A 230,686-nucleotide genomic window follows, 5' to 3' on the forward strand; every position below is an offset into this window, starting at 1 on the left:
TGAAAAGAGGCCGGGTCAGGGTAATCCCGCTTGCCGTCGGGCATGTAAAAGTAGCGGGTACCCGGATAGGCGGCCTCCACTTCCAGGGTAAGGTAGCCCCCACCATCTGGCTGCATCGGCAGTTTGCGATCCTCCGGATGAACCAGGTGGAGCAACATTTGCTGCTTCTCCGGCGCCCACACCGTGAACCGGCACCTGCCATGGCCCAGATATATTGCCCCCGCTTTTTTCATAGCTGTGCTGTAGGTATAGGATTTTAATTCAAAGCTTATTTATAATGTCAATGCAGGGTGCTATACCTGTGCTAAGCCGTGTTCAGCCGGATGATCATCCCCTCGTCTCCACTCAGGCTTACATGCTTTCTCACTTTTCCTCCCTCGCGTTCGGGCAAGGTGTCGATCACAATGGTCCCTTCAAAACTGAAGTGCTCCGGCGCAAAATGGCAGGGCTTGTGGCTCAGGTTTAGCAGAATCAGGAAGCGCTGCTCCCCGGTGTAGCGCAGGTAGGCCAAAAGCGGACCAGTAGCTACCACGGGCCTGTAACTCCCGATGTGCAGGGCCGGCTCATCCTGGCGCAGCTTGATCAGGCGTTTGTAAAGTGCATAGATCGAGAACTCATCTTCCAGTTGTGCCTTCACGTTCACGCGGCGGTAGTCTTCGGGCAGGCGTAACCAGGGTTTGCTTTGGGTGAACCCGGCGTTCTCGCTGTTGTCCCACTGCATGGGGGTGCGCTGCGGGTCACGGCTCAGGTTGAGGCCTGGCATGTTGAGCCCCTGCGGGTCCTGAATTTCGTCCGGCGGAATGGGCACGTCCCGCATCCCGATCTCATCGCCATAGTAAATGGTGGGCGTGCCGCGCAGAGTGAGCAGCAGCATGGCCGCAACCCGGGCCTGCGCCTTGCCCACCCGGCTCGTGATGCGAGGCTGATCGTGGTTGCCCAGCACCCAGTTCGGCCAGCCGCCATCCGGCAGGGCGCCTTCATACTGGTTTATGTTCGAGGAGATCTCCGTGGCGTCCCAGTCGATGGAGAGCAGCAGGAAGTTAAAAGGCAGGTGCGCCCCGTTTTTGTCAGTGCCATAGTAGGTCATCAGTTTATGGATGGGCAGGTAGATCTCACCGATCATCATGCGCTCATCGTAGCTGTCGAGCACCCTGCGCATTTTGTGCACAATGTCGTGCACCTCGGGCTGGTCGGTGGAGTAGGCCGGAATCAATTTTTCGTAGGTGGCTTGGTGCGCTTTGTAGTTCGGGTTCACCGGGTTGTCGCGCAGCTGGTCGTCCTTGATCATGTGCCACATCACGTCTACCCTAAAACCGTCCACGCCCTTGTCGAGCCAGAAGCGCATGACATTCAGCATGGCCTCCTGCACCTCGGGATTGCGCCAGTTCAGGTCGGGCTGCTCTTTCAGGAAAGCGTGATAGTAGTACTGCCCGGTTTTCTCATCCCACTCCCAGGCGCTGCCGCCAAACACACTAAGCCAGTTATTCGGTTCAGAACCATCTGCATTGGCATCCTGCCAGATGTACCAGTTGCGCTTCGGGTTGTCTTTGGATGAGCGGGACTCTTTGAACCAGGGATGCTCGTCGGAGGTATGGTTGGGCACCAGGTCAAGGATCAGTTTCATATCGCGCTCGTGCACGGCCTGCAGCAGCTCGTCGAAATCGTCCATGGTGCCGAACAGCGGGTGGATATCGCAGTAGTCAGAGATGTCGTAGCCAAAATCGGCCATGGGGGAGGAGAAGATCGGAGAGATCCAGATGGCCTTTATACCCAGCGACTTGATATGGTCGAGCCGCTGAATGATGCCCTGCAGGTCGCCTACGCCATCGCCGTTGCTGTCCTGGTAGGATCGGGGGTAGATCTGGTAAATAACTCCTTCCTGCCACCACAGGTGTTTTTGTTCCGCGTCTTTCATAGTTTGTTGGTTTCGTGTGCCGATCGGCCATGAGCCGATCCACTTATTAAATTTCCGTGTACGATAGAATCAGCAGGCCAGGTATAGATTTGCCCTAAAGTACAGCTGTTCCAGGTGTTGTGGCCACTGGCATAGTTGCAACCTACTCTTGCGCCCTCAAGGTATAGGGACAGCCTGAACCAGACAACAGCGCCTGCGTTATAACTAACTGATCTGGAAAGCTATGGAGCAAAGTTTCTCATCCTTTTTCACGGGCCTTGGCCTCATCGGCATCCTGACGGGAATCGTGTTGCTGGTATTTGTGGTGTGGAGCGTCATCTGGTCTTATTACGATGCCCGCCGCAGGGGCAAGTCTCCCTGGTTGGTGGCCCTGATGGTGCTGCTCATGGTATGGCCTGTCGGCCTGGTGCTCTGGCTACTGCTCCGGCCCATGAAGCCAGAGCGGCAGGTATAGCTTAGTCCCAATTTACGATGTCATCGTACTCTTTGTGCCGCTTCACGTAGGCTTCCACGACAGGGCAGGAGGGCACGATCATGCATTTGCAGGCCCTGGCATGCTCCAGGCCCTCTTTCACCAGTCGGTCGGCTATGCCCTGGCCGCGGTGTTGCTCGGGCACATAGGTATGGTCGAAGTCCATGTGGCCATTGTCGGTGATGGTGTAGGTGAGCTCGGCCTCGCCGCCATCGAGGGTCATGTAAAAGCGGGTGTCTTCTTCGTCGTGAATGATTTCCATGGGATTGGGTAAGTGGTTCGGAACAGGTATACGTCCGGCCGGTGTAAGGTGTTAACAGATCCGTTTCGGGAGAAATTAATTTTTAATGTAATTTGCAGACAGATATTTATAACCCGTGGCGGATTGATGGAGTACAATCAGCGGTCCCTCACTATTCATCCCTTATAAAATATGCATCAAAACGCTAACCTTGTCAGTCGCTTCTCGCAGCGGCTTTCCGTTTTCCTGTTCCTGTTTCTGTTCACCCTGGCGGTGCAGGCGCAGACCATCACCTCACCGGACAAAAACCTGTCGATGACCTTCGAACTGGCTGCCAACGGGGTGCCTACCTACCAGCTCACCTACAAGAAAAAGCCGGTGATAAAGCCAAGCAGGATGGGCTTCGAAATGAAGGATGTGCCTTCGATGATGGAAGGATTTAACGTGTCTAAAACAGAGCAGAACTCAGTGAATGATACCTGGGAACCGGTATGGGGCGAGCAGAAAACGATCCGCAACAACTACAATGAGCTGCTGGTCACACTGAACCAAAAAGAGCACAAAGACCGCCATATCCAGATCCGCTTCCGCCTGTTCAACGACGGTCTGGGTTTCCGCTACGAATTCCCGCAACAGGAAGAGCTTAAGTATTTTATCATCAAGGAGGAGCATACCGAGTTTAACCTGACAGGCGACCACAAGATTTTCTGGATTCCGGGCGACTACGACACCAACGAGTATGCCTATACCACTTCGCAAATCTCCCAGATCCCAAGCCTGATGGAAAAGGCGACCATCGACGTGCATGCCCAGCACCCGATTAAGACCCTGGCGGTGCAGACGCCTTCCATGATGAAATCGTCGGACGGCCTGTACATCAACATCCACGAGGCGGCTTTGCTCAACTACCCGGCCATGAACCTGAACGTGGACCCGAAGACCTTTAAGTTCAGCTCGCACCTGACCCCGGATGCCGTAGGCAACAAGGGTTATATGCAAACAGAAACCCATACGCCCTGGAGAACCATTGTGGTGAGCGACAAAGCGACCGACATACTGGCCTCCAAGCTGATCCTGAACCTGAACGAGCCGACCGAATACGAAGATGTGTCGTGGATTAAGCCTGTTAAGTACATTGGTATCTGGTGGGAGTACTTTGTAGCGGGCAAGAGCACCTGGGCCTATGGCAAAGAGACCAACGTGAAACTGACAGATGATTTCACCAAACTGACACCTAACGGCCGCCATGGCGCCACTACCGAGAATGCCAAAAAACACATCGATTTTGCCGCAGAGCATGGCTTTGACGCGGTGCTGATCGAGGGCTGGAACATCGGTTGGGAAGACTGGTTCGGTAACTGGAAAGAAGAGGTATTTGATTTCGTGACTTCTTATCCGGACTTCGATGTAAAGGAAGTGCAGAAATACGCGGAGTCGAAAGGAGTGCGCGTGATGATGCACCATGAGACCTCCGGCTCTGCCACCAATTATGAGCGCCGCTTGCATGATGCTTTTAAGTTTATGAACGATCATGGCTATACCTCCGTGAAGACAGGCTATGTGGGCAAGATCATCCCGCGCGGCGAGCACCACGACGGACAGTGGATGGTGAACCACTACAACCACGTTGCCCGCACAGCGGCCAAGTATAAGATCATGATCAACAGCCACGAGGCGGTTCGCCCAACGGGTCTGCACCGCACGTTCCCGAACTGGCTGGCGCAGGAATCTGCCCGCGGCACCGAGTTTGAGGCTATGGGAGGCCTGGCTCCCGACCATGCGACGATCCTGCCATTCACCCGCCTGATGGGTGGCCCGATGGACTACACGCCAGGTATATTCCAGACAGACCTGTCGTACTACCACGGCGGTGAGCAGCGCGTAAATACCACCCTTGTGAAGCAGCTAGCCTACTACGTGACCATGTACAGCCCGCTGCAAATGGCTGCCGACATTCCTGACAACTACACCCGCTTCCCGGATGCCTTCCAGTTCATCAAAGATGTGGCTGTGGACTGGGACGATACCTGGGTGCTGGAAGCCGAGCCAGGCGACTATGTAACGATTGCCCGTAAGGCGAAAGGCAAGAATGAATGGTATGTAGGTGGCATCACCGATGAGAATACCCGCACGGCCAACATCCGTTTCGATTACCTGCCTAAAGGTAAAACCTACATTGCGACAATCTATGCTGATGCGAAAGACGCAAGCTGGAACAAGAACCCACAGAAGTATGAGATCCGCAAGGTACTCGTGAACTCGAAGAGCGTACTGAAGCAGCAACTGGCCTCTGGCGGCGGTGTAGCCGTAAGCGTGAAGGAGGGAAGCAAGCAGGAGCAGAAAGGATTGAAGAAGCTGTAAGCTTGCGTTTGAAAAAGGATTTTTTGACAAAAGACTAAAGACAAAGAGCGCCGTGCAGGAATGTGCGGCGCTCTTTTTTTGGCTATAATCGAATTATTTTAAGGTATAGTTTGTATCTTATTGATATGTAAACTTTTAGCCATTTTACCTATGAACCCAGACGAATTTGAAGAAAATTATACGCAAATCCTTCACACCCTCCTAAAGGCTTTTGCCAACAGCTCTGAAGTGGCGCCCGGAAAGTTTTTCGACCTGGCCAAGACCATCGAAAACCTGCGTGAGGCCAGCCCTGCGCTTTACGAAGCCATCAAAACGTTAGAAGACGAAAAACGCGAAGCCGCTTAGTTTCAGACCAGGCTAACAGTGCTGTAATAACCTGTATGAACAGGGCTTTTACAGCACTGTCAGCTTTTTGGTGATCAGGCCCCGCTCCGTCTGTATCTGCAGGAAGTACAGACCTGCTTTGGCAGAGGGCAGGTTGATTTCTACCGCCTCAGGTCTCGGACCGGCGATGTGCGTCTGGTGCAGGCGCTTGCCCAGGGCATCGTATACCTCTAATCTTTGCACGTCAAAGTCGGCGTGGCGCAGGCTAACTGTAAACTCTCCCTTGTTTGGGTTCGGGTAAATACTGATCGCCTCAGCTGGACTTAGCTCCTCCACTACAAAGTCGGTGCTGCTGTGAGCTTTGCCGCCGAAACCCGTAATGGTCACTTTGCCGGTAGAAGCGCCCCTTGGTACCCGCACTTTATACTTGTTGCCTTCGCTCTCCAGCACCAGCGCCTGCTGCCCGTTAAAGGCAATCACATCCTGCTGACCCATGATGCCGAAGTGCTCGCCGGAGATTTCTACAACTGTTCCCACCATGCCTTTACCTGGCTGCATGGCCGTAAACTTTGGTCCCGGAATCACCTCAAATAGGGTAGCGGCTGTTGTTTTTCCTCCAGGCGTCTCCAGCGAAATGAAGCCCGACTCGGCACCTTCCGGTACTCGCACGGTTAGTTGCTGCGTGCTCGCCTCGAGTACCTCCGCCAGAGCCTGTCCAAAGCGGACCTTGTTGCGTGTCTTGTCTGTAGCAAAGTTCTCACCCCTGATCACGATACTTGCGCCAACAATGTCGGTCTCTTTGCTTATCCCTGTTATACCTGGGACATACCACACGGCATAGGCTGAACTACTAATTGCTTCGCCACCTTTGGTATTGATCTGGAAGCTGCCTGTCCTGGCTTCAGCCGGCACGCGCACCGTTACTCTGCTTCCGTTGTTGCTTAGGATCTCACAAGACAGATCGCCGAGTCTGATTTCTTCGATCAGTTCTGCCTGCAGGTGTTCGCCGGTAAGTGTCACCGTCTGGCCGACCATGCCCTCGGCCGGGCTAAAGGAGCTAAGCACCGGCGGCTGGTATACCTCAAACTTGTTAGCGGAGGTCACGCCTCCATCAGGGGTAATGACCTTTAAGTTGCCGGTAGCGGTGCCTGTCGGCACGAGCACCTTTAGCTCGGTGGCTGTGGCGCTCACGACGGTGACGGCTTTCCCGTTCAGGTATACCTTGTTGTCGCTTGGTTGCACTGCAAAGCGCTGCCCTGTGATGGTGACCTCAGTTCCGAACCTACCGGCAGAAGGGGAGAAGCCTGCTATACCTGGCGTGGCCAGCACATCCTCCAGGTGCACGCGCACAGACTCGTTGATAACCGGCGGCATGTCGTAGATGCGGTTTTGGGTAACGTTGGTGCGGATCGGGGAGTTGAAATCGAAGAAGATGTCAGCAAAGTTCTCTACCAGTGTTTTCTCGGCAAGGTCCGCTTTTGGCTTGATGCTGAACTGGATGTAACCGTGGCTGCCGGGCTCGTCGGCCGTGGAGTCGGGCAGCATGATGTTGTCGAAGGTCCAGGTAAGCACGGGCCGTCCTTTTCCGCTCACCTCCACGTGGCTTGGGTGGGAGGTAACCCCCAGTTGCAGCGTGCTCAGGTCCAGGTGCTCCGAAAGGGTGTCGACCACCACGATGCGGTAGGCCACATCGGTACCCGTGTTCTGGAAGCGGATCTTGTATTTGAGGGCAGTATTAGTCGGGGTATAGAATTCCACAGTGCGGCCCACCGGTGTCACGAGTTTGTCATTCGGATCGTAGGAGTCGGTGATCATCATACACTCCACAGCCCTTTCAGCCTCTTCATCATCGCTAGGGAAGATGTTTACCATACCCTTGCTCACGGAACTGACGTCTCCGCTCGGACAGCCTTCGATGGTGACGCTAACAGCAGTGTTGTCGCCATTGCCGTCGGGTTGGTCGGCTTCCAGGCGCCAGGTATAGCCCATTGATGGAACCCAGAGCACCAGGCTGTCGCCGGCGGCCAGGCGGAAATGCTCCTGCGAGGCCAACTCCCCATTCGCAAACTTGCGGAACAACTCGTACTGGTCCATGTCAGCCGTGCCCGTGTTGCGCACTACAAAGCGGATCATGCCCGTCTCGGCGTTGCATCGTCCGGTAATCGAAACAGTCGGCGTCGGCTCAGCAGGTTTATTGTTTGAGGGCGTGATCCAGGCACGGGTGCAGACCGTCAGGCCCCGCACCGACTCGTCGCCGCAGAGTACGATGTCCTGAATGAGAATGGTACCGCTCTGCCCGGCTGCCAGATCGCCCACTGAGAATTGATAAGTTCCGTCAGGCAGCAGGGTATAGGGCTTGTTGGCCGATTGCAGCCCCACTTCTTTGGGCAGCTGCAGGTATACCTTGGCATCCGGGGCAGTGGCATATCCGATATTGGAGTAGCTTACGGTGGTAATACTTTCGAAGCAGCGGCGGCGGCGGGTAGAGGAGACGCTCACTCGGAGGTAAGGGAAGTCGTCTGCACGGAAGCCAAAGTCTATATTTTCTATTTGCCTGGCCTTACCGGTAAGTGCTACCTTTTGTGGTGGACAATCGGTTACAATGAGCCTGCCTGTCAGGTCCGGTGCGATACTTCGCAGCGTATAAGTTCCTGAGTCGACCGGGAGGGTATACCGACCATCTGGACCAGTCAGGGTATAGAATGGCCCGGGAGTGGCTTCGATCACGATTGACTGAAAGGGCTCTTCTTCTTCCTCGAACGTACAGTTTTGGTTCGTATCCCGAAAGGCGCGACCGCTGATCAGACGCTGCGGCTCCTGGTAGTTGGTAGCACGGTAAGAAGTATAGGCCTCTGCCTTGTAGTCGTACCATACCAGGCACGAAGCCTTACGATCGACTGCCACATGAAGTACTACTACTTCAGGCTCCTCATATACCAGTTCAGCCTGTTGGTCAAGTATAAAAAAGCGGTAGGGCTTCACATTGGAGCTGATGTAAAGATAGCCTTTGCCATCCACTGCAATACTGCTCTGTGAGTTTTCATAGTGTTCATCCATGTTTGGTTTCACCCACCCATGGGACCAGATAAACTTACCCTGCGCATTAAACTTTTGAACGCGTGCTCCATTGTTGTCAAGTACATACAGTTGGCCAAGCATGTCGATGGCAAGTGATGTGGGTTTGACGATCTTTCTGTCAAATAGCGTATCACCTTCCATTACCTCCAACAGCTCGCCACTGGCTTTCAATTTTCTAATGACGCTGTCTGTAAAATCAGATACATAGAGGTTGCCACTGGCATCCACAGCCAGGTCGGTGAAGAAATTAAAGCTTGCTCCGGGACCAAAATCTGTGTACACCTCCAGCAGATTGCCGCTTGAGTCGAATTTGTAAATAGCGGATGCACTGTAACTGCCAAAACTCGTCATGGCGTAGATGTTTCCCCAGTAGTCGATGGTGAGGGCTTGAGGTGCCAGTATTGGAGAGTTGCCCGCGCGCCCGAATTTAGAAACTACTTCCCCTTCGGGGTTAAATTTGTTGATCTCGCCAGTTATATCAAGTTGGTACACATAGCCGTGATCGTCCAATGCCAGATCTTTAGTGCGCCACCTGCCGCCCCATACCTGCAGCACATCTCCAGCCTTGTTATACTGGATGATCTTGCTACTACCATTATGCCTTCTGTCGGATACAATGATGTTGCCTTCAGGATCAAGCGAAATACCAATGATGGTACCCCAAAGCCGGCCTTCGCCAGTCTGATGGTAGATTCGCTGCTGAAACTCACCGGAAGTATTGTAAACATAGATGCTTCCATAAGCTGTTTCGGTCACGTATACCTGCCCGGTGCGCTGATCAACCGCAATGTGGGAGGCGGAGTTCAGTCTGTCCTGAACCGGTCCGTTATTTCCAAACTCCAACAGCTTTTCACCGGCTGCATTGAACTTTACGACCTTTCCGTTACTAAAATTTAGCTGGTAAAGGGCATATAAATTGTCCTCTTTGTCAAAGGCAATACTGAAGGGGTATTCGGCCTCCTGCTGAAGTGTATCCGTATCTGCATAAAACACAATCGGCTCCAGTAAGTTGAGGTCTTTGTCGAATCGCTGAATGCGTCGGTTTCCGGTATCGACCACATAAATTTCGCCTTTCGAGTTGACAGCAATTTCTTCCGGCCCAATAAATTGTCCGGGCTCGGAGCCATACCCACCAAGCTCGTAAAGAAGGGAACCGTCTTTATGAAATTTGGCAATCTTTGCGAAGGAATAGCTTACTACATACAGGTTATCTTCGGCATCAAAGGTCACGCTGAAGGAGCCATAATTCTCATCATTCAGCCCCTCCGGCATGAAGTCTTCATCCAGACGCCCGGCCTGACTGAACTTCTTGATGTAAAAGTCGGAATAGTAGATATTTCCTTTCGAGTCGACGGCGACATCACGAGGCATCCCGATCTGCATGCCAATCCGCTTATCAAACTTAAAGCCAGGTATGGAGGGTTGTGCCAGTTGCGCCCAAACAGGCAATTGACCAAAAAGGGAAATAAATAAAATAGAGATAAGGCGTAAAGTTGTTCTCATAGGCACTGACGAGTGATTCCGTGGAAGGGGTTATAAGTCTGTAAGTCTAGCAATTAGAGCATAAACATAATGCTATATTGGCTGATTTGCTAGAAGCCGACACAAAAAGCAACCTGTGTTATACCCGCAAAAGTTACCTTTGCAGGTATAACTTCATTTTCGCTATTATTCATTACCCATTCATCATTATTAATAAACCATGCCCCATACCTACACCAACAAAGTGATGTGGTCGCACCTGGATGCGAACATGCACATGCGCCACTCCGCCTATGCCGACTTTGCGGCGCAGGCCCGTATCGAAGCCCTGGAAGAACTGGGAATGGATCTGAAAACCTTTCAGCGCCTGCACATTGGGCCGATCCTGTTCCGGGAAGAAACCAACTACCTGCGGGAAGTAGGAATTAATGAGGAGATCACCATCAGGACGGAACTGACAGCCAGCCGCAAAGACGGGTCGCGCTGGGCACTGCGCCACGAACTTTATAAGCGGGATGGCGTGAAAGCAGCTGTAATTAAAGTGGAAGGAGCCTGGATGGATGTATTGAAGCGCAAATTAACTGTACTGCCAGAAGAGCTGGCACAGCACTTCCTGGAGCTGCCGCGCAGCGCCGATTATGTAGAGTGGGAAGGCTAAGGCTATACCTGGTTTTTTGGACAATCAGACAAAGGACTATTTGACAAAGGAATATTGACTAAAGTTAGCGTTTCCTTAGTCGATATTCCTTTGTCGTTTGTCAAATAGTCAAACTATCTTTCTAGTTCCCCCAGCAAATCCTGTAGATCCAACGGTTGGGTATACATCGTGATCTTGCCTTCTTCGTCACGCGGCCACTTTTCCTGCGGACGGTCCCAGTACAGTTCGACGCCATTGCCGTCGGGGTCCGATAAGTAAAGCGCTTCCGAAACGCCATGGTCGGAGGCGCCGTCCAGCCGATAGCCGGCCTCCCGGATCCGCTTGAGGATGGCAGCAAGGTCTTTGCGGGTAGGGTAGAGGATGGCAGTATGGAACAGACCCGTGCTGCGGGCGGGTGGCGGTGTGCCTCCCTTGCTATACCAGGTGTTCAGGCCGATGTGGTGATGATAACCTCCCGCCGAGATAAAAGCCGCATCCGGCCCGTACATCATCATCAGCTCAAAGCCCAGCAGGTCGCGGTAAAATGCCAGTGCCCGATCCAGGTCGGCTACTTTCAGGTGCACATGCCCGATGCGTGTCTGTGCCGGTAGGGTATACTTTTCTGTTGCCATAGTTTATAGGTTTATCTTGCCTGATTCCCTCACAAGTTCTCGTGTCTTAAGAAGCGGCCGGTACTTTTATAGCCCATACGCGTACGGTAGCTTTTTGTGTTGGCGTGCCTGTTGCGGCAAGGCTTACAGGTCGCTCTGCGCCAGTTCGAGCAGCACATCGTAATAGCTGCGCCGCAGCATTTTGGCCTTAAGCCAGGCATAGAAACTCATCGCCTGTATGTCTGTGTTCTCAAACGAGTCAAACTCCAGGCTCTGCTCCACCTGCAGGAAAAAAGCCTCACTGGCCACGGCCTCTGGTTGGTCGACCATGTGTTTGATGAGTTGCAGGTATTGCTTCACATTGTAATAGGCTGGCTGTTGTAAGAGATCTTTAAACGTGCGCTCAAACGACCTGATCTTGTTCAGCACCAGGTCTTCGTTACCCAGTTCATACTGCAGAATCAGCTCACCCATTTTCTTTTTCAGCACCCACTCACGTCCCATGGTCTGCTCCAGCCATTTGTCGGATCGTTTGATGCCCAGCAGCACCCGGTTTGCTTTGCCAAAAGCCCCCTGCGCAAAATAGTTGAAGCTCAGACCCAGTAAGGCTGTCAACTGGTCACGCTGACTCAGGTGCACCTGGCTTTTATAAAGTAGCTTCTCCATAAGCGCGACGGCCTCGGTATTATTGCGCAGGAAGACCAGATTAGCCACCATCAGGAAAACATAGCGCGGATAGAAAGTTGCGAAGTGGTTTTTGCCTTCAGCGCTCATACTGTTGTGCAGCAAGGCCAGGTAGTGCATCGACTCCACAAATTTTTTATTCCGGTAGAGCACGTGCGCGATCATGTACAACAGGCTGAGTTTGTAGTACTGGTGTGCCTTCATAAAGCCGTAATGCTGCTCTGTCTCATGGTACTGACTGATGATGTAGGGCTCAAAGGTTAAAAAGTCCTTGCGGGCCAGCACCGCGCTCCGAGCGATGGACATCAGCTTGTGCAACAACTGCGGACGCTTGCTTACGGCCTCTGTCAGGTTGTAGCTGGCGAGTACCTCCTGAATGATCTTATCGAAGTGGAGGTCGCGGCCCTGACGGCGGACTGCCTGCAGGCGCTGGTTGATAATACTGCTGGCTATGTTTGCTCTTTCCACCTCATCGGCCGCGAGTTTGTTCTGGTTGCGTTTGGCAATGATCTGGTCCAGGTCTTCGGCATACGCGCTATCCGCTTTCTCGATCTGCAGGTTGTAGATCGTGTTGAGCAGGTCATACTGCTCGTTGGCGGCGGCCAGCTTTTCGGCTTTGTTCAGGTAGTGCCAGGCCAGTCGCTCGACCCGCGCATCGAACAGGTAGCGGGACAGTGAGAGCAAACCCATGATGGAGGCGGCTGCCGTGCTGTCCTCTTCCATGCGCTTGAGCATGATGAAGTCAGTGAGGTGGCGGGTGAGTCGCTTGCGCAGGGCATAGTAGGCTACCGGGTTGGGGTCATCCGGGTATAAGCGGGCGATCAGTTGCTCCGGTGTATAGTGTTTCTCCTGTAGCAACAGCTTGTAAAGCGCCAGGTCTTTGCGGCTCTTTTTCTTTTTCTGCCGCTGAATGAAAATGCCAAGCTCCCGACGGTCTTCTTCACCAAGCGTCTCCAGCGTTATTTTGAGATCGTCCATCATGTTATCGTCTTACTTCATACAACTGTTTCTTTCACCCAGCAGGGATTTCTCGATCCGCCCAACGATCATCCTGTCCGCATCCTGCTAAAATGGTTCTCGGCCCTGGCAGATATCAGCTACTTTACAACTAGGGCAATTAATTTCAATCCTAAGACTCAGCCCACGCAACCGCAGCGCTGAGAAATAACTGGGATAACAAAAACATAATATTGAATTTTAAAAGTCTGATGGTGTGAATATAATCAACTGATAGATAATAAGATAAAGTTTGTTTATGAAAATTTCAAAAGTCTTATGAGTCAATTTGTTGGCTTTCAATCGCTTTAGTGATGTGGTAAGTTTGGTCTATCAAAATAGCAAAGACCACAAACCTTAAAAACACATCGACCATGAAAAATTTACTGCTCATCATCATGGCCTGCCTTCTCTGTTTTGCCAGTCAGGCGCAGGACATGCTCATCAAGCGCAACGGCGACGAACTGCCGGTCAAGGTGCTTGAAATCGACCTGGAAGTTGTCAAGTATAAGCGCTTCGATAACCTGGAGGGACCTATCATTTCTATTGCCAAATCAGACGTGTTCATGATCAAGTATGAAAATGGCACCAAGGTCACCATGAACGAGATGCGCCCAGCCGTGCAACAGCCCGCGTATGCGCAGCGCACGGGTTATCCGCAGGAAAACCTGAAGCTGGGTGGCCCCAGACTGGGCTTCACGGTGCTGAGCCAGAAGTACACCGATCACATCCGGGACGACTACGACACCAACGTGAACGCCTTTATCACACAGTTTGGCTGGCAGTTCGAAACGCGGGTATTCACGCTGGAAAACGGCACCTCGGGTTTGTTTGAGTTCGTGCCGCTGGTGGGCGGTTTGGAGCAGGGTAAGTTTTTGCCCAGCTTAAGCGCCCTGGTAGGTATCAGAAGTGCTAAGGGGATGGAGTTCGGCTTAGGACCGAATGTGTCGCTGGGCGGGGCAGGGGTGGTGCTGGCGGTCGGCACCAATTTTCAGAGCCAGGGAGTGAACTTCCCCGTCAATTTTGCCGTGGCGCCATCCAAAGACGGCGCACGTTTCAGTCTGCTTTTCGGTTTCAATTCACGCAAATACTAAATCACACGGTCATGAAAAAGTTTCTACTGTTTATGCTGTTGCTGGGTCTGCAGCAAGCGCTTATGGCGCAGGATATCATCGTAAAAGTTTCGGGGGAGGAAATACCGGCCCGAGTGCAGGAAATCACGCTTCAGGAGGTACTTTACCAGCATCCGGATTCACTGCAAGGGCTTGTTAGGCGCTTGCCGAAAACGGAGGTCTTTATGGTAAAGTTCGCGAACGGTTCGAAGGAAGTGTTTGAGCAGCACCTGGCAGACAGCCTGGGGAGCACCGCAGAGGGTATGACGGCTGAACAGCTGTACGCATTGGGCCAGCAGGATGCAAAGCAGTACTACAAAGGCAATGGGGCCATGTGGGGATCTGCTGCCAGCTCCATGGTCATGTTTCCGCTCGGCCTGGCGGGCAGTATTGCCATCGGTGCCACGGCTCCCAAAATCAAGGCCGATCAGGTCTCGGATATCAGTTTGCTCGACAGACCGGAGTACCTGAGTGGGTACAAGGAGCAGGCAGCCCGCAAAAAGCGGGGAAAAGCCCTGGCTGGCGTTGGCATCGGAGCAGGTATACAGCTCGGCCTGATCATTCTGATCCTCACCACGATGCCTGTCATGCCTTAGCTTAAAGTAGAAAACAGCCGGGAAGTATCTAAACCAATTCGCTTCCCGGCTGCTTATCAGGTATAAAGTTTAGCAGCAGCCGCCACCCGGTACACAAGCCAGGTTTTCGATTGGTTTGCTGCCGTACACGGTGATGCTGTAAATGCCAGTGTTGCTCTCCCGGAAAGCCTTTATGCCTTCGGCATCCAGGTAGTCCTGCAGGATTTCGTCCGGCACATGGATCGCTTTTTCCTTCTGTACCGTGATGTTCTCAAAACCGACTTCGCGGATAAGCTGGAGGTAATCTTCTTTCTGGATCGCTCCGGATACACAGCCGGCGTACATCTCGCTGGCCTGTACGATGCCCTCCGGCAGGTCGCCGACCAGCACCACGTCCGAAATGCTGAAGTGTCCGCCCGGCTTGAGCACCCGGAAGGTTTCGGCAAAGGCCTGGCGCTTATCGGGTACCAGGTTGAGCACGCAGTTACTGATCACCACATCGGCGCGGTTTGCCGCAATCGGTAGCGCTTCAATCTCACCCTGGCGGAACTCCACATTGTTAAAACCCAGCTTGTCGGCATTTTCACGGGCTTTGGCGATCATGGCCTCCGTCATATCCACCCCGATCACTTTGCCACTCTCACCCACCAGGGCGCGGGCCACAAAGCAGTCGTTGCCGGCGCCGGATCCCAGGTCCACCACGGTATTGCCTTTGCTGATCTGTGCAAACTCCGTGGGAACACCGCAACCAAGTCCCAGGTCGGCATCCGGATTGTAGCCTTCCAGTTCGGTGTAGTTGTCTGCAAAGATGGCGTAGTCCACGGTGCCGCAGCCTGTGGCGCCACAGCAGGAGGCCTCGTTCTGCTCTTTGCTTTGCAGCGCGATCTCACTGTATTTGTCGCGCACTATTTTCTTTAATTCTTCTGCCTTTTTCATAATACTTAGTTTTATATATCGGTAAATTACGATCAATATGATCAAATTTTTTTAACAGCAGCGGCTGTCGCATGAGGTATAGCGCTGGAACAGTACTCCAAGTGTTTCCTGTGCCTGCCGCCATACCTGTTCGTTTATGCAGTAGCATACCTTCTTGCCGTCAATGTCTCCCTGAATCAGGCCGGCTTCCTTTAATTCCTTCAGGTGCTGCGACACCGTGGACTGCGACAGCGGTAACTCATCCACGATATCGCCGCAGATACAGGCCTTGCGCTGAATCAGCACCCTTAAAATAGCGATACGCGCCGGATGACCCAGTGCCTTGGCAAATCGGGCAATCAGTATATCCTCTTCTGTAAATTGTTCTGTCTTCGAAAGTCCCATAGCTATTTTATTATCGTAAATTTACGATAATAGTTGTGATTGAGCAAGCTTTTTTTATTTTTTTAATTGGTAGTCTGCTAGCTGCAAAGCGGCTCGCGGGCTTTCATCGCTAAAGACGGCAAGGATGTTCAGTTCTCAGAAAACATACTCGAAACTTACTGTCGTGCTGTATAGAAACCTGGCCGAAACAGAGGCTTTCGTCACACGGGAGGTTCAAGCTTATGCTACTTGCGGGGTTGGAAACCGCTTGAGCAGGCTCCTTCCAGGATGAAAAAAATAGTGCATATCAGGTTTTCTACCTTGTGTGGTCAATCATTCTTCTTCTCATAAACGGTATCCCAGTCCCAGCCGTCTTCTTCCAGCAGGTGGGCGAGAATCCTTCGGCGTTTGTTCAGTTGCTCGTTTTCGTGGAAGTCCTCCAGGCAGCTGTAGTCGAGTGGTATACCTTCCTGCTCTAATATGGCCCAATCGGGGGCAGCCGGCATTTCATTGGTCGTTATTTTCTGGTCCTGTTGCAGCACTTCGAGGTAAAAGTCGAGCGCACCGCGGAACATGCCCAGGTCTTTTTTGTCCGGCCGGGTTTCTCGCTCGACCACATGCATGAGCATGCTGATGGCTTCGTCCAGCTTGGCCAGGTTCAGGATGATGGCTTTCTTCAGCTCGCTGCTATGGAAGTAGTGCACGATAGGATAGGCCTTGTGGTTCTCGCTGTGCTGAATGAGCAGTTCCGAAATAATGGCGTCGTTTTTCAGGAGCCTGTCAAAGTTTTTTCCATTCCAGCCGTTTATCAGGATCTGCAGCGGGTTGTCACCGAGGCAGTTGATCAACACACTGAGCTTCACCTGCAGGATAACGGCGGAAAGCACCGGCATGATGTAGGTGATGGAAATGGTGATGAAGGCAAGGCCGCTGAAGGCCAGCATGTTGGTGACAATGCCCCACATGTGGCTGCCGGGCTTATAATCCCCGTTGCCCATCGTCGACAAGGTATAGCCGGCGTAGTAGAGCTTTTCCCAGGCGTCGGCGGGCGCATCGGTGTTACTGCTGAGCACCGATACCGGGTCGCTGAGGAGCAGCAGAAATGAACCCAGCCACATACCAAGCACCCACGACAGGATGATGGCAATGAGCAGCAGATGGCCCACGTGCTCGAGTTTGTGTGATCTTCCGTTTCTTCGCGACAGCAGCTGAAAGAGCCGCCATATTTTTTCAGAGATAAACGTGGTCAGTTTTCCGCCTCCCTTAAAAGACAGGGTTGTAGTGACCAGGTCACGGAACACGGCCAGGATCAGGACAATACCGGCTACCGCAAAAAGGATCTGCATATAGGTTTTATAACGTTACAAAAAAGCCACGTCTACAGAAAGAAGTGGCTTTTGAGTCAACTGGTTTTCTATACTTATTGTTTGTTTTTGTTTTGCCAGGCTTCGAGCTCCTTTATCTCTTTCTCCTGCTGGTCGATTATTTTTTGGGCCAGCTGCTTCATCTGCGGGGTCTTGCCCTGCTTCAGGAACTCCCGCGACATCTCGTTGCCCATCTGGTGGCGCTACTTAATCTGCCGGCGCAGCAGCTGTGCATTGATAGCTACGATCACGGTGCTCAAACTCATCAGCGCGGCCCCCACAGCCGGTGACACCATAATGCCCTGCTTGTAGAGTACCCCCGCCGCCAGGGGCAGTGCCACCACGTTGTAGCCCGTAGCCCAGATCAGGTTCTGGATCATCTTGCGGTAGGTGGCTTTGCCAAACAGGATGAGGGAGGCGATGTCCTGCGGATTGCTGTTGACCAGAATGATGTCGGCTGTTTCGGCGGCCACATCCGTGCCGGAGCCCACCGCTATACCTACGTCGGCCTGGGCGAGGGCAGGAGCGTCGTTCACGCCGTCGCCGGTCATGGCCACGAACTCCCCCTGCGCCTGCAGCTCTTTTACTTTCTCCTGTTTCTGGTGTGGCAGCACGTTGGCCAGGTAGCCGTCCATTTGCAGTTTGTCGCTCACGCTTTTGGCCACGCGTTCGTTGTCGCCGGTGAGCAGCAGGTTTTTGATGCCGTTCGCCTTCAGCACCCGGATGGCCCCGGCAGATTCTTGCCTTATCTGGTCGCGCATGCTGATATAGCCCACCGGCTGCCCCTCCACCAAGGTATAGACCACCGTTTCCACGCCCTCTTCCGCCTCGCTTGCTGGTACCGATATGTTAAACTCCTTGATGTAATTGGGGCCCACCACTTTCACATCCTTGCCTTCCACTATACCTTCCAGCCCTTTGCCGGGCAAGTAGTTAAACGACTGGGAGGGAGGCACCGCTATACCTAGTTCCTTTACCCGACGCAGTATACTTTGCGCGATAAAATGCTCTGAGTTTTGCTCCACACCGGCCGCCAGTCGCAGCATTTCCCGCTCGTCTATGGAGTTGTCAAAGGTCACTACTGAGGCGATCTCGTGGGAGCCCTGGGTGAGGGTACCGGTCTTGTCGAAGATGATGGTGGTGATGAGGCGGGCATTTTCGAAGGCGGTGCGGTTGCGGATGAGCAAACCGTTGTTGGCCGAGACAGCCGTGGAGATAGCCACCACCAGCGGTACGGCCAGCCCCAGCGCATGCGGACAGGAGATCACCATCACCGTTACCATCCGCTCCAGGGCAAAGGCCAGCTCCTGGCCCAGCAAAAGCCAGACGGCGAATGTGCCGAAGCCGGCAGTCAGCGCCACGTAGGTGAGCCATTTGGCGGCGCGGTCGGCGAGTCGCTGCGTATCCGATTTGGTCTTCTGCGCGTCCTGCACCAGTTTGATCACCTTGTTGAGGTAACTTTCCTTTCCCGTGAACTCCACTCGCACCCGTAAGGCCCCATTGCCATTGATGGAGCCGCCAATCACTTTATCACCGCTGTTCTTTTTCACCGGTTTGCTCTCGCCGGTCAGCATGCTCTCGTTCAGGTGACTCTCACCATCTTCCACCACACCGTCTGCCGGTACTTTCTCGCCGGGTTTCACCAGGATCAGGTCGCCTTTCTGCAACTCCTCTATCCGCACCCGCACCGTTTCCCCATCCCTGATCAGCATGGCCTCGGCGGGCATCATGCTCACCAATAATTCCAGTGCCTTGGAAGCGCCCAGTACCGAGCGCATTTCGATCCAGTGCCCCAGCAACATGATCACGATCAGGGTGGCCAGTTCCCAGAAAAAGTCCATGCCCTCCAGGCCAAACACGATAGCCGTGCTGTAAAGGTAAGCTACCGTGATGGCGACCCCGATCAGCGTCATCATACCCGGCGCACCTTTTTTCACCTCTTCGATCAGCCCCGTCAGGAAAGGCCAGCCACCGTAGAAGTAGATGATGGAGGAGAGTACAAAGGCGATGTACATACTGTAAGGCACATCCAGCTCAAAGCCCAGGATGTGTTGCACCATGGGGCTCAGGATTACAACAGGTAGGGAGAGGGCCAGTGAGACCCAGAATCGCTTCCTGAAATCCTCGATCATCATCCGGTGATGGTCGTGGCCGTGCTCCCCGTGTGGCGGGTGGCCGGTGGTGTCTTCGTGCATGGCGTGCTCGTGGCCGTGCAGGGTCTTTTCTTCCAGCCGTTCGGTTATCTGGTCTTGCTGCTCTTTGGCCTGTTGCTTCTGGTTGTGCCCATGCTGATGGTGCTGATGGTCATGCTTCATGGTCTCTCATCTGTTTATGCGCGCAGCTTCCGAGCCATTTCCGGGGTGATGGCCTCGGCATAGGGGCCGTAGGCATCCACCAGCACGCCCTTCACACCGCTCGACGAAGAAATGGCGTAGATCACCGAGTTGTCGTCCGGATTACTCATGCCCTCAAAACGGTGCACCTCATCGATGTAAAATTCCTCGGGCTGTAATTCCAGCGACTTGCCAGCGCAGACAATGCAGTTTTCTTTCAGGTTGAAATCTTCGGTATAGCCCCTTTTCTTGAGGTCATTTAAAGCACCCGTGAGGGTAGTGTATCTGCTATCTTTCATGGTAGTTGTTGCTTAAGGTTGTTTCTTTAGCATTGTACTGCAGGCAGGACTGTTTCGTTTTGGTTCTGCTCTTACAGGGGCCTTTGCTGTGCTGCCAGCGCCTATCCGGGCAATTGGCGGCGGTATAGCCTGCTGTCAGAAATAATTTGTAGCTTAGCTTCCGTATACGAAGCAAACTAACTCTTCTCACCATGAAAAAAAACCTTACTACATTAGCACTGAGTGTTCTCTCTGTTGCCACGCTCACCTACTGTAACCAGCCCGAACAGCAGCAGGAGACACCTGCAGCGCAGGAAAGTCACGCCGGCCACAACATGCAGCCGAGCGAGGGCGCTTCCACCATAGGCGTGCAGACCGAGCCCGACACGCTCAAAGGCAGCCTCAAAGCCGAGGCCCATGGCATGATCGGCGATGCGCACCTCACCATTGCCTACCACTCGCCCGCCGTGCGCGGACGACAGATATGGGGCGGGCTGGTGGCCTACAACCAGGTATGGGTAACAGGAGCGCATTCGGCCACCAGCCTGATGACGGACAAGGCGATCACGATAGGAGGGAAGCCGCTGCCGGCCGGTAAATATGCCCTGTTCACAATACCCGGCGAGCAGGAGTGGACCATCATCATCAACAAAAACTGGGAGCAGCACCTGGCCGACGATTATGCGGAAGCAGAGGATGTGCTGCGGTTTACGGTGAAACCTGAGGTAGCACCTACCAAGCAGGAAAGGCTGCGCTACGAAATTGTGTCCGGAGAAGGCGGCGAGGGCACGATCCAGATCACCTGGGACATGCTGAAAGTAACACTGCCGGTTACCCAATAAGGTATAGCATTTCCGTACAGAAACGACAAAGGACAGGTATAAGCCTGTCCTTTGTCGTTTTGTGCGTTTTGTCTTTGCTATTGCTTTGGTACGATCTTCCAGAGTTCGCCTTTCTCCTGGTCGGTTACCAGGTATAATGCTCCGTCCGGTCCTTGCTTCACGTCACGTATGCGCTGCTTGCGATCGGTGAGCAAATGCTCCTCACCGGTCACGCGGTTGTTTTCGATGCGCAGGCGCACCAGCGAGGTGGCCCGTAGTCCGCCCACAAACAGGTTGCCCTTCCACTCCGGAAAAGCACTGCCTGTGTAGAACTGTGCGCCCGAAGGGGCGATAACCGGGTCCCAGTAATACACCGGGTCCACAAAGCCCTCTTTGGTGGTCACGGCGTTCGGGATGGGGGCACCAGAGTACTCTTCTCCGAACGTAACGACCGGCCAACCATAGTTTTTGCCTTTCTCGATCAGGTTGAGTTCATCGCCTCCCTGCGGCCCCATTTCAACGATCCAGAGCTGCCCCTGCCCGTTAAAGGCGGCGGCTTGCACGTTGCGGTGGCCGGCTGTCCAGATCTCTGGCAGGTGGTTTTCTTTTTTCACGAAAGGATTGTCGTCCGGTACCTTGCCATCAGGCGCAATGCGGATGAGTTTGCCCATGTGGCTGTTCATCTGCTGCGCCTGCGGGCGGATCTCAATATCGGAGCGCTCGCCCAGGGTGATGTACAGCATTCCGTCAGGTCCGAAGGCCAGGCGTGAGCCGTAGTGCATGGTGCCATTGTAGGTAGGCTGGGCTTGGAAGATCACCTGCACGTTTTCTACCCGCGAGCGGTCTTCTGACAGCACCCCGCGGGCCACACTGGTGGCATTGCCTCCCTGGCGCGGTTCAGTATAGCTCCAATAGATCATGCGGTCGGAGCCGAAGTTGGGGCCGAGGGCCACGTCCAGCAAACCACCCTGGCCGCGGGCATCTACTTTAGGTATACCGGCTATCGGGCTTCCGATCTGTCCGGTGGCTGACACCAGGCGCATACGACCCGGTTTTTCGGTTACGAGCAGGTTGCCGTCGGGCAGGGGCTCCACAGCCCAGGGCTTTTCAAGGCTTTGCGTGAGCACCTGCACCTCAATAGCTGTCTCAGACTTGATGGCACAGGCACGGGTCTGGCCCTCGAAGGTGGGTTTCTGCTCCGGTGAGTTTGGCGTGCCCATGTCAATTGGCTGGCAGTCTTCCTGCGGCGCGGTGGCTATCGGTTCCTGTTGGTCGTTGTCCTGCTCCGTGGCGCGGTCTTCGCTGCAGGAGGCGCCCATCGTAGCCATGCCGATGGCAGACAGGAGGATGAGTCGGGATAATTTCATAGTGTTTTATTTTTTGGTGATGGGTATAAAACGTATAATCAATTGGTGTACTCCATTGTTTTCGATTTGTTCGCCGTTCGCCGAAAACCACAAAGCCGCACGGTTCGCAGTGCGGCTTTGCAGGTATAGCAAAAAGGTCGGCGGACCTAGGAATCCAGGGCTCTTTTCTTGAGCAGGATAAACTCTTCTTCGGTAATGGACCCACGCTCGCGCAGGTTCTCCAGCCGCTCAATGGTGGTGATGGAGTCTTCCACGGACTTGCTGCGGTGCACGGTGCTATCGGTGTGGTCCGAGACGCGCCGCACGGTGGTGTCGCGGTCAACGATGGGTTCCTGCGCGGCATAGAAGCGGTCTTCGTTAAACGAGTCGTCGTTGTAGAAGTCCGGGTTGATGCGGCGCGTGGTGTCGGTGTCGCGGTGCAGGGCATCTTCAAACTCCGACTTGTACTCTGTTTTGTCGCCCAGGGCTTCGTGGTGGGCACGGCGGAAGTTGTCGCGCACGGCATACTCATAATCCGGGGTGATCGGTCCGCCGGGGTAGGCCGGGTAGCGGGCCACGGTGTTGGCATCGACAGAGGCGACAAAGATGTTCTTGCCTTTGCGGTCGAGCGCGGCCGCCCCGATCGGGATGAGGAAAAAAGTATCGCGGTCGCGGTCGAAGAAGCGGTGGTCGCCCAGCACGGAGAGGTAGCGTACTTTCATGGCTTCCATGTCCACCACCAGGTCTTTCACGTCGCCCAGCTTTTCGCCGTCGGCGCCTACCACGCGCCAACCGGTCACGTCGGTGTTGTTTTTGGCCACTTCGTAATCTTTCAGTTCACTCAGCGGCACCAGTCTTTCGTTTCTAAAATCGTTGTCGTTCATAACTTCAGGTTAAATGTGTGTTACATCGGGGCGCAGGTCAGGGCTCGGTGCCGGCACCAGCTGGCTGACAGCGGCAAGGGCCTGTACTTGCCCGTCCTTCAGGAAAAATTCGTAGACAGCCCACCCCAGCAGGAGAAGTATAACCACCAGCAGGAGCCAGGGCCACACCGGTTTTTTCTTTTTTTCGATTCGTATTTCAGCCATGTCTCTTTTCTCTTTTTTTCATAGTTTTTTAGATCGTTCACCTGCGCCTGCCGCCGAAGCCGAGGGAGGTGTTGTGCTTAATACGGTGTTACAGAGATGATTGTTGAAAGCCGCCATTGTCCGCCCGGGGAGCGGAGCGCTCAGGTTAGTTTCTGTTGGTTGAGCCACTCCATGGCATCCATGAGATGCGTGAAGTATCTGATCTCCAGTGAGCCGGGGCTGCGCTTCTTATCCGCAGGCATGGGCGCGTCTGGGGGCAGCACGTGGGCAATGCAGCGCACGGCCGAGGCATCTTTTACATTCTTGTCCCACTCGCTCCAGGTCAGGTAGGCCAGGTAGGCAGCTGGCGCCTGAAAAAAGTCCTGCACATCGTTTATGATGGAGCGGCAGGGGAATTGCCGGAGCATCTGCAGAATGCCTTTCTCCACTTCCTCGATGCTCTCTTCGGTGGCGGTTCCTTTCCAGATGATGTTGAGCATTTTCCGGTCGGCCAGGTAGCGCAGCGTGCAGTAGCGCTGGCCCAGGCTGTTCTGGTAATGTTTGTATGGCTTTCGAATGGTTCTCATAAAGTAGACGGCTTTATGTACTTATCGGCTGCGCGGCTTAGATGTTGCAGCGCGGTGTCAATAGCTGCGCCGGACGGGGTGTTTACGGGGCGCGCAGCCGGGGCGGGAAACACAGGTTGTGCAAATTTTTTGCCGCTGTGGAGGAACTGGCCTGGTTTAATAATGTTATATTGCATCGTGCATTACGCTGTCAAAAATATTCTGCTCGCGCTCTCGCTCTTTTTTGCTTTCTACGGATTGCAGACCCAGGCGGCGTTCGAGCTGCAGGCGCAGGCCGTTCAGGTAAAGACGGCGGAGGGCGATCTGTCGCGCTTCGACAAAGGCGAGCTCGAGCAGGGCATGCGCCTGCTGCAGCCCGAAGAGCAGCTACGGGTATGGCAGCCAAGTCCGCCGGCACCGCTTAAGCAGTCCTCTTCGGGGTCGGCAGCCTTGGTGTGGGCGCAGGAGCTCCGCCTACAGTTGCAGGTGGCCGATTACCTGCACCGGGCCCGGCAGTTCAGTCCCGGCCTCCGCATTCGCGACATCATTTTCCCTTTCCACTACTTCTGGTAGTTCCTTTTCTTTTTAATGCCAGGCAGGGCACAGGCCCCGCTTTTCAGCAAGAGCAGGTATAGAGCGGGCTGGCACCGGCAGGAATACCTGTACCAATCATTGTAGCATCATCATTAAAAAGAAAAGAAAATGGATACTTCCACCATTGTACTGGGCATATTGTCTATGGCCCTCTTCGTTATTCCTATTTATTACATACAGCACAAACAAAAGTCGAATGCAAACAAGGCCAAGCAGCCATTTATGGAAGCGGCCAGCCGCCACGGGCTGCAACTGGGGCAGCATGATTTCTGGAACGAGCAATACGGCATCGGGCTGGATGAGACGAACAACCGCCTCTTTTTCTGGCACCTCGACGGCCAGAAGACGCAGGCAGAAGTGATCGACCTGGATACGGTGAAGCAGTGCTCCCTGGAGAACCTGCACCGCGACGTGAACGGCAACCGCATCATCGACACGATCGGTTTGCGCCTGTCGGTAAGCGGCGGCAAAGCCAGCAACCTCTACCTGCCTTTCTACGACAAGGAGGGCAGCATGATGCTGAGCGGTGAGCTGCAGCTGGCCGAGAAATGGCAGGGCATCATCAAGCAGCGCCTGGTAAGCAAGCAGGCAATGCCGGTATAACCCAAAGGCAGCCTGATCCCATAGCAGGTTGCTGCCAGAAGAGTCGGTTTGGGAAGGGATGCACCGTGCGAGGCGGTGTGACCTTTCCGGACTGGCTCTTTTTTTATGGAGGTATCTCTTCCCCCAAGCTCGGGGCAGTGCTTTACCAGGTATAGGTCAGCTTGGTGTCGAAGCGGCCCTCGCTAATGGTCATGGTTTTGGTGCCGTCGGTGTAGTGGTTCAGCTTGCCCTCAAACTGCCCGGACACAATGTGTTTGACGGTATCGAGCCTTGTGACGTGGAGGGTGAGCTGCGCGTCGTTGACGAGGTGGTAGAAATCGTTCTGGCTCATGTTGACCTCCAGCGCCGCCATATCGCCGTGGGCGGGCGTGAGGGTATAGATGCCGGGCTGGCTCACGTCTTTTGCGCTGAAGGAGAAGCTCTGGGAGATGTACTTTTTCTCGTCTTTGAAGCTGTAGTGGTACTCAGCCCGGACAAAGAGACTACGGGTGCCGTCGGGATTTTTGTGCAGGCGGGCATCCACGAAATTATCCACGCAATCGAAGAAGTTACAGATGTCGCCGTGGTTGACCCATACCTTGCCGTTGGCCTTGAAGCCCAGTGTGTTGCGGCCTTCCTGCGTGATGGGCGGCAGGTTGAACTCAGGCTCCTTGTCGCAGGAGCCTAGACCGGTGCAAAGGGCTATACCTAGCAGCAACAGCGTGACAGACCGCATGCGGCCATACCGGAATGGGAGCGTCTTCATGTGAGGCGATTTAAGGCTGCAAGGTATGGAAAAGTCGGTGTTCTGCAAATGGGTTGTGGCGGGCTCGCTCAGTCGCTGCGCTTCTGCTTTTTCTCTTTTTTGCGGTAACCTGTTTCTTTGCCATAGAGGCGGCTGAGCGGTGTGGCGCTTAAGCCATGAGCCAGTACAGAGGCGAAGATCACAAGGCTGACCACATCCCACACCAGCGGCTCCTGCAAACGGTGCTCGGCCATGGAGCCATAGTAGATGGCGGCAACGGCAACCGGCCCGAACCAACCCAGAAACAGTGCGTCTTTCTTGCTTTGCAGCGCAGGCAGAAACGGCTTGAGGAGCAAAAGCACCGGAGGGCGCCGCAGCAGCAGGATCAGCAAAACCAGCACGATGCCGCTCCAGCCAAGCGCCGCCCATCCCGCCCAGGGTATGGCTACACCTAGTAAGGTGAAAATAGGGTAGGAGAAGAAACGGTTCACTGCCTCCTGGCCTTTTTCCTCCTCGCCCCGGTCGCCCTCGTCTACTACCTGCACAAATGCTGCCGCAGCGGCAAACACAATAAGCAGCTCGTCGCTCTTGATGAGCTTTCCGCCTCCCACTGCCACCAGCGAGAGCGCTACGGTATACACCAGGCGCCACTCCTCCTGTATCAAATTGCGCTTTTCGGCGGCCTGCAGCAGCTTGCCGGCTACATAACCCAGCAGCAGGCCAAACAGGGTAGCCGCCACCACCTCCCAGAGCAGTGTGGTGGTGAGCCAGTGCGAGAGGGCTTTGTCGCGGACCATGGTGAGCATGAGCAGTGGCAAAAGCACAAACAGGTAGCTCAGGCCGTCGTTGGCACCAGACTCAAAGGAAATGGTATGGCGGAGCCGGTCGGGGAGGTTTTTTTTGGCGACCGGACCTGTTACGATCGGGCTGGCTGCAATGGGGTCGGTGGGCGCTAAAATAGCGCCAATGAGGGCCGACAGCCAGAAAGGAAGGCCGAGTACCAGGTATATGAGCGCCGTGCTGATGGCCCACATCAGCAGCATACCTCCTGTGATCAGGACGAGCAGCTGCCGCCAGTTTTGACGCGGAAATTTTTTCGGTATGCGCAGGGCCACACCCATCAGCCCGATGCCCAGTGTAAGGCGGGCGGACACTTCCAGAATGGTAGACTTTTCGCCGTATTCAGTCAGGTCGATGACATCGAGTACTTCGGGGCCCAGCAAAATGCCGATCAGCAGGGCGATGACCGTAGCCGGTACCGGGCTTTTCTCCAGCCACCTGGAGCTCAGGCCGATCAGCAGGACCATGGCGCCCAGTATGGTGAGTACAGTGTTCAGATCTTCTTTTCCCATAGTACAGATGGTATAGCGTTAAGCTAAACACCATACGGCGGTGGGGGTAAAGGGATATGGAGGGAGGAATGCGCTGACGAAAGGGCGGCACGTCTGGCAGCTGGTAACTGCCTTATGGGTTGCCAGGGCTGCTGTCTGTACGAAACGGCGTGCGCCAGCGGTGTGGTGGTATGGAAGCTGCAGCTTTGGGTGGTAACTTAGTCCTGAAAATACCTTGCCCATGAAGAAATTACTTTATGTCGCGCTTGCCTTAAGTGCCACTGCCTGCTCCCCGGACCATAACCTGGAAGACGCCCTTTACCGTGTAGCTGAAGCCGGTGCCACGGTGGTGATCGACTCGCTGCACCACACAGCCAATAAGGAACTCGAACGCTATACCGGCATCGACTCGCTGACCAGCAGGATTGGTGCGATGGATACGATCAATGTGGAACGTGAAGTAGAACGGGAGGTGAAGCGCAGGATTATCGAAGAGCTTTCCAGATAAAGGGGAGCTATAGGTATAGCTGGCAGTTTGGTTATACCTATACCTGGCGTAGCTTCAGCTTGTCTGAATCTTGACTTATCCTGTTTTATAGCTTGCCCTGGCCGGGCGGGCCCTACTTTTTGTCTTGACACAAAAAGTAGGCAAAAAAGTCAAGACCCTCCAAATCGAGGGCCCCTACCCCCACTCGCTGAACGCTCGAACAGTGGAGTGTCATTTGGTGCACCTGGCTAAGGCTGTTTGTTGCATAGCGTAAGGGGCAAGTTAGTCTTTCGATGTGTGCCAATGGTGCGACGCACACTAAATGACTTATACCTGAAACTGGTAATGCCTCAAATTCCCCTCTTGAGAGGGGCGGGGGAGCTTATGAAAATTTGGGGAGAAAGTATAGGAGAAACGCTATAAATGTGAGCAGCACGTTTTTAGTTTATCACAGCAACACACCATAGCCTGGGCAGGAACAAAAAAGCCTGGCGCCCTTGGGGGCCAGGCTTTTTTTACCGGGAAATTATCTGTTCTACGGCATGCCGTTATGTAACGTTCAGTCGCGTCAGTGTATGCTGCTTAATCGTTCCTGTCCCTTGCAACAGTCGTGATGTTATTGTTGGCATCAATGGCTATATCGTATTCGTAACACTCGTTCATCGGTACGTTCTCCACGTACTCCACCTTGTCTACCGTTACGGTGAAGGTAACCGAGCCTGCATTGTAGCTTCTGAAATCTGAGGCCGCGCCTTTGGGTACATTGTTTAGGTTCTCGGTATTGCCACCGGATGTTTTAATCTGCACACTCGCTACATCGGTACCATTGTTGATGATCCTCGCTCTCGGCTTCTCTCCGTCACATTTGTCACAGCTACTCATTGTTACTACAAACAGCAGCAACAGCATCAATAAAGGGATTCGTTTCATGAAATAATTTGATATAGATTTCCTACTCCTGTGGTTTTTCGGCCTTACCCCGTTTTTTTCTGTGATAACTGGTCTTCACACTAAAAATGCAATCTGCACATAGTCCAAAAAATGCTTTAAGTAAGATGATTTATGAAATTTCATCCTATAAGCACAAATTAAGGACCTGATTGCAAATTATGCGCTTAAACATAAGCTATGTGGGTTTCAAATACAAGCCAGTGCAAGGGAATTGTTTTGCTAATTGCATCAGGAAAATGCAATAATGCAAAAATATAAGGCTTTATCTATATAGATGGGTTTTTACTGTTTAAGCTGGTAGCTGTCAGAGGGATGTATTGATTATGATGGCCATCTCATTTATGCAGGATCATTGGCCTGAGTTGACAACACTTTACGGAGCTTGCTTATCCCAACAGTATCTATCTCTTCCCCTTCCCCACATACCGCACGCAGTTGTGCAATGATGTTCGAATCATTGAGGAACATACGGTCTTTGTACACTCCGCCCTGAAAGAAACGGCAATACAAGCGATCATCACTGATGAAAGTAAGTACTACCAAATCGCACTCGCAAGAATCAAGTTTATTTAAAAATTCAACTAATTCATTCATGCCTTCGAGACAGTATAGGGGTTAATTTCCTTTACGCAGGAAAGAGCAACAATAATAATATGTCCTTAATTTAAAGTATAAATAATTACAGTCTCCTGAATGGCAAATATAGTAAACAGCAAATTATAAGGGATAGAGTGAAAGGTCATAATTTGTATTAGTCGTACATGCTTCTATCGGCCAACCACTATCTATAACAGTAGGTATAGTATTAAGATGCAGTGTATGAATAACTTACAACGAATCTGCTCTGCCGTATATAGCAACTATATATGATAAAATCTGTATAAAGTATAATTTACTTTGTTCAACTTTACAGAATTATTATATGGCAGAATTACTCGAGTCGCTGCGGAGTTATATATCCCCAGACCTCATCTCAAGAACCAGCAGAGAGTTAGGCGAGAGCGAGCCTGCTACTGCAAAAGCCTTTGGCGGCGTCATCCCCACTGTGTTGGCCGGATTAGTTAGCCGCACCTCCGAGCCAGGTGTGATGAGCTCTATCTATAACATGATCCGGGGTAGCGACAGGAATTTGCTGTCAAATTGGGGCAATACCGTGCCGGGTGCGCCTGATGCTGCAGCGCCAGTTGGTCATCAGTTCCTCTCGCAAATATTTGGCAATAACGTGGATCGGGTGAACGACGGCATAAGCAATTTCGCAGGTATAAAGTCTTCGTCCGTTTCTGCTATACTTGCTTATGTGGCCCCGTTAGTATTGGGCTTTCTCGGGAAAAAGACGCACGATGATGAACTGGACGAGGCCGGGCTGAGCAGCTATCTGAACAGCCAGAAAGCAGGAATCATGAGCGCGCTCCCTCCCGGGCTGGGCAGTATGCTGGGTTTAGGCGGATTAGGCGCCGCCGCCGCTGCCGCTGCACCTCACATCGAAAGACCCAGCGCCGCACCCGCAGCCGCCGCAGCTACCGAGCGGGTGCACCATACCCCGGTGGAGCCTCGCAAAAAGACAAACTGGCTCTGGCCATTGCTGGCTATTGCGGCCCTGTTGCTGCTTATTTTCGGGCTCCGCAATTGCAACGACGATGCAGAGAACGTTACCACAGAGCCAACCACCACCACGGTGCCTCCTGCTACCACCGAAGAACCAATGCAGACAAGGCAATCTGACGCTAACTTTACCGAGCGGGAAATTCCGGGAGGCGTAGTGCTGAACATCCCGCCCGATGGCATTGAAAGCAAACTGGTGGCATTTATTGAAGACAAGAGTAAAGTGCCGGATAAGACCACCTGGTTCAGTTTCGACCGCTTGCATTTTGAGACCGGAAGTGCCCGCATCCAACCGGAGTCGCAGGAGCAGATCGACAACATTGTCAAGATACTGCAGGCCTATCCGAATGTCAACATCAAGATCGGCGGCTATACGGATAACGTGGGCCAGCCGGCGGCCAATCTCAAACTCTCACAAAGCAGGGCAGAGGCTGTGCGAAATGCCATACAACAACAAGGCATAGCAGCCAACCGGCTGGAGGCCGAAGGGTATGGCGAGCAGCACCCCGTTGCAGACAATACAACGGAAGAAGGCCGTGCACAGAACCGGCGCATTGATGTACTGGTCACCAAAAAGTAACAACCGGAAGTATTCACCACACCACGTTTAACTAAATAAGAACAGACAGGGAAGCCACGAAGCTTTCCTGTCTGTTCTTTTCTGTGCCAAAGCATGGGGGAGCACCGTGTCAATTTATTGCCAACCTCAACGGGCAATACGCGTTAGGGGTAAACAAACATCCCCAACCACCCTGTAGTGTACAAAGCCATGAAGTCACACGATTATAAAGAGCGCATTATCTCCACCTTTATTGAACAGGTAAAAGAGTACGCCATTTTCGCGATGGATACCAACGGCATTATTGAAACCTGGAACGAGGGAGCAGAACGACTCAAAGGTTATACCGAATCGGAGGTAGTCGGCAAATACTATGGCATGCTGTTCACGGAGGAAGATCAGCGCAATGGCGCCCCCGATCAGGAACTGGAAGCGGCTAAAACGCAGGAGTACTTTGTGGGGGAGGGCTGGCGACGCAAAAAAGACGGCGCACACTTCTGGGCCAATGTTACGCTCACACCCATTTACAACGACCGGAACGAGCTGATCGGTCTGACCAAAGTGACCCGCGACCTGAGCGACCGCCGGCAGGCAGAAGAGTCGTTGCGTAAAAAGCACGACGAACTGGAGGCGACCAACCGCGACCTCGACAATTTTATTTACACCGCCTCCCACGACCTCAAGGCCCCCATTCTCAACATCGACGGCCTGCTCCAGCGACTCGACACTTACCTGGAGCAAAAGGGCATGGCCGACGAGGAATTGAGCGAACTCATACAACACATCCAAACTTCGGTGAACCGCTTCAAAAGCACCATCGAGGACCTCACCACCATTAGTCGCCTGCAGCGCAGCATCGAAACCGAGCGCAACGCGGAGCACGTGCTCGTAGAGCCAGTGTTTGAAGACATCATGGCCGATGTCAATTTTCTATTTGCAGCGTTTGAGTTTCCGTGCGAGGTGCAGCACAACTTCGAGGTGAAATCCCTGCGGTTCTCCCGCAAGAACTTCCGCAGCATTTTATACAACCTGGTCAGCAACGCCATCAAATACCGCTCACAGGACTGCGACTGCAGGATCATGGTGAGCACACACCGCGAAGGCGATTGGGTGGTACTCTCGGTGAAGGACAACGGGCTGGGCATCTCGCCCGAAAATCAGAAAAACCTGTTTACCATGTTCAAACGCTTCCACGACCACGTGGATGGCTCAGGTATAGGGCTTTACATCATCAAGCGCATCATCGACAATGCGCAGGGCAAAATCGAAGTGAAAACCAAAGCTGGGGAAGGCTCCGAGTTCAAGGTATACCTGAAAGCCTAGCGCGCTCCGGCTATTTGGACAGAAAGTCGATCAGGCGCTGCTTGGTCAGGGGTTTGCCCATGTAGGTGACAAAATCGATCGCGTCCAGTTTCTCCAGATCGCGCGGGTTGTTGGAGGTGGTCAGCACCGTTACCAGGCTGGGGTAGAGGGTTGGGTAGTTGTTCTTCTCGTAATACTCCAGAAACTTAAAGCCGTCTACCACCGGCATGTTCAGGTCCACAAAGATGGCATAAGGCACCGCGTTCACTGCTAGGGCCCGCTCCAAAAACTCCAGCCCCGTTTTTCCATTCTCGCAGGTAACGATCTCAAAGCCCCTGTTCAGATCCTTGATGAGGGACCTGTGCAGAAAATTCGTCACGCTGTCGTCGTCAATCAACAAAATGTAAGGCCCTTTGGGTATCGCAGTCATCGTATAAAATTTGTATTTATGGCAAAAATACGTACAATATAATACGGATCACGGAAGGCGCAAAGTTTTTTCTACTCCTGGCTGATCAGCAATGCGATGTAGGCTACATAGAGTAAGAGCAGTACGCCGCCTTCCCAACGCGCCAGTTGCCTGCCTTTGCCCACGAAAATAAAGATGAATAACAGCAGACAGGCCCCGATGTTCATGAAAATATCGGTAAAAGAGGCCGGGTTGACCTGCACTGGCGTCACGACCGTGGATACGCCCAAAATGAAGAAAATGTTGAAGATGTTGGAGCCTACCACGTTGCCGATGGCAATATCGGGGTTGCGTTTGCGCACCGCCACCACCGACGTCGCCAGTTCGGGCAGCGAAGTGCCCACCGACACGATGGTCAGGCCGATGATGCGCTCGGATAGGCCAAAAGCCTGCGCGATGTTCACGGCGCCCGTCACGATCAGCCTGCCACCCAGTATGAGCCCGCCCAAACCAAGCGCGATAAAGAAGATGGCCTGCAGGTAGGTATAATCCTTTGTTTCGCTTTCTTCATCGTCTTCGTTGCCGCCCAGCGCAATGACGATGTTATACACCAGGAAAATGGCGAAGAATAGCAGCAGAATGAGTCCGTCTGAGCGGGAAATGAGGTTAGCAGAGGCGGCGTCGAAAAACACGTCGTTGGCTACGAACAGCACCGCGATGGCAGCCAGAAAACTGAGCGGTATTTCGAGCCAGGTGGTGTTGCGCTTCACCGTGAGCGGATAGATCAGGGCGCAAACACCCAGAATGGCCAGACCGTTGAACAGGTTACTTCCGATCACGTTGCCCAGCACAATATCGGTGTTGTTGTTGGCTGCGGCAAACACGTTCACGACCAGCTCTGGCGCTGAGGTGCCAAAGGCCACAATGGTCAGGCCGATGACGATGCTCGGGATGCCCAGTTTTTTTGCCAGGCTGGAGGCAGCACTAACCAGCTTGTCGGCCCCGAAGATGAGGGCCACAAAGCCTCCTAAGAGTAAGAGAATATTCAGCATGCCGGTAGGTTTAGCACAGGTTTGTGATAAAGTAAAGAGAGATAAGCCAGGTAACGTAATTTTAGCGTAAAGTTTTCAGGCCCATGCTGCCCAGGTAAGAGCCGGCCGCCATGATGAGGCATGAGATAATAACTCCCATACTGACTGCCAGAAAGGCCCTGCCGCGTTTGATGTTGAGAAGGTAGGCGGCAATAGTGCCCATGTAGGCGCCGGTGCCAGGCAGCGGAATCATCACGAAGACCATCAGTCCCCAGAATCCGTACTTCTGCACCTCGGAGCCAACACCTTTTTTGGCGCGCCGGCCCAGCTTCACCACACCTTTCTTGTAGACCCGGTTCGGCCAGAGCTTCTTGCTGAAAGCTTCGATCAGCCAGGCCAGCAGTGGGAAAATAAGCAGGTTGCCGATCAGCCCCACCACAAAGGCCCAGAACACAGGCATGTCGTTCAGCACGGCGTAGGGAATGCCCGCACGCGCCTCCCCAAAAGGGGAGATGCTAAGCAGGAACGTATAAATCAGTATTTCTAACATGGTCATCAGGCCGGGTATGGCCGCCATTTAACGTTGTAATCTTGTCTTTTCGTGTAAAACGGCCTGCAAAGGTACGCTAAACCGTCACATGTTTTTCTTCTTCTTTCACCAGTTCCGGATTTGTTGTCTCTACCAGGCCTGATTCGGGCTGCAGTTCGAACTCGCCTTCCCAGCGGGCTACCACCGCGGTGGCCAGGCAGTTGCCTGTCACGTTAATGGAAGTGCGGGCCATGTCCATCAGCTCGTCGATACCCAGGATGGCAAACAGCGGCCACACCGGCAGGTTGAACGAGGCAACCGTGCCGAGCAGGATCACGAGGGAGGCACGCGGCACGCCGGCCACGCCTTTGCTGGTGAGCATGAGCGTGAACACCATCAGCAACTGCTGCTCCCAACTCAGGTCGATGCCGGCGGCCTGGGCCACAAATACAGCGGCCAGCGCCAGGTATAGCGTAGTGCCATCGAGGTTAAAGCTGTAACCGGTTGGCATGACAAAGGCCACAATGCGGCGCGGTACCCCCAGTTTCTCCATTTCCTCCATGGCACGCGGCAGGGCCGCCTCCGAGCTGGTCGTAGCAAAGGCAATCGACACCGGACCCGAAATCGCCTTCAGGAAACGCACGACCGGAATGCGGGCAATAAGGGCAACCGGCAGCAGTACCAGCAGCACAAAGGCCAGCAGCGCCACATAGAGCGTGGCCAGCAACTGGAACAGATTCACCAAAATACCAAAGCCCATGTGGCCCACGGTATAGGCGATGGCCGCACCCACGCCAACCGGCGCAAAGTACATGATGATGTTGGTGAACTTGAACATGGTCTCAGACAGGCTCTCGCAGAAGTCGAGCATAGGCTTGCGCTTGTGCTCCGACACCATGGCCAGTCCAATGGCAAAGATCACACTGAACACCACGATCTGCAGCACCTGCCCCTCGGCCACGGACTTGGCAATGTTTTCCGGGAACACGTGTAGGATGATGTCGGCCCAGGTCTGTTTGGCAGGTGCCTGTATCTCCTCGGTCTCGGCTATACCTGTCATGTCGATGCCCTCGCCGGCCTTGCTGATATTAATGGCGGCCAGGCCGATGAACAGGGCCAGCGTGGTCACGATCTCAAAGTAAAGGATCGCTTTCCAGCCCATGCTGCCGATCTGCTTCAGGTTGGCGTGCCCGGCTATACCTACCACCAGGGTGGCGAAGATGAGCGGCGCAATGATGGTTTTGATGAGCTTGAGGAACACCTTGCTGAGCACGTTGAGGTGCTGGGCAACCTGCGGAAAGTCATAGCCGATCTGGGCGCCCACCACCATGCTAATCAGGATCCAGGTGGTGAGGTTTCGCTTTTGCAGACCGTAGAGCAGCAGCACGCCCGTGCCAGCCCAGCGGGTGGTGGTGAGCACTTCGGTGGACAGCGCAATAATTTCGTATTGCTGAAGCACCGTGAGGAGGGCGGCAATGCTGATGCAGATCAGGGTTGCCAGTGGCAGAATGGCCTTGTTCATAAGTGTAGTTGTCTGAAAGCTTAATTGTTTTGTTTGATCTGAGGAGGGCTTTTCTTCGAGAGCCAGTTTTTAAGGGCGGCCACCACTGGCGGCGCCATCGACAGCACGATAATGGCCAGGATAAGAAGCGAGAAGTGGCGTTTGACTGCCGGCAGGTTACCAAAGAGGTAGCCCATGAGCATAAAGAACACCACCCACATCAGCGCGCCTACCACATTGAAGCTGAAGAAGCGCCTGTAATTCATCTTACCCACCCCGGCCACGAAAGGGGCGAAGGTGCGGATGATGGGCACAAAGCGCGCATAGATGATGGTGCGTCCGCCGTACTTTTCGTAGAAGCGCTGGGTCTGGTCGATATGGGTGCGGCGCAGAAACCAGAAGTCGCGCAGGTAAATGCGACTTCCGATTTTGCTCCCCACATAGTAATTGAATGAATCGCCCAGGATGGCGGCCACGATCAGCAGGGCCATGACCAGCAGCAGGTTGAGGCCCGAGGCAGGTATGGCGGTCAGCGCCCCCAGCGCAAAAAGCAGCGAGTCGCCTGGCAGAAAGGGTGTGACGACCAGGCCGGTTTCGCAGAACACGATGACGAACAGGATGAGGTAGATCCACTGCTCATAGTCCTGCACCAGTTGTACCAGGTGCTGGTCGATGTGCAGAACGAAATCGATCAGGTAATACAGGATATCCATCTAAAAGGAAGCGCTAGAGGTGGCGGGCAAGCCTGCTATTTTTTCTGATCCTTGTCCTGCACCGACTTGTCGAGCTCGCTTTTGATCTCGTTGGTGGCGTCTTTAAACTCCCGTATGCCACGACCCAGTCCGCGGGCCAGTTCAGGTATGCGCTTGGCGCCAAACAGGAGCAAAATGGCGAATATGATAATGGTTACTTCGGCGCCTCCAAGGCTGCCAACAAATGCGAAAATTCCGATACCGTTCATAAATGGATAGGATTGAAGTCAGTTTTAAAAAAAACAGTAAATGCCCTTTTGCACTGCCAAAACAGACAAGAAGGGCTGGTAGACCTACCAAAGGCAGGCTGCCGGAACTGCACAACAAACGCTGGCAGCTAATGGATCTTGAAATTGGGAAAGGCAGGTGACATAGCAGCGCTGGCTATACCTGCAGGCACCGGACATAGCAACAGAATAGGCTATTGGGCCGGCTTAAACGGAAAAGGGAAATGGCAGCCTAGGGGGCCTGGGGCTGGCTGGATGTATAGTAAAACTGACAGAAAAAACTATCGCCGGGTGCCCGTGCCGCATAGGGGGGCATCGCCTGGTGGCTGATGAAACGGACGGCGTGTGTTCGCGTAATGGTAGCCGCCGGTTGCAAACTGTAGGTAAGTGCATTGGTTGTGCCTTCCTGCGCCAGGTATAGCTCACCCGACTGCAGACCGGTCACAGACTTATCGCCGTGCGTTGGGTCCTGCTGCACTATCTCATCGAAGGAGCTCTGGGTTGAAGCCGTCGTGTCATGGGCATAGGCAACCGTGCTATGGAAAAGCAAGGCCCAGAGCAGCGCAAGCGACATCATGAAATGTCTCAGGAAGCAATATTTAGACGAAATAAAAGGCATAAGCCATCGCAAATATACTACTATTTGCAAGGATGCCAGTACACAGGAAAGTAAAATTTAAGGACCGGGCAGCTCCCGGGTATTTTTCATCAGCCAGCCCTTCAACCAAAAAGCCTGCTCCAGCGGAACAGGCCTTTCGTTAGGTATACACGATTACTTTTTGCTGGCCGCCAGTATTGGTTTGAATGGCCCGTACTTGTGTTGCTCCTCGCTAAATTGGTCGGTATAGGGACCAAAAGGGTGATCCATCGGCTTTTTGGAAATATCCGGCCAATCCTGGCTGATGTCTTTTTTCGGGCGTGGCATGGAGTTTACGAAAGCTGCCAGGTCCCAGGCTTCCTCGTCGGTGAGCATCGGGTTGCCGTAGGTGGCGCCCAGCGGCATGTTGGCTTTTACGTAGCGGGCGAAAGTAGACACCCGGTATAGCCCGGCACCATCGTTGTAGCTGTCGGCGCCCCAAAGCGGTGGGTAAACATACTCGGAACTGCCCTCGGGCTTCAGGCCCTGGCCCTGGTCGCCGTGGCATACCTGGCACTTCTGCACATACAGGGCCTTTCCCTGCACCGGACTGGCGGCCCGGTCGAGGTAGGCAATCTCGACCAGTCCTGCACCTTTTGGCGATTCGCCGGCAGCCACATTTTGTCCCACCCAGTTGATGTAGGCAACCATGGCTTGCATCTCGTTGGAGCCTGGTTCAGGAGCGGTGCCGTTGAGGCTGCGTTCAAAGCAATCGGAAACCCGCTTTACCTGATCTTCTTCGGTGCCGGAGCGGGCCCGGAATTTGGGGTAGGTGGCAGCTACCAGTGCATAATTGTTGCCAAAAGGCTTGGTGCCCGCATCAAGGTGGCAGTTTTGGCAGTTCATGCCATTGGCAATCTGCAGCACACTTCCCTCGGGGCCCAGGTATTGGGCTGTGTGCGCCACCAGTTCGCGGCCATACCGGATCTGATCCCCTTCGGGAGTAGCTGGCAGCGAGGCCAGCTGGGGTGCCTGCCACATGGCCTCTTCACTCTCTGGTGCAGGGCTGACCGGCGCGGATGAGGGTAAGTTGACTTCGGTGAGCACCGGCAAACTGATTTTAGCGCCAGTTATTTCCAGAAACATGACAAGGCCCAGCAAAAAGAGCACGGCGACAGCACTTAGCGCCACCACATTGGACATTCTCAGCAGAAAGCTGATCACTTCGTTCTCCTGATTCAGATTCATAAAAGCACAAAAGTTTAAGGTGAGATGGAATCAAGTTAAGGGCTTTTAAATTCAGTAGTATGTGACATTTGTCACCTGGTAGCGTAAGTTGGGCAGGTATACCGAAAGTGGGGAGTCAACCGCCTGTTTTCGGCGGTGAAAAAAGCACCAGCCGACGAGACGTGAATGACTGAAAATAAAAAAGAGCAAGGAGCCTGGCCCCCTGCTCTTGGTCGTTTATCTGAATTTATAGTCTATGTTGGGCAGTTGTGTCAGAACGGGCGCCGGTAAGTCAAGCGCCTTGGCCCGGCCGTCGGTTTTAGGTGCTACCGTGCCTTTCTCTTTCAGGTATTCTTCGATCACATCGTGGATGGTATAGTCGAGCACCTGGGTCTCCACGGCATGCGGCATGCGACAAAGCATGTGGTCCGGCTCCCCGCGGCGCAGACAGGCACCCATGGTATAGAGCCTGTTCGGGTCGATCGGTTTACCGCCAACCGTAATGGACTGCACACGCTGGCCTTTTGGTGCGTTGGCATTAAAGTTCATTTCCATACCGGAGAAGCGGATGACCCAGCCACCGAAACGCTCCAGCGGTTTCTCAGCGAACACGTTGTGCAGTTCCTGTTCCATCCAGTCCTGTATCTGTTTGCCGGTGGCCTTACCGATCTTCACGTTCTCGTTCACAGGCAGCATGTTCCAAACATCGCTGTAAGTGATCGGCGCCTTGCCTGTTTCGTCCGGCACAATGGGGGTGCTAAAGCGGAAGCCGTTGGAGATGGCAATGTCCACGCCCGTTTTCCAGCGTACGGCGTCGGTGATCATGTTGTCCATCGGGTTCTCGACTACCAGGTAGCGGTAGAGTGGGGTAGAGGTGTAGCCGAGCACGCGCTCCATTTTCTGCCTGTAAGGCGCCATCTGCTCATCCACGATTTTCTGCACCTCAGGGTCGGCAGGGTATACAGCCGGGTCCACGTCTATCAGTTCGTAGCGCTGGCCCACAATCTTGCCATCTTTCACATCCAGGTCGAGGCGACCAACAAACGAAGCGAAAGCACCCGGCTCCACCACCTGCGCATACTTGCCCTGCAAGGGTTTTCGAATGCGCTCGTGGGTGTCGTTGCCCAGGATGAAGTCAACGCCTCTGATCTGGGGCTGGTCCGCCAGGTATAGCTGTTTCGAAATGCCGAGGTGCGTTACCAGAAACAGGATATCCACGCCTTGCTCTTCTTTCAGTTCTTTTATCAGCGGCTCCACGTTGTCTTCGAGCTGTTTGAAGATCAGGCCTTTGCTGAAAGCAGGGTTCTGGCGCACGGGCACCTCCGGGTCGTTGTAGGAAATAAAGCCCAGCTTCACGCCTTTCAGTTCTTTCACGATATAGGGTGGGTAGAGCATATCCGAATTGGCCTCGTCGTAGATGTTGGCACAAACCACCGGCTTGCCGTAAGAGGCCAGCACATCGCGCATTTTCTGGCTGCCGAAGATCACTTCCCAGTTACCTGGGATGAGGAAATCGTAGTCCATGGCCTTGATCACGGGGCCAAACACGGCGCCTTCGGACAGGGCTGCCACCGCACTGCCCTGTATCAGGTCACCGCCATCCACGATCACGGTGCCGCCCGGGTTTTCGGCTTTCACCTGCTTGAAAATGGTCTGGATGTTGGCGACTCCGCCGAGCTCCTTGAACACGAACTCACCGTTCTCAAAGAACATTTCCTGGTGCGGGAGCAGTTGGCCGTGTATGTCAGCGGTCTGTAGAATGGTGATGGTCTCGAGTCCCGCTTCCTTAGTCTGCGAGCTATCCTGCTGACTGCTTTGGCAGGAGCTGAGAAACGTGAAGGCAAGGAGTGGAAAGACAGAGAGAAAAGGATGGAGGGTTCGTTTCATGGTGCGGTTTTATTTGTTTAGGTGTCCGCCTGCTTTTCAGGCTGTTAAACAAAGATCAACTTACACCAACTGCCAGACAGTGACTTTAGTCACAGGCATGGGATTTACATGAAAACCTGCTCCAGCACATCGCCTACAAAATAGGCAAGGGAGGCCGCCAAACCACCCAGCAGAAGCGTTTCGGCTATACCTGCCATGATGTTGCGCTCCGTTACAATACTTTTAAGCGCACCCACAATGGTGAGGGCAATGCCAGTGAGGATGCTGGAGTAAAGGAACAGTTCGGAGTTGGCGATACCTGAATCGAGGCCCGCGAAGATGTAGGCCAGCAGGGGAATGGAGCCCACCGCAAGAAAGCTCAGGAACGTAACAGAGGCGGTTTTGATGGGCGTTTTGCCGTCCTTGGTCATCTCCAGTTCCTCTTTCATCATAGTGTCTACCCACACATCCTTGTCTGAGGTGATCACCTCTACCACCTGGTTCAGCAGCTCGCCCCTGAAACCTTTCGCTTCGTACACTTCCCGGATCTCCGCTTTCTCGGCTTCGCCCAGGTGCTCCACTTCCCAATATTCACGTGCCTTGTGGCGGTCAAAATTATCGCGGGAAGCCTTGGTGGAGAAGTAGTTGCCCACCGACATCGAAAAACCATCGGCAATAAGGTTAGCAAGGCCCAGGATGATCACGACGGTAATCCCCAGGCTAGCTCCTTCGGCCCCGGCCACCACGGCAAACGTGGTGATGGCCCCGTCGATGCCACCGTATACGAACTCCGATATGTACTCTTTCTTAAAAAAGAGGATCTTATCTTCCGACTGTATTTCGTGGTGTAACATCTTTTGAGTTAGTAAGTTGGGAAGTTAGAAAGTTAAGAAAAAACGGGAATGATTGCATCTTTTTTAGAGGCAGACTGCGGTATGATTGCGTGATCGTCTGATCCCGGATTCTAGATTGATGGATACTCGTGGATGGCTGGCATTATGATGTAGGTTTGGAGAGCTGTCAAGCGCTGTATTGAAAGACTTTCTGAACAATATCTAATCCAATACATCCCTGTTCTTTTCTTTAGAGGTGTCCTATCTCCAAGGGACTTTGCTGTAATTACCATTCAACAGATATAAGCGTTGTCGCACGGCCCAATAGCACGCATCGAAAGTCATCCTTGCCCCGCAAGCAATGAAACAGTTAGCACTAACCAGGTGCACTTAAATGATTACCCACTGTTTGAGAGTTCAGCGAGTGGGGGTAGGGCCCCTCGATTTGGGGAATCTTGACTTTTTTGCCTACTTTGGGGGTAGGGGCCCTCGATTTGTGTCAAGACAAAAAGAAGGTGCCCGCCGCACAGGCGAAGCTATAAAACAAAACAAGTTAAGATACAGAAATGCAGTAGATACGCCAGGTATAGGTACAGCCATCACAAGTGAGGACGCTCCCGGCATACCTAATAGTACCCCAGCCGGCAGGCAAAACCCTACCTCAGTTGATCAACCTCCTCAGCAGGCACAGACAGCTTCACTTCAAAAGACGATACCTCCCGCAAAGATACAACCTCACGCTCGCGGAAAGGAAACACCTGCTGCTCCAGAAACGACTTCGGATAAGCCTCCACTTCTTCAAAGCCAAGTTCGATATCACGCCCGTCCTTCGGCATATAAGCGGTGCCGAAAAGATAATCCCATACACTCAGACTGATTCCATAATTGGCGCCATACCTGTGAGGGAGGTGTTTGGCGTGGTGCCAGATGTGCATTTGCGGGTTGTTGAACAAGTAGCGCAACGGGCCCAGCGGGATGTGCAGGTTAGAGTGGTTGAAGTGCCCGATGGCAGTGGCGAAAATATGCACCAAAAAGAAGTCCTGGATGCCAAAGCCGATCATGGCCAGCGGAATGTACTCGAGGGTGCGGTATACCACGGTTTCGCCCCAATGGAAGCGCAGATGCGCTGCAAAACCCATTTGCTGCACTGAGTGATGCACCTTGTGGAAGCGCCATAGAAAATCGGAGTGGTGGAGGAGGCGGTGTACGTTCCATTGGATGAAATCGCGCAGCACAAAGAGCGTAAGCAGCTGCGCCCATACCGGCCACGACTGAATTTCAAAGGCCACCAGATTATGGATGCCGAACAGACCTAGAAAATCATTGAAGGCCTCTACGCCGATGTTGGAAAGAGCATTGAAACCGACCAGCGAAAACAGGAAAAAGTTAAAGAACATGTAAAAGCCGTCGAGCCAGAAATCCTGCCGGAAGACAGGCTGCCCTTTGCGCCACGGCACCACGATCTCCAGCAACCAGAAGAACAGCGACAGCCCCAGCAACCAGTAGAAGTAGTTGCCCCAGCCTGGGTGCAGCATTTCCCGCCACAGGTAGTGGCCGTAGTCCGAAAAAGAGCTCGTGAAGATGTTCCAGTATTTTTCCATACTTGTTTTCCCAACAGCAGGTCGAGTTTGATTGTTTCGGCTGGTGTCACAAATTAAGCATAAAAAATAAGCTGGCAACCCAATGGTTCACCAGCTTATTCCGATCCTTTATTTCGCCAGCCCCAGCAGGAACTCGCGAACTTCTTTGGTGTCGTACTCCGCCATGCCTTCCTGCTTGGATACGATCTTACCGTCCGGCGATATGATGAAAGTGGTAGGTATAGCTGTGCTGTAAAACTCCTGGGGAAACTGGCCGGCCGGCATGTAGACCGGGAATGTATAGCCTTTCTTGTCGATGAATTTTTTCACTTTAGCCATGCCCCCTTCGTCCACCGACAGCATTACAAAAGCCACCTTGTTGGGGTCCATTTTCTTGTATAGGCTATGGATGTTTGGCATTTCGGCAATGCAGGGCGGGCACCAGGTTGCCCAGATGTTGAGGAAAACCACTTTGCCTTTCAGGCTTTCGAAATTCACTGTTTTTCCGTTCAGATCTACCATTTTGAAACCGGCCCCTGCCATGGGCGCACCGGCAGCGGTATAGGAGGGAGTCTCCGCGCCAGTGGCCACCTCGTCAATAGCGGGCACATCAGCATTTTTGATGCCGGTTGCCAGCAGAATGCGCTGCACCTGGCCAATGGCTTCTGTATGCAGACCAGTCAGGTATAGAATGCCGAAAACGGTGAGCATGATGGCCCAGCCAGGTATGTCTTTAAATGAAAATTTCTTCTTGTCCATGATAGGTTTATTTGATAAGTCGGATGACGTTATTTTAGTTCGATTTGATATTGACTGCTCCTACAATTCCACGGTGGTATAACCTTGTTCCTGCAGGTCAAACATGTAGGTCAGCCCGTTTGGGATCACTTCCACGCCGTCAACCAGCGAGCTGGCATCGATGTTAAACTGCTTGAGCGACATGCCGCAAACCCGGTAGGTGACACCGGCGGCTTTTCCCTTTTCAAACTCCTGTGCCATCTCACTGCCTTTCACAAAAGCTTCCACGGATTTACCGCAGGCCATGATCACAAATTGAGTGCGTTGGTAGTGGCTATCTTTTGTGATGGTTTCGGCGGTGTTCACAGCAGCCTTCAGATGATTAGGCTGGCTGATCAGCACGGCGTACATTTTGCCGGCAACAGGCTTCGCTGAGGTTGTGGCAGAAGCAGCTTGTGCGGCAGAAGTACTTGTGCTACAAGCTCCCAGCAGGAGGAGTAATCCGAGTGCCGGGGCAGCCATAAGGCGACTCTTTAGTTGCTCCTTGCGCGAAAAGGCCTGGTCCAGGCCGTAGTACATGGCGCCGTTCACGATGAAGAACAACAACATGCCGATCAGGGCGATGTTCTTAAAAAGGGGACCATTACCCTCGGCGCCTACCTGCACGGTTAGCGTGATCGGAATCAGGATGAACAGCAGCAGGACAGCAGCTACTCTGGTTCTGAAACCGACTAGTAACAGAAAGCCGCCGACCAGCAGGCCCACACCTGACAAAATGATCAGTGTCTCAGGAGGCGCTATCCACGTGGAGAACTGGGCAAAAGGTGCTTGCTCGAGGCGCGCCGTTGCGCCGGCAGTGTGCAGCAGGTGGTTAAAACCAGCCGTGATAAAGATGAGGCTACCCAGGATGCGCAGCACCAGGAATGATATTTTTTGCAAAAGATTATTTTCCATAACAGAGATGTTTATCTTAAAAATGGGGACCGCAGGTATAGCCATACCTGACAGCATTAAGATGATGATTTGGGCTCAACAGCTGAGCAGGTGTAGCATCCTGCGCCATGATCAGGTTCAGAGGCTGTGCTCCCATAAGACTTCAGGTTTTTAAGAAAATCTCGGAGGGTCGGGGTCAGTGCCCAGGTTAGGGGAGAGGTGTTTGCGTTGAACGGTCAGGAAATGCTGTTGCTTAGCGCCAAAGATAAAGGTCGCGTCTGCCTGTAAAGCATTGACCACGGCGTAGAGTTGCTGACCGCAGTCGATGGTCACGTTAGCAGCTTTATTCTGCTCAGAATGCGTCTGATGTTTCAGACATTTCTTGGCGCAGGGGCGCTTTATTTTTTTATAAGTATCCGTTGCTTTCAGCTCACTTTTAAGGACACAGGCAATCCCCTTCACTGGCCTTTGCGGCTGTGCCACGGTGAAGAGGAGCAACAGGGTGCTTAAAAGAAGTAGCAGCGTGTGTTTCATTTTATGGAGTGATCCGGTAGGTATAGCCAGCCGGTACACACGTAAGTTTACCGTTTTATGTTTGGGCGGCCAAGTTTGTGCCGCATTTGGAGCTGTGCCACAGCAGCTTTTTGGTGCAGCACATGCGTATTTCAGAAAGTACCCCTGCACCGACAGTCAACAGGGCTGTGCCCAGCAATACAAATTCCACACCAAAGAGGTCGCTGAACACACCGGCTGCCACCGCCCCGGCTACATAGCCGAAGTCGCGCCAGAAACGGAAGATGCCCAGGCTCTGCGGACGCTGCTGCGGGTGCGTGTTCTCGGCCACCACTGACAGAAAGTTAGGGTAAACCAAGGCGGTACCGACACCTAATACAACCAGGGCCGCAACCACCACCCCATAGGCCTGACTGAAGAAGAGCGCACCGATGGCAATACCCTGCAGCATCATGCCCAGGCTGAGGAGTTGCTTTTTGCAGAGCACATCGCCAAGCTTGCCCGTTACCAGCTGCCCGATACCCCACACCGCCGGGTAAATACCCATCAGCAAACCGACCTGCTGCAAGGTATAGCCCTTGCTCATCAGCAGCACCGGCAATAATCCCCAGAGTATACCATCGTTCATGTTGTTCACAAAGCCGCTCAGCGTAACCGAACCCAGGTTACCATGCCGCCAGGTGGTGTCTTTCCAGACGTGGCGCAACATAGGTATAGTGGTCTGTGCAGCCTCGGTCTTCACATGCGCCTGCGTGTCGCGCACGAAGAACCAGGTAAGCAGAAAACCGATGATCGAGAAAGCAATGCCAGGTATAAAGGCGTAAGTCACCTGGCCCGTGGCAGAAGCGATATACCCTGCAAGGAACGCGACCAGGCCAACGGCCAAATAGCCGGCAAATTCGTTTATACCCATCGCCAGTCCGCGATTTCGCTCACCCACCAGATCGATCTTCATCACCACCGTGGCAGACCAGGCAAGTCCCTGGTTTATACCCAGCAGCAGATTCGCGAAAATGACCCACCACCAGTTGGTCGCGTAGAGCAGGAGCCAGGGCACCGGCAAGGCAAATAGCCAGCCGATGAGCAGCAGTTGCTTGCGGGTAAATCTGACGGTCAGGCGGCCCATCAGCATGTTGGCAATGGACTTGGCCAGACCAAAAGCCACGATAAACGACAGAAGCGCCGTGTGCCCGCTGATGCCGAATACCGTTTCGGCAAACTCCGGGATCACAGAGCGCTCCAGGCCGACCATGGCCCCGACAAAGCCATTGATCAGCACCAGCAGCCAGAACTGTGCGGCATTTTCTCTTAAGCCTAGTTTTGTTTCGGTTGTCGACATGGTCTTACAGCAAACACTCCACTTTTAGCCAATTTTTCTTTTAATGGGGTAGTCGGTCTTTGATGGCGCCGTACACATAAGTACCAGCCAGGGCACCGGCGATGGCGATAAAGATCGCCCAATAGCTAAAGCCCACGTTCACGAACATCGGGCCCGGACAAGCACCTGTGAGTGCCCAGCCCAAACCGAATATGGTACCACCCAACAGGTAGCGCGGCACCGATTTTTCTTTCGGTGTGAACACGATCGGGTTGCCCTGTATATCGCGCAGCTTAAACTTCTTGATCACGAAAGTGGCAATGGTACCTAGCACAACAGCCGTGCCGATGATGCCATACATGTGGAAGTCCTGGAAGCGGAACATCTCCTGGATACGGTACCACGAAATCGCCTCCGACTTGCTCATCACGATGCCGAATAGAATGCCGGCTATTATAAATTTTATACTTTTCACGTGGTTTTAATTAGTAATTAAAAATTAGTAATTAGAAATTGAATGGCTTGGCAAATACAGGTTAATTTTCAATCTCTAACCGCTGATAGTTTACTATTCACTGCTAACTGTTTACTGTCAAAAGATTAATGGTAGCAGCACGAACGTTGTGATCAGGCCGCCGATGAAGAAGCCGATAACAGCGATCAGGGAAGGTAGCTGCAGGTTCGAGATGCCACTGATAGCGTGACCCGATGTACAACCGCCTGCATAACGTGCTCCGAATCCGATCGCAAACCCACCCAGCAACAGGATCAGGAATCCTTTAAGTGTAAAGGCAGCGCTCAGGCTGAAAATCTCTGTTGGCTGCATGCCATCCGGAGCAGAGATGCCCAGCTGCTGCAGGTCCTGAATTGTGGCCTGCGATATCTGCACGGGCTCGCCCGATGAGAGAAACTCTGCCGAGATAAATCCGCCGATAATGGCGCCTACCAGAAACAGCAGGTTCCAGGTTTGGGCGCGCCAGTCGAAATCAAAGAACTTAACCGTTTTGCCGGCTCCGCAGGCCGAGCAGATGGTGCGCAGGTTAGCCGAAAAACCGAACGACTTGCCGAAAAACAACAGCAACACCATGACAAATGCGATCACGATACCTGAGGTATACCATGGCCATGGTTGGCTAATAAGCTCTAACATATGAGAAGTAATTTAATATTTGGTGATAAAGAGAGATAGGCAGGGAAGAGGCGAGGTCGCGTGCCCCTTCCGATTCTGCCCCAGGTTTTTACTTAATTGTTTGGCCAGGCACCAATGCCGCCCGCCAGGTTGTAGCATTTGAATCCTTGTGCGCTCATCAGGTCACAGGCAGATCCGCTGCGGTTGCCGCTTCGGCAAAACACAAAGTACTCTTTGTCCTTATCCAGCGAACCCAGTGCGTTTTGGAACTGACCTGTCGTTACGTCCAGGTTCTTAGCGCCTTTGATAGTGCCGGAAGCAAATTCACCGGCAGTTCTTACGTCCAGCAGCTCAGCTTTGGGAGCAGTTTGGAACTTTGCTTTAAACGTTTTTCCGTCCAGATTTTCGTAGTTCTTCGGAGCGGATTTAAAGATATTGAACATGGCTTTTATGCGTTTAATGTTAGGTCTTGTTTCAATTTACTATACAAAGGTACAGGTATAGCAAAACAGGTTCAGTGACTTTGGTCACGCAGTATAGCTAGGCTTTAAATTAATCAGGGCCAGCGTTCAACTGGCCCTGATCACTCCGTGCTAAACAACAATTATTTCAGGGAAGAAGGGCAAATGTAAGCCGTTCTAGGTATAGCTGTTTCGGCAATCGCCTTGAAACCACCCTCCACGTTGATCACATTGTCGAAGCCCCTTGCCTTCAGGATAGAGGCGGCGATCATAGAACGATAGCCACCGGCGCAATGCAGGTACATGTCCTCTTCTTTTGGCAGCTCAGCCAGGTGGTCGTTCAAATAATCAAGCGGGGCGTGTTGGGCAGTTTCTACGTGCTCGGCCTGGTACTCACCCGGCTTGCGTACGTCCACCACTTTAATGGCGTTGTTCCGGGCATAATCGGCGGCAAACTCAGCGGCCGAGATCGACTTGATGGTATCTACTTCTTTGCCAGCGGCTTTCCAGGCAGCGAAACTGCCCTGAAGGTAACCCAGTGTGTTGTCGTAACCAACGCGGGCCAGACGTGTCACTACTTCTTCTTCACGACCTTCTTCAGCGACGAATAGGATCGGCTGCTGCACATCCGGAATCAGGGCACCTACCCAGGGGGCGAAGTTACCGTCGATGCCGATGTTGATGGAGTTCGGGATAAATCCGGCTGCGAAGGTCTCCGGCTTGCGGGTGTCGAGCACCAGCGCACCCGTTTCGTTCACAGCAGCCTCAAAAGCCTCTGGTGTCAGCGCCTGCTGGCCTTGCGTCAGCACTTCTTCGATGTTCGCGTAACCTTCTTTGTTCATCTTCACATTCATCGGGAAATAGCCCGGAGGAGGGAGCAAGCCTTCCGTCACTTCTTTCACAAACTCATCTTTCGTCATATCGGCACGCAGGGCGTAGTTTGTTTTTTTCTGGTTGCCAAGCAGGTCGGTTGTTTCTTTGCTCATGTTTTTGCCGCAAGCCGAGCCCGCACCGTGGGCAGGGTATACCACTACGTCATCGGGTAAGGTCATGATCTTGTTGCGCAGCGAGTCGTAAAGGTGCTGGGCGAGCTGCTCCTCAGTCAGGTCAGATTTTACTGCCAGGTCCGGACGGCCTACGTCGCCAATGAACAGTGTGTCGCCTGAGAAGATGGCCGTCTCTTTTCCGTTCTCGTCGATGAGCAAATACGTGGTGGACTCCATGGTATGACCCGGTGTGTGCAGCACCTTGATCGTCACGTTACCCAGTTTCAGTTCTTCGCCGTCAGTAGCAATGTGCGCATCAAAAGCGGGCTGCGCATTCGGACCAAAAACGATTTGAGCGCCGCTGGCTTTTGCCAGATCCACGTGGCCCGAAACGAAGTCGGCGTGGAAGTGTGTTTCCAGCACATACTTGATGGTGGCGTTATCTTTTTCGGCTTTCTCCAGGTATGGCTTGATCTCACGCAGTGGGTCTACAATGGCCACTTCGCCATTGCTCTCGATGTAATAAGCGCCCTGTGCCAGGCAACCGGTATAGATCTGTTCTACTTTCATGGGTATAGGGTTTTGAGTTCTTTATTTTTCGTTTTCTGGTGTCACCTTCTTATTTAATGACACTACAAATATCAGCATATTATTTGCGCGATACAGTGACTTAGGTCACGCTGGCCGTTTTTTTAGAAGAAAAGCTCTTTCCCGATGATATACACCCCCATCACCAGGACGAACCAGCCAAACGCGGTTTTGAGTTTATCGGCATGAATCTTAGCGGAAAGAAAGGTGCCGATGAAAATCCCTGCAATGGAAATAGCCGAGAAAATGCCTAAGAACATCCAGTCGATTTCGTAGTTGAAAATATCGCCGATGAAACCAAAAAGGGACTTGGCTGCAATGATCAGGAGGGAAGTACCGACGGCCATTTTCATATCGAGCTTACTGAAGAGCACGAGCGCCGGAATGATCAGGAAGCCGCCCCCTGCACCTACCAGACCGGTGAGTGTGCCCACCACCAAGCCCTCAGCCAGAATGCCGCCGTAATTGAATTTCGGTTTCGGGTGGGCAGTGCCGTTTCCCTCCACATCAATTTCGGTGTCGATGTTCTCGTCCACCATGTCTACGGGTTCGGTTGGAGCTGTAACTGGCGCTTTCTTTTTCTTGATCATGCTGATGGAGGCAAACACCATCAGGCCGGCAAACAGCAGCATCAGCATGATGCCTTTGGTCACTATGAAATCACCTACCGAAAAGATCTCTTCCGGTATGGCGGGCACCAGGTAGCGTCGTGTCAGGTATACGGCTACGATAGAAGGTATACCAAACACAACGGCTGTTTTCATGCTGACAAGACCGTTTTTGTAGAATTTGTAAGAGCCCACCAAGCTGGTAAGTCCCACAATAAAAAGGGAATAAGCCGTTGAGATAACGGGGCTCAGACCGATCAGGTATACCAGTACCGGCACCGTGAGAATAGAGCCGCCACCACCGATTAAACCGAGAGAGAGTCCGATGAGCAGGGCCGCAATGTAACCAAGTATTTCCATTGAGTTTGTCGTTTGTTTTGTAATCTGGTACAAAGGTATAGCAGCCGTCAACGGTCTTCAGTGACTAGTATCACAGAGGGGTATTTTTGAGTTTAGGAGTTTGAGAGTTGAGGAGGTAAGATTGTAGGGACAGGTCGCGAACCTATGCTGTCAACTTAAGGAATAATAACCCAAACTCTCATCTTTCCAGAATGGAGAGATCTGGTTTATCTCAATAGCGTGACAATATTCAGATTTCTCCCGCAGGTCGAAATGACATAAAAGTACATAAGTTGACGGCATTGAATCCTGATTGTCTCCAACCCCTAAACCCCTAAATCTTAAACTCCTAAACTAAATCCAGATCACGCACTTCGATGTAGTTGCGGTGCAGGGTGATGGCGCCGGTTTGTTCCAGTTTTTTGAGCAGGCGGGAGATCACTTCACGGGAACTGTTAAGTTCGAGGGCAATTTGCTGGTGGGAGAGGCGGACTTCTTTGCCGCTTACTTTTACGTGGCGCTTCAGGTAGAATAATAAGCGCTCGTCTAACCCCTTGAAGGCAATGCTGTCGAGGGTTTGCAGCAGCTCTTCGAAGCGTTGGCGGTAGGAAGCGATCACGAAATTATGCCAGCTTTTGTACCGGGCCAGCCATTGCTCCGACAGGTGGGAGGGAATCAGGATCACCTCGGCTTCGGTCACGGCTTTGGCCATGATCTGGCTTTGCTCGTTTCGGGCGGTGCACATCATCGAAAGAGCGCAGGCATTGCCCGGTTCCAGGTAGTACATCAGAAACTCGTTGCCTTCGTCGTCCTCGCGGTATACCTTGAGCAAACCACTGAGAAGCAAAACAGTGGAGCGAATGTACTGTCCGGTGCGCATAACCTCTTCGCCTTCTTCCACTTGCCGGATGGTACTGTGTGCCAGTATCTCATCGAGAAGGGTTTGCTCAAACTGCGGGAATCTTTTCAGGATGGCTTCTTTCTGGGATATTTCCATGTTTTATGAAGGTTGTCTAACAGTAGATAGTTTTGGTACGTCCCGACTCTACAAGCATTGGGCTTACGCAGGAGATATTTCCCAAAAGGGAAAGAGCCCTCTCCTAAAGAGGGGTGAGGTTGTGTTTATGTTTACGCAAATAAGCAAAAAACCAGTGCAGGCACCAAGGGTACCCGCACTGGTAATTATAAATTTTATAGATCGCTTATTTGAAGTCGTTTACGGCCTCGCTCAAATCCAGCACCTGGGTGTCTGGCAAAGCGGCCTCTACAATGCTGCTGCCTGCCGCCGAGCGGTAACCACCGGCACAGTGCACCACCACGGGTTTGTCGGCCGGAATTTCGTTGGCACGCTCACGGAGTTCTGGGAGCGGAATATTAATGGCCTTGTCGAAGAACTTGCCGCCTTTCACTTCCGAAGCGTTGCGAATGTCCACGATCGTGTACTGGTCCTGATTTTCTCTGAATGCAGCCACATCGATCACAGGAGACTCCTCTTCACCAGCTTCGGTCTGCACAAAAGCGCCTTCGATCAGCAGTTCATAACCAATTTTAGAGGCTTTCTGGATCAGGTCATTCAGCTCTGCTTCTGTTTCAGCAATCAGGTAGTAGCGCTCATTCGGACCCACAATGCTACCCAGCCATGTTTCGAACTTGCCGCCGTTCTGGATGTTGATTGCGCCCTCAAGGTGTCCTTTTTTGAAGACCTTTTCGCTGCGCCCGTCCACAATCAAAGCGCCTTTGCCGGGCTTGTAGTTCTTCTCCAGCTTTTTCACGCCATCCAGACTCGGCTGCAGGGAAGGGGCTCCTTTCTTGTTTAGGCCCACATCGTAGCCAAAGTACTTCGGTATAAAAGGCTGGTCTTCGGTGAGTACTTTCACAAAAGCGTCTTCGCTCATTTCCTGTAGCGCATAGTTGGTCATTTTTTCAGCGCCGATGGTGCTGCTATTGGCTTCGCTCAAGCCCTTGCCGCAAAGTGTACCAGCTCCGTGGGCAGGATACACCAACACATCGTCATCCAGCTTCATCAGCTTTTCGCGGGTGCTGTGGTACATCTGGCGGGCCAGTTCTTCGCGTTTGGCCGTAATGTTACCGGCGCTCTCGCGCAGGTCCGGGCGACCCACATCACCGATGAAGAGCGTGTCGCCGGTGAACACGGCTTTGTCTTTGCCTTCGTGCTCCAGCACAATGCTGATGCCATCTGGTGAGTGACCCGGTGTATGAATGGACTTCAGTTTCACGTCTCCAATTGCCAGTACAGCGCCTTCGTCGAAGGTCTGGTGCGGATAGTCGGCACCTACCAGGCTGTGCGCATAAATAGTAGCACCTGTTTTTTCGTAAATTTCGAGGTGGGAGCTTACAAAGTCGGCATGCGGGTGCGTTTCGATCACGCCTACAATCCTGGCTTTGTTTTTTTCAGCAAAGTCGTAGTAAGGCTGCGGGTTACGGGCCGGGTCAACCAGCACGACTTCACCTGTTTTTTCACTCAGGATGGCATAGGCATAATGTGCTAAGCCTTTGTCTTCGAACTGTTCTATTTTCATTGGTTTTGGGGTTTACTTTTTAAATTCATCTGTAAGTCTCTCAGCACTTACCGATTTCAATACAAAGGTATAGAATGCAGTTGCCGCACACAGTGACGTAAGTCACATAGCGTTAATCACGGGTAAATTGTTGTTATTTTTAGTCGGGTATACCTAAAAAGTAAGTTGCGTTACAAAGTTGATGTTGTGAAAATTAGTGTTGTAGTACATGTCCTTCAGCGGAATATCCTTGTCGGGTGACGACCTGCCTACATAAAGCAAGCGGAAGCTGAGCCCGCCCAGCACCGGCTTGGTAGGAGTGTAGTTTAAGTCGGCCACCCAGCCCCAGTAAGACATGGCGCCATACTTGTTATACCTGTAATCGTTGGGCGCCGGCAGCCACGACCTGGCTACTGAAAACTCAGAGGAGAAATTACCCGCCCATTGTTTACAGGCCTTTGCCACCAGCAGATCCGACTTGCCCATACCTTCCATTCTACCTCTCGGGATGGTCGCGAAAAACTGTTCACGTCCCCATTCCCTTGGAAACAGAAATCGCCCATCACCATCGGTGTGCAGGTAGTTGAGCGACAGGTGCAGCTTGTTGGGTTCATAGGCCAGCATACCTCCAGCGAGCCACTGTTTCTGATCCGGGAAGTATACCAGCGTACTTTCAGGATTGCCGCCGTTGCCCACCTGGAACTGATACAAAGCCTCTATACCTGCCTTCACCTGAGGTGCCACCACGACTACCGCTTTGCCATAGCTGTTGTTCGATACGTTATCGATCCAATAGTTCCAGGCCTCCCCACTGAGTCGCTTATTCGGGTGTAACTGCAAGCCCGCCACAGCTACGCCTCTGGTTTGCGTGTGGTGCGCATAGCCCGACGGATTACCATTTGCATCCACCCCTGGCGAAAAAACACCGATGGATACATCCGCCCTGAGCCAGGAAACCGTACTTCTGGGAGAGAAGTGATCAAACCAGGCCAGCGTAAACAGGCCATTCTGCTGCAGCGGGAATTGTAATTTTATACCTTGAAAAGAGTAAGGCTTCATGCGTGTATCCTGCGCATTCATCAGGGAGGAGTTAAAACTGAAACGCCCTGCCTTGGCCCTGATTCTGGCGGAATTATATTCCAGGTATAGCTCGTCGAGACGGTCGAGGTCGGCTTTGTTGTGCGGATCTTCGATATCGAAAAGCTCCAATTCAAGCTTCGGGTGTTTCTCTGAAATGAAGTCTCGTTCCCAGATGTCGGACGAGAACAGATTGTAGGTAAACAAACCGGCGAAACCGAAGCGGAATCCGTAAAGGGAGGCCGTCTTATACCCGATTTCGGCCCCAATGGCATTGGCGTAATTGTCGGACAGGGCACCGTAGTTGAAAGTAGCCATGAAATAGTTGCGCACATGTCCCTCTACTTCGCCCTTTCTGAAAAGGTCCTGCACACTCCGGATCTGCACCGTGTCGTTTTCAGCAACTGAATCAGGTGCTGTATGTGGGCTGGTATGCTCCTGCGCAGAGACGCTTCCCCAGATCGTTGCAAGGTATAGAGCAGCTGACAGCGCCATTTTTTTAGGCATAGGTATAGCGTTTGATAACCGGGGCAGGTATACCTGCCCGGGCTGTTTCTAATTATTTTAAATGATAGGTGAGGAGCGGACGGATGCAGTGGTTCACCAAAGTTTCGGCGATGCTGCCATAGAAGATATGGCTGAAACCTTTGCGACCGTGCGTTCCGATCAGCACTAAATCCATATCCGACTCCTGATTAAAGTTGCGCACCCCGGCCGGCACCTTGCTATCGCTGCGGAAATGCAGTTCGTAGTTTTGCAACTGCAGCCTGTTGGCGAAGCGCTGCATCTGCTGGATGATGCTGTCGAGTTTCAGGTCGTCTTCCTTATCGATGATCTGCAGCAGGTGCAGTTGCGCCCCGAATAGTTGTTGCAGTGTCTTGATGGTGTTCACTGTTTTTTCCGGCTGTTTTTCGGCGCTGAAATCTGCCACCCACAGCATGTTTTTGATCGGCGTAATGGAGGCGTCTCTCTGAATGGTGATAACCGGAACCGTAGTGAAACGCACCACATGCTGCGCCTCAGAACCCGAGATGCGCTCAAACCAGCCATCGGCCCCCTCTGTTCCCATGATGATCAGATCGATGCCGTTCTTTTCGGCATACCTCGTCAGGCCGCTGGTAAGACCGCCGTATACCACTGCACTGCTGAATTCGAAGTTCACCTGCTTCCTGATCTCCTCAAAACCTGTCGTAGCTTGCTGCTCCAACTGTTTAATCTGACTTTTGTCCAGGTTCTCAGAAGAATCGGCTGTGCCTGCCCATTCTGCCTCGTTTACCTGAATGACATGCACCAGATGCGTATCCACCGGCGTTTTGTCCATCAGAAAAGCGAGAAATTCCAGTGCTTTGAAAGATACCGGGGTAAAGTCCATCGGCACCATGATGTTGAGTCTCTTTTCCATTGTGTGATTTGGTAATTGCTTGTAGCGCTGACTGTTGATTATTTTGTTTGTATTGTTTCTATTGTTGTTTTGGCGGCCACTAAGCGGGTTACAAAGCCCGGGCCGCTATGGTATACCCCTTCATGTAGGACGACTTCTTGCTCTTCCAGCACCTTTATTTCCATACCTGCAAAGTCTTGCTCAAGCAGGTCGGCCGTGTAGAGCATCGTTTTGTCTTTAGGCCCTCCGGAGGTATAGCCCAGTTGTTTGGGATGAAATGCCTCCAGTATGACCACGCCACCTGGTTTGAGCCATTTCTGTACTTTGGAGTGCAGGCCTAGGCGTACAGGTGCGGGGAGGTGCGCATAAACCAAGGCCACGGCATCTACGCTTTCCGGTTCAAGGGTAAAGCTTCCGGCATCAGCCAATCGGTAGTCGATGCTGACACTTTGCTGCGCAGCCAGCGCCAATGCTTTGACTTGCCCGGCCTCACTGTAGTCGAAGGCCAGCACATCCCAACCTTGCTTTGCGGCAAACACGGCGTTGCGGCCTTCCCCTTCGGCAGGTAACAGGAGCCTGCCAGGCTTCAGAACATGTAACTGCTCCCTTAGAAAGTCGTTTGGTTCAAGCCCATAGGCCATTTCCTGTTGGCCGTATCGTTCGTTCCAGAATTGCTGCATCGTGTCTTTATTTAATATACAGTACAAAAGTCAGCCATAGCGGCACGATCTTCAGTGACTATGGTTACATAGTCGATTTATTTTTAAACTTTTTGTATTAATTTAATTGTTGGGGCATGTAATTGATCTCAACAATTCCATATACCTTTGTGGCTGTCCGAAAACTGATGAGACTGTTATTTTGAAAAGATTTCTGTTGCTTTTGCTTATTAGCCTTACCTGCCTGAATTTATCGGGAGGCTATGCTATTGCTGCTGCAGTGATCAATTCACCGGCCGTTTCGGCTGACACGCTGCCGGAACACGACCGTCAGCATGTGTTGAAGAAAACTTCTCTTGAACTGCAAGTACTGCAGGTAAACAAGGAACACGAGGAAGACGACACAACGCCCTTTTCATTGCCGCTTTTAGACGGCAGCACCCTTTTCTATTCCTACCAGCCCGATTTTGAGCTGGTCAACAAACACTTTCTGGTGCATTACGGGGCGGCCATCAAAGACAGGCTACCTGCTGTTTATATCCTGCACTCCGTTTTCCGACTATAAGAACTTATCTTTTCTGGTAGGCTGCCATACCTTACGCAGCATTCGCTCTATGTTCTGCCGTTTCCTGGCCTTTAGAGCCTAACTACCATATCCCCATTTTTTATTTCTGCAGCACACTTAGCGAAAGCTATGCATGGGCTGCTGTCTATGTATCTGTTTGATACACACTATTTAGTTCACTCCATCTATCATTATTTATTAAATCAAAACCATCATGAACATCATGAAGAGTATTCTCATGCTTATGGGAGCGTGTGCCTTATTGTGCCAGGCCAGTTGTACGGACTCGAAAGGGGGGAAAGTAGAAGAAGCCCATACCAGGTACCTGGTCACCAGTCCGCTGAAAATGGACACGACCATCACCGAAGACTATGTCAGTCAGGTGCATGCGATTCGCCATATCGAGCTCAGGGCACAGGAAAGAGGCTACCTGCAGAAGATCTATGTAGACGAGGGGCAGGTGGTGAAGGCAGGCCAGCTCCTGTTCAAGATCATGCCCAATTTGTATGAAGCGGAGCTGCAGAAAGCACAGTCAGAAGCCAACTTTGCCCAGATCGAATACCAAAACACTAAGAAGCTGGCAGACGGCAACATTGTGTCGCCAAACGAACTGGCGATGGCCAAAGCCAAATGGGATAAGGCCAAGGCGGATGTTGCACTGGCTAAAGTGCACTTGCAATTTACCGAGATCAGAGCACCTTTCGATGGTATTGTCGGCCGCTTTCATGTGAGAGAAGGAAGCCTGCTGGAAGAGGGGGAGTTACTTTCTTCGCTTTCGGACAACAGCAAGATGTGGGTATACTACAACGTGCCCGAAGCCGAGTACCTGGATTTCAAGACCAAAGCTGACAACGTCCAGGCCACCACTGTGCGCCTGCTAATGGCCAACAACCAGCTTTTTGCACACCAGGGCGTGGTCGAGACCATACAGGCGGACTTCAACCACGAAACAGGCAACATCGCGTTCAGGGCAACTTTTCCGAACCCTGAAGGCCTGCTCCGACATGGTGAAACGGGTAATATTCGCATGGAAATTCCGCTCCAAAACGTGCTGCTGATCCCTCAGAAAGCCACATACGAAGTGCTGGACAAGAAATACGTGTATGTACTGGACAAGGACAATGTGCTGCGTTCGCGTGAAATCACCATCGAGGCCGAAATACCGCACATCTACGTGGTGCAGAAAGGCTTGCAGGAGAACGACAAGATTCTGCTGGAGGGCTTACGCCTGGTACGCGAAAACGAAAAGATCAATTCCCAATTTGTAGCACCTGCTACCGTACTCGCGCAGCTAGACTTGTATGCCGAGTAGCCAGGTCATCTAAATAGCAAAAGACATGTTTAGTAAATTCATACACAGGCCTGTATTCGCGATTGTGATATCGGTCATGATTGTTTTTGTGGGAACGCTGGCCATTAAAAAGCTGCCGATTTCCCAGTTCCCCGATATTGCCCCGACCACGGTCAATATCTTCATCGCCTACCCTGGCTCCAGTGCCGACGTGCTGGTGAACTCGACCCTGATCACGCTCGAGCAGGCCATCAACGGCGTGGAAGGCATGCGCTACATCGCCACCGATGCCACCAGTGCGGGGGAGGCCACGCTGCGTATCATTTTTGAGCCAGGCACTGACCCCAACGATGCGGTGGTGCGGGTGAAAACCCGTGTGGACCAGGTAATGCCATTGCTGCCTGAACTGGTGCAGCGCGAAGGCGTGGTGATCACGCCCGTTCAACCGAGTATGTTGATGTATGTGAACCTCTACTCCAAGAATGAAAGCATGGACGAGAAGTTCCTCTTCAACTACGCCACCGTGAAGATGATCCCAGAGATACAGCGCATCAAAGGGGTGGCGCGGGCGCAGATTTTGGGTAGCCGCCGCTATGCCATGCGTATCTGGCTGAACCCTGACCGTATGCGAGCCTACAACATTTCGTCTGACGAGGTGATGAAAGCGCTGGAGGAGCAGAGTATCATTGGTCGTCCAGGCCGTTTGGGGCAGAGCTCAGGTATAGCCGCGCAGTCGCTGGAGTATGTGCTCACTTACAAAGGCAGGTATAACAAACCCGAGGAGTACGAGGGCATTATTGTGCGGGCCAATGCCGAGGGCGAGATCATCCATCTGAAAGACATCGCCACAGTCGAGCTCGGTAGCGAGTTTTTCGACATTTACTCAAACCTCGACGGTAAGCCGTCAGCGGCGATAGTACTCAAGCAGAACTACGGCAGCAACGCCAGCGATGTGATTGCCGACGTGAAAGCCCAGCTGGAGGAAATGCGTCCATACTTCCCACCAGGTATGGACTATAAGATCAGCTATGACGTGTCGCAGTTCCTTGACGCCTCCATTGAGCAAGTGATCCATACCTTGCGGGACGCCTTTATACTGGTGGCGATCGTGGTGTTCATCTTCCTGGGCGACTGGCGCTCTACCCTTATACCTATCCTGGCGGTGCCTGTGTCGCTGGTGGGGGCCTTTTTTGTGATTCAGTTCTTCGGGCTTTCCATCAACCTGGTCACTCTGTTTGCGCTTGTACTGGCCATCGGTATCGTGGTGGACGACGCGATTGTGGTGGTAGAGGCCGTCCATGCTAAAATGGAGGAAGAGCCGCATTTGTCGCCTTACAATGCCGTTAGAAAAGTGCTGGGTGAAATCAGCGGGGCCATTATCGCGATCACGGCGGTGATGGTGGCGGTGTTCCTGCCCATCTCGTTCATGTCGGGTCCTGTGGGTACCTTTTACCGCCAGTTTTCCATTACCATGGCTAGCTCCATTGTCATTTCTGCCCTGGTTGCGCTTACACTGACGCCCGTGCTGTGCGCCATGTTGCTCAAGAACCATCATGGAAAGGAGAAGAAGAGAAACATTCTGACCAGGTCGCTCGACAGCTTTAACCGTGGATTCGAGAAACTGACGGGCAGGTATGTAAGCTTGCTGCGAAACATGGTGAGCCGTAAGTGGCTGACCTTTGCCATTCTCGTGGCTTTCGGCGCTGCCATTTTTGTGCAGAACCAGGTGCTGCCGTCTGGTTTCATCCCGAACGAAGATCAGGGCACGATCTACGCCATCATCCAGACGCCTCCAGGATCTACTTTGGAGAAAACGAACGAGGTGTCGCAGCGACTGCAGAAGATCTGCGAAGAGATTGATGGGGTGGAGTCGGTGTCGTCGCTGGCGGGGTACGAGATCATGACCGAGGGCAGGGGATCCAACGCGGGTACCTGTCTGATCAACCTGAAGCCCTGGTCAGAGCGCCATCACAACGTGAAAGAGATCATGGAAGAGCTGGAGGAGAAATCGCATGGCTTGGGTGCCGTGGTCGAGTTCTTTGAACCACCCGCTATACCTGGCTTTGGTTCTTCGGGTGGTTTCTCGATGCGCTTGCTGGACAAAAACTCCGAAACCGATTACCACGAGTTTGACAAGGTAAACCAACAGTTCATGGACAACCTGCGCAAGCGCAAAGAACTTTCGGGGCTGTTCACGTTCTTCGCCGCCAACTATCCGCAGTACGAACTGCAGATCGACAACAAACTGGCCATGCAGAAAGGCGTGTCGATTGAAAGTGCGATGGAGAACCTCAACATTTTAATAGGCAGTACCTACGAGCAGGGTTTTATCAAATTCAACCAGTTCTTTAAGGTATACGTGCAGTCCGACCCGCAATTCAGACGGCTGCCTTCGGATGTGATGAAGCTGTACGTGCGCAACGACCAGGGCGAAATGGTGCCTTACTCGGCATTTATGAAGCTGAAGAAAACGCAGGGCCCGAACGAGGTCATGCGCTTTAACCTGTACAACTCTGCCGCCATCCAGGGACTACCAGCCAAAGGCTATACCACGGCCGATGCCATACAGGCGGTGCGGGAGGTGGCCAAAGAGACGCTGCCAAAAGGCTACGACATTGCCTGGGAGGGTTTGTCGTATGACGAGGCGAGCAGGGGCAACGAGGCGCTTTATGTTTTCTTGATCGTGGTGGTGTTTGTGTACTTCGTGCTAGCAGCCCAGTATGAGAGCTTTATTATTCCGCTGGCCGTGGTATTCTCGCTGCCAGTCGGGGTGTTCGGTTCGTTTCTGGTGCTGCAGCTGATGGGGCTCGAAAACAACATCTATGCCCAGGTAGGTCTGATCATGCTGATCGGTTTGCTAGGTAAAAACGCCGTGCTGATCGTGGAGTTCGCCGTGCAGAAGCGACAGGAGGGCGCCACCATTTTTGATGCTGCCATTGAGGGTGCCAAAGTGCGTTTCCGCCCAATCCTGATGACTTCTTTCGCTTTTATCGCTGGTTTGATTCCGCTGATCATCGCGACGGGTGCAGGTGCCATCGGTAACCGCACCATCGGGGCTTCAGCGCTCGGCGGCATGCTGTTCGGTACCATCTTCGGTGTCATCATTGTGCCTGGTTTGTACTACATTTTCGCGCACCTGGCCGATGGTCGTCACCTGATCAGATTTGAGCACGAAACCCCGTTGACAGAGAGCTTGGGCGTGCTGGAGGAAAAAGAACTTTTAACCGAAGAAGTGGAGTACAATGCTTAAGAAAATCATCTATAAATGCCTGGGAGTAGGTTGTCTGGCACTTAGCCTGACGGCCTGTGTGACCCCATCGGCTATTCAAAAAACAGAGAACAGAGCGGTACCAGCGAGTTACGTCAACTCGCTGGATACCACCAATACAGGCACCTTTGGCTGGAGAAGCTATTTCGATGACCCCTACCTGGCCGCTCTGATCGATACGGCCCTGCAGCACAACCAGGAGCTAAACATCACACTGCAGGAAATCGAGATCTCTAAAAACGAGGTTAGGGTCCGCAAAGGGGAATACCTGCCATCGGTAGGTATACGGGCGGGCGCTGGCGTAGACAAAGTGGGTCGTTTTACCAACATCGGCGCCATGGAGGCCAACACTAATATCGAAGGTGATAGGGCCATGCCCGAGCCTGTGCCTGATTTCATGGTGGGGGCTTTTGCCAACTGGGAGGTGGACGTGTGGCACAAGCTACGCAACGCCAAAAAAGCAGCGGTCTACCGCTATCTGTCTTCAGTAGAGGGGCGAAACTTCATGGTGACCAACCTGATCTCCGAGATAGCCGATGCCTACTACGAGTTGCTGGCGCTGGACAACGAACTGGCGATTGTGCAACAGAACATCGAACTGCAGCAAAATGCCCTGCGCATCGTGAAGGTGCAGAAGGAAGCTACCCGTGTGACCGAACTGGCTGTTCGCAGATTTGAGGCGCAGCTGCTGCATACGCAGCGGCTGCAGTACGACATTCAGCAGAAAATCATCGAGACCGAAAACCAGCTTAACTTTCTGGTCGGCAGATTTCCGCAGCCAATAATTCGCCCTACAGGTGCCTTCGTGCAGCTGACACCTGCCACCGTGCAGGCAGGTATACCTGCGCAATTGCTGGCGAACCGCCCCGACATCAAGCAGGCGGAGCTGGAACTGGCTGCCGCCAAGCTGGATGTAAAAGTGGCCAAAGCTTTGTTTTACCCATCCGTAGGCATCACTGCAGGTATAGGCTATCAAGCGTTCAACCCGAGTTTTTTGCTGAATCCTGAGTCCTTGCTGTATACCCTGGCTGGCGATTTGGCGGCTCCTTTGGTCAACCGAAATGCGCTAAAGGCCAGCTATTACAGTGCCAATGCCAAACAACTGCAGGCGGTCTTCAACTACGAGCGCACCATCCTGAAAGCCTACATTGAAGTGCTTAATCAGGTGTCGAAGATCGATAACCTGGAGAAAAGCTATGACCTGAAATCCAGGGAGGTGGAGGCGTTCAACCATTCGGTTAGCATTTCAAAGGACCTGTTCGCTTCGGCTAGAGCCGATTACATGGAGGTGCTCCTGACCCAGCGGGAAGCGCTGGAGGCGAAGTTTGAGTTGATTGAAACGAAGAAAGAGCAGCTAATTGCCAGAGTGCAGGTATACCGTGCCTTGGGCGGCGGCTGGAAATAATGAGTATACCTGGTGCTGTGTCTGTTTGAATAGAGCAGAGCAATTCTTCTTTGCTTAGCCTAGAAAAAGGTGCCTTTAGGTACAACAGGAAACCATGCTATGTCGTTTACAACATACACAGCACCAGATACTTCATTTGTTCAGGAAAACTATTACATACTGATTTTTCTGCAGTAAAATTCGTTCCGACAGGAGGAATATAAGCTATTGTCTGACAAATTATCTGGTGATTATGAAGCATCTATTTTCAGCGGTCCTCCTCTGGACTTTCTTGCTGACTGGCTTTGCGGCCAGCGCGCAAACTACCCAAAACAAAAACACCTGGCAGCACAGCTACGAAGCAGCCGCCAAACAGGCAGCGGCGGAGCACAAACCGATCCTGATGGTTTTTGCTGGCTCCGACTGGTGCAAACCCTGCATCATGCTGCGCAAAGAGGTATGGGACAGCCCTGCGTTTCAGAGCTATGCCAAAGACCATTTCGTGTTGCTGGAGCTGGACTTCCCCCGTTTTAAAAAGAACCAACTCCCTGAGGAACAGAAAAAATACAACGAGAAACTGGCTGAACGATATAACCAGGAGGGTGTTTTTCCGCTGGTTGTCCTGACCGATGAGCAAGGCAAGGTTTTAGGTAAAACGGGCTATCAGGCGGGCGGCCCCGACCAATACATTGCGCACTTGGAGCAACTCCTGCACCAGAAGTAACTACCATTCACTTTAAAGCTTCATGGCAATGTATAAGCTACTAAACACCCTACTGGCTGCACTGCTCCTGATGCATGGTGCAGCACAGGCGCAGACTCCCCAACAGGCGCTGAAAACGCAGAAGAAAGTACTCTTGCTGATGGGTACCCGCTTTGAGCTGGTGGCTGTGTCGGAAGACGAGCAGCTCTCAAACAAGGCCATAGAGGCAGGTATAGCGGAAATTCAGCGAATCGAAGCACTAATATCGGAGTGGCAACCGACTTCACAAACCAGCGCCATCAATCGCAGCGCGGGTGGCATGGCCGTTTCTGTGGACGAAGAATTGTACGAGCTTATCCGCCGTAGTCTGCGCATCTCGGAGTTAACAGGCGGGGCGTTCGACATCAGTTGGGCGGCGGCTGATAAGGTATGGAAGTTCGATGGCTCCATGAAAACCTTGCCTGATTCGCAGACGGTGACGAACTCCATACGTCACATCGGCTACAATAAAATACAGCTTATACCTGAAACGCACAGCGTATACCTGCAGGAACAGGGGATGAAGATCGGGTTCGGGGCCATTGGCAAAGGCTACGCTGCTAACAGGGCCCGCGACGTAATGCGCAAAATGGGCATCAGGAGTGGGGTGGTGAACGCAGCGGGCGATCTGATCACCTGGGGTAAGCAGGCAGACGGTCAGCCCTGGTACATTGGTATTGCCGACCCTGCCGAGAAAGACAAGGTATTCTCCTGGCTCACCGCCGACCATACCGCCATCGTGACATCTGGAAGCTACGAAAAGTTTGCCGAGATCGGTGGCAAACGTTACGCCCATATCATAGACCCCCGCACAGGCTATCCTGCCACTGGCCTGAAGAGTGTGACCATTATTTGTCCTGATGCAGAGCTCGCGGATGCCCTGGCTACGGCCACCATGGTGTTGGGTCGTGAGGAGGGGCTATACCTGATCAACCAGTTAAAAGGGGTAGAGTGCCTCATGATCACCGATCAGGATGAAATGGTCACGTCAGAAAACCTGCACCTGCATTATTACCAGAACAAGCCGCAGCCTGTTAAGGCGGCTATACCTGCCAAAACCTCTAAAATGTAATCGGGATGACACACACGAAAGTCTATTTTCAAGTAGCAGGCGCCTTGTTATCGCTTGTGCTGCTAAGTGGCTGTGAGGTGGTGAAGCCTTACCAGAAAACCTTGTTGAACGAGGAGGAGATGAAGCTGAGCGCCCGCAAGTTGGAGCGTTTCGAAACCAATTTTCAATCATACCGTGAGGGTGCCTCGGGTGCAAACGGAGGTAAAGTAGGAGGGGGGTGCGGATGCAACTAAGGTATATCGGGCTCGTAATGGCTTACACACTCGCTACCACAGCCTTTGCGCAAACCACCAGCACGACTGCCCCTGCGCGGCGCGTGCGAAAACTGGACCCTGCTGAAGTCAATATCCTGGGGAGCTATTACAGTCAGGATGGCAACCATTCGCCCGTTACGGGAGGCATTGGAACGGAGCAGCTGACTGATGTTACCCCGACCATTATTGTGAATGTGCCGCTCGATACGGTGACCCACCTGAACATCAGCTTCGGGATGGACTTCTACTCTTCCGCTTCCACCGACAACATCGACTACAACGTGTCGTCGGCGTCGAGCTCGGACCTGCGTACGCACCTGAACATCGGCTTGAGTCGCCGCAATTCTTTGTCACGCATCACCCGAAGCCTCTTTGTTGGAGGCTCTACTGAGTACGATTACCAGTCGCTGTCGGTGGGGGCGGGCTGGGCGCAGGAGTCGCGGGACGGTAACCGCGAACTCAGCCTGACGGGCATGATCTACTACGATACCTGGACGCTGATTTATCCCGAAGAACTGCGCAAGGGAGCTCCTTGGGTGAGCACCAACAAGCGACAATCCTACAACCTGTCGGCTACCCTGTCGCAGGTGATCAACCAGAAAATGCAGGCCTCGCTGAGCACCGATATCGTGTACCAGTCGGGTTTGCTTTCTACGCCTTTTCACAGAGTATACTTTCAGGAACAAGCACAGGCGCAGGTAGAGCAATTACCCAATCAGCGGCTGAAGTACCCGATCGGGTTGCGGGTGAATTATTACCTGAACGACTATGTAACGTCTCGTTTTTTCTACCGTTTCTACAGCGACAACTGGGGCATAACGGCCAATACCATCGAGCTGGAGACGCCCATCAAGTTCGGACCTTTCTTCTCGTTCTATCCTTTTTATCGCTTCCATACCCAAACGGCCGCGGACTATTTTGCCCCCTACAAAGCGCACAGCCTGAGTCAGGAGTTCTATACTTCCGACTACGACTTGGCGGGCTTCACCAGCCACAAGGCAGGGTTGGGACTGCGCTACTCGCCGCTGTCAGGCATAGCCAAATTCAACCTGCCCTTTGGCAAGAATAAAACATCCCTGAAAGGGATAGAGCTGCGGGGCGCCAGCTACTGGCGTAACGATGGGTTGAAAGCCTTTATCATCAGCACGGATCTGAACTTCACGTTACCTGCCAGCAAATAGCTTTGTGGTTGAAAGTACTGGTGTGCCAATATTAGGTTTTGCCTTCAGCGATTTGTCCCATCAGCGTTTTGCTAAGCCTTTTTTAGCTGGTTACAGGATATACATTAATTTCGTGCTGTTCGCTCTTTTTTTCTGCGCGCCCTCAGGTAGATCTTTCCTAATTCGTTTACCAGCAATGGAACCAGTCCGAGCAGCAAAACCATCCACCAGCCCTGGGTATCCAGTATTGTCAGATTAAAAGCCTCCCGCATGAAAGGAGTGGCAATAACAATTAACTGCAATCCAAGTCCGATCAGGATAGCACCCAGCAGGTACCTGTTCGAAAAAAGGCCCAACTGGAAAATGGATTTGGTTTGATGCCGCATGGCCAGGGCATAAAACAGCTGACTCGCCACCAATGTCATAAAGGCCAGGGTTCGGGCATTCTCCAGTGTTTCAGTGGGCACGGCTTTGTCAAACGGACTGTAGCCGTGCTCGTAGTAGCCGAACCAGAAGGCGAAAATTGTGAGTACGCCAATCAGCAGGCCACCCCCCATGACACGCCAGCCCGCAATGCCCGTGAAGAAACTTTCCTTCGGGTCGCGCGGCTTTTCCTGCATCACATCCGGGTCGCCGGGGTCCATACCCAGCGCCACGGCTGGCAAGGAGTCGGTGAGGAGGTTGATCCAGAGCAGTTGGGTAGCAATCAAGGGGGCTTCCCAGCCAATCATCAGCGTGATGAACATGGCCACGACCTCACCCAGGTTGCAGCTAAGCAAAAAGAGGACAGCTTTGCGGATGTTGTTGTAAATGTTCCGGCCCTGCTCGATGGCCGACACAATGGTGGCAAAGTTATCGTCAGTCAGAATCATGTCGGAAGCGCCTTTGGCCACGTCAGTACCCGTAATGCCCATGGCCACCCCAATGTCGGCGGTATTGAGCGAGGGCGCATCGTTCACGCCATCACCGGTCATCGACACAATGTTGCCCTGCGCTTTGAGTGCCCGCACAATACGCACCTTGTGCTCTGGCGAAACACGTGCGAAAATGCGGAAATCGCTTACCCGCTGGCTAAACTCGCTGTCCGTCAGCTCGTCTATTTCCTGGCCCGTCATAACCTGACCTGGCTGGTCGGCTATACCTAGCTGGCGGGCGATGGCGAAGGCGGTGATTTTGTGGTCGCCTGTGATCATGACTGTGGTGATGCCTGCTTCCTTTGCCTGGTGCACCGATTCCTTTACCGTTGTGCGTGGCGGGTCCATCATGCCCACAAGGCCCAGCAAAATCAGGTCTTGCTCCATCTCCGAAGCACCCAGCAGCTTATCTGTCGGCTTGTAGGCAACTCCCAGGGTGCGCAGCGCCTGCTCCGACATGCGTTGGGTCGCTTCCTGAAAGGCTTGTCTATGTGCTTCTGTGAGGGGAATCACCACGCCGTTTTCCTGCACCTGGGTGGCGATCTTCAGCAAGTTGTCGATGGCGCCTTTGGTATAAACCCGATACCTGCCGTCGGCCTCTACCAGGGTCGACATCATTTTGCGGTCCGAATCAAACGCATACTCATCAAGGCGTTTGTGCCGCTGCGCCAAGGCCGCACGGTCTATACCTAAGTCATCCGCCAATAGCAGCAGGGCTATTTCGGTTGGGTCGCCTGTGCCTTCGCCGTTTTGGTAGGTGGCATCCGAGCAAAGCACCATGGCGCTGGCCAGTAGGGTAGCATCCGCCGTAGGCAAATTACCAGCCTTTACCGTTGTCTCCCCCTCCAGCGTAAAGTATTTCATCACCGTCATCTTGTTCTGCGTGAGGGTACCCGTTTTGTCGGAGCAGATGATGTTGACGGAGCCCAGCGTTTCCACGGCTGGCAGGCGGCGGATGATGGCGTTGCGTTTGGACATGCTCGTGACCCCGATCGAGAGCACAATGGCCACAATGGCGGCCAGTCCCTCGGGTATAGACGCCACGGCCAGCGACACTGAGATCAGGAACATCTCGGCCAGGTCGCGGCCCTGCAGCAGCGCCACTAAGAAGATCAGCACACAGATGCCAATGGCGAACTTGCCGAGGGTTTTGCCGAGGTGGTTCAGCCTGACTTCAAGCGGTGTTTTACCTTCTTCCTCGGTTTGGATGATGGTGGCGATCTTGCCCACCTCGGTTTGCATGCCCGTGCTTACTACCACTCCCATGCCTCTGCCCGCCGTCACGAGCGTGGACATAAAGGCCGCATTGTCGCGGTCACCGAGCGGCGTGTTGGGGGCTTCCATGGTAATGGAGGCGTCTTTAGGAGAAGGAACCGATTCACCAGTCAGGGCCGATTCCTCTATTTGCAGGTTGGCTGACTCCAGCAGGCGCAGGTCAGCGGCCACATACCTGCCTGTGTCCAGCACCAGTACATCGCCAGGCACCACCGCTTCAGAATCAATTTCCTGCACAACCCCATCCCGTCGCACGAGTGCTTTGGGGGAGGAGATCTTTTGCAACGCTTCGATGGCATTGCCCGCTTTCACTTCCTGCACCACACCCAGCACGGCGTTTAGTATGATCACGGTCACGATGATGATGGAGTCGATGTACTCGCCCATGAACAGGGTGATCACCACGGCGGCAAACAGCACGTAGATCAGCCAGTCATTTAATTGTGCCAGGAATAGTTGGATGACGCTCTTTTTCTTCTTGGCTGTCAGTTTGTTGGGTCCGTACTTGTTCAGGCGGGTCTTAGCCTCGGCATCCGATAGGCCCTGTGTCGGGTTTACCGCGAGGTCAGTGAGAACGGTCTCGATTGGTTTGGAGAACCACATGGCGCTGCATCGTTAAGTTATAGCGTGATCCGAAGATCGCGAAGGTTTTGGGTATACCGGACAGGCTTGGTACAAAAGACTACAACCCGAAGGTATAGAATGGCTGGCAGTACGGCAAGCTTGATTTTGTGATCTGCTTCAGGGATAGTAAATCTGGGGAATTGGCACATTCTGTTAAACCTGTTTATGGTTAATGCTCACAAAATTTACTAAGAACACAATGGCCACTTTCTACCTAACACAACAGATGTAGAAGGAAAGTTAAGTATAACGGTTAAGCAAATTTCTGGAAATAAAAATTTGTATCCTTTTGTTTTTTTATGGTGTTATACGTATTTATTCTATTGCGTATGAGACCTAAGTCCCTAACTGATAGCTCCACAGCACCATGAAGAGAAAAACACGGATATTGGTTACAGGAAGTGCTGGCTTCATCGGCCACCATGTGGTGATGGCGTTGCAGGAGAAAGAGTTGGAGGTAGTGGGACTGGATGTGATCAACCACTATTACGACCCTGATTTGAAGTATAACCGCCTGAAAGAGCAGGGCTTTGACAGATCACAGATCGGGTACGGTACCTGTATCCGGAGTGCCACAACCCCATTCAGCCAATTTGTGATGCTCGATCTGACAGACAGGAGCGCGCTGGAGAAGCTGTTTCAGGAAAAGCAGTTCGATGTGGTGGTGCACCTGGCTGCGCAGGCCGGTGTGCTCTATAGCCTGGAAAACCCGATGGCTTATGTGGAGAGCAATCTGGTGGGCTTTGCCAACATGCTCGAAGCGTGCCGGCAGCATCCTGTCAAGCATTTTCTGTTTGCCTCTTCCAGCTCAGTCTACGGTCAGAATGTGGAAATCCCCTTCGCCACCCACCATAAAACAGACCAGCCGATTTCGTTTTATGCCGCCACCAAAAAGGCGAACGAGGTGATGGCCCACAGTTATGCCCATTTGTACGGTATCCCGACCACAGGCATGCGCTTTTTTACGGTGTATGGTCCGTGGGGAAGACCGGATATGGCCTGCTATCAGTTTGCTAAGTGCATTGCCGAAGGGCGTACGATCAGGCTTTACAACCAGGGCAACATGTGGCGCGATTTCACTTACATAGACGATGTGGTGGCCGGTGTGATGAAACTCCTGACACGTGCTCCTAAAGTCACTAAAAAGAAAAAAATTACCGAAGCCCCTTTCCGCCTGTACAACATTGGCAATAACCAGCCTGTGCAGCTGCTCGAAATGGTGGCTTTGCTGGAGCGCGGCTTGCGCAAAAAGGCCAACATTGACCTGTTGCCAATGCAACCCGGCGATGTGCCCGTGACCTATGCCGATGTGGAGTCGTTGGTGACGGCCACTGGGTATAGGCCCCGCACGACCCTGGAAGCAGGTATAGGAAAGTTCCTGGACTGGTTTAAGGCCTACTACACCACAATGCCAACTGAAAAAGCTGCATAAAAAGATAAAGGTATGGTAAATGAATTCTACAGTGAAGCACCTTTAAAATCAACCCTCACGATACTGGTGCCGGTATACAACGAAGCCGAGTGCCTGTTGCGACTCAGCGAGGCCCTGGATGCTTTCCTTCCGCAGTCGCCGATGCCTGCGCAGGTACTGTTCATCAACGATGGCTCGACAGACAACAGCCTGCACATGATGCGTGAAATATGTGCCCGACGCCAGCATTACGGCTACATTTCGCTGAGCCAGAACAAAGGGCTGAGTACGGCCATCAAGGCAGGTATAGACCATTGCCAGAGCACCTACATTGGCTACATCGACGCCGACCTGCAAACCTCACCGCTCGATTTTCTGCTATTTTTCGAGCACCTGCCGGAATACGAAATGGTGTGCGGCATCCGGATGAAGCGAAAGGACACCTTTGTGAAGAAAATCTCCTCCCGCATCGCCAACGGATTCAGACGGCGCATGATCAACGACGGCATTGTGGACACGGGCTGTCCGCTTAAAATTGTGGATGCGGCCTATGCGAAGCGGGTGCCATTTTTTGACGGCATGCACCGCTTTCTGCCTGCCCTCATTCAATTGCAGGGCGGCAGAGTAAAGCAGGTGCCGGTACAACATTTTGAGCGCTATGCGGGCACTTCCAAATACCACTTGTTTAACCGCATCTGGGGGCCGCTGAACGATACCTTCGCCTTCCGGTGGATGCGCAAACGCTACATCAGCTATACCATTGCCGAACAATCCGTGAACAAGACAGCCGCACAGCATGAGCAGGTCTGAAATAGGCATACTGAGTCTGGGGCTGATGGCGCAGGCGCTTTTTTCTGCGCGCATCCTGGTGCAATGGATCAAGTCGGAGCGGGCCGGAAGGGTGCTGTCGCCTACCTCTTTCTGGACCTTCAGCCTGCTGGCCTCTTTTCTGCTGATGCTCTACGGCATGTTCCGGCAGGACCTGGTGATCATCGGTGGGCAGGTGGTCTCGTACCTGATCTATTTGCGCAACCTGCAGTTCAAAGGAGTTTGGGGTGATTTGCCCGGCTGGGTGCGCTGGCCGGCGCTGTTGTTCCCGATCGCCACATTCGTCTGGTTGCTTTTCGGGGATGCGTACAGCCTGGCGTATATCTGGAAGCACAGCAATGTGTCGGGTTTGCTCATAGCCTGGGGTGGGGCGGGACAGGTTATTTTCACGCTTCGCTTTGTGTACCAGTGGTATTACTCCGAACTGGCACAGGAGTCGATCTTGCCGAATGGTTTTTGGGTGATCAGCCTGGTGGGCAGCCTGATGATTGTGACCTATGCCGTGCTGCGCCTTGACCCGGTCTTGCTGCTCGGGCAAGTGGTGGGTGTAGTGGCCTACAGTCGAAACCTATACCTGGGCCTGCAAAAGCAGTCGGCCAGTCAACGCACCGTTTCCTGACAGGCTATGAAGCGAACCTTTGCAGGTATGCAGGACCATACCTTGGTGGCCGTGTTGCTTCTTGTGCTGTTACTGGCCTTGCTCTACAACCTGGGAGGCTGGGGCGTCATCGAAACGAGCGAAGCCCGCTATGCCGAGATCAGTCGCGAAATGCTGGTGCGCGGCGAATGGCTGCACCCGCGTCTGCTCGGCATTCAGCACTTCCACAAGCCACCTGTCACCTACCTGATCTCGGCGGCAGGCATGGGCCTGTTCGGGGTGAATGCGTTTGGCGTGCGTTTTTTTCTGCAGTTCTCCCTGCTGGCACAAGCCCTGCTGGTCTACCTGATCGCCAACGAATTATTTCAATCGCGCAGGATCGCCTTAACCGCCCTTGTCATTTATGTCACCATTCCGGCCGTGCTCATCGCTGCCCGTAACCTGACCACCGATTCCTTTCTGGCGACATTTGAGTTACTGGCCATCTGGGCCTGGCTTAGGTATAAACCTGTCAAAAAAGTAGGCTGGCTATACCTGTTTTATCTAGCCCTGGCGCTAGCCTTTCTCACCAAAGGGCCGGTGGGGCTGATTTTCCCGGTGCTTGTCGCGATAGGGTATAGGCTGCCTCATGCTACCGGCAAGGCCAGCGTTTCGCACCACTTCATCGCCTTCCTGCTGTTTTTGTTGTTGAGCGCATCCTGGTACGTGTACCTCATGTGGCAGGACCGGCAATTTGTCGACTACTTTTTCCTGAACCACATCGTGAAGCGCTATACCAGTCCCGAAACCTTCAGCCGTTCCGAGCCCTGGTGGTTTTACATCGCCTATATTCCGCTCCTGAGTTTGCCCTGGTCAGCCATGCTCTTGCTATACCTGCGTAAACTCCGCCTGCTTTCAGTAAATCATAAGCGCTTGTTTTTTCTCTGGCTGCTGGTGCCTTTGCTTTTTTTCTCTTTCTCCAGTTCTAAGCTTATCCTGTATGTGCTGCCCATGCTCGCAGGTATAGCCTTGCTGGTTTCCTGGCTGTTGCACCAGCTGTCTCTCAAAGAGCTTCGCATAATCTCCATTTTCACTTTCGTATACCTGGGGTTGTTGGGGCTCGGGTTACTGTTGCTGCGCTGGCTGCCTACTGATTTAAGCGTCCCGTTGCCGCTGGTTGGCGTTGCAGCGCTGATGCTGGTGGTGCTATACCTGATCTGGCGTTTTGCAAACCCGGGGGTAGGGCAGGTGACGGGTGCAGCACTTGCCTTCACACTGCTCCTCTTGCCCTTTTCGACGCATTTATTGGGGGCTAACGGCGAGCAAATAAAATCCAGTAAAGAACTGGCCGACCTGATCAGGGAAAAAGGCCTGCAGGGCAGAACCATTGTTGTGTATGATCGCTTGCTTCCTTCGCTGGCCTTTGAGTTGAACAAGGATATCGTTTCGATTAGCGATGAGCACCACAGCCTTATCCGCGAAACACAGTTCGAGCAAAATGAAGCATGGCGCAACTACCTGCTCCGCCTTCAGGATAAACAGGATTCGGTCAGGATTCAGAATTTGCTCCAGCATCATGCGGTGCTGGTTTCCAAGAAAGCCCTTCCTATAAAAAGGAATTGGCTGAGCACGCCGTTTACCCAAAAAAAGCAGGTAGGAGTGTGGATCGTCTATTACTGAACTAGCCGGTTGAAGTGAACTTACGAACGGCTCAGTTATTTTCAGGTATAGGGCACCAAGGCTTTCAGGCAGGTTTCGCGGCCCAGTTCGATCTGGCTTTTGGCTTTGTAAAACTCGAAGGTAGAGCAGGAGTTCCGGGGTATTTCCACCAGTACTTCGGGCGGGTACGTCTGCAGCATCAGGCTTGTCAGGCGGTCCTGCGTCATGTTGTAGGTCAGAAGCAGCAGTTCCCGGAGCGAGTAATCGGTGAGCGGGGATGCATGACCCGAAACACTTTCGCCATCCTGCCCGGTCAGATGCAGCCATTTCAGGAGGGCCGACACTGCTTCCGGGCTTTCATTCACCTTTTGTACCATTTTTTCCTCTGTGGCTGGTCCGTTCAGGTTAACCGCCACCACCAGTTCATCTGGTTTTTTGCGCACCAGGTCTAGCGGAAGCGGGTTGAGCACGCCGCCATCTACCAGAAACTGGCCGTTTTCGAGCACGGGCGTGAACACACCAGGTATAGCAATGGAGGCACGGAGGGCTTTGTAGAGATCGCCGGAGGTATAAGTGACTGCTTCGTTGCGGAGCATGTCGGTGGCAACGGCCGTAAAAGGCACTTTCAGGTTTTCGATTTCCTGGTCGCCGGTTACCTCCCGCAGAAAGTTAAACACTCTTTCTCCCTTGATAAATCCCTGGCGCGTAAAGGTAAAGTCGAGTAGGTTGAAGACCATGTTTCTGGTCAGGGTGAGCATCCACTCTTTGTAGGCCTGGTTGTAGCCGGCTGCAAAGAGCCCGCCCACCACCGCGCCCATGGAGCAGCCCGCCACGCTAACGATCTCAAAGCCATTTTCTTCGAGCACCTCAATTACGCCAATATGAGCCAAACCGCGCGCGCCGCCGCTTCCCAGCACCAGGTGTACCTTCTTTTTATTCATGCCAGACCAAGTTAAGCTTTTTCGCACAACATCTCATGACAGGCGGTCAACTAAAGCTTCCCAGCGGTTTAGAGTCACTCTATACCTATGCTTGGCGTGCATTCCGTTCGATTAGAATGAAGTATCACTATATATTCTGGTATAATTACTCAACCCGTGCAGTCAATTTTCGTTTAGCCCTCTGAACCATCCTAATTAAAGCCTGGCTGGGCGCTTACATTCGACTCTTTTAGTATTGTATGAATAAGATTTACTCTTTCGTCTATAGAGAACAAACCAGACTGACCATTTTTTTAGTACTCTTTTTAGTCTCCGCACTCACAGGCAGCACAAGCACAGCCGCTTCCAACGCTTTCTTTGCCACTGCGCCAGTTGGGGTTAAGGCGCAACCCTCGCTGGTCGGGGCCATCACCCTGCAATGGAATACCGTGACAGGCGCCACTCAATACGTGGTGGAACAGTCGCTTTCGGCCAACTCCGGATACGAAGTGCTTGCTACCGTGCCCGTGGTGAGCGGCAAAACGATCTACACCTACCGCCACACCGGCCTGGGCTATGGCGAGCGTTATTTTTACAGGGTGAAGGCCGTTACCGGTTCCGGCGATTCGCCCTGGAGCAGTACGGTGAGTGCAACCACTCACGCGCAGAATAAGACGTTTAACATCATGCCTCTTGGCGACTCCAATACACACGGCACCCGCTTCAGCGACACCCGGCCCGATGCCCAGCGCATAGCCTACCGCAAGCAATTGTACGATCTGCTGATGGGGGCCAGCGCCCGTTTCACTTACGTGGGCAGTGAGCGCTCGGGCAGTGCTTTTCTGACCAACGACCAGCATGCTGGTTTCTCTGGTTCGCGCACCGGCGATATTGTGAGCCTGCTCCGAACCGGCAGTTACCGCAACCAGGCAAACGAATTGGTCACATCTGGGGCCTCCGGCCTTTATCTGGATCGCTTCAACCCGGATGTGGTGCTGCTGCACCTGGGTACAAATGGTGGGCAGTATGGTGTTTCGGACGACGATCAGACCATTTCGGAAATGGGCGCCATACTGGATGAAGTGGATGCCTACGAAGCCCGTGCGAACAAGGAGGTAACTATCGTACTGGCCCTGATCATCAACCGGGTTCGCCAGGAAAATGACCCCGCGGCAGTTGAATATACCTCCCGCTTCAATGCAAAGGTGGCCGCCATGGCCGAGAACCGCATCCGCGCCAAAAGCGACCGCCTGCTTGTAGTGGACATGGAACGCGATGCTGGGCTCATATACCGTTTGGCCAATGAGGGAGGCGACATGGACGACAGCCTGCACCCCTCGCCATCGGGTTACCAGAAAATGGCCAACCAGTGGTTTAAAGTGCTGCAGCCGCTGCTAAAACCTGCCACGGCCAGCACCAGCGCTCCCGAAACCACCATCACCCAAAAACCGGCAGAGATATCAAAAGAGAAATCACCTACTTTTGAATTTACCAGTAACAAAAGCCCGGTATACTTTGAGGCAAGCCTGAATGACGCTGCATATGAAGTTGTCAGCAGTCCCTATACCTTGAGCAACATGCCTGATGGGCGCTATACCTTGTCAGTGCGAGCAGTAGATGCGGCCGGTAGAAAAGACGCCACGCCAGCCACCCATACCTGGACTATCATCACGGAGCCACCCACACCGCCAACTTTCACTGCCCTTACCGAAGACCGAGGGCCGGTGAACAACGACCGGATCACGTCCGATAACACCATTCGCTTGTCAGGGAAGGCGCAGAATGGGGTAGAAGTGACGGTGAGCGAGGCTGAACGCGGCGAGTTGGGAAAAGTGAAAGCTAACGACAGCGGCGACTGGACTTTTAGCTACGAAGGGACGGCCCTGCCGGCTGGCGTTTATAGTTTCACTGCCATCGCCACGGACGTAGCGGGCACTGCGAGCAAGGTAAGCAATGCCTTTGTTGTTACCATTGACCTGACGCGCCCGGAGGTAGCCATCAGCACCGAAAGCAAAGCCCCAGTGAAAGAGGCTTTTCAGGTGCAATTTAAGTTTACGGAAGAAGTCTACGGCCTTACGGCCGGCGATATCGCGGTTACGGGTGCCACGCTGAGCGACCTGAAGGAAGTCAGTAAGTCGACTTACACGGCTACCCTCACGCCACCCGCCAACGCGCAGGGCAATATGGCCATCAGTCTGGCTGCCGACAAAACCACCGACCTGGCCGGGAACCCGAATACCGCCTCCAACAAACTGGAACTCGCCTATGACCTGAAGCGTCCGAAAGTTGTGCTCAGCTCCGAAGCACCGCAGTTGGTAAAAGCCCCATTTACCGTGAAATTTACCTTTGACGAAGCCGTAACCGGTTTCGCTGCAGCCGATATAACGGTTAAGAATGGCACGGCTGGAAATCTACAGTCCGAAAGTGCCACGGTGTATACCGCCGTTATTAGCCCCAGTGCCGACGGAGAGGTGGTTGTCAGCCTAGCTGAGAACAAAGCAAATGATGCGGCTGGCAATGGAAACGAGGCCGCAGCTGAACTGAAGCGACTGTATGATGTGGCGCCCCCCACCGTCACGCTGGCCACGTCGGCAGGCGACCTGACCAATGCCGCTATACCTGTCACCGTTACTTTCAGTGAGCCTGTCACCGGCTTGGCGCTCAATTCATTTACCGTAACCAATGGCAAACTCAGCAACCTGCAGAAGACCGGGGATGTCAGTTATACCTTGGTGCTCACCCCCGAAAAAGACGGGGAGGTAACTTTGCAACTGACCGCTGCCAAGGTAGAGGACCAGGCGGGTAACGGCAACACCGCCTCTAACATGCTGAAGCGCCAGTTCGATGCCACAGCCCCATCCGTCGTCCTGAGTACAGAGGCCCCGGATCTCACCAACGAACCTTTTTCAGTGCGCTTCCAATTCAGTGAGGCAGTAGCGGGTTTTGCGGCAGAGGATGTTACCGTGACCAATGGCACGGCGAGCGGATTTACAAAGACCGGCGATATGATTTATAGCGCCCAGATCAGGCCATCAGCCGATGGTGAGGTAAGGGTGCTGGTGGCGGCAGGCAAAGCCCATGACGCGGCCGGAAACCCCAATACCGCTTCCAATACCCTGCGCATCGGCTATGACGGAACAGCTCCTTCGGGGTACGCCGTGGCTTTCGGGACAGATAAAGTGGACCACAGCAACCAGAAGCAGGTCTCATTCAGCGTGAAGGGAGCGGAGCAGGGCGCTACCTATTTCTATACCATGGGCAGCGACAAGGGCGGCTCCAGCCTGACAGGAACCGCCACTGCCACCACTACTTCTTTTACGGTAGAAAACCTGGATCTCAGCGGATTGCATGACGGTACCCTGACGCTCACCTTTTACCAGGTGGATGCCGCCGGAAATCGGGGAGCAGATGCCAGGGCGCAGGTTGTGAAAATGACCAAAAATATTGCGGCCGTCAACAACCTGGAGGCGATCAGTGTGCCTTTCCGCACCGGTTTCGAAAACCTGCCACTGCCCACACAGGTAGGCGTGCGCTATACGAACGGCGAAGAAGAGAACCTGGATATAAAGTGGCAGCAAGGCAACTACAACAGTCTGGAGGCAGGTGCCTATACCTTGAAAGGAGAGCTGGTGCTTAGCCCGAACGCAACTAACCAGGACAACCGCCTGGCAACCATCACGGTCACCGTACGGCCGAATCAACCGCCGACGGCCATTGCCAGCAGCCAGAACTCCTTTAAACCCAATGCGGCTCCACAGGAGGTATTACTCACTTTCAGCACCACCGACCCGGACGACGAAACCCATACCTACACCCTGGTGAACGGGCAAGGTGCCGAGCACAACGACTACTTCGAGTTGAGAGACAACAAGCTATACCTGAAGTCAACCAATGCGTTGTCGGGCATCCGCAACTTCCAGATCCGGGTGCGTACTACCGATCCCTACCAGAACAGTTTTGAACAGACCTTCACCCTCAACAAAGCGGTATACCAGCCGGCCAACCCGATCAAACTGGTCAATGCCTTCTCGCCGGACGGTGACGGCGTGAACGATACCTGGACCGTGCCGGAGTTACGCTACTATGACGAGGTGAGTATCCAGGTGTTCGATCGCGGGGGCAGAAGACTGTTCTATACCACTAATCCGGAGCAGGGCTGGGATGGTCGTAGTCAGGACGGGCAGATCAAGGAGGGCTCTTATTTCTACATCATCGAGGTAAAGGACATTGACCTGGTGCAGAAAGGCGTGTTAACCGTACTTAAGTAAGCTTACATGAACAGATTATATATAACCGCATTCTTATTATTGACCATAACGGGGCTGCAGGCGCAGAACCGCAAGTTCATCAGTAATTTTTCAGCCTACCAGCACTACTACAACCCCGCGCTGACCGGCAATGAGGGCACGATGCTCAAAACATATTACCGCAACCAGTGGACGGGTTTTGAAGATGCGCCCAAAACGCTTTTCTTCTCTGGCGAGCTGGACCTGGCGGACTTGCGCAGCACCACCGACCGCACGCGCCACTACCAGTTCCGCGACACACGCAGCAACTACACAGGCGCCCGCCACGCCTTTGGCCTGATCGCTTTCCAGGAGCGCTTTGGTCCTACGAGAGAAACGCAGGTGGGCTTGAACTATGGCACGGGCGTCAGGCTTTCGCAGTCACTCAGTCTGCGGTTTGGCACCTCGCTCACTTATAACAATTTCCGGCTCGACGGCAGCAGCTTAGTGGTGGACAACACCGGCGACCCGCGCTTTCAGCATGTGATGAATAACCAGAATAGCATGGGCAAGTTCGATTTCAACCTTGGTTTTGCGCTTGCCTCTGCCAACTATTACCTGGGTTACGCCATGCAGGACATCACGGCGGGCCATTTTTTGAAGAGCGGCGATAGCTTTATGAAGGATGTGTACACGCGCAAGCACATTGCGCAGGCTGGTTTCCGAACTGACTTTGATAATCGGTATGGATTGATCGTGAACGGGCTCTACCATTACGACGAACAGCTGAAGGGTACCGTGGAGGGGCAGGCAAAAGTGGTATACGACGGGCTGTTATGGGCAGGAGCGGGTTACCGCAACGATCGGGCCTTTCATGTGGCCGCAGGCCTGCACTACCGCCAGCTCCGCATCAACTACGCCTACGAGAGTCCCATCAAAGAGGCCCGCTCCATTAGCCGGTCTACCAACGAGATCGGGCTCGCTTATACCTTGCGCCCACTGGGCACTGACCGAGCGGGTAGCACCGGGCTTCTTTTCTGGTAGCCTTTACCCGATATGAGAGACCGTTCCGATCGGGATGAACAATTCGAAAGCAGACCCCTGGCCAGGCGTACTCTTAATTTGCATGGTACCATGAAGGCTCTTGAGCAATTGGCGCACCAGTTGCAACCCCATTCCGTAGCCGGCTTCGCCCAGTGTGCCGGAGGTGCTCGGCGCCTGCCCCAAAACCATGGCATCCACCTGCTCCTGACTCAGGCCTATACCTGTGTCCTGCACCACGATGCGCAGCACACGGTTGTTTTGCGACAGCGTCAGGTCCAGGTGCACGGTAACTTCGCCTAAGGGAGGCGTGAACTTCAGCGCATTGGAAACCAGGTTGACGACAATCTGCATCAGCTTGGTTTTCGTGAAGGTGATGTCACCCAGCTTTTCATTGATGTGCACGGTAAAGCCAATGGCTTTTTCGGATGCCTGCGGCTGAAACAGCTGCTCCAGCGCTTCTTTGAACGCCGATAGCGTAATGCCGTTCTGGATGGTTGACTGGTTGGTGGCTTGTTGAGTGGGACGAAGGATCTCGTCAGCCAGGGCCAGCAGCGAAGTGGCGCTTTTGTGTACCATCTGGCTTATTTTGAGGATTTCCTCAGATCCACTTTTGCCTTCTTTTTGTATTAACCGCTGCGCTAAGCCCATAATGCCGCCAATTGGTCCGCGCACATCGTGGGCCACGCGCTTGTTCATTGCTCTGGCCTCGGTCAGTTCGCTCCGCAACTGGCGCACCTCCTTTAGCAACACCAGCCGCTGTACAACCTCATGGGCCAGTGCCTTCAGCAACTCCACCTGTTCTTCTGAAAGCGTTACCTCGTCGGTGTCCATTACGCAGAGCGCACCAATGTTGTGGCCCTCCGGCGTACGTAGCGGTACCCCGAAATAATAGCGCAGCATGGGCCCGTCTTTAATGCCGGATAAATCCTTGAAGCGTTCATCTTCCTGCAGGTTTTTCACCTCTAAATGATCTGGCTCCAGAATCGTGTACTGGCAAACAGTATTTTCGCGGGGGCACTGCTCTGTCGGGAATCCATGGCTTGCCACCGTCCACTGCGTGTAGAGGTCGATCAAGTTGATCAGGGAGATTTGGGTACCTGTAACGCGGGCGGCTAAGGCGGTAAGTGTCTTAAACTCCTTTTCCAGGGCACTATAATCCAGGTCGAAAGACATCAGGTCGAGAACCCGTGCATTTTCGTTTCCCGAATAGGGCGCTTGCTGTGGAAGGGGTTGGTGCATGGAGGCAGTAGACATGGATGCTATCGTTTAAACAAGTTGGTAGGGGGCAGAAGTTGCATGGGCCGCTTTGATCGGCGCAGGTTGGCGAAGTTGGTGCACGGCCAGCACGGCCAGGGAGAACAAGGCAACTGCCACCAGCTGGTGCAGCACGCCCAGGCTAACAGGCACTACGAGCAGCAGGGTGATAATACCCAGCACAACTTGCCCTATACCTGTGAGCAGCAGCAGATTGGTAAGCTGCCTGGCGCCGCGATGCGTGGATCGCTGCCTAACCTTATACCACAGCGCCACAATGCCGGCAAGGGCCACCAAGGCAAACCAACGATGCAGAAACTGAACCGCCACGCCATTTTTGAAATAACCGAAGACCGGAACACCTTGCAGCGTCTCCGGAAAGAATTCTCCCTGCATCAGCGGCCAGGTATTGTAAGAGAAACCTGACTTCAGGCCAGCCACAAAAGCCCCCAGCACGATCTGCACCAGCACTGCGCCCAGAACCAGCCACGACAAGGTATAGGCTGGCCGTTTTGTTGGGGCTTTGCCATGTGCTGGAGTCATCAGGTCGGCTACCGTCCAGAGGATAACACCCACCAGGAACAGGGCCAGCGAGAGGTGCGCGGCCAGGCGGTAGTGGCTCACGTGCGGCATTTCGCTGAGGCCGCTCATCACCATCACCCAGCCCATCAGGCCTTGCGCCATACCTAGCAGCAGGATAAAAATTAGCCGCTTCACCAGCCAGGGCGCCAGCATTTTGCGGTACAGGAAGTAAAGGAAGGGTACAATGAAAACCACACCAATGATGCGACCCAGCAGGCGGTGCAGGTACTCCCACATAAAGATCTGCTTGAAACCCGAGAGCGTCATGCCGAAATTGAGCTTCTGGTACTCCGGAAACTGCTTGTATTTGTCGAACATTACCAGCCACTCGCTTTCAGAAAGCGGGGGCAGCGTTCCCGAAATCAAATTCCACTCGGTAATGGAAAGGCCGGAGCCGGTGAGGCGGGTGATGCCGCCAATAATAACCATGGCCACCACCAGCACAATACCGCTGATGAGCCAGATGATAACAGGTAGAGATGCAGGCTGTTGTCGCATAACATGGAAAAGCACAAATATCCATGTTTTTAGCCTGCTACAAGATGATAATTGTCACCTTTTTAAAATAAACACCTACGTATTTCGCACTGTGTTTAATATTTCGGTGGGGGAGCTCTTGGGTGATATGGAATCGAAATCGCCCCGTAATGCCTTCAGGGCATAGCGTTCCTCATCTATTTCGCGACGACTGCGGATGCCGAGCGCCCGCATGATGGGCAGGGGAGGGCACCAGCCCTGCAGCCCGTGCTGCAGCAGGAACATGCTCACGATGCCCGGCAAAATAAACCAGCGCTTGTTCACAAAAGCGCCCAGCAAGGTGCCAGACAGGGCAAGGGTAGAGGCGTTTACTTCCAGTGTGCGCTCAATGCTCCATTCCTGGTCGAGTTCGCGGATGCGCTCGGATATCTCCTCGTAGCTTCGTCCTTTGTAGCGGGCAATGCTGTGGCGGATGGAGTTGTCGATCTGCTCGTTTATTGAATCAGCAGTGCTCTCGCGCACGCGTCCCTGTTCTTCCTGTTCTGTTGTTGTCATCTGTGTGTTGCCGTAGTTATCTTACTATAGTGCTATACGTCGTTGCATGAATACTTAGTTGTGCCTTAGGGGAATCATGTCGCGGGGAAGGTGCGTTTTAGCGTAAATCGGCGGCCTTTCGTCGTTTTTCGTAAGCTTTTATGGAAAATCTGTAAACACCTCTCGCTTTTACTGACTACTTTTGCGAAAGAAATCTTATCTTCGTCTGAACGGACGTACCTGAACATGAGCCTGATTCGCACCATACTGACCCTGACACTGGCCCTGCTGGTTGTTTTCTCCTCGGTGGGGATGACGATCACGCGCCATCTGTGCGCGGGTGAGCTGATGGCCACGTCCTTCTTCACGCACAGCGCCGCCTGTGAGATGGAGAAACAGCGCGAAAGCCTGCCTGACTGCCACAAACCTGCTGCGGAAGACGATTGCTGCCAGGACCAGACCGTGGTGCTGGAGGTAGAGGACGAGCAGCAAGTCAGCCCGACATTCAAGCTCTCCGTTCCGGACATGACCTTTATCGCGGCCTTCGCTACGGTATGGTCAGTGCTTTTCGAACGCTACGAGCCGGCCCATACCTTCGTACCGGACTACGGACCGCCTTTGCTTTCCCAGGACATCCCTGTGCTCGTGCAATCCTTTCTTCTATAAACCTGCTCTTTCGATGATGCCCGGCCTTTCAGGTCAGGTATAGCTATTGGTATTTCCTTCCGCGAAAATGCCATTTCATTTTGCATTCAATCGAAAAGAGCATGTTAAACAGCATAATCAAATTCTTTCTGGAACAGAAGCTGGTCACCGTCCTGCTACTGCTCCTTATTGTGGGCTGGGGTATTATCACAGCGCCTTTCAACTGGAACGTAAGCTTCCTACCCCGCGACCCCGTGCCCGTCGATGCCATCCCTGACATCGGCGAAAACCAACAGATCATTTTTACCGAATGGATGGGCCGCTCTCCGCAAGACGTAGAGGATCAGATCACCTATCCGTTGACAACCTCCCTTCTAGGTATGCCGGGGGTGAAGACCATTCGTTCTACCTCCATGTTCGGCTTCTCAAGCATCTACGTCATTTTTGAAGATGACGTGGAGTACTACTGGAGCCGTTCCCGCATCCTTGAAAAACTCAACTCGCTGCCCGCAGACCTACTGCCCGCTGAGACCACGCCCAAGCTGGGGCCGGATGCCACGGCCTTGGGTCAGGTATACTGGTATACCCTGGAGGGGCGCGACGAAGAAGGCAAGCCGGCCGGTGGCTGGGATATGCACGAGCTGCGCAGCATCCAGGACTTTTATGTGAAGTATGCCCTGGCCGGTGCCCAGGGTGTGGCCGAAGTAGCCTCGGTGGGCGGTTATATAAAAGAGTACCAGGTAGACCTCGACCCGGTGGCCATGAAAGCCAACAATGTGTCGATGATGGAAGTGATGAGCGCCCTTCAAAACAGCAACCAGGAGGTGGGCGCCAGCACCGTGGAGATCAACCAGATTGAGTACCTGGTGCGCGGGCTGGGTTATGTGAAAGAGATAGGTGACATCGAGAATGCCACCGTGCGCGTGGCCAACAACGTACCCATCCGCATCCGCGACATCGGGCGGGTGAACATCGGCCCTGCCGACCGCTCCATGTTGGGCGTACTCGACAAGAGCGGCGCCGAGGCGGTGGGCGGTGTTGTAATTGCTAGGTATGGCGACAACCCGCTGGCCGTGATCAACAACGTCAAAGAAAAGCTCGATGAGATCGCCGCCGGCCTGCCATCCAAAAAACTCGCCGACGGACGCACTTCGAAAGTGACGATCGTGCCGTTCTATGACCGCACGCAGCTGATCAACGAGACACTGGGCACGCTCAACTCAGCCATCATCCTGCAAATCCTGATCACCGTGATCGTGATCATCGTGATGGTATACAACCTGCGGGCTTCCCTGCTGATCTCGGCGCTGTTGCCGCTGGCTGTGCTGATGACCTTTATTTTGATGAAATACTTTGGGGTGGACGCCAACATTGTGGCGCTCTCAGGTATAGCCATCGCCATCGGCACCATGGTCGACCTGGGTATTATCCTCAACGAGAACATCCTGCGGCACATGGAAGAGGCGCCGCCAGGACAATCGCTACTCAAGACTGTGTACAACGCCACCACAGAGGTGGCCACTGCTATTCTCACGGCCGTTTCGACCACTATCATTTCGTTTATGCCGGTGTTCACACTGGAGGCGGCTGAGGGCAAACTATTTGGTCCGCTGGCCTATACCAAGACTTTTGCCCTGGTGGCCTCGTTGATCTTCACCATTTTGATCATGCCGGCCTTTGCGCACAGCATATTCGGTTTAAGGTCGCGCAATGTAGCCTGGAGTAAAATCCTGAACTGGGGCCTCGTTGTGCTGGGGATTGTAGCGCTATTCATCCTGCCTTTGGCGGGTATAACCCTGATCCTGATAGCGGCGAACAACCTGCTCAATTACTACCAGCCGGAGCGGTTCGGCCGATATCACAGCCTGGTTATGGTAGGTATAGCGGTGCTGGCGGTGTCGTGGCTGTTGGCTACGGAGTGGGTGCCATTGGGCGTCTCCGTTAGCTACTTCGTCAACTTTATCTTCATCCTGTTGATCATCGGCCTGGTGCTGGGCTTTTTCTCGTTCTTCATTCGGGTTTATCCGCGCGTGCTGGCCTGGTGTCTCGCTAACAAAGGCACTTTCCTGCTTATTCCGGCTTTTATTATGCTCCTGGGCCTTAACATCTGGATTGGCTTTAACGGGGTGTTCGGCTGGGTGGCAACCGGTTTCGACAAAGTGGGGGTGAATGTACGCACATCCGCGCCCTGGAGCAGCATGGTGCATACCTTTCCGGGTATGGGCAAGGAGTTCATGCCCTCGCTTGACGAGGGGGCTTTTTTGCTCATGCCGACTTCGATGCCACACACCGGCGTGGAGGCCAACAAACGCTACCTGCAACAACTCGACATGCTCATTACCGCCATACCTGAGGTGGAGATGGTGGTAGGCAAAGCCGGTCGTGCCGAAACCGCGCTGGACCCGGCCCCGATGTCGATGTACGAGAACGTGATCCAGTACAAGTCCGAGTACATCACCGACGCCAACGGGTACAAGGTCCGCTTTAGAGTAGACGACGAGGGCAACTTCGTTCGCGACGCAAAAGGCAACCTGATCGAAGACGACCGGGGCGAGTACTTCCGCCAGTGGCGCGACCATATTCGCACGCCAGATGATATCTGGAACGAAATTGTGGCGGTTGCCGAACTGCCGGGCGTTACTTCCGCGCCAAAGCTGCAACCGATCGAAACCCGACTGGTGATGCTGCAGACCGGTATGCGCGCGCCGATGGGCGTGAAGGTATACGGCCCGGACTTGCAGACCATCGAGGACTTCAGCATGCAGATGGAACGTCTGCTCAAAGAAGTACCCTCTGTGAAGCCGGAAGCAGTGTACGCAGACCGCTCTCTGGGCAAGCCGTACATGGAAATAGACCTGGACCGCCGCGCCATGGGCCGCTATGGGCTGAATGTGGCCGATGTGCAGGAGTACATTGAGGTGGCGATGGGTGGTATGGCCCTGACCACGACCGTGGAGGGCCGTGAACGCTATTCCATCCGGGCACGCTACGCCCGCGAGTACCGCAACGATCCGGAGTCCGTGAGTCGCATTATGATCGCCAACCCGCAGGGAGGCCAGATTCCGCTCGCGGCCATTGCCAAAGTCGAGTTCCGGCCAGGCCCGATGATGATCCGCGGAGAGGATTCCTTCCTGACCGGCTACGTATTGCTGGATAAGCGGGAAGGCTTTGCCGAGGTAACCGTAGTGGAGGACGCGCAGCGCTACCTGCAGGAGAAGATCGCTTCGGGGGAGCTGGTGGTGCCGGCAGGGGTGAGCTACAAGTTTTCGGGCAATTACGAGAACCAGGTGCGTGCCGAGGAGAGGCTGGCCTTTATCGTACCGCTCAGTTTGCTCATCATATTCCTGATCCTCTATTTCCAGTTCCGCTCCGTGAGCACCACGCTCTTTATTTTCACAGCTATTGCCATGGCTTTTGCCGGCGGTTTTATGATGCTGTGGCTCTATAGCCAGGACTGGTTCATGAACTTTTCCTTCGGCGAAACCAACATGCGGGAGCTCTTCCAGATGCGTACCTTCAACCTGAGTGTGGCCGTGTGGGTAGGCTTTATTGCGCTTTTCGGTATAGCCACCGACGATGGCGTGGTGATGGGTACTTACCTCAAGCAAAGCTTTGACAAAAGCACGCCCCAAACCAGAGGCGAGGTGCGCCAGGCGGTGATGGAGGCAGGTATACGGCGCGTGCGTCCTTGCCTCATGACCACGGCCACTACATTGCTGGCGCTCCTGCCGGTGCTCACCTCATCAGGGCGCGGCTCTGATATCATGATCCCGATGGCGATCCCTTCGTTCGGGGGTATGTTCGTTGCCCTGATCACCTTGTTTATCGTGCCGGTGCTCTATAGCTGGCGCGAAGAACTTAAAATCAAAAAAGAAACCGTATGAAAAAGATACTGGCATTAATTTTCGTGCTGCTGGGGGCCTTGCCCCTGGTGCAGGCGCAAACGCTGGAAGAGTACCTGATCGAAGCCGGTGAAAACAGCCCGTCGCTGAAGGCACGCTACGCCGAGTACCAGGCGGCGCTGCAGCGGGCGCCGCAGGTGGGTGCACTGCCTGATCCGGAGGCTTCCTTTAACTTCTTTTTGCAACCGATGGAACGCTACATGGGCAACCAGGTTGGCGATATGTCGGTGATGCAGATGTTTCCGTGGTTCGGCTCCAACCAGGCCGCCAGAGATGAGGCCAACTACATGGCGCAAATGAAATTCGCTTCTTTCATCGAGGCGAAAATTAACCTGTACCATGAGGTGCGCACGGTTTGGTATCAACTCTACCTCAACGACCAGGAGTCGATCCTGATGGAGAAGGAGCTCGAGATTATGAAAACCCTGGAGCGATTGGCACTGGCTAAATATACAGCTGCTCCGGCCGGGGGCGGTGCTGGTACAACCACGCCTGCCCGAAGCACAACGAGCAGCTCTGCAAGTGTGGCGGGGGGTGCCGGTAGCGGAGGCTCAGGTATGGCAGGTATGGGAGGCGCTGGCAGCAGTGCCTCAGGCAGTTCCGGCAGTGGAGCTAGTATGGCCTCCGGCGGCATGTCGGCGATGGGAAGTTCCGGCGGCTCCTCCATGGTGGATGTCATGCTGGTTCGCCTGCAGTTGAAGGAGCTGGAAAACCAGGTGCTCATTCACCACGAGGCGCGACGGCCTTTGCAGGTTCGGTTTAACCAGCTGCTGCGCCGCCGACCCAGTATGACGGTTGTCTCAGCCGACACGCTGCTGCCTGTGCCCTTGCCCGCCACGCTCTCCCTCATAGAAGACTCCATCAAGAGTAACCACCCGATGCTTAAGATGTACGAATGGGACGAAAAAGCCCGGGAGTCGCAGTTGCGGATGGCCCAGCTGATGGGGCGGCCGATGTTTGGCGTTGGGCTGAACTACATGATCTTTAAGCCCAGGCCAGAAGATGGGATGCAGATGGGCGGCGAGAACATGGTGATGCCCATGGTAACCCTGAGTTTGCCGATCTACCGTAAGAAATACAATGCGGCAAAGAAAGAAGCGGAATACGCGCAACAGGCGGCCACCTACCAGAAAGAAGCAACCGAGCGGGAGCTATTCACGGAACTGGAGAACCTGTTGTACCAATACCAGAGCGCGGTGAGCCGGCTGAAATTACTCAAAGACCAGACTGCCCTGACTGAGCAGACCATCCGACTGCTCACGACCAACTACTCGGTGACAGGCACAGGTATAGACGAGATCATTCGTCAGCGCCAGTCCCTGCTCAGCTACCGCCAACAGCAATTGCAGGCCATCACAGACCAGAACATGGCTGTCTCGGCCATCAACCGCATGATGCAGGGAGATAATTAGGGACACAAGTCACGGGATAAACACTTGTTACTGTAGAAATAACTCAGAATTCAAAAAAATGACAACCAGAAATAAAAGAATTGGAACCTACCTGCTTGTAGCCCTGGGCGGATTGCTGCTGGGCTGGCTGCTGTTTGGCGGCAGAGGCTCAGAACAAGGGCACGATCATGCCGGCGAGGTGGCTGGAGCCACAGCGTATACCTGCTCCATGCACCCCCAGATCAGGCAGGACGGCCCCGGCAAATGCCCACTTTGCGGTATGGACCTTATACCTGTGAGCAACGGCGGAGGCAGTGGTAAGACCAGCCGCTATGTGCTGGAGATGACGCCAGAGGCCATTGCACTTTCCAATATCCAGACGACAAAACTGGAAATGGTGAATCCGGAAAATGAGCTGACGCTCTCGGGCCGCGTGACACTCAACGAACAGAAGGTCTCTTCCATCACGGCTAAGTTTCCGGGGCGCATCGAGCGGCTGTACGTGAACTTTACAGGGCAGGAGGTGCGCCGAGGCGAACGGTTGGCATCGCTCTATTCCCCTGAGTTGATCACGGCGCAGCGTGAATTGCAGGAGGCTGCGCGCGCCAGGGACCTGATGCCGGAACTCTACGAAGCGGCCCGCGCCAAGCTTAAACTTTGGAAATTGTCCGACGCCCAGATCAAGCGCATTGAGAATGCGTCAGAGATCATAACCAACTTCGATATTTACTCCGATGCGGCTGGCGTAGTAACAGAGCGCCTGGTGAATACAGGCGACTATGTATCCACTGGTTCGGCCTTGTTCGAAGTCGCTAATTTGTCATCGGTTTGGGTGGTGCTGGATGCCTACGAGGCCGATCTGTCGTGGATAAAGCAAGGGGGCAACATCACCTTCACGGTGCCAGGTATACCGGGCAAAGAGTTTACAGCTAAAGTTGCTTTCATTACCCCGGTGCTCGATGCCACTACTCGTGCCATAGAGGTGCGGGCAGAGGTTCAGAACCCGGGCAACCAATTAAAGCCGGGTATGTTTGCCGATGCCCGCATCAAGACCTCGACAGGAGCCAAGGGGCAGTCGCTGTCGGTGCCAGGCAGCGCCGTGCTTTGGACTGGCAAACGTTCAGTGGTGTATGTGAAGGTGAACGGAGAGGAGATGCCGGCATTTGAAATGCGTGAAGTGGTTTTGGGACCACGGACAGGCGACCGCTACGTGGTAGAGTCTGGCTTGCAGCCAGGCGAAGAAGTCGTGACAAACGGGGTGTTTGCCGTAGACGGCGCTGCCCAGCTTCGTGGCAACTACAGCATGATGTCTCCTCCGCCGGTGGGAGGCCCCAAGGCGCCTGAGGCTTTCCAGAAGCAGCTAACGGAACTTGTGGACCAATACTATACCTTGAAAAATGCGCTTGTGGCGTCTGATGTACCCGCTGCCAGACAGGCAGCGGGTAATTTCGCCATGCAACTCGGTGCCGTGGATATGAAGGAGCTGGATGGTAAGCTGCATGACCAGTGGATGGCACTTCTGCCCACGCTGAAATCCAATGCTGAGGCCATTCAGAAAAGCCGCGATCTGGAGAAGCAGCGAGCCGCTTTCTCGCCCCTGTCAGATCACGTGATCGAAGCTGTGAAGGTATTTGGGATACAGCATGAAGTAGCCTATATCCAGTCCTGCCCGATGGCGTTGGGCGATAAAGGGGCCTTTTGGCTGAGCGAGCTGAAAGACATCCGCAATCCATATTTCGGTGAAGCAATGTTGGCTTGTGGTGAGACGGAAGAAACTTTTAGAAGAGGGCAGGGCAGTAGCGCCGCGACTTCGGAGCAACCTGCCGCCAAGCCCCAGGGACACCAGCATTAGTTTTTTCGATTAGGTTCATCCACAGACCGCCAGTGCACTTTTGTGTTACTGGCGGTTTTGTTTAATGTCGGTTATAACGAGTCAAATTGGTTTTTCAGGTAGTGGTTTAGTTTTGGTTAATAGTGTAGCTGGTGTAGAGGTTGTCTTTGCAGGTATGGTAGGGCCTCTGGCCTAGCGGAGGTATACTTAGCGTTGCTTCTGTTTTCTATACCTTAAACTGTATTGTTTTATAGCTTCGCCTGTGCGGCGGGCACCTTCTTTTTGTCTTGACACAAATCGAGGGCCCCTACCCCCAGTAGGCAAAAAAATCAAGACCCTCCAAATCGAGGGCCCCTACCCCCACTCGCTGAACGCTTTTGACAGGGGGACCCCTTCACCCCCAACAGTGGAGTGTCGTTTAGTGCACCTGGCTGAGGTGATCTGTTTCATTGCCAGCGGGGCAAGTTAGTCTTTCGATGCGTGCCCGTGGTGTGACGCACCCTAAATGACTTATACCTGAAACTGGTAATGCCTCAAATTCCCCTCTTGAGAGGGGCGGGGGTGTGTTGAATTAGTTGGAGACTAAACCCCAAAAACTACGGAGCTATACCTGTAGAGTAAGCATCAGCAGAAATGTCCCCCTTGGGGGAAGGGGGACCTTGACAAAGAAGGGGGCAGGGGGATGTTAATCATATACATAATTACTGTAACTATAGGAATAGAATTCCCCTTCTCAGTCTCCAATGAATTTGTGTTAAGTGATTGAGGTTTTTACTCATTGAATACCGTTGCCCACTGTCGCCAAATTCATTTTTCTCATACCTTAACTATACCTGATCTCCCTCACCTCAACCTCTTCTTCGTTACGGCCTAGTTTCAAGTGAAGCTTTTCGCCGACTTTTGCGCCGTTTACGGCCTGGGCAATGGGAGCGACAAAGGCGATCAGGCCCTGCATCACATCGGCTTCGTCCACGCCCACGATGGTGAACTTTCGGATGGTGCCAGGCTTACCGCCGCTAACGGTACGTAGCTTCACGGTGGCACCAAAACGGACTTCGTCGGGGCTTTGCTCTTGCGGATCGATGACGCGGGCGCTGGCGATGCGGGTGTTTAGGGCACTGAGCTTGCCATTGAGGATGGTGAGCTGGCGGGTTCGGTCGGCTTCGTTTTCGCGGTTAGCTTCTACGGCGCTTCGCTCAGCTTCCAGTTCTTCCAGTTCGGTGCGTAGCTTTTCCAATCCCTGCGGACGAACATAGTTGGGTATACCTGCAGGCAGGGCCGCTCGGGGCGGAATGATGGGCGCTTCGCCTGCGTCGTCTTCTTTAACAAATGCTCTGCTCATGACCCTGTATACAGCAAGGGAGTGCCAGATGTTTCCGGCACTCCCTTTTCCGTTGGTCAGGTATAAACTTCAGCAGTATACCTTTAAAATATCTATATAGAAAGTCCTTTGTCCATTATCTGAAAACTCCTTTGTCAGAAAAAGAGTTACATCGGCATTTGGAGCACATACTCTTTGCCAGCCGGAACGGTCAGTTTATACCCTCTGATCCAGGGGTTGTAGAGGCGCAGGGTTTTGTAGTTTATGCCTTGTTCCAGTGCAAATGCAGGCAGGTCAGGTATAGTTTCGCTCACGGCTAGCGGTTTGGTCGGCAGTGGCTTATAGCCATGTCCCTCCGCCAGGTCGAAGCCGTACTTTTGCGGGTTGCCCAGTATTTCTTTCAGGGCAAGGATGCGGAACATGTAGCGGGACGTCTCGTCGTTCAGATATAGGTCGTAGTAGTCTGTTACGCCTTGCTGTTTCATGGCGCGCTCTATACCTGCCATGCCGCGGTTGTAGGAGGCGGCGGCATTAGTCCAGTTACCGAACTTGGCTTTGGCGGTTTTGAGGTAGCGGCAGGCAGCCAGCGTAGACTTCTGGATGTGGTAGCGCTCATCCACCTCGTTGTTCACCACCATGCCATAGCCCCGGGCTGTATCGGGCATGAGTTGCCAGAAGCCGGACGCGCCAGCCGGGGAGGTAACGTGACTCAGCAAGCTCTCTGCCAGGGCCAGGTATACAAAGTCCTCCGGTACATCGTTCTCCTGCAGCATCTGCTTGATCTCGGGTACGTAACGCTGCATGCGCTTGAGGGCCAGTAAGGTACTGGTATGCAGGTATGAGTTGGCAAGCAGTTCGCGGTCGAGGCGCTCGGCTACGTCGGGCACATGCAGGGGCACCGGTTCTCCTGCAAAGGTAATGGCATCTGGAAGGGCAGGAGAGGTGAAAATCTGCCTGTTAGTTTCAAAGGCACGGTCGTTGCGCTCGTTCGGCGTGGCGCTCAGTTTCAGGCTGTTTTCGCCAGTGAACTGTAAGATCAGCAGGGGGGCGACCAATACCCATCCGTATTTAATAAATTGCTGTTTCATAGTGTGCTCCTTTCTTATACCTATCTCTATAACCCGAAAACCAAAGGTGAATTGTGTATCAAGGTAAGGAAAAATACAACAGCATGCTAACCCAAATATTCGATTCTTATGATGAAATCAGGCGTTTGTCAGGAGTGCCCAGGTAAAAAATATGTGGCAGGGGCAAGCTAGACGAGATTTACAGCGATAAACACCTGCTTTGAGAAGGTACATTCTGAAGTTTAAAACATATAGGTTTTACAATATTAAGAAAGCCTCCAGACATCGTTACAAAGCTCCCTACTTTTTGAGCAAAAAGTGGAGCGCCTGTGGCATGCGTTTGGCCCAGGCCGCTTCGTTGTGCTGTGCTTTTTCGTCGCGTACCCAGTGGTAGTCTTTTCCTTCCCGGTAGCCTTTCTGTTGTAAGGCTTGCAACATCTCGACTATACCTGGCTGCAGGCGCGCCTCCAGCTCGATGCCGCCGTTATCGATGTAAAATTTCAACTTCTTCTTTTTGCCGCTATAAGCCTGCACTTCTTTTACATAATCGATGTGCATGATCTTAAAGGCGGGCGACATACAAATGGCCTTACTAAAAACCTTCGGGTATTCCCAGGCCAGCATAAAGGCCATGATGCCACCAGCCGAGGAGCCACCCGTGAGTGTATATTTGGAGCCGGATTTTGTGCGGTAGTTCTGGTCGATGAGCGGTTTTACGGTGTTCACCACAAAATCCATGTAAGCGCTGCCTTTGGCTCCGGGCACATATTCCTCCATACGGTCAGGTGTGTTGTAGATTCCCACAATTATAACGGGCTCAATCTGATTCGACCGGATCAGGCTGTCGGCTGTTTCGTCAAGCCGCCAGTCTACACCGAAAGAGCTGGTGGCGGGATCGAACACATTCTGGCCGTCGTGCATGTAAAGTACCGGGTAGTGCTTGTTGCCTTTTTCGTAGCCAGGCGGCAACCACACAACCAGGTCACGGGGTTTCAGGCCGTCAGCTGAGAGGTTGTGGTGGTATATGACTTTGCCGGTAATAACGCCGCTTATTTTTCGGTCTCTGCTTTTGAGCCAGTTTCTCAGTTCATGCTGCACGATGGTATCTGCTTTCAATTGCAGATGGAAGTTGGGGAGCGGCTTGCCCGCTGTGTCGGTCGCCTCGGTATCCCAGGAACCAAGCGTGAATTTGTAGGCAACCGACGGATCCTTCAGGTATAGCGTCTTTTCCCATACCTGTTCGCCAACAAGCTGCAACTTTACCTGGTTTGGTTGCCAGTTTCCGAGTGCCGCTGTGCCACCACTCAGGTATACCTGCTGCGTAACTGGCAGGGTAGGAGCATGTACCCGGAAGGTGACACGCATGCTATCCGGCTGTGGCTGCCCTTGGGCTTTAAGGCAAAAACTGAGGGTTAAAAGTAAAAGCAACAGAAAAGGTCTCATGGCCAGGCGTCGGGTGGTTGTGCTGACAAAGATAGGAGAAAAGTCAGAGGCAGCGCACATCGAGCGTGAGCGGCACTTCGGGGTCGAGTTGCTGTGTGCTGACGATATAATGGCTGAAGGCATTGAGCGCGCTCTTCTGCAGGGCATGGTAGATGGCATCGTTGGGCTGGCAGCAGATCTGCATGTAGTTGATGCCCTGTTTGTAAAGCTGCAGCGATACATCAGGCAAGGTATGGATGTTCTCCAGGGTGAGGTTAAAGATGGTCGTTGTCTTTAGAGTGGAACCGACCAGAGGCACATACTTGTTCGTGCGCACAAAGCGGTTCCCAAGCCACAGACCGCCGCTCAACACCGGGTTCACGGACTTCACCTTGAGTTGGTATACCTGGTGTGTGTGCCATAAGCCAATTCCGTTTTCCGTCACTTCGTAGTACTGGCTCAATTTGTCGGCATCCGAAAACAGCGAAACACCGAAAGCGGGCGCTCCCAGGGCAGTGTCCTCTACGCGCATGACCCTTGCCGTCGGGAAGGTCAGGTATAGAAATTCGTAGAGAAAGGTGTTGCGGTAAGATTTAGAGATCAGGTGCAGCATGGTGAGGTTACCCGCCCGCAGTGTCGTGAATTGGCTCATCAGTCCTTTGGGCTCAAAAAAACGTTTCCGCAAGCAAGTTGCCAGCTCGCGCCCGATGCCTCTGTTTCGCATGCTTGGGTCGACAATCACATCAAAACCGAAGCCCGTCGCTTGCAATTCGCCGTTAATGCGCACAGGAGCCGCAGCCGCTGTTACCCCGGCCAGCACTTTATTATTTGGGTCAACGGCGACAAAAGCAGTGTGGTCCTCAAATAACTCTGCCCGGCTCAGAAATCGGGATCGAACGGTTTCTAATTTCACCATGAAACCCTGCGACGACAGGCGCTCGATTTGCAGGAGCTCCTGTTCATGTTCAGGCAGGTAGGGCACAATTTTAAACCCTTTGTTTTTCTTCGCAATCATGGTGATTTGTAGCTGCCTTTAATCGCTTAGCGAGCCGATGCGGGTGGGGCAAGTGAGTTAAATGGGAGTGTTTTGCTTATTACTAAATACGAAATAAATTATGAATAAGTAAATATTTTTTTTGATTATATTAATTCATGTTGATTGGTGTCTTATGTATACCTTTTCTGAATGAATGGTTGAACTTCCATGTATTCCTGCGTTACACTCTCTGAATACTGTAGCGGCCGGGACAGTCGGACAGAAAAAAAGCCCTTCAGGGTAGAAGGGCTTTTTCCTGACACTGATTAAAGTAGCAAATTAGGGTACAGCGGTTGCAATCAGTCCCTGAATCACCTGCAGCAGCCCAGAAGGGTATACACCGATGTACACCAGCAACAGGGCCAGCACTGTCAGGGTGCCTACGCTGGCCACGTATATGGAAGGCCGTAGTTTGCCGCGCGGGTCTGCCTCAACTTCCGCCTCTGGCTGCTGGAACATGACAGCTACGATGCGGATGTAATAGAACAGACCGATAACACTGTTCAGCGCCAGCATCACTACCAGCAGCCACATCTGTGTGTTCACGCCCGCGGCCAGTATATAGAACTTGCCCACAAAGCCTGCTGTGAGTGGTATACCTGCCAGCGAGAGCAGCATGGCTGTGAATACCGCCGCCGTCCAGGGCCGGCGCCAGAGCAGGGCACGGTAGTCCTCGAGTTGCTCTGCATCGCGCTCCTTATCTGAGAGCATGGCTACGACGCCGAAGGCCCCGACGGTGGTGATGAAGTAAGCCACGAGGTAAAAGGTCACTGCCTCTACACCCATCTGGTTGCCCGCCAGAAAAGCCACCAGCAGATAGCCCAGGTGCGCGATGGAGGAGTAGGCGAGGATACGTTTGACGTTACGCTGCAGCAGGGCCAGCAGGTTACCCGCCAACATGGAGGCAATCGCCACGATGGTAAAAATTAACACAAGGGTCGGGTAGCGGAAACCGTCGACTTCCATGAAGAACCGAATCAGCACGCCCAGCACCCCGCCTTTGGAAACCGTGGCAATAAAAGCCGTCACCGGGGCAGGCGCTCCTTCATACACATCCGGTGCCCACATATGGAAAGGAACCACACTCAACTTGAATCCTATACCTACAAACATCATCCCGAAGCCGGTCAGGAGCAACAGCGGCTGTTCGGTGAAATTGGCGATGGCTGCGGCTATACCTGCAAACTCCATGGTACCGGTGCTGGCGTATACCAGCGCCATCCCGAAGAGCAGGAAAGCCGAGGAGAAAGCTGCCAGGATCAGGTATTTGATGCCTGCCTCGTCGGAGCGCTCGCGGGTGCGTAAGTAGGCAATAAGGGCATAAAGCGAAACGCTCAGGATTTCCAAACCTAAGAAAAGCGAAGCAAAATGGGTGCTGATGACCAGCACACATGCCCCAATGGTCGCGAGCAGGAGCAGGAGGTAATACTCTTCCTTGCGCTCCTCCCTTTGCTCAAAATAAGCATAGGACAGCATGCTGATGAGCAGGGCCGTGAGTAGGATCATGCCGATGTAGAAGACGCCGAATCCATCCACCACCAACAGCGGCTCAATGGTATAGCGGCCCACATCGCGCAGTTCAAACAAAGAGGCAAAAGCCGCCAGAAAAGAAACGGCCGTGATCACGTACATGATCTTGTGGTTGCGCCCCACGGCAATCACCAGCATGGCCACCAGCACCGCGAAGGTGAGGATGAGCAGCGGCATGAGGTGTTGGAAATCAGTCAGGGTCATGGCTTGTCAATTTGAAGATTTAAAAATTTGGAGATGTGAAGATGGCTTCGCTTCTTCCAGTTTTGCTGTAATTTCTTCGGCTTTGCTCTTTTCTGCACGCGCCATGTTTTTCAGTTTTATAGGGTTTTCCTCTTGCTTTACAGGAGGTTCAGTATAAGCCTGTAGTTGTTCCTGTATGCTAGGTCGGGCGGTGTCGAGCACCGGCTGTGGGTAGAGGCCCAGCCAGAGAATCATGGCAACCATCGGTATGGCAATGAGCATTTCGCGGGCATTCAAGTCAGGGAGCGGTTGCTCTAGCTTATACTCTTCAAAGAAAATTTTCTGCATGATGCGGAGCGAGTAGATGGTGGCCATCACTAAGCCGATGGTGGCGAAAACTGTAAGCCAGTTGTTCGCCTGCCACGAGCCAACCAGCGTCAGGAATTCGGCGATGAAGTTGCCGAGTCCGGGGAGGCCGAGGGAGGCCATGACGAAGATGAGCGCGATCACACCCATTTTGGGAGCCGTGGACCAGAAACCGCCCATCTGCCGGATGTCGCGGGTATGGAGGCGTTTGTAGAGGAAGCCGGCGATAATGAAGAGGGCTCCCGTGCTCAGCCCGTGCGTGATCATCTGCATGACCACGCCCTGTAGTGCCCACTCGTTAAAGGCGAACACCCCCAGTATCACAAAACCCATATGGCTCACGCTGGTATAGGCCACCAATCGCTTCAGGTCAGTTTGGGAGAAAGCCAGGATGGCGCCGTAGATGATGCCCACCACACCCAGCAACATGGCCCAAGGCGCAAACTCCACGGTGGCTGTCGGGAAGAGCGGCAACACGAAACGGAGCAATCCGTAGGCCCCGGTTTTGAGCAACAGGCCCGCCAGAATCACACTGCCTGCCGTGGGCGCTTCGGAGTGCGCATCGGGGAGCCAGGAGTGGAACGGCACCACGGGCAATTTGACTAAGAAGGCCGCCAAAAAGCCGAACATCAGCAGGCGTGCCGCCTCGGGGGTAAGTGTGGTGTTCAGCAACTCGAAATAGCTAAAGGTATAGATACCGGTTTGGTTACCGTGGATGAAGTATAGCCCGAGAATGGCCAGCAGCATGAGCAGTCCCGAAGCCTGCGTGAAGATAAAGAATTTGTAGGCGGCGTAGCGACGGTTCTCGTGTCCCCAAATGCCGATGAGGAAGTACATCGGGATGAGCATGACTTCCCAGAAAAAGTAGAACAGGAAGAGGTCCATGGTGAGGAACACACCTGTTATACCTGCCAGCACCCATAGGAGATTGAAGTGGAAGAAGCCAACTTTGTTCTGAATCTCCCGCCAAGAAATAAGTACCGCCAGGAAACCCAGGAAAAAGGTAAGCAGCAGCATGAGCAGACTCAGTCCGTCGAGCGACAAACTAAAACTTATACCCCACTGCGGAATCCAAGGCTGGTCAAAATGAACCAGCCACGCCGCACCCATCATTGGCTGCGGATTGCTGAGCCACAGGTATAGCGTCAACCCGAAAACAGCGCCCACAGAGCCTAGCGCCACCCAGCGGGGCAGGGTGCGGTTTACTTTTCCGGAAATCCAGGCCAGCACGCCGCCAGCCATCAGTATTGCAATCAGCCAGACCAGTATCATAGCAGTAGACTTATGGTTAGAATCATAATCGCGCCGACCACAATGCCCGCCACGTAATTGCGCATGATGCCAGTTTGGGTGCGGGCAAAAAGCTGGTGCAGCCCTTGTGTGGCGTTGGCAATGAAGGTATAAATGGAGTCAATGAAATCGCTTTTATTCACTTTCGACAGGTATACATAAGGCCGCACAAAAAGCGCGTCGTAGAGTTGGTCGAAGCCCCAGCCGGATTGCCAGAAGCGGTGAACGGCCATGGCAAATTCAGAACGGTGAATGCTCTCGATGAGCTCCGGTTTTTTGTAGTAGAAAAGGTAGGCAATGAAGATACCGCCCAGTGATATCACAGCCGCTAATAACTGCAACATCCATTCATACTGACTAAAGTCCGGCACTACACTCACAGCCGGCAGCACGGGTCCGAGGAAGTCGGAGAACAGCACCACATGGCCGAAGTTGTGCGGCAACTCGATGAAACCGCCCGCAAAAGACAGCACCGCCAGAATAATCAGGGGAATCGTTATCGCTAAAGTCGGTTTATGCCCGACGTGTGTTCTTTCTTCACCATAAAAGGTGAGGAACACCATCCGGAACGTATAGATGGAGGTGATGAAAGCGCCCAGCAAACCCGCCAGGTATAGCCAGATGTTTCCGTTCTCCCCAGCCAACTGTAACCACAGAATCTGGTCCTTGCTGTAGAAACCCGCCGACACCAGCGGAAAGGCCGCTAGTGAGGCCGCACCGATCAGAAAGGTATAGAACACGACAGGCAGCTTTTTACTCAGACCGCCCATTTTGCGCATGTCCTGTTCGTGGTGCAAGGCCAGAATAATGGCCCCCGCGCAAAGGAAAAGCAATGCCTTAAAGAAGCCATGAATCATAAAGTGGAACACACCCGCCGACCAGGCTCCAACTCCCAAAGCCAGGAACATATAACCCACCTGGCTGATAGTGGAGTAGGCGAGTACCCGTTTGATATCGTACTGCGTGAGCGCCGCAAAACCCGCAATTAAAAGTGTTACAGCGCCAATCACCGCCACCGCCATCATCGCCACCGGCGACAGCTCAAAAATGACGTGCATGCGGGCCACCAGGTATACGCCAGCCGTCACCATGGTGGCGGCGTGTATGAGCGCACTTACGGGCGTCGGACCCGCCATGGCGTCGGGCAACCACGTCTGCAGCGGCAATTGACCCGACTTGCCCACCGCGCCTCCTAGCAGGAGCAGTGCAATGATCATGGCCGTCTCGTTTCCGACACTCCATACCTGCGCCGCCTCCGTGGAAATGCTCTGAATGTGCAGCGTACCGAAATGCTGGAAGAGCATGAACAAACCGATGGCCATGGCCGTGTCGCCCACGCGGGTGATGATAAAGGCCTTCCGGGCGGCATAGCCGTTGGCGGGTTCCTTGTACCAGAAACCGATGAGCAGGTAGGAGCAGAGGCCCACGCCTTCCCAACCAAGGTATAGCAACAGCAGATTATCCGCCATCACGAGCACAAGCATGGAGCCCACGAAGAGGTTCATGCAGGCGAAGAAACGGGCGTAGTCTGTGTCCTCGGCCATGTACTCGGTGGAGTAGATGTGAATCAGAAAACCCACAAAGGTGATGACGAATATGAAGACCATCGAGAGGGCGTCGAGGTGGAACGCGATGGACGGACTGAAGCCTGCCACATCAAACCACTGCCATAGTTCCTGCCTGATAAATGACGGCCGCGATGTAAGATAGTCTATACCCAACACCAGCGTGATGGCCGCTGAAATGCCGACGCTGCCGACCCCAATGGCCGTGACCAGCGCGCGCGAAATGCGGTTGCCGAAGAGCACCAGCAGGAGGGCGCCGGCAAAGGGCAGGGCGGGGATTAACCAGAGTAATTCTCCCATAGCGTTATCCTTTCATAAAGTTAGCCGCGTCGCTGTTGAGCGTCTTCAGCTGGTGATAAATCTGCAGTATCAGCGCCAGACCAACCGACACCTCGGCTGCGGCCATCGTCAGGATGAAAATGAACATGATTTGTCCGTCCGGCTGTGCCCAGTGGCTGCCTGCCACGATAAAGGCCAGCCCGGCGGCATTGAGCATGATCTCCACCGAAATGAGCATGAAAATGATGTTGCGGCGAATCATCACGCTGATGAGCCCGAGCATGAACAGCACGCCCGCCAGCAGCAAACCGGTTTCTATTGGGATTGACGTCATATAGCAGCGCTCCTTTCTTTCTGCGGTTCCTTCTCCTGCAGGAAGCGGTGAATGACTTTCTTCTTTTGCCGCCCCAAATGGTAAGCGCCCACTATACCTGCCATCAGGAGGATACCTGCCAACTGCACCCCTAAAATATAAGGTCCATACAGTGTTAAGCCCACGGCTTTGGCGTCGACGTAACTGGCTGCGGCAGGTGCGGCGGGCATTTCGGCGATCACCAACAGGTATACCAGTTCAGCTAACAGCACAAACGAGAGTAGGGCAGGACCGACCCAGAGTTTGGGCTGGAGCCAGGCTTTTTCCTGTTCCACATCTTCGCGGGTGAGGCTCAACATCATAATCACGAAGATGATGAGCACCACGATGGCCCCGGCATACACGATGACTTCGAGAGCGGCCATAAAGGGCGCTCCCATAGTCAGGAACACCACCGCGACGGCCAGAAAAGACACCACGAGGTAGAGCAGGGCATGGATCATGTTGTAGCGTGTGATGACCATGATGGTGGCCAGCACGGCGACGGCTGCGGCTATATAAAATGCGATTTCCATAGGCTAGGGGATTAAGCTTTTGATGTCTACCGGAGGTGCTTCGTTTTCGGCTTCGCCCTTGCCTTTTCCGCCTATGGCCAGGCCCGCTACCTTGTAGTAGTTGTAGCCATGGTATTTGCCCTGCCCGTTGATGAGGAGGTCCTCTTTCTCGTAGACAAGGTTCTGGCGGTTGTATTCGCCCATCTCAAAATCAGGTATGAGCTGGATGGCGTAAGTCGGGCAAGCGTCTTCGCAGAAGCCGCAGAAAATGCAGCGCGAAAAGTTGATGCGGAAGAACTCTGGATAGCGGCGGCCCGTCGGGTCCTCGGTGGCCTGCAGCGAGATGCAGTCCACGGGGCAGGCGGCGGCGCATAGGTTGCAGGCCACGCAGCGCTCACCCCCGTCAGGGTCGCGTGACAACACAATGCGGCCCCGCCAGCGCGTCGGAAGAATGGCCTTTTGCTCCGGATACTGAATGGTTTCCCGCTTGTGAAACGCATGCAGAAACGTAAGCCACATACTGCGCAATAAACTAAACATAAGTGCTCCTTTCGTTTATTTTGTCTGTTCCAACTGTCCCTTGTAGGTATAGTCGATGTAATCTCCACAACTATCCCCTTGAGGGGATTATAGGGGTGTTCACCATGCACGATTGTCATCCCCCTGCCCCCAAGGGGGACTTTTTTCTAGTATTTGCTCTCGCTCGCGTCCCGCGGGTGTGTGCTATTGGGCGGACTCTGGCCGCTTTAGTTTGTACTCGACAGCACAAGTGGCGGGACGCCACTGGATAGCTCACACTCGCCAGAGGCGAGCGAGGGCGTGAGATGTAAGCTCTTGGTAAAAGACTTCCTAACTGGCTTTACACCCCTATGGTCCCCTCAAGGGGACAGTTTCGTGTTAGCCAATCTTTAACTCTCAAATTCCTAAACTCCTAAACTCCTTCAAACCCATCATTCATCCACAACAACACCCCCGCCGTCACCACCAGATTCAGCAAGGTCAGCGGCAGCAGATACTTCCAGCCATACTCCATCAACTGGTCATATCTTGGTCTAGGCATAGAGGCACGCAACAGGATAAAGACCATCAGGAAGAATCCAGTCTTCAGGATGAACCACACAATAGGTGGCAGGAAATCCGGGCCTAGCCAGCCGCCGAAGAACAGGACCACCATCATGCAGGAGATGAGCGTGATACCCATGTACTCACCGATGAAGAACATGCCGAATTTCATACCGGAATACTCGGAGTGGAAACCGGCAATCAGTTCACTTTCCGCTTCGGGAATGTCGAAAGGCAGGCGGTGTGTTTCGGCTATACCTGCAATGAAGAAGATGACGAAGCCGATGATCTGAGGCACCACGAACCACATGCCCCGCTGCGCTTCCACAATGGTACTCAAGTTGAAAGAGCCGGCCATCAGCACCACGCCCATCAGCGATAGACCCATGAACACTTCGTAGGAAATCATCTGAGCCGCACCACGCATGGCACCCAGCAAACTGTACTTGTTGTTGGATGCCCATCCACCGAGTATAATGCTGTAGGCCCCCATCGACGACATCGCCAGAAAGAAGAGCAAACCGACGTTCAGGTCTGCCACGACAATACCCGGCGCGAAGGGAATCACGACGAAGGACATCAGCACTGTGACGACCACGATTGCCGGGGCCAGAATGAAGACGGGTTTGTCGGCGAAAGGCGGAATCCAGTCCTGTTTGAAGAACAGTTTGATGGAATCTGCGGCCACAATCAGCAAGCCGAAGGGCCCTGCGCGGTTGGGTCCGTAGCGGTCCTGCAACAAAGCCAGACCGCGTCGCTCTACCCAGATAAGCAGGGCCGCCACATTGAGCATGACGAACAATACGCCGCCGATGATTAGTAAGTAGTTTGGGGTTGCTGTTTCCATTTAAGTTCTCGGTTAAGTATGGCCCAGGCAGGCAATTCAGCATAAGGTATACCCGGCAGTCCGGCAGGTAGACCCGCCGTGCCGCTGCGTAGTAACGGACTTATTTTCACGGGCACCTGGTAGACTTGTCCTTCGATGGTAAAGCTTAGATTCTCGCCCACCTGTAGTTTCATCAGGATGGCGTCTTCTTCGTTGAGCAACACATAAGGCTCCGGCGCCCGCTCCACAATGGGCGGGGAGTACATGCTGAGCTCTTCGGAACCGAAAATGTGGTGGAGTGGCAGCATGTACAGGTGGCCTTCCAGCGGCTGGAATTTCTGCGGCACCGTCTGGGTAAAAGGCTTGGTGTGGCTCGTGTCCGGCTTGATTAAGCGCAGACCCGGGTCGCCGCCTTTGAGGTGTCCGCCCACTTCCTGTTGGTACTTGTTGGTGGCTTGCGCCGAGTTCCATCCCGGTGCCCAGAAAAAAGGAATGATAGAGGATGGTGGCTGTCCGCGGTAGCCTTCCATGGTGTAGGAAAGCGGTGCGTCGGGGTCTACCGGCGGCTTGGGCTCGTTCACGTTAATGTTGGCCAGCATAGCAGTGCGGCCGCTGAAACGGTGAGGCGCCCGTGGTATCTTCTGTCCGGCAATGCGGAAATCGGTGCCCGGCGCGACGGCTTCTATACCTTTCAACTCCGGCTGTTCTTTCACCATGGCCTGCAGGATGTCGTCGAAGCCGTGCCAGTGACTGATCCGGTCGTGGGCCAGCAAAGTGCCCAGCTCCCCGAGCCAGCGCCAGCTTTCCTGCAGGTCTTCGGAAGTCGGGTATACCTGGAAGAAACGCTGTGCCCGGCCTTCGTTGTTTATCAGCGTGCCGTCAGCTTCGGCAAAGGTGCCGGCTGCGAGTAAGATGTCGGCTTCTTCAGTGGTGGCGTTATGCAGATGGTCGAGCACGATGACGTTCTTGGCGGTCTTCAGGAAGTTGGTTACCATACCGGCATTGGCCCGCCGGTAGAGGTCGTTTTCGAGGATAATGACCGTGTCGGCATAGCCGTTTAGAATCGCTTCGAAAGCTGACTCCAGTCTATGGCCGCCAAGCTTGGCGAGGCCCATGCTGTTGCACTCGGGCAGGGTGAGTACAATGCCCGCTTCTCTTTCTTTGGCTACCAGTGCATTGGCAATGTTGGCCGTGGCCATCAGTACCCGTTCACTGCCGCAGTGCGTACCGGAAATTACCAGTGGCTTTTTCGCTGCCATCAGGGTGTCGGCAATCTGCTGTGCCAGCTGCAGTTCGTCTTCGTTGAGCCCTTGTACTTCCGGGAAATCGGCATGAATGAAGTGGGCCACGGCAAAGCCTAACCGTGCGATGGCGTCCGGGGAATCGTTATAGGTATAGGTGGCAATTTCGTCGAGCTTGGTGTCGTGGATGGTGGCGATGAAGAGCGGGCCTTTTTCGTCCTGCATCAGCTCCCGCACAGCCGCGTCCTGCCAGACTGGTATGTTGGCTTTGGAGATATGCTCGAGGGCAGGTTGCTTGCGCACCGATTGACGTACGGCCAGCGCCAGCATGGGGGCGGTGTTGATCAGATCTTCACCGAGTATGAATACGGCGTCCGCTTGTTCCACTTCCCGAAGCGATGGGGTGCGGGCGGCACCTTCTTTCAGGATTTTCAGCGCCAGACATACCAGGTCGTGATCCGTATCAGATACGCCGTGGTGGAAGTTGTCGTCACCGACCAAGGTCTTGAGCATGAAGTTCGATTCCAGCGAAGCCCGCGGCGAACCAATGCCTATCACGCTGCCTGTCCGGAAAGCCGCAGCGGCAGCCTGCAGGGCGGTATACTTGTCGGTGGCTTCGGGCAGTTGCGCCCGCACGAGCGGCTTGCGTATGCGGCCGACGTGGTTGACGTGCTCGTAGCCGAAACGGCCGCGGTCGCAGAGGAAGTAGCCGTTCACTTCGCCGTTATACCGGTTGGTGATGTTGCGCAAGGTGCCGTAGCGTTCACCTGCCGAAATATTGCAACCGAGGCTGCAGTGGTGGCAAACCGACGGGGCCATGGTGAGGTCCCATTTGCGGGTATAATGTTGTTTCAGCGTCTTGTCGGTGAACACGCCAGTGGGGCAGACTTCTACCAGATTGCCGCTGAACTCGCTCTCCAGTACACCGTCTTCGTGGCGACCAAAATACAGGTGGTTATGCGCGGCGAACACGTCGAGGTCCTTGCCGCCTGCATAGTCTTTATAGTAGCGCACACAGCGGTAGCACTGTATGCAGCGGTTCATTTCGTGGTTGATGAACGGACCGAGGTACTGGTTGATGTAGGTGCGCTTGTCGAAGCGGTAAGCCCGGTAGTTGTGGCCGGTCATCACGGTCATGTCCTGCAGGTGACAAGAGCCGCCTTCGTCGCACACGGCGCAGTCGTGCGGGTGGTTGGTCATCAACCAGCCAATGACGTGCGCCCGGAATTCTTTCGCTTCCATGTCCGCAATGGAAATGCGCATGCCGTCGCGCACCTGTTCCATACACGACATAAAGAGCTTGCCCTTGGTATCGTTTTCGTCCTTGTATACCTTCACGGCGCACTGGCGACAAGCGCCTATGGAGCCCATGGCCGGGTGCCAGCAAAAGTAGGGGAGGTCCTTGCCGAGGGTGAGGCAGGCTTCCAAGAGGTTCTTGCCGGTGGGTACTTCGTAGGGTTTGTCGTCTATATAGATGGTTGCCATACTTTCGCTTTGCTCCAGGGACAGTGGTGTTCGTGAATGTGTCGTTCAAAATCTTCTCTGAAGTATTTCAGAGCGCTCTGCAGGGGTTCCATGGCGCCGGGTGCGAGGGCACAAAACGTGTTGCCGGGGCCAAGGTATTTGGTATGAAAATCGAGTGTGAGGAGGTGTTCGGGTTTGCCTTCGCCTTTGTCTATCGCCAGTAGAATCTTCTCCACCCAGGGCAGCCCTTCGCGGCAAGGCGTACAGAAGCCGCAGGACTCCTGCGCAAAGAAATGCTGCAGGTTGTGCACAAAACCCACCGGGCAGGTCTGGTCGTCGAGGATAATCATCGTGCCTGTACCCATGCGACTGCCGGCTGCCTGAATGGCAGTGTAGTCCATGGGCAAATCGAGGTGCTCTTCCACCAGAAAATCCGTGGAAGCGCCGCCCGGCAAGAGCCCCTTGAACAGGTAGCCGTCCTGCATCCCGCCGCCGTGCTCTTCAATCAGTTCGCGGATGGTTGTGCCCATCGGCAGTTCCCAGCAACCGGGCGTTTTCACGCGGCCGCTGATACCGTAGAGTTTGGTGCCGGCGTCTCCGGTCTTGCTCAGGCCTTTGAACCACTCGGCCCCGTTGTTGATGATGTGCGGCAGACAGCAAAGCGTCTCCACGTTGTTTACGATGGTCGGCTTGCCAAACAAACCACTCACCTGCGGAAAAGGGGGCTTGGCGCGTGGGTTCGCCCGTTTGCCTTCAAGGGCATTGAGCAAGGCCGTTTCTTCGCCGCACATATAGCGACCTACACCGGTGTGCAGGTGCATGTCCAGACTAAAGCCCGAACCCAAGATATTCTCCCCCAGATAACCCGCTGCGTAAGCTTCGTCGAGCGCCTTGATGATTTCCCGTGCCGCCACCTTGTAGGCCCAGCGCATGAAGATGTAGGAAACGCTGGCGTCGATGGCATAAGCCGCGACAATCATCCCCTCGATCAGCTGGTGCGGATTTCCTTCCAGAAGCACGCGGTCTTTGAACGTGCCGGGCTCCATCTCGTCGGCGTTGGCCACGAGGTATTTTGGCTTGGCTGCCTCGGGTCCCATCGGCACGAAGCTCCATTTCAAGCCCGTGTTGAAGCCTGCACCACCTCGACCACGCAGGTCGGAGGCCTTGACCAGATTCTGCACATCGGCAGGGGCCATCTCTTTCAGGATTTTGCGCACAGACTGGTAGCCGCCCACTTTCTCGTATTCTTTGAGTGAGAGCGGGGCGCGTCCGGGGACAATGTGTTGGGTTAGGGGCTTCTCCATGGGTGTGCCCACTTGGGTTTTAGGTATACTTTTCCAGAATCTCGTCCAGTTGGTCAACCGTCAGGTCACGGTACAAATCGTTGTCAATCATAAGGGCCGGGGCTCGGTCGCATGTACCGAGGCAACAGTTGGGCAGTATGGTAAAGCGGCCGTCTTCGGTGGTCTGGCCGTATTTGATGTTGAGTTTTTCGTAAAGGCGGTCGCGGATACTTTCGTATCCCATCACCCAGCAACTGATACTGTCGCACACTAGAATCACATGCCGCCCCACCGGTCTGCGGAAAATCAGGTTGTAAAACGTGGCCACACTGTCGAGCTCCGCCGGCGACATCCCCACATAATCCGCCACATCTTTCAGGCTCTCATCCGACACCCAGCCATGGCTTTGCTGCACGATTTTCAGCGCCTCAATGCAGGCATTCTTCGGTGAGGGCACCAGGCTGATTTCATGGTCGATTTTGTGTTTTTCTTCGGTGGTCAGCATGTTGTTAAAGGGTTAAATTGTTAATCCTCTCATATAGAAATCGCAATTAGGCTCCCTTCCCTAGTTTGAGTCCGGCGGTGAGGCCCACGTTAAATCCGCTTATCTGCACTTTCGTTTGCCTGAATTCAGAGCGATAGTTCTCTGGTTCGGGTAAACCGATGCCTAGCTGGTGCTCAGCTACAAAGGGGCCAGTCTCCGATTTTGGGGCAATGCGACCGTTTACTTTGAAAGCCATAAACCAGCTCGACTTGTCTATCAGGTGCAGGGTATAACTAGCGTTAAAACCGGCAAGCCATTTGGTCTGAGCATCTGTTGAATTGCTACTAGCATCATCCTTCACATGGTGCAGCAGAAGCGCAGGTCCGACGCTGAGATAGCCATTCCGGTTCTTCGAACCGAGCATATAATTCAGTGATGCGGACCAGATGGCACTTCTCAGCGAAATGTAGTTTCCTATGCCGATGTTATCGTAGCCATTTACCTCGATGTAGTCCACCAAACCAATTTCAAGTGATGTACCTTGCCGGCCTTTTAGCCAGTAATTACCGGTTAGATGGAGGGTCGGGATTTTACTGCTGTTCGGATGAGCTGTATTACCGCTACTAAACCATCCTCCCGATTGTGTATCGCCCAGTCCGGAAGCACGCATTTGGTCTTCCATATTGCTTTGTGGGCCCATCAGGCCAACACCCCCCGTCGCAGACAGGTATAGCCGCTTCACCTGATTATCATCAAGCTCCTGCGCTCGTAGACCAAAGGCAACCATACAGATCAATATGCAAAACCCAACTCTAAGCATCTACATTCTATTTCAATCACTCATTCGCTCAATCACTCAATCACTAACTCACTAACTCACCAAATCAAAAATCACCTGTCTATATCTGCCAGCACATAATCCATCGCCCCGAGTATCGAGAGCAAGTCCGCTACGGTATAGCCACGGCTGATGTAGGGGAGCATTTGCATGTGGGGGAACGAGGGAGTGCGAATCCGTACCCGGTAAGGGGATGTGTTCCCGTCACTGGTCAAATAGTAGCCGTTGGCTCCTTTTGTCGCTTCGATGCAGCTCATGGCTTCGCCTGGCGGTATCACGGGCCCCCAGGTCACACCCAGAAAGTGCGTGATCAGGGTCTCGATATCGTGCATGGTGTTTTGCTTGACGGGTGGCGTGGTGATGGGATGGTCTGACTTATAAGGACCGGCCGGCATGTTCTTCACACACTGCTCGATGATGCGCAGACTCTGACGCATCTCAGCTACCCGCACCACGGCCCGGTCGTAGCAGTCGCCGTTGGTGGCTGTGGGCACCTCGAAGTCGAATAGTTCGTAGCCCGAGTAGGGACGCATTTTACGGAAGTCCCACTCAAAGCCGCAGGCACGCAGGTTGGCGCCTGTTACGCCCCATTCAATGGCTTCTTCTTTGGTAAAGATGCCGATACCGACCGTGCGGGCTTTGAAGATGCTGTTCTTCATCACCATCGCGTCGTACTCCTTCAGGCGTTTCGGGAAATAGTCGATGAAGCGCTGCACCAGTTGCTCCCAACCTTTGGGCAGGTCCTGTGCCACACCACCGATGCGGAACCAGTTCGGGTGCATGCGTCCGCCGCAAATGCCCTCGATGATGTCGAAGATCTTCTCGCGATCAGAGAACATATAAAACACCGGCGAGAGCTGCCCCACGTCCTGCGCAAAAGTGCCGTACCAAACGAGGTGACTGGCGATACGGAAAAGCTCGCACAACATGACGCGGATATACTTCACCCGTTCCGGCACTTCTATACCTGCGAGTTTCTCGACAGCCTGCAGGTAAGCCAGGTTATTCATCACGCCGCCGAGGTAATCCACGCGGTCGGTATAAGGGATGTAGGTATGCCAGGACTGGCGCTCACCCATTTTCTCGGCACCACGGTGGTGAAAGCCGATATCAGGTATAGCGTCCACAATGTCTTCGCCATCCAACTGCAGAATAATGCGCAGTACACCGTGTGTGCCTGGGTGCTGCGGACCAATGTTGAGGAACATGAAATCGCTGTCGTCGCTTTGCCGCTGCAGCCCCCATTCTTCGGGTTTGAACTGCAAGGCCGATTGCTCCAGGTCTATCTTGTCGTCGTAAAGCTGGAAAGGCCCCATTTCAGTAGCGCGGGCCGGGTGCTCTTTGCGGAGCGGGTGGCCCACCCAGGTGCGGGGCATGAGGATGCGGGAAAGATGCGGATGGCCCTCGAAGCGAATGCCGAACATATCGTATACCTCGCGCTCGTACCAGTTGGCATTTTGCCAGAGTCCGCTAATGCTCGGGGCTTTCGGGAAGTCCTCGCGGAGGCCGGCCTTCAGTCGGATAAAGGTGTTGCGCTCAAACGAAAATAGGTGGTAGATGAGCGTGAAGCTGTATGGGATATGGCCGTTCTCAGGTTTGCGGGTGCGTTCGTCTATGGCCGTCAGGTCGAAGAGGAGGGGGAAGGGCTGAGGCAGGTCGTGCTTCAGAAATTTTAGCACTTCCGGCACGTGGTCCACAGGGAGCCAGAGGGTGATGATGTCATCCTTGGTGGTCTGCGTTTTGAACGTGTCTTCGCCGTACCGCGACTTGAGTTGCTCCAGTATGCCGCTGTTGTTGTTCATGGGAGGAGGCCGTTAATATTTGATGTATGCTAACTCATGTACTCTCTTTCTTTTTATGCTAAGTTTATACTTATACCTATGTCTGTTTCTTGCTAGCGTAGCAACTGCTCTGTGCTTTTGATAACCTACGTTGCTTTGTAGCTTGCCCTGGCCGGGCGGGCCTTACTTTTTTCCTTGATGAAAAAAGTAAGCAAAAAAATCAAGACGATTTTGAACTCGCTGACCGCTCAAACAAAAAATCGTCGTTCGTGCACCTGGCACCTATATCTATTTCATAGCATCAGTGCAAGTTACCTAGCAATGCGTGACAGTGGTCTGTGTGGTCTTGGCTACGAAGTTTATACTTTTGAAATAGCCAACCACAGATTCCCCGCCTTAAATAAGGAGGGGTTAGAGGCGGTTGGACCCGGTATCTTCGAGAATCCTGTTAATCCATAAATCCTGAAAATCCTTGGGGTAGGGGCCCTATATGAAGATTCAGACAGCCAACTCCCAAACTCCCCAACTCCTAAACTTCTATATTTCATCCGGCGACCGGAATTCATTCATCTGACTCCAGCGTTCTTTTTTGCCTGCTTTTACCTCGATTTTCTCTGGCCTGATCACCCCCTGCTCACCAATAGTCCAGCTTAAGGGGCGGCGTTCTTTTCCAACCCTGTCGGCTAGCAGCAGCAAACCTTCCATGAAAGCATCGGGGCGGGGCGGGCAGCCGGGAACGTAAACATCCACTGGCAGAAACTTATCGACACCTTGCACCACGCTGTAGATGTCGTACATGCCGCCGGAGTTGGCACATGAGCCCATGGAGATCACCCACTTAGGTTCCATCATCTGTTCGTGCAGTCGCTTGATGATCGGGGCCATTTTGATGAAGACAGTGCCGGCGATGATCATTACGTCGGCTTCGCGCGGCGTGCCCCGTATAACTTCTGCACCGAAGCGGGCGACGTCATATTTTGGGGTCATGCTGGTGGCCATCTCTACAAAGCAGCAGCTCAGGCCGAAGTGGAATGGCCACATCGAGTTTTTGCGACCCCAGCCAATCAGGTCCTGCAGCGTAGTGAGCATGATGCTCTGTTGCACGGTTTCTTCGTAGGAGCTGGTGCCTGTCACGGCATTGGCTGGCTCATCGGGTTTGCTTAACCACCATTTCATATCGTAGGGTGTTACGTTACACTATTCATGCAAAGGCTTTCTTCAGAAGTCCTTTGTCTTTTGTCAAAGCGTCCTTTGTCCGATACTTCAGTTCAGGCTTGGCTTGTGCAGCATCCGCTTGTAGGCGGCCAGTATCTTCTTGCCGTCCGGACCAAAGTCAAGGGCACCATTGCGCCACTCGTATACCAACACCACGACCAACATCCCAATAAAGACGAGCACGCCGAAATAGCCATACCAGCCCAACTCAGGGAAAGCGATGGCCCAGGAAAAAATGAAGATGGTCTCCACGTCAAAAATGACAAACATCATAGCGACCATGTAGAATTGGGAGGAGAAACGGATACGGGCGCCGCCGGCACTGACGATGCCCCCTTCGTAGGGTTCGCCGGTCGCACGTGCATAGCCGCGCTGACCTAGTACATACGACAAGCCCAGTATCAGCAATACCAGGCTGAGCACAATGGCACCATACACTACCAGAGGCCACAGGATTGTGGTTGTTTCGGCTGTTTCCTGCATGTTTTCTCCTAATAAATGATATCCGGGCTACTATTCGTGGTGCCCGGTTATATAGTGTTCGAGGTCCTCAATAATGCATTTCTGCTCGTCGATCATGCACTTCACAATGTCGCCAATCGATACCAGTCCCACGAGTTGCTGCTTATCCATCACAGGTAGATGGCGGATGTACTTTTCCGTCATCAGGGCCATACACTGGTCGATGGTTGTATCGGGCGTTACTACCACGGGGTGCTCACTCATGATCTCCCGCACCAAGGTATCGCGCGAAGCTTTGCCTTTTAAAATGACTTTCCGTGCATAGTCTCGTTCAGTAAACATACCTGCGAATCTGCCCTCATCCATGACAATGAGAGCCCCTACGTTCTGCGCCACCATCGTTTCTAGTGCACTGTAAACCGTGCTGTTGGGTGAGATAGAAATGACTCTGTTCCCTTTTTTTTGGAGTATGTGCCTGACAGTTCCCATAAAACCTCCTGTGTTCTTGTAATATATAGTTGAATGTTAGGGTGTTATACGAGTATGTATAATTTAAGGCAAAGAATTATTTAAAATTTACTTAAAAATATTATAAAACAATTCGATTTGTACAAATGGGCACTTTACTTGAACCAATGTTATGACTTGTACCGGATCAAGACTATAATTTGTGGTGCTAGTATATAAACAAGAATGCATTGCATCTAAAGGCAAACCAAGTGAAAGGGCTAACGTTATGATAGGTAACTAATTAAGGGTAATTTTCTTCTAGTAGTTAGTCCTTCCAATTATTCAGCCAGCATGGAACCGTTCATCAAGCACTTCAAAGATATTAGCTACAAAGACCTGAGCATGGTAGGAGGAAAGAATGCCTCCCTGGGCGAAATGTATAACCAACTTAACCCTGAAGGTATACTGGTTCCCGATGGTTATGCGACCACCTCAGCAGCTTACTGGCACTTTCTGGAGCAAAACAAGTTGACCGAACGCTTATCAGAGTTACTGAACAGCTTGGATACCGACAATTTCCATAACCTCGCTGCGGTAGGTGAGCAGGCCCGAAAACTTATACTGAATGCCCGCTTACCAGACGACATCCGACAGGCAATTGCGGAAGGCTATACCTATTTGACATCGGAGTACGGGCAAAATATCTCCCTGGCTGTAAGAAGCAGTGCCACCGCCGAAGACCTGCCCACAGCCAGTTTCGCTGGTCAATTGGAAACCTACCTGAACGTACGCGGGCTGCAGAATCTTTATAAAGCATGTCACCATAGCTATGCCTCACTCTTTACGGACCGGGCCATCAAATATCGCGTCGACAACCGGTTTGAACACATGCAGGTGGCGCTGTCGGTAGGTATACAAACCATGGTACGGTCCGACGAAGCCTGCTCCGGCGTCATGTTCACGCTCGATCCGGACACTGGTTTTAAGAATGCCATTGTTGTTTCCGGTTCATGGGGTTTGGGGGAGAATGTGGTGCAGGGTGCTGTGAACACCGATGAGTTCATGGTGTTCAAACCGATGCTGGATAAAGCAAAACAGCCCATTATTTCGCGCAAACTCGGTAGCAAAGCAAAGACCATGGTGTATGCCGATACGACCGGTGATGAGCTGCTTAGTCCGGCAGATGCCATCGCGAACCTGGACACCCCAGCTGAGCTTCAGGAACAATTCGTGCTGCAGGATAAGGAGGTTGTGCAGTTGGCCAAATGGGGCAAGCGCATAGAGGAGCATTACCAACAACCCATGGACATTGAGTGGGCGAAAGATGGCATTTCGGGTGATCTGTTCATCGTGCAGGCCCGCCCCGAAACAGTGCAGAGTCAGCGTAAAAACGAGTCTTTTTTTACGGAGTACACCTTGAAGGAGAAAGGAAACGTGCTGTGCGCAGGTATAGGCCTGAGCAATCGCATTGTGTCAGGTATAGCGCGTGTGCTGCATAGCCCAGCCGAGAGCGACAAACTGCAGCAAGGCGAGGTGCTCGTGACGCGCAAAACCGACCCTGATTGGGACCCGATCCTGAAAAAAGCCAGCGCCATTGTAACCGATCAGGGCGGGCGCACCAGCCATGCGGCCATTGTGGCGCGGGAGGTGGGCGCGGTAGCGGTACTGGGCACTGGCAATGCCACCCAAGTCATTCAGGATGGGCAGGAAGTAACCGTATCCACGGCAGGAGGGGAGACAGGCTATGTTTACGAAGGCAAGTTGGCGTGGAAAGAGAAAAGAACCGACATGGGCAAACTCGGGAAAACCAGTACCAAAGCCATGCTGATCCTCGGTGATCCGGAGCAGGCTTTTAAATATTCTTTTTTGCCAAACGATGGCGTAGGCCTGATGCGCATGGAGTTCATCATCAACAACTCCATTCAGATCCACCCCATGGCGCTCAAGCATTTTGATAAGGTGGAGGACGAAGGGGCACGTAAACGGATTGAGCAACTCACGCACCACTACCCCAATAAAGAAGATTATTTTGTCGACAAGCTCGCCGAAGCCACCGGGACCATAGCGGCTGCCTTCTATCCGAAGGATGTGATCGTGCGGATGAGCGATTTTAAGTCGAACGAGTACGCCAACTTAGTCGGAGGCCGGCAGTTCGAGCCTGAGGAGGCTAACCCGATGATCGGGCTGCGGGGGGCATCGCGCTACTATCACAAGCTGTACCAGGAAGGCTTTGAGCTAGAATGCCGGGCGATGAGAAAAGTGCGCGAAGAGATGGGGCTCACCAACGTCAAACTGATGATCCCTTTTTGCCGCACTGTGGCGGAAGGCGAAAAGGTAATCAAACTGTTGGCAGACCACGGCCTGAAGCGCGGTGAAAACGGCCTGGAGGTATACGTGATGGTAGAAATACCCAGCAATGCCTTGTTGGCCGAAGAATTTGCCCGGCACTTCGATGGCTTCTCGATCGGCTCCAACGATCTCACGCAGCTCACCCTGGGCGCCGACCGCGACTCCGGTTTGCTCAGCGATATCTTCTCGCCCTTTGACAAGGCCGTGCAGCAACTCATTGTGATGACCTTGCAGAAAGCGAAGCGAACCGGTACCAAAGTCGGGCTGTGCGGGCAGGCTCCCAGCGACTACCCCGATTTTGCCGCTTTTTTGGTAGAGCAGGGCATCGATAGCATTTCCTTTAACCCGGATGCTTTTTTCAAAGGGCTGGAGAACATGCTGGCTGCAGAAAGCAAAAGCACTGGTCAATCTCCGGGACTAAAATAGACGCTAGAACTGAGCAGCCAGGATTCGAAGCTTAAAGGCGAACCGAACCGTTGCAGAGATTTTCAACTTCCTTCAGTACACGCCGGGTGCGGTCTTCGCGCAGGCCGATGCTTTGCAAGAGCTGCTCCCTGTGCAACAGCTCACTGCAAAGCACTAATTTGTGATCCAGTAACCGCTGTTTTTCTGCATTGGTAAGGGTAGTCAGGCAGGTGAGGGGGTATAGGTGATAGGAGTCCACCATATCTTTAAGGCTACCTTTGTTCGGGTAGTCCCAGCCAACCAGTTTCATCTGCATGCAGGATGCGTAACGGATGGCATCGTCGGTAAAGCGGGTGTTGGTCATGACCCATACCTCGTGGAAGCGCACTTCAAACTCGTTTTCAGATGGCCATACCTTCTCCACGTCTTTAAAACGGGAGTGAATATACATCGGCACCTTGACATCGGATTTGTTGCGGTGCAGGTTGTGGTACTTGCATTCGATCATGATCCGTCTGCTGTCTTTCACGGCCAGCACATCAATCTCGTGCCGAACACAATGGCCGTCTACAAACACACCGATGTCCGTCATGTAGCCTTGCGCGCGCAGCAGTTCCGAAACGAATTTCTCGAAAGGAAAACCCGAGGGCCCCAATTGCATGATGCCTTGCTTCAGGCTGTAGCGGGCAGCGGCTGTGTTGGAAATGCGCTTTAAAATGCCAAAAGCCCTGCGGTAGATCTTTTTTGTAGAGATGCCCGAAGTGAGCTCGGGCAGCAGCTGGCGAATAACTTCATCCGTCTGTTGTTCATCGGCGCCAGATTTCCGAAGCGATTGCCGCAGTTTGCCGATCGAGAAAAGTACTTTTTCGCCAGAAGCTTTTGTCACGACCAGTTGGTCCAGTGTTTTCTCCATGTTGGGATGCCGGTTTAAGGCTTCAATTTCAGGAAAGGCAGGCAAATATACAACTTATACCTGCCTTACCTGTCTAGCTAATCGTTGGAGATGCGCGACCAGATTTCGTAGATTTTATTGCCGGTGCTACTTTGCCCGCTGTGGTGCCAGTTGCCGTCTTTCACCTCGTAATTGAATGAGAGCGATTGGCCAACCCGGCTGTTGTCGCGTGAAAAGAATTCGATATTCTCCGTGTATTTGCCGTTTTCGGCAGTATAAGTCCCACCACCAGTGCCCGAGAACTCAGCGGTTTCGGTGTTGAACGCGATCCATTGGAAGCGGGTGCCGGAGAGCACTTTCAGCGTTTTTCGAGGACCGGGGCGCATGGTGCTCATCTGTCCGTCGCGCTCGCGGCCCGTGATGCGCCAGGTACTCGCCAGTGGTGATGTGCTGTTGCTTTCGTTGATGCGGTTCCAGGTGTCAGTTACGCCATCCCTTTCCATTGTCCACTGGTCCTGCTGCACGTTGAAGTTTGCTGTTGTGCTGGTACCCACCTGTGTGGAGTCGAGGGTGTTAAACTCATATTTGATTTCAAACTTGCCGTTGGACACGGTATAGGTGCCTCCGGTTGTGCCCAGGAACTGCTTGTTCGCCTTGTTGAAGCGTGCAATGGTAAAGAAGCCATCCTGCACCAGCATCACCACTTCATTGCCCTGTGCGTCGGTTGTTCGCCAGGCACCTTCCAGTTCGGCGGTTTGCTGTACAGCGCTGGTGTTTTGGGTTGAAGTACTCGCCGTTGCAGATGCTGTGGTGTTGGGAGTGGACGCCTGTGAAACGGCGCTTTGGCCGGGTGACACAATTTGGTCAGCTGAGGCAGTTGACGTAGCGTCGGACCCGGCGCAGCCCATCAGCAGGAGAAGCCCAAAGCTGGCGGTGGATGTGTTTTTCAGTAGTTTTATCATGGTTGCTTTGTGTTAGATACAACAAAAAAGAGCCGCGCTATACAGGTATAGCGCGGCTCTTAGAATGTGGTTACTTTATTTTGACTGGCAGCTCCAGGTTTTCCCAGCGCATCAGGATGCCATTTCGAACGACATAGTAGGTAAGCTGTTCGTGCATTTTGTTGCTCTTGCGCGGCTTAACCGTGACACGCAAGGCGTCCTGCCGTTCGTCGTACTCGGTGCCCCACTGTCCGGTGGCTTTGTTGAATATAACGATCCAGTTTGTCTCGCCAGGTATAGTATACAGGCTATACTTGCCTTTCGCCAGATGACGGCCCTCGATCAACACATCCTGGCTGAATTCGATGGTCGTCGCCTCGTTGGCGCCGGCACGCCACACTCTGCCAAAGGGTACCAGTTCTCCCCAGATCTTACGGTTCTTCACGGCTGGGCTACTGTAGTCGATCGTAACAAGGGTTTCACCTATTTTACCGGAGGCGGTGGCAGGAGGGCTCGGGCGATTGCTTCTGTTACCGTTCTGCGCCAACATCAGCAAGGGAGACAGCACCAGAATAGTTAGAAAAAGATGACGTAAATAAAAAGAAGTTTTCATAAAGCAAGAAAGAAAAACCTGAATGGTTAGGCTAAGATAGTCAAAATTATAGACTGCTTTGCAAAAAAATGGTTTAAAGCAGTCCCTGGTTTAGACGAACAATGCAGCCATAAATTAACTGAACGAAAAGGGATCGGGCTTCTGTTTTAGCTATACCTTCATAATCTGTATTCCATTTTCATGAAATATTTTCTCGAAGCAAAATACGTCGCCCTTGTTCCGCTCTGGTTACTGCTTGCTTGCGTTATACCGGGTAAAACAGGTATAGCCGCAACCCCTGCGGTTGCCAACACAACGCCCATCGTGCTGCGCAACGAAAAACTGCCTTTCACGCCCCGCGAGTTTTACATAGCCGATGTGATCGATGAACGAACGGATAAAAAAGCTGTAGCCTACCTGCTGCCGTTAACCGGAGTGGCCAAAGCGCAGCCTGTCGATCTGCAGGGCGGGGGCTACCAGGCTTTGCGCGTTTTCATCGACAAAGGAATACCCGCCAACAAGTTGCTGCGGCCTGTAGTAATCCGCCTGAAAGAAATGCAGGTGAGAGAAGCCCCTGCTGCGGCTGGCCGTGTGGCAGGTAGCATTGCCATAGAAATGGCTTTTGAAACGCAACAGGATGGCGAGACAGTACAGCTGCTGCAGTACAAGGGGGGGGGACGCTACGAACGCCCGATTGGCCGAAACGAGGTAACGGAGCCTGCGCTGCGGCAGTCTATCACGGAGGCTTTGCGCTACCTGAACACCTGGATGGACCGCGAAGCGAGTACTAACCCGAAATTGGCCAAAGGTATAAACGTGACTTTTACCGACTACAATTCATCTTCCGACCAGGATACCGTGTTTTACAACCCAGGCAGACCGCTGAACTGGAACGACTTCAAGGCAGACATCAACCGTACAAGCCGCTTTTCAGCGACTGTATTTCCAAGTTTTGCCTACGAGGGTGAGACGGAGGTGAAAGACGGCATCATCCACCTTCACCTGAATATGAAGGTATACGTGCTGAAGAGCTCATCCTGGGTGAAGGATAACGCTAAAGATTCTTATGGTCTCAACCATGAGCAAAGGCATTTTGATATCGTGAAACTGGTTTCAGAGCGTTTTAAGCAGAAGATAAAGCCTGATGAGCTATCGCTGACAGATTATAACAGCAATGTACAGTATCACTTCATTGAGTCGTTCCGTGAGATGAACCGACTGCAGGAGCAGTACGACTCCGAAACCCGCCACGGCCTCGACAAAGCCGCCCAGGAACGCTGGAACCAAACCTTGGATGCGCAACTTAAGGCCATTGGAGCCAAGTGAGGTTTTGAAGTTAGAAAGTTAAAAAGGTAGAAAGTGTAAAAGATGTTTCACTTGCTGCACTAACCCTTTCCATAGATAGAAGAAAGGGTATGACCAGACATATTGCCTGGCCATACCCTTTTTTTTTGTTTTGTGGTTTGCTCATCAGGAGGAATCTATAAGCTTGGTCCACTACAGGTTCAAAATCATGAACTCTGAAACTTTCTACTTTTTTAACTTACAACCTCTCTAACTCAATTAACTTTTCTTCTCCTGCACATAGAAGTTCGGGTCGATGGTCAGTTTGGTACCGGCTTTTACTTTTTTGATTTCTTTCCAGTCCGTGGTAGGCTCCAGCCATTGTTCTTCTCCGTTTAAGTATACCTTTACCGGCATATCAAAACCATCAACCGCATTGGCCCAGCGGTACGTTAGTTTTTTCTTTTCCAGCCGGTACTCCAGCGTAGGAATGCGGGTGTCGCGCAGGTATTGGTCAAAGAAGCGGCTGAGGTCGCGGCCTGTATTTTGGGAGAGGTAGTTTTCGATCTGCTCTGTGGTGACGGTCTGGTGGTAAAAATCCTTGTTGAGACCTCGCAGGATGCCGCGCCACTTTTCGTCGTCGTTCACCACCTGGCGCAGGGTGTGGAGCATATTGGCGCCTTTCGGATACATATCGCCTGAGCCGCTTTTGTTTACGTTGTAGTGACCAATGATCGGTCGGTCGTTGCGGATGTTCTGGCGTATACCGATCACGTATTCGCTGCCGGCCTGCTTGCCGTAGTGGTACTCCACAAACAGGGGCTCTGAGTAGGTCGTGAAGCTTTCGTGGATCCACATGTCCGCCACATCCTTGTAGGTGATGTTGTTGGCAAACCACTCGTGACCGGTTTCGTGGATGATGATGTAGTCGAACTTCAAGCCCCAGCCGGATCCACTCAGGTCGCGACCTCTGTAGCCGTTTTGATAGCCGTTGCCATAGGTCACGGAACTCTGGTGCTCCATACCCAGGTAAGGCACCTCTACGAGCTTGTAGCTGTCTTCATAAAAAGGATAGGGGCCAAACCAGTGCTCGAAGGCATCCAGCGTACGGCGCACATCCTTGAACTGCACTTTCGCCTTTTCCAGGTTGTCGCGCAGCACCCAATAGTCGCAGTCCAGCACACCCTTCTCGCCCTGGTACTTCTCCCCGAAATGCACATAGTCGCCTATGTTGATGTTCACGCCATAGTTGTTGATCGGGTTAGTCACTGCCCAATGGAAAGTGCGGGTACCGTCCGAGTTTTCATTTACGCCACGCAAGCGGCCGTTCGACACGTCCGTCAGGTTTTTGGGAACCGTCACGCTCATCAGCATGCTGTCCGGTTCGTCGTACATGTGGTCTTTGCAAGGCCACCACAAACTGGCACCGGCTCCCTGGTTCGAGCTCGCCACAAAAGGGTTGCCCCGCTCGTCACGTTTCCAGGTGATACCGCCGCTCCAGGGTGGGTTTTTACTCACCTGCGGCTTGCCACCATAGTATACCTCTACCTCATTCTGATCGCCTGTTTGCTGCGCGCCTACCAGTTGCACGAAGTAAGCATTGCCCTCCTGTCGCACGTTTAACTGCTGACCATTTTGCGTTACCTTTTCCATACGCATAGGGGGCTGCAGGTCGATCTGCATGATCTGGTAAGGCTCCAGCACCTTGTAGCGGATGGTGTTTTTGCCGTGGATGCTGCTGTCAGCCGGGTTCACGCTGATGTCGAGGTGGTAGTGCGTGAGGTCCCACCAGGCACGCTCGGGGGTAATGGTGCCGCGCAGGGTATCTTGCCGGGTGAAGGTGGGCGTCTGCGCCTGTGCTGATTCCAAACCAAGTGTTAGCAGTGCCATCGCAGCCGGAAGCGCGACCTTTAGCGGTAGGGCAGGTAAGTTCATAGTTTTATTTTTTAACTGATCAGGAAAGATAGCTAATTTTTGCCATTAGGCGGACTATTTCAGCAGCTGATAGCTGGCCTGGTGGTAGCGGTCCGGTGAAAATGCGTCGATCAGCACACTTTCTTTGCGGTGCAGCAACTGTTCCGCGAGCAGCTTGCCGGTGGCGGGCGCCAGGCTTACGCCCATCATACTATGGCCGGTGCCGAAGAGCACATTGTTCCAGCGCCGGGTATAGCCAATGTAGGGCAGTCCATCCGGAGAGCAGGGGCGCAGTCCACTCCAAACGTCCTCTTTTTGAGGCATGTTGCATCTGAAGTTGGTGTAATAACGGCCTATGGAAGCGTGGATTCCCTGTACCCGTTTCATGTTGATGTGCCGGTTAGCAGGCGTAATTTCCATCGTGCCGCCAAAGCGCACCTTGTCCCCATAAGGCGTCACGGCAACACGCTCTTCTGTGAGGATAGTAGGTCGCTGAATAGTCGGATCATTGTCTACCACAAAGCTGTACCCTTTACCACCCAGCATGGGCAGATTGAGCTGCAGCTTGCGAGCCACTTCACCAGACCAGGACCCGGCGCATACGATGAGATGATCTGTGGCAACATCGCCTTTGTCGGTCACAACTGCCGTGATGCTTCTTCCGGCCGAAATAAAATCAAGCACTTCCAGGTGGGATACCATGGATACTCCTTTGTCGAGCAGAAGCCGGTGCAGACAGGCAGATAGCGCTGCCGGGTTCAGGTGCGCATCTCCCGGGAAGAACACAGCCCCCAGCACATCCAGGTCCAGGTTTGGCTCCAGCCGCTGCACGTCCTGCGGTGACAAAATCTCTGCCTCTAAACCCTGCTGCCGTGCCAGCAGGGCAAACTGTTTTTCTTCGTGCGCTCCTTCAGGGGTTTTGTAGAGCATCAGCAGTCCGTCTTGCTTCAGCTCAGTCTCCGGGTGATCAGCCGCAAAATCCAGGTATAGGCTTTTACTAAGCAGACTCAGGTTTTTGAGGTAGGGGATGCTGTGAGCTACATGTTGCGGGGTAGCAGCTCTGTAGAAATGCATGCACCATTGCAGCAGCCTCCTGTCCAGCCGCGGGTGGATGTAGAAAGGGCTAGTGGACGAGAGCATCCAGCGCAGCCCTTTGCTGATGATGCCGGGTGAGGCCAACGGGATAATGTGACTCGGGACGAGCATACCGGCATTGCCAATGCTGCAGTTGTCGCGCAGGTCACCTTTGTCGATGATGGTGACACTGAAACCTGCTTCGGTCAGATACCAGGCGGTGAACATCCCGATGATGCCGCCGCCAACAATAACTACTTTGCTCATATCAGATCACCTGAAAACCGTGTACATAAGGATCCTCATCATCCAGAAAAATAGTGTTCAGCCCGGTGACCATGGCCCAGCCTTCTATACCTGGCAGTATGGCCGGCTTGCCAGCTATGGTAGTCTCACCTTCGATAATGCCCCTGAAAACGGAGCCGATGTAGCTCTCGTGAATGAATTCTTGCCCCGGCTTTAAGAGTCCCTTGGCATACCATTGCGCCATGCGGGCCGAGGTGCCGGTGCCACACGGGGAGCGGTCAATGGCTTTGTCGCCGTAAAAAACCGCGTTGCGGGCCGTGGAAGTAGCCGCAAGGGGCAGGCCTGCCCAAAGGATGTGGGAGAGACCTTTGATCGTGGGATCTTCCGGGTGCACAAAGGTATAGCGTTCGTTCATGCGTTTGCGTATTTCGCGGCTCCAGGCAATCAGTTTGTCAGCTGTGAAATGCTGTATACCTGCGAAGTTCTCCTGCGGATCGATGATGCCATAGAAGTTGCCGCCGTAGGCCACGTCGAGCGTGATGTTGCCCAGCTCCTGGCACTCCACTGTCAGGTTCTCCGCTTCCAGGTATGAGGCCACGTTTGTTAGCTTCACGGTCTTCACTTTTTTGCCTTCCTGGGTATAACGCACCTTCACCAGTCCGGCTGGTGTTTCGAGCCGCAGCTGTCCGGGCACTTTTGGTGTGATGAGGCCTTCTTCCAGCGCAATGGTGACGGTACCGATGGTGCCGTGCCCGCACATGGGCAGGCAGCCACTGGTTTCGATGTAGAGCACGCCGATGTCGTTTTCAGGGGCATGCGGTGGGTAGAGGATGCTGCCCGACATCATGTCGTGGCCGCGGGGCTCGAACATCAACCCGCGCCTGATCCAGTCGTACTCGCGCAGAAAGTGCTGGCGCTTTTCGCTCATGTTGCTGCCCTGCAAAATAGGTCCGCCGCCGGCTACCAGCCGCACCGGATTGCCGCAGGTATGAGCGTCGATGCAAAAGAAAGTTTTTCGTGCCATGGCTCAGATGCTGTCCTGCGTAAATTTCCCATTGATAGTGCGCCATACCTTGTGCGGATTGCCATCCTTCAACTCAACCGGCAGCAGTGCCTGTGGTGCCGATTGAAAGGTAACCGGCCTTGCAAAACGCTTGATCGCATAGGTGCCAACGGATGTTGAGCGGCTGTCGGTAGTAGCCGGAAAGGGGCCGCCGTGCGTCATGGCATGGGAAACTTCCACACCGGTTGGAACACCCGAGAAGAGCAGTCGACCGCATTTCTCACGCAACTGGTCCACGAGATGTTCTGCCTCTTTAAGTTCCTTGTCTGTACCCCAGACCGTGCAGGTCAGCTGCCCCTGCAGTTTGCCGGCCACCTGCTCCAGTTCCTCCTGGGTTTCATAGGTCACGACCATGGCATAAGGTCCGAATACCTCCTCCTGCAAGGTCGGGTGCTGCAGCCATTGCTGCGCCGTCGTTTTGGCCAGGGCCGCACCGCCTGTCAGCACATCTTCGGCCGGAGCCAGGATCATTTCCACCCCCTCGTGCGTGTGCAGGCCTATTAAGTTCTGGTAGTAATTGCTGCAGATGGTCTCGTGGAGCATCTTTTCGGCCGGAGCATCCCGGAGTTTTTCTGCGAATGTCTCCAAAAATGTATGGCTTGCCTCCGAGGCAGGGTAGAAGACCAGTCCGGGGCAGGTACAGAACTGCCCTACACCGAGCAACACCGACTGCGCCGCCTGTGTCGCCAGCTGTTCGCCATTGCCCGAAGCTTTTTCCGGAAGCACAAAGATCGGGTTCACGCTGCCCATCTCGGCAAAGACAGGTATAGGCACCGGACGCTGACAAGCCAGGTCGAAGATGGCCTTACCCCCTTTAAAGGAGCCGGTAAAAGCAACGGCCTTCGTCTGCGGGTGCTGCACCAGTTGCTGTCCCACATCCGCTCCGCCGCTCACATGCTGGAAAATGCCTTCGGGTAGTTCGCAGCGCTGCAGGGCTTTCTGGATGGCTCCGTGTACCTGCTGCGATGTTTTCGGGTGGGCGGGATGCTCTTTATAGATGACTGTACAACCGGCAGCCAGGGCAGAGGCCGTATCGCCGCCGGCGGTGGAGAAAGCCAGCGGAAAATTGCTCGCCCCAAACACCACCACCGGTCCCAGCGGAATAAGCATGCGGCGCAGGTCCGGGCGAGGTATAGGCGTGCGGTCAGGTAAAGCCGTGTCGATAGTCGCCTCCGGCCAGCTGCCTTCTTCTACCAAAGAAGCGAACAGCCGTAGCTGATTGACCGTGCGTCCCCGCTCTCCGATTAAGCGTGCAAGCGGCAGGTTTGACTCCTGGTGAGCGGTTTGCAGCAAGGCATCGCCCAGGTTTTCTATCTCTTCGGCGATGGTGCGCAGCAGTTCTGCTTTGGCGGGGGCAGGCAGCTTCTTATACCTGCTGAAGGCCATCTCGGCTTTCGTGAAAATCGCGTTATAGGACATGATGCAACTCTTCTAGGTTTGGCAATGTGGGACGGCTTCGTATACCAGCCTCGATAATGGCCAGCACACGCTCTCTTTCCTCGCCGATCAGTGGCAGTCGTGGAGCCCGTACGTGTTCTGTGCCCAGCCCCACCTGCTGCTCGGCCAGCTTGATGTACTGCACGAGTTTAGGGTGTATATCTAATTCCAGCAACGGCAAAAACCAGCGGTAGATCGCAAGCGCCTCTTCTGTTCTGCCAGCCTTTGCCAGTTTGTAGATCGCCACTGTCTCTTTCGGGAAGGCGCAGACCAAACCGGCCACCCAGCCATGCGCCCCCATCAGCAGACTCTCCAAAGCCAGGGTATCCACGCCGCAGAGTATCTTGATGCGGTTGCCGTAGCGGCTGATCATGCGGGTAATGTTGGAGATATCGCGGGTCGATTCCTTTACTGCCTGTATGTTGTCGTGCTGCAGCAGCTCGTCAAACATCTCCAGCGTCACGAGCGTCTTGTAATCAGTCGGGTTGTTGTAGATCATGATCGGAAGCGACGTGCTCTCGGCCACCGTTCTGAAGTAGGTCACAACTTCCCGGGCATCGGCGGCATAGCGCATGGGCGGGAGCAGCATCAGACCTTTCGCCCCGATCTCCTCGGCTTCGCGGGCCCGCTGTATGGCTTCTTTTGTAGCACCTTCCGCAATGTTCAGAATAACAGGTATTTTGCCAGCCACATGGGCAATGGTCCGTGCGGTCAGCTCCCGTTTCTCAGGTATGGTGAGCACGCTGGCCTCACCCAGGGTGCCTCCCAAAATGATGCCATCCACGCCCGCTTCCAGTTGGGCATCCACGTTGTGCAGAAATGTATCATAGTCAATGGACCCGTCCGCATAAAATTTGGTGGTGAGGGCCGGGTATACGCCGTTCCAGTTCATAAGCTTTTCCTTTTTTATCAAAACTAATTCTCTTAAAGCTCCTTTTCTTCTACAGAATTAGTCAATACTGATACTATATTGACCTGATACTGGAAATTACCAGCCGAAATGATTAATATGGTACTATGAAAAAGGTGATCCCGTTTAAGATTCCGAAGTCAAGTAAGGAGTTTGTGCGCTTTCAGGAGGACCGCCAACCGTATTTCTATGACAAGCTGCACCAGCATCCGGAAATTCAGCTGAGCTGCATCCTGCAGGGGGAGGGGAAGCTGATCGTGGGCGACTACCTGGGCCGCTTTAAGCCGGGCGATATTTTCCTGCTGGGCCGCGACGTGCCGCATGTTTTCCGAAGCGATAAGGTATATTACGCAGCAGAAAGCCAAATGGAGTGCCACGACCTGATCGTATTTTTCGATACGCAGGCTTTGGGACAGGCATTTTGGGAGGCGGAAGAGCTACAGGAAGTCCGGAATTTCTTTGGGAAGCTGAAAGGCTGCTACCAGGTACAGGGCATTAACCAGGTAAGCTTTTTCCGGCAGGTGGAGCAGTTGAAGGAGACATCGGGGCTGGACAAGATGCTGGCGGGACTAGAGTTACTCCGGGTGCTGCTGCAGGATGCCCGGCTGGAGCAACTCAACCTGGACGACCGCGTACAGGACCTGTCGGAGCGGGAGGGGAGGCGCATGGACCAGGTGCTGCACTTTCTGGTAGAGCAGAGCCACCGGGCTATAGCACTGGAAGAGGCCGCTACCGTTGCCCATCTGAGCCGGGAGGCTTTCTGCCGCTTTTTCAAAGAAAGGACCCGCAAAACTTTCACGGCTTTCCTCAACGAGATCCGGGTCGGCAATGCCTGCCAACTGCTCCTGAAAGAGGACGCTACCATTGCCAGTGTGGCCTACGGTGCGGGTTTTTCCAATCTCTCGCACTTCAACCGGGTGTTTAAAAACCAGATGGGCTGCTCGCCCAGGGTATACCGTCAGTTGGGGCGTTCGAAGCTGCAACATAGCTAAGGTATAGAACAGCTGCCTTAAACGACAAAGGGCCCCGCATGATGCGGAGCCCTTTGTTTGATTTACGCTTTTTATATCACCAGACTAAGCCAGTTTCACATTTACCGCGTTTAGTCCTTTTTTGCCTTCTTTCACTTCGAATGTTACTTCGTCGTTCTCTCTGATCTCGTCGATCAAACCTGTTACGTGTACGAAGTACTCTTCATTTGTTTCACTGTCTTTGATAAAACCGAAACCTTTGGTTTCATTAAAGAATTTTACTTTTCCGTTACTCATGATATGTTGTTGTTATTACAGGTTAGACACTCCTGAACGTTAAATCGTTCATTGTAGGTTACAATTTTTTGCAAAAAATTTCAAATAATGGTTCTGCTTCGCTTTAAGGCCTATAATTTTTTGTCAAACACCACCGCAGTATACTTATCGCGACAGGGGCGGATATAAAAAAATCCGGCAGTCAGGTATAGGACTGCCGGATTCTCTCAGGTATAAAATGGGCTATACCTAGCCGTAGATCTCGTTTAGCAGACCAGCCAGACGAACTCCTGCTTGAAGGATGCGCTGCTCCACTGTGCTGAAGTTGTCGTAGCTGTAGCGGTAGCCCAGGCGACCGTCTTCCGGTATGTTGTATACCTGCTCTCTCAACTGCACAGACTCGTAAGCCCAGTCGCGTACGCCAGTGGATTGCCAGTTTTTTACCTGGCCTTTGGATGGGGTGCCCACAAACCTGGCCAGCTCCGTAAAGCTCAGGTTTTTACCATCGATCATGTCGCTGTCCCAAACACGGTGCAGGTTAGAGGGCTGTCCAAACCACTCCAGCTTCACGGCATTGCCGCCTGTGTCGCCTTCCTTGCCTACGTGTAGCGGCTGGTGCAGATCGCCTACCAGGTGAACCAGGTATTTGAGGTATTCAGCTTCCTGCTGGGCGCTCAGGTTTCCGGCTTTCAGCACGGTTACCAGTTCCTCGATCTTCATGATCACGTCACCGTTCGGGTTCTTCTCGGTCTGCTCGTATTTCATGCCGCCCGGCACAGTTACCCAATGCCAGTCATGCGTGTGGTTGTAGGCTGCGTCCGATTTAATGTCGTCCATCCAAACCGATACCTCCGCCAGCGAATTGTCGGCCAGCACTTTGTTGATCTTCTTCAACGCTTTTTTCTTTAGGTGCTGCTCTGCTATCAGCCCCACGGCGCGGTGTCCGTTTTGCCCCCAAGCCATGGCCTGCGATACGAAGAGAGGTATAAATAGCAGAATACAAACTATTTTTTTCATCGATAAAATTATTGGATTTTAGATGCTGCAAAACAACGGCTTTTTTACTTAATTGTGTAAACCAAAGCCTACTTCTTTTCTAGAATGGCTTTTCAGGCTTTAAAGTTCAGTGGTATGTGGCTGCTGTTACTGCTCCTTTTTAGACACGGATCTCTGGTATGAAGTTACTCTTGACAGGCTTACTCATGATGGCAGTAGTACTAAATGCAAGCGGACAGGATCGCAAGCGCGCCCGAGACTATGGCATCCGGATCGGGGTGCTGCAGACGGGCAAGCATAACGCCATTACCGATGTGGTCGGTTTGCGGGTGGGGCAGACTACTTTGGTAGAGGGCAATCAGGTCCGGACAGGGATAACGGCAATTCTGCCGCACAGTGGTAATCTCTTTCAGCAAAAAGTACCGGCTGCGGTATACGTGGGCAATGGCTTTGGTAAACTGGCCGGTAGCACGCAAGTGCAGGAGCTGGGCAATCTGGAGTCACCGATCATCCTGACCAATACCCTGGGAGTAGGCACGGCCCTGAACGCGGTGGTCGGCTATACCTTGCAGCAGCCCGGCAACGAAGCGGTGCAGTCTGTCAATGCGCTAGTGGGTGAGACAAACGATGGTTTTCTGAATGATATAAGAGGCAGGCATGTGAAAGAAGAGCACGTGCTCGCAGCCATCAAGCAGGCGGCTGACGGACCGGTAGCCGAAGGCAATGTCGGCGCCGGAACCGGTACGGTCTGTTTCGGGTATAAGGGGGGAATTGGAACCGCATCGCGAAAGTTACCAGCCAGCCTTGGCGGCTATACGGTGGGGGTGCTGGTGCAAAGCAATTTTGGTGGCGTGCTGCAAATTGACGGCGTGCCTGTAGGAGAGGAGCTGGGTAAATTCTCGTTCAGCAAGCAGGTGTTGGAAAGCGCCGATGGGTCCTGCATGATCGTGGTGGCGACTGATGCGCCGGTGGATGCCCGAAACCTGGAGCGCATCGCGAAGCGGGCCATGATGGGCCTGGCCAAAACAGGCGGGATCGCTTCCAATGGCAGCGGCGATTATGTGATCGCCTTCTCCACCAACGAAGGCTTGCGTATACCTTACAGCTCAGAAGCGAAAACCCAAACGTTCACCCTGCTCCGTAACGACGAGATGTCGCCCCTGTTCATGGCCACCATTGAGGCAACCGAAGAAGCGATCATCAATTCTTTGTTCAAGGCTGAGACCATGAACGGGCGCGAGGGCAACACCATAGAAGCACTTCCTATCGAATCAGTCATCAAAACACTCAAGAAACACAATGCCATCAAACGATAAACTTTTCGCCTATAACCTGGGCCTGATCGTTCCGCTGAGCGAGGCGACCCTGCACATCAGTGACCTGTCCGTGCAACGCGGCTACGGGGTGTTCGACTTCGTGAAAGTGCAGCAGGGCTTTCCACTGTTTCTGGATGATTACCTGGACCGGTTCTTTCAGTCCGCTCAACTGATGCACCTTTCAATGCCTTTAACAAGAGAGGAAATCAAGCAGGTGATCGATGAACTGATAGCACGCAACCAGTTGCCGGAGGCGGGGCTGAAAATGATTTTGACCGGCGGCTATTCCGAAGACGGTTTTACACCAATGAACCCCAACCTGCTCATCACGCAGCTCCCGCTCACGCTGCCCTCGGAAGAAAAAGTGGCAAAGGGTATTCCGATCATGACCCATGACTATGTGCGTGAGATGCCGGAAGTGAAAACGATCAACTATTCCATGGGTATACGCCTGCTGCACGAGCAGAAAGCCAACGGTACAGAAGAAGTACTTTATGTCAAAAATGGGCTGGTGTCCGAATTTCCGCGCTGCAATTTTTTTATGGTGACGCACGACAACACAATCGTGACGCCTGCCAACAATATTCTGAGGGGAATTACCAGAAAGAATGTGCTTAGCCTGGCCGGCCGCAGGTATAAGGCCGAGGTGCGTGACATACGGTTAGAGGAAATACTACAAGCGAAAGAATGTTTCCTGACCAGTACCACAAAGCGGATACTCCCCATCGTGCGGGTAGACGGTGTATTGGTTGGGACGGGCAAGCCAGGTGAGGTGAGCTTACAACTGCTGCAGGATCTGATGGAGCTGGAGGATTCGCAGATTGCCGCGCTTAGGGAGTAGAACACACTGGCACACAATTAAATGCATTAGCCGCTGACTATCTGATAGAATGCGGCTTTTTTTTAGTTAAAATCAGATTTTCTTCAGAATCGGGCAGTATATAGTAAGCAAAAGCCTGTCTTATGAAGAAATATCTCTACTCACTGGTCCTGATTTTTTTTCTTTCAACAACAGCGTGGGCGCATCAACCGCTTGATTTAGCCTTGCAAGTGCCCGATACAGCTGTTGCCAGCCAACCAGCCGATACTACCGCACAGGTAGCTCCCTCCAATAAACTTAGCCCGCTGGCCCGAAAAGCGGCTATACCTGTCCTGTTGATCGGGCTGGGCGTTACGCACATGGATGACGAGGGATTGTTTGAAGGGAGCCGTGGCCTGAGGCGGGCTGTACAGCGCGAGTATGCCGGTTTCTATACCCACGTAGACGACTATTTATACCATGCCCCGCTGGCGCTCACTGTCGGGCTTAATCTGGGAGGCGTGAAAGGGGAGCATCACTATGTAGAGCAGGCGCTGCTGCTTGGCATGACGCATTTTGTAAACCGGGTGCTCACCAACAATCTCAAATCCATTACGGCCATCAACCGGCCCGACGGTTCAAATAACGACGCCTTTCCCTCGGCGCATACCAGTAAAGCCTTCGCCTATGCTACTTTTTTCCATAAAGAATACGGCAAGCGCAGCATCTGGTACAGTATTGCGGGCTATTCCGTGGCCACTACCACCGGTGCGCTGCGGATCCTCAACGATAAGCATTGGCTCTCAGATGTGTTGGCGGGTGCAGGTATAGGCATCCTGTCAGCGGAGGCTGTATACCTGCTATACCCTAAGATGCAGCAGATCATCGACCACAGTTTTCACAAGCGACAGCAAAGCCAAATGGTGCTGATGCCCTACTACAGTGGTGGTGCCGGTGGACTCGCCCTGGTTTGGCAGCTGCGCTAAAGCAGATCGCCCGGCACAAGGTATGTCGGGCGAATATGTTTACTGAATCCCTTTGGTGTATTTCAGGATGACCCCTTTTCCTTTCTTGCCTCCTTCGCTGGCAATGTACAGTGTGCCGTCCTGATCAAAGGTAAGGCCTTCTGCCTGTCGCAGCTGCGATTCGTCGAGGTTGAGTGTCCGGTTGAGTTTCCCATCCCTTGTCATGGTGTAAAGGCGGTTGTTTACGGCATCGAGCAGGTAGAGCACGTCTTTGGTCGGATGCTTTTCGAGTGAGGAAGGTTGCAGCACATCATACTCCAGCTTCAGTTTTTTTCCTTTCCTGGGGGGCTCCACTTGTTCCAGCGGAATAGAGATGACCGGCTCTGGCAGAAATTTCTTAGAGTTCAGCGAAAAGGCGTAAATAGCTTTTTGCCCTTTCCATTTCGGATCATAGCCTTTGGGCGCTAGCAGCAGCTGGTTCTGTTCACGGTCGTAGGCGAGCCCCTCTATGTTGATGGTGGCCGGAAAGCTAGCTTCGTATACCTTCACAGCAGGTTGCTGGTTCTCAAATCCGGCTATTTCGAACAGGGTACCGTCGCTGCGCACGATGTAGGCGTCTTCACCGGCCAGGGCTATACCTTCGTAGTCGCCGGGGCCTGCAAACGGTATTTCCCTTACGATCATTTTCTGCCTCAGGTCATACACAAAGATCTTGCCCTCCTCATCTTGTACGCAGGCCATATTGCCATCGGGGAGCAAGGCGATGCCTGATACTTCCCGCAGTTCGGTGGGAAGCTCCCAGCGGCTGTCTGCTATACCCAGGTCCTCCACTGAAGTTCTGCTCGGGCTTAATGGCAGCATTGAAGCTGCTTGTTTTTGAACTGTTGGCGTGGCGTTGGCGGACCTTTCCAACAGTTCGCCAGCTTCGCTGTACCGCAGCCAGATGTCCCGGCTCCCTTTTTCGAGCTCGATCACAAAACTGGTACTATTGCCTTCCTGCATGCGGTGTACCTCGCTTACTTTATACTGGTTAAACTCCTGCTGAAGCTGTGCCACCACGCGTTTGGGCAAATACTGCTCTTCAATTTCCTCGATATAGCTGACCAGGGTGCCGTCTTCTTTGAAAAGTGCTTTCCGTTCCCTTCCGCTGATCTTGAACTCAGCCTCATAGAGGCCGTCCGTCTGTTCCCACTCTACTTGCTTGATAGTGGGGTAGCTCTCCACAAATTTAACCTTCACGGCATCGGGCACGTTCCGGGCGGACCAGATCTGATCGCAGCTGCTCAGGCTTGTGCCGGCTACAAGCACCATCGCCCATAAAAAAGTATGTTTCATAATATGCTTCTCATTCTTTGTGTGTTTCTGCTCGGGTATACTGGCCGAATTTGAAGCAAATCTGAAGAAAAGCTGTTTGGCTAATTTTTTTTCGGAAACTTAAGCCGAAGTACGTGCAGGCCTTCTTCGTAGGTATAGGAGGGGGTGAGCCGGTACAGCTCGCTGATCTTGCTGACCAGCGCGAGGCCAATGCCCAGCGACCCCGACAGTTTGTTGCCGCTTCTGAAGCGCTCAAACAAAGTCACCGGCTCATCTGTTGCCGGCTCTCCTGAGTTTCTGATGCACAGTTCGTCCGCCTTCAGGCTGATCCGGATGATGCCGCCCTCGCTGTTGTGCCGGATAGCGTTGAGCAGCAGGTTGGAGATCAGGATTTCGCACAGGCCAATGTTCATCTCCACAAAAACGGGCTGCATTGCTTCGATCTCCACCCGGATGTGGTGCATCAGCATCATTTCGTGCAATTGGTCCAGCTGCTCCTGTAATAACTCATGCAGTGGTATCACCTCGTTTTCCGAGAATTCCCGGTTTTCGATCCGGGTAAGCAAAATAAGCGAACGGTTGAGTCGTGACAAGCGGTTGATGGAGGCGTGCATTTCTTCGAGCATGGTAGCCTGTTGCATGTTCAGGTTATCGGACTGCATGAAGAGCTCGAGTTTATTGCTTACAATGGCCAGCGGTGTCTGTATTTCGTGGGAGGCGTTTTCCGTAAACTCCTTCAGGTTGAGGTAGTCGCTGTGGATCTTGCTGGTCATGGCCTGCAGCACCTCGTTCAGCTCCTGAAACTCCTGCGTGTCGGTTGGTTTCAGCAGCAGCGGTTTTCGGTCGGTGAGGCTATAGCGTTTAGCCCGCTCGAGCGTGTCGTAAAAATTGCGCCAGTTGTATTTGTTGATGAAGTAGTTCACTCCGGCCAAGCCGACAAGCAACAGCACAAAGATCCAGGCCATCGCCAGCATCGTGCTCTCAAACAGGTCCTCAAAATCCATGAGCGACTTGAGGATGGTGTACTCGAACGGTTTGCCGTATTGGTAGGTGGTGAAGGTGAGTTTCCGGAAGGGCACATACTCCTCATCGTAGGTACTGAAGATCAAGGTGTCCGAGAGCGCTTCCAATGCGCCGGGGTGGGCGCCTGTCTCTTTAACGATGATCGCTTCCGATATACCCGACGTAACGCTGGGCAGCTCGTTGTGCTTCCGGATGTATTCGATGATGTTCTCTTTGTCAGTAAAGAGCTGGTCATCTACTTCGTCGTAGATCTCTGTCTGGAGGATTTTGTAAAAGCTGAGCCCGCCGAGCAGAAACACGATCACAGAAACTAGAAGATAGTAAAGGCTGGTTTTGGTCAGGATGCGCATCAGAAGCTGAATTTATAACCCATTCCGTACACGGTCGTGATCGGGTCTTCGCCGCCGGCCTCCACCAATTTGCGACGCAGGTTTTTGATGTGCGTGTAAACAAAATCAAGCGAATCGAGGGATTCGATGTGGTCGCCCCATAAGTGCTCGGCAATGGAGTCCTTGGTGAGTACCCGGTTCTTGTTCGTGACAAAGTAGAGCAGCAGGTCATACTCTTTTTTTGTCAGCGTGAGTTTCTGCCCCTTTACATGCGCCTCCGCCGACTCCGGGAAAACTTCAAGGCTTCCGATGCGAATCACTTTCTGCCCATTGAAATTACGGCGACGGATAACCGAGCGTAGCCGGGCATTGAGCTCAGAAAGATGGAAAGGCTTGGTCAGGTAGTCGTCTGCGCCCAGTTCCAGCCCGGTGATCTTGTCGTCCAGCGCGTTCTTGGCCGAGATGATGATAATACCCGTGTCGGGGTTATTTTTCTTAAGCAGGCGCACCAGGTCCAGACCGTTGCCACCCGGCAGGGTCAGGTCGATTAGCACGCAGGTATAGTGCTGGTCGGCCAGCAAGCGGGAGCCTTCGTGGTAGGTCAGCGCCGTGTCGCAGGTATAGCCGCCCTGTTGCAGGTAGGTGACCATAGACGCATTCAGCGCCTTTTCATCTTCAATTATCAGCAGTTTCATCTGATTGGCATATTTCACGCAGTATACGGAAAGAATCTGAAGATAATCTGTTTCACTGAGCTATTGCTCAGGTATAGCCCATGCGGTACAGAATAGCCTGAGGCATACGCCTTGCAAAATTGCGGAAGTGGCTACAGCTGGCTTGCTCTGGTATAGCGATGAGGAGAACCCAGCCAAATGTTAAGTTGAACGCTAGAGATGAGGTATAAGCAGTGATCTATACATACTCTGCGCCCTAGGTATAAGCGTCCTATTTGCTTAGAACCAGCGGACTCTACGTTCCTTTTTCTCTTCCTGCTTGCGGCGCTTTTCCTCTTTTTTCCTTTCGCGGTTACTCTTTGCCTGGTTTTTCCAATCTTCGTAGGTCTTCACAACCCGCTCGGCAATCCGGTCGAAGATGTTATCCGGCTCGGGCGGAGCATCACGGTAAGATGGGCAGTTTACCATGCCTTGCAAATGGGAGGGAAGCGGAGCAAAACGGCCGGTGCGCAAACTGGCAAACTCCTTGTCCTGCGCGATGCGGCGCATATACTCTCCCCACACAGGCATGGCGGTGCGTGAGCCCTGGCCCTCACTGATCGTTCTGAACCGCACTTTCGGGCTTTCCGCCCCAACCCAAACGCCTGTAACCAATTCCGGCGTAATGCCAATGAACCAGCCATCGGCATGTTCCTGCGAGGTGCCTGTTTTGCCGGCAATGTCCATGCGCAGGCCGTATTCTGTGCGCAAACGGGCGGCGCTGCCTTCTTCCACCACGCCCTGCAGCAGGTGCAGCATCACTGCCGCGTTGTCCCGCGACAGTACCCGCTGGGTACCGCTGCCGCTTCGGTGTTGGTGAATGACGCGGCCCTGGCGGTCCTCAATCCGTTCAATGTAAATGGGAGCCGTTTTGTACCCGCCATTGGCGAAGGCCGAGTACGCGCTCACCATTTCCAACAGCGACAAGTCGGCCGTACCAAGCGCCAGAGAAGGCACCTGCGGCAAATCCTGCTGGATGCCCATGCGTTTGGCCAGCGCCACTGTACGGTCTACGCCCGTCTCCAGGATCAGGTGCGCGGAAATAGTGTTAACGGACTGCGCCAGTGCTCCGCGCATGGTGTACTCGCCGCCATACTGTCCGTTGGAGTTGCGTGGCGACCAATCCTCGTATTCGGGGTAAGAGGTGAGCTCGTTGGGGAAATAATCGCAGGGCTTTATACCTTTCTCGAGTGCGGCGGCATACACAAATGGCTTGAACGTGGAGCCCACCTGGCGGCGTGAGCGCACATGGTCGTATTTGAAGGCGTGATGGTCAATGCCGCCCACCCAGGCACGTACATAGCCAGTGGCAGGCTCCATCGACAACAGGCCTGTATTGAGGAAGCGCTGGTAATACTGGAGGGAGTCCATCGGTGTCATGGGCTTGGTGGTGCTGCCTTTCCAGTTAAACACCTGCATGCTCACCGGCTGCCGGAAATTCTCCAGTATCTCAGCTTCACCGGCACCACCTGCCTTCAGTTTCTTATACCTGTCGGAGCGCTGCATAGCCAACTGGATCACCGAGGCATCAGAGCCCCAGGGTGTGCGGCCCTTCCAGTGCGCGTCGAACTGCTGCTGCAGCTGTGCCATTTTTTTACGCACGGCCTGCTCGGCGTGCCGCTGCATGCGCGAGTCGATGGTGGTATAAATCTTCAGGCCATCGGTATAGAGGTTGTAGGGCTGTCCGTTTTGCTTGCGCTGCGTGGCGGCCCACTGCACCAGCTCCTGGCGCAGCTGCTCCCGAAAATAGGGTGCCATGCCATCGTTATGCGTGATGTAGCGATAGTTGAGCTTGAGAGGTATTTTCTTTAGGGAATCAGCCTGTTGCGTGGTGAGGTAGCTATACCTGGCCATCTGGTTCAGCACCACATTGCGTCGCTGCAGGGAGCGCTCCGGGTAGAGGCGTGGGTTGTAACTGGTCGTGGCTTTCAGCATACCGATCAGCACGGCGGCCTGCTCAGTTTTAAGCGAGTCGGCGGTGGTATTAAAAAAACGGCGCGAGGCCCGCTCAATGCCGTAAAGGTTACCACCCATCGGCACGGTATTCAGGTATAGCTCCAGCAACTCCTGCTTAGAGTAGATGCTCTCAAGTTTTCTGGCAATGATGATCTCGCGCATTTTGTTGATGGGCATCTCCCAGATGCGGCGTCCCTTGCGTGGAAAGAGGTTCTTTGCCAGCTGCTGACTGAGCGTGCTGCCACCGCCAGAGCTTTCCTGGCCCATCAGCAACGTCTTGATGAACACACGTGCCAGGCTGCGCGCATCCACACCGCTGTGCTCGTAAAAACGCACATCCTCCGTCGCTACCAGGGCGTCGATAGCGACTGGTGCAATGTCGTCGTAGCGGATGTTGGTGCGGTCCTGTATGTAGTAGCGACCCAGCAACACATTGTCATCTGAGTATACCTCAGAGGCTGTGTTGTTCTGGATGGCTTTCAGTTGGGCACGCGAAGGGATAGCACCCCCCACTATACCTGTAAAAACGGCCAGGTAAAAGACTGTAAAGGCAAGCACTAAAAACAGCGCGCCCTTCAACGTGAATCGCAGGATGGCCCGCAGGTCTGACATACGGGGCTTAAGCGGGTTAAACTGGCGTATTGCCTGCCATTTCTGCTGCCAGTAGGCGGCTGTGAACTTTGGTTTCTGGCTCTGAAAGAACAGGCGGAACTGTGTCGCCAGAAACGAAAGAACAGGCACCAGGAGGCCGTATGTGGTTAATCTTATTAGCTTTACAAGCAATCGCTTCATATAAGGTAAGTAGTTGCGCAGCCGCTATGGCAGCTACAGCCAGGAGGCAGGCAATAACCACGCCATACCTTGCCTTGTTTTCAGAGCCCATACGTGAAAAAACACTTCAGGAACGTTCCGTGCTGTTAGAAAGGCTCCGGATAAGAACGCAAATAAAGCATATAATATTCATTTTGAGAGCAGCTAAGCTACCCCATTAACCCATTGGAGGGATAAGAATACAATGCTGAGTTTCAAAGCAAGGCATTTTGCCGGAAACTTTGGGATGATCGAAAGATGGCTAGATGTGGCTTCGTGGGAAAGGCTTGGGTAAGGGGACTTGTTTTAGGCAACATAGGGATAGACCACAATTTAGGTAAGCAAAATGGGAGTAAGCAACCAGTGTCACCTACTCCCATTTTTTATATTTTGAAATTAATCCTCTACCAGCCATTCCAGTGCATCCTCTTCAGCCAGGAAGTAGTTTGCCTTGTGGTCGAGTGCAGCCTGCTTCAACTTTTGGCCGATGTTTTCGCTGCTCATCTGCTGCAAGGCATCGGCTGAGCTGATCACGGCCAGCTTTCGCAGATTCATTTTAGGGATTATTTCCCGGGAGGTTGCCACAAGCCATCCCTGATCTTCGAGCGTGAGCATGCCCAGGCGTTGGTTGTTGAGTAGCAGACGTTCTAAGCGGTGCTCAATCAGGGCGCGTGCTGCCTTTAGCATGCCATACCGGTACTGCCGGCTCTGTGGCGCTTTTTTCCAACGGATGTTCATCAGGCTTTTTGCCTTGTCCAAAGTAATCGACACGAAATCGGTTTCTATGGTAAGCAAGCCGGGTAGGGGCTCCTCCACGTTGGTCGGCTTGCCACGCTGTGCCAGCCCCACAGGTACAGCCGCGTGGCCTCTTTCTTTTATGCCCGTGCGAATAAGCTTCAAGTTAAAGTGGAGCGGGACAGGAATGAATGCCTCATCGGTTATGGCCTGGTAATGGTCTGGCAGCAGCCACTGCAGGCCGCTTTTACGGTCGCTGAATAATTGGGCTTCGTAAGGCATATTGTCCAGCTCCTGCAAAGTCTGTTGTATCGGGCCTAGCACGTCTTTAGGTACAATGCGGGCAACCCGTTTAATTGATGTGTAGTTCAGCGCTTCCTTAGTGAATTTTTTGGCCCACTGCTGATCTTCCTCAGAAACCTGGTACTGCGAGGGTAGTTCGACCAGCATTAGTTCTGCTTTCAGGATTGCCACGGCACGCGCCAACAGTCGAATTGACTGCCTTAGCTCCGCTGACGTAGGAAAGCGGTCCCATTTGCCGCAAAGCAATTTGAGATGCGGGCAAAAGCATACGGAAAGGACATCAGTTTCTTGTGCAGATGTGGTCGAAGCGGGCGAACCATGACCACCGTACTGTGGTAGTGGTACATTAGAAATTATCGTACTCATATGTGTCATTTGTTTCATAGACAGGGGGACCTGTCAGCAGGTATAGGCAGCGCGGTATTGGTTTGTGGTGTTCTAAAAACCGAAATATAAGTATTTGAGTTCAAGACATTTAAATTACTATAATTTATTCTTTCATCGAATAGAATTGCTTATTCGTTCGCCAGTAGTTTCTGACAGTTTACCCAGCGATAGGCTAGTTTGACCAAGATTTGGCAACCTGAAAATAATCAAATAAATTATTGCGCAACCTACCCCGCGTGGCTGGCTGCGTAGTATAGCTACTGAACACTAAGCTGGAATATTTATGAATATTGAACGCACACTGCCTGATGTCTCCGAAGCGGATGTCGTACTGATAGGAGCCGGTATTATGAGCGCTACACTAGGCGTGATGCTCAAAGAGCTGCAGCCCGATCTGCGCATAACGGTGCTCGAAAGGCTTGGGGAAGCAGCCGCCGAGAGCTCCGATGCCTGGAACAATGCCGGAACCGGCCATGCGGCCTTCTGTGAGCTGAACTACACCCCGGAGAAGGCAGATGCTAGCATCGATACCACCAAGGCAGTCAGCATTGCCGAGTCCTTTGAGATTTCCCGTCAGTTCTGGTCCTATCTCATCCAGGAAAATCGCCTGAACCTGCCTGGCAACTTTATCCGGAGCATTCCGCACATGAGCTTCGTGTGGGGCGATGACAACGTCAACTATCTGCGGAAACGCTATGAGGCCCTGTCGGCCTGCCATCTTTTTGAGGGAATGGAGTACACTGAAGACGTGGACAAGTTGAAGGCCTGGATACCCTTGGTAATGGAAGGCCGTGACCTGCTACAGAAAGTGGCCGCCACCAGGATGGACCTGGGCACAGATGTGAACTTCGGGGCGCTGACACGCTGCATGTTTGAGCAACTAAGCGAAATGGAAGGGGTGAACCTGTATTTCGGCTACGATGTACGGAAGCTGAAGCAACGCCCTGATAACCGCTGGAGTGTACGGGTCCGGCATCGGGAGACGCAGACGAAGCACAAGGTAAGAGGTAATTTTGTTTTCATTGGTGCCGGTGGTGGCTCTCTGCCGCTGCTGCTTAAGTCAGGTATACCGGAAGGCAAGGGCTTCGGCGGATTCCCGGTGAGCGGGCAGTGGCTCAAATGCATTAACCCGGACGTCATCGCGCAGCATCATGCCAAGGTATACGGGAAAGCCTCCGTGGGCTCGCCACCCATGTCGGTGCCCCACCTGGATACCCGCTTCATCAATGGCAAGCGCGAGTTATTGTTCGGGCCCTATGCTGGTTTCACAACCAAGTTTCTGAAGAACGGTTCTTTCTTTGACCTGCCTTTGTCGCTGAAAGTGAACAACCTGCACCCAATGCTGGCAGCAGGCGTGCGTAATATTCCGCTTACCCAGTATCTGATCAACCAGGTACGGCAGTCGCCGGACGAGCGGGTAGAGGCGCTCCGACAATACTACCCGGAGGCCCGAAGCGAGGACTGGCAACTGGAAGTGGCCGGGCAGCGGGTACAGGTGATCAAGAAGGATCCGAAACATGGTGGCGTACTCGAGTTCGGAACGGAGGTCGTGGCAGGGGCAGACGGATCGCTGGCCGCCCTGCTGGGGGCTTCTCCGGGCGCCTCCACTGCAGTTTCCATCATGATCAATTTGCTGCACCGCTGCTTCCCTGAGCAAATGGCATCGGCCGCCTGGCAACAGAAACTAAAACAGATGATTCCATCTTATGGCGAATCGCTGGCAAAAGATCCGGCTTTGCTACGCCAGGTACGTGCCTGGACAAATGAGGTGCTCGGCCTGCAGGACAAGGTAGACAGCCAGGTATAGGCGGATTATCTCTTGTGTCTATGCCTGTATACGGTACTCCGGAGACATAAAAAAGCCCTCCCGACTAAGCAGTCGGGAGGGCTTTTCTTCATTTACCACGCGGCAATTACCAGATTCTGATTCTGTCTTGTGGCGCGATGTACAGTTTATCACCAGGCTTCACGTTGAAGGCCTTGTACCAGGCGTCCATGTTCACTGGTGCACCGATCGTACGGTACTTGCCCGGTGAGTGGGTGTCTGTCAGGATCAGCTGTGCCTCAGTCTCTGGGAGGATGTTGGTTCTCCATACCTGAGCCCAGGCCAGGAAGAAGCGCTGGTCAGGCGTAAAGCCATCAATCTTCTTCTTGCCTTTTCCTTGCTTGGTCATCTTAAAGGCTTCGTAAGCAGCGCTCAAGCCACCCAGGTCACCGATGTTCTCGCCCAGCGTCAATTTGCCGTTCACGTGGATAGTGTCCTGCACAGTGTAGTCGTTGAACTGCTTCACCAGCTGGTCAGCCTTCTCCTGGAAGCGGGCACGGTCTGTGTCGGTCCACCAGTTGCGCAGGTTGCCGTCTTTGTCGTACTGGCTACCGGAGTCATCGAAACCGTGGGAGATCTCGTGTCCGATTACCGCACCGATGCCGCCGTAGTTTACCGCATCATCCGCGTTCGGGTCGAAGAACGGGAACTGTAGGATACCTGCCGGGAACACGATCTCGTTCATCACCGGGCTGTAGTAGGCGTTCACGGTCGGAGGCGTCATGCCCCACTTGGTTCTGTCAACCGGCTTGCCCAGCTGGCTCACCATGTCGTTGTAGCCCCACTGGCCGGCGTTGCGCACGTTCTGGAAGAAGCTGTTGCGGCTGATGTCCAGTCCATCGTATGTTTTCCACTTCTCCGGGTAGCCTACTTTCGGACGGAAAGTAGACAGTTTGGCAAGGGCTTTCTCCTTCGTCTCAGCAGACATCCAGTCCAGGCCTTTGATACGGATCTCGTAGGCTTTGATCAGGTTGGCGATCATCTCGTCCATACGGGCTTTCGCCTCCGGCTTAAAGTGCTTCTGTACATATAGCTGGCCAAGTAGCTCACCTATAGTGCCGTCTGTCAGCTGCGACATGCGCTGCCAGCGTGGGGTTTGCACCTTCTGGCCGGTCAGCGTCTGCGTGAACGCGAAGTTTGCATCCACGAAGTCTGAGCTCAGGTATGGCGCTGCGGATTTCAGCACGTTCCACTGCAGGTATGTCTGCCAGTCTGTAACCGGGGTGGCGGTCAGCATGTCGTTTAGCTCTGTGAAGAACTTCGGGTTGTTTACCAGAAGGGTGTCCTCACCGCTTACTTTCATCTTAGCCATCAGCTGCTTCCAGTCCATGTTCGGCGTGGTTTTGCTGAAGTCGGCAACGGCGAATTTGTTGTAGGTTTTGTGCGGGTCGCGCATCTCTACGCGTGCCATCTGGGCAGCAGCCAGTTGCTTCTCGATGTTGAAGATCATCTCAGCGTTCTTCTTCGCAGTGGCCTCATCAGTGCCGGTCAGGGTAAAGAGCTTTGTGATGTAGTTTTTGTAGGCATCCTGAATGCGGGTGCTACGGGCATCGTTCTTCAGGTAGTAGTCGCGGTCTGGCAGGGTCGTGCCACCCTGGCTCAGTTGCGGGATCATTACTTCCACGTTCTTGCGGTCTTGGCCCACAAAGAAGCCGAACATCGGTGCGCCCGAGCCGGAGGTGCGCAGGTACGCTACCTCGTTCAAAACACCATTGGCATCTTTTATACCTTTGATGCGCTCCAGATCAGCTTTGATCGGCTCATAGCCGAGCTTGTCAATGGCGGCGCTGTCCATGGCGGCAGCGTAGAAGTCGCCCACGCGGCGCTCTACAGAACCAGCCGGTGCGTTTGTTTTGGCGGCGGCATCTTTCAGGATTGTGCGAACGGCGATGATGTTGAAATCGCGGAGCTGGTTAAAGCTGCCCCAACGCGTTTCCTTGGCCGGCACCGGGTTGTTGCGCAGCCACACGCCATTGGCATAGGTATAGAAGTCGTCACCCGGCTTCACGCCCGTGTCCATGTTCGACTTGTCGATGAACTTATCCTGGCCGGCAGGTTTGCCGCCGTTCTGGGCCGATACTTCCATCGCGCAGAAAGTAGCCGCACCGAATAGCAAAAGCCTCAGGCGGTTCTTCCAGACAGACGATTCTCTCACAGTCTGTGACAGATTAGCAGTGTCTTTTGTGTTTTTCATGTTAGATTGATTGTTTTAGAATGCTCAAAATGATATTCTGCGGGCAGAATCCATTTGGGTGCCCTAAAATAAGGCTAATTAGCGAAATAAATGCGGTTTATTTTTGGACGGTGCCATCGGGCAACCTCTGCTATAACACAGGAGAACCTCATTTAGTTTTTCCCGGTTTCGCAACATTGTCTTTGTGTTTCCTGATTTCCTTTCTCAACCTTGTCTATACCTGCCAGTATAATTCAGTATGAAAGCTACAGTAGTCGGTGCCTTATACCTGGTCATGTTTCTTTTGGGCATGGCCAGGCTAACTGTGGCCATGGCGCAGCAGTCCCCGAGGCTTGCAAAAGCAGGAAGCACGATTGGCTATACCTTAGTGCATCCTTTGCACATCGTGCAGGGTAGCAGTCAGGAGGTGCAGAGCCAGCTAGAGTTGTCGGATACAGGGGAGCGGCTAGTACGGGTCCATGTTTCGGTCCCTGTCCGGTCTTTCGATAGTGGCAACCGTGCCCGCGACCGGGATATGCTTAAGGTAACCGAAGCGGATAAATACCCTGACGTAACATTCGTAAGTTCTGAAATCGTCTCAAGCGACGCTGCGTTAACGGTCACCGGTTTGCTTACATTTCATGGCGTGACACAAGAGCTCAGTTTCGTGGCGCAGCAAAGCAGGCAAGGAGAAAACCTGCTGGTGGAAGGCGGCTTTGATATCAGCTTAGATGCCTTCCGGATCAGGCGCCCCTCCATTTTGAGCATGAAGGTAAAAGATAAGCTGCAGGTGCAATTCCGGATGATCTACTGAAATGCAATTCAGGATGATTTACTGAAAGTCCTTGAGTTGAACCAGCAGTATAGCCGCTTATGACTGAAGCTGCTTGCTCATGATCAGCCGGGGGCTGCCATCGAGGTAGTAGTCCGCTACTTGCTCCCGTTCTACAAAACCAAGACGGGTGTAGATGCTGATGCCTGCAGCGTTGGCGGGGTGCACGGTAAGGTATAGCATGGTGGCCCCTTTTGCTTCCAGGGAGGCAATAGTAGCCGCCATCAGTTTCTGCCCGATACCCTTACCACGGTGCGCAGGTAGCACGCCCAGCGACAGCAGCCAACCCTTCCGACTTTCCTGCTCCAGATGGGAAATCATGTAGCCCGCTACCTGCCCACCTGTTTCCGCTATGAGCAGGTAATCGCCTGTTGTGTCGTAGAACTGGCGCAGCACAAACAGGGGATAACTATCTGCACCGAACAGCAGCTCATCAATAGTTTTGACAGCTTTCAGGTCGCTCAGTTCGGCTTTGCGAATGGTCACCATCGGTCTAGCTTTACTGGTTTTTGCCTTTCAGCAGGTTGATGCTGATGGTTGCCAGGTCGGAGTCAGGGAAGCGACGGAAGGCACCCTTCTCAGGGTATAGGCCGGCTTCCTTTGCTACTTTATGAAATACTTCCACTTCTACAATGTATTGGTCTGAGAACCCGTGTGTTGCGTCGTATGCTGTGGCGGCTGTTTTACCCAGGTTGGCAGCTGCCAGGGCAGGGGGGATGGTATGCAGTTCCATGGTCAGCAGACCGAACTTATCCACATAAGGCGTCCACTTTTTGAGGTGCCCCAGCAGGTTGTCCTCCACCTCGTTGTTGGGGATGCGCCTTCCTCTGAAAGCGAAGGCACCCGTCGACTGGCTCAGCCTTCCTTCCATGCGGTGTGTAGGTTGCTCCCAAATGCGGTTGTGGTCCAGAAAGGTACGGACATTTAACAGCTCTTTCAGGTCGATGTTGTAGTTCTCACGCAGGTCTTCTGCCAGCAGGTCCGGCCGGCCGATGTCTCCCCAGATCACTTTCGCCCAGATGTCGGCTTTGATCAGGTTGGCCCTTGTGACTTTGAGTGCTGCCTGGTTGTAATCGGCTCCTACTAAAAAGAGCGGGTACTGGTCCAGCATCCTGCCCCGGGCCGTTTGCCGTTCGATCACTTCAAACATGTGCTGCAAAAAGGCTCCGTTGCCACAACCCATGTCCAGTATGCCTTTCGGCTGCTCGTGTATCGGCCGGTTAAACAGCTCAATGATGATCTCGTCGATGACATTGAAATAGGTGGCATGCGCCCCGCCACTTCCCCACACGTTCATCTCCCGATCAACGTGCAGTTCCGGCGCTCCTTCGGGCTTATCCCATAGCACATTCGGGTTTCCGAAGATCAGGTCGTCGAGGTGGCGGAAAGTAGGGATGTAGGACACCGTGACACCATAGGCGCTGCCCCGCTTGGCGAAGAAAATGCCTTCGTCGGTGTACTCATACTGGTCGCGCACCTTCCTGAACCAGCCCAGGTGTGCGAAGAGGTCCAGTATGTTGCGGAAATCCTGGTGGTTCTCATGAAACTCCTCCGGGCTGAAGCGACTTTCCATGAAGTATTTATGGAACATGCCATTCATACCCAGCAATACGATTGAAGGGCCCATCAGCAGGCCCTCGATGTGTTTCAGCACCTGCTCCTGTACGCTCCGCTCTTCCAAATTATCAGACAGCGTCAAACCATATCCTGCTCTATACCTGTCAGCTACCTTCGTCCAGAGTTGGTAGGGCTCTTTCTCGAACTTGCGCGGATGGTAGTTGCCGGAAACTTGCATGAGCTTTACCACATCCTCGTAAAGGTATACCAACGGAAAAGCCAGCCGGCCGTGCTCGGTAAGCCGGTATGTTACCGTATCGGTTGCGTTGTTGAGCTGCTGCTCGAGCCATCCCTGCGAGCAGAGCACACGCAAGGCTACGTTCAGGTAGCCATCGTTCGCTTTGAATCGGTTAACCAGTTCATTCAGACTGGCCTTCTGTTGCTGCAGCAGGTAGTCGAGTACGCCGTTCTTTGCCAAAGAATAGGCCGTAGGAGCAGTTACTATACCATCCAGGTGACGAAAAATGGTTTCACGCAGTTCGTTTTTGCTTCTCATATCAAATAGTAACGAATATCATCTTTCTGACTAATCACAATCATATTTAATGAAACGGAAAGTAAGGAATATTACATCATCAAACTAAACCACCTAACGAAAATGAAAAGTTTACATGTAGCCTTACTCGCAGTTGTTTTTGGTCTGTTGACCTCTTGCAACACGCAAACTCAGCAGGAAACGACCGCGGCAGTTCCCGAAGCCGAAACAAGCCAGTCTGCAGGACAATCTGCTGTGGCTGACGACCAGTCGCAGCAGAATGTGGTGCAGGTAGCAGCCGGTTCACCGGATCATACTACGCTGGTAGCCGCCGTGAAAGCAGCCGGACTGGTAGATGCCCTGACCAACGCTGGTCCGTTTACGGTATTTGCCCCTACCAACGCTGCGTTCGATAAACTGCCCGCAGGTACAGTCGACGGTCTCCTGAAACCCGAGAGCCGCAGCGACCTTCGTAATATTCTGCAGTACCATGTATACGTAGGCGTTATACCTGCCGAGCGATTCGACAATGACATGACCCTCGGACAAGTGAACGGTGGCCGCGTTAAGCTGGGCCTGAAGGGCGATCAGCCTACTGTTAACGGCGTTAAGATACTATCTTCCATACCTACCTCAAACGGTATCATTCACGTAATCGATCAGGTCTTGTTGCCCGAATAAGCTGTTATAGTAAAATACCAAAACCTTGAGGCCTGTGCATGAAGAGATTATGCACAGGCTTTTTATTTATATAGCCTATAGTTTATTTTAAAAATTAACATATTTTATATAATATTATTTAGTTTATTTACGTAGAATGTTCTGAATTAAGGCTTACCCATTTTTAACCCTTAAAATCAGCGCATAATGAATCAAACACTTCTTTTAAACTATGTTAGATGGGGCGCTCTTGCACTTGTGCTCAGCTGGAGCTCCTGCGGGCAACGCACCACCACCTCAACTCCCGACACTACAGTGGCCACCGCCGAAACGGTTGCCCCGGCTACAGAAAATGCTGCTGAGACCTCAGCATACCAGATTCCTGTTGACTACTATACCCTGGACAATGGCTTGAAGGTCGTGCTCTCGCAGGACAAGACGGCTCCGATCGCCACCATCGCCGTGTACTATAACATTGGTTTCCGGATTGAGCCCAAAGACCGCACCGGCTTTGCCCACCTGTTTGAGCATATGATGTTTCAGGGCTCGGAGAATTTGGGCAAGATGGAGTTTATACAGTTGGTGCAGAAAAACGGCGGCATCCTGAATGGCTCTACCCGCTTCGACTTCACCAACTACTTCGAGATTGTGCCGGCACACAAACTGGAAACCATGCTTTGGGCCGAGGCTGACCGCATGAAGGGCCTCAACATCACGCAGGAGAACCTGACCAACCAGCAGGGTGTGGTGAAAAACGAGGTGAAGGTGAACGTGCTCAACCAACCTTACGGTGGCTTCCCTTGGCTCGACATGCCGCAGTACGCCAACAAGAACTGGTACAATGCGCATAATTTCTACGGAGACCTGAAAGATCTGGACGCTGCCAACCTGGAGGATGTAAAATCCTTTTTCGATACTTTTTACTCGCCTAACAATGCCGTGCTTGTTGTGGTCGGAGACTTTGAGACAGGTGATGCCAAGCGCTGGATTCAGCAGTACTTCAGCAGTATTCCTTCCGCTAAACTGCCTGCGCCCGTTGATCTGGCGGAGCCGCGGCAGGAAAAAGAGCAGCGATTTACAAAAGACGATAAACTGGCCAACCGACCGGCACTGGCTTTCGCCTACCACATGCCGGAGCGAAACACTCCGGAGTACTACGCCATGGGTTTGCTGGACCAGATTCTGCTGCAGGGCAACGACAGCAGGCTGTACCAGGCTTTGGTGCAGGAGCGGGGCTATACCGGCTCGGTGGATGGCGGCATCAACGCTTTCTTGGGCAACATGTTCAATTACAACGGCCCGATGCTCTGGATGGGTAGTCTGATACACGATCAGAATGTGAAGGCCGATGAAGTGGTGAAAGTGCTGGATGCGGAGATTCAGAAGCTGCAACAGGAGGGGATAGACCAGGAGTTGATTGACCTGGCGATTGTGAAGATGCGCTCGTCGCTTTACGATCAGGTAAGCGCTTCCTCTGGTTTCGGCAAAGCCGACCTGCTCGCCACTTTTGCGCTGTTCGATGATGATCCGGCCCGTATTAACCGCCTCGAGTCAGAATTCCGAAAAGTAACTCCGGAGTTGCTCCAAAAGACCATAGAGGAATACCTGCGCCCTACCAACCGCACTGTATTAGTTGTTAACCCACTTGCAAAAAGCTAAGCGCCATGTATAAAAAAATATTTTCAATCGCCTTGATTGCCCTCCTGAGCCTGCCGTCAGGTATAGCGGTGGGCCAAAAACAAACGCCGCCGGAAGGAGGTCAACCGCGTGATTTTAAACTGCCTGCCAAGCAGGAGTTTGATCTGGATAACGGTCTAACGGCCGTGCTGGTGCCCTATGGTGAGGTTCCCAAGGTGGTGGTGAGCATGGTGGTACAAGTAGGCAACGTACACGAAACAGCACAGCAAAATGGGCTGGCAGAGATTGTGGGCAGCCTGATGCAGGAAGGCACGGCTACACGAAATGCCCGGCAGTTGGCCGAGGAAGTGGCCCGTCTGGGTGGCTCGCTTTACGTGAGTGTAGGCCCGAACGAGACCTGGATATCCGGTTCGGCGCTGTCGGAGTTTGGACCTCAGTTAGTTGAAATCATGGCAGATCTGCTCAAAAACCCTGCCTTCCCGGAGGCTGAGATGGGCCGCATCAAAAACGACTTCAAGCGCCAGAATAACCTGTTGCGCCAGCAACCAGGTGCCATTGCCCAATCCAAGTTCAGAGGGGCACTCTACCCGAACCACCCATACGGTCGTGACTTCCCTTCAGACGCAGTGATCGACGGCTTTACCAGGGAGCAGGTGCAGCAGTTTTACGAACAGCAGTTCGGTGCCGACCGCACAACCGTATACGTGGCCGGAAAATTTGACCAGAGCGCCATGAAAGAGGCCGTTAGCAGTCAGTTGAGCGATTGGCGGAAAGGGGCCGAGCCGCAGATCATGGTGGCCAAGCCGGTTACCAAAAGCGACCTGATCGTAATTGATAGGCCAGGTGCACCGCAGTCCACTATTGTGTATGGCTTACCCGTGGTAGACCCTTCACACCCAGACTACATGGCTCTTCGCGTGACCAATTCCTTGTTGGGTGGCTCATTCGGCTCACGCATCACCCGCAACATCCGCGAAGACAAAGGCTATACCTACTCGCCCTACAGCACGCTGGCCGCCCGCTACCGGGTAGGGGATTGGGCGCAGGTAGCCGACGTCACCACCGAGCACACAGGAAACTCATTGCGTGAAATTTTGAACGAGATCAATCGCCTGGGCACAGAAGCTCCCACAGCTGAAGAGTTGGAAGGTATAAAGAATTACGAGGCCGGTTTGTTTGTCTTGCGAAACTCTTCGCCTTCGGGCATCGTGTCGCAGCTTAATTTCCTGAAACTGCACGGGCTGCCGGATTCTTTCTTGGAAAACCAGGTGCAGAATATCCACGCCATTACGCCGCAACAAGTACAGCAAACTACCCAGAAGTACATGAAACCCAAGAGTATGACGCTGGTGGTTGTGGGCGATAAAAAAGTAATTGATCCTCAGTTAAAGAAATTTCAGGCAGAACTGAAATAGAACCCGCTGTAGTGCGCAAGTACAAACCAAAAAAAGGGAGACCTGATTTTTTCAGGTCTCCCTTTTTTTGGTTGGGGTAGGTATAAAACAAGAACAGACCCCTTTTCAGGAGTCTGTTCTCTATTGAAAAGATTTGTGGTTTGTAACAATTAACTTTTCAACTTTTAGCCATTCTCTTTTACGGGTACAGTTTTAATGAGGTTACAGAATCTCTGAAAATATTTTTAATTTTTTTTCGGGGTTGGTTTTTAATACGCCATACTGCCCCGAAAATTCATTATTGCTCACAGAATTCATTGTATTGACGTCAACGCACCCTTATACCTTATAAAGGTATAGCAGCTTCCTAGTTTCAAGTATAGATTATTGACTTTCTGAAGTATGAATTGCTTTGAAGCTATTTTAGCTACTAAGGTATGGCTGAAAAAGAATGCGTAGAAACTTTAGGGAGAGGTATAAAATAAGAAGAGCTCCTTCGTAAAGGAGCTCTTCTCTATTGAAAAGATTAGTCTGTAACAATTAACTTTTCAACTTTTAGCCGTTCTTTTATACGGTGGCATTTTGTGATGGGTTACAATGCACCCAAATTTTTTTTAATTATTATCTCGGTCTTTATCCCGATCTACTTCAACTTTCTTGGTATTGGTTGTTGTGTCATAGTCAACAACCGTTTCAGTTACTTCATATTCGGTTGCCACAGAGTCGCGGTCTACTACTCGTTCGGTTTCGCTGGCAGTTGTGCCCTCTCTGTTGGTGTTATCGCAGGCTACCAGCCCCATACTACCAAACATGATCGCGAAGGCTGCATAAAATATCTTTTTCATGGTTTTATCATTTAAGCTTAACTAAAATACATCGCCTGTCTTTAAAGCAAGCAGGATCAATGTTTAATAATTGTACGAAATGATAAATATAAAAGGTTGTAAATCAGAAATATAATAGTATTATATTCTTGGTATAATGATAAATCAGATAGCTGTGAAGCAGATTCAGGAAACTAATCTTCTATTTCAGATCAGGTACCTTTCCTTTTTACACTGCGTGTAGGTATGGCCGTGAGTGGGTCATCCGGCCAGTGGTGTTTTGGATACCTTCCGCGCAGGTCTTTGCGCACTTCGAAATAACCAGTGTGCCAGAAACTGCGCAGGTCGCGGGTCACTTGCACGGGGCGGGAGGCCGGCGAGAGTAAGTGCATCAGCAAGGGCACCTTGCCTGCTGCGATACGGGGTGTGTCGAGCAAGCCAAACACCTCCTGCAAACGCACTGCCAGCACGGGCGTGGCAGCATCCGTATAGTCCACGGCGATGCGCGAACCGCTGGGTACCTGCAGGTGTGTAGGCGCCAGCTTGTCGAGTTCCTGCTGTTGCTCCCACGAAAGCGTAGAAAGAAGTATGTTATTCAGATCCAGCCGGGAAACCTGTTCCAAGCTGCGCAGGCCTGCCAGGTGTGGTAGCAACCATTCTTCCATGGTGTCTTCCAATGCCTTATCCGACATGTCGGGCCAATTTTCCGGCGCGAGTTGCTGAAGGAATGTAAGCCGCTGACGTGTGCGGATCGCTTCATCGGACCAGGGTAATCGAGTTATACCGTTCTCCTGAAGTGCCTGTAATAACGCAGCCTGTACTTGTTCCGGGTCGGGTTGGGCAAGTTGTTTTTCTTCCAGCACCAGTGCGCCGAGTTTTATGATGCGTCTTGCCTGCACACGGCCACTTGCCTGGTCCCAGCGAACCTCTTCCAGCTGTTCTAACTGACTTTTAAAATGTTCGAGCACTTCGTCTATGCTCAAGGGAGCTGCCAGCAAGATACGCGGATGTGGCCCTGCATCCAGGTGAGCGATGCCGTAATACGCCGCCTCAGAAAACAATTCGGTAGGGAGGGATGCCTTTTGGCCCGTAATCAGACGCACTCTCCCCGTACTTTCGCGCTGCGCCAGTCGATCAGGATAAGCCAGGGCGGTGAGCAGGCCGGCTGCATGCACCTCGATGGTTCCTTTAGGAGCACGGAGTCGCTGCCGGAGGTGTTGGGCCTGTTCCTGCACGCGTCGAATGGCGTTGTCATCCCGAACAAAACCAGGTATAGGAGGGCGTTTTCCTGCCAACAGCTCCAGCCGCAGAGATAAGTCTGGCAGGGGACTGCTCAGCGGTTGTTGCGCCCGGATAACATCACGCTCAGCGAGTAAGGCCGCCAGCGTACAAGCCGTCTCGGTCAGTCCCAGTTCATGGCCTCTGATCACCAGGTGCCCGAGGCGGGGTGTCAGGCCCATGGAGGCAATGGCTTTGCCGTGGGCTGTAGCCTGGCCGGTCACGTCTATGGCCTCCAGGCGCAGCAGCAAGTCGCGGGCTAAAGAGAGCGCGGCGGCAGGCGGGGTGTCCAGCCACTGCAGTGTACTGACGTCCTTTACACCCCACAAGGCCAGCTCCAACGCCATACCTGACAGGTCGGCCTCACAAATTTCGGGTACCTGCCGCTCCGGCAATTGCAACTGATCGGCTGTGGACCAGAGGCGGTAGCAGACTCCCGGGCCTAAACGGCCCGCACGGCCACGGCGCTGGTCTGCAGCTGCTTTTGAAACAGGGGTGGTAACCAGTGTTGTGAGGCCGGTGCGTGGCATAAAACGGGGTACACGTGCATAGCCGCCATCCACGACAATCTTTACGCCTTCTATTGTTAAGCTGGTTTCGGCAATGCTTGTTGCCAATACGATTTTCCTGAAACCAGCAGGAGAGGGCTGAATGGCTGCCATCTGTCGGCTAAGTGCCAGATCTCCGTGCAACAAGTGCAGCTCGACGCTGGCCGGAAGTCTGTCTTCCAACTGCTCTGCCACCCGGCGCATTTCTCCCATACCTGGCAGAAAAACGAGCAAGTCACCGGAGGGTTCTTCGCGCAGCGCTCTGAAGATGGTTTTGGGTACCAGCTGCTGCAGTCGCTCTGCAGGTCGGCTGCCGGCCGCCGCCATTTCAGAAGGGCTGAGGTAATGCGTCTCGACTGGGTAGAGGCGTCCGTGGCTTCGGATCACGGGGGCCTGCAACCATATGCCTATACCTGTGGCATCCAGGGTGGCGCTCATGATCACGATACGCAGGTCAGGCCGAAGCACAGCCTGCGCATCCAGCGCGAGTGCCAGACCCAGGTCAGCCTGCAAGCTGCGTTCATGAAACTCGTCGAAAAGAATTGCCGCCACACCTTCCAGGGCAGGGTCTTCCTGTAGCATGCGGGTCAGGATGCCCTCTGTTACTACCTCCACGCGTGTGCGGGCAGATACCACGTGCTCCATGCGCACCCAGTAGCCCACCGTCTGGCCCAGTGGTTCCTGCATCAGATCAGCCATGCGCTGCGCTGCGGCCCGGGTAGCGAGGCGACGTGGTTCCAGCACCAGTACCTTGCCGCCCTGCAGCCAGTCGGCTTGTAGCAAAGCGAGTGGCACCAGCGTTGTTTTACCGGCTCCCGGGGGAGCTTCCAACACGGCACGATTAGCGGTAGTGAGTGCCTGCAGCAGGTCAGGGAGCGCCTCTTTTACAGGCAGGTCCGGTAGTTCAGGTATGGCGTACGACATGTCGTCGCAATTTCCGAAAAATAAATAAACTTATCAGGTTGTGCTTTCGGTGGGGGCTTCGAATAGTTTCAGGGCCTCTTCGTTGCCGACCTGTGCTGCCATTTGCTGAGCGGTCAGGCCACGGGCGTCACGGAGTTCCCGGTTGGCACCGTGCTCGAGCATAAACTTAACCATGTTGTTACGGCCATACATGGTGGCAAACATCAGGGCAGTACCGCCACTGCCATTTTGCAGGTCCAGGTCGGCACCGTGTTCCAGCAATAGCTCGGCTATACCTTCGTAGCCATTGAAGCACTGGCCCATCAGAGCGGTGTTACCTGCCAGATCCTGCGCATTGACGTCGGCCCCGGCATCGAGCAGCATACGGGCCGCCTCGGGTTGGTTATTGTAGGTCGCAATGATCAGGGGCGTGAAGCCACGCGGGCCTGGCTCGTTTACATCGACTCCTTCGTCAATCAGTTGTTTCAGCAGGGGCAGGTCGCCGCGTCGGGCGGCATCAAATAAAATATCAACGGGTCTGGTTGAATGGAACGTCATAGGTATAAGGGCATTTGGTTTTGCCCTTTCCTACGGTAAAATTTCTCTTTAGTCGCTCACCATGTCAAAAAAACGTACTTTCAGGCTACCAGGTACCAGTTTCAACCCTTTTGGTATACCTTGGTGCGATTCCTTCATGTGCTGCTTGTACCATTCTTTGTATGATACTTCATCAGTCCAGGTGGTCATCACCCAAAACTCGTTTTCGTTTTCCTGCGGTGTAAATACCTTCATACCCAGAAAACCCTTCTCATGATCAACCATGTGCGGTCGGTTCACAAATGCTTCCTTCACGTCGGCTGCCATTCCGTTGGCAACCTCAAACTGGCTCATGGCTATATACATAGTTCGTATTTAAAATTTGAATAGGATTGCGCTTTACTGTTTAAAGGTTAGCGTAAAGGTCGTCCCTTTGTTTGTCTCACTTTTAACATGCACATGCCCTCCTGAGTTGTCCATGATGCGTTTGACGATGTAAAGGCCCATGCCGGTACCGTCTACATGCGAGTGGAAACGCTTGAAGAGTGTGAACAGCTTGCCCTGGCTCTCTTTGCTGATGCCCAGGCCATTGTCTTCTATGCTGATCACCAACCTCTTGCCTTTGTAACTGCTCTTGATTTTGACGTGCGGCTTACGGTCCGGCGAGCTATACTTGAGCGCATTGCTCAGCAGGTTGTAGAGTATACTGTGCAGGTTCTTTTTGGAGAAACTAATGGTAGGCGCTTCTGAAAAATCAGTTTCAATCACAGCCTGCTTCCGCTCTGCCTCTTCTTTCAGGCCAGCGTAAATCGTGTTATAAACAGCTTCGATCTCAAGCGGCTCCGACTCACCGTCCACATCGCGCTGTACTTTGGCAATGTCCGTCAGGTCGCGGATCACATTCTTGAATCGCTTGATAGAATCCTTGATCATGTCGAACAGGGGATCGGTTGGCTCGCCCGGCAAGGGTTCCGCCTCCCTGATCTGCTCTTCCAGCACCAGCATCAGGCCTTCAATGTTCGCGATAGGCGACTTCAGGTCGTGCGAGGCCGTGTACACAAACGTGTCCAGGTCATCGATCACGCGCATGAGGTGGTCATTGGTATGCTGGAGTTTCTCCTGTGCCTGCTTCAGGTCCGACAGATCGATGAACGATCCGATCATGCGGTAAGGCATGCTGTACTCATTATACAGGATATAGGCTCGGTTCGAAACGTAGGTATAGGTGCCCTCTTTGTGCTGGATGCGGTACTCTGCATTCCACTGTTTTTTGCCGTTATTGATGGCATCATTCACGCTCTGTTCAACTGCCTTCCGGTCGTCTGGATGCACTTTCGAGAACCAGCCGTCCAGTCCACCCTCCATCTCGTGCTCGTTATAGCCCAGCATTTTGCTCAGGCCATCGCTCCACCAGATGCTGTTGGCAGCCAGGTTCCAGTCCCAGACCACGTCGTTGGTCGCCATGGCCACCAGCCTGAACCGTTCTTCGCTCTCGGCCAGCTCGCGGGTACGGTCCTGCACCAGGCGCTCCAACTGGCTGTTAAGCACAGTCAGGTTTTCCTCTGCCTTTTTGAGTTCTTCGTAGGCCCGCTGAGTCTGATCCTCGCTGTTCTTTTTATCGTTGATATTGGCCATGGTGACGGCAATACCTCCTCCCATTTTCACTGCTGCGATCTCGTACCAGGCTTTCTGCTCGTTTAAGGTTAGCAGCTGCTCAATGTGGAGCGGCTTTCCTGTTTCCACCACGTGGCAGAACTTCCGGAACAGTCCAGTGTCGCGCAGATGGGGTATCACGGTTGTAACGCTCCCATGTAGCAGGTTGGCGCTCGACTCGCCGATCATTTCTTCTGCTTTCTTGTTAAGCAAGGTCCAGGTGAAGTCCTTGATCTGATCTTTGGCATCGCGAACGGTCTGCATGGCCATGATGCTGTTAAGCGAGCTGTCGAGCACGCCCTGCACCACACTGCTGAGTGTTTTGAGCGTAGTCACATCCACAAAGCTCACTACCACGCCGTCTTTGTTTCCATCCCGCTTCAGGTATGGTATAATGCGCATGAGATAATAGCGGCCGTTTTCGGTCTCCACTTCCTGTTCCATTTCCTGCGAGGTGTTGTTTACCTGGCGTATGTCGTCGAACAGGCGGGCGTATTTCAGGTTGTGCGACAGGTGATAAACCGGCCGCCCTATATCGCCGCCGATGATGTTGACGATCTGCTCAACCGACGGGGTGTACTTGCGCACTTCCAGGCTGTGGTCAACAAAAAGCTGGCCCACGTTTGAGCTGCGGAAGTAGTTGTCGAGGTCTTCGTTGAGCTCCTGGAGTTCCTTTATTTTAAGCTGATGCTCTGAGTTAACGGTATGCAGTTCTTCATTGAGCGACTGCATCTCTTCGTTGGAGCTTTGCAGCTCCTCATTGCTTGACATCAGCTCCTCGTTGCTCGATTGCAGCTCTTCATTGGTTGTGCTCAGGTCCTGCACGGTCATTTGCAGACTTTCGCGGGTTTCACGCAGCTCCATTTCCAGCGTGGTTAGTTGCTGGTAGTAGTCTGCGTCGGAGAGGTGCGGGGTTTCGCTTAACTTTGGCTGTGGGCTCACTTCGCCCATTTCCTGCAGCAGGACCAGGATGAGCGGTGGCTGGCCTTTTTCCAGCGTAACCGGTCGAACGGAGGTATGGATCAGGCGTTCTTTCTTTTCAAACTTCACTGCAACCTGCCTGCCCACCACGCTGCGCTTAGTCTTGATGGCTTTGCGGATGCTCACGCTCAGGACCACGGCCAGTTCCTCGGGTACCATTTTGATCAGGTTAAAGTGCAATCGCTTGTCCGGAAACTTAAGGAAGCGGTTGATGTCGCCAATGCCGTGCAGCAGCTGATAATTGGAGTCGACGTAAAGGGCAGTAACTTTAAAGTCCTCCGCCAGGGCATCCATAAAAGCTTCGTTGTAGCGATTCAGCTGCGTTGTTTTAAACTGGCTGGCCTGGCTCACTTGCGCGCTGGTAGTTTGGAAATCAGTTATGCCGTAGCTGCGCTGCAGGCTGCTGCGGTCTTTTACCTTGCGGAAGATCTTCCATTTACGGTCTTCTTCCTCAAAGTACTCCTGCATATCCCCGATGTGCTCGCTAGGGCCCAGTAACAAATACCCCCCCATGTTCAGGGCGTAAGGAAACAACGAGAGTACTTTATGCTGCAGGCTAGGGTTCAGGTAGATCAGCATGTTGCGGCACGTGATGAGGTCAATCTTGCTGAACGGCGGGTCTTTTTGCAGATCGTGCTGCGCAAAGATCACCATCTTCCGGATCTCATCACTCACCGTATAACGGTTGCCGGTTTGCTGAAAGAACCGCTGCAACCGCTCCTCCGAAACCTGCTTGCGGATGGAGTTAGCAGGGTAGGTGCCTCTAGAGGCCTTCTGCAGTGCCTGCTGGTCTACATCGGTCGCAAAGAGCTTCACGTCCAGGTGCCGGCCCAACTTATAGGATGCCTCTTTGAATAAGATTGCCAACGAATAGGCCTCTTCGCCCGTGCTGCAGGCTGCTACCCACACCTTGATGGGTTCGCCTTCCTCTTTGGATTCCAGGATAGCCGGGATAACGTTGGATTGAAGCAAATGAAACGCCTCCGGGTCGCGGAAAAAGCTGGTTACGTTGATAAAAAACTCCTGGCAAAGAATCTTGATCTCGGCCGGGTTTTCGTGCAGGAATTCCAGGTACTCCTGCAGAGAGTTCAATTTTAAGGTCTGCATCCGTTTGTGGATGCGGCGGTTGAGGGTAGGCTTTTTATAATGTGTAAAGTCCACCTGGGTATGGCTGCATACCAGGTCTAGTATCTTTTTTAGCACTTCCTCCTCGTCAACGCTGCTCTGTTGCTGCTTCCCGTTTTGGATGATGCTCTTCATGAGCGGTGTGCGGCGGGTATATTCCATGATCTCGTGCGGAATCTGATCCGGCGGAAGCACGAAGTCTACCTTACCTGTGTCGATGGCGCTGCGTGGCATGCCATCGAACTTGGCGCTCTCGGGGTCCTGCACCACTACCAGTCCGCCTGCTTTTTTAATGGCAAGCACTCCTTTACTACCGTCCGTCCCAGTGCCCGACAACACGACGCCTATGGCGTAAGGACCCCGGTCGATAGCAAGCGATTCAAAAAAGGCATCGACAGCAAAGTTCGGCTCCCGGTTACGGGGTTTGTCGGTTAGGCGCAGCCTTCCGTTCTGCAAGCTTAGTTGCTTGCCACTAGGGAGCACATACACACAATTCGGCCTTGTGAAGGTATTGTCTTCTGCCTCCCTTACCTGCATGCTGGTATGTTTGGAGAGCAACTCGGCCATCAGGCTTTTGTGGTCCGGCGACAGGTGCTGGATAATCACAAAAGAAAAGCTGGAGTTACTGGGAAAGTGGTCAAAGAGTTTATGAATAGCTTCCAGGCCTCCGGCAGAGGCTCCTATACCTACCAGGTAATGATCGGCAGGTTTAGGGCTTACTTTTTGGCCCTGTTTATTGTCTGCTTGCTGCAACATGCTGTGTTAACCGAAATAAAGGTAATAGGTTCACTTAGTACTTCTCGCGGATGATCTTGCTGAGCACGGCACTGCGCAAAGCCTCCGCAGCTTCCAATTCCTCGGGCTGCCAGGGCAGAGAAGTAAGCTGTACTGTTTGCTGATAAAGGGCAAACGAGTTGCGCGGGTGGTAGCTTTTGCCGTCCGGCTCCATCCGGATAGCCTGATCAGGGTTGCCGCTCCAGTTCACGGTTTGCAGCACTTCACCCCGGAAGCACAAAATGTACTCTCCCTGGTCTGGGTTGATAGCCAGGGCTAATAAGCCACTCGCCTCGTTCTTGTACTCTTTGCTGTTTGGGTATGCCAGTGGGAGTGAGTGGGTTACATAGGTTTTGTCAGAGCTGTTGCGTCGCAGCCAGGAGGCCAGCTCTTTTATTTTTTGAACGGCAGGTGTTTTGCCTACTGTCTGCACGGTGCCTTCATACAAGATGGCCGCACCGTCCAACGACAGAAGCGCCATCAGGTTTGGCTGCCCATGCAACAGCGCCTCGGCAAAAAACTCCTGGTTAAAGATCTGTTCCAGCACGCTGGCGTGTTGGCCGCGCATATTTGCCTGCACGACGGCTCGCTGCTCTCTCTCATAAGCTCCTAACCGGACTGCTGCAATGGTAGAAAGCAGTTCCATGGCGGTACGCTCCTGGTAGCTTGGGTTTTTGGGTGTTTTATGGTGGCAGGAGATCAGCCCCCACAACTTGCCTTCCAGAATGAGCGGTACGGACATAGATGAGGAAATACCCATGTTGGCCATATACTCCAGGTGCACGCCCGCCACGCTGCGCAGATTGCAACTGGTCAGGTCCGTAAACCGCCTGGTGATGGGGTTGAGAATAGGGTGGAGGCGTACCGGCTCGTAATCGCGGGCAGGTATAAGGCGATAAGGGTTCTTGAAATAAAGGTCGCGTGCCTGTTTGGGCACATCAGAAGCCGGAAAGCGAAGCCCCATCAGGTCGCTCATGTCCGCTGTTTTGGCCTGCCCGATCACAGTCCCGTTCCACGTCGGGTCGAAGCGGTAAACCAGCACCCGGTCAAAACCTGTGAAATGCTTGAACTCATCGGCCACAATCTGCGCGATTGCTTCTGTATGATCGGCCTGCTTGATGCGGGAGGTGATGTACTTGATCTGCTGAAAAAATGCCAGGAAGGATTTATCATTTTCCCGTTGGGCAGGCTCCATTTCGATCAGAATCTGGTCTTGCTCCGGGTGCACAGTCGCTGTAAATACTTTGGGGCTGTCTGCTGTTCTGAACGATATCGAAAAGGGAATATCTACCTGATCCTGCTCGGACTCATGCTCCCGGTTTAGTTTCTGAACTAGGTCTTGCAACTCGCCTTCAGGTACAAAATCAGCGAGAGGCCGCTCCAGCAAGCTCTCCGGCGTAACTCCTAGCAGCTCTGTGCTGTTTTCACTCACCTGCCTGATATGTAGTGTTTTGTCCAGAACAAGCAGGAGACCGTGCGGTTGTATAAGGTTAATCTGGTGCAGCGGAATACTACCGCAGAAATCAGAATCATAGTTTTTTTCGCCACCGATATGCAGCGCAGAAGCTTTATTTTCCATAAATATCCAAAGCCCATCCAGGGGTGAAAAAGTGTGCGAACGCGCTGGTTTAGAGGTTTGGCGTCCTTCTGGCTAGGGGTATACGGGTGTAATTTACGTGTTTTTACGCTATAAGTATGAAAATAAAATACATTATTTGAAGGCACCAGGCGGCTTCCTGGTAGAATTTACAGTAGATTAGCCTTGCTTCACCAGTCGGTTTTGCTACGTATTTATACGTATGATTTAAGTGCTGTTATTTTCTCTTTTCCATGCGTAGCTGCACCTTTTTGTCCGGGCTCCTGACTTCAAAGGTTTGCGAGGTATAGTCCGGACTACTGACAAGCAGGGTATAGCTGCCATCTGCTACTGAAAGTCTGAAAAAGCCCCGCCCATCGGTTTCGGTTTGCCAGGGGCTCCCGTGTACCTGTATGGTCGCCTGTGCTATACCTTGTCCCTGGCCGTCGAGCACCTGCCCCTGCAAGCTGAAATCAGCCTGTGGCGGTAGCGCAGCGCTTGCAGGTTGTTGGCTCTGCACAGGCGGGGCCGGAATTTCAAGCACCAAAGCCGCATCGATGGTTCGGGCCAGCAGTTCCTCCGGGCTGGGAGGGAGCACTTCGGTGGCCTGCACCGCCGCTTTTTCGTGCGCAGCCGTGCGGGTATAGTGGTAAAACAGGATCAGCCCCAGCGAACTGAACATCATCAGCAGACCCGCAATCACACGCCAGTCAGCCAGACCATGGTGTATTCGGGTGCGCTGCTTGCGGCGCAGCCGGGCACGGATGCGTTGCCAGATGCGGTAACGGGCCTGGCGGGTACGCCCTCTGTCAGCAAGCGACATACCGGTCAGGATATCTTCGCACATCTCACAGTCGAGCAGGTGCTTTTCGAGTTCGTAGTTGGTAGCCGGTGGCAGCGAGCCTTCCTCGTATTGCCGCAGCAGTTCTGTGGAGGGGTGTTCCTCCAGTCCCCATTCGCTTATTTGTACTTTATCGTTGCGCATGGTTTTTTTCAATGTAAATTTTAAGGTTCCGGCGCCCGTTCTGTATGTAGCTCTTTACCTGTTTGAGGTCGCAGCCGGTTAATTCCTCTATCTCACGGTAGCTCTTCTGTTGCAGGTAAAACAACTCGATGCAGGTGCGCTGCTCGGCTGGCAGGTGCACCAGCCCCTTCTCCAGTGCCTCCCAGTCCATTTCTGTTTGTGTTGCTTCACTCTCCGGTAGGGTATGCTGCTCGCCGGGCAGAGCCTGGTTCACTTTTTCTTTCATGCGATGGGTGCGCAGCAGTTGCAGGCAGTGGTTTTTGGTGAGCGAGTGCAGCCACGATTTGAAGTTGCTTACCTCATGCCGCTTCAGGGCAACGATCAGCTGTTCGAATACCTGCATGGTCGCATCTTTACTGTCTTCCTCCTCTCCAAGGTAGCGCAGGCAGATCAGGTATACCATCTCGGTGTGCCGCTCAAAGAGTTTCCCGATCACGTCAAGGTCACCGGTCCGGCGGTACTGCCGCACCAGTTCCAGGTCGTCAACGGAACGGGATTTCGAGAAGAACTTCAAAAACATGAACGGTATAGGATTAAAGTATATTCAATAAAAGAAATATTGTTGAATGCACCATGATTATTTTATAGAAAGTTTAATTGAAGCCGATACGGATTCTTTATTTAAATAAATTGATGAAAATTTGATACTATTTTTATTTTTAAGTCGTACCTATTAGGAGCCTGTTAGCGCTTTCTACCTAAAAACCTGTGGCGTTTCACCTCTCAGGCCACTGCCGCATCACCCCATGCTTCTACTGAACTACTAGCCTATGACAGGTATAAGCCTGCCTTTGTGCTGTGGGGCCTTTCTGGTTTTCGTCTTTTTTAAAATTCTATTTTACAATCCTATGCTCACACCATCTAAACACTATTTCAAATCACTTGTGACTTTTCTGTTTTTCGTGACTGCTTTTCTATTTCTGGGTTGCGAATCCGAATCTAACGAGACTCCGGAGCCGCTCTCTGCGGAGCTCGAAGCCAATGCCGGGCCGGGTCGTCCTAATTCTGCCCTCCACAACAAGACCCTTGCTGACATACGCAGCGCCACGGCCCGCTACCACCGCATTGAAGAAGCCACGGCAGCCGGTTATGTGCCTTTCAGCCCCTGTGTCAGTCATCCGGTGTTGGGCGGCATGGGCTACCACTATGTCAACCCTCTTCTGATAGACGGTAATCTCGACCCTCGCCATCCGGAGGCCCTGTTATATGAACCGCAGAAAAACGGCCGTATGCAACTGGTTGGGGTGGAGTTTATTGTCCGGGCTGATCAGTGGAGCCAGAACACACCACCAATGCTGGGCGGTCAGGAGCTTGATGCGTATATCAATTCTCCTGCAAACCCACTGCCTTTTGATAATTACCAGCTCCATGCCTGGGTATGGAAGCACAACCCGTCCGGTATGCATTTCCCCTTCAACCCAACCGTCAGCTGTGAATTTGCAGCGGAACCAGCTGAGTAATTTCTTTGCCTTTTTGGCTCTACCTGTTTGGCCGGCTCATTTAAACCCTGCTGCCTTTATAGCAGCAGGGTTTTGCTTTACCGGGAGGACAGCAAGGCCTTGTCTTCCTCGCGCAGGTCGACCAGTGCATACTTGCGGGTGCCGGTGATCTTGAGTTCGTCGAGCACATCGACCAGGTTCTTATAGCGGGAGCCGGCTGTGGCCTTCACCAGCACTACCATATCGGGGTTGTCTTTCACCTGCTCGCTCAGCAGTACCTGCCGCATGCCATTGGCCGAAAGGTCGGTCTGTTTCAGTTCGGGTTCATCGCCGGGGTACCCGAAGAAGTAGTATACCTTGTTTTCTTTATCCAGCACAATGTTTAGGGCGTTCTTGCCGGGTATAGGGGTATCAGGTCCATTTGCAGTTGGCATGTTGATCTCCATGGTCTGCAGCCTGGCAAAGGTGGTGGTGAGGATGAAAAAGGTCAGCAGGAGTGAGGCCAGGTCTACCATCGGTGTCATGTCCAGGTGAAAGCCTTTGCCACGTGTCCGGTTACCAGTTCGCTGTTTTTGAGGTATAAGTGCCATGATGCTCTCCTTTCTGTTTTAGGGTGGGTGATGTGAACAGACCTTCTGTCGCATTTATTCAATAGATGCACCGATCACATGAATTCCACAGCCAGTTTCCAGTTTTTTGAAAGAAAAGCCGGGGGCGCCGGTATTTCCGTAAGAAGAGCTTTGGTTCACAACTCTGTTATCTTATGATCGAACGTCAGGTATACCGCATGCCAAAAGCGGGATCTATACGCCAACTTGAGCTCCGCAATGAAACATTGGAGGCATCCAGACCCGATGAGGTATGCGTGCAGGTGCGTGCCATCGGGCTCAACTTCGCTGATATTTTTGCCATGCAGGGGCTCTACAGTGCCACACCGGCCAGTTCCTTTATACCTGGTCTGGAGTTTTCGGGCGAGGTTGTGGCAGTGGGAGCGGAGGCAGGCAATTGGCGTGTCGGTGACCGCGTGATGGGTGCTACCCGGTTCGGCGGGTATGTTAGCCACATCAACAGCCACCACCGTTATGTGTTGCCCCTGCCAGCGGGTTGGAGTTTTGAGGAAGGTGCGGGTTTTCTGGTGCAGGGGCTAACGGCCTATTATGCCCTCACCGAACTCGGGAACCTACGACCGGGCATGAACGTGCTGATCCATAGTGCGGCAGGTGGGGTAGGTATATTGGCCAATCGCATCTGTCAGAAAATGGGCTCCTTTACCATTGGCACCGTGGGGCAGGCAGGTAAAGTAGCTTTCCTGCGGCAGCACGAACAGTACGATGAAGTTATTTTGCGGGACCGGGATTTCTACGACAAACTGATGCGCAGTTTAGACGGACGCCCGCTCCAATTGATCATGGAGTGTATAGGAGGGCGCATTCTGGAGCAGGGCTGGAAGGCGCTGGCTCCCATGGGCCGCATGGTGGTGTATGGCAACGCCTCCTTCAGCAGTCACGGTAGCAAACCAAATTACCCGCGCCTGTTCTGGCAGTACCTGCAACGCCCCAAGATCGACCCGCTCAGGCTGCCCACCGAAAATAAGTCGCTGATGGGCTTTAACCTGATCTACCTGTACGATCAAACCGACCTGATGCACAGCTTGCTGCAGGGCCTGCAGGACCTGCAACTCGCTCCCCAGTATATAGGGCATGTGTATGCTTTCACCGAAATGCAGGAGGCTATTCGGTTGTTCCAACAGGGCCATACGGTGGGCAAAGTGGTCGTAACGGTGTAATCAGCAAAAATACCCAGATATGGGTATTGAATGCCTGGTAGCCAGTGTGTTATATTTGAAAAACCTGTCCGAAGGTTGAGGCCTCCATTTTATTGCACCTGTTGTATGAACCTTCCCGACGCCATCAAACTGACTCTCCGCTTCCGGCAAGTGCCGATGACCACACACCAGATAGCGTATTTCATCTGTTTTAACCGCTTAGTGAAGGCTTCTTCCGGTTTCGAAGCCATACTGCACGATGTGGAGGAAGCGGTATACCAACATCCAGGCACCTTCAACGTGGCCCATGACCTGGTGCACATCAGTAACTGGCAGGAGAAAGAACAAGAGATCGTGACATCGGTCTTCCGGACGGTGGAGCAGGCAGTTACGCTTTTCCGTGACTTTGATCCGGGAAGGGAGTGCAACAACATCGTGCTGGCGCTGCTTCTTTACAAACGACTTTCCGACATTAAGCGAAGCCAGCAGCTGGGTGCGCCCATCGTCCCTATACTTTGGAAATTCGATCGTGTGGCTGACGATACCATGCTGCCGGAGCTCTCTACACGGGTATACGAGGTGATGGATTACATTGAGCGCACGGACGAAAGGCTGGCCAATGCCTTCCTGTTTGGAAAAGAAGAACTCAACCGTATGAATGCTGTGGGTCAGTTACTGAAACTGCAGGAGGTGATGCGCCTGCTGGCCACACTGCAGCTTGACGAAGAGCACGTCCCCACACCTGTTTTCCAGTCCATCTTCAGCCAGCTCTTCTGGAATAATATCAGGTATACCTCCAAAGAATTGTCAGCAACGGAGTAGGCTGACCTTCCATATTTCATCGTTTATTAGCGGGTAACTGGAGCAGTAAGATTAATCTTTGGTTATCGATCCTTGCGGGCACAAATCACTTTGTCAGTTTACAAAGACAGGCGCGCTGGTAGATAAGGCAACAGCCAAAGTCCTTTTTTTAAACTTGTCCTAATAGTATTTTCAAGCTGTAAGCAGCGTGTGCGGAGAATTAATTTTGTTAATGATTATTATAATCGTAAAATTGCGATTGATATCATTGAACCCAATTGTCAATAGCATGGCGAAAGCAGTAGACCAACCACAAAAGAAGATAGCCTTTTTTGAAAAATACCTTAGCATCTGGGTGATCCTTTGTATTTTGGGAGGTACGCTGATCGGCTATTTGGCCGGCGGGAAAATGGAAGTACTGAGTCGGCTGGAGGTATACCAGGTTAATATTCCAATTGCCATCCTGATTTGGTTGATGATCTACCCAATGATGTTGCAGATCGACTTTACCAGCCTCAGGCGGATTGGCCGTAAGCCTACCGGCATAGTGCTTACCGTGGTCGTTAACTGGCTGATTAAGCCTTTCACCATGGCCTTTTTTGCGTGGCTTTTCTTTTCCAATCTATTCACAGCATTCATCTCGCCCGAACAGGCCGGTGAATTCATAGCAGGCGCCATCATTCTGGGAGCTGCTCCTTGCACGGCCATGGTATTTGTGTGGTCGTACCTGAGTGATGGAGATCCCAATTATACCCTCATGCAGGTGTCCGTTAACGATCTCATCATTCTGGTGGCCTTTGTGCCGATTGTGGGACTGCTGCTGGGTATCACGAACGTGACGGTTCCCTACGATACACTGTTCCTGAGTATCGTTATCTACGTGGTAATTCCCTTGGTGGCAGGTTTTGTAACGAGCCGTACCTTGATCAAATCAAAAGGCGAAGCTTGGTTTACGCAGGAGTTGCTGCCCCGGCTCAAGCCCATGAGCGTCATCGCCCTGTTGCTCACTCTGATCTTGCTTTTCGCTTTCCAGGGAGTCAACATTCTGAATAATCCGCTGATCATCCTCTTCATTGCTATTCCCCTGATCCTGCAGACGTATTTTGTTTTCTTCCTGACCTGGTACGGTGGCCGTAAACTGAAGCTGGGTCATGCGGTGTGTGCACCGGCCGCCATGATCGGGGCAAGCAACTTCTTCGAACTAGCCGTAGCTGTGGCTATCGCTTTGTTCGGCTTGGATAGTCCGGCTGCGCTGGTATGTGTAGTAGGAGTGCTCGTTGAGGTACCGATCATGCTCTCGCTGGTGGCCTTCGCCAACAAACACAAGTATTAGGTCAGGTATAGCTCGGGCCAGCACCGCTGCTATTTTTTCTCTTCTACACCTTCGCCGTCCTTGTGCAGGAGCAATTGCTGCACAGGTAGGGCAAAGCCATTTCCTTTTGTGTTAACGGCGTCCATCATGGTGAGCAGCAGTCCTTCCTTTATCTCCAACTGCTCATTAAAATCGTTGGTCAGGATGTATGAGAAAACCTCAACCTTCAGGGCGTCTGCCGTAATTTCGGTGAGACGCACGCGGGAGCTGGTTTTGTCTATTTTAGGATGGGCCGTGAGCGTTTCCCGGAGGCTGCGCAACACTGCCTGTATCTGCGGCGGAGTGGTGTCGTAGCGCAGCCGGAGTGTAGGGTTGAAGAGAAAGCGGTCGCGGTGGGCGAAGTTCTCGATCTTCTGCGACGAGAAATCCCCGTTCGGGATCGTGACAATGGTCCGCTCAGTGGTGCGCAACCGAGTGGAACGCATCCCTATTTGTTCCACCGTGCCGCTTGTGTCGCCAACCTTACAGAAATCACCAACCCGGATGGGCTGGTCGGCGATGAGCGTGACACTACCGACAAAGTTCTCTACCGTTTTCTGGGCTCCCAGCGCCAGGGCTATACCGCCTATACCGAGGGCAGCCAGTCCAGTGGTCACATCAAAGCCCAGGGTATCAAGTATAAAAATGGTGCCGAATACAACCAGGGCAATTTTGGCTCCGCGGCGTAGAAAAAGCACAATGGAAATTCCCGCCATGTTGCGGCGCTCCACCAGCCGGCGCTGGCTGAATTGTGTGAGCACATCCACAAGACGCCAGAGTAGCAGGAGCACCGCGATCAGGCCCACGATGATGGTTAGCTCACTGAAGCGCTGCCGTAGTACAAACGAAATGCCCAGGCGTTGGCTCAGGTATACCAACAGCAAAGCGGCCAGGTACAGGCGTATGGGCAGAGAGAAGGCCCTGATGAAACCCAGGGTAGGCTCGTCGCGGGTTTTGCGCCAAATGTAGCCAATGAGATAGATTAACCCTGAGGTTATACCCCAGGCAAGCAGGTATGAGGCGATGGCGATCAGCAGCATGCCCAGCCAGTGTCCGGCCGGGGCGCCTCCCAGGCGGTTGTCCTCCAGAAAGCCGGGCATGGTTTTCTCAATTACAGTTTCGGTGGGTGCCGCCTGCTGCCAGGGCACTTTGCTGATGGTTTCGGCTGCCACGAGCCAGATCGGTCCTCCTGCCGGTCCTTCTGTTTTCTCGAGCAGGATATCGATTTGCTGGTCATTCACTGTGGCGGTACCAACCCGCTCCAGGTTTGGGGGCAGGTCGTCTTCCAGGTCCCCGTCGGGGAGATTGCTGATCCAGGAGCGGGGTATGGTTTTGCTGCGCTGGTCGAGCATGCGTTGCAGGGCCTGTGCCACGGCCGCTCCATCCCGAATGGTGTCAGTGGCTGTCGCCAGGTTCAGGTAAAAAGCTGCTTTGGTATAGTCTTGATCAGCTACAGCCCGGATGAAACCCGTAACCGTGCCCTGAGGGGTTCGTCTGCCCAGCGAGTCTTCGGGCCAGGCTGGCGCGGGAGCAGCCACGGCTGTGTCCTGTTCGGTTACTTCCTGCGCACTGGTGGCAGCAGGCAGGGCGCAAAGCAAGAGGGCAGTAAACCAACTGACGATGATGTATCTGAAGCGATTGCTTGGAGTTGTGTGGCGTGCAATAAACATGAGTTATGGCGTCGTAGCGCTTATCGCTGTGTTTCCGGATAATAAAGTTTGAGTTACACACTGCCATAACGGCTAGGCTTGTTGCGGGTTTTGGGGAGCGAGCATGCCCCCTTTTATACCTATAGCACCGAAATACGAAAAAATAATATTTCAAGCCATATAATTTGGATTCAGTACAAGAACGACTAACTTTATTACTGCGGTTTCTGATCCAAAGCAGCTGCTAATTTCAATGCGAGTTTTCAATTCAACTAAACCCAACCTTTACTTATAATACCTGGTATGAACAAAACAAAGACTACGCTACTTTACCTAGGGCTTGCTTTCCTGACATTTTCCTGCGAGAAGGAAATAGATAACCTGGAAATGGCTTCCGGCAACACCCTACAGGCCACCGCTGCCGCCAATATGCGCAATTCGGAACTAGTGCCCCTTAACCCGATTGGCCACCTGGTGCCGATACACGAAAACCTGCGAAGCGTCCTGATGAACAATGTGGTTGAGCCCTCTACTTGTGGCCCAACGGCATTCGCAGATGTGCAGAACCGTTATTTTGCTCCTTTGGGCCGAGATTTGGTTGCCTTGTTCGCTGCTCAGGCGCAGTCCATTTATAGTACCTATCTGGCACTGAACCAAATTTCCGCTGTATACGATGAATCACCGCAGTATTTTGGTGCTAATGGCGAGTACACTGATCTGATGAACAAACGCCAGCGCGAGCTCGAGAAGTTCTGGCATATGCCTAACCAAATTCGTGTGAATGGGCAGCACACGGCCACGCTGAACGACAGAGAGAAAGTAGCAGAAGTATATGTTCTTGCCAATGGCATCACAAAAGAGCAAGCCTATCCAATTGCTGATCAGATCCTCTATTTCAACACCTTCTCTGACCAGTTGCCGGAATCTCCCTTCTTCGCGGCAGATGGATTTGCCACTACTTTCCGTAACCTGATTGTGATCGGCGATGGCGTTGTGGACATGTTGTCGGAGACAGGTATAGCGAAAGACATTGTATGGACAGGTATACTGGCGCATGAATGGGCGCACCAGATTCAGTTCCAGAACGCAGGCGCCTGGTATCCGAATGGTAGCTTTGCCAGCATACCCGAGGCCACCCGTTACAAAGAGCTCGAAGCGGATTTCCTGGCCGCCTATTACATGACGCACAAGCGCGGCGCTACATATAACAGCAAACGTGTGGCCCAGTTCTACGAATTGTTCTTCGAAATCGGTGACTGCGGATTTGCCAGCGATGGGCACCACGGTACACCACAGCAACGTATGGACGCTGCTGAGTTGGGCTTCCGACTTGCTGCAGAGGCCCAGAAACAAGGCCATATCCTGAGCGTGGAGCAGGCGCATGCCTATTTCGTGGCAAATATCAACGGTTTGTTAGCGCAGAACTAGGCAGCAAAGGTATAGCATGCAGAAGGCAGGTATAGTCGGTCAGGCTATACCTGCCTTTTTGTTTTAGGGCGACAAGTTGAAGAGTAAACTCAAGGGGATTAATTTATAAGATGTTTGCCTTTAGCTGTACCTGCCCCACACGCTATACCTTCACGGCCTTCCAGGTGCCGCGCCTGAACAGCCACCAGCTAACCAAAGCGTGGAAGGAATGGCAAAGGGCAATGGCCACAAAGATACCGGTGGTGCCGAACCCAAACGTACGGGCCAGCAGGTAGGCCAGCGGTATTTCGATTAGCCAGAGCACCACCATGTTGATGAGGGAAGGGGTGCGGGTATCCCCAGCGCCATTGAACGCCTGCACCATCACCATGCCCAGGCCAAAAAAGACGTAGCCCAGCGTTATGATCTTCAGTGCTTCTGAGGCTACTGCGATCACGGCGGAGTCCTGTGCAAAAAATGCAGCCAGGTGCTCTCCAAATAAGAGGAACAAAAGTGTAACCGCTGCCATGAACAGCACGTTGTACCGCGCCGTTAGCCACACTGCTAATTCGGCCCGCTTCACTTTATGCGCCCCGAGGTTCTGGCCAACCAGCGTAGCTGCCGCCGACGACAATCCCCATGCCGGCAGCAGGGCAAACACGATCAGGCGAAAAGCGATGGTATAGCCGGCAAGGGCACTGCTGCCAAACTCGGCGATAATTCGGGTCAGGAAAATCCAGCTAGCGGAGTCGATCAGGTACTGCCCCATACCGCCTGAGGAAACTGCCAGGATCCGTCGGATCATAGCCAGGCTGATGATCAGGTTCTCTCGCCCGAGTTTAAGCAAATGCTTCCCATTCAGCAGGTGGTAGAGTTGGTACAATACACCCACGCTGCGCCCCACCGTGGTTGCCCAGGCAGCGCCTTCCAGTCCCCAGCCTTCAAAACTGCCGATGCCGAAGATCAGGAGTGGGTCCAGGACGATGTTGGCGCCGTTGGCGAGCCAGAGCGCCCGCATGGCCAGGTGGGGTTGGCCGGCTCCCCTGAAAATTCCGTTTATCAGGAATAGCAGGATGATGACCAGGTTGCCCGCAAAAATAATCTGGGCATAGCGCAGCCCTGTTTCGAGGAGCAAGGTATCGGCCCCCATCAGCGTGAGGACATCGGCGGCAAACCAGGTCGCCAGTATACCCATCAGCAGGGCCAGCACCGTTCCTGTTACCAGCAACTGGTATGTGACGTTGGCGGCCTCCCGGTAGTTTTTCTCGCCGAAGCGCCGGGCTACCAAGGCAGTGGCGGCAATGCTGACGCCCATACCTACCGAGTAGATCACCATCAGCACCGTTTCTGTGAGGCCAACCGTAGCAAGGGCAAGGGGGCCCAACCTCCCGACAAAAAAGATATCCACAACAGCAAAGAGCGATTCCATCAGCATCTCCAGGATCATGGGCACCGCCAGCAGCACGATGCTCGTCCGGATGCCCAGCGTCGTGTAGTCGTGCTCCTGGCCTTTGATGGCTGACCAAATGAGTTGCAGGAAACCTTTCAGGTTGTTCATAGAGAATGCGGGGCTGAAGCAGGTATGGCTTGATTTTAAGAGGTTATCCTGGTTCGTGTTGACTGCCTATACCCGAACAGCACCAGCAACACCAGCACCCCCACTGCAGCCAGACAGATCCAGGCCGTCGTACTGATCTGGGGGCTTGCCGGTAAGTTCAGTTCACGGTGCTTCAGGATGATGCCGTAGAGCGCCCAGATGCCGACAAGGCCCACAATCGGGTTTGCTCGGCTGTATACCACATACAGTACAATTAAGGTAGCGACCACGACCATTATGGTGGTCCAAAGCTCTTCGCTGATACCAAACCCATCCCAACCCAGCGCCACCAGCGCAGCACTGATATTGGCAACGGTGGCAATGATGATCCAGCCAAAGTACAGGCTCAGAGGCACCTGTGTAAACCAACGGGAGGCAGCCGAGCGGCCGGCGTCAAAAATGCCCAGTCGCAGGTGCATCAGCAGTAACGTCACCAGTTGAATCAGGATCAGCACGACCGAGAGCACCACCCACTCGCTCACCCAGGCTATGGTCCAGGCGCCGGTTGCCAGGTTGTTGAGCATAAACAAGTAACCAAGTCGCTGCAGGTCAACATTCGCTTCGTGAGTTTCCGGTTCTCGATAAGCTTTGATGATGTGATAAATACAAAAAGCGGAGAGGGCCAGGTAGATGATTCCCCAGATAGAGAACGTAATGCCCGCCGGTGTGAAAAGCGCCGGATACTTGGCGGAAACCTCCCCAATGGTCTGGCTATTGAATAGCTCCAGCTGCGTGAGCTGCGAGGGCACCAGGTGCAGCAGGAAAAATACGGTATTCAGGATGGCGAGTGTTTTGTTGTTTTTCATGAACTACGCTGGCTTGTTTTGGAAATGTTCTCTTTACGCAAAAGACTGAAACGTAACCAGCAAGCGTCAACAATGTTTTGTCTATGCGCCACCCGGTACAGAGCGCAGCTTCATTTAGGCAAACGTACTTGCTATACCTTACAGAATGGAACTGATGATCAGTTGGTCGCCACCTGCCTTGCCGATCTTATTCAGTTTGATCTCTTCGGTAGTCGGCGCTGGTTGCTCGTGCAGGGCTTTAAAGTAGGCTTCGAGTTCTTCTTGTGTTTCGAATAGCGCCTGCACTTCTTCGTGTCGCTGGCTCAGCGTTTTCACGGCATCGCTGGTCAGACTGTAGAGCTTCCAGGCACGGAAGCGCCCGCTGTAGCATTCATAACCGCCGATGCATACATACGCATAATAGTCGCGGTTCCAGTCGAAGTCTTTGATAGATACTTGTGCCATTGTCGAGGCGATTTAGGTTTTGAAGATAGAAAGATTCAGTTTGCTCAAGGTATAGAAAATTCTGCAGGAATCCTTTTGATGCCGTAACCTGATGTAGCCAAAAGCCCTCGTTATTCGTTATGCCTAGCTTAAGCTATATCTGCAGTAACCGGACAGCATCTATGGAAAAAGATCTCAGCGCTAAAACCATCGTCATCACGGGCGGCAGCTCCGGTATAGGTGCGGCGGCGGCCCGGCACCTGCGCCGGCAAGGGGCGCAGGTCGTCATTACCGGGCGCTCCGACCAGACACGAAAACTGGCAGAAGCCATAGGCTGCGACTATTTCCTGGTTGATTTTACCCGCTTTACCGAGGTGCGTTCTTTTGCCCGCAGCTTGCTCGGAAAATACCCGCGCATCGATTTGCTGGTCAACAACGTGGGCGGCATCATAGCCGACAGGCGCCTGACCGAAGACGGACACGAAACCACGCTGCAGGTCAACCACCTGTCGGGTTTCCTGCTCACGCTTTTGCTGCAGGAGCGACTCGAAGCCTCCAAAGCCATCGTGATCAATACCTCCAGCGTGGCCAACACCATGGGCCGTATCGACTTCGAAGACCTCGAAAACAAGAAGCATTACAAAAGCATGGCAGCCTATGGGGCGGCCAAGCTGATGAACATTTTGCATGCCATGGAAATTAGCAGGCGGTTCAAAGGGGTGTGGGCAGCTTCGTTCCACCCGGGTGTGGTAGAGACGGGTTTTGCACGGGAGGGGAGTGGTTTGATCCGGTGGTTCTACGAAGGGGTGCTGGGGCGTTATTTCATGATCTCCCCTGAAAAAGGAGCCGACACTTTGCTTTGGCTCATCAACACGCAACCGGGCAAAGACTGGCAGGATGGGGAATACTATTACAAGCGCAGGCCCGGCCGTCGGAACCCCCAAGTGAGCCCTGAAGTGGCAGCCAGGCTTTGGGAAGCATCGGAGAGACTGATTGGGTCGGGAAAACAATAGTCCGGGCTTCAGGTATAGAAAAGGAAACACAAAATAAAACAACACCACACATGAAAACAGCACTTGTAATTGGCGCCACCGGCCTGGTGGGCAGACAACTAGTACAGCAGCTACTGACAGATAATCGCTTCAACAAAGTAATTGTGTTTGGCAGGCGCTCGTTCGGTATAGCCAACCCCAAACTGGAAGAGCACCTGATCGATTTTGACAAGCCGGAGGACTGGCAACACCTGGTGCAGGGCGATGTGTTTTTCTCCACGCTGGGCACTACCCTGAAGCAGGCAGGTGGTCAGAATGAACAATACAAGGTTGATTACCACTACCAGTACAAATTTGCGGAGGCCGCTGCCCAAAACGGGGTGCCTGCCTATGTGCTCGTTTCTTCATCTGGCGCCAGCAAAGATTCCCTGATCTTCTACTCCCGCATGAAAGGTACCTTGGAGGAGGCCGTGAAAAAACTCGGTTTCCAGAGCATCACCATCATACAACCCGGCTTGCTGCACGGTGACCGAAAGGAGGTGCGCTTTGGTGAAGAAATGGCCTACAAGGTGATGCACTTTTTTGACAAAATAGGTATAGCCGGTAAGTATAAGCCTTATGAGGACACCGTGGTGGCCCGTGCCATGATCAATGCAGGTATAGCGGCGCAGCCCGGTGTGCATACCTATACCTTGGGAGATATCTTTGAACTAGCAGAAAGGGAGCACCTGAGGCGCTGAGGGGTACCTGGTGCTGCAGAACTGACAAATTTAACTGAACCTACGTTACCAGAACTTCAAATTTTGAAGCCACAACCAGCTATTCCTTAACCTTTATATAGCCTTGCCTTAATATTGGGGTAACCTGTTCAAAATAGCTTTGCGATCAACTAAACAAACAATGATCACTATGCAAGAAAGAACATTTACCCTTTTTAAACGGCTACTGCCGGCCTTGCTGCTTCTGCTGCTTTGCTGTCAGCTGGCTGTGGCGCAGTCCCTGTCGGTGCAGGGCAAGGTAACCGATGAGCAGGGGCAAGGCCTGCCGGGTGCCAGTGTGGCCGTGAAGGGAACTACCAACGGCACCATCACCGATGGCAATGGCAATTACAAACTGACAGTTCGAGGCCAGGAAGATGTGCTGGTTGTTTCCTTTATCGGGTATACCTTGCAGGAGCTTCCTATCGGCAACCGTGATTTCATCAACATACAGCTGCAACCCGACCAAAGGCAGTTGAGCGAGGTGGTGGTCACAGCCTTAGGTATAGAGCGGGAACAGAAGGCGCTGGGTTATGCGGTGTCTACGGTAAGCGCGGAAGAGATCACCAATGCCCGCTCCAACAATTTCGCCAGCGCCTTGTCAGGTAAAGTGGCCGGTCTGAACATGGTATCGCCGGGATCGGGCCCTGTCAACTCGGTGCGCATCACGCTGCGTGGCGACAACTCCCTCGACCCCAACAAGAACAACGCCCTGATCGTGCTGGACGGCGTGCCGATGAACAGCGGCATGACGAGCTCCGGTGTGGGCAACGCCTACGGCGCGGGTTCCGGCAACGACGTGCCGATCGACTTCGGTAACGGCATCGCCGACATCAACCCCGACGATATTGAAAGCATTACGGTACTGAAAGGCCCTGGTGCGGCAGCGCTATATGGTTCGCGTGCCGCAAACGGTGCCATGATCATCACGACTAAATCAGGAGCCCGCGGAAAGAAGGGACTGGGCGTGACAGTGAACAGTAACCTGAGCTTCAACGATGTGCTCAGGTGGCCGGATTACCAGTATGAGTATGGCCAGGGCACAGGCCGCGCCTTCAACAAAGAGGGACAGCTTTATTACTCCTACGGCGCTTCTGCAGACGGTGCCCACACTGGAGGTACCAGCAGTGCCTTTGGCCCCAGATTCGACGGCCAATATTACTACCAGTATGATCCGACCCTGGAGGGGCAGTCGGCAGAGCCGCAACTGTGGCGCCCTTACAAAGATAATATAAAAGGCTTCTGGCAAACCGGCTCTACTTTGACCAACAGCGTGTCGCTGGAGGGCGGCAACGACAAAGGTTCCGCGCGCGCCTCCATCACCCATTCCAAAAATGAGTGGATCATGCCCAACACCGGCTTTGAGCGCCTGACAGCAGCCGTGAGCCTGAACTACAAGATTGCCGAGCGCCTGCGGCTGACCTCAAAGGTGAACTATACCCAGAAGAGCAGCGACAACCTGCCAGCCACAGGGTATAATAACCAATCCATCGCCTATTTCATGATCTTCCAGAATCCGAACGTGGACCTGGCCTGGTACGCTCCCAAGTGGAAGCAAGGAAAGGAGCAGATCGATCAGGTACATCCATTCAGTTCCTTCATCGACAACCCTTACCTGATTGCCTATGAAATGACCAACGCCATGAGCAGCTACGGCACGGTGGGCAATATTGCGGCTACTTATGAGCTGTCGCCTAAGTTCGAGTTCATGCTGCGCTCCGGCGTGGACATGCGCAGCGAAGACCGCCAGCAGCGCCGCCCCTACAGCACGGCCAACTTCCAGCGCGGCTATTACAAGGAGCAGAACATTTTCAGCTACGAAATGAACACCGATGGCCTCTTCACTTTCAGAGACAAGCTGGGCGACCGGATCGATTTCCGCGCCTCAGTGGGAGGGAACGTGATGAACCGGAAGTACAACCACGTGAACGGCTACGTGGATGCGCTCAACATTCCGGGGGTATACAAGCTGACCAACGGCGTGAACAATCCCATGTTGGAGACCTTCAACAGCCACAAGCGCGTGCACAGCATTTACGCCTTCAGCTCCTTCTCGTATGACGACAAGATCTTTGTGGATGTGACGGGCCGCAACGACTGGTCAAGTACGCTGCCGGTGCAGAATAACTCCTTCTTCTATCCGTCGATCAACACCAGCTTTATCCTGAGCGATCTGTTGGTGTTGCCGCGCCAGGTGTCTTTTGCCAAGCTGAGACTGTCGGCAGCGCAGGTGGGCAACGATACCGACCCTTACAAAACAAGTAAATACTACGGCCGCAGCGAGTTTCCGGGCTCTGCCACAGTGCCTACTACCCTGCACAACGACAACTTCAAGCCGGAGATCACGACCAGCTATGAGGCAGGTACCGAGTTTATGCTCTTCAACGGCCGGATAGGTATGGACGTGGCCGTGTACCGCAACCTCACCCGCAACCAGATTCTGGAAGTACCTATGGACCCAACCACCGGGTATAGCAGAGCGGTGCTGAACGGCGGCAAGGTGCGTAACCAAGGTATAGAGCTCGCCCTGAATGCCACGCCTGTGGACCTGGGTAATCTGATATGGAAAACCACCGTGACCTGGTCCAGAAACCGCAACAAGGTGCTCGAACTGGCCGAAGGGCTGACGGATCAGCAGGTGATCGGAACTGGCGGTAACGCTTCCATCATCGCCAAGGATGGCGGCACGACCGGCGACATTTACGGCTTTGGCTTCCTGAGAGCGCCGGACGGACAGATCATATACACCAAAGACGGACTTCCAGCGCGACCTTCCGAGATCCAATACATCGGCAACGCCTACGCCGACTGGAAAGGCGGTTTCCTGAACGAGGTGACTTATAAGAATTTCCGCTTCAATGTGTTGCTTGATGGCCAGTACGGGGGCTTGGTGTACTCGCAGACGCACCACAAAATGAGCGAGCAGGGCAAACTGAAGCACACGCTCCGTGGCCGCGAGGATGGTTATATCATAGGAGAGGGTGTGGTGGCTAACGGCGATGGTACTTTCTCGCCGAACACCAAGCAGGTGAGCCTGCCCGACTACTACGCCGATTATTACCGCCGTGCCAATGTGGAGTCCAACTCCTTCGACGCTTCCTACCTGAAGCTTCGTGAAGTGCGCCTGGAGTATACCTTGCCGAAGCAGTTCCTAAGCCGCACTAAAGTGTTGCAGGGTGCCAGCGTTGCCCTCTACGGCCGCGACCTGGCCATGATCACCAAGTTCCCGATCTTCGATCCGGAAACAGCTGCCCTGAACGGGTCGACCATACTGCCGGGCGTGGAAATGGGGCAGCTGCCAACGCCGCGCACCTGGGGCATGAACCTGACCCTGAAGCTGTAGTCTTACCCATTATTACCAGAAGATCATCATAAAATGACAACGATAAAGAAAAAGTTTTTAGCACTAGCCCTGGCCCTGAGCTGCCTGAGCGTTTCCTGTACCGACGACTTTGAAGAGCTAAACATCGACCCGAACAGGGTGGAGCGCATCAATCCGGGTACCTTGCTTAATCCGATCGTGTATGAAATGGCGAGCTTTAACGCTTCCCGCAGCAATGGCTTTACCTTTGACCTGATGCAGGTGTCTTTGCCTTTTCCGAGCGCCTCGGGTGGGGTGCACCGCTACAACATCACAGAGAGCGCCGGCAACTCCACCTGGAACACCTATTACCGCTGGATCACCAACCTGAAAGAGATGCAGGCCGCTGCCGTTGCAGCCAATGACCCGAACTACCAGGCGGTTGCCCTGACCCTGAATGCCTGGGTATACTCGCTGCTGACCGATAGTTTTGGCGATGTGCCGATGGAAGAAGCGGCCCGCGGAGACGAGGGGATCTTCTACCCAAGCTTCAACACGCAGCAGCAGGTATACACGAAGATACTGGCGGACCTGGAAGCAGCGAATAACCTCTATGACGCAAATAAGCCGATGGTGTACGGCACCGATCTTCTGTATGGCAACAACATCGGTAACTGGCGCCGCTTCACCAACTCGCTGCGCCTGCGCCTCTTGCTGCGCGTGTCTAAGCGGGACGAGATGAACTCCTTCGCCAAAATGACCGAGATGCTGAACGATCCGGCCAAATACCCGGTGTTCACCAGGAATGAAGAGGCTGCGATCCTGAAGATAAGCGGTGTGACGCCGAACGTTTCGCCCTGGGGTCGTGCTATTGACTTCACCACATTCCGGGCTGCTTCTAAGTTTTTCATCGATAACCTGGTGGCCTTCAACGACCCGCGTCTGCCAAAATTCGCGACACAAGCCCGCTCCAAAGACGGCAGCGCGACTATTGGCTACAAAGGTATACCGAGCGGCTACGGCGGTAGCGATTCTCAGTTCGATTACCAGCCTTCCAACCTGAACATCGCCCTGGTAACTGCACCCATGACCACTGTGATCATGACCTATGCCGAGGTGGAGTTCATTAAAGCAGAACTGGCCCAGCGCGGTATAACGGGTAGCGATGCCAAAACACACTATGAAAACGGAGTGAAGGCTGCCATTACACAGTGGGGCGCTACCGTACCAGCCAATTACTTCGAGAACGAGGCCGCTGCTTACGATGGTACGCTGGAGCGCATTATGCTTCAGAAATACTACGCCTTGTTCTTTAACGACAACCAGCAGTGGTTTGAGTACCGACGCACCGGTCTGCCCGAATTGCCAAAAGGAACGGACATGCTCAACAACCAGATCATGCCGGTGCGCTTCCGCTACCCAACCACGTTGCAAACCAACAACCTCGAAAACTACCGCAAGGCAGTCGAGTCTATGGGGGGCGACGACATCAACACGAAGGTTTGGTGGGAAAAGTAAACATTATCCGGCTATGAAAACAGGGAGCCAGGACTGACCCGGGTGCTGGCTCCCTTTGTATTTACATCATTAACATCTAGGATTGACCTACTATGTCACAGAAAAGAAGAACCTTCCTGAAATCGCTGGGCCTGACCGGAATTGGCCTGACCCTGGCACCAAATTTCCTGCAAGCCCAGCCAGCTATACCTGCCAGGGGACAGAATTTATCGACGGTAACGCTGAGCGGCAAAGTGCACGCCAATGGCAAAGGTATACCGGGCGTTGCCGTAACCGATGGGTATAATGTGGTGCTCACCGACGCCAGCGGCCGGTACGAACTCCTGAGCAACGCCACCGCCGATTTTGTGTACATCGCTATACCTCGCGGTTACGAGTTCAACAACGAAAAAAGCATCACCCGCTTCTATCAGAAAATTGTGCCGCAAAGAGCCCGTTTCAAAGCCGATTTTGAGCTAAAGCGCCTGGCGCAGGACGACACAAAGCACAATTTCGTGGTCTGGGCCGATCCGCAGATCATCTCCAAAGAAGACGCCGAGCAGTTGAAAAGAGAGTCGGCGCAGGACCTGAAGCAACTCCTAAATAGCTATCCGCAAAACACACTTTTTCATGGCATTGGCTGCGGCGACCTGGTGTGGGACAAGTTCGAGCTGTTTGAAGACTATCAGGAAGCGCTGGCGATATCCGGTATACCTTTCTTTCAGGTGATTGGCAACCACGACATGAACCTGGATGCCCGCACCGACGAGGGCTCTACCGAGAAATTCAAGGAGCTGTTCGGCCCGACCTACTATTCGTTTAACAGGGGAGAGGTGCACTATGTGGTACTGGATGACGTGTTTTTTATTGGTACCGCCAAAAAATACATCGGCTACCTCACCGAGCGCCAACTGGCCTGGCTGGAACAGGACCTGGCTACCGTGAGACCAGGAACTACGGTGGTGGTGAGCCTGCACATACCTGCCTATACCCGCCAGCACGAGCGCAACAACGAGAAGGAACCCTCGATCGGTGGTGTGGTATCCAACCGTAAAGAGCTGTATCGTTTGTTGCAGCCATACAAGGCGCACATCATGTCAGGGCATACGCACTTCAACGAGAAGATTTTTGAAGGTGAAAACATCATCGAGCACGTGCACGGCACCGTATGTGGCGCCTGGTGGACCGGCCCGATCTGCTACGACGGCACGCCGAGCGGCTATGGCGTGTACGAGGTGAATGGCAGTGAGCTGCAGTGGTATTACAAGTCCACGGGCCTGCCAAAAGAGCATCAGCTGCGGGTTTACCCGGTAGGCACTATGGCTTCTAAGCCGGAGCATGTGGCCGTGAACGTCTGGAACTGGGACCCAAGTTGGAAAGTCGAGTGGCTGGAAGATGGCAAGCGCATGGGCGAGATGACACGTGAGACTGGCCTGGACCCGCTGTCCGTGGAGTTGCACGAAGGAGCTTCCAAGCCCAGCAAGCATAAGTGGGTGGAGCCACAGGCAACCGATCACCTGTTCTTCGCAAAGCCATCGGCTGGAGTTCGAACTTTTGCCGTGCAGGTAACGGATCGTTTCGGTCAGGTATACCGGGATGAACTACAACTGGAGAAACTGGAAAGCGCTGTTCGGTAAGTACGGTTGCAAGGCAGGTATCGCCCTAAGGGTCTACCAGGTATAAAGAGCGGGTGCCGGTACACATTTTCGGTACTGGCATCCGCTGTTTTTTTGGTTGAGTAGTCGCGTTTCCAGGACTTCGGTAGGGCTGGCAGCAACTCTCTATCCAATGCGCCAGGTGATGGTCACAGACTCTGATACGTCAATGTCGTCGGGTTCGAAATCAGGGGTAGGAGCGGAGGCTTCCATCAATACCTGGCTGTCATACACAGCATAATCATGTTGTTGGGAGCGGATGGTCAGTTCGCGGTAGGTATAGTCGATATCGAGTATTTCGCGCAATTCTACGCCGGTGGCCTCCGCAATCAAACTGGCATTTTCCTTCGCTTTTGCGATGGCTTGCAGCAAGAGCTGCTGCTGATGTTCACTGGCATCCTTAACTCCAAAAGCAATGTTAAAATCGAGGTCGTCAAACTGCCTGGCAATCTGGTGGAGCAGTTTGTTGATGAGCGTTTTGTCGAGTGGCAGCTCCAACTCCAGACGGTGGGTGGCGCTATAGCCAATAAATTCTGATTTTTCGGTCTTGCGGTTCCATTGTGTTTCTTTGCGCACTGCAAAGTCTTTGGTCTTAAGGTTGCTGCGTGTTATACCTTGCGTTTCCACCATGGTGCGTAGTTCCTCCACCTTGGCGTTAAGACCATCGACCGCTAAGCCGTATTCTTTGTCCTGAGCCATTGCATTGAAAGACAGGAGCATGATGTCGGGTGTGACGGCGAGTTTGCCGCGTCCCGTAATCTGTAGTTTGCGCTTCATGTTTTAGGTATAAGCTTCGTATTTCTGATCTTAATATATAGAATTTAGGTCACTTCATCAGAATTAAGGTGGAATCATTATTTGATACAGTAAATCGCTATCAGCAGAACAATGGGTAGCGAGTCATGCTGCCGATCCGGAAACAGATGCATATATTTACGATGCTATACCTGAACCTATGCGCTTTTCCAAACTCTCTCTGCTTTACGCTATTGGTCTCTTTTGCTTGACTGCCTGTGCGTCTTCGTCTGTGCAAGGTATAGACGAGGACAACGAGTCAGCAATTACCCCGACGCAGCTGCGTGTGATGAGCTACAACATACACCACGCGAATCCGCCGGGCAGCAAAGGGGTGATCGATCTGGATGCCATCGCTCAAGTTATCAGAAACGAGCAAGCGGATTTGGTGGCTTTGCAGGAAGTGGATGTTCATATTGATCGATCTGGGAATGTCCACCAGGCCAAAGCGTTGGCAACGATGCTTGGCATGCATTACTATTTTGCAAAAGCCATCGATTTTGGAGGAGGGGAGTATGGTGTTGCCATCCTGTCACGCTTCCCGCTAACAGATACCCTGAAGGTGACACTGCCCAGGGAGGAAGACCCAAGAGCAGAGGGGCGTGTATTGGCGATTGCCACCGTGAAGCTGCCCGGAGGAGTGCGCATCAAATTTGGCAGCACCCACCTCGACATACTGGGCAGTGCCAATCGCCGGCAGCAGGTACAAACCATCAATGCCATTGCCGCAGCTGACAAGCCTCCGTTCGTACTGGCCGGTGACCTGAACGACTACCCGGAAAGTCCTGCCATCGCTGAGCTCGATCAAGTATTTCAACGCACCTGTCTTGTTGACTGCGAGCCAACCTTCCCGCAGGACAAACCCGACCGCATCATCGATTACATCGCTTTTACAAGATCATCAAACCTGAAGGTGCTGGCGCATAAAGTGGTGCCAGAAAACTATGCCTCAGACCACCGGCCGGTGGTGGCAGTGTTGGAGTTCGCATCTGCTCCTAATGCAGTTACTCGTTAAAACTAAGGGATTGCAATAGCTGAAAATTGATCATGAGTTGATTTGCAACAATTCCTGATAGAAGATTAGAAGATATGAAAACGTATCAGGTATAATAGAATCCCGGGACGAGTAAAATTAATACGCTGGTTCTATCAGTATAGGTATTAGTTTGAGCACTGCCCATCAGAATAGAAATTAGGAGACTTGTTGGGCTATACATGATAAAAGTCAAAGGCCACTTCTTTTGTAAGAGTGGCCTTTGAGTAAGTTTGCCCTTTCTTTTACCAGCCTATACCATAGTCTTCGCCGTGGTTGCTGGAGCCTCCCCAGAAGCTGCCGTGTTTCCAGTCGAAGAAGACTGCGTTGATCGGTCCGCTGGTGCGATCACCGAAGCTCAGGGTATAGCCCATTTTCTTCAGTTCGTTACGCACGGGCTCTGGTGTACTCTCGTTGAGCAGGATGTGACCAGGCTTCGGTTTGCGGTCGTCGATCTTAGTGCCCCCCAGTGATAGCCAAAGCTGGTTCGTGTTGAAATTAGCCGCCTCGGCTGCCTGCTGTACGTTCATGCCAAACTCTACCACGTTCAGGAAAAATTGTAGCAGGTTCTGGTCCTGCGTGTCACCTCCCTGCACCGCAAAAGACAGGTAGGGTTTGCCATCCTTCAGTGCCATGGAAGGGGTGAGGGTTACCCGCGGACGTTTGCCCGGCTCCACCACATTGAAAGGATTCAGCTCTGCATCGAGCACAAAGCTCTGCATGCGCTGGCTCATTCCAATGCCGGTGTTTCCCGCAATAACAGCTGGTAGCCAGCCCCCGCTTGGGGTGATCGAAACTACCCAACCTTCTTTGTCAGCCGCTTCAATAGTGGTAGTGCCGCGCCAGAGTCTGTCCTGGTATTCGGCATCCTCCATGGACGAACCGCTGCGCTGATCGTGGGTAGGGGCAAAGTTGCGGCGCACCGTGTCGGGCTCGTAGCCTCTTTTCTTCAGCATTTTCAGGTATGGGTTCTTGCGCCCTTCAAAAGGGTAGGGGTCGCCCGGACCGATATTTGCATCGTTCTTGTTGTACTGGATCAAGCTGGCACGCTGCTTTGCATATTCCTTGCTCAAGAGGCCTTTCATCGGCTCCTCCGGTTTGAAGTAAGGATCGCCGTAATAGAAGTCGCGGTCCGCAAAAGACAGGTTCATGGCCTGGTACAGGGTATGGATGTAGCGGGTGCTGTTGTAGCCCATGCCTTTCAGGTCGAAGTTTTCGAGGATGTTGAGCGCCTGCAGCATGGTCGGGCCCTGGGTCCACTGCTGCAGTTTGTATACCTCCACGCCTTTGTAGTTTACCATCATCGGCTCTTCCTCAATGGGCTTCCACTTCGCCAGGTCCTGCATCGTGATCAGGCCGCCCTGCTCTTTGGAGCCGCGCACTAATTCCTCGGCAATATCGCCTTTGTAGAAGCGCTCGTAAGCAGCCATGATCGCCTCTTTGCGGCTTTTACCTTGCTTCAGGGCCGCTCTTTCTGCCTCCACCAGTTTGGTGAGTGTCTGCAAAAGATCCTTCTGCACGAATATCTCACCTGCGTTTGGCGCCTCGCGTTCCTCACCCAGGTGTGTCAGGAATACCTTTTTGCTGTAAGGCCACTGCTTGATCAGTTCCTTGTTCTTCTCGATGCTGTTGGCAGTCTGCGCCTCGATCGGGTAACCGGCGGCCATCTCCATGGCAGGGGCCAGCACTTCTTCCAGACTCAGGGTGCCGTAGTTGGCCAGCATGTGCATCAGTCCGCCTGCTGTGCCCGGTGTGGTCGCGGCAAGCGGACCATTCTCCGGTGGAAAGTTGTAGCCTTTATCTTTGAAGAACTTAGGCGTAGCACCCGTAGGAGCCACCCCCAGGGCATTGATGGCAATTACCTTTTTGGTTTTAGGATTGTAGATGAGCGCCTGTGTTTCGCCGCCCCAGCTCAGGACGTCCCACATGGTGCAGGTAGCCGCTAGCATGGTGCAGGCTGCATCCACGGCATTGCCACCCTTCTGGAATGTCATAGCACCGGCAGTGGCCGCAAGCGGTTTGCCGGTAATGGCCATCCAGTTCTTGCCGTGCAGCACCGGCTTCTGGGTCTGCTGCGCCGCTGCCGGAAAGAGGGGCAAAGCCAGTAGACAAAGTGATATGAGTCTTTTCATGCTTTAAGGTTTTAGGGTATCAATTTAGTGATTTTCACTCAACAGACCAATGCTGGCAGGCGCTCTATATGCTAGGCTCAGGTATAGCGATGCAGATAAGGTATAACTTCCTGAATAATCAGGGTCTACTATATTTATGGCAAAAAGGCTGGTAAATAAATAGAAAATTTGCAGCTTAGCAGGGGAGAATATCTGCCAACGTGCTATCTGCTCACCTAAGTACAGCTAATGAACACAATCGTTAACAAGGCCCTGGGCTTTTTCCAGAAAGTGCCTTCCGCACCCACCAATCCGCAAGACGTTTCTGAGTTTGCCGCTTTCGATATAAAAGACCTGTATGCCAGTGAGGACGGCAGCGAAAACGGCCAGCTCCAACTGGGGTTGGACGAGAAACTGCGACAGGCTTATTTCTGGATCACCAACACAGCCATCATCAGCCCTTTTTATGACATTGAGTACGAGGATGGTGAGTCGAAGCGCTTTGTCTTCGGAGACAGCAAAGTAGAAGTGACGCTGCCACAGGGGCAGAGCTACTCCAGCTTTGTGCTCATACCTTTGCTAACACTGGCCGTGCGGGGCAAGTGTCTGATCGTGGGCGGACCCGGTCGTGGTAAGACTGCCACATCTATATTGATGGGTTTGCTGGCCGGCTATTCCAAAACGGATGTGCTCCGTGCCATTCAGCACGGGCAGCCGCAAATGACAATCTCCGACCTGCTGGGACATCCGCTACCCGCCGATATGGTGAAGGCAGAGAAAACCTCCGACATCCGGATTGCCTGGCGCAAATGGCTGGGCATGCGGGTGAAAATCATCGACGAGTATAACCGCATCCCAACCCGCACGCAGTCAGCCTTGCTCACGGTGCTGTCGGATAACTACGCTGAGATTTTTGACCAGATATTCGAGTGTCCGCAGGCGGCCTGGTACCTCACCGCGAACGATGATGCTGGCGGGGGTACCTACCAGGTGATCGAGGCCTTGAAAGACAGGATCGATATCGTGATCCGGGCCTTTCACTTCAATACCCGCTTTATTGAGGACCTGCAGAAACGGATCGAGCTCAACTATAAACCGGAGTCTATGATTCCGGAGGAGATCATCTTCACGGAAGAGGAGATGGACAGGATCCATGAGCAGATCAGGGGGATCACGATTGCCCCGCCGCTGCGCAAAAGACTGGAGTTTTTCTGCCGACAGTTCGAGTTCTTTGAGTCGTCTTCTGACAAACTGGAGTACATGACCAAAGATACCGCCAAACTTTCTGGCCTGGACTTCAGAACGCTCTTCCGAAAAGAAACAGGCAAAGACCATGTGAAAGACCTGGGCTCGCAGACGAAGAATGGCGTGTCGGTTCGCAAGATCATGACCCTGCTCATCTATGCCAAGGCGCTGGCCTATTTCAGAGGCAACAAGCAGGTGGAGTTGGAAGACATTCGCCAGATCCTGCCATTCGTACTGCACGACTCGCTGGTGCCGCACCTGGAGTCGCCTTATTTCGACCAGGCTGGCAATGAAAGCTATCGCGTGGACCGCATTGTGTGGTTGCGCAAACTCTTCGACTTGTCCTGCGAGGAATACATGAGCCAGGACATGGACACCGAGGACCCGGTGGAGTACTTTGATGCACAGTTTCGGCAGGGACTTGAAAACGTGTCGAAGAAAGAGGTAGACAGGCGCTTGCTCGAGATTGAAAAGCAGCTGCATAAATGGTCGCAGGAGAAAAAGCTCTACGGCTATCGCCACGACGATATTTTGAAGCTGAAGTATTTCCACCAGAGGTATACCAATTACAGACGCTGGTTGCAATGGAAAAAATAAGCTATACGCCGCTGATCCAGCACCTGCAGGAAAACGGAACGCTTTACAACCAACTGTACCGCGAAAGCGAGCTGAAGTACGGCTCAGTTGACAGAGCTGTGCTGAGCAGGTGGATGGTGCAGACGGTGGAGCCTATTGTACGTGCGGTAGATGCGCTATACCCCGATCATTTGCCTCAGACGTTCAGAACCTGCTATACCTATACCCTGGAGCTGCTCGGCAACAAGTCAGGCATTGTGCATGAAGAAGAATACCAGGCAGCCTGGCGCCTGTGCGAAAAAGTGCCGTCGCTTGCCGGACTATACCCGGGCAGATTACTTTCGGCCATCAACGCAGCACTGGACTCCATCCGAGCGCACCAACCGGAGCGGGTGATGCAGTGGGTAGCAGGTATGGAAGTCACCCTCCGGTATGTACCCTCGCTGGAAGAGTTTCTGGCTTTGGGGAGAATCCATGCCTGGCTCGTAGGTATGGCGCACCTGCGGGAAAGGGCGCAGTTGGAGTTCGCGAAACTGAGGGATGTGCTCAGGCAGGCGCTGCAAAGCAGCTATCCCCACCTGTTAGTAGACAATGCCTTTGAGCAGGAATGGCTCGATCTGCCTGTACCAAAATTTATCTACTCACCTGGCGGCTATGTGGGCTACGGCGGAGCCTTTACGGCACCGCCTAAGGTGGCGCAACTTGGCAACCAACTACTGGCAACCGATGGCGAGCAGCCTTATGCTTTTTTTGCCGATGCCTTTGGCAGCGTGTTGCTACCGGAGGTGCCCGTGCAGCCTAAAGCGATCCTGAAGCGCTCGAACCTGCAGGGACTGGAGGCATTTTTCGCTAAATTCGGTAAGCAGGCGATTCCATTTGATGACGTGATCTCGGCCGTGCTGCTTCCCACTACCTTGGTGCTCACCCGGGCGAGTTCTCACCATTTATTTGTGTACGGATGGACGCGTTAGAGAAAAAGCAACACCTCAAGACCGTGCTGCAGCACTGGAAAGACAGCTGGCAGGAAGCCAAGCGGGTCTGGAGCCCCTTTGTAAAATTGCGGGAGCCGGTGTGGTGCGCCACTACCAGGACAGCCCATAGGGAGGGACTAACCGGAAGTTTTGCCATGATCAGGTTGAGCGACCACCGGATTGTGATCGATCTGGAGAAAGTGCTGGAGGAGGGTGTGGCCGATTACCCGGTGGAAATACTGGCGCACGAGATCGGCCACCACATCTATACCCCAGCCAATCTACACGAAAATGCCGTTTTGCTTTCCCGCATCAGATGGTGCCTGGCCGACATCGAGGACCGGGCTCCTTTTGTGGCTAATCTATATGCCGACCTGCTGATCAACGATACCCTGCAGCGCAAAAAAGGCTTGCAGATGGCAGCGGTCTACCAGCAGATCAATCAGCAAGGTGAGTCTAACTCCAAGGTATGGCAGTTTTACATGCGCACCTTTGAGTACCTCTGGAAGCTGGAGCGGGGCGCCCTGGGGGCAAAGCTGTCGAAGCAACATCCCATGATCGATGCGGATGCCTCGCTGGCGGCCTCTTTGATCAGGAGCTATGCCAAAAACTGGCTGGAAGGTGCTGGCAGGTTTGCCGCGCTGCTCTACCCATACCTGATGGAAGACAAAGAATACGAGGAAGCCAGAAAAGTCTTTGTGCTATACCTGGATGCCGAGTACGCTGGTCTGGGAGGCGGGATGATCACCGGGCTGGTGGAAATAGATGAGGAGGGTTTAGCCAGCATTATTGATCCGCGGGTAGAAGCAGCCAAGGGAAAGGAGGGGAGCGAAGCAGCTGGCGTTTTTGGCAAGGTTGAAGCTGGCGGGGAGGGACCGCGACAACGCTACCTGAACCCGGGCCGCTACATCGATCTGTTTAAGCAGATCAACCCAAATGCCAACGAACAGGAACTGATCAATAACTACTACCGCGAGATCGCGCTGCCGCACCTGGTGTCTTTCCCACTGGAGACTGTTAACCCGGTGTCGCTTAGTTTGCCGGAGGGGACTGAGAGCTGGGACATTAGTGATCCGATGGAAGAGATCGACTGGATCGAAACGGCTGTTCATTCCCCGCAAATATTCCCGGGCTATAATACCATGAAAAGAATTTATGGGTCAGACACAGACGACTCTGAAACGAAAAGGCCGCTGGATGTTTACATCGGCATCGACTGCTCGGGCTCGATGGGAAACCCCAGGCAACGCTTTTCCTGGCCTGTACTGGCCGCTACGGTTATTGGTTTGTCGGCACTCAGAGCAGGTGCAAAGGTGATGGGCTGTTTGTCGGGAGAACCGGGCAGTTTTATGGAAACGGATGGCTTCCGGGAATCTGATGTCGAAGTGCTTACGGTGCTGACCTCTTACCTGGGTACGGGCTATGCCTATGGAGTGCCCCGCCTTGAAACGCCTTTCGGACAGCCAGCCCAAAACAGATCGCATGTGGTGATCGTGACCGACGACGATATTTTCCGGATGCTGGGGGCCGTGAGCGAAACCACAGGTATCAGCAACTGGGTAACCATGGAAAAGGCGCTCATGAATGCGGGTGGGGTTGGTACACTGGTGCTGCACTCAGCGCCGGAGTGGCATCGGGAAGAGGTGGTTCGCCTGCAAAAAATGGGTTGGCATGTCTACTACGTCACCAACGAAGAGCAACTGCTTTCGTTTGCGGCAGAATTTTCTCAGAACCACTACAGCGTGAGGTCGCATGATTGATATCTATACATTGTTTTCCCATTTGAAGAGCTGCCCCGAATACTTCTTTCAGTGTCCGCCGCTCAACCGTGGTCAGGTGTCGCATACCGAGGTGCTGCTGATGGATATGTACAGGAAAGTGCACGGTGATTTTAGCGTAGCGGATGCAGCGCTTCCTACGCTTGTCAATCTCTGGCAGAACGGCGAAAATCAACTGGTTTCGATGCAGGTGGGCTGCTGGCTTTTTCACCACCCTTTCTTTGCAGGAAAACCGGAGTGGATCATCCCGATCGATGACTTCCTGAATGATGACCTGGAAGCGCTGAGTGCTTATGTGCAGGCGCGGGAGTGGGTTGAAGACGAAGACCGGGCCGAGGAGTTCATCCGACTGGCCCTGAACAGGTGCGAGGTAACCCCAGCAGGAGAGACCGCACTGGAGGCGGCAGACAGGCTGGAGGCCTTGGACACACTGAAGCGCCAGGCGGTGCTGCGCGGTTCGCAGGCCTCCTATGACAGGATACGGGAGATCCGTCGCAAAATGGCGGAGCAAAAGGCACGTGAAGCAGCGAATGTGTATGGCAGAGAATAAGAAACCAGCGATCGGATTGAATGATGAAGAGCGCTTCCCGCTGCTCTCAGATCTGTCGTTTCTGCAACAACTGCGGCAGGATGCACATGCGCCTAGGTATAATTTCCGGAGTGGTGACCGGCTGGAATCTACTCACCTGGAGAAAGTAAAACAATATGCCCATACCATCTCCCATGCGAACACATTTTGGGAGGCAGGGGAGCAACCAGCCTGGCTGGAGGAGTACATTAACTGGTGCATAGCCACTGTACCCTTTTACGAAAACAGGCCAGGTTCCTTTGCAGAGCAGCCCACCATCAGCAGGAGTGATCTGCGTGCCGCTCCCTGGGATTTTGTGTCACGTGATGCGGTGCTGGACGAGCTGCTCGTTTACCAGACCTCTGGCACCACCGGCCCGGCCATGGACGTGCTCTTCGACCCCGTGTCACAAGCCTGCTGGATTCCGCAACTTCAGTCTGTTTTGCAGCAGCACGGCATCTCGCTTGACGCAGCACCTGATAAGGTGGCCATAGCCCTGATCTGCTCCCAACCCGAGACATTGACTTATGCGTCACTCTCTACCTACCTGAACGGGGCGGGCGTACTGAAGATCAACCTGAACCCTGCCGACTGGAAGAGTCCGGAAGACCGCCTGCTATACCTGCAAAAGTATAACCCGCAGGTGCTCACTGGCGACCCCTTTGCCTTTCTGGATCTGCTCAAAATACAGCCCGCCATTTGTCCGAAAGTGCTGGTGTCTTCTGCCATGAAACTAACGGCTGGTGTTCGGCAAAAGCTGGAAGACTACTTCGCTTGCCCGGTGCTGGATATTTACTCCTTGACTGAGTGCCGGATGGTTGCCTGTGCCGATGGGGATGGGGATAGGTATAAAGTGATTCGGCCGGAGCTTTACCTGGAGGTATTCCATAAAGACGAGGATATTCCGCTACCGTACGGTGAAAGGGGGGAGTTGGTGATCACGGGCGGCAACAATCCCTTTCTGCCGCTAATCAGGTATAGGACGGGCGACTTTTGCAGCCTCGAAATGGAAAATGGTATACCCCACCTGGTGGGGTTGGAGGCGCGTCTGCCTGTGCCTTTTTATACCCTGGACGGTGAACAGGTCAAAAATATTGAGGTATCCCGCGCAATGATGCAATTTCCCCTGGCAGGATTCAAACTGCATCAGGCAAACGACTACCGCCTTACGTTTACAGGCTGGAGCGACGAAGCCATCGCCCAAAAGGTGCAGGAAGAGCTGCTGCGTATTTTCAAATCAGGTATAGCGGTGGACATTGCGATACACCCTGTAACTGCCCTAAAAGAAACGAAAGTGGTGAACTACTCTAGCGCTTTTACCCTGTAAGTTTTATCAGGACAAGCCGAAAAGAAAGTTTGATCGATCAGCGCCATAGCCTGCTCCATTCTTTGCTGCCAATTGCCGCTTATTTCATGATAGTCTATACCGTGGCGCTGCAAGGTTGCCCGATGGGAGGCATCCAATGCGTTACGGTCTTCCTCGCTGAGCCGCGTACCGTCCTGCACATGCGGCACATCGTTTTGCAGATAAAGGTAGAGCTGCCCCCGGTTGCAGGTATAGATAGCAGAAGGCAGGTCTAGTTGCTCACCAAACATAAAGCTGGCATACGACTGCGTGATATGCACGTCGGTATCGATGAACAGCAACGGAGAATTGGAAACGGGGACATTTACGATGCGGTGGGCATGTTCCCTAGCCACCGCATACAGGTCCTGTAACATAAATTCGTTGGAGTCTTCAATCAGGTCACGGCCAGCTTCCAGCACAAAGGCGGCTCCGAAGCGTTTTGCCAGTTGTTGCGTCAGGGTTGTCTTGCCAGTCGATTCGGTGCCGAGCAACACGACCTTCTGCAAGTAGTGTGGCTTCACCGCTTCGGGCAAATACTCCCAATGCGCCACCGGATTGTTTCGGATGGCAGTGGCGGAGATCGGTACATGATGGCGGCCTTCGTCAAGAGCGATATGCTGTATACCCATAAATTCAGCGACATATTCTCCGTAGGGCTCTGATGTGACAAGCAGACTGCAGTCAGGTACCAGCTCTTTAAACTTTTTAGACCAGATGGCTGAGATCGCTCTGGAGGATTCCGATGAATTCGGGTACTCGCTTTCCAGGTAATTGAAGACGCGGACCTCCAGGCGTTGCTCGCCCTCAAAAGTATTCTCCAACCAACCTTGCCTGGTTTCCGGTGCGATCGTCTCCTGGTCACTGCAGCAAACCAACACAGTAAGGAAGTCACACTGCGATAAGGCAAATTCGATCATCGCCTGATGCCCTTTATGGAAGGGGAGGAACTTACCGAAAACAAAAGCTTTAACCATGTGAGGAATTGAAAATAAACTTGGGAAGATACAAGCTTGCTGTTATAATTTAAAGCATTAAAAACAATATGAGCCAACCCAACTTAACCCTGAAAAAATATTCACCCATATTTTTTTGATTGTAAGGATTAAGTCAGATATTAGCCCGCAGAAATGATCACAGCGCAAAACCATATCGCCTATTTTAGCTATTATTATTTTACTTTATGTAAATAAGGGTGGCAATGCTATAGGTTGATAAAAAGCTATAAATCAGAGGCCTCCCGATCGGAGGCTTTTTTTATTTCGACACATGACAACGACACAGAACAGCTATTTTACTTTTTACTATTACTACTTCTATCGCTGGAAGCAGGCGGGATTTCTATGGTAAAAAGCAAGATTTGTTTTGCACTTACAAAGAGTCCCCTTCCGGAGGACTCTTTTTTTATTTAAAGCATTTTAAAAGCACCTAAAAAAGTCAGATGGTGAACATAGCGGACAGATACGGGGATGTGCAGGAGTACTACTTCTCACAAAAGTTGCAGGAGGCTGCCAAGCTCAACGCAACCGGCAAAAGCATTATCAACCTGGGTATTGGCAGCCCCGATATGGCCCCGCCCCGGCAGGCAGTAGAAGCACTGTGTACGGCTGCGCAACATGCCAGTGCACATGGTTACCAGAGTTACAAAGGGACACCGGCGCTCCGGCAGGCCTTCAGCGACTGGTACGCTGCCTATTACGCTGTTTCGCTGGATCCGGAAACAGAAGTGCTGCCGCTGATGGGCTCGAAGGAGGGCATCACCTATATTTCCAATGCCTACCTGAATGCAGGGGATGAGGTGCTGGTGCCAAATCCGGGCTACCCGGCTTATGCCGCTGCTACCAAAGTGGCCGGTGGGGTGGTGCGGCACTACGACCTGCGGGAAGAGACAGGCTGGCTGCCTGACCTGGAGGATCTGCAGCAACAGGACCTGAGCAAGGTAAAGCTGATGTGGGTGAACTACCCGCACATGCCCACCGGAGCGAAGGCGACGAAAACAGCACTGGCTCTTCTCGTGGACTTCGCCGAGCGCCACGACATACTGCTCTGTCACGACAACCCCTACAGCTTTATCCTGAACGATAAGCCTGAGAGCATCCTGTCAGTGAAGGGAGTGTCGGCGCATGTGCTGGAGCTGAACTCGCTGAGCAAATCGCACAACATGGCCGGTTGGCGGGTCGGTGTGCTGTTCGGGCATCCACAGCACATCTCCAATGTACTGGTCGCCAAAAGCAATGTCGATTCCGGTATGTTCTTAGGCATACAGCAGGCTGCTATCGAGGCGTTAAGACAACCGCAAGACTGGTTCGACGAGCTGAACGCTCGCTACGCGGAGCGGCGGGAGCTGGTCTGGCAGCTAATGGATATGCTGGGTTGCAGGTATAGCACAGCGCAGGCAGGCTTGTTTGTGTGGGGACGTGCGCCGGAGGGCGTAGAAGTGGGGCAACTGGTAGATCAGCTCCTTTACGAGGCCGGGATCTTTATCACGCCCGGTTTTATTTTCGGATCTAACGGGCAGCGCTACATCCGGGTATCGCTGTGCGCCAACACAACTCAACTGCAAACAGCCCTGGAAAGAATCAAAGCATTTAAAAATACTAAAATCAAAACAACATGATCGTAGGCGTAATAGGTATCGGACTGATCGGGGGATCCATGGCCATGGACCTTAGGCAACGTGGTGTTGCCACCAAAGTAATCGGCTCAGACAATAACCCGGAGCACATCCGGCTGGCGAAAAGTGCCGGCATTATACAGGAAGAAGCCAGTCTCGAAGAGCTGGCCGGCAGCTGTGATCTGATCATTGTCGCCACACCCGTGGATGTGTCGCCGGGCATCGTGCTGGCACTTTTGGATCAGGTAAGGGATGGCGCGGTGGTGCTGGACGTGGGCTCCACAAAAGAGCAGATTTGCCAGACTGTTGCGAGCCATCCACGCAGACAGCAGTTTGTGGCCTGCCACCCCATAGCGGGCACTGAAAACACCGGTCCCGCAGCGGCGCACCACAAACTCTTCGACCAGAAAGTGAACATCATTTGCAATGCGGAAGCCTCTGGCGCTGCAGCCCTGCAGCAGGCGGAGGCTATGTTTGGTGCGCTTAAAATGCATACGGTACACATGGAGGCCCGGGAACATGACCGCCACATTGCCTTTGTTTCGCACTTATCCCACATCACTTCCTTTGCCCTCGGCCTCACCGTACTGAAGATCGAAAAGGACGAGAAAAGCATATTTAATATGGCCGGCAGTGGTTTTGCCTCCACTGTGCGACTGGCCAAAAGCTCACCGGATATGTGGGCGCCCATCTTCAGTCAGAATGCAGGGCATGTTTCGGCGGCGCTCGATGCTTACATCGAACAGCTGTTGCTCTTCAAGGAAACGATCGACGAGGGGCTCAGTTCTGAAACCTACGACATGATCTCGACCGCCAACCAGATCAGCCGCATACTGGACGGCATCGAACTCAAGAACCGGCAGAAGCCATTCGTACCCCCACACACCAGCAGCGACAAACTGGAGATTGCCCCGATCAGCACCTGGCTGCCCGATCTGCAGCGGCCCTTGGTGATCAGCGGTCCCTGCAGTGCTGAAACAGAGGAGCAGGTGATGGAAACCTGCCGGCAATTAGCGGCAACCGGCAAGGTGGATGTGCTGCGTGCCGGTATCTGGAAACCCCGTACAAGACCGAATAATTTTGAGGGCATCGGGACCATTGGGCTGGAGTGGCTGCGCAAAGCGAAGGAAGCCACCGGTATGAAAATAGCCGTAGAGGTAGCCAACAGGCAACACGTGGAAGAAGCGCTGAAGTATGGGGTAGACATTCTCTGGATAGGAGCACGCACGACAGTCAACCCTTTTTCGGTGCAGGAAATTGCCGATGCGCTGCAAGGTATAGACGTACCGGTGCTGGTAAAGAACCCGATCAACGCCGATCTGGAGCTGTGGATCGGAGCGCTGGAGCGGTTGAGCGGGGCAGGCATCACCAAACTGGGTGCCATTCACCGGGGCTTTGCCAAGTATGGCGAAACCAAATTTCGCAACGCACCGCAGTGGCAGCTCCCCATCGAGCTGAAAAGGCGCATGCCCGACCTGCCTATGATCTGCGACCCAAGCCACATCTGCGGCAACCGGGAATTGCTGGCCGAAATTTCGCAGCAGGCCATGGACCTAAACTATACCGGCCTGATGCTGGAAAGCCATATAGACCCCGACAAAGCCTGGAGCGACGCCAAACAGCAGGTGACGCCGGAGCGCCTGGCCGAGATCATTGACGGGCTGGTGCTTCGGAACGGGTATGGCGGTAAAGTGGCCGTGGACGACACCTTGCAGGAGCTCCGCAGTCAGGTCGACCAGTTCGACAGCGAACTGTTTACGCTGCTGTCCCAAAGGATGCAGGTAGTGGAGCACATCGGGCGGTATAAGAAAGAAAACAAACTGACCATCCTGCAGGCCTCCCGTTGGAACGAGGTGTTGGAGAAATCTTTCAAACGGGGTGAACAGTTGGGCCTCAGCCGCGATTTTATCGAGAGGTATCTCAAGGCCGTGCACCAGGAGTCGATCAACCACCAAAGCGCCATTATGAATGCGCGGTAAGACACAGGACTATGCGATGTTAGATCTTTTTTCATTCTGAAAGGAGCTTGGTTAAAGGGAGGTTATGCCTTTACTATTGGATACATAGATCCTTACAGGATGAGATAAGAGGAAACTATGAAGCAAAAAAAGGGATCGAGGCGACTTGTTAAGGCCTCAATCCCTTTTTTGCATTTGAGAAGGTATACTACTTGATCAAACCGACACCAACTGTCGAATTGGTTTGCTCATCGATTACGATAAAAGCTCCGTTGGCTTTGTTTTCGGCAAAGGAGTCATAGAACAGCTCTTTAGCCGTTCTTAGCTGCACATCGGCAATTTCATTGAGCTTCAGTTCTGCTACTTCAGTGTCGGTTCCTAAGGTCACGACATCTACTAAATTGGAGAGTGCACTTACTTTGGCTTTGGCTGTATTCACGCCGTGCTGCAACAGGTAAGTTCCGCCAACGCGCAGCGGTTTCTTGTCCATCCAGCAAATGGTGGCGTCCAGTTGGCGGCCTTGCTGTGGCAGTTGGCTGATCGGCACGATCATGTCGCCGCGGCTGATGTCCACGTCATCCTGCAGCAGTAGGCTTATGGATTCTTTGGCCTGGGCTGCTTCTATTTCACGACCAAATTTCTCGATGCGGGCGATCGTGGTTTCCTGTCCGCTGGGCAGCACCATAATACGCTCACCTTTGCGCAGCAGCCCGCTGGCTACTTTGCCTGCATAGGCCCTGTAATCGTGAAATTCTTCTGACTTTGGCCGCACCACATACTGCACCGGGAAACGCCCTGCTTCTTCGGACAGGTGCTGCTCCAGTGGCACATTCTCCAGTAAGGTCAGCAGCGGAGCCGCAGTATACCAGGGCATGTGCTCAGAAGTTTTCACCAGGTTCTCTCCGTACAGCGATGACACGGGTATAAAGCTGATCTCCTGTCCCGGAAAACGCACCTTTTCTGCAAAGGCCAGGAATTCGGCTTTGATTTCCTCGAAAGTCGTCTCCGCATAGCCCACCAGATCCATTTTGTTCACACACACCACCACGTTGGGTATGCGCAACAGGCAGGAGATGTAAAAGTGACGGAAGGTCTGCTCCACCACACCGTTGCGGGCATCGACCAGGATCATGGAGACATTGGCATTGGAGGCGCCCGTTACCATGTTGCGGGTATACTCAAAGTGGCCCGGCGTATCGGCGATGATAAATTTGCGCTTGGGCGTGGAGAAGTATATGTGGGCCACGTCGATCGTGATGCCCTGCTCGCGCTCGGCGATCAGGCCGTCAGTCAGCAGCGAGAGATCCACATAGTCCAGGCCTTTCTTTTTGCTGCTGGCCATGATGGCTTCCAGCTTGTCGGTGGTGATCGAGTTGGTCTCGAACAGGAGGCGGCCGATCAGGGTACTTTTCCCATCATCCACACTGCCTGCGGTTGCTATTTTTAGAACGTCCATACCTTAAAAATATCCTGATTGCTTTCTTTTTTCCATCGCCGCCTCCGAACGCTTGTCGTCAATGCGGGCACCACGTTCTGATACCGTCGCACTCAGTATCTCCCCGATAATGTCTTCGATCGCCACGGCCTTTGACTCTACCGCAGCGGTGCAGGTCATGTCGCCCACTGTACGGAAACGTACCGTGCGGGTGCTCACCAACTCGTCCTCCGATACCGTTATGAAACTGGAGTAGGGGAGGATCTGTCCGTCCCGCTCAAAGGTCTCCCGCTCGTGTGCGTAGTAAATGGAAGGTATAGCCAGTTGCTCTTCTTTGATGTAGTTCCATACGTCCAGCTCCGTCCAGTTGCTGATCGGGAAAACACGCACGTTCTCGCCCAGGCTGATGCGGCCGTTGAGCATGTCGAACAGCTCGGGGCGCTGCTTCTTGGCATCCCACTGACCGAAGTCGTTACGCACCGAGAAGATCCGCTCTTTGGCGCGGGCTTTTTCTTCGTCGCGGCGGGCGCCTCCGATGCAGGCGTCAAAGCCAAATTCTTCGATCGCATCCAGCAGTGTCACGGTCTGCAGCACATTCCGGCTGGCATACTTGCCAGTTTCTTCCACCACCTTTTTCTGGTCGATGCTGTCCTGTACGTAGCGCACGATCAGCTCCAGGCCCAGTTCTGCTACCAGTTCATCCCGGAATTGGATGGTCTCTTCGAAATTATGCCCCGTGTCGACGTGCAGCAGGGGGAAGGGTATTTTGCCCGGATAAAAAGCTTTCTGGGCCAGCCTAACGAGGGTGATCGAGTCTTTTCCGCCCGAGAACAACAGCACAGGTTTTTCGAACTGTGCGGCCACTTCCCGGATAATATAAATCGCCTCGTCCTCTAATTCTCTGGGAAATACAGCAGGGTGTATAGCCATGTCAATTTTGTTTAGATGAATAATTTGCATGAAGTCCGCACTCTTTCTGGGTTTGCTCCCACCACCACCTGCCGGCCCGCGGCTCTTCGCCCGGAAGGATGGCCCGGGTGCATGGGGCACAGCCAATGCTTACAAATCCCTGATCGTGCAGTTTGTTATAGGGTACCTGGTTGTCGTGCAGGTAGGCGATCATCTCGTCGTAGGTCCAGTTGATGATCGGGTTGAATTTGATGACCTGGAAGGCCTCGTCCCACTCCAACAGACTGAAGCTGCTGCGGTTGGCGCTCTGTCCGGACCGAAGTCCGGTTACCCACACGTCCACGTGCTGCAGGGCTCTCGTCAGGGGCAGTACCTTGCGCACATGGCAGCAGGCTTTGCGGTTTTCGACAGAGTCATAAAAGCCGTTCACGCCATTTCGGGTGATCAGCCCTTCCACATCGGCGGCCTCCGGAAAGAAGGGTTCTATTTTGCTTTTGTATTTGTATTCGGTATCGGCCCACAAGGTATAGGTCTCCTGGAACAGGCGCCCTGTGTCGAGCGAGAAGATCCGGATGGGCAGTTTTTGGGAGAAGACGGCGTGCGTGATCACCTGGTCTTCCTGGCCCAATGCCGTTGAGAAGGCGACCCTGCCAGGGAATTTGTTGGCTACCCAGGCCAGTGCCTCAGCCAGCGGCAGATTGCTTATTTCCTCAAGCAGAGACGGGAGTTGGTCTTTCAAGTTCATGGGTATCTTTTTTAACAGTGAATCGTTCCCAGACGCGCTCGTGCACATAATAGAGCAGAATCTTGCTGAACACTTCGATGGTACCGATCGAGAAAGCCATTTTCAGCTCGCCCGTGATGAGGTATGAGATAACGATGGTATCGAAGGTGCCCAGCACCCGCCAGGACACCGCCTTGGCAATGCTCTTAAACTTGCTGTCCTTCTGCTGGGGACGGCGTTTTTTGCTGAAAGCTTTCTGTAAGGGTCGATCTAGTAGCATAGTTCTGCTTTGAGCGCTAAAACTACACAAAACCTACCAACTAAGTAGGGTAATTTGCCAAAAAAAATCAGTAATCAGCTATATTTAATATTTAACTGCCTGTACATTAGTTATTTGCGGCCTATCAGGTCGGCAAGTGTTTTGTTTTCGACAATACTCAGGGTATGATCACGTACCTGGCACATGATCAGGTGCATGTTACAGGTAGCTTCGTCGGGACAGTCGCCGCATTTCTCGTAGAAGTTGAGGCTCACGCAGGGTAGCCAGGCAATGGGGCCATTGAGCAGACGAATGACTTTAGCCATTGTTATCTCTTCTGGCTTTTTGATAAGGTAGTAGCCGCCGCCCTTCCCTTTTTTGCTGCCCAGTATACCTGCTTTCTTCAGCTCCAGCAGAATATTCTCAAGAAACTTATGCGAAATACGCTTGCTGGCTGCGATCTCCTGGATGAGCACCGCGCCCTTGTCCTGGTTTTCGGCCAGGTATGTGAGGGCATGGAAAGCATACTTTGTCTTTTTGGACAACATGGGTGTGTACTATTTAAAAATAGGAGGTATAGTCTCCAGAACAAGATCCGGTGAAGGATACAAAATTAACAAATTTTCCTTCAGGAACCCGATACTGGTTCAGGGGCATGTGCTATACCTGGTTAAGGTATGGGCGCTCCAATGAACGCAGGGGGTATAAAAGTCAACTGGCTGAAACTTTTTTAAAATTATTTGTGTATATACAATAAATGTACATACATTTGTATTGCTTTAGAAAGAGGGTGATATGGTCCGGACACACAAGCTACCGGATATAGCGTATACCTAAGCGTAGGAGCTTGATGGTGAAGGTGTTAGATGTCTAACTCGATCCGTCTCAGTTCCGGACACAGTCTTTTTCTAAATAATAGGCAGTACAGTTAAGCTACAGCTCATGAATCAGTTAAAAGGAATACACCACGTAACCGCCATCACCAGCAGCGCCGAAAAGAATTACGACTTCTTTACCCATGTGCTGGGCATGCGCCTCGTGAAAAAAACCGTCAACCAGGACGACATCCAGACATACCATTTGTTTTTTGCCGATGACCGTGGAAGTGCCGGCACCGATATGACCTTCTTTGACTTTCCGGGCATCCCGAAAGGGATACACGGCACCAATGAGATCTCCAAAACCTCGTTCCGGGTACCGACCGATGCCGCCCTGGCGTATTGGGAAAAGCGTTTCGACCGGCTGCAGGTAAAGCATGCAGGTATACAAGAACAGTTCGGCAAGAAGACCCTTGCCTTCGTGGACTTCGATGATCAACAGTACCAACTGATCTCCGACGAAAAGAACAAGGGTGTGGCCGCCGGTATACCCTGGCAAAAAGGGCCTGTTCCGCTGGAGCATGCCATCACCGGATTAGGGCCCATTTTTGTGCGCATCTCCGATTTCGATTCGCTTAAACAGATGCTCGAAAAAGTACTCTTGTTTAAAGAAACAGCGCAGGAGGGGGCCTTCCATTTGTTTGAGGTGGGAGAAGGTGGCAACGGCGCTTCCGTTATTGTAGAAGACAACCCCACCATGCGCCAGGCACAACAGGGTTTCGGGACGGTGCACCACGCCGCCTTCCGGGTAGCAGACCGCGCTGTGCTCGACGAGTGGACCGAGCGCCTGAGCAGGATCGGGCTACCGACTTCCGGCTACGTAAACCGTCATTTCTTTGAGTCCCTCTACGCAAGGGTGGCACCGCAGATCCTGTTCGAGTTCGCCACCGACGGTCCCGGATTCATGGGCGATGAACCCTATGAAACGCTTGGCGAGAAACTCTCCCTGCCGCCTTTCCTGGAACCAAAGCGCGCTCAGATCGAAAAGCTGGTACGCCCGATCGACACAGTTAGAAGTACAAAAGAATTTGTGAAAGAATAAAGGAAGAACGATATGAAAATAGCCATTACAGGTGCAACCGGCCAATTAGGCAGACTGGTTGTGGCCAAACTCAAAGCGAAAGTAGCGTCCGAAAACATTGTCGCGCTGGTGCGCACGCCGGAAAAAGCCCGTGACCTGGGCGTGGAGGTACGCGAAGCGGATTATACCCAGACCGAAGCGCTTGAACGCGCCTTGTCAGGTATAGATACCCTGCTGCTGATCTCTTCCAGTGAGGTGGGGCAGCGGGCCACACAGCACAAGAACGTAATTGAGGCGGCCAAAAAAGCGCATGTGAAACGCATCGTCTATACCAGCCTGCTACATGCCGATACGTCTACGCTGAGCCTCGCATACGAGCACAAGGCCACAGAAGAAATGCTGCGTACCTCAGGTATAGCCCACACGATCTTGCGCAATGGCTGGTACACCGAAAACTACACCGGATCAGTGGCAGCTGCCGTGGCTGGCGGTGCCTTTATTGGCAGCGCCGGAGAGGGCAAAGTGTCCTCTGCCTCACGCGCCGATTACGCCGATGCGGCCGTAGCTGTGTTGACCGAAGAAGGACACGAAGGCAAGGTATACGAACTGGCCGGCGACGAAGCTTATACCTTGAGCGACCTGGCCACTGAGATCTCCCGCCAGACCGGCAAGGACATCCCGTACAAAAACCTGCCTGAGGCAGATTATGCCGCCGCACTCGCCAGCTTCGGGGTACCGGAGGGCTTTGCCAGGGCCATCGCCAATTGGGACGTATCCGCGGCGGGTGGTGCCTTGCACGACGACAGCCGTCAGCTTTCCAGACTCATCGGTCACCCGACCACGCCGATGGCCGAAACCGTGAAAGATGCTTTGAAAGGAATATAATTTTTAGGATTGTGTTTTGGTGTGAATGGTTGGTATAGCTGTCGCTTCTGATAGCTCTACCTTCCTGAAAGAGGCCTGTCAGGTATACCTGGCAGGCCTTCTTTTATTTGCAGACATCCAAGTGAAGCGACCCTCCGTTATACAAGGCTGAAACAGTTATAATTTTCAGGTATAGCACTGGTTATGACCTGTTCAACTCATCACTCACTTTATGCAAAATGAATAACTATGAAATGGCAAGGAAGAAGAAAAAGCAGCAATATAGAAGACCGTAGAGGGCAGTCGGCAGGAGGTTTTGGCGGTGGACGGGGCATCAGTCCCATGCTGCTGGTCCCTTTGTTCCGGCTCCTCTTCTCGAAAGTAGGGCTGGTGATCGTGGGCGTGCTGTTGCTGATCATGTTTTTGACGGGCACCAACCCACTTGCGCTCCTGCAGCAGTTTGTAGGCGGTGAGCCGCAGTATGCACAAACAACAGGCTACCAGCCGAGTCCGGAAGAGCAGGAACTGGCCGACCAGACGGCGGTGGTGCTGGCAGACACCGAAGACGTTTGGAATAAGATGATCGACGGCTACCGGGAGCCTACCCTGGTGCTCTTCTCAGGTCAGGTGCAATCAGCCTGCGGACTTTCCTCGTCCGCTACAGGTCCCTTTTACTGCCCCGGCGACGAGAAGCTGTACATCGACCTAAGTTTTTTTGAGGAAATGGAGCGCAAATTGGGCGCTGGCGGCGACTTTGCCCAGGCCTATGTGGTGGGGCACGAAGTAGGGCATCATATACAAAAGCTCACTGGCACCATGGAGCAGGTAAACGCCATGCGGGGCAGACTGTCGCAAGCCGAGTTTAATCAACTGATGGTGCGGGTAGAGCTGCAGGCCGATTTCTATGCCGGAGTGTGGGCACACCATACCCAGCGCTCCACCGGTTTCCTGGAGCCCGGCGATCTGGAAGAAGCCCTGAACGCCGCCAGCGCCATTGGCGATGACCGACTACAAAAGCAAGCCACCGGCAGGGTCGTGCCCGATTCCTTCACCCACGGCACCTCTGCCCAACGCGTGCGCTGGTTCAAGAAGGGCTTCGATACGGGTGATGTGCGACAAGGCGATACCTTTAATGCCACCGAATTGTAAATGTAATTGACAGGAAGGTATAGTGCCACCCTAAAATTAAAAGCCCTCTCCCGTATTGGAGAGGGCTTTTGTTTTCTACCGGGCTGTTCTGTTTTGTCTCTTTTGATACTGAAAGAAGCAGAAGTGTACCTCTTGAGGACAGGGCTGCTTCTTACTACTTTTTTGTCATCCTGTAAGGATCTTGGTGCAAGAGGGCCCCTACCCCGCAATTAGCAGCAGCTTAACCTCCCGGGGGTAGGGGCCACTGCTGTTCGAAAACTAAGAAATGGGCTCTACAAAGCATCTGTGGTAGGTTTCTGCCAATACAAATTGTCCCCTTAAGGGGGCTACAGGGGTGTTAACAGGGCAGATCATCATGCATTGAAGATAATTCGAAGCAATGCGTCAACTATCTGACAACCCTATGGTCCCCTCAAGGGGACAGTTTGGATACATGCAAACCAGCCTCGATTACCAAAGAAGCGTTTTTTTCAGATATCAAACAGTAGTGAGCAGGGCCCCTCGATTTCCACCGAGTATGTTTACAGCATGATCGTAAGTCTGGAACCTGTTTCTCCAAAATGGATCAGCACTGGCCTCAAGAGCGATATTCTCTATAAACTAGCAGCTATACCTGTAAAGGATAATAGCACTGGACACAGCTTGACAGCGCAGCCTAGTTTATTAAATTCTTGTACAAACTATTGATGACGTCTGCCAGTGCCAGGTTGTATTCATTCACTTCCGGCGCACTTGTCCCGTTGGTGATCACTACAAAGCCGTACTGCTCTTTCGGGTTGAAGAACATGGCGCTGTAGAGTCCGTAGGCATTCCCGGTGTGGCCTACCAACGATATACCTGGAATAAGGTTGCGCTCCGTTTTCAGGGCCAGCCCATAACCGTTATCCGCGATTTTTGCCTGCATTTGTCTGGCACTCTTTTTTGAGATGATCCGGGTGCCTTTGTAGCTGCCCTGGTTCATGTGCATGGTCATGTACCGCGCCAGGTCGGGTGCCGACATTTTCATGCCGCCAGTGGGCGAGAAGATCGGCGTGCTTTTCCCCATCACATAATTTCTGATTTCCTGCCGGCGCGGGTTGTAGGCTGATGGGGAAGGAGTAAAGCTGCTGGAGTCAGCGTTGTATTCATACAGCGTCACGAAGCGGCTGGCGTCGAGTGAGTCCACGTTGTAGCCACCGTAAATGCCGAGCGGGTCGAGTACGTGGCGCTTTACATATTGGTCGAATCGCTCCCCGGTGATCTTTTCCAGAATGGTGCCTGCCATGTTGAAGCCCAGGTTGCAGTACTCATAGCTAGTGCCCGGCTCGTAGTTGTTGTAGCATGCCGCCCAGTTCGGGTTCTTGGCCGGGTCGATGCTGTCGAGTGTAAAGTAGCCCTGGCTGTCGTTGATGCTGGCGGTATGCGAGAGCATCATGCGCAGCGTGATCACCTTGTTCGGGTACCGGGGGTTGCGTACCTCAAAGCCAACCTGTTTGCTCACATCATCCTCCAGCGAAAGCTTCCCCGCCTCGACCAGTTGCATCAGGGCCGTCACCGTAAAGGATTTGGAAATAGAAGCGATCCGGAAGATGTCGTTATTCGTAAGGGGCTTCTGGCTTTCTACGTCCTTTAGCCCGAACGATTTTGTATAGACGATTTCCCCCTTTTTTACGACGGCAACCGATAGCCCGATCATGTCATGCTGCTGCATGATGGCCTGTAAGTCGGCTTCGGTTTTCGCATCCTGCGCATGGCCGGAGAGGGTGAAGGCGAGCACAGTCAGTGTGGTGAGGGTGGCTTTCTTCCAAAGATGTTTCAGCAAAGTCGTCATGGTGTGTGGCTTTTGAGAAGTCTAAGATAAGCATCTCTGCCAGAATATCGTATTTGTGCAATGGATTCAGGCCCGTAAATCGATAACTCTTGTATATTTACAGCAGTATGAAGGCAGAACACACTAAATAAAAACACAAGGTATGGAGTATAGAAGATTTGGCCGCACAGGCTGGCAGGTGAGCGAGATAGGGTATGGGATGTGGGGCATGGCCGGCTGGACCGGTTCGGATGACCAGCAGTCGGAGCGCTCTTTGGATATGGCCGTGGAAGGTGGCTGCAATTTTTTTGATACCGCCTGGGGCTACGGCAAAGGCAAAAGCGAACAGATCCTGGGTCGCCTGCTCAAACGTAATCCAACTAAACGCCTGTACGTGGCAACCAAGATCCCGCCCAAGAACATGAAATGGCCCTCTAAGGCGTCCTATAAACTCGAAGACTGTTTCCCTGCCGAGCACATCATCTCCTATACCGAGAAGAGTCTGCAGAACCTGGGGGTGGAGACCATCGACCTGCAGCAATTCCATGTCTGGGAAGACAGCTGGGCCGAGCAGGAAGAATGGCAGCGAGCCGTAGAGAAACTGAAGGCCGATGGCAAAATCCAGCACATGGGCGTGAGCGTGAACCGCTGGGAACCGGAAAACGTACTCCAGACCCTGCGCACCGGGCACATCAGCAGCGTACAGGTCATCTACAACATTTTCGACCAGGCGCCGGAAGATCAGTTGTTCCCGCTTTGCCGCGAACTCGATATCGCCACCATCGCCCGTGTTCCTTTCGACGAAGGCACCCTCACCGGCACCTTTACCACTGAAACCACTTTCCCGGCAGATGACTGGCGCAGCACCTACTTTGTTCCTGAAAACCTGAAGGCCAGTGTGGCGCATGCCGACCGCCTGAAGCCACTTGTACCAGCTGGCATGAGCATGCCGGAAATGGCCCTGCGCTTTATCCTGAGCAATCCGGATGTGAGCACCACCATACCCGGCATGCGCAAAGCCCATCACGTGAAGGCTAACCTGCAGGCCGGTGACGGAAAGGGTTTGCCAGACGAACTGCTGGACCAGCTTAAGTCGCACCGTTGGGACCGCAAGCCGACGGAGTGGTCGCAGTAGGGGGGAGGAACCACTATTGGCTTTATTTTTTTGTCATTTTATTTTTTTTGTCATCCTGTAAGGATCTTGGTTAGAGGGGTGATAAGCCTATGCCACCTGCGACCAAGATTCTTTCTGAATGACAAAAAAAGTATAATAAAACTGCCGTCACCGTAGTACACTATGAAAAGGCATAACTACTTTGTCTACATCACTACCAATCCAGGCAAAACTGTGCTATATGTGGGGATGACAAATGACCTGGTATATCGGCTTGAGCAGCATAAAGAAAACAGAGGTAAACCTGAGGCGTTTGTAGGTCGCTACTTCTGTTACAAGTTGCTCTACTATGAACGCTATACCTATGTGCAGCATGCTATCGATAGAGAAAAGGAACTGAAGAGTTGGAGCCGTGAGAAGAAAATGGACTTGATAAAAAATGAAAATCCATACCTGCGATTTTTGATGGCTGATCCTTGAATTAAAGCTTCACGTCCTAGCCACCAAGATCCTTACAGGATGACATTAGTTCTTTGATATCATTTACTAAAGTGGTACTGTCTCCTCGACGGGACCATATGAGTGTTGACGGATGGGGTGATGTAATGTAAGGACATTCTTGGTAGAGGCCCGCTTACTACACACCTTTGTCATTCTGTTAAGAATCTTGTTTAAAAGGGCGATAAGCCTATGCTATGCGCTGCCAGAATCCTTACAGGATGATAAAAAAGTGTAGAAGATGAACTCACTGTATCAATGGAGCCCGACTGCATAGATATGCAATCGCACAGGTTCAGTGTCTTCACAACGATTCAGCACCTAAAATTTAGGTTCTACTCATTTTGTGCTATATTTCAGCAAAGATCCACCAGCCTGATTATTAGCGAACATGAGAAAATCCCTGACAGCCCTATGCTGCGCCCTCTTTATCCTGCTTAATTCCTCTTCCTTTGCGCAGGAAAACAGCAGCGCCTTCAACCCGAAGCAGCTCCAGCTGAGCTATGAAATAACAGACGGAAAATACCAGAACAAACCGCAAACGCTGGCCATCCTTACCCTGACCAACACTGGCCAAGCGCCTTTGCCGGCAAGCGGCTGGAGCCTGTATTTTCATTCCTTTCCGGCCCTCAAACCCAAAACGGAGGGTGCACCTGTAAGCGTAGAGCACGTAAACGGCGACCTGCATTACCTGGCACCGACTGCCGCTTTTAAAAGTCTCGCGCCGGGAGCTTCGCAACGCATCGAGCTGGTGTCGGGCGGACAGGTCGTGAACGATTCCAGAACACCGCATGGCTTTTACCTGGTCTGGGACCACGACAAATGTAAAGGACACGCCACAGCGCCGATCAATGTTAAAAAGCCAGACCAGCCCTGGGTGGACTGGGTGCAGGCAAAAGACATCTATGCGCAGAACAAGGTGATCACCGACATCCCCGAAGAAAAGCTGACCAAGGTCTTCCCGACGCCGGCTGTCTACCACGAAACCGGCAAGCCTTTTACCCTCAGCGCCACAGTGCCCATCGTAACCGATGCGGCTTTCATGCGCGAGGCGGATCTGCTGGCCGAGCACTTGGGTACAGTATTCGGCAAGAAGCCGGTGATCAGTATGCTGGGTACGGGCAAAGCGATCCGGCTGCAGCTGAAGAAGGGGATGGGGCCGGAAGCCTACGAACTGCAGGTGAATCCGCAGGAAGTAGTGATCGCCGCCTCTACGCCAGCCGGTGCCTTCTACGGCACGCAATCGCTGAAGACCCTGATCCCGGCAGCGGCACTGGCTAAAAACCAATCTTCTGTTTCACTGCCAGGTGTGCGTGTGTCGGATGCGCCGCGTTTCGGACACCGGGCTTTTATGATGGATGTGTCGCGCAACTTTCAGTCGAAGGAGCAGGTGCTGAAGGTGCTGGACCTGATGGCGCTCTACAAACTGAACGTGCTGCACTTTCACCTGAACGACGACGAGGGCTGGCGCCTGGAGATTCCGGGTCTGCCGGAGCTGACAGAAGTTGGCGGCAGACGCGGCCATTCAATAGACGAGAAGGATCATTTGCAGCCATCGTACGGATCAGGTCCGGAGGCCGACAAGACCAGCGGCAGCGGGCACTATACCAAAACCGACTTTATCGAAATTCTGAAGTATGCGACGGAGCGCCACATCAAGGTGATCCCTGAGATCGAAACACCGGGTCATGCCCGGGCCGCCATCAAGTCGATGGATGCCCGCTACGCCCGCCTGGTGCAGGAGGGAAAACCGGAAGAAGCCAAACGTTACCTGCTCCGCGACCTGGAAGACAAGTCGGTGTACCGCTCGGTGCAGAACTGGAACGATAACGTGATCAATGTGGCGCTGCCATCCACCTATACCTTCCTCGAAAAGGTGGTAGACGAGATCCTGGCCATGTACCAGGAAGCCGGTGCTCCGATCCGGACCATCCACATGGGTGGCGACGAAGTGCCGAACGGCGTGTGGGAGAAGTCGCCTGCAGTAGAAACTTTTATAGCGTCTAACCCGAGCATAAAAGGTAAATATGATCTTTGGGACTACTTTTTCGGCAAGGTGAACGACATGTTGAAAGCCCGCAAGCTATACCTGTCGGGATGGGAAGAAATTGGCCTGACAAGGGTACAGCAGAACGGCAAGAACGTGTATGTGCCCAACCAGGATTTCAAGGACAAGAACTTTCATGTGGATGTCTGGAATAACCTCTGGGGCGCAGAGGACCTGGCCTATCGCATGGCGAACGCCGGCTACAAGGTGGTGCTCACCAATGCTTCCAACCTATACCTGGACCTGACCTATCAGAAAGCCTACGAAGAGCCGGGCCTGTACTGGGCAGGGTTCCTTGATGTGGACAAGCCTTTCTACTTCATCCCTTACGATTACATGAAGAACCAGAAGGTGGATACCGACAACAAACCGATCAACCCGGCGGTGGTCTTTAAAGGAAAAGAGCGGCTGACTGCCTATGGACGGACCAATATTGTAGGCCTGCAGGCGCCGCTTTGGTCCGAGATGATCAAAACGCCGGAGCGACTGGAGTACATGCTGCTGCCGAAGCTGTTGGGTCTGGCTGAGAGAGCCTGGGCGCCTGATCCGGCCTGGGCCACCGAGCCGGATGCCGCCAAAGCCAATACCGCCTACAACCAGGCCTGGTCTGCCTTCGTGAACGTGCTGGGCAAACGGGAGCTCCCGCGCTTAAGTTACTATGCCGGTGGTTTTCAGTACCGTATACCTACAGCCGGAGCTGTGGTCGAAAACGGCAAAATACTGGCAAATGTGCAGCTGCCAGGTTTCATCATCCGCTATACCACCGATGGCTCGGAGCCGACCGAAAAAAGCAAGGTATACACCGGCCCGATCAGCGATAAAGGGGAAGTGAAGCTGAAAGTGTTTTCGCCTGCCGGAAGATCTGGCCGTGTGGTGACAGTTGTGAACAAGGCAAGCTAATCAGACAGCCGCCTACCTCCATTGAGTGACAAGTAAAAAGGTCTGCCAGGTATACCTGACAGACCTTTTTTTTATGCGTCGACTTGTGGAAGCGTTTATTCTGAACCTGCAGCAGACTCCTGCACAGGAAAGTGATTTTTCCGGAGATTCATGCCATAGGTATAGTTCGTTGACAGGATCACATCGTTGCAATCAAAATGTTTGATCACCCCATCTTTTTGCAAGGCGACCACCCAGCAGGTGTTCTGGTGCATGCCGTAATCGATGATGAAAATTGCCTGGCCCGTCCCCAAAGGCGTTTCGACCAGTATCGAAGGTTTTAATTGAAGTATAGACATATGGTGCGTTCTAAGTTTGTTGGTTTCGAGTCTTTAACTGTTAAACCCAGCAATAGTTTAGACCACATCTGTTTCTGATTTCTTTGATTTAGGGTGCAGCACACGCCTAGGAGCAATGCAGTTAGTTCATTCTCGTAGGGACAGGTCGCGACCTGTCCGAATCGTGCACGGGGTAATTTGTCTGGATCAGGATTTACAGGATTAGAGGATTTGCAGGATTCAGGGATTTGCAAGATTGAGTCAGCTACTCTCTGTAACCTGACCAATCATATATTGCATCAAAAATCGATTTTTGCCAGGCATCGATGGAATCTTGAACAGGTAATGTAATGATACTACATTCTTTATCCGTTTCTATACCTGTACTAGAACAAAGGTATTTCCCGTTTTTCAGCCCTTTCTCTCCGCCAGGATAAACCAGCGCGACTTTTTTTGCATGGTAATATTGGTGGTATACATACAACTGCCTTAGATCATCAGGGGAAGGGTTGTAACCGTTCAGGTTCTTCCATTTGGTATCCAAAACTACACAGTCAGTTTTATCTTTGTTGATGACAATATCAGGTTTGATTTTGCTACGACTCCCGTGCGTTGGCTTCCAGAAATACTTGTGCACCTGATCGTGTAAAGTATAGCTGAGGTTTGCTTTCCGAAAGCCTTTTCGAAGGCTCACGTACACAAAACGCTCCCACAACATATTCATGTCAAACATCAGGGCGAGTACGTGGTTTTGCCCTTTGCTTACATCCGGATGGTAGTTGAGCAGCAGCATACGGGCAATCTCAAGTGCTTTGCTGTAGCTTTCTGTTTTGCGGTTAAGTGTGATCTTTTCGAAAGTGGCTTCTGATACTTTCAGATCCTGTTGCTCCGGGAAGTTTAACAGCAGCGAACCGATCTTACTATGTAGCGCAGTATTGGTATTGATTTGCTTTAGTAGCAGTAAAGTTTTGTATAAGATCTGGTGCAGTTGGTGCTGCACATCATAGGTAGTGTGTCGCACATAAAATCGCTCTTGGTGGACCAGATTTTTCTGGATGTGCTGCGCAAACTGTATACTACCTTTTAGTGCTGTTGCATTACTTTCAGTTTTACGGTATTTCTTTACCAGTCCGCGATGCAGCAGATACTCTACTTCCTGCAGGTATAGCGCAAAGTACAGGTCCAGAATAGAGTTGGAGCGCAGGCTTAGGTCGCTGGTCGTCGGAGCCTGTATGTTAAACAGACCGACTGCTTTGAGCATACCGATCAGCATACCGTGCCACTTAGTAATGCTATCGTTTTTATCTGCTTTTGGGAGCACTTCAATGGTTAGGCCTCCAACCTGCAACACACCTACATACTCCGTGAACCTGACACCTCTATGGATTAAGGTATAGTAGGGGACACCTTCCTCACCATGGAAAGCCTGCAGCGACTGCAATTGTTTGTCGGTGAGGCGTTTCTTTGGCTCACCTTTATGTGCCCAGAGACTGCTATGCTCAAATACCCGCAGAGGGTTTTCCTGTTCAAGCATATGTCTACTTCATTAACTTCTCCAGAGCCGATTTAAAGTCATCGTCTGACAGTCGGTCTTTACCTATTAGTTCGGCTAAATGGTATACCTGTTTTTCAGATAGACCAGCAGGATCGTAATTGCCGAAAGAGGCAAATATATCAGCCTCTTCAACTTTATCCAGTTCCTTGAAAAAGCCCTCACCCAGCACCAAGCCTATCTTGCCGTAGTCGCCGTAGAAATACTCCTGCAGCAGCGGAATGATCTTGTTCTGGAAAGCAGCTCGTAGGTTATCGGTGTTCTTAACGCAGAGAAAATAACTATGCCCGATCAGGTTGTCTTTGCCCAATAGCTTCTCTATTCTACGGTTTATTTTCTGAAGGATGTCAGCCAGTTTGTAGCCTTCCACTTCCTGCTGAAGCCCTTCCAGATCATACCTTGGTGGCATTTCAACAAAGCTGAAGCGGCGGCGCAGGGCAGTGTCCAAAGCCTCTACACTACGGTCGGCAGTATTCATGGTGCCGATGATGTATAGGTTGGCTGGTACACCAAACTTCTCTTTGCTGTAGGGGAGGGTGACTTCCAGTTGTTCGTCTTTACCAAGACGCTTGTCTTCTTCGATTAGTGTGATGAGTTCTCCGAAGATTTGGGAGACGTTGCCGCGATTGATTTCGTCGATGATGAGGATGTAATCTTTATTTTGTGCTGTTTCAGTTTGGATCGATAATTTATACCTTAATTTAAGGTGTTCGCTTATGCTAACCGTGTATGGCTTCCAATCCCGTATCTTCCCATAGAAGAGATAGTCTCGAACCATATCCTTTGTGATGACCATTGGAGTTGCTGTAACAGTCTCTGGTCTGGCAATAAAGTTCTTGTTAGAGTTAACTGTAATCTTATAAGGCTTGTTGTGTCGGGGAGTGTGAAGTAATAGGAAGTCCTCCGCTTGTATGTCCTCTGTAAATTGCTCGTATACTTCGTCAAAATTGTCTGAGCCTTCCTTAGTGGTAGCTTTGTCACAGATCTTCTTGAAGATACCAGGTTCAACCTTATAGGAAATGATCGTGTTCCCGTCCTTATCAAAAGCTTCCTGTGGTTTTATACCTTCGATGAAGTCTTCATAGCTCATGCTCTGATGGAAGGTTGTAAACATTATCTGACCTTCAGCCACTTTATTCTCGAACACTTTCTTTAGTGTAAACCTGTCTATACCTTCCGTTTGTTCACCAAGAATTTCTAAGGCCTTGTTAATGGTATTATAAGTCTTGCCTGTACCTGGTGGGCCGAACAAAATCTGGTTTAGAGGCATTTTAAATTCTTTTGCGTTAGTTTTAATCGGATCATCTTTAGTGTCAGTACTGTCAACGTTGGAATTAGAGTCATGCACAAGTTTCGCCATAAAATAAGGTTCAATAAGCAATTTATTGGCTTCCTCTAACTCTTCTAAATCTATAGCTACACAAGTTGTTCTGCTATTAGGTGTCCACCACTTTTGCTTGCCTGTATATTTAGTTTTGTTTTTTGGTATAGCAATTATATCAAATGGTCGCTCTAACCATCCTTCATCCCCATAACTGTTGTAGGTAGCCGAAGTTGCAGGGCCTGTTATTTTTCCTAGAAGACTTACAGCTTGATTTCTATTCCCGGGGGTAAGATAAAAGTAGTCACCTATTCTGATTTTACTTGAATAAACAAACCCTTGGCTTTCACGTGTTTGGCCTAGAGGTTTTGTGTTCTGGTGCACAATAATTTTTTTCTGATCTATGCAATCAGCTATTTCTTGATCATTGAAGTCCCCCATAGAGATTTTGTATACTGAGGCATCTCCAATCTCTATCTCTTCTAATCCTTTATCCAGCATCCTGTATAATATATCTTGAGCCAATACTTTACGGTTTGTATCTTTGAAAGCATCAGTTGGTAAAAGTGTATCAACCAAACTAAGTAGATCACTGTCTGTCACCACATATTCAGAGATAAAGCTATCTAACAGCTCTAGGTAATGTAGATATTTCTCACCTACCTTTTTAGGCTTTATACCTAATAACTTGCAGTACTTCTGATAAAATGAATCTTTGTAGAAAGCATACTTATCAGGATTGTAGTAGGTAAGGAGGGTGGCCATCGTCCGTTCGTCATGATGGTGTGAGTGTTTCGGATTAGGCTGCAGTTCTCTGAAAAGCTTCAGCGTTTCGGAGTTAAAGGAGTTTAGCCTCTCAGCCAGGGGAAGCTCCTCATTGAAGAGTAATTTGAAACAAGCCCTGTATTCCTCTGGTCTGTCCTTTGCGAGGTGGTGGACAACGCCTATACCTACTCCATAAATCAGATTTGCAAAATCAATAGACTTGATCTCTGCCGTAAAATCAGCGGCATCCAGATTTGGCCTGCTACGATAAGTTTGAAGGAGCCGCCATTTGTATAGCTCGTCCTGAAGGCCATTGAGGCGGAGATCTTCTTTATATTTTCGGATAAGATCATTTATTGGGTCAGAAGTTTTAGCGCTAACAGAACTATTGCCATTTATGCCACACAAAGTGGCATATTTAGTTAATTCATTAGTAGCATAATCGATAAGGCTACTAATATTATCTAGATCACCCTCTGCTTCTGGTTTAAAGTTTCTCCCATTTTTTACTAATTCACGTGATGCTGGCTGAACAATCTTATCTGTGACATCTGCAGCTTGGATCCAAATAGTGCATTCTATTGACGAAGTTTCAGGGCGTAACTTAAAAGCCCAGTCATTTTTATCAATGACCTTCTGTATACCTTTCCTGATTTGGGCAAGCGCTTCTGAGTTTAGCATAGTTTAGGCCTCTATTCCGGTGTTAGTATTCTTCTTCAGCCAGTACATCTTCTGTTTCATCATACAGATAATCATCTTCTTCTTCCTCTTCATCATCTATGTAACTTGATGTGTAGCAATTTCCTCCTTCTCCTGTTATTGTGACAGTATATTCATAGCCTCTGTCACTTGTGAAACTGGCAGATCCTCCACTAATATCGGTGGAACTGAAGTGTGAATCGTCTAACCAGCCACCGTTAGGCCAATGGATAGTTGTTAAATCATCGTCCTCTATCTCAACTTCCAAGGTGTAAGTAGAACTGTTGCCAGTGTTAGGATTGTAATAGTCAACTTCTGCACAATAGGTACCGTCAGAGTAACTACCATAAGCATAATCTTCATTTGCACCACAACCAAATAGTAGTATTGCGATAAATGTAAAAGGTAGTAGTTTTTTCATTAAGGGAAGTGTATAAAGTTTTATGTTTTTTCTAAGCCAATAATTTGGCCCTTACCTCATCTCAGGAGTCTCACCGTGTTTATAAAGCATATATAACAATCTAGAGACTTCGAAGCGTGTATTATCCTCCAGGCCAGACTTCTTCCTAGCCTCAGCATCGTTCATACCCTTTAATAGCGCATTTAAATAGAAATAGTAATGTTGCAACATATGGTGGAAAGCACCATTTAGGCTGCATTTCAATTTTGGTATCTGTTCTTGATCGTAGCGGGCTCTGTCTATCACCTCATCAACTATATAAAAGGCTTCCTTCATAACTTCTGGTTTGCCAGACGGACCTAGCGTGAGCGGTTTGTAAACCTTTAAGTAATGCTTGTTTAATCCCAAGTTACTTCCAGTTTTATCTTTCAAAGAAATAATTGTCGGACTATCAATCAGATTAAGTTGCCGTTGTTTATTGAAATAACTAAGTATATACTGTCCGTGGCTTCCATAATCCTGGATAAGAGATGTTAATGCATCAAATTCAAATCCTAAAGTAATTGGCTGGGGATAGTGTGCATGGGCAATGTGCCCAACCACTGTCACGGCGGAGTCCTCACTGAAAATGATCTCTTCGATCACAATCAAATCAATTAGTGTTATGTACTCAGGATTAAACTCTATTGCTTCTGGACGAACTGAATCAAAAAGGTTCGCTTGCCTGTTATCCTCTCTTTCTTCAAATTCAGGAGGCATAGCTATAGCCGCATATACTAGCGGGTGGGGATAACCTACGATTGTTTCATCATGGCCCAAGTTATAGAGTAAGTCTATATTTAAGGGATCTAAATAAATATCCAGAAACTTCAGGTATGGCTTGTGTTGCTTATAAACTTTGGTTTTTCTGAAAGTCCGAGGATACTGATTTTTCAGAGTAGCTATCTCTCCATAACAATCTAATCGTTTAAGGGCGCTTAGCTCCGCCAGTACCAATTTAGGGCTTACATAATCAAGTATAGTATCATACAAGAGAATTGTATATTCGTGCGTCGGATGGCCAAGTTCCGGCAATATGTCAAAGGCACTCCGATTCTGAGCCTTCGCTTTCTGAAGCTGCTCCAGGTCTGTGAGTACAGGTGCATACAAATGTTTCTCAGCAGCAGCTTTCAGCTGCAGTAGTGTCAAGTCTATAGATTTGTCAGAGATTTTTTTCTTTCGTGACAGCTTCCAGAGTATTTCTTTGTTTGTGTTAGAAGCAGGCAGGCCAAACTTTTCCAATATCCCTTCTTCCAGACCAATCACTTCTTCAAACAAGTCGCCGTCCTTTTCAGGACCTCCTTTACGCTCTAATTCTTTGTACTTGTTGTAATAGAGGCGGAGCATTTCTTCTACTGTTAAACTCATTTCAGTGCTCCCTCTTTGTAGTTTTCTTTTCTAATCGCCTTATTATTGCTGTCCAGATAAGTGGTTCTGCCATTTCGAAGCCCATTCTTAATCTTTCTTTCCTCTTTTAGCCCTGCAGTAGCATCGTAGTAAACAAACTCACCAGAATAAGGCTGACCTGCCAGTGTGCGGTACTTCTCGCTGTGGGCTTGCCCTTTCTCATAGTTCAATTCCATCACCACCTGCTGGCTTGGATAGGTATAAGTCCATTGACCTATTTTGTCTTCCTTGAGATACTTGCCTGTGATCAGCGACTCACCAGCCGGGGTGGTCATTTTGTATTCTCCGTCTTTGTAACCATAAACTTTACTGGAGGTGATGCCTGTTAGATTAAGGAACAACCTTTCAAAATCATTATGATGAATCTTTTCCTGCCTGAAAATTCTGTATTCCTGTGAAACGATCTTATCATCAAAATACTCTGACTGTCGACATATGAAGCTGCTTGAGTTTTCATTGTAAATCTCATACCTATTCATGATCTTCTCACCGGCAGAGTCATAAATGGTTAGGTCTCTTAAATCACCGTTTTCAAAAATTTTCTTTTCAGCAGGTTTACCAAGCTCATTCCATTCTATTAACTCACCGTTTAGTTTGCCTGCACGAAAATGGGAAGTTGTAAGGATTAGGTTCCTATCAAAATAAGAGATCCATTTACCCTCTTCTTTGCCGTTCTTATATTCTCCTGCATAGTAAAGCCAGGAGCGGGAATCGTCAGGATTGTTGTGAATATAGCCTTCTAGCCATTGACCATGCTTTTCATCATTCAGATAGGAGCCTTTGTCGACTAATATATTTGTTGAGTCCCTATACTCATAATCGCCATTTTTTAAATCGTCTTTATAAAATGTCTTCACCAGGGCCGGGAAGGCCTTATAAGTAATAATTTGTCTTCCTTGTGAATTGTCTTCTACTTCTTCCATGAAGAAATACCGCTTTTCTAAGCCGTTTTTCTTATCGTTCGAATAGTTAGATTCAAGCATTACTTGTCCGCTACGGCTGCCTACCGGGATGAAATATGACCAAATACCTTCTCTTTTGTCATTGGCATAGCGGCCTTCTTTAAGCTTTGTTAGCATATAATAGTAAGTCCATTTGCCATGCTTTAGTCCATTGTTGTATTCGCCTTCACAATCAGTATCCCACACAAAGTCTTGTTCACCGGTTTCGGTATCCGTTAACTTCAGCTTAACTTTTCTTTTATAAGGTCCGTGTAGTTTCCCATTAGCATAGGTTGCTATTTGAAGAGAGTCGCTCCCTATGAACTCCTTAGCCTCTCCATGCTTTAATCCATCTTTGTAATGCCAGTATTCGAGAGGTTCTTCTTGACCGTCTGCTACATAATAGCTGGTCCATTTCCCGCTTTTCTTCCCGTCTATGGTCGAACCAACTACTTTTATCGTAGGTTTTTCGGTCTCCGAATCATAGTAATAGTCAATAAAATTTCCTGTTTGTACTCCATTCACATATTCCTTTTCCTCAGAAAGCAGACCTCCTTCATAGATTTTAGCAAGACCATGTACTTCACCATTCAGCATAGTATATTCTGCTGTTTTGTCACCATCTTCATCGAATTCTACAAACTTGCCGTTGCCTTTACCATTTAAGTAATTACCCTGTTTTTGTAATTGGCCATTATCATAGTAGGACTTAAATGCACCATGCAATTCACCATCCTTAAGCGTATACTCTGCTTCTATCTCGCCATCTTCATGATAACTTGTTTTCTTGCCATTATTGGGGTCGTACACTCCGGCTTTCTTGATGACAGTAATTTGGTAGGCAGTAATGCTGCGCTCTGACCAGTCATCGTCTTCTCTTTTCTCAGTATTGATTTTAACGAGATGGGAGTTGTTGGCATACGTTGAGATTAACTCGTTGTCTTCTATAGCACTGCTTACAAGCTTATAACCTGAAGAGGTAATAGAGTTGGCGATAAGGGTATAGGCAGGTTTATTAAAAACTGTATAAGTCACCTTGTTAGGATGCCCTTCATAAGTAAATAACTTAAACCAGGCATTTGCTTTATCACTGTAATAGTCCTTATTGTAAGACCAGGTGATGGTATTGTAGTTATAGTCATCGCCCTTTTTGGAATCGTGATAAACCCACCCTTTGGCTGAAAGCGTAGTATTGACACTTTCCCAGCTTTGCTTGTCGCAAAGGGTTACTAGTTCTTGAAGCGTTAGCTTTTGTGAAAAAGCGTTGGTAGATAATAATAGTGTAATCAGTAATGGTAAAAGTGTTTTCATTGATGCTGAAATGGAAAATAGTGAACGTCCTATGTTATAGCGCGAAATTACGGAAGAGATTTCTTAGTATAATCAAATTTTGTGACCAGAATAAAATTAATGTTTAGGAGATATAAGCCACTGATAAATAGCATACAATATATAGCCTACCACAAATAAGCCTCCTAGGTATAGCGCAAGGGTTAAAGCAGTAGTCAGTGCCCAGGATAGAACCATAAGCGCCACATTTGCCACACCTATGCCACCAATCACTAAGCCTGCGATGCATATGCCTCTTCCTATTTTTCTGAGCGGTACTAGCAGGCTGATAATAAAACCAGCTAGGGCAATACAAGCCCCAAAAAACAATAGCATACCAGCCTCTGCTACTCCAAAATCATCTTCATCATAATCATAGTCATCGTAAGCCAGGGCCTTGATAGATATGAACAAGGCTGTCAGCAACATAGGGATTGCGTACTGATATTTCATAAATAAGGGGAAAGGGTGCGTATTCACTTCGCTTTTAAGAGCAGCGATTTTTTGCACAAGTAAAGGAATTTTATTTAATATTCTAAATATTATATGTTACTTTAGAGCGTATAAGTTGCAACATTAAGGCTTTCTCAACATAACCTTAACACAGGCCGTCTAAGCCTGTTTCGGGAGAGAATCGATAGCTGTATCTTTGATAACAAACAAAATTTAGATTACCACTTACCAACATGTTTGAACAAACCTTTAAGAATATAGACGACATCCTGTACAAGGATTCGGGTGCGGATAGTGAACTGGATTATATCGGGCAGACCTCGTGGGTGATGTTTCTGCGCTACCTCGACGAGTTGGAGCAGGACAAGGCCGATACGGCGGAACTGGAGGGCAAAGAGTATACTTATATTCTGGACGAAGAGTACCGCTGGCCGAACTGGGCCATGCCAAAGACTGCCGAGGGCAAACTGGACATACACCGCGCTATGACGGGACCAGACTTGGTGCAGTTCGTGGACCAGAAGCTGTTTCCATACCTTGCTGGCTTTAAGCAGAAGAACATCGACAACCCGCAGACCATCGAGTACAAGATCGGGGAGATTTTCAGTGAGCTGAAGAACAAGATTCAGAGCGGCTACAACCTGCGTGAGATACTGGAGTATGCCGACGAGTTGCCTTTTCGCTCGCAGAAGGACAAGCACGAGTTGAGCCACCTCTACGAGACCAAAATCAAAAACATGGGCAATGCGGGCCGCAACGGAGGGCAGTACTATACCCCGCGTCCGCTTATCAGGGCAATTATCCAAGTGCTGCAGCCGAAGATTGGTGAGCGCGTGTACGATGGGGCTGTGGGCAGTGCGGGTTTTTTGTGCGAAGCCTACGAGTACATGAGCCGCGACCGCGAGAACTTAAGCACATCGGACCTGGAGACGTTGCAGACCAAAACCTTCTACGGCAAAGAGAAGAAGAACCTGGCCTACATCATCGGTATCATGAACATGATATTGCACGGCATCGAAGCGCCCAACATCATCCATACCAACACGCTGAGCGAAAACATACGCGACATACAGGAGAAGGACCGCTACCACGTCATTCTGGCTAACCCGCCTTTTGGGGGCAAGGAGCGACCAGAGGTGCAGCAGAACTTCGACATCAAGACAGGCGAGACGGCTTTCCTGTTTATGCAGCACTTCATCAAGAGCCTGAAAGCGGGCGGCAGGGCAGGTATCGTTATTAAGAACACGTTCCTGAGCAATTCCGACAATGCTTCGGTGAGCCTACGCAAGCACCTCCTGGAAAGCTGCAACCTGCACACCGTGCTCGATTTGCCAGGTGGTACGTTCCTAGGGGCGGGTGTGAAAACGGTGGCGCTGTTCTTTACCAAAGGCGAGCCCACCAGAAACATCTGGTACTACCAGCTGAGCCCCGGCCGCAACATGGGTAAAACCAACCCGCTGAACGACCGCGACTTAGAGGAGTTTTTGGCACTGCAGAAAACTAAGCCTGAGACAGAGAAAAGCTGGACTATAAGTACTAGTGACGTTAATCAGAATTATGACCTTCAGGTGAAGAATCCTCATAAAAAGGAGGAAGTTATATTGCGTGAACCTGTAGAAATAGTTGCGGAGATGAAGCTGTTGGATAAAGAAACTAAAGAAATACTTAACTTAATCTTAGAACTACTATGAAGAGCTGGAAGCTAAAAAGGTTGAGCGAAGTTTGTGATTTTGTAGGCGGTTCACAACCTCCTAAGAGTGACTTCTCATTAGAAGAGAAAGAAGGGTATATTAGACTAATTCAAATTAGGGATTATAAATCTGATGATAATATTGTTTACATACCTAAAGCCAAGGCTAGGAGGTTTTGTGATGAAAACGATATCATGATAGGAAGGTATGGCCCTCCTGTATTTCAGATTCTAAAAGGACTAAGAGGCGCTTACAATGTTGCATTGATGAAAGCAGTTCCTGATGAAAGAGTGCTTTCAAAAGATTATGCTTTCTTATTCCTAAAGTATTCAGAGATTCAAGATTATATTATTAATCTTTCGCATAGAGCTGCGGGACAAACTGGGGTAAATAAGGATGCATTAGAGGATTATCCAATTCTTGTGCCTCCTTTAGATGAACAGGAAAGAATTGTTGCTATAGTAGGTGGAGTATTATCTGCTATTGAACAAGCCAAAGAGAATGTGCAGCGCAACCTCCAAAATGCCAAGGAACTTTTTCAAAGTGAATTGAATAGCATTTTTGCTACTAGAGGTGAGGGCTGGATTGATAATTCAATTGAGAGCTGTATAAAGTTTATTGATTATAGAGGTAAGACACCAGTAAAAACTTCTTCAGGTATAAGACTGATAACAGCTAAAAATGTCAAGCTAGGATACTTAAACATCGAACCTCAAGAATTTATCCATTCTGATAATTATGATACTTGGATGACACGAGGAATACCAAACTATGGTGATGTTGTTTTTACTACAGAGGCACCGCTTGCTAACGTCGCACAAATAGACTTAACTGAAAAATTAGCATTTGCTCAACGCATTATAGTAATGCAACCTAATGCTGAAGTTCTTAATCAAACTTTTTTAAAATATATGTTACTGTCAGCTCCGATTAGAAAGAAAATTTTGGAAAGAGGGACAGGGGCAACTGTACAAGGTATAAAAGCAAGTTTATTGAAGAAAATAGAAATATCTTTTCCTCAAAGCTTAGAGGTACAAAACCAAATAGTTGAAAAACTTGATTCTCTTTCAGAGGAATCAAAGAAACTAGAGGGTATTTATATGCGGAAATTAGATAGTCTTGAAGAACTCAAGAAGTCTATACTTCAAAAAGCTTTTAGTGGAGAGTTAACAGCAACCAAAGAACTTGAATATGACTTGGAACGAAGCTAGAAATTTGATTGAGAACTCTATAGTTGAGGAAATAAAGCTAGATTATAACTCTCAGTATAGAAAAGTAGTCAGAGCTCAAGGTTTCTTATGTAATCGCTACGACTATAATGGTTCTCCTGGATATAAAGTGCAGATAGGTAAGCGTAGCTTTATTGAAATACCTTTTACTATGCTGCAAAACGTCTTTGAAGAAGCTGTTTCAGCTGATGGTGTCTACAATAAAAACATATTCAGGATTCACTATCCTACAAGAGCAGAGCGGAAAGTCGGACATCCTTGCCATGTGCATGTTGTCGGGAAAATATTTGAGAAGGCAGGCGTTGCACTACCTATTGACTCCAAAAATTACAGGATTGTAGACAAAAAAAAGCCCAGATAATGAACGAAGCCGAAACCCGCGCCACGTATATTGACCCTGCATTAAAAGCAGCAGGTTGGGGAGTAGTAGAAGGAAGCCGTATCCGCATGGAGTTTCCAATAACCAAAGGCCGTCTGATAGGCTTTGGACAAAAGGAACCTGCCGTGAAGGCCGACTATGTGCTGCAGTACCGCAACCGCTACCTGGCCGTGATTGAGGCTAAAAAAAAGTCTTGTGACTATACCGAAGGTGTGGCGCAGGCAAAAAGCTACGCCGAAAAGCTGAAGATACGCTATACCTACAGCACCAACGGCCTGAAGATTTACGGCATCGACATGCACGAAGCCACTGAAGGCGATATCACCGCTTTCCCATCGCCCGAAGAGCTTTGGCACATGGTGTTTGGCGAGGAGCAGAAAAACAAGCCGCAGCAGCTGGAGATAAAAAAGCGCTTACTCGCTATACCTTTCGAAGACAAAGGCGGCGCTTGGCAACCGCGCTATTACCAGGACATCGCCATTACCCGTGTACTAGAAGCTGTAGCCGAAGGTCGCGACCGCATCCTCCTTACGTTGGCCACAGGTACAGGTAAAACAGCCATCGCATTCCAGATAGCTTGGAAGCTGTTCAATGCTAAATGGAACATCAAAGGCGATAACCAGCGCAGTCCCCGCATCCTGTTCCTGGCCGACCGCAACATCCTCGCCGACCAGGCTTTCAACGCCTTTAGCGCTTTCGAAGAAGACGCCTTGGTACGTATCAGTCCCAAAGAGATAAAGAAGAAAGGCAAAGTGCCCAAAAACGCCAGCGTGTTCTTCACCATCTTCCAGACCTTTATGAGTGGCCCCAACGGCACGCCCTACTTCGGCGATTACGAACCCGACTTCTTCGACTTCATCATCATAGACGAGTGCCACCGTGGCGGTGCCAACGACGAAAGCACCTGGCGGGCCATCATGGAGTATTTCAAGCCAGCCTATCAGCTCGGCCTTACCGCCACACCCAAGCGCAAGAAGTTTAATGCCGATACCTACAAATACTTCGGCAAGCCCGTCTATACCTACTCCTTGAAAGACGGCATTAACGACGGCTTCCTGACACCTTTCAAAATAAAGCAGATACAAACCACTGGCGACGAGTACGTCTATACCTCGGACGACGAGGTGCTGGAAGGCGAAGTGGAAGAAGGCAAGACATACGGCATAGAAGACCAGAACCGCATCATCGAGATTATGGAGTTGGAAGCTTATCGTGTGAAGACCTTCATGAGTCTGATTGACCAGAGCCAGAAAACACTTGTATTTTGCGCTTCGCAAACGCATGCACTTGCCGTGCGCAATCTCATAAACCAGGTGTCCACCAGCAAAAATCCGAACTACTGTCACCGCGTTACCGCCGATGACGGAGAGCTAGGGGAGAAGCAGCTACGCTATTTCCAAGACAACGAGAAGAGCATACCTACTGTACTCACCACTTCCCAAAAGCTGAGCACGGGCGTAGACGCTCCCGAAATTCGCAACATTGTTTTGCTGCGCCCTGTGAAGCAAATCATCGAGTTCAAGCAGATAGTAGGCCGTGGTACCCGCCTCTACGACGGCAAAGACCACTTCACGATTTATGACTTCGTGAAAGCCTACAAGAACTTTCAAGACCCAGAGTGGGACGGAGAACCACTAGAGCCCGAAGAACCAGAGCCAGGCCCTAAGCCACAGCCATGCGAAATCTGTGGACATAATCCCTGTATCTGCCCCAAAGAGCCACCAGCACCTTGCACCGTTTGCCGCAACTCGCCCTGCGTTTGCGACGAGCCAGGCAAAAGTATGATTAAGATCAAGCTGGCCGATGGCAAAACCAGGTCCTTACAGCACATGGTCACTACCTCGTTCTGGAGTCCTGAAGGTAAACCTATTTCAGCCGAAGAGTTCCTGCACAATATGTTCGGTACCTTGCCTGACTTATTCAAGAGCGAAGAAGAACTGCGTGAAATCTGGAGCAAGCCCAGCACCCGCAAAAAGCTACTGGAAGAACTGAAGGAGCGGGGCTTTGCCAAAGCGCAACTTAAAGAATTCCAGAAAGTGCTTCACGCCGAAGATAGCGACCTGTATGACGTACTGGCCTACGTAGCTTTCCGCGCCTCCATGGAAGACCGCGACATCAGAGCACATAACGCCAAAATCCATCTGAAGAACTACAACCCCAAGCAGCAGGAGTTCCTCAACTTCGTGCTCAAGCAGTATGTAAATGATGGGGTTGAAGAACTGGATGAAGAAAAGCTGTCACAGCTCTTAGTTTTAAAGTACAGTGCTATCGCTGACGCAAAGAAAGAATTAGGTGACATACCAAGTATACGAAATGCCTTTATCGGATTTCAAAGTTACTTGTATGGTAGTAGGGTAGCGGTGTAGTGAGTTTAAATGATTTTTAATTTCACCCTTTAACAAACTAAAATATGAAACCTAACATCTTCAATGTAGCTACGAAGGAGCTATCGCAAGACGCATTTTTTACTTGGTTGCTTCAGTGGGCTGATGGTAGCAACAAGAGCCATAACAAAGAATTATTTCTTGCAGCTCAAGATTTTATCAAACTCTTAATTTCAAAACAGCTTGGCTATGATAAACAAATAGTTAAAGTAAAAGCAGGTAGGCAGAGGGAGAATATTGATATCTGGGCAGAAGTTAATGATGAAGTCTTTATAATTATCGAGGATAAAACATTCACAGGTGCACATTCTAATCAATTAGAAACATATAAGAAAGTAGCTTCTGATTGGTGTAAGAATAAAAATCACGAATTAGTGTGTATTTACCTTAAAACAGGTAGCGAGGCAAATGCATCTTTAGATACAATTGAAAATAAAGGTTATGCCGTTGTAAATAGACCAGAGCTCTTGAATTATTTCAGTAAGCACTCCTCCGTAGATAGTGATATCTTCAATGATTTTGTAGAAAGAATTGGTTTGTTAGAGAAACAGAACAATTCTTTTGAGACTTTGCCTATCAAGAATTGGAATCGGAATAGTTGGGAGGGCTTCTATCAGTTTTTGCAAACACAGATTAAAGTAAACGGGTGGCGATATGTCGCAAATCCTGCTGGTGGATTTTTAGGGCTTTGGTGGCACTCGGATGAATGGAAAGATTATAATGTCTATTTACAAATTGAGGAGGGAAATCTTTGTTTCAAGATAGGCGAAGTTTATAATAATCACAGTCATGTTCGAAACGAATGGTATTCTAACTTAATGGCTCACGCAAAGAAATTGGGGAGAAAAGAAATAATAAAGCCACGACGCTTTGGAAGTGGGACTTATATGACTGTTGCAATTGTGGAGAGGAAGCATTGGTTAGGGCCAGATGACAGTATAGTTATTTTGCCTGAAGTGGTTCAGCGGTTAAAAGAATATGAGCAGTTTATCGACACTTTGTTAGAACAGTTTGAGAGTGCTGAAGCAGTTTAAAATGCAGAGGGAGCTTTATTTTTTAAGCTCCCTTTCTTTTTAAGAGTTAGTCATAATAGCATCAGCCTTACACCCTCACATTCCAAGTTACACAATTTAGCACACCACCATCTTCAGCTAATTCCCCACTAGCCACAGGTATAACCTGACAATTCTTAAAAATGCGCTTTGCCTCTTTAAACGCCTCCTTATCTTCCGGTAAATCAAACTGCGGAAACAAAATCACATCACCAATCTGGGCGAAATTAATGTAGCAACCGTGGGCGGTGTAATTGCCTTCCTTGCTTTTCCGTTCGGTGTTTACCGCCGGGAAATCTAGCAAGCGTAGCTCTGTTTTTTGTAAGGCATTTCTATACTTGGTTTTCCAATAATCCAGCTCTTCATTATAGTCAGCTACCAGCAAGGTATGGTTATCTACAAACCGCACCATGCCATCTGAGTGACCAGTAAAATCATAAGGTTGGGAGGGGATCAGATATAGCTGCTCGACTTGCAGCGCCTGCTTCAACTGTGCAATCACATCCTCCTTTGCGATAGTTTTGTTTTCCTTAAAAATCCGCTCCGTCATCACCACGGCATTCCTAGAACGCACGACGTTGCCACCATCAAGTAGCAGTGGGTGTTGGATTGATGTGCCTGGCAGGGGATTGCTTAGTTGTACCTGTGCTGTATCTGTGATCGAGGGCCGGTACTTTATGGTGTCACAGTACGAGGGGTAGTACTTGAATTGCACAAAAGCTTTTGGCGCTACCTGCACTGGCATGTAGTCGCGACACCAGATGTCGTTCGTGTTCTCGATAAAGCCATAGTTAATACCTGCCCGATGGAGCTCCTTCTCCAGGTATCGCCAAAAGCTTTTCAGCGCAGGCCGTTCTTTGATCAGGCTACTGAAATAAACGAAGTTGGTGTCGCGGTCAGTGATCATCTTCAGATTTCTCCTCTCGTCGAAATGACAGGGTGTGGGATTGTATTACTTACCATTTAATCACTTATAAGATCGAGCTGATGATCAGCTGATCGCCACCTTCCTTGCCGATCTTGTTCAGTTTGATCTCTTCTGTGCTCGGTGCTGGTTGCTCGTGCAGGGCTTTGATGTAGGCTTCGAGTTCTTCCTGTGTATCGAAAAGCGCATGTACTTCTTCGTGTCGCTGGCTAAGCGTTTTCACGGCATCACTGGTGAGGCTGTAGAGCTTCCAGGCCCTGAAGCGCCCGCTATAGCACTCGTAGCCGCCAATGCATACATAGGCGTAATAGTCCCTGTTCCAGTCGAAGTCTTTGATAGATACTTGTGCCATTTTTTAATCTTTAGGAGGGTTTAGGTATATTTATGCTTATAAAGGCATCGATTGTTCAATATATAGAAAATTCTGTATAAAACCTGCAATAACTGTTCATTTCACCGGATGAAATTAAACCTGTAGTAGCAGGGTATAAATATGTACAACACTCCCAGCTTAGAATCTTAAACCGCACGATATGCACAAGCAAACACACAGCTTACCAGCCCTGATTTCTTTTTTTATACCGGGCTTAGGCCAGCTCATCAAAGGCCATGTTTTAAAAGGGATTTTCATCTGGATCTTCGGCGGGATTCTGACCTTCTTTTTCTGGTGGACGTTTATCATCCCCTTCATTCTATGGGCTTGGAATGTGTATGATGCTTATAATTCATAAAAGGCGCTTGACAGAGCACCATTATATTTTTAACAAAATAACCTTTCCTACAGCTATGAAAACACTCCTGCTGACCCTGCTATTCTTTACCACGTTTGTGGCTTTTGCGCAGTCTCCGGAAGAGAAGCTGGCGCAATTAAACATCCAGTTGCCGGAAGTGCCGGCCGCAGGTGGCAGTTTTGTGGACGCTGTAAAAGTCGGAAATCTGATTTACCTGTCGGGCAAAGGGCCGCGTACCGGCAAGGGGGAGTATATAACCGGCAAGCTGGGCCAGGACCTGACCGTGGAGCAGGGCTATGAGGCAGCCAGGTTGGTTGCCCTGCTGCAACTGGCGGTACTGAAAAGAGAATTGGGCGACCTGAAGCGGGTAAAGCGTATCGTGAAAGTGAATGGGTATGTGAATTCAGCCGCGACCTTTTACGACCAGCCGAACGTGATCAACGGGTATTCCGATATGATGATCGCCGTTTTTGGAGACATGGGCAAACATGCACGGACATCGGTAGGCACCAATGCGCTTCCGTTCAACATGGCCGTAGAAGTAGAGATGATCGTGGAAGTAGAAGAATAGCTGCCAGCTGAAGGCAACCGCTGGTGCAATACAGCACAGCGACCCGGCAAATCCGGATCACTGTGCTGTGTTAATAGGTAGTCTGTTTTAATTTCCCCGGTAGGTAGCGTAGCCGTAAGGAGACAGCGTGATAGGCACATGGTAATGCTCCTTGTCTTTGATCTGGAAAACTACTTCGATGAAGGGGTAAAAGCTTTCCGTCTTCTGGTCCCTGAAATAATCGGCTACCAGGAACCGGAGTCTGTACACGCCCGTGTTCATGTTTTTGGTCGACAGAAAATCCCTGATCCGTCCATTTTCATCCGTCACCTTTTCGTCTAGCTGTTGCCACGTTTTCGTTTTTTTATCCATTTTTTCGAGCTGTACCGGTACACCTTTTGCCGGCATACCTGTGGCGACATCCAGTATGTGGCTCGACAGTTGGTAGGAAGCAGTCTGGGCGAAAGTTGTGCTGGCAGCCAGTACAAGCCACAGCAGAAGCGCTAATTTTTTCATGTTCTAATGAATTATATGCTAGTCTGAAACCATATTTTTTACAAAATTACCAGCGCAGCAGCAGCAAAGCATTGCGCCAGGTCAACGTTTTCAGAGCCTGGCTTTTACCCTGCTCAGGGTAGATGGGGAGAGGCCCAGGTATGAGGCCGCCATCTTGTTTGAGACACGCAACAAAAAGTCGGGCTGGTGCGCTATCACCCACTTTACCTTCTCCAGGGCATCAAAACCCTGAAAGCCATAGATCCGCTTTTGGGCTGTGATAAAACCCAGCTCCAGAATCTGCCTGTAGATGAAGGCGAACTGTGGGATCTTCTCCACCAGGTGAAAAAAGCTTTCCCTGGAAATCCGGAGGAGCTCCGATTTTTCGATGGTCTGCATGTAGTCCTCAGCTGGTTTCTGCTCGATAAAGCTGGGAAGCGCCGTGCCGAAACCCCCTTCAAACGCGAAGAACCTTGTGGTCTCGGTTCCCGCCCTGTTGATCGTGAAAAGCCGGATGCAGCCCTTGTTTACAAAATAATAGTGCTGGCACACAGCGCCGTAGGGAAGCAGGGTCTCGTTGCGTCTGGCTTTTATCGGCTCAAAGCAAGCGCATACTTCTTGCAGTGCGGCGTCGGAAATGTCGGTTCGGCTTTTAAGAAAGGTTATTAATTGGCTGTACATGATGGGGAAGTGGTGTTCCGGTGTGTTGGATCTTTGCAAATCGGCACGGCGATGTGAGCCTTTCCGGTTGCTTAAGAAACTGAAATCGGGTCTAAATGTTTAGCAATACTATCGACTAGTAGGCCTAACCTGCAACAACTGGCTGCTAACGGTATCTGCTTACGGCATTTATTCACTTTCAGGAGGGAGCGAAACAAAAAAGCCGCTCCAGGATTAGCTGAAGCGGCTTTTGTAGTCCGTAGGGGAATCGAACCCCTGTTGCCAGAATGAAAATCTGGAGTCCTAACCCCTAGACGAACGGACCATTCTATCGAATTGTGATGCAAATATAGCGGGTCGCTTTTATTATGCAAACAGTCTGCCGCACTTTTTATATAGCTAAAGGCGGTTTTTAGGCTAACTTATTCATTTTTAATTAGAAAAAATTTTCGATTAATGTAGGCTTCAGCCGCTTAGTTCCGTCTCCAATTCGAAATAGTCTTCCAGGGTATACTGACCAACGGAAGGAGCCACACAATCTATTTTGCTGATAGCCGACATAAAGGCCAGTTTGTCGTACAGGTTTCTGCTGAGCAGGCGAACAAAGGGCAGGAGGGTGTCTACGTAGTCGAACGGAATTTCGGCCACGCGTCCCGAATAGTTAGCGGCTTCGCATACCAGTTGTGCCAGCTCCTGCCGGGTATAGGTGATAGGGCCTCCCAGCTCAAGCAATTGGCTGGGTTTGCCGATGCAGTCGATCACCTTTCGCGCTACGTCTCCGTCGTATACCGGGTTGGTCAGTTTGTCGCCCTGACCGAGTTGGCCAATGTGCCCTCTGCGTGCCATGGTGGTCATTTCATCCAGCGCCGAAAACAAGACCGCAGGACGTAGGATAGTATAGTTAAGTGAGCTGCGCCGTAGTGCCTCTTCAAAATCGGCATGCGCTCTAAAATAGGCCAAACCCGGGAAACGCTCCGCCCCAAAGGCAGAAACATAGATAAACTGTCGAACGCCTGCCCGCTCTGCTTCCTGCAGTAAGTGAAGATTGGCTTGATAATTTATGTCATGAAAAGAGCCGCTGCCCTGGTGCCGGAGACTCAGGTTCTTCCCCAGTGCCGAGATCACTACCTCTATACCTGTGCAGCAACCTTCTAGCGTGGAGGGTTTTGTGGCATCAGCAAGTACAAGCTCTTCCGGATCCGGAAAAAGTGACTGCGCCTTCTTCAGGTTACGTGCCAGCACACGCACTTCAAACCCATGCTGTTTGAGCTCCCGGAAAATATGCCTTCCCAGGTGTCCGGTAGCGCCTGCCAGTAGAATTTTTCTCATAGTGAAGGGCTATTTGGTACGCAATAATCAGTATACGTGGTAATTGTTTGATTTGCAGCGGATTACATGAAAAATACAATGCTCCACTACGCAGTTTCTTCGCCTTTGTTTAAAAATTCCTATCTTCGGATATACATCCGGCGGCTGGAAGTTTATAACTGTCCGCCCTAACCTGATAGAATTTTATGATGCGAATACCTAAGTTAAGCAATGCCCTGGTGCTTGCTTCTTTCTGCCTGGGCCTGGCAGCCTGTGTTCCGCTGGAGCAACAGGGCTACGCCACATCGGGCAGTACCACACAGCAAACGATTCGCTACGAAGACTTTGTGTATGATACCAGCATCCGTTCGGTGCAGTGCTACCGCGGCACCGGAGGGCCGGAAGCGGTGCTGGAGCCCGCCGTGGTGTCCATTGGCCAGGAGCAGCCGGTTCTGCTCGAGTTTGACCGCCTCAATGCGGGTCCGCAACGGCTTGTGGCTAAGCTGGTGCACTGCAACGCCGACTGGACTCCTTCCGGATTGAACGATGCACAGTTTCTGAACGACTTCAATGAATTTTTTATTACAGATGTGCAGAACTCGATCAACACGCGTGTGCCTTATGTGCACTACCGTTTTCGGGTGCCACGCGTGAAGCTAAGCGGTAATTATGTGCTGCAGGTGAGCGAGGAGGGTGGTAACCTGTTGCTGACCCGGCGCATCCTGGTGTATCAGAACCTGGTAGCCGTAACTGCCAAGCTGGGTGCACCAACCGGCCCCGAGGGGAGAGCAGCCCGCCAACCAGTGGAGTTCAATGTGTTTTATAAAGACTACGCCCTCGTGAATCCGGCGCAGGAGGTGAAGGCCGTGATGCGCCAGAACCACCGCTGGGACAATGCCAAGGTATACCCGCGGCCGGCCTTTGTGCGCGACGACCAGCGCCGGCTGGAGTATGTGTTCTTCGAGGCAAAGGATCATTTCTTGGGGCTGAGCGAGTTCCGGTCATTTGATTCGCGCAGCATCCGTTTCAAAGGACTGGGTATAGAGCAGATCAACCTGGAAGCGTCGCCGGTTCATATTCAACTGCAGCCTGAGCGCAGCCGCGTCGGTCTGGCTTACAGCCAGGACCCGGACGCCGACGGCAAAATGCTGTATGGCAACCGTGAGTACGGCAACTCGATCGTGAACGCCGACTATACCTGGGTGGATTTTGAGTTAAAGTCAGGCGAGGAGCAGGGCGAAGTGTACCTGCAGGGCGGCATGACGGATTGGTTGCTGACCGAAGAAAACCGCATGCGCTACGACCAGGAGGAACAGGTATACAAAGGCAGACTGCTCCTAAAGCAAGGGTACTACAACTATTATTATGCCCTAAAACCAGCAGGTGCCCGCCAGGCTGATGCCAGTCATTTTGAGGGCAGTCATTTCGCGACAGGCAACACCTACGACATCCTGATCTACTACCGCCCGCCCGGCTCACGTGCCGACCTGCTGATAGGCTATGAAGAGATCCTGTTCAATAGAAAATGAAATAACAGGTAACAGTTAGCAGTAAACAGTTAGCAGTAAACAGTTAGCAGTAAACAGTTAGCAGTAAACAGTTAGCAGTAAACAGTTAGCAGTAAACAGTTAGCAGTAAACAGTTAGCAGTAAACAGTTAGCAGTAAACAGTTAGCAGTAAACAGTTAGCAGTAAACATGGATCAATAAGCAGTAAGTAAAAATAGAATCGCATAAAAAAACAGTTACCGGACATCTGCCTGGTAACTGTTTTTTTTCGCTCAGGGAGCGGTGTTTACTGCTAACTGTTTACTGCTAACTGTTAACTGTTTACACATTAAAGCGGAAGTGCATGATGTCGCCGTCCTGCACCACGTAGTCCTTGCCCTCCACAGCCATTTTACCGGCTTCTTTGATCTTCGCTTCAGACTTATACTCCTGGTAATCTTTCAGCTTGATCACCTCGGCGCGGATAAAGCCTTTCTCGAAGTCAGAGTGGATAACACCCGCTGCCTGAGGCGCTTTCCAGCCTTTGCCGATGGTCCAGGCGCGTACTTCTTTAACACCGGCTGTGAAGTAGGTGATCAGGTTGAGCAGGTCGTAAGAGGCACGGATCAGCTTGTTCAGACCAGACTCTTTCAGGCCATACTCGGCCAGGAACATTTCCTTTTCTTCCGGATCGGTCAGCTCCGCGATCTGCGCTTCGATGGAGGCCGAGATCAGCACCACCTGCGCGTTTTCGTTTTTCACATGCTCTTCCAGTGCCTTGGAGTATTCGTTGCCTTCCAGCATCGAGTTCTCGTCTACGTTGGCGGCATAGATCACCGGCTTGTCGGTGAGCAGGTTGAGTTCGCTAACTGTTTCCTTATCTTCTTCCGACGCTTCAAGGCTGCGGGCGTTGAGACCCTGCTCGAGGTGGTTCTTGTATTTCTCCAGAATGGCCAATTCCTTTTTGGCTTTGGCATCACCGGCTTTGGCGGAGCGCTGCACTTTCTGCAGCATTTTATCGATCGACTCCAGGTCCTTTAGTTGTAACTCGGTATCGATGATCTCTTTGTCGGAGATAGGGTCTACTTTGCCGGCAACGTGTACGATGTTCGGATCTTCGAAGCAACGCACCACGTGAATGATGGCATCTACTTCGCGGATGTTGGCCAGGAACTTGTTGCCCAAGCCTTCGCCTTTGCTGGCTCCTTTTACCAGACCGGCGATGTCCACAAACTCGATCACGGTTGGCAATACACGCTGAGGATTCACCAGTTCCTCCAAAATCTGAAGGCGCTCATCCGGCACTGTGATCACACCCACGTTCGGCTCGATGGTGCAGAAAGGGTAGTTGGCAGA

The 230,686-nt window shown here is 52.3% G+C and carries 196 protein-coding genes and 1 tRNA gene (2 of these 197 only partly in view); 74 read left to right on the plus strand and 123 right to left on the minus strand.

What is annotated here, in order from left to right; genetic code table 11:
* Window positions 1-233: the beginning of a malto-oligosyltrehalose trehalohydrolase gene (gene treZ / locus BD749_RS00230; protein WP_101442380.1), read on the minus strand. Its footprint begins 1,615 nt before the window's first position; the window shows 233 of its 1,848 coding nt (coding positions 1-233); the start codon lies at window positions 231-233; its stop codon lies beyond the left edge, outside the window.
* Between the two features lie 71 nt (window positions 234-304).
* Window positions 305-1,915 carry an alpha-amylase family glycosyl hydrolase gene (locus tag BD749_RS00235; RefSeq protein ID WP_101442381.1) on the minus strand — a complete coding sequence of 537 codons (1,611 nt, stop codon included), beginning with the start codon at window positions 1,913-1,915 and terminating at the stop codon, window positions 305-307.
* A gap of 223 nt (window positions 1,916-2,138) precedes the next feature.
* On the opposite strand from BD749_RS00235, the gene BD749_RS00240 reads away from it, so the two are divergent.
* Entirely contained in the window at window positions 2,139-2,369 is a 231-nt protein-coding gene (locus BD749_RS00240) for a hypothetical protein (RefSeq protein ID WP_101442382.1), read from the plus strand.
* A 1-nt stretch (window position 2,370) separates the two neighbouring features.
* Here BD749_RS00240 and BD749_RS00245 read toward each other — a convergent pair whose 3' ends face one another.
* Window positions 2,371-2,649, minus strand: coding sequence for a GNAT family N-acetyltransferase (locus BD749_RS00245; protein WP_101442383.1), 279 nt, complete (start codon window positions 2,647-2,649; stop codon window positions 2,371-2,373).
* Window positions 2,650-2,820: 171 nt separating this feature from the next.
* Between BD749_RS00245 and BD749_RS00250 the strand changes: the two genes are divergently transcribed.
* Together BD749_RS00250 and BD749_RS00255 are read left to right on the plus strand one after the other, a co-directional pair.
* Window positions 2,821-4,989 carry a glycoside hydrolase family 97 protein gene (locus tag BD749_RS00250; RefSeq protein ID WP_101442384.1) on the plus strand — a complete coding sequence of 723 codons (2,169 nt, stop codon included), beginning with the start codon at window positions 2,821-2,823 and terminating at the stop codon, window positions 4,987-4,989.
* Window positions 4,990-5,139: 150 nt separating this feature from the next.
* Complete coding sequence (locus BD749_RS00255; protein WP_101442385.1) at window positions 5,140-5,334, plus strand: hypothetical protein; 195 nt, start codon at window positions 5,140-5,142, stop codon at window positions 5,332-5,334.
* Window positions 5,335-5,382: 48 nt separating this feature from the next.
* Here BD749_RS00255 and BD749_RS00260 read toward each other — a convergent pair whose 3' ends face one another.
* On the minus strand, window positions 5,383-9,894 hold the full coding sequence (locus tag BD749_RS00260; RefSeq protein WP_101442386.1) for a DUF7619 domain-containing protein: 4,512 nt from the start codon (window positions 9,892-9,894) through the stop codon (window positions 5,383-5,385).
* A 199-nt stretch (window positions 9,895-10,093) separates the two neighbouring features.
* Between BD749_RS00260 and BD749_RS00265 the strand changes: the two genes are divergently transcribed.
* Window positions 10,094-10,531, plus strand: a complete 438-nt coding sequence (locus BD749_RS00265; protein WP_101442387.1) for an acyl-CoA thioesterase — start codon at window positions 10,094-10,096, stop codon at window positions 10,529-10,531.
* 113 nt (window positions 10,532-10,644) lie between these two features.
* Here the strand turns inward: BD749_RS00265 and BD749_RS00270 are convergent, their stop codons facing one another.
* Together BD749_RS00270 and BD749_RS00275 are read right to left on the minus strand one after the other, a co-directional pair.
* Window positions 10,645-11,142 carry a VOC family protein gene (locus BD749_RS00270; protein ID WP_101442388.1) on the minus strand — a complete coding sequence of 166 codons (498 nt, stop codon included), beginning with the start codon at window positions 11,140-11,142 and terminating at the stop codon, window positions 10,645-10,647.
* A 123-nt stretch (window positions 11,143-11,265) separates the two neighbouring features.
* Window positions 11,266-12,786 carry a hypothetical protein gene (locus BD749_RS00275; RefSeq protein WP_245868565.1) on the minus strand — a complete coding sequence of 507 codons (1,521 nt, stop codon included), beginning with the start codon at window positions 12,784-12,786 and terminating at the stop codon, window positions 11,266-11,268.
* Between the two features lie 389 nt (window positions 12,787-13,175).
* On the opposite strand from BD749_RS00275, the gene BD749_RS00280 reads away from it, so the two are divergent.
* Together BD749_RS00280 and BD749_RS00285 are read left to right on the plus strand one after the other, a co-directional pair.
* On the plus strand, window positions 13,176-13,895 hold the full coding sequence (locus BD749_RS00280) for a hypothetical protein (RefSeq protein WP_101442389.1): 720 nt from the start codon (window positions 13,176-13,178) through the stop codon (window positions 13,893-13,895).
* A gap of 11 nt (window positions 13,896-13,906) precedes the next feature.
* Window positions 13,907-14,509, plus strand: a complete 603-nt coding sequence (locus tag BD749_RS00285; RefSeq protein ID WP_101442390.1) for a hypothetical protein — start codon at window positions 13,907-13,909, stop codon at window positions 14,507-14,509.
* Between the two features lie 69 nt (window positions 14,510-14,578).
* On the opposite strand, the gene BD749_RS00290 is transcribed toward BD749_RS00285, so the two are convergent.
* From BD749_RS00290 to BD749_RS00315, 6 genes are all read right to left on the minus strand, one after another.
* A complete protein-coding gene (locus BD749_RS00290; protein WP_101442391.1) occupies window positions 14,579-15,424 on the minus strand; it encodes an arsenite methyltransferase in 846 nt (281 codons plus the stop codon).
* A 51-nt stretch (window positions 15,425-15,475) separates the two neighbouring features.
* Window positions 15,476-15,808, minus strand: coding sequence for an ArsR/SmtB family transcription factor (locus tag BD749_RS00295; protein ID WP_101442392.1), 333 nt, complete (start codon window positions 15,806-15,808; stop codon window positions 15,476-15,478).
* Between the two features lie 308 nt (window positions 15,809-16,116).
* The gene (locus tag BD749_RS00300; protein ID WP_101442393.1) at window positions 16,117-17,133 is read right to left on the minus strand and encodes a potassium channel family protein; all 1,017 of its coding nucleotides are present in this window, start codon (window positions 17,131-17,133) and stop codon (window positions 16,117-16,119) included.
* Between the two features lie 74 nt (window positions 17,134-17,207).
* Complete coding sequence (locus tag BD749_RS00305) at window positions 17,208-17,345, minus strand: DUF305 domain-containing protein (protein WP_101442394.1); 138 nt, start codon at window positions 17,343-17,345, stop codon at window positions 17,208-17,210.
* 9 nt (window positions 17,346-17,354) lie between these two features.
* Window positions 17,355-19,466 carry a copper-translocating P-type ATPase gene (locus BD749_RS00310; RefSeq protein ID WP_101442395.1) on the minus strand — a complete coding sequence of 704 codons (2,112 nt, stop codon included), beginning with the start codon at window positions 19,464-19,466 and terminating at the stop codon, window positions 17,355-17,357.
* 14 nt (window positions 19,467-19,480) lie between these two features.
* Window positions 19,481-19,783 (minus strand): phosphoribosylpyrophosphate synthetase, encoded by a 303-nt coding sequence (locus BD749_RS00315; RefSeq protein WP_101442396.1) that lies wholly within the window; start codon window positions 19,781-19,783, stop codon window positions 19,481-19,483.
* A 191-nt stretch (window positions 19,784-19,974) separates the two neighbouring features.
* Between BD749_RS00315 and BD749_RS00320 the strand changes: the two genes are divergently transcribed.
* Window positions 19,975-20,604, plus strand: coding sequence for a DUF2911 domain-containing protein (locus BD749_RS00320; RefSeq protein ID WP_101442397.1), 630 nt, complete (start codon window positions 19,975-19,977; stop codon window positions 20,602-20,604).
* 77 nt (window positions 20,605-20,681) lie between these two features.
* Here the strand turns inward: BD749_RS00320 and BD749_RS00325 are convergent, their stop codons facing one another.
* From BD749_RS00325 to BD749_RS00340, 4 genes are all read right to left on the minus strand, one after another.
* Window positions 20,682-21,950, minus strand: a complete 1,269-nt coding sequence (locus tag BD749_RS00325; RefSeq protein ID WP_101442398.1) for a PQQ-dependent sugar dehydrogenase — start codon at window positions 21,948-21,950, stop codon at window positions 20,682-20,684.
* A gap of 146 nt (window positions 21,951-22,096) precedes the next feature.
* Window positions 22,097-22,813: a PRC-barrel domain-containing protein gene (locus BD749_RS00330; RefSeq protein WP_101442399.1), complete on the minus strand. Its 717-nt coding sequence runs from the start codon at window positions 22,811-22,813 to the stop codon at window positions 22,097-22,099.
* 9 nt (window positions 22,814-22,822) lie between these two features.
* The gene (locus tag BD749_RS00335; RefSeq protein WP_101442400.1) at window positions 22,823-23,017 is read right to left on the minus strand and encodes a hypothetical protein; all 195 of its coding nucleotides are present in this window, start codon (window positions 23,015-23,017) and stop codon (window positions 22,823-22,825) included.
* 140 nt (window positions 23,018-23,157) lie between these two features.
* On the minus strand, window positions 23,158-23,583 hold the full coding sequence (locus tag BD749_RS00340; protein ID WP_101442401.1) for a hypothetical protein: 426 nt from the start codon (window positions 23,581-23,583) through the stop codon (window positions 23,158-23,160).
* Window positions 23,584-23,745: 162 nt separating this feature from the next.
* On the opposite strand from BD749_RS00340, the gene BD749_RS00345 reads away from it, so the two are divergent.
* Together BD749_RS00345 and BD749_RS00350 are read left to right on the plus strand one after the other, a co-directional pair.
* Window positions 23,746-24,135, plus strand: a complete 390-nt coding sequence (locus BD749_RS00345; RefSeq protein ID WP_101442402.1) for a hypothetical protein — start codon at window positions 23,746-23,748, stop codon at window positions 24,133-24,135.
* 129 nt (window positions 24,136-24,264) lie between these two features.
* Window positions 24,265-24,759 carry a hypothetical protein gene (locus BD749_RS00350; RefSeq protein WP_101442403.1) on the plus strand — a complete coding sequence of 165 codons (495 nt, stop codon included), beginning with the start codon at window positions 24,265-24,267 and terminating at the stop codon, window positions 24,757-24,759.
* Between the two features lie 142 nt (window positions 24,760-24,901).
* Here the strand turns inward: BD749_RS00350 and BD749_RS00355 are convergent, their stop codons facing one another.
* Together BD749_RS00355 and BD749_RS00360 are read right to left on the minus strand one after the other, a co-directional pair.
* Complete coding sequence (locus BD749_RS00355; protein WP_101442404.1) at window positions 24,902-25,504, minus strand: hypothetical protein; 603 nt, start codon at window positions 25,502-25,504, stop codon at window positions 24,902-24,904.
* 68 nt (window positions 25,505-25,572) lie between these two features.
* Entirely contained in the window at window positions 25,573-26,835 is a 1,263-nt protein-coding gene (locus BD749_RS00360) for a cation:proton antiporter (RefSeq protein WP_101442405.1), read from the minus strand.
* Window positions 26,836-27,055: 220 nt separating this feature from the next.
* Here BD749_RS00360 and BD749_RS00365 point away from each other — a divergent pair, with 220 nt between their 5' ends.
* On the plus strand, window positions 27,056-27,322 hold the full coding sequence (locus tag BD749_RS00365; protein ID WP_101442406.1) for a hypothetical protein: 267 nt from the start codon (window positions 27,056-27,058) through the stop codon (window positions 27,320-27,322).
* Window positions 27,323-27,883: 561 nt separating this feature from the next.
* On the opposite strand, the gene BD749_RS00370 is transcribed toward BD749_RS00365, so the two are convergent.
* Both BD749_RS00370 and BD749_RS00375 read right to left on the minus strand, forming a co-directional pair.
* On the minus strand, window positions 27,884-28,231 hold the full coding sequence (locus BD749_RS00370; RefSeq protein WP_143741201.1) for a hypothetical protein: 348 nt from the start codon (window positions 28,229-28,231) through the stop codon (window positions 27,884-27,886).
* 360 nt (window positions 28,232-28,591) lie between these two features.
* Window positions 28,592-28,846, minus strand: coding sequence for a hypothetical protein (locus tag BD749_RS00375; RefSeq protein ID WP_101442408.1), 255 nt, complete (start codon window positions 28,844-28,846; stop codon window positions 28,592-28,594).
* A gap of 328 nt (window positions 28,847-29,174) precedes the next feature.
* Here BD749_RS00375 and BD749_RS00380 point away from each other — a divergent pair, with 328 nt between their 5' ends.
* Together BD749_RS00380 and BD749_RS00385 are read left to right on the plus strand one after the other, a co-directional pair.
* Complete coding sequence (locus BD749_RS00380; RefSeq protein ID WP_101442409.1) at window positions 29,175-30,434, plus strand: OmpA family protein; 1,260 nt, start codon at window positions 29,175-29,177, stop codon at window positions 30,432-30,434.
* 189 nt (window positions 30,435-30,623) lie between these two features.
* A complete protein-coding gene (locus BD749_RS00385) occupies window positions 30,624-31,736 on the plus strand; it encodes a sensor histidine kinase (protein ID WP_101443559.1) in 1,113 nt (370 codons plus the stop codon).
* Window positions 31,737-31,746: 10 nt separating this feature from the next.
* Here BD749_RS00385 and BD749_RS00390 read toward each other — a convergent pair whose 3' ends face one another.
* The 25 genes from BD749_RS00390 to BD749_RS00510 form a co-directional block, all read right to left on the minus strand.
* Window positions 31,747-32,145, minus strand: coding sequence for a response regulator (locus BD749_RS00390; protein ID WP_101442410.1), 399 nt, complete (start codon window positions 32,143-32,145; stop codon window positions 31,747-31,749).
* Window positions 32,146-32,216: 71 nt separating this feature from the next.
* Complete coding sequence (locus BD749_RS00395; protein ID WP_101442411.1) at window positions 32,217-33,176, minus strand: calcium/sodium antiporter; 960 nt, start codon at window positions 33,174-33,176, stop codon at window positions 32,217-32,219.
* A 61-nt stretch (window positions 33,177-33,237) separates the two neighbouring features.
* Window positions 33,238-33,732 carry a COG2426 family protein gene (locus tag BD749_RS00400; RefSeq protein ID WP_394341651.1) on the minus strand — a complete coding sequence of 165 codons (495 nt, stop codon included), beginning with the start codon at window positions 33,730-33,732 and terminating at the stop codon, window positions 33,238-33,240.
* A gap of 49 nt (window positions 33,733-33,781) precedes the next feature.
* Window positions 33,782-35,206, minus strand: a complete 1,425-nt coding sequence (locus BD749_RS00405) for a dicarboxylate/amino acid:cation symporter (RefSeq protein ID WP_101442412.1) — start codon at window positions 35,204-35,206, stop codon at window positions 33,782-33,784.
* 20 nt (window positions 35,207-35,226) lie between these two features.
* Window positions 35,227-35,898 carry a DedA family protein gene (locus BD749_RS00410; protein ID WP_101442413.1) on the minus strand — a complete coding sequence of 224 codons (672 nt, stop codon included), beginning with the start codon at window positions 35,896-35,898 and terminating at the stop codon, window positions 35,227-35,229.
* Window positions 35,899-35,933: 35 nt separating this feature from the next.
* Window positions 35,934-36,146, minus strand: a complete 213-nt coding sequence (locus tag BD749_RS00415; RefSeq protein ID WP_101442414.1) for a Sec-independent protein translocase subunit TatA/TatB — start codon at window positions 36,144-36,146, stop codon at window positions 35,934-35,936.
* Window positions 36,147-36,396: 250 nt separating this feature from the next.
* Window positions 36,397-36,741, minus strand: a complete 345-nt coding sequence (locus BD749_RS00420) for a hypothetical protein (RefSeq protein ID WP_101442415.1) — start codon at window positions 36,739-36,741, stop codon at window positions 36,397-36,399.
* 195 nt (window positions 36,742-36,936) lie between these two features.
* The gene (locus tag BD749_RS00425; protein WP_101442416.1) at window positions 36,937-37,989 is read right to left on the minus strand and encodes a c-type cytochrome; all 1,053 of its coding nucleotides are present in this window, start codon (window positions 37,987-37,989) and stop codon (window positions 36,937-36,939) included.
* A 216-nt stretch (window positions 37,990-38,205) separates the two neighbouring features.
* Entirely contained in the window at window positions 38,206-39,855 is a 1,650-nt protein-coding gene (locus tag BD749_RS00430; protein ID WP_101442417.1) for a bifunctional metallophosphatase/5'-nucleotidase, read from the minus strand.
* A gap of 104 nt (window positions 39,856-39,959) precedes the next feature.
* Window positions 39,960-40,688 (minus strand): VIT1/CCC1 transporter family protein, encoded by a 729-nt coding sequence (locus BD749_RS00435; RefSeq protein WP_101442418.1) that lies wholly within the window; start codon window positions 40,686-40,688, stop codon window positions 39,960-39,962.
* Window positions 40,689-41,323: 635 nt separating this feature from the next.
* Window positions 41,324-42,268 carry a sterol desaturase family protein gene (locus tag BD749_RS00440; RefSeq protein ID WP_101442419.1) on the minus strand — a complete coding sequence of 315 codons (945 nt, stop codon included), beginning with the start codon at window positions 42,266-42,268 and terminating at the stop codon, window positions 41,324-41,326.
* 108 nt (window positions 42,269-42,376) lie between these two features.
* Window positions 42,377-43,006 carry a TlpA disulfide reductase family protein gene (locus BD749_RS00445; protein WP_245868568.1) on the minus strand — a complete coding sequence of 210 codons (630 nt, stop codon included), beginning with the start codon at window positions 43,004-43,006 and terminating at the stop codon, window positions 42,377-42,379.
* A gap of 60 nt (window positions 43,007-43,066) precedes the next feature.
* Complete coding sequence (locus BD749_RS00450) at window positions 43,067-43,939, minus strand: DoxX family membrane protein (RefSeq protein ID WP_101442420.1); 873 nt, start codon at window positions 43,937-43,939, stop codon at window positions 43,067-43,069.
* 150 nt (window positions 43,940-44,089) lie between these two features.
* Entirely contained in the window at window positions 44,090-44,452 is a 363-nt protein-coding gene (locus tag BD749_RS00455; RefSeq protein WP_101442421.1) for a hypothetical protein, read from the minus strand.
* Between the two features lie 55 nt (window positions 44,453-44,507).
* Window positions 44,508-45,770: an MFS transporter gene (locus tag BD749_RS00460; protein ID WP_101442422.1), complete on the minus strand. Its 1,263-nt coding sequence runs from the start codon at window positions 45,768-45,770 to the stop codon at window positions 44,508-44,510.
* A 40-nt stretch (window positions 45,771-45,810) separates the two neighbouring features.
* Complete coding sequence (locus BD749_RS00465) at window positions 45,811-46,224, minus strand: DUF6691 family protein (RefSeq protein WP_101442423.1); 414 nt, start codon at window positions 46,222-46,224, stop codon at window positions 45,811-45,813.
* A gap of 117 nt (window positions 46,225-46,341) precedes the next feature.
* Entirely contained in the window at window positions 46,342-46,899 is a 558-nt protein-coding gene (locus BD749_RS00470) for a YeeE/YedE family protein (protein WP_143741202.1), read from the minus strand.
* Between the two features lie 92 nt (window positions 46,900-46,991).
* The gene (locus BD749_RS00475) at window positions 46,992-47,321 is read right to left on the minus strand and encodes a rhodanese-like domain-containing protein (RefSeq protein WP_101442425.1); all 330 of its coding nucleotides are present in this window, start codon (window positions 47,319-47,321) and stop codon (window positions 46,992-46,994) included.
* Between the two features lie 161 nt (window positions 47,322-47,482).
* The gene (locus BD749_RS00480; RefSeq protein WP_101442426.1) at window positions 47,483-48,895 is read right to left on the minus strand and encodes an MBL fold metallo-hydrolase; all 1,413 of its coding nucleotides are present in this window, start codon (window positions 48,893-48,895) and stop codon (window positions 47,483-47,485) included.
* Window positions 48,896-49,017: 122 nt separating this feature from the next.
* Entirely contained in the window at window positions 49,018-49,881 is an 864-nt protein-coding gene (locus BD749_RS00485; protein ID WP_101442427.1) for a sulfite exporter TauE/SafE family protein, read from the minus strand.
* Between the two features lie 328 nt (window positions 49,882-50,209).
* Window positions 50,210-50,857, minus strand: a complete 648-nt coding sequence (locus BD749_RS00490; RefSeq protein ID WP_101442428.1) for a Crp/Fnr family transcriptional regulator — start codon at window positions 50,855-50,857, stop codon at window positions 50,210-50,212.
* Between the two features lie 205 nt (window positions 50,858-51,062).
* Entirely contained in the window at window positions 51,063-52,400 is a 1,338-nt protein-coding gene (locus BD749_RS00495; protein ID WP_101442429.1) for an MBL fold metallo-hydrolase, read from the minus strand.
* A 153-nt stretch (window positions 52,401-52,553) separates the two neighbouring features.
* Entirely contained in the window at window positions 52,554-53,963 is a 1,410-nt protein-coding gene (locus BD749_RS00500) for a porin (protein WP_101442430.1), read from the minus strand.
* A gap of 52 nt (window positions 53,964-54,015) precedes the next feature.
* Window positions 54,016-54,858 (minus strand): universal stress protein, encoded by an 843-nt coding sequence (locus BD749_RS00505; RefSeq protein WP_101442431.1) that lies wholly within the window; start codon window positions 54,856-54,858, stop codon window positions 54,016-54,018.
* 38 nt (window positions 54,859-54,896) lie between these two features.
* The gene (locus BD749_RS00510) at window positions 54,897-55,517 is read right to left on the minus strand and encodes a class I SAM-dependent methyltransferase (RefSeq protein ID WP_101442432.1); all 621 of its coding nucleotides are present in this window, start codon (window positions 55,515-55,517) and stop codon (window positions 54,897-54,899) included.
* Between the two features lie 181 nt (window positions 55,518-55,698).
* On the opposite strand from BD749_RS00510, the gene BD749_RS00515 reads away from it, so the two are divergent.
* The 8 genes from BD749_RS00515 to BD749_RS00550 all read left to right on the plus strand — a co-directional run bounded on the left by BD749_RS00515 (window position 55,699) and on the right by BD749_RS00550 (window position 65,253).
* Window positions 55,699-56,061 (plus strand): hypothetical protein, encoded by a 363-nt coding sequence (locus BD749_RS00515; protein ID WP_143741203.1) that lies wholly within the window; start codon window positions 55,699-55,701, stop codon window positions 56,059-56,061.
* 223 nt (window positions 56,062-56,284) lie between these two features.
* Window positions 56,285-57,373: an efflux RND transporter periplasmic adaptor subunit gene (locus BD749_RS00520; protein ID WP_101443562.1), complete on the plus strand. Its 1,089-nt coding sequence runs from the start codon at window positions 56,285-56,287 to the stop codon at window positions 57,371-57,373.
* Window positions 57,374-57,398: 25 nt separating this feature from the next.
* On the plus strand, window positions 57,399-60,602 hold the full coding sequence (locus BD749_RS00525) for an efflux RND transporter permease subunit (RefSeq protein ID WP_101442434.1): 3,204 nt from the start codon (window positions 57,399-57,401) through the stop codon (window positions 60,600-60,602).
* On the plus strand, window positions 60,595-62,025 hold the full coding sequence (locus tag BD749_RS00530) for a TolC family protein (protein WP_101442435.1): 1,431 nt from the start codon (window positions 60,595-60,597) through the stop codon (window positions 62,023-62,025). Before BD749_RS00525 ends, BD749_RS00530 begins: the two co-directional genes overlap by 8 nt.
* A gap of 232 nt (window positions 62,026-62,257) precedes the next feature.
* Window positions 62,258-62,728, plus strand: coding sequence for a thioredoxin family protein (locus BD749_RS00535; RefSeq protein WP_101442436.1), 471 nt, complete (start codon window positions 62,258-62,260; stop codon window positions 62,726-62,728).
* A gap of 28 nt (window positions 62,729-62,756) precedes the next feature.
* A complete protein-coding gene (locus BD749_RS00540; RefSeq protein WP_101442437.1) occupies window positions 62,757-63,818 on the plus strand; it encodes an FAD:protein FMN transferase in 1,062 nt (353 codons plus the stop codon).
* A 5-nt stretch (window positions 63,819-63,823) separates the two neighbouring features.
* Complete coding sequence (locus tag BD749_RS00545) at window positions 63,824-64,051, plus strand: DUF4266 domain-containing protein (RefSeq protein WP_101442438.1); 228 nt, start codon at window positions 63,824-63,826, stop codon at window positions 64,049-64,051.
* A 17-nt stretch (window positions 64,052-64,068) separates the two neighbouring features.
* The gene (locus BD749_RS00550) at window positions 64,069-65,253 is read left to right on the plus strand and encodes a DUF3570 domain-containing protein (RefSeq protein WP_180336288.1); all 1,185 of its coding nucleotides are present in this window, start codon (window positions 64,069-64,071) and stop codon (window positions 65,251-65,253) included.
* A 104-nt stretch (window positions 65,254-65,357) separates the two neighbouring features.
* On the opposite strand, the gene BD749_RS00555 is transcribed toward BD749_RS00550, so the two are convergent.
* On the minus strand, window positions 65,358-68,024 hold the full coding sequence (locus BD749_RS00555; RefSeq protein ID WP_101442440.1) for a cation-translocating P-type ATPase: 2,667 nt from the start codon (window positions 68,022-68,024) through the stop codon (window positions 65,358-65,360).
* Between the two features lie 388 nt (window positions 68,025-68,412).
* Between BD749_RS00555 and BD749_RS00560 the strand changes: the two genes are divergently transcribed.
* From BD749_RS00560 to BD749_RS00575, 4 genes are read left to right on the plus strand one after another with little or no spacing between them, the layout of a single operon-like run.
* Window positions 68,413-69,477, plus strand: coding sequence for an NAD-dependent epimerase/dehydratase family protein (locus BD749_RS00560; protein ID WP_101442441.1), 1,065 nt, complete (start codon window positions 68,413-68,415; stop codon window positions 69,475-69,477).
* 12 nt (window positions 69,478-69,489) lie between these two features.
* On the plus strand, window positions 69,490-70,266 hold the full coding sequence (locus BD749_RS00565; RefSeq protein WP_101442442.1) for a glycosyltransferase family 2 protein: 777 nt from the start codon (window positions 69,490-69,492) through the stop codon (window positions 70,264-70,266).
* Window positions 70,253-70,903, plus strand: a complete 651-nt coding sequence (locus tag BD749_RS00570; RefSeq protein ID WP_101442443.1) for a lipid-A-disaccharide synthase N-terminal domain-containing protein — start codon at window positions 70,253-70,255, stop codon at window positions 70,901-70,903. The genes BD749_RS00565 and BD749_RS00570 overlap by 14 nt, the downstream gene beginning before the upstream one ends.
* A gap of 6 nt (window positions 70,904-70,909) precedes the next feature.
* Window positions 70,910-72,541 (plus strand): phospholipid carrier-dependent glycosyltransferase, encoded by a 1,632-nt coding sequence (locus tag BD749_RS00575; protein WP_101442444.1) that lies wholly within the window; start codon window positions 70,910-70,912, stop codon window positions 72,539-72,541.
* 41 nt (window positions 72,542-72,582) lie between these two features.
* On the opposite strand, the gene BD749_RS00580 is transcribed toward BD749_RS00575, so the two are convergent.
* Window positions 72,583-73,461, minus strand: a complete 879-nt coding sequence (locus tag BD749_RS00580) for a patatin-like phospholipase family protein (protein ID WP_101442445.1) — start codon at window positions 73,459-73,461, stop codon at window positions 72,583-72,585.
* 239 nt (window positions 73,462-73,700) lie between these two features.
* On the opposite strand from BD749_RS00580, the gene BD749_RS00585 reads away from it, so the two are divergent.
* Window positions 73,701-77,708: an Ig-like domain-containing protein gene (locus BD749_RS00585; RefSeq protein WP_101442446.1), complete on the plus strand. Its 4,008-nt coding sequence runs from the start codon at window positions 73,701-73,703 to the stop codon at window positions 77,706-77,708.
* A 6-nt stretch (window positions 77,709-77,714) separates the two neighbouring features.
* Window positions 77,715-78,710 (plus strand): PorP/SprF family type IX secretion system membrane protein, encoded by a 996-nt coding sequence (locus BD749_RS00590; RefSeq protein ID WP_101442447.1) that lies wholly within the window; start codon window positions 77,715-77,717, stop codon window positions 78,708-78,710.
* A gap of 3 nt (window positions 78,711-78,713) precedes the next feature.
* Here the strand turns inward: BD749_RS00590 and BD749_RS00595 are convergent, their stop codons facing one another.
* The 3 genes from BD749_RS00595 to BD749_RS00605 all read right to left on the minus strand — a co-directional run bounded on the left by BD749_RS00595 (window position 78,714) and on the right by BD749_RS00605 (window position 81,578).
* The gene (locus BD749_RS00595) at window positions 78,714-79,964 is read right to left on the minus strand and encodes a GAF domain-containing sensor histidine kinase (RefSeq protein WP_101442448.1); all 1,251 of its coding nucleotides are present in this window, start codon (window positions 79,962-79,964) and stop codon (window positions 78,714-78,716) included.
* A gap of 12 nt (window positions 79,965-79,976) precedes the next feature.
* A complete protein-coding gene (locus BD749_RS00600) occupies window positions 79,977-81,044 on the minus strand; it encodes a COX15/CtaA family protein (protein ID WP_101442449.1) in 1,068 nt (355 codons plus the stop codon).
* Between the two features lie 75 nt (window positions 81,045-81,119).
* Complete coding sequence (locus tag BD749_RS00605; protein WP_101442450.1) at window positions 81,120-81,578, minus strand: DUF2892 domain-containing protein; 459 nt, start codon at window positions 81,576-81,578, stop codon at window positions 81,120-81,122.
* 225 nt (window positions 81,579-81,803) lie between these two features.
* On the opposite strand from BD749_RS00605, the gene BD749_RS00610 reads away from it, so the two are divergent.
* The 4 genes from BD749_RS00610 to BD749_RS00625 all read left to right on the plus strand — a co-directional run bounded on the left by BD749_RS00610 (window position 81,804) and on the right by BD749_RS00625 (window position 89,347).
* Window positions 81,804-82,223: an HYC_CC_PP family protein gene (locus BD749_RS00610; protein WP_101442451.1), complete on the plus strand. Its 420-nt coding sequence runs from the start codon at window positions 81,804-81,806 to the stop codon at window positions 82,221-82,223.
* A 101-nt stretch (window positions 82,224-82,324) separates the two neighbouring features.
* Window positions 82,325-86,086, plus strand: coding sequence for an efflux RND transporter permease subunit (locus tag BD749_RS00615; protein WP_101442452.1), 3,762 nt, complete (start codon window positions 82,325-82,327; stop codon window positions 86,084-86,086).
* Window positions 86,083-87,516 carry a TolC family protein gene (locus BD749_RS00620; protein ID WP_101442453.1) on the plus strand — a complete coding sequence of 478 codons (1,434 nt, stop codon included), beginning with the start codon at window positions 86,083-86,085 and terminating at the stop codon, window positions 87,514-87,516. Before BD749_RS00615 ends, BD749_RS00620 begins: the two co-directional genes overlap by 4 nt.
* Window positions 87,517-87,574: 58 nt before the next feature.
* Window positions 87,575-89,347, plus strand: a complete 1,773-nt coding sequence (locus BD749_RS00625) for an efflux RND transporter periplasmic adaptor subunit (RefSeq protein WP_101442454.1) — start codon at window positions 87,575-87,577, stop codon at window positions 89,345-89,347.
* An 802-nt stretch (window positions 89,348-90,149) separates the two neighbouring features.
* Here BD749_RS00625 and BD749_RS00630 read toward each other — a convergent pair.
* The 16 genes from BD749_RS00630 to nuoC form a co-directional block, all read right to left on the minus strand.
* Entirely contained in the window at window positions 90,150-90,668 is a 519-nt protein-coding gene (locus BD749_RS00630; protein WP_101442455.1) for a GreA/GreB family elongation factor, read from the minus strand.
* A gap of 146 nt (window positions 90,669-90,814) precedes the next feature.
* Complete coding sequence (locus BD749_RS00635; RefSeq protein WP_101442456.1) at window positions 90,815-91,735, minus strand: lytic transglycosylase domain-containing protein; 921 nt, start codon at window positions 91,733-91,735, stop codon at window positions 90,815-90,817.
* A 279-nt stretch (window positions 91,736-92,014) separates the two neighbouring features.
* Complete coding sequence (locus tag BD749_RS00640; protein WP_245868572.1) at window positions 92,015-93,079, minus strand: alpha/beta hydrolase-fold protein; 1,065 nt, start codon at window positions 93,077-93,079, stop codon at window positions 92,015-92,017.
* A gap of 121 nt (window positions 93,080-93,200) precedes the next feature.
* Complete coding sequence (locus BD749_RS00645) at window positions 93,201-94,151, minus strand: GNAT family N-acetyltransferase (protein WP_101442457.1); 951 nt, start codon at window positions 94,149-94,151, stop codon at window positions 93,201-93,203.
* Between the two features lie 300 nt (window positions 94,152-94,451).
* Window positions 94,452-95,906 carry an NADH-quinone oxidoreductase subunit N gene (locus tag BD749_RS00650; protein WP_101442458.1) on the minus strand — a complete coding sequence of 485 codons (1,455 nt, stop codon included), beginning with the start codon at window positions 95,904-95,906 and terminating at the stop codon, window positions 94,452-94,454.
* 6 nt (window positions 95,907-95,912) lie between these two features.
* On the minus strand, window positions 95,913-97,523 hold the full coding sequence (gene nuoM, locus BD749_RS00655) for an NADH-quinone oxidoreductase subunit M (protein WP_245868575.1): 1,611 nt from the start codon (window positions 97,521-97,523) through the stop codon (window positions 95,913-95,915).
* Complete coding sequence (gene nuoL, locus BD749_RS00660; RefSeq protein ID WP_101442459.1) at window positions 97,520-99,406, minus strand: NADH-quinone oxidoreductase subunit L; 1,887 nt, start codon at window positions 99,404-99,406, stop codon at window positions 97,520-97,522. Before nuoL ends, nuoM begins: the two co-directional genes overlap by 4 nt.
* Window positions 99,407-99,410: 4 nt before the next feature.
* Window positions 99,411-99,719 carry an NADH-quinone oxidoreductase subunit NuoK gene (gene nuoK / locus BD749_RS00665; RefSeq protein WP_101442460.1) on the minus strand — a complete coding sequence of 103 codons (309 nt, stop codon included), beginning with the start codon at window positions 99,717-99,719 and terminating at the stop codon, window positions 99,411-99,413.
* Window positions 99,716-100,273: an NADH-quinone oxidoreductase subunit J gene (gene nuoJ / locus BD749_RS00670; protein WP_101442461.1), complete on the minus strand. Its 558-nt coding sequence runs from the start codon at window positions 100,271-100,273 to the stop codon at window positions 99,716-99,718. The genes nuoK and nuoJ overlap by 4 nt, the downstream gene beginning before the upstream one ends.
* A gap of 3 nt (window positions 100,274-100,276) precedes the next feature.
* The gene (gene nuoI / locus BD749_RS00675) at window positions 100,277-100,792 is read right to left on the minus strand and encodes an NADH-quinone oxidoreductase subunit NuoI (RefSeq protein ID WP_101442462.1); all 516 of its coding nucleotides are present in this window, start codon (window positions 100,790-100,792) and stop codon (window positions 100,277-100,279) included.
* Between the two features lie 391 nt (window positions 100,793-101,183).
* Window positions 101,184-102,161: an NADH-quinone oxidoreductase subunit NuoH gene (gene nuoH / locus BD749_RS00680; protein WP_101442463.1), complete on the minus strand. Its 978-nt coding sequence runs from the start codon at window positions 102,159-102,161 to the stop codon at window positions 101,184-101,186.
* Window positions 102,131-104,866 (minus strand): NADH-quinone oxidoreductase subunit NuoG, encoded by a 2,736-nt coding sequence (gene nuoG, locus BD749_RS00685; RefSeq protein ID WP_101442464.1) that lies wholly within the window; start codon window positions 104,864-104,866, stop codon window positions 102,131-102,133. Before nuoG ends, nuoH begins: the two co-directional genes overlap by 31 nt.
* Window positions 104,848-106,149, minus strand: a complete 1,302-nt coding sequence (gene nuoF, locus BD749_RS00690; RefSeq protein WP_101442465.1) for an NADH-quinone oxidoreductase subunit NuoF — start codon at window positions 106,147-106,149, stop codon at window positions 104,848-104,850. The genes nuoG and nuoF overlap by 19 nt, the downstream gene beginning before the upstream one ends.
* Window positions 106,150-106,168: 19 nt before the next feature.
* Entirely contained in the window at window positions 106,169-106,633 is a 465-nt protein-coding gene (gene nuoE, locus BD749_RS00695) for an NADH-quinone oxidoreductase subunit NuoE (protein WP_101442466.1), read from the minus strand.
* Between the two features lie 46 nt (window positions 106,634-106,679).
* Window positions 106,680-107,399: a hypothetical protein gene (locus BD749_RS00700; protein ID WP_143741204.1), complete on the minus strand. Its 720-nt coding sequence runs from the start codon at window positions 107,397-107,399 to the stop codon at window positions 106,680-106,682.
* 104 nt (window positions 107,400-107,503) lie between these two features.
* A complete protein-coding gene (gene nuoC, locus BD749_RS00705) occupies window positions 107,504-109,252 on the minus strand; it encodes an NADH-quinone oxidoreductase subunit C/D (protein ID WP_101442468.1) in 1,749 nt (582 codons plus the stop codon).
* Window positions 109,253-109,429: 177 nt separating this feature from the next.
* Between nuoC and BD749_RS19180 the strand changes: the two genes are divergently transcribed.
* A complete protein-coding gene (locus tag BD749_RS19180; protein ID WP_143741205.1) occupies window positions 109,430-109,690 on the plus strand; it encodes a hypothetical protein in 261 nt (86 codons plus the stop codon).
* Between the two features lie 78 nt (window positions 109,691-109,768).
* Here the strand turns inward: BD749_RS19180 and BD749_RS00710 are convergent, their stop codons facing one another.
* The 3 genes from BD749_RS00710 to BD749_RS00720 form a co-directional block, all read right to left on the minus strand.
* The gene (locus BD749_RS00710; RefSeq protein WP_101442469.1) at window positions 109,769-110,407 is read right to left on the minus strand and encodes an NADH-quinone oxidoreductase subunit B; all 639 of its coding nucleotides are present in this window, start codon (window positions 110,405-110,407) and stop codon (window positions 109,769-109,771) included.
* 87 nt (window positions 110,408-110,494) lie between these two features.
* Window positions 110,495-110,929 carry an NADH-quinone oxidoreductase subunit A gene (locus BD749_RS00715; protein WP_101442470.1) on the minus strand — a complete coding sequence of 145 codons (435 nt, stop codon included), beginning with the start codon at window positions 110,927-110,929 and terminating at the stop codon, window positions 110,495-110,497.
* A gap of 30 nt (window positions 110,930-110,959) precedes the next feature.
* Entirely contained in the window at window positions 110,960-111,397 is a 438-nt protein-coding gene (locus BD749_RS00720) for a CBS domain-containing protein (RefSeq protein WP_101442471.1), read from the minus strand.
* Between the two features lie 312 nt (window positions 111,398-111,709).
* Here BD749_RS00720 and ppsA point away from each other — a divergent pair, with 312 nt between their 5' ends.
* Complete coding sequence (gene ppsA / locus BD749_RS00725) at window positions 111,710-114,133, plus strand: phosphoenolpyruvate synthase (RefSeq protein WP_101442472.1); 2,424 nt, start codon at window positions 111,710-111,712, stop codon at window positions 114,131-114,133.
* Between the two features lie 31 nt (window positions 114,134-114,164).
* Here ppsA and BD749_RS00730 read toward each other — a convergent pair whose 3' ends face one another.
* From BD749_RS00730 to BD749_RS00740, 3 genes are all read right to left on the minus strand, one after another.
* Window positions 114,165-115,025, minus strand: a complete 861-nt coding sequence (locus tag BD749_RS00730) for a restriction endonuclease (RefSeq protein ID WP_101442473.1) — start codon at window positions 115,023-115,025, stop codon at window positions 114,165-114,167.
* Window positions 115,026-115,102: 77 nt separating this feature from the next.
* Window positions 115,103-115,966, minus strand: a complete 864-nt coding sequence (locus BD749_RS00735) for a membrane or secreted protein (protein ID WP_101442474.1) — start codon at window positions 115,964-115,966, stop codon at window positions 115,103-115,105.
* A 70-nt stretch (window positions 115,967-116,036) separates the two neighbouring features.
* On the minus strand, window positions 116,037-116,558 hold the full coding sequence (locus BD749_RS00740; RefSeq protein ID WP_101442475.1) for a DUF2911 domain-containing protein: 522 nt from the start codon (window positions 116,556-116,558) through the stop codon (window positions 116,037-116,039).
* A gap of 180 nt (window positions 116,559-116,738) precedes the next feature.
* Between BD749_RS00740 and BD749_RS00745 the strand changes: the two genes are divergently transcribed.
* Complete coding sequence (locus tag BD749_RS00745; RefSeq protein ID WP_101442476.1) at window positions 116,739-117,863, plus strand: hypothetical protein; 1,125 nt, start codon at window positions 116,739-116,741, stop codon at window positions 117,861-117,863.
* A 237-nt stretch (window positions 117,864-118,100) separates the two neighbouring features.
* On the opposite strand, the gene BD749_RS00750 is transcribed toward BD749_RS00745, so the two are convergent.
* Genes BD749_RS00750 through BD749_RS00770 form a run of 5 tightly spaced genes read right to left on the minus strand, consistent with a single transcriptional unit; the run spans window position 118,101 to window position 124,447 of the window.
* Complete coding sequence (locus tag BD749_RS00750; protein WP_394341652.1) at window positions 118,101-119,756, minus strand: M1 family metallopeptidase; 1,656 nt, start codon at window positions 119,754-119,756, stop codon at window positions 118,101-118,103.
* A gap of 54 nt (window positions 119,757-119,810) precedes the next feature.
* Window positions 119,811-121,076 carry an NAD(P)/FAD-dependent oxidoreductase gene (locus tag BD749_RS00755; protein WP_101442477.1) on the minus strand — a complete coding sequence of 422 codons (1,266 nt, stop codon included), beginning with the start codon at window positions 121,074-121,076 and terminating at the stop codon, window positions 119,811-119,813.
* A 1-nt stretch (window position 121,077) separates the two neighbouring features.
* Window positions 121,078-122,079: a 4-hydroxyproline epimerase gene (locus BD749_RS00760; RefSeq protein WP_101442478.1), complete on the minus strand. Its 1,002-nt coding sequence runs from the start codon at window positions 122,077-122,079 to the stop codon at window positions 121,078-121,080.
* A 3-nt stretch (window positions 122,080-122,082) separates the two neighbouring features.
* The gene (locus tag BD749_RS00765; RefSeq protein ID WP_101442479.1) at window positions 122,083-123,537 is read right to left on the minus strand and encodes an aldehyde dehydrogenase (NADP(+)); all 1,455 of its coding nucleotides are present in this window, start codon (window positions 123,535-123,537) and stop codon (window positions 122,083-122,085) included.
* Window positions 123,527-124,447 (minus strand): dihydrodipicolinate synthase family protein, encoded by a 921-nt coding sequence (locus BD749_RS00770; protein ID WP_101442480.1) that lies wholly within the window; start codon window positions 124,445-124,447, stop codon window positions 123,527-123,529. Before BD749_RS00770 ends, BD749_RS00765 begins: the two co-directional genes overlap by 11 nt.
* Before the next feature lie 125 nt (window positions 124,448-124,572).
* Here BD749_RS00770 and BD749_RS00775 point away from each other — a divergent pair, with 125 nt between their 5' ends.
* Entirely contained in the window at window positions 124,573-125,457 is an 885-nt protein-coding gene (locus tag BD749_RS00775) for an AraC family transcriptional regulator (RefSeq protein WP_101442481.1), read from the plus strand.
* Window positions 125,458-125,541: 84 nt separating this feature from the next.
* Here BD749_RS00775 and BD749_RS00780 read toward each other — a convergent pair whose 3' ends face one another.
* Both BD749_RS00780 and BD749_RS00785 read right to left on the minus strand, forming a co-directional pair.
* Window positions 125,542-125,733 (minus strand): cold-shock protein, encoded by a 192-nt coding sequence (locus BD749_RS00780; protein ID WP_007659836.1) that lies wholly within the window; start codon window positions 125,731-125,733, stop codon window positions 125,542-125,544.
* A 228-nt stretch (window positions 125,734-125,961) separates the two neighbouring features.
* Window positions 125,962-126,729 (minus strand): S1/P1 nuclease, encoded by a 768-nt coding sequence (locus tag BD749_RS00785; protein WP_101442482.1) that lies wholly within the window; start codon window positions 126,727-126,729, stop codon window positions 125,962-125,964.
* A gap of 158 nt (window positions 126,730-126,887) precedes the next feature.
* On the opposite strand from BD749_RS00785, the gene BD749_RS00790 reads away from it, so the two are divergent.
* The 3 genes from BD749_RS00790 (at window position 126,888) to BD749_RS00800 (ending at window position 129,809) form a co-directional block, all read left to right on the plus strand.
* The gene (locus tag BD749_RS00790) at window positions 126,888-128,024 is read left to right on the plus strand and encodes a DmpA family aminopeptidase (RefSeq protein ID WP_101442483.1); all 1,137 of its coding nucleotides are present in this window, start codon (window positions 126,888-126,890) and stop codon (window positions 128,022-128,024) included.
* The gene (locus tag BD749_RS00795) at window positions 128,008-128,865 is read left to right on the plus strand and encodes an aminotransferase class IV (RefSeq protein WP_101442484.1); all 858 of its coding nucleotides are present in this window, start codon (window positions 128,008-128,010) and stop codon (window positions 128,863-128,865) included. The genes BD749_RS00790 and BD749_RS00795 overlap by 17 nt, the downstream gene beginning before the upstream one ends.
* 122 nt (window positions 128,866-128,987) lie before the next feature.
* Entirely contained in the window at window positions 128,988-129,809 is an 822-nt protein-coding gene (locus tag BD749_RS00800; protein ID WP_101442485.1) for a phosphatase PAP2 family protein, read from the plus strand.
* Between the two features lie 39 nt (window positions 129,810-129,848).
* Here the strand turns inward: BD749_RS00800 and BD749_RS00805 are convergent, their stop codons facing one another.
* The 5 genes from BD749_RS00805 to BD749_RS00825 form a co-directional block, all read right to left on the minus strand.
* Window positions 129,849-131,123 carry an SdiA-regulated domain-containing protein gene (locus BD749_RS00805; protein ID WP_245868583.1) on the minus strand — a complete coding sequence of 425 codons (1,275 nt, stop codon included), beginning with the start codon at window positions 131,121-131,123 and terminating at the stop codon, window positions 129,849-129,851.
* A gap of 80 nt (window positions 131,124-131,203) precedes the next feature.
* Window positions 131,204-132,475 (minus strand): sensor histidine kinase, encoded by a 1,272-nt coding sequence (locus BD749_RS00810; protein ID WP_101442486.1) that lies wholly within the window; start codon window positions 132,473-132,475, stop codon window positions 131,204-131,206.
* A complete protein-coding gene (locus BD749_RS00815; protein WP_101443566.1) occupies window positions 132,475-133,149 on the minus strand; it encodes a response regulator transcription factor in 675 nt (224 codons plus the stop codon). Before BD749_RS00815 ends, BD749_RS00810 begins: the two co-directional genes overlap by 1 nt.
* Before the next feature lie 258 nt (window positions 133,150-133,407).
* Entirely contained in the window at window positions 133,408-135,915 is a 2,508-nt protein-coding gene (locus BD749_RS00820; RefSeq protein WP_101442487.1) for a penicillin-binding protein 1A, read from the minus strand.
* A gap of 414 nt (window positions 135,916-136,329) precedes the next feature.
* Entirely contained in the window at window positions 136,330-137,337 is a 1,008-nt protein-coding gene (locus BD749_RS00825) for a hypothetical protein (protein WP_143741206.1), read from the minus strand.
* 304 nt (window positions 137,338-137,641) lie between these two features.
* Here BD749_RS00825 and BD749_RS00830 point away from each other — a divergent pair, with 304 nt between their 5' ends.
* Window positions 137,642-139,165, plus strand: a complete 1,524-nt coding sequence (locus tag BD749_RS00830; RefSeq protein ID WP_101442489.1) for a malate:quinone oxidoreductase — start codon at window positions 137,642-137,644, stop codon at window positions 139,163-139,165.
* A 106-nt stretch (window positions 139,166-139,271) separates the two neighbouring features.
* Here the strand turns inward: BD749_RS00830 and BD749_RS00835 are convergent, their stop codons facing one another.
* Window positions 139,272-141,203: a M13 family metallopeptidase gene (locus BD749_RS00835; RefSeq protein WP_101443567.1), complete on the minus strand. Its 1,932-nt coding sequence runs from the start codon at window positions 141,201-141,203 to the stop codon at window positions 139,272-139,274.
* 412 nt (window positions 141,204-141,615) lie between these two features.
* Here BD749_RS00835 and BD749_RS00840 point away from each other — a divergent pair, with 412 nt between their 5' ends.
* Window positions 141,616-142,170: a YceI family protein gene (locus BD749_RS00840; RefSeq protein WP_101442490.1), complete on the plus strand. Its 555-nt coding sequence runs from the start codon at window positions 141,616-141,618 to the stop codon at window positions 142,168-142,170.
* 57 nt (window positions 142,171-142,227) lie between these two features.
* On the opposite strand, the gene BD749_RS00845 is transcribed toward BD749_RS00840, so the two are convergent.
* Window positions 142,228-142,677, minus strand: a complete 450-nt coding sequence (locus BD749_RS00845) for a GNAT family N-acetyltransferase (protein ID WP_101442491.1) — start codon at window positions 142,675-142,677, stop codon at window positions 142,228-142,230.
* Window positions 142,678-142,687: 10 nt separating this feature from the next.
* A complete protein-coding gene (locus BD749_RS00850; RefSeq protein ID WP_101442492.1) occupies window positions 142,688-144,301 on the minus strand; it encodes a class I SAM-dependent methyltransferase in 1,614 nt (537 codons plus the stop codon).
* 102 nt (window positions 144,302-144,403) lie between these two features.
* On the opposite strand from BD749_RS00850, the gene BD749_RS00855 reads away from it, so the two are divergent.
* The 3 genes from BD749_RS00855 to BD749_RS00865 all read left to right on the plus strand — a co-directional run bounded on the left by BD749_RS00855 (window position 144,404) and on the right by BD749_RS00865 (window position 147,993).
* Window positions 144,404-144,961, plus strand: coding sequence for a fasciclin domain-containing protein (locus tag BD749_RS00855; protein WP_101442493.1), 558 nt, complete (start codon window positions 144,404-144,406; stop codon window positions 144,959-144,961).
* A gap of 186 nt (window positions 144,962-145,147) precedes the next feature.
* Window positions 145,148-146,599, plus strand: a complete 1,452-nt coding sequence (locus BD749_RS00860; protein ID WP_101442494.1) for a M16 family metallopeptidase — start codon at window positions 145,148-145,150, stop codon at window positions 146,597-146,599.
* A gap of 5 nt (window positions 146,600-146,604) precedes the next feature.
* A complete protein-coding gene (locus tag BD749_RS00865) occupies window positions 146,605-147,993 on the plus strand; it encodes a M16 family metallopeptidase (RefSeq protein ID WP_101442495.1) in 1,389 nt (462 codons plus the stop codon).
* 593 nt (window positions 147,994-148,586) lie between these two features.
* On the opposite strand, the gene BD749_RS00870 is transcribed toward BD749_RS00865, so the two are convergent.
* The 8 genes from BD749_RS00870 to BD749_RS00905 all read right to left on the minus strand — a co-directional run bounded on the left by BD749_RS00870 (window position 148,587) and on the right by BD749_RS00905 (window position 159,715).
* The gene (locus BD749_RS00870; protein ID WP_101442496.1) at window positions 148,587-148,817 is read right to left on the minus strand and encodes a hypothetical protein; all 231 of its coding nucleotides are present in this window, start codon (window positions 148,815-148,817) and stop codon (window positions 148,587-148,589) included.
* Between the two features lie 191 nt (window positions 148,818-149,008).
* Window positions 149,009-151,546, minus strand: a complete 2,538-nt coding sequence (gene hrpB, locus BD749_RS00875) for an ATP-dependent helicase HrpB (protein ID WP_101442497.1) — start codon at window positions 151,544-151,546, stop codon at window positions 149,009-149,011.
* Window positions 151,547-151,579: 33 nt separating this feature from the next.
* Window positions 151,580-152,083 carry an ankyrin repeat domain-containing protein gene (locus tag BD749_RS00880; protein WP_101442498.1) on the minus strand — a complete coding sequence of 168 codons (504 nt, stop codon included), beginning with the start codon at window positions 152,081-152,083 and terminating at the stop codon, window positions 151,580-151,582.
* A 48-nt stretch (window positions 152,084-152,131) separates the two neighbouring features.
* Window positions 152,132-152,416, minus strand: a complete 285-nt coding sequence (locus BD749_RS00885; protein WP_245868586.1) for an antibiotic biosynthesis monooxygenase family protein — start codon at window positions 152,414-152,416, stop codon at window positions 152,132-152,134.
* A gap of 45 nt (window positions 152,417-152,461) precedes the next feature.
* Entirely contained in the window at window positions 152,462-156,577 is a 4,116-nt protein-coding gene (locus tag BD749_RS00890) for a chemotaxis protein CheB (protein WP_101442500.1), read from the minus strand.
* A 34-nt stretch (window positions 156,578-156,611) separates the two neighbouring features.
* Window positions 156,612-158,174, minus strand: a complete 1,563-nt coding sequence (locus BD749_RS00895; protein WP_101442501.1) for a GAF domain-containing protein — start codon at window positions 158,172-158,174, stop codon at window positions 156,612-156,614.
* Between the two features lie 235 nt (window positions 158,175-158,409).
* Window positions 158,410-159,156: a carboxypeptidase regulatory-like domain-containing protein gene (locus BD749_RS00900; RefSeq protein ID WP_101442502.1), complete on the minus strand. Its 747-nt coding sequence runs from the start codon at window positions 159,154-159,156 to the stop codon at window positions 158,410-158,412.
* Window positions 159,143-159,715, minus strand: coding sequence for an RNA polymerase sigma factor (locus tag BD749_RS00905; RefSeq protein ID WP_101442503.1), 573 nt, complete (start codon window positions 159,713-159,715; stop codon window positions 159,143-159,145). The genes BD749_RS00900 and BD749_RS00905 overlap by 14 nt, the downstream gene beginning before the upstream one ends.
* A gap of 328 nt (window positions 159,716-160,043) precedes the next feature.
* Here BD749_RS00905 and BD749_RS00910 point away from each other — a divergent pair, with 328 nt between their 5' ends.
* Entirely contained in the window at window positions 160,044-160,655 is a 612-nt protein-coding gene (locus BD749_RS00910; protein WP_101442504.1) for a hypothetical protein, read from the plus strand.
* Window positions 160,656-160,732: 77 nt separating this feature from the next.
* On the opposite strand, the gene BD749_RS00915 is transcribed toward BD749_RS00910, so the two are convergent.
* Window positions 160,733-161,224 (minus strand): ExbD/TolR family protein, encoded by a 492-nt coding sequence (locus BD749_RS00915; protein ID WP_101442505.1) that lies wholly within the window; start codon window positions 161,222-161,224, stop codon window positions 160,733-160,735.
* A 173-nt stretch (window positions 161,225-161,397) separates the two neighbouring features.
* On the opposite strand from BD749_RS00915, the gene BD749_RS00920 reads away from it, so the two are divergent.
* From BD749_RS00920 to arsB, 3 genes are all read left to right on the plus strand, one after another.
* Window positions 161,398-162,420: an alcohol dehydrogenase catalytic domain-containing protein gene (locus tag BD749_RS00920; RefSeq protein ID WP_101442506.1), complete on the plus strand. Its 1,023-nt coding sequence runs from the start codon at window positions 161,398-161,400 to the stop codon at window positions 162,418-162,420.
* Between the two features lie 105 nt (window positions 162,421-162,525).
* Window positions 162,526-163,221, plus strand: a complete 696-nt coding sequence (locus tag BD749_RS00925; RefSeq protein ID WP_101442507.1) for a hypothetical protein — start codon at window positions 162,526-162,528, stop codon at window positions 163,219-163,221.
* Between the two features lie 268 nt (window positions 163,222-163,489).
* Window positions 163,490-164,533, plus strand: coding sequence for an ACR3 family arsenite efflux transporter (gene arsB / locus BD749_RS00930; protein ID WP_101442508.1), 1,044 nt, complete (start codon window positions 163,490-163,492; stop codon window positions 164,531-164,533).
* Window positions 164,534-164,562: 29 nt separating this feature from the next.
* Here arsB and BD749_RS00935 read toward each other — a convergent pair whose 3' ends face one another.
* Window positions 164,563-166,221 carry a mechanosensitive ion channel family protein gene (locus BD749_RS00935; RefSeq protein WP_101442509.1) on the minus strand — a complete coding sequence of 553 codons (1,659 nt, stop codon included), beginning with the start codon at window positions 166,219-166,221 and terminating at the stop codon, window positions 164,563-164,565.
* Between the two features lie 282 nt (window positions 166,222-166,503).
* On the opposite strand from BD749_RS00935, the gene BD749_RS00940 reads away from it, so the two are divergent.
* Window positions 166,504-167,628, plus strand: coding sequence for a hypothetical protein (locus tag BD749_RS00940; RefSeq protein ID WP_101442510.1), 1,125 nt, complete (start codon window positions 166,504-166,506; stop codon window positions 167,626-167,628).
* A 142-nt stretch (window positions 167,629-167,770) separates the two neighbouring features.
* Here the strand turns inward: BD749_RS00940 and BD749_RS00945 are convergent, their stop codons facing one another.
* The 3 genes from BD749_RS00945 to BD749_RS00955 all read right to left on the minus strand — a co-directional run bounded on the left by BD749_RS00945 (window position 167,771) and on the right by BD749_RS00955 (window position 170,454).
* A complete protein-coding gene (locus BD749_RS00945; RefSeq protein ID WP_101442511.1) occupies window positions 167,771-169,165 on the minus strand; it encodes an MATE family efflux transporter in 1,395 nt (464 codons plus the stop codon).
* Window positions 169,166-169,200: 35 nt separating this feature from the next.
* Window positions 169,201-170,010 (minus strand): hypothetical protein, encoded by an 810-nt coding sequence (locus tag BD749_RS00950; RefSeq protein ID WP_101442512.1) that lies wholly within the window; start codon window positions 170,008-170,010, stop codon window positions 169,201-169,203.
* A gap of 138 nt (window positions 170,011-170,148) precedes the next feature.
* A complete protein-coding gene (locus tag BD749_RS00955; RefSeq protein WP_101442513.1) occupies window positions 170,149-170,454 on the minus strand; it encodes a hypothetical protein in 306 nt (101 codons plus the stop codon).
* 161 nt (window positions 170,455-170,615) lie between these two features.
* On the opposite strand from BD749_RS00955, the gene BD749_RS00960 reads away from it, so the two are divergent.
* From BD749_RS00960 to BD749_RS00980, 5 genes are all read left to right on the plus strand, one after another.
* Window positions 170,616-171,446, plus strand: coding sequence for an SDR family NAD(P)-dependent oxidoreductase (locus tag BD749_RS00960; protein WP_101442514.1), 831 nt, complete (start codon window positions 170,616-170,618; stop codon window positions 171,444-171,446).
* A 50-nt stretch (window positions 171,447-171,496) separates the two neighbouring features.
* Window positions 171,497-172,165: an NAD(P)H-binding protein gene (locus tag BD749_RS00965; RefSeq protein WP_101442515.1), complete on the plus strand. Its 669-nt coding sequence runs from the start codon at window positions 171,497-171,499 to the stop codon at window positions 172,163-172,165.
* 169 nt (window positions 172,166-172,334) lie between these two features.
* Complete coding sequence (locus BD749_RS00970) at window positions 172,335-175,526, plus strand: SusC/RagA family TonB-linked outer membrane protein (protein ID WP_101443568.1); 3,192 nt, start codon at window positions 172,335-172,337, stop codon at window positions 175,524-175,526.
* A 33-nt stretch (window positions 175,527-175,559) separates the two neighbouring features.
* Window positions 175,560-177,002, plus strand: a complete 1,443-nt coding sequence (locus tag BD749_RS00975; RefSeq protein WP_101442516.1) for a SusD/RagB family nutrient-binding outer membrane lipoprotein — start codon at window positions 175,560-175,562, stop codon at window positions 177,000-177,002.
* Window positions 177,003-177,094: 92 nt separating this feature from the next.
* Window positions 177,095-178,618, plus strand: coding sequence for a calcineurin-like phosphoesterase C-terminal domain-containing protein (locus BD749_RS00980; RefSeq protein ID WP_101442517.1), 1,524 nt, complete (start codon window positions 177,095-177,097; stop codon window positions 178,616-178,618).
* Between the two features lie 144 nt (window positions 178,619-178,762).
* Here the strand turns inward: BD749_RS00980 and BD749_RS00985 are convergent, their stop codons facing one another.
* Window positions 178,763-179,413, minus strand: coding sequence for an SIMPL domain-containing protein (locus tag BD749_RS00985; protein WP_101442518.1), 651 nt, complete (start codon window positions 179,411-179,413; stop codon window positions 178,763-178,765).
* A 178-nt stretch (window positions 179,414-179,591) separates the two neighbouring features.
* Here BD749_RS00985 and BD749_RS00990 point away from each other — a divergent pair, with 178 nt between their 5' ends.
* Complete coding sequence (locus BD749_RS00990) at window positions 179,592-180,446, plus strand: endonuclease/exonuclease/phosphatase family protein (protein ID WP_101442519.1); 855 nt, start codon at window positions 179,592-179,594, stop codon at window positions 180,444-180,446.
* 263 nt (window positions 180,447-180,709) lie between these two features.
* Here BD749_RS00990 and BD749_RS00995 read toward each other — a convergent pair whose 3' ends face one another.
* Window positions 180,710-182,596 carry a gamma-glutamyltransferase family protein gene (locus BD749_RS00995; protein ID WP_101442520.1) on the minus strand — a complete coding sequence of 629 codons (1,887 nt, stop codon included), beginning with the start codon at window positions 182,594-182,596 and terminating at the stop codon, window positions 180,710-180,712.
* A gap of 228 nt (window positions 182,597-182,824) precedes the next feature.
* Here BD749_RS00995 and BD749_RS01000 point away from each other — a divergent pair, with 228 nt between their 5' ends.
* Genes BD749_RS01000 through BD749_RS01020 form a run of 5 tightly spaced genes read left to right on the plus strand, consistent with a single transcriptional unit; the run spans window position 182,825 to window position 189,040 of the window.
* Window positions 182,825-184,417: an AAA family ATPase gene (locus BD749_RS01000; RefSeq protein ID WP_101442521.1), complete on the plus strand. Its 1,593-nt coding sequence runs from the start codon at window positions 182,825-182,827 to the stop codon at window positions 184,415-184,417.
* On the plus strand, window positions 184,405-185,367 hold the full coding sequence (locus BD749_RS01005; protein WP_101442522.1) for a hypothetical protein: 963 nt from the start codon (window positions 184,405-184,407) through the stop codon (window positions 185,365-185,367). Before BD749_RS01000 ends, BD749_RS01005 begins: the two co-directional genes overlap by 13 nt.
* Entirely contained in the window at window positions 185,355-187,127 is a 1,773-nt protein-coding gene (locus BD749_RS01010) for a DUF58 domain-containing protein (protein WP_101442523.1), read from the plus strand. The genes BD749_RS01005 and BD749_RS01010 overlap by 13 nt, the downstream gene beginning before the upstream one ends.
* Window positions 187,120-187,695 (plus strand): hypothetical protein, encoded by a 576-nt coding sequence (locus BD749_RS01015; protein WP_101442524.1) that lies wholly within the window; start codon window positions 187,120-187,122, stop codon window positions 187,693-187,695. Before BD749_RS01010 ends, BD749_RS01015 begins: the two co-directional genes overlap by 8 nt.
* Complete coding sequence (locus BD749_RS01020; RefSeq protein ID WP_180336289.1) at window positions 187,682-189,040, plus strand: AMP-binding protein; 1,359 nt, start codon at window positions 187,682-187,684, stop codon at window positions 189,038-189,040. Before BD749_RS01015 ends, BD749_RS01020 begins: the two co-directional genes overlap by 14 nt.
* Here BD749_RS01020 and BD749_RS01025 read toward each other — a convergent pair.
* Complete coding sequence (locus tag BD749_RS01025; protein ID WP_101442526.1) at window positions 189,016-190,035, minus strand: AAA family ATPase; 1,020 nt, start codon at window positions 190,033-190,035, stop codon at window positions 189,016-189,018. The two genes, BD749_RS01020 and BD749_RS01025, sit on opposite strands and share 25 nt — an antisense overlap.
* Window positions 190,036-190,499: 464 nt before the next feature.
* Here BD749_RS01025 and BD749_RS01030 point away from each other — a divergent pair, with 464 nt between their 5' ends.
* Together BD749_RS01030 and BD749_RS19700 are read left to right on the plus strand one after the other, a co-directional pair.
* The gene (locus tag BD749_RS01030; protein WP_101442527.1) at window positions 190,500-191,675 is read left to right on the plus strand and encodes a pyridoxal phosphate-dependent aminotransferase; all 1,176 of its coding nucleotides are present in this window, start codon (window positions 190,500-190,502) and stop codon (window positions 191,673-191,675) included.
* On the plus strand, window positions 191,672-193,651 hold the full coding sequence (locus tag BD749_RS19700) for a prephenate dehydrogenase (protein ID WP_101442528.1): 1,980 nt from the start codon (window positions 191,672-191,674) through the stop codon (window positions 193,649-193,651). Before BD749_RS01030 ends, BD749_RS19700 begins: the two co-directional genes overlap by 4 nt.
* 187 nt (window positions 193,652-193,838) lie before the next feature.
* On the opposite strand, the gene BD749_RS01040 is transcribed toward BD749_RS19700, so the two are convergent.
* The 5 genes from BD749_RS01040 to BD749_RS01060 all read right to left on the minus strand — a co-directional run bounded on the left by BD749_RS01040 (window position 193,839) and on the right by BD749_RS01060 (window position 197,505).
* Window positions 193,839-195,086: a sulfate adenylyltransferase subunit 1 gene (locus tag BD749_RS01040; RefSeq protein WP_101442529.1), complete on the minus strand. Its 1,248-nt coding sequence runs from the start codon at window positions 195,084-195,086 to the stop codon at window positions 193,839-193,841.
* 3 nt (window positions 195,087-195,089) lie between these two features.
* A complete protein-coding gene (cysD, locus tag BD749_RS01045; protein ID WP_101442530.1) occupies window positions 195,090-195,995 on the minus strand; it encodes a sulfate adenylyltransferase subunit CysD in 906 nt (301 codons plus the stop codon).
* A 1-nt stretch (window position 195,996) separates the two neighbouring features.
* Window positions 195,997-196,719 carry a phosphoadenylyl-sulfate reductase gene (locus BD749_RS01050; protein ID WP_101442531.1) on the minus strand — a complete coding sequence of 241 codons (723 nt, stop codon included), beginning with the start codon at window positions 196,717-196,719 and terminating at the stop codon, window positions 195,997-195,999.
* Window positions 196,685-196,978 carry a DUF2061 domain-containing protein gene (locus BD749_RS01055; protein ID WP_101442532.1) on the minus strand — a complete coding sequence of 98 codons (294 nt, stop codon included), beginning with the start codon at window positions 196,976-196,978 and terminating at the stop codon, window positions 196,685-196,687. The genes BD749_RS01050 and BD749_RS01055 overlap by 35 nt, the downstream gene beginning before the upstream one ends.
* A gap of 110 nt (window positions 196,979-197,088) precedes the next feature.
* Window positions 197,089-197,505, minus strand: a complete 417-nt coding sequence (locus tag BD749_RS01060; protein ID WP_101442533.1) for an RrF2 family transcriptional regulator — start codon at window positions 197,503-197,505, stop codon at window positions 197,089-197,091.
* Window positions 197,506-197,899: 394 nt separating this feature from the next.
* On the opposite strand from BD749_RS01060, the gene BD749_RS01065 reads away from it, so the two are divergent.
* From BD749_RS01065 to ypfJ, 3 genes are all read left to right on the plus strand, one after another.
* Window positions 197,900-198,877, plus strand: coding sequence for a ring-cleaving dioxygenase (locus BD749_RS01065; RefSeq protein WP_101442534.1), 978 nt, complete (start codon window positions 197,900-197,902; stop codon window positions 198,875-198,877).
* Window positions 198,878-198,889: 12 nt separating this feature from the next.
* A complete protein-coding gene (locus BD749_RS01070) occupies window positions 198,890-199,741 on the plus strand; it encodes an SDR family oxidoreductase (RefSeq protein ID WP_101442535.1) in 852 nt (283 codons plus the stop codon).
* 228 nt (window positions 199,742-199,969) lie between these two features.
* The gene (gene ypfJ, locus BD749_RS01075; protein ID WP_101442536.1) at window positions 199,970-200,869 is read left to right on the plus strand and encodes a KPN_02809 family neutral zinc metallopeptidase; all 900 of its coding nucleotides are present in this window, start codon (window positions 199,970-199,972) and stop codon (window positions 200,867-200,869) included.
* Between the two features lie 655 nt (window positions 200,870-201,524).
* Here the strand turns inward: ypfJ and BD749_RS01080 are convergent.
* The gene (locus BD749_RS01080; RefSeq protein ID WP_101442537.1) at window positions 201,525-202,679 is read right to left on the minus strand and encodes a serine hydrolase domain-containing protein; all 1,155 of its coding nucleotides are present in this window, start codon (window positions 202,677-202,679) and stop codon (window positions 201,525-201,527) included.
* A 142-nt stretch (window positions 202,680-202,821) separates the two neighbouring features.
* On the opposite strand from BD749_RS01080, the gene BD749_RS01085 reads away from it, so the two are divergent.
* The 3 genes from BD749_RS01085 to BD749_RS01095 all read left to right on the plus strand — a co-directional run bounded on the left by BD749_RS01085 (window position 202,822) and on the right by BD749_RS01095 (window position 207,217).
* The gene (locus BD749_RS01085; RefSeq protein ID WP_101442538.1) at window positions 202,822-203,793 is read left to right on the plus strand and encodes an aldo/keto reductase; all 972 of its coding nucleotides are present in this window, start codon (window positions 202,822-202,824) and stop codon (window positions 203,791-203,793) included.
* 162 nt (window positions 203,794-203,955) lie between these two features.
* Window positions 203,956-204,252: a GIY-YIG nuclease family protein gene (locus BD749_RS01090; protein WP_101442539.1), complete on the plus strand. Its 297-nt coding sequence runs from the start codon at window positions 203,956-203,958 to the stop codon at window positions 204,250-204,252.
* A 409-nt stretch (window positions 204,253-204,661) separates the two neighbouring features.
* Entirely contained in the window at window positions 204,662-207,217 is a 2,556-nt protein-coding gene (locus BD749_RS01095) for a family 20 glycosylhydrolase (RefSeq protein ID WP_101442540.1), read from the plus strand.
* A 95-nt stretch (window positions 207,218-207,312) separates the two neighbouring features.
* On the opposite strand, the gene BD749_RS01100 is transcribed toward BD749_RS01095, so the two are convergent.
* The 7 genes from BD749_RS01100 to BD749_RS01130 form a co-directional block, all read right to left on the minus strand.
* Entirely contained in the window at window positions 207,313-207,555 is a 243-nt protein-coding gene (locus BD749_RS01100; RefSeq protein WP_101442541.1) for a hypothetical protein, read from the minus strand.
* Between the two features lie 244 nt (window positions 207,556-207,799).
* Window positions 207,800-209,068: an McrC family protein gene (locus BD749_RS01105; protein WP_101442542.1), complete on the minus strand. Its 1,269-nt coding sequence runs from the start codon at window positions 209,066-209,068 to the stop codon at window positions 207,800-207,802.
* A 4-nt stretch (window positions 209,069-209,072) separates the two neighbouring features.
* On the minus strand, window positions 209,073-211,853 hold the full coding sequence (locus BD749_RS01110) for an McrB family protein (protein WP_218972536.1): 2,781 nt from the start codon (window positions 211,851-211,853) through the stop codon (window positions 209,073-209,075).
* 22 nt (window positions 211,854-211,875) lie between these two features.
* Window positions 211,876-212,292, minus strand: a complete 417-nt coding sequence (locus tag BD749_RS19285; RefSeq protein WP_180336290.1) for a hypothetical protein — start codon at window positions 212,290-212,292, stop codon at window positions 211,876-211,878.
* A 51-nt stretch (window positions 212,293-212,343) separates the two neighbouring features.
* Window positions 212,344-213,678: a hypothetical protein gene (locus BD749_RS01120; RefSeq protein ID WP_143741207.1), complete on the minus strand. Its 1,335-nt coding sequence runs from the start codon at window positions 213,676-213,678 to the stop codon at window positions 212,344-212,346.
* Complete coding sequence (locus BD749_RS01125; protein ID WP_101442544.1) at window positions 213,675-215,969, minus strand: toxin-antitoxin system YwqK family antitoxin; 2,295 nt, start codon at window positions 215,967-215,969, stop codon at window positions 213,675-213,677. Before BD749_RS01125 ends, BD749_RS01120 begins: the two co-directional genes overlap by 4 nt.
* Before the next feature lie 96 nt (window positions 215,970-216,065).
* Complete coding sequence (locus BD749_RS01130) at window positions 216,066-216,497, minus strand: hypothetical protein (protein ID WP_143741208.1); 432 nt, start codon at window positions 216,495-216,497, stop codon at window positions 216,066-216,068.
* Between the two features lie 176 nt (window positions 216,498-216,673).
* Between BD749_RS01130 and BD749_RS01135 the strand changes: the two genes are divergently transcribed.
* Genes BD749_RS01135 through BD749_RS01155 form a run of 5 tightly spaced genes read left to right on the plus strand, consistent with a single transcriptional unit; the run spans window position 216,674 to window position 223,157 of the window.
* On the plus strand, window positions 216,674-218,131 hold the full coding sequence (locus BD749_RS01135) for a class I SAM-dependent DNA methyltransferase (RefSeq protein ID WP_101442546.1): 1,458 nt from the start codon (window positions 216,674-216,676) through the stop codon (window positions 218,129-218,131).
* Window positions 218,128-219,342, plus strand: coding sequence for a restriction endonuclease subunit S (locus tag BD749_RS01140; RefSeq protein WP_101442547.1), 1,215 nt, complete (start codon window positions 218,128-218,130; stop codon window positions 219,340-219,342). Before BD749_RS01135 ends, BD749_RS01140 begins: the two co-directional genes overlap by 4 nt.
* Window positions 219,323-219,721: a hypothetical protein gene (locus BD749_RS01145; RefSeq protein ID WP_101442548.1), complete on the plus strand. Its 399-nt coding sequence runs from the start codon at window positions 219,323-219,325 to the stop codon at window positions 219,719-219,721. Before BD749_RS01140 ends, BD749_RS01145 begins: the two co-directional genes overlap by 20 nt.
* On the plus strand, window positions 219,721-222,105 hold the full coding sequence (gene hsdR, locus BD749_RS01150; RefSeq protein ID WP_101442549.1) for an EcoAI/FtnUII family type I restriction enzme subunit R: 2,385 nt from the start codon (window positions 219,721-219,723) through the stop codon (window positions 222,103-222,105). The genes BD749_RS01145 and hsdR overlap by 1 nt, the downstream gene beginning before the upstream one ends.
* Window positions 222,106-222,149: 44 nt before the next feature.
* Window positions 222,150-223,157, plus strand: coding sequence for a PD-(D/E)XK nuclease family protein (locus tag BD749_RS01155; protein ID WP_101442550.1), 1,008 nt, complete (start codon window positions 222,150-222,152; stop codon window positions 223,155-223,157).
* Between the two features lie 67 nt (window positions 223,158-223,224).
* Here the strand turns inward: BD749_RS01155 and BD749_RS01160 are convergent, their stop codons facing one another.
* Window positions 223,225-224,082: an agmatine deiminase family protein gene (locus BD749_RS01160; RefSeq protein ID WP_101442551.1), complete on the minus strand. Its 858-nt coding sequence runs from the start codon at window positions 224,080-224,082 to the stop codon at window positions 223,225-223,227.
* Between the two features lie 64 nt (window positions 224,083-224,146).
* Complete coding sequence (locus BD749_RS01165) at window positions 224,147-224,452, minus strand: hypothetical protein (protein ID WP_101442552.1); 306 nt, start codon at window positions 224,450-224,452, stop codon at window positions 224,147-224,149.
* Window positions 224,453-224,633: 181 nt separating this feature from the next.
* Between BD749_RS01165 and BD749_RS01170 the strand changes: the two genes are divergently transcribed.
* Entirely contained in the window at window positions 224,634-224,831 is a 198-nt protein-coding gene (locus BD749_RS01170) for a hypothetical protein (protein ID WP_101442553.1), read from the plus strand.
* 55 nt (window positions 224,832-224,886) lie between these two features.
* Window positions 224,887-225,402, plus strand: coding sequence for a RidA family protein (locus BD749_RS01175; protein ID WP_101442554.1), 516 nt, complete (start codon window positions 224,887-224,889; stop codon window positions 225,400-225,402).
* 87 nt (window positions 225,403-225,489) lie between these two features.
* On the opposite strand, the gene uraH is transcribed toward BD749_RS01175, so the two are convergent.
* The 4 genes from uraH to BD749_RS01195 form a co-directional block, all read right to left on the minus strand.
* Complete coding sequence (uraH, locus tag BD749_RS01180; RefSeq protein WP_101442555.1) at window positions 225,490-225,897, minus strand: hydroxyisourate hydrolase; 408 nt, start codon at window positions 225,895-225,897, stop codon at window positions 225,490-225,492.
* A 90-nt stretch (window positions 225,898-225,987) separates the two neighbouring features.
* Window positions 225,988-226,596 (minus strand): Crp/Fnr family transcriptional regulator, encoded by a 609-nt coding sequence (locus BD749_RS01185; protein WP_245868589.1) that lies wholly within the window; start codon window positions 226,594-226,596, stop codon window positions 225,988-225,990.
* 193 nt (window positions 226,597-226,789) lie between these two features.
* A tRNA-Glu gene (locus tag BD749_RS01190) sits at window positions 226,790-226,861 on the minus strand.
* A 140-nt stretch (window positions 226,862-227,001) separates the two neighbouring features.
* Window positions 227,002-227,865: an SDR family oxidoreductase gene (locus BD749_RS01195; protein WP_101442557.1), complete on the minus strand. Its 864-nt coding sequence runs from the start codon at window positions 227,863-227,865 to the stop codon at window positions 227,002-227,004.
* Between the two features lie 185 nt (window positions 227,866-228,050).
* Here BD749_RS01195 and BD749_RS01200 point away from each other — a divergent pair, with 185 nt between their 5' ends.
* Window positions 228,051-229,373: a type IX secretion system plug protein gene (locus tag BD749_RS01200; protein WP_101442558.1), complete on the plus strand. Its 1,323-nt coding sequence runs from the start codon at window positions 228,051-228,053 to the stop codon at window positions 229,371-229,373.
* Window positions 229,374-229,672: 299 nt separating this feature from the next.
* Here BD749_RS01200 and ychF read toward each other — a convergent pair whose 3' ends face one another.
* Window positions 229,673-230,686 carry the 3' portion of a redox-regulated ATPase YchF gene (gene ychF, locus BD749_RS01205; protein WP_101442559.1) on the minus strand. It continues 84 nt past the right edge of the window, so the window shows 1,014 of its 1,098 coding nt (coding positions 85-1,098); the start codon falls outside the window, past its right edge; the stop codon is at window positions 229,673-229,675.

This window comes from Pontibacter ramchanderi, from assembly GCF_002846395.1.
Lineage (GTDB): Bacteria > Bacteroidota > Bacteroidia > Cytophagales > Hymenobacteraceae > Pontibacter > Pontibacter ramchanderi.

What these genes read in the sequence shown, in the direction of transcription:
- BD749_RS00235 (WP_101442381.1), bottom strand. Translation starts at nt 1,915, where the DNA reads ATGAAAGACGCGGAACAAAAACACCTGTGGTGGCAGGAAGGAGTTATT.
- BD749_RS00240 (WP_101442382.1), top strand. Translation starts at nt 2,139, where the DNA reads ATGGAGCAAAGTTTCTCATCCTTTTTCACGGGCCTTGGCCTCATCGGC.
- BD749_RS00245 (WP_101442383.1), bottom strand. Translation starts at nt 2,649, where the DNA reads ATGGAAATCATTCACGACGAAGAAGACACCCGCTTTTACATGACCCTC.
- BD749_RS00250 (WP_101442384.1), top strand. Translation starts at nt 2,821, where the DNA reads ATGCATCAAAACGCTAACCTTGTCAGTCGCTTCTCGCAGCGGCTTTCC.
- BD749_RS00255 (WP_101442385.1), top strand. Translation starts at nt 5,140, where the DNA reads ATGAACCCAGACGAATTTGAAGAAAATTATACGCAAATCCTTCACACC.
- BD749_RS00260 (WP_101442386.1), bottom strand. Translation starts at nt 9,894, where the DNA reads ATGAGAACAACTTTACGCCTTATCTCTATTTTATTTATTTCCCTTTTT.
- BD749_RS00265 (WP_101442387.1), top strand. Translation starts at nt 10,094, where the DNA reads ATGCCCCATACCTACACCAACAAAGTGATGTGGTCGCACCTGGATGCG.
- BD749_RS00270 (WP_101442388.1), bottom strand. Translation starts at nt 11,142, where the DNA reads ATGGCAACAGAAAAGTATACCCTACCGGCACAGACACGCATCGGGCAT.
- BD749_RS00275 (WP_245868565.1), bottom strand. Translation starts at nt 12,786, where the DNA reads ATGATGGACGATCTCAAAATAACGCTGGAGACGCTTGGTGAAGAAGAC.
- BD749_RS00280 (WP_101442389.1), top strand. Translation starts at nt 13,176, where the DNA reads ATGAAAAATTTACTGCTCATCATCATGGCCTGCCTTCTCTGTTTTGCC.
- BD749_RS00285 (WP_101442390.1), top strand. Translation starts at nt 13,907, where the DNA reads ATGAAAAAGTTTCTACTGTTTATGCTGTTGCTGGGTCTGCAGCAAGCG.
- BD749_RS00290 (WP_101442391.1), bottom strand. Translation starts at nt 15,424, where the DNA reads ATGAAAAAGGCAGAAGAATTAAAGAAAATAGTGCGCGACAAATACAGT.
- BD749_RS00295 (WP_101442392.1), bottom strand. Translation starts at nt 15,808, where the DNA reads ATGGGACTTTCGAAGACAGAACAATTTACAGAAGAGGATATACTGATT.
- BD749_RS00300 (WP_101442393.1), bottom strand. Translation starts at nt 17,133, where the DNA reads ATGCAGATCCTTTTTGCGGTAGCCGGTATTGTCCTGATCCTGGCCGTG.
- BD749_RS00305 (WP_101442394.1), bottom strand. Translation starts at nt 17,345, where the DNA reads ATGGGCAACGAGATGTCGCGGGAGTTCCTGAAGCAGGGCAAGACCCCG.
- BD749_RS00310 (WP_101442395.1), bottom strand. Translation starts at nt 19,466, where the DNA reads ATGAAGCATGACCATCAGCACCATCAGCATGGGCACAACCAGAAGCAA.
- BD749_RS00315 (WP_101442396.1), bottom strand. Translation starts at nt 19,783, where the DNA reads ATGAAAGATAGCAGATACACTACCCTCACGGGTGCTTTAAATGACCTC.
- BD749_RS00320 (WP_101442397.1), top strand. Translation starts at nt 19,975, where the DNA reads ATGAAAAAAAACCTTACTACATTAGCACTGAGTGTTCTCTCTGTTGCC.
- BD749_RS00325 (WP_101442398.1), bottom strand. Translation starts at nt 21,950, where the DNA reads ATGAAATTATCCCGACTCATCCTCCTGTCTGCCATCGGCATGGCTACG.
- BD749_RS00330 (WP_101442399.1), bottom strand. Translation starts at nt 22,813, where the DNA reads ATGAACGACAACGATTTTAGAAACGAAAGACTGGTGCCGCTGAGTGAA.
- BD749_RS00335 (WP_101442400.1), bottom strand. Translation starts at nt 23,017, where the DNA reads ATGGCTGAAATACGAATCGAAAAAAAGAAAAAACCGGTGTGGCCCTGG.
- BD749_RS00340 (WP_101442401.1), bottom strand. Translation starts at nt 23,583, where the DNA reads ATGAGAACCATTCGAAAGCCATACAAACATTACCAGAACAGCCTGGGC.
- BD749_RS00345 (WP_101442402.1), top strand. Translation starts at nt 23,746, where the DNA reads ATGTTATATTGCATCGTGCATTACGCTGTCAAAAATATTCTGCTCGCG.
- BD749_RS00350 (WP_101442403.1), top strand. Translation starts at nt 24,265, where the DNA reads ATGGATACTTCCACCATTGTACTGGGCATATTGTCTATGGCCCTCTTC.
- BD749_RS00355 (WP_101442404.1), bottom strand. Translation starts at nt 25,504, where the DNA reads ATGAAGACGCTCCCATTCCGGTATGGCCGCATGCGGTCTGTCACGCTG.
- BD749_RS00360 (WP_101442405.1), bottom strand. Translation starts at nt 26,835, where the DNA reads ATGGGAAAAGAAGATCTGAACACTGTACTCACCATACTGGGCGCCATG.
- BD749_RS00365 (WP_101442406.1), top strand. Translation starts at nt 27,056, where the DNA reads ATGAAGAAATTACTTTATGTCGCGCTTGCCTTAAGTGCCACTGCCTGC.
- BD749_RS00370 (WP_143741201.1), bottom strand. Translation starts at nt 28,231, where the DNA reads ATGAAACGAATCCCTTTATTGATGCTGTTGCTGCTGTTTGTAGTAACA.
- BD749_RS00375 (WP_101442408.1), bottom strand. Translation starts at nt 28,846, where the DNA reads ATGAATGAATTAGTTGAATTTTTAAATAAACTTGATTCTTGCGAGTGC.
- BD749_RS00380 (WP_101442409.1), top strand. Translation starts at nt 29,175, where the DNA reads ATGGCAGAATTACTCGAGTCGCTGCGGAGTTATATATCCCCAGACCTC.
- BD749_RS00385 (WP_101443559.1), top strand. Translation starts at nt 30,624, where the DNA reads ATGAAGTCACACGATTATAAAGAGCGCATTATCTCCACCTTTATTGAA.
- BD749_RS00390 (WP_101442410.1), bottom strand. Translation starts at nt 32,145, where the DNA reads ATGACTGCGATACCCAAAGGGCCTTACATTTTGTTGATTGACGACGAC.
- BD749_RS00395 (WP_101442411.1), bottom strand. Translation starts at nt 33,176, where the DNA reads ATGCTGAATATTCTCTTACTCTTAGGAGGCTTTGTGGCCCTCATCTTC.
- BD749_RS00400 (WP_394341651.1), bottom strand. Translation starts at nt 33,732, where the DNA reads ATGGCGGCCATACCCGGCCTGATGACCATGTTAGAAATACTGATTTAT.
- BD749_RS00405 (WP_101442412.1), bottom strand. Translation starts at nt 35,206, where the DNA reads ATGAACAAGGCCATTCTGCCACTGGCAACCCTGATCTGCATCAGCATT.
- BD749_RS00410 (WP_101442413.1), bottom strand. Translation starts at nt 35,898, where the DNA reads ATGGATATCCTGTATTACCTGATCGATTTCGTTCTGCACATCGACCAG.
- BD749_RS00415 (WP_101442414.1), bottom strand. Translation starts at nt 36,146, where the DNA reads ATGAACGGTATCGGAATTTTCGCATTTGTTGGCAGCCTTGGAGGCGCC.
- BD749_RS00420 (WP_101442415.1), bottom strand. Translation starts at nt 36,741, where the DNA reads ATGATGTCGCTTGCGCTGCTCTGGGCCTTGCTTTTCCATAGCACGGTT.
- BD749_RS00425 (WP_101442416.1), bottom strand. Translation starts at nt 37,989, where the DNA reads ATGAATCTGAATCAGGAGAACGAAGTGATCAGCTTTCTGCTGAGAATG.
- BD749_RS00430 (WP_101442417.1), bottom strand. Translation starts at nt 39,855, where the DNA reads ATGAAACGAACCCTCCATCCTTTTCTCTCTGTCTTTCCACTCCTTGCC.
- BD749_RS00435 (WP_101442418.1), bottom strand. Translation starts at nt 40,688, where the DNA reads ATGTTACACCACGAAATACAGTCGGAAGATAAGATCCTCTTTTTTAAG.
- BD749_RS00440 (WP_101442419.1), bottom strand. Translation starts at nt 42,268, where the DNA reads ATGGAAAAATACTGGAACATCTTCACGAGCTCTTTTTCGGACTACGGC.
- BD749_RS00445 (WP_245868568.1), bottom strand. Translation starts at nt 43,006, where the DNA reads ATGGACAAGAAGAAATTTTCATTTAAAGACATACCTGGCTGGGCCATC.
- BD749_RS00450 (WP_101442420.1), bottom strand. Translation starts at nt 43,939, where the DNA reads ATGGAAAATAATCTTTTGCAAAAAATATCATTCCTGGTGCTGCGCATC.
- BD749_RS00455 (WP_101442421.1), bottom strand. Translation starts at nt 44,452, where the DNA reads ATGAAACACACGCTGCTACTTCTTTTAAGCACCCTGTTGCTCCTCTTC.
- BD749_RS00460 (WP_101442422.1), bottom strand. Translation starts at nt 45,770, where the DNA reads ATGTCGACAACCGAAACAAAACTAGGCTTAAGAGAAAATGCCGCACAG.
- BD749_RS00470 (WP_143741202.1), bottom strand. Translation starts at nt 46,899, where the DNA reads ATGTTAGAGCTTATTAGCCAACCATGGCCATGGTATACCTCAGGTATC.
- BD749_RS00475 (WP_101442425.1), bottom strand. Translation starts at nt 47,321, where the DNA reads ATGTTCAATATCTTTAAATCCGCTCCGAAGAACTACGAAAATCTGGAC.
- BD749_RS00480 (WP_101442426.1), bottom strand. Translation starts at nt 48,895, where the DNA reads ATGAAAGTAGAACAGATCTATACCGGTTGCCTGGCACAGGGCGCTTAT.
- BD749_RS00485 (WP_101442427.1), bottom strand. Translation starts at nt 49,881, where the DNA reads ATGGAAATACTTGGTTACATTGCGGCCCTGCTCATCGGACTCTCTCTC.
- BD749_RS00490 (WP_101442428.1), bottom strand. Translation starts at nt 50,857, where the DNA reads ATGGAAATATCCCAGAAAGAAGCCATCCTGAAAAGATTCCCGCAGTTT.
- BD749_RS00495 (WP_101442429.1), bottom strand. Translation starts at nt 52,400, where the DNA reads ATGAAAATAGAACAGTTCGAAGACAAAGGCTTAGCACATTATGCCTAT.
- BD749_RS00500 (WP_101442430.1), bottom strand. Translation starts at nt 53,963, where the DNA reads ATGCCTAAAAAAATGGCGCTGTCAGCTGCTCTATACCTTGCAACGATC.
- BD749_RS00505 (WP_101442431.1), bottom strand. Translation starts at nt 54,858, where the DNA reads ATGGAAAAGAGACTCAACATCATGGTGCCGATGGACTTTACCCCGGTA.
- BD749_RS00510 (WP_101442432.1), bottom strand. Translation starts at nt 55,517, where the DNA reads ATGCAGCAATTCTGGAACGAACGATACGGCCAACAGGAAATGGCCTAT.
- BD749_RS00520 (WP_101443562.1), top strand. Translation starts at nt 56,285, where the DNA reads ATGAAGAGTATTCTCATGCTTATGGGAGCGTGTGCCTTATTGTGCCAG.
- BD749_RS00525 (WP_101442434.1), top strand. Translation starts at nt 57,399, where the DNA reads ATGTTTAGTAAATTCATACACAGGCCTGTATTCGCGATTGTGATATCG.
- BD749_RS00530 (WP_101442435.1), top strand. Translation starts at nt 60,595, where the DNA reads ATGCTTAAGAAAATCATCTATAAATGCCTGGGAGTAGGTTGTCTGGCA.
- BD749_RS00535 (WP_101442436.1), top strand. Translation starts at nt 62,258, where the DNA reads ATGAAGCATCTATTTTCAGCGGTCCTCCTCTGGACTTTCTTGCTGACT.
- BD749_RS00540 (WP_101442437.1), top strand. Translation starts at nt 62,757, where the DNA reads ATGTATAAGCTACTAAACACCCTACTGGCTGCACTGCTCCTGATGCAT.
- BD749_RS00545 (WP_101442438.1), top strand. Translation starts at nt 63,824, where the DNA reads ATGACACACACGAAAGTCTATTTTCAAGTAGCAGGCGCCTTGTTATCG.
- BD749_RS00550 (WP_180336288.1), top strand. Translation starts at nt 64,069, where the DNA reads ATGGCTTACACACTCGCTACCACAGCCTTTGCGCAAACCACCAGCACG.
- BD749_RS00555 (WP_101442440.1), bottom strand. Translation starts at nt 68,024, where the DNA reads ATGTGGTTCTCCAAACCAATCGAGACCGTTCTCACTGACCTCGCGGTA.
- BD749_RS00560 (WP_101442441.1), top strand. Translation starts at nt 68,413, where the DNA reads ATGAAGAGAAAAACACGGATATTGGTTACAGGAAGTGCTGGCTTCATC.
- BD749_RS00565 (WP_101442442.1), top strand. Translation starts at nt 69,490, where the DNA reads ATGGTAAATGAATTCTACAGTGAAGCACCTTTAAAATCAACCCTCACG.
- BD749_RS00570 (WP_101442443.1), top strand. Translation starts at nt 70,253, where the DNA reads ATGAGCAGGTCTGAAATAGGCATACTGAGTCTGGGGCTGATGGCGCAG.
- BD749_RS00575 (WP_101442444.1), top strand. Translation starts at nt 70,910, where the DNA reads ATGAAGCGAACCTTTGCAGGTATGCAGGACCATACCTTGGTGGCCGTG.
- BD749_RS00580 (WP_101442445.1), bottom strand. Translation starts at nt 73,461, where the DNA reads ATGAATAAAAAGAAGGTACACCTGGTGCTGGGAAGCGGCGGCGCGCGC.
- BD749_RS00585 (WP_101442446.1), top strand. Translation starts at nt 73,701, where the DNA reads ATGAATAAGATTTACTCTTTCGTCTATAGAGAACAAACCAGACTGACC.
- BD749_RS00590 (WP_101442447.1), top strand. Translation starts at nt 77,715, where the DNA reads ATGAACAGATTATATATAACCGCATTCTTATTATTGACCATAACGGGG.
- BD749_RS00595 (WP_101442448.1), bottom strand. Translation starts at nt 79,964, where the DNA reads ATGTCTACTGCCTCCATGCACCAACCCCTTCCACAGCAAGCGCCCTAT.
- BD749_RS00600 (WP_101442449.1), bottom strand. Translation starts at nt 81,044, where the DNA reads ATGCGACAACAGCCTGCATCTCTACCTGTTATCATCTGGCTCATCAGC.
- BD749_RS00605 (WP_101442450.1), bottom strand. Translation starts at nt 81,578, where the DNA reads ATGACAACAACAGAACAGGAAGAACAGGGACGCGTGCGCGAGAGCACT.
- BD749_RS00610 (WP_101442451.1), top strand. Translation starts at nt 81,804, where the DNA reads ATGAGCCTGATTCGCACCATACTGACCCTGACACTGGCCCTGCTGGTT.
- BD749_RS00615 (WP_101442452.1), top strand. Translation starts at nt 82,325, where the DNA reads ATGTTAAACAGCATAATCAAATTCTTTCTGGAACAGAAGCTGGTCACC.
- BD749_RS00620 (WP_101442453.1), top strand. Translation starts at nt 86,083, where the DNA reads ATGAAAAAGATACTGGCATTAATTTTCGTGCTGCTGGGGGCCTTGCCC.
- BD749_RS00625 (WP_101442454.1), top strand. Translation starts at nt 87,575, where the DNA reads ATGACAACCAGAAATAAAAGAATTGGAACCTACCTGCTTGTAGCCCTG.
- BD749_RS00630 (WP_101442455.1), bottom strand. Translation starts at nt 90,668, where the DNA reads ATGAGCAGAGCATTTGTTAAAGAAGACGACGCAGGCGAAGCGCCCATC.
- BD749_RS00635 (WP_101442456.1), bottom strand. Translation starts at nt 91,735, where the DNA reads ATGAAACAGCAATTTATTAAATACGGATGGGTATTGGTCGCCCCCCTG.
- BD749_RS00640 (WP_245868572.1), bottom strand. Translation starts at nt 93,079, where the DNA reads ATGCGTGTCACCTTCCGGGTACATGCTCCTACCCTGCCAGTTACGCAG.
- BD749_RS00645 (WP_101442457.1), bottom strand. Translation starts at nt 94,151, where the DNA reads ATGATTGCGAAGAAAAACAAAGGGTTTAAAATTGTGCCCTACCTGCCT.
- BD749_RS00650 (WP_101442458.1), bottom strand. Translation starts at nt 95,906, where the DNA reads ATGACCCTGACTGATTTCCAACACCTCATGCCGCTGCTCATCCTCACC.
- nuoM (WP_245868575.1), bottom strand. Translation starts at nt 97,523, where the DNA reads ATGATACTGGTCTGGCTGATTGCAATACTGATGGCTGGCGGCGTGCTG.
- nuoL (WP_101442459.1), bottom strand. Translation starts at nt 99,406, where the DNA reads ATGGGAGAATTACTCTGGTTAATCCCCGCCCTGCCCTTTGCCGGCGCC.
- nuoK (WP_101442460.1), bottom strand. Translation starts at nt 99,719, where the DNA reads ATGACGTCAATCCCAATAGAAACCGGTTTGCTGCTGGCGGGCGTGCTG.
- nuoJ (WP_101442461.1), bottom strand. Translation starts at nt 100,273, where the DNA reads ATGGAAATCGCATTTTATATAGCCGCAGCCGTCGCCGTGCTGGCCACC.
- nuoI (WP_101442462.1), bottom strand. Translation starts at nt 100,792, where the DNA reads ATGTTTAGTTTATTGCGCAGTATGTGGCTTACGTTTCTGCATGCGTTT.
- nuoH (WP_101442463.1), bottom strand. Translation starts at nt 102,161, where the DNA reads ATGGAAACAGCAACCCCAAACTACTTACTAATCATCGGCGGCGTATTG.
- nuoG (WP_101442464.1), bottom strand. Translation starts at nt 104,866, where the DNA reads ATGGCAACCATCTATATAGACGACAAACCCTACGAAGTACCCACCGGC.
- nuoF (WP_101442465.1), bottom strand. Translation starts at nt 106,149, where the DNA reads ATGGAGAAGCCCCTAACCCAACACATTGTCCCCGGACGCGCCCCGCTC.
- nuoE (WP_101442466.1), bottom strand. Translation starts at nt 106,633, where the DNA reads ATGCTGACCACCGAAGAAAAACACAAAATCGACCATGAAATCAGCCTG.
- BD749_RS00700 (WP_143741204.1), bottom strand. Translation starts at nt 107,399, where the DNA reads ATGGTTGCCTTTGGTCTACGAGCGCAGGAGCTTGATGATAATCAGGTG.
- nuoC (WP_101442468.1), bottom strand. Translation starts at nt 109,252, where the DNA reads ATGAACAACAACAGCGGCATACTGGAGCAACTCAAGTCGCGGTACGGC.
- BD749_RS19180 (WP_143741205.1), top strand. Translation starts at nt 109,430, where the DNA reads ATGAAAAAAGTAAGCAAAAAAATCAAGACGATTTTGAACTCGCTGACC.
- BD749_RS00710 (WP_101442469.1), bottom strand. Translation starts at nt 110,407, where the DNA reads ATGAAATGGTGGTTAAGCAAACCCGATGAGCCAGCCAATGCCGTGACA.
- BD749_RS00715 (WP_101442470.1), bottom strand. Translation starts at nt 110,929, where the DNA reads ATGCAGGAAACAGCCGAAACAACCACAATCCTGTGGCCTCTGGTAGTG.
- BD749_RS00720 (WP_101442471.1), bottom strand. Translation starts at nt 111,397, where the DNA reads ATGGGAACTGTCAGGCACATACTCCAAAAAAAAGGGAACAGAGTCATT.
- ppsA (WP_101442472.1), top strand. Translation starts at nt 111,710, where the DNA reads ATGGAACCGTTCATCAAGCACTTCAAAGATATTAGCTACAAAGACCTG.
- BD749_RS00730 (WP_101442473.1), bottom strand. Translation starts at nt 115,025, where the DNA reads ATGGAGAAAACACTGGACCAACTGGTCGTGACAAAAGCTTCTGGCGAA.
- BD749_RS00735 (WP_101442474.1), bottom strand. Translation starts at nt 115,966, where the DNA reads ATGATAAAACTACTGAAAAACACATCCACCGCCAGCTTTGGGCTTCTC.
- BD749_RS00740 (WP_101442475.1), bottom strand. Translation starts at nt 116,558, where the DNA reads ATGAAAACTTCTTTTTATTTACGTCATCTTTTTCTAACTATTCTGGTG.
- BD749_RS00745 (WP_101442476.1), top strand. Translation starts at nt 116,739, where the DNA reads ATGAAATATTTTCTCGAAGCAAAATACGTCGCCCTTGTTCCGCTCTGG.
- BD749_RS00750 (WP_394341652.1), bottom strand. Translation starts at nt 119,756, where the DNA reads ATGAACTTACCTGCCCTACCGCTAAAGGTCGCGCTTCCGGCTGCGATG.
- BD749_RS00755 (WP_101442477.1), bottom strand. Translation starts at nt 121,076, where the DNA reads ATGAGCAAAGTAGTTATTGTTGGCGGCGGCATCATCGGGATGTTCACC.
- BD749_RS00760 (WP_101442478.1), bottom strand. Translation starts at nt 122,079, where the DNA reads ATGGCACGAAAAACTTTCTTTTGCATCGACGCTCATACCTGCGGCAAT.
- BD749_RS00765 (WP_101442479.1), bottom strand. Translation starts at nt 123,537, where the DNA reads ATGTCCTATAACGCGATTTTCACGAAAGCCGAGATGGCCTTCAGCAGG.
- BD749_RS00770 (WP_101442480.1), bottom strand. Translation starts at nt 124,447, where the DNA reads ATGAACTGGAACGGCGTATACCCGGCCCTCACCACCAAATTTTATGCG.
- BD749_RS00775 (WP_101442481.1), top strand. Translation starts at nt 124,573, where the DNA reads ATGAAAAAGGTGATCCCGTTTAAGATTCCGAAGTCAAGTAAGGAGTTT.
- BD749_RS00780 (WP_007659836.1), bottom strand. Translation starts at nt 125,733, where the DNA reads ATGAGTAACGGAAAAGTAAAATTCTTTAATGAAACCAAAGGTTTCGGT.
- BD749_RS00785 (WP_101442482.1), bottom strand. Translation starts at nt 126,729, where the DNA reads ATGAAAAAAATAGTTTGTATTCTGCTATTTATACCTCTCTTCGTATCG.
- BD749_RS00790 (WP_101442483.1), top strand. Translation starts at nt 126,888, where the DNA reads ATGAAGTTACTCTTGACAGGCTTACTCATGATGGCAGTAGTACTAAAT.
- BD749_RS00795 (WP_101442484.1), top strand. Translation starts at nt 128,008, where the DNA reads ATGCCATCAAACGATAAACTTTTCGCCTATAACCTGGGCCTGATCGTT.
- BD749_RS00800 (WP_101442485.1), top strand. Translation starts at nt 128,988, where the DNA reads ATGAAGAAATATCTCTACTCACTGGTCCTGATTTTTTTTCTTTCAACA.
- BD749_RS00805 (WP_245868583.1), bottom strand. Translation starts at nt 131,123, where the DNA reads ATGAAACATACTTTTTTATGGGCGATGGTGCTTGTAGCCGGCACAAGC.
- BD749_RS00810 (WP_101442486.1), bottom strand. Translation starts at nt 132,475, where the DNA reads ATGCGCATCCTGACCAAAACCAGCCTTTACTATCTTCTAGTTTCTGTG.
- BD749_RS00815 (WP_101443566.1), bottom strand. Translation starts at nt 133,149, where the DNA reads ATGAAACTGCTGATAATTGAAGATGAAAAGGCGCTGAATGCGTCTATG.
- BD749_RS00820 (WP_101442487.1), bottom strand. Translation starts at nt 135,915, where the DNA reads ATGAAGCGATTGCTTGTAAAGCTAATAAGATTAACCACATACGGCCTC.
- BD749_RS00825 (WP_143741206.1), bottom strand. Translation starts at nt 137,337, where the DNA reads ATGAGTACGATAATTTCTAATGTACCACTACCACAGTACGGTGGTCAT.
- BD749_RS00830 (WP_101442489.1), top strand. Translation starts at nt 137,642, where the DNA reads ATGAATATTGAACGCACACTGCCTGATGTCTCCGAAGCGGATGTCGTA.
- BD749_RS00835 (WP_101443567.1), bottom strand. Translation starts at nt 141,203, where the DNA reads ATGGACACGGGCGTGAAGCCGGGTGACGACTTCTATACCTATGCCAAT.
- BD749_RS00840 (WP_101442490.1), top strand. Translation starts at nt 141,616, where the DNA reads ATGAAAGCTACAGTAGTCGGTGCCTTATACCTGGTCATGTTTCTTTTG.
- BD749_RS00845 (WP_101442491.1), bottom strand. Translation starts at nt 142,677, where the DNA reads ATGGTGACCATTCGCAAAGCCGAACTGAGCGACCTGAAAGCTGTCAAA.
- BD749_RS00850 (WP_101442492.1), bottom strand. Translation starts at nt 144,301, where the DNA reads ATGAGAAGCAAAAACGAACTGCGTGAAACCATTTTTCGTCACCTGGAT.
- BD749_RS00855 (WP_101442493.1), top strand. Translation starts at nt 144,404, where the DNA reads ATGAAAAGTTTACATGTAGCCTTACTCGCAGTTGTTTTTGGTCTGTTG.
- BD749_RS00860 (WP_101442494.1), top strand. Translation starts at nt 145,148, where the DNA reads ATGAATCAAACACTTCTTTTAAACTATGTTAGATGGGGCGCTCTTGCA.
- BD749_RS00865 (WP_101442495.1), top strand. Translation starts at nt 146,605, where the DNA reads ATGTATAAAAAAATATTTTCAATCGCCTTGATTGCCCTCCTGAGCCTG.
- BD749_RS00870 (WP_101442496.1), bottom strand. Translation starts at nt 148,817, where the DNA reads ATGAAAAAGATATTTTATGCAGCCTTCGCGATCATGTTTGGTAGTATG.
- hrpB (WP_101442497.1), bottom strand. Translation starts at nt 151,546, where the DNA reads ATGTCGTACGCCATACCTGAACTACCGGACCTGCCTGTAAAAGAGGCG.
- BD749_RS00880 (WP_101442498.1), bottom strand. Translation starts at nt 152,083, where the DNA reads ATGACGTTCCATTCAACCAGACCCGTTGATATTTTATTTGATGCCGCC.
- BD749_RS00885 (WP_245868586.1), bottom strand. Translation starts at nt 152,416, where the DNA reads ATGAGCCAGTTTGAGGTTGCCAACGGAATGGCAGCCGACGTGAAGGAA.
- BD749_RS00890 (WP_101442500.1), bottom strand. Translation starts at nt 156,577, where the DNA reads ATGTTGCAGCAAGCAGACAATAAACAGGGCCAAAAAGTAAGCCCTAAA.
- BD749_RS00895 (WP_101442501.1), bottom strand. Translation starts at nt 158,174, where the DNA reads ATGGAAAATAAAGCTTCTGCGCTGCATATCGGTGGCGAAAAAAACTAT.
- BD749_RS00900 (WP_101442502.1), bottom strand. Translation starts at nt 159,156, where the DNA reads ATGCGCAACGATAAAGTACAAATAAGCGAATGGGGACTGGAGGAACAC.
- BD749_RS00905 (WP_101442503.1), bottom strand. Translation starts at nt 159,715, where the DNA reads ATGTTTTTGAAGTTCTTCTCGAAATCCCGTTCCGTTGACGACCTGGAA.
- BD749_RS00910 (WP_101442504.1), top strand. Translation starts at nt 160,044, where the DNA reads ATGCTCACACCATCTAAACACTATTTCAAATCACTTGTGACTTTTCTG.
- BD749_RS00915 (WP_101442505.1), bottom strand. Translation starts at nt 161,224, where the DNA reads ATGGCACTTATACCTCAAAAACAGCGAACTGGTAACCGGACACGTGGC.
- BD749_RS00920 (WP_101442506.1), top strand. Translation starts at nt 161,398, where the DNA reads ATGATCGAACGTCAGGTATACCGCATGCCAAAAGCGGGATCTATACGC.
- BD749_RS00925 (WP_101442507.1), top strand. Translation starts at nt 162,526, where the DNA reads ATGAACCTTCCCGACGCCATCAAACTGACTCTCCGCTTCCGGCAAGTG.
- arsB (WP_101442508.1), top strand. Translation starts at nt 163,490, where the DNA reads ATGGCGAAAGCAGTAGACCAACCACAAAAGAAGATAGCCTTTTTTGAA.
- BD749_RS00935 (WP_101442509.1), bottom strand. Translation starts at nt 166,221, where the DNA reads ATGTTTATTGCACGCCACACAACTCCAAGCAATCGCTTCAGATACATC.
- BD749_RS00940 (WP_101442510.1), top strand. Translation starts at nt 166,504, where the DNA reads ATGAACAAAACAAAGACTACGCTACTTTACCTAGGGCTTGCTTTCCTG.
- BD749_RS00945 (WP_101442511.1), bottom strand. Translation starts at nt 169,165, where the DNA reads ATGAACAACCTGAAAGGTTTCCTGCAACTCATTTGGTCAGCCATCAAA.
- BD749_RS00950 (WP_101442512.1), bottom strand. Translation starts at nt 170,010, where the DNA reads ATGAAAAACAACAAAACACTCGCCATCCTGAATACCGTATTTTTCCTG.
- BD749_RS00955 (WP_101442513.1), bottom strand. Translation starts at nt 170,454, where the DNA reads ATGGCACAAGTATCTATCAAAGACTTCGACTGGAACCGCGACTATTAT.
- BD749_RS00960 (WP_101442514.1), top strand. Translation starts at nt 170,616, where the DNA reads ATGGAAAAAGATCTCAGCGCTAAAACCATCGTCATCACGGGCGGCAGC.
- BD749_RS00965 (WP_101442515.1), top strand. Translation starts at nt 171,497, where the DNA reads ATGAAAACAGCACTTGTAATTGGCGCCACCGGCCTGGTGGGCAGACAA.
- BD749_RS00970 (WP_101443568.1), top strand. Translation starts at nt 172,335, where the DNA reads ATGCAAGAAAGAACATTTACCCTTTTTAAACGGCTACTGCCGGCCTTG.
- BD749_RS00975 (WP_101442516.1), top strand. Translation starts at nt 175,560, where the DNA reads ATGACAACGATAAAGAAAAAGTTTTTAGCACTAGCCCTGGCCCTGAGC.
- BD749_RS00980 (WP_101442517.1), top strand. Translation starts at nt 177,095, where the DNA reads ATGTCACAGAAAAGAAGAACCTTCCTGAAATCGCTGGGCCTGACCGGA.
- BD749_RS00985 (WP_101442518.1), bottom strand. Translation starts at nt 179,413, where the DNA reads ATGAAGCGCAAACTACAGATTACGGGACGCGGCAAACTCGCCGTCACA.
- BD749_RS00990 (WP_101442519.1), top strand. Translation starts at nt 179,592, where the DNA reads ATGCGCTTTTCCAAACTCTCTCTGCTTTACGCTATTGGTCTCTTTTGC.
- BD749_RS00995 (WP_101442520.1), bottom strand. Translation starts at nt 182,596, where the DNA reads ATGAAAAGACTCATATCACTTTGTCTACTGGCTTTGCCCCTCTTTCCG.
- BD749_RS01000 (WP_101442521.1), top strand. Translation starts at nt 182,825, where the DNA reads ATGAACACAATCGTTAACAAGGCCCTGGGCTTTTTCCAGAAAGTGCCT.
- BD749_RS01005 (WP_101442522.1), top strand. Translation starts at nt 184,405, where the DNA reads ATGGAAAAAATAAGCTATACGCCGCTGATCCAGCACCTGCAGGAAAAC.
- BD749_RS01010 (WP_101442523.1), top strand. Translation starts at nt 185,355, where the DNA reads ATGGACGCGTTAGAGAAAAAGCAACACCTCAAGACCGTGCTGCAGCAC.
- BD749_RS01015 (WP_101442524.1), top strand. Translation starts at nt 187,120, where the DNA reads ATGATTGATATCTATACATTGTTTTCCCATTTGAAGAGCTGCCCCGAA.
- BD749_RS01020 (WP_180336289.1), top strand. Translation starts at nt 187,682, where the DNA reads ATGGCAGAGAATAAGAAACCAGCGATCGGATTGAATGATGAAGAGCGC.
- BD749_RS01025 (WP_101442526.1), bottom strand. Translation starts at nt 190,035, where the DNA reads ATGGTTAAAGCTTTTGTTTTCGGTAAGTTCCTCCCCTTCCATAAAGGG.
- BD749_RS01030 (WP_101442527.1), top strand. Translation starts at nt 190,500, where the DNA reads ATGGTGAACATAGCGGACAGATACGGGGATGTGCAGGAGTACTACTTC.
- BD749_RS19700 (WP_101442528.1), top strand. Translation starts at nt 191,672, where the DNA reads ATGATCGTAGGCGTAATAGGTATCGGACTGATCGGGGGATCCATGGCC.
- BD749_RS01040 (WP_101442529.1), bottom strand. Translation starts at nt 195,086, where the DNA reads ATGGACGTTCTAAAAATAGCAACCGCAGGCAGTGTGGATGATGGGAAA.
- cysD (WP_101442530.1), bottom strand. Translation starts at nt 195,995, where the DNA reads ATGGCTATACACCCTGCTGTATTTCCCAGAGAATTAGAGGACGAGGCG.
- BD749_RS01050 (WP_101442531.1), bottom strand. Translation starts at nt 196,719, where the DNA reads ATGAACTTGAAAGACCAACTCCCGTCTCTGCTTGAGGAAATAAGCAAT.
- BD749_RS01055 (WP_101442532.1), bottom strand. Translation starts at nt 196,978, where the DNA reads ATGCTACTAGATCGACCCTTACAGAAAGCTTTCAGCAAAAAACGCCGT.
- BD749_RS01060 (WP_101442533.1), bottom strand. Translation starts at nt 197,505, where the DNA reads ATGTTGTCCAAAAAGACAAAGTATGCTTTCCATGCCCTCACATACCTG.
- BD749_RS01065 (WP_101442534.1), top strand. Translation starts at nt 197,900, where the DNA reads ATGAATCAGTTAAAAGGAATACACCACGTAACCGCCATCACCAGCAGC.
- BD749_RS01070 (WP_101442535.1), top strand. Translation starts at nt 198,890, where the DNA reads ATGAAAATAGCCATTACAGGTGCAACCGGCCAATTAGGCAGACTGGTT.
- ypfJ (WP_101442536.1), top strand. Translation starts at nt 199,970, where the DNA reads ATGAAATGGCAAGGAAGAAGAAAAAGCAGCAATATAGAAGACCGTAGA.
- BD749_RS01080 (WP_101442537.1), bottom strand. Translation starts at nt 202,679, where the DNA reads ATGACGACTTTGCTGAAACATCTTTGGAAGAAAGCCACCCTCACCACA.
- BD749_RS01085 (WP_101442538.1), top strand. Translation starts at nt 202,822, where the DNA reads ATGGAGTATAGAAGATTTGGCCGCACAGGCTGGCAGGTGAGCGAGATA.
- BD749_RS01090 (WP_101442539.1), top strand. Translation starts at nt 203,956, where the DNA reads ATGAAAAGGCATAACTACTTTGTCTACATCACTACCAATCCAGGCAAA.
- BD749_RS01095 (WP_101442540.1), top strand. Translation starts at nt 204,662, where the DNA reads ATGAGAAAATCCCTGACAGCCCTATGCTGCGCCCTCTTTATCCTGCTT.
- BD749_RS01100 (WP_101442541.1), bottom strand. Translation starts at nt 207,555, where the DNA reads ATGTCTATACTTCAATTAAAACCTTCGATACTGGTCGAAACGCCTTTG.
- BD749_RS01105 (WP_101442542.1), bottom strand. Translation starts at nt 209,068, where the DNA reads ATGCTTGAACAGGAAAACCCTCTGCGGGTATTTGAGCATAGCAGTCTC.
- BD749_RS01110 (WP_218972536.1), bottom strand. Translation starts at nt 211,853, where the DNA reads ATGCTAAACTCAGAAGCGCTTGCCCAAATCAGGAAAGGTATACAGAAG.
- BD749_RS19285 (WP_180336290.1), bottom strand. Translation starts at nt 212,292, where the DNA reads ATGAAAAAACTACTACCTTTTACATTTATCGCAATACTACTATTTGGT.
- BD749_RS01120 (WP_143741207.1), bottom strand. Translation starts at nt 213,678, where the DNA reads ATGAGTTTAACAGTAGAAGAAATGCTCCGCCTCTATTACAACAAGTAC.
- BD749_RS01125 (WP_101442544.1), bottom strand. Translation starts at nt 215,969, where the DNA reads ATGAAAACACTTTTACCATTACTGATTACACTATTATTATCTACCAAC.
- BD749_RS01135 (WP_101442546.1), top strand. Translation starts at nt 216,674, where the DNA reads ATGTTTGAACAAACCTTTAAGAATATAGACGACATCCTGTACAAGGAT.
- BD749_RS01140 (WP_101442547.1), top strand. Translation starts at nt 218,128, where the DNA reads ATGAAGAGCTGGAAGCTAAAAAGGTTGAGCGAAGTTTGTGATTTTGTA.
- BD749_RS01145 (WP_101442548.1), top strand. Translation starts at nt 219,323, where the DNA reads ATGACTTGGAACGAAGCTAGAAATTTGATTGAGAACTCTATAGTTGAG.
- hsdR (WP_101442549.1), top strand. Translation starts at nt 219,721, where the DNA reads ATGAACGAAGCCGAAACCCGCGCCACGTATATTGACCCTGCATTAAAA.
- BD749_RS01155 (WP_101442550.1), top strand. Translation starts at nt 222,150, where the DNA reads ATGAAACCTAACATCTTCAATGTAGCTACGAAGGAGCTATCGCAAGAC.
- BD749_RS01160 (WP_101442551.1), bottom strand. Translation starts at nt 224,082, where the DNA reads ATGATCACTGACCGCGACACCAACTTCGTTTATTTCAGTAGCCTGATC.
- BD749_RS01165 (WP_101442552.1), bottom strand. Translation starts at nt 224,452, where the DNA reads ATGGCACAAGTATCTATCAAAGACTTCGACTGGAACAGGGACTATTAC.
- BD749_RS01170 (WP_101442553.1), top strand. Translation starts at nt 224,634, where the DNA reads ATGCACAAGCAAACACACAGCTTACCAGCCCTGATTTCTTTTTTTATA.
- BD749_RS01175 (WP_101442554.1), top strand. Translation starts at nt 224,887, where the DNA reads ATGAAAACACTCCTGCTGACCCTGCTATTCTTTACCACGTTTGTGGCT.
- uraH (WP_101442555.1), bottom strand. Translation starts at nt 225,897, where the DNA reads ATGAAAAAATTAGCGCTTCTGCTGTGGCTTGTACTGGCTGCCAGCACA.
- BD749_RS01195 (WP_101442557.1), bottom strand. Translation starts at nt 227,865, where the DNA reads ATGAGAAAAATTCTACTGGCAGGCGCTACCGGACACCTGGGAAGGCAT.
- BD749_RS01200 (WP_101442558.1), top strand. Translation starts at nt 228,051, where the DNA reads ATGATGCGAATACCTAAGTTAAGCAATGCCCTGGTGCTTGCTTCTTTC.